The organism is Paucibacter sediminis (genome assembly GCF_030254645.1).
GTDB lineage: Bacteria > Pseudomonadota > Gammaproteobacteria > Burkholderiales > Burkholderiaceae_C > Paucibacter_B > Paucibacter_B sediminis.
Genome location: NZ_CP116346.1, coordinates 3,265,001 through 3,487,030 on the forward strand (window position 1 = coordinate 3,265,001; position 222,030 = coordinate 3,487,030).

General features: G+C 68.4%; 210 protein-coding genes, 4 tRNA genes, 2 rRNA genes and 1 pseudogene (2 of these 217 only partly in view). 112 read left to right on the forward strand and 105 right to left on the reverse strand.

What is annotated here, in order from left to right; translation table 11 throughout:
- Positions 1 to 2,656, forward strand: a 23S ribosomal RNA gene (locus PFX98_RS15135) (it extends 224 nt beyond the left edge of the window).
- 195 nt (positions 2,657 to 2,851) lie between these two features.
- A 5S ribosomal RNA gene (rrf, locus tag PFX98_RS15140) occupies positions 2,852 to 2,964 on the forward strand.
- 64 nt (positions 2,965 to 3,028) lie between these two features.
- Here rrf and PFX98_RS15145 read toward each other — a convergent pair.
- From PFX98_RS15145 to PFX98_RS15155, 3 genes are read right to left on the reverse strand one after another with little or no spacing between them, the layout of a single operon-like run.
- Positions 3,029 to 3,613, reverse strand: coding sequence for a GNAT family N-acetyltransferase (locus PFX98_RS15145; RefSeq protein ID WP_285231321.1), 585 nt, complete (start codon positions 3,611 to 3,613; stop codon positions 3,029 to 3,031).
- Positions 3,610 to 4,464: a dienelactone hydrolase family protein gene (locus tag PFX98_RS15150; protein WP_285231322.1), complete on the reverse strand. Its 855-nt coding sequence runs from the start codon at positions 4,462 to 4,464 to the stop codon at positions 3,610 to 3,612. The genes PFX98_RS15145 and PFX98_RS15150 overlap by 4 nt, the downstream gene beginning before the upstream one ends.
- Positions 4,461 to 4,928 (reverse strand): carboxymuconolactone decarboxylase family protein, encoded by a 468-nt coding sequence (locus tag PFX98_RS15155; protein WP_285231323.1) that lies wholly within the window; start codon positions 4,926 to 4,928, stop codon positions 4,461 to 4,463. The genes PFX98_RS15150 and PFX98_RS15155 overlap by 4 nt, the downstream gene beginning before the upstream one ends.
- Positions 4,929 to 5,143: 215 nt before the next feature.
- On the opposite strand from PFX98_RS15155, the gene PFX98_RS15160 reads away from it, so the two are divergent.
- The 4 genes from PFX98_RS15160 to PFX98_RS15175 all read left to right on the forward strand — a co-directional run bounded on the left by PFX98_RS15160 (position 5,144) and on the right by PFX98_RS15175 (position 8,484).
- Positions 5,144 to 5,716 (forward strand): GbsR/MarR family transcriptional regulator, encoded by a 573-nt coding sequence (locus PFX98_RS15160; RefSeq protein WP_285231324.1) that lies wholly within the window; start codon positions 5,144 to 5,146, stop codon positions 5,714 to 5,716.
- A complete protein-coding gene (locus tag PFX98_RS15165; RefSeq protein WP_285231325.1) occupies positions 5,716 to 7,068 on the forward strand; it encodes a cytochrome ubiquinol oxidase subunit I in 1,353 nt (450 codons plus the stop codon). Before PFX98_RS15160 ends, PFX98_RS15165 begins: the two co-directional genes overlap by 1 nt.
- The gene (locus PFX98_RS15170) at positions 7,065 to 8,060 is read left to right on the forward strand and encodes a cytochrome d ubiquinol oxidase subunit II (protein ID WP_285231326.1); all 996 of its coding nucleotides are present in this window, start codon (positions 7,065 to 7,067) and stop codon (positions 8,058 to 8,060) included. Before PFX98_RS15165 ends, PFX98_RS15170 begins: the two co-directional genes overlap by 4 nt.
- 184 nt (positions 8,061 to 8,244) lie before the next feature.
- A complete protein-coding gene (locus PFX98_RS15175; RefSeq protein WP_285231327.1) occupies positions 8,245 to 8,484 on the forward strand; it encodes a hypothetical protein in 240 nt (79 codons plus the stop codon).
- 13 nt (positions 8,485 to 8,497) lie between these two features.
- Here PFX98_RS15175 and PFX98_RS15180 read toward each other — a convergent pair whose 3' ends face one another.
- On the reverse strand, positions 8,498 to 9,019 hold the full coding sequence (locus tag PFX98_RS15180) for a GNAT family N-acetyltransferase (RefSeq protein ID WP_285231328.1): 522 nt from the start codon (positions 9,017 to 9,019) through the stop codon (positions 8,498 to 8,500).
- A gap of 158 nt (positions 9,020 to 9,177) precedes the next feature.
- On the opposite strand from PFX98_RS15180, the gene PFX98_RS15185 reads away from it, so the two are divergent.
- A complete protein-coding gene (locus PFX98_RS15185; RefSeq protein WP_285231329.1) occupies positions 9,178 to 9,564 on the forward strand; it encodes an SET domain-containing protein in 387 nt (128 codons plus the stop codon).
- An 18-nt stretch (positions 9,565 to 9,582) separates the two neighbouring features.
- Here PFX98_RS15185 and PFX98_RS15190 read toward each other — a convergent pair whose 3' ends face one another.
- Positions 9,583 to 10,284: a YecA/YgfB family protein gene (locus PFX98_RS15190; protein WP_285231330.1), complete on the reverse strand. Its 702-nt coding sequence runs from the start codon at positions 10,282 to 10,284 to the stop codon at positions 9,583 to 9,585.
- A 78-nt stretch (positions 10,285 to 10,362) separates the two neighbouring features.
- Positions 10,363 to 12,990, reverse strand: coding sequence for an alanine--tRNA ligase (gene alaS, locus PFX98_RS15195; RefSeq protein WP_285231331.1), 2,628 nt, complete (start codon positions 12,988 to 12,990; stop codon positions 10,363 to 10,365).
- A 150-nt stretch (positions 12,991 to 13,140) separates the two neighbouring features.
- Here alaS and PFX98_RS15200 point away from each other — a divergent pair, with 150 nt between their 5' ends.
- The 12 genes and pseudogenes from PFX98_RS15200 (at position 13,141) to PFX98_RS15255 (ending at position 29,014) form a co-directional block, all read left to right on the forward strand.
- On the forward strand, positions 13,141 to 14,631 hold the full coding sequence (locus PFX98_RS15200; RefSeq protein ID WP_285231332.1) for an NAD-dependent succinate-semialdehyde dehydrogenase: 1,491 nt from the start codon (positions 13,141 to 13,143) through the stop codon (positions 14,629 to 14,631).
- A 56-nt stretch (positions 14,632 to 14,687) separates the two neighbouring features.
- A complete protein-coding gene (locus PFX98_RS15205; RefSeq protein WP_285231333.1) occupies positions 14,688 to 20,435 on the forward strand; it encodes a PAS domain S-box protein in 5,748 nt (1,915 codons plus the stop codon).
- 73 nt (positions 20,436 to 20,508) lie between these two features.
- Entirely contained in the window at positions 20,509 to 21,426 is a 918-nt protein-coding gene (locus PFX98_RS15210; protein ID WP_285231334.1) for a diguanylate cyclase domain-containing protein, read from the forward strand.
- A 172-nt stretch (positions 21,427 to 21,598) separates the two neighbouring features.
- Complete coding sequence (locus PFX98_RS15215) at positions 21,599 to 22,657, forward strand: 4-oxalomesaconate tautomerase (protein WP_285235605.1); 1,059 nt, start codon at positions 21,599 to 21,601, stop codon at positions 22,655 to 22,657.
- A gap of 28 nt (positions 22,658 to 22,685) precedes the next feature.
- Positions 22,686 to 23,714 (forward strand): amidohydrolase family protein, encoded by a 1,029-nt coding sequence (locus PFX98_RS15220; RefSeq protein ID WP_285231335.1) that lies wholly within the window; start codon positions 22,686 to 22,688, stop codon positions 23,712 to 23,714.
- A gap of 1 nt (position 23,715) precedes the next feature.
- Entirely contained in the window at positions 23,716 to 24,399 is a 684-nt protein-coding gene (gene ligK, locus PFX98_RS15225; RefSeq protein WP_285231336.1) for a 4-carboxy-4-hydroxy-2-oxoadipate aldolase/oxaloacetate decarboxylase, read from the forward strand.
- Between the two features lies 1 nt (position 24,400).
- Entirely contained in the window at positions 24,401 to 25,318 is a 918-nt protein-coding gene (locus PFX98_RS15230) for an amidohydrolase family protein (protein WP_285231337.1), read from the forward strand.
- A gap of 1 nt (position 25,319) precedes the next feature.
- Positions 25,320 to 25,625 (forward strand): annotated as a pseudogene (gene ligA, locus PFX98_RS15235) (protocatechuate 4,5-dioxygenase subunit alpha); the annotation flags it as partial.
- Positions 25,626 to 25,730: 105 nt separating this feature from the next.
- Positions 25,731 to 26,597: a class III extradiol dioxygenase subunit beta gene (locus tag PFX98_RS15240; RefSeq protein WP_285235606.1), complete on the forward strand. Its 867-nt coding sequence runs from the start codon at positions 25,731 to 25,733 to the stop codon at positions 26,595 to 26,597.
- Entirely contained in the window at positions 26,594 to 27,559 is a 966-nt protein-coding gene (locus PFX98_RS15245) for a Gfo/Idh/MocA family oxidoreductase (protein WP_285231338.1), read from the forward strand. Before PFX98_RS15240 ends, PFX98_RS15245 begins: the two co-directional genes overlap by 4 nt.
- A gap of 20 nt (positions 27,560 to 27,579) precedes the next feature.
- Complete coding sequence (locus tag PFX98_RS15250; RefSeq protein WP_285231339.1) at positions 27,580 to 28,326, forward strand: substrate-binding periplasmic protein; 747 nt, start codon at positions 27,580 to 27,582, stop codon at positions 28,324 to 28,326.
- 151 nt (positions 28,327 to 28,477) lie between these two features.
- The gene (locus tag PFX98_RS15255; RefSeq protein ID WP_285231340.1) at positions 28,478 to 29,014 is read left to right on the forward strand and encodes a hypothetical protein; all 537 of its coding nucleotides are present in this window, start codon (positions 28,478 to 28,480) and stop codon (positions 29,012 to 29,014) included.
- Between the two features lie 32 nt (positions 29,015 to 29,046).
- On the opposite strand, the gene PFX98_RS15260 is transcribed toward PFX98_RS15255, so the two are convergent.
- Together PFX98_RS15260 and PFX98_RS15265 are read right to left on the reverse strand one after the other, a co-directional pair.
- A tRNA-Gly gene (locus PFX98_RS15260) sits at positions 29,047 to 29,120 on the reverse strand.
- Positions 29,111 to 29,965, reverse strand: a complete 855-nt coding sequence (locus tag PFX98_RS15265) for a dioxygenase family protein (RefSeq protein WP_285231341.1) — start codon at positions 29,963 to 29,965, stop codon at positions 29,111 to 29,113. The genes PFX98_RS15260 and PFX98_RS15265 overlap by 10 nt, the downstream gene beginning before the upstream one ends.
- Positions 29,966 to 30,091: 126 nt before the next feature.
- Between PFX98_RS15265 and PFX98_RS15270 the strand changes: the two genes are divergently transcribed.
- The gene (locus PFX98_RS15270) at positions 30,092 to 32,683 is read left to right on the forward strand and encodes an ABC transporter permease (RefSeq protein WP_425334610.1); all 2,592 of its coding nucleotides are present in this window, start codon (positions 30,092 to 30,094) and stop codon (positions 32,681 to 32,683) included.
- A 62-nt stretch (positions 32,684 to 32,745) separates the two neighbouring features.
- Here PFX98_RS15270 and PFX98_RS15275 read toward each other — a convergent pair whose 3' ends face one another.
- The 7 genes from PFX98_RS15275 to PFX98_RS15305 all read right to left on the reverse strand — a co-directional run bounded on the left by PFX98_RS15275 (position 32,746) and on the right by PFX98_RS15305 (position 42,466).
- Positions 32,746 to 34,812, reverse strand: coding sequence for a methyl-accepting chemotaxis protein (locus tag PFX98_RS15275; protein WP_285231342.1), 2,067 nt, complete (start codon positions 34,810 to 34,812; stop codon positions 32,746 to 32,748).
- A gap of 40 nt (positions 34,813 to 34,852) precedes the next feature.
- The gene (locus tag PFX98_RS15280) at positions 34,853 to 37,000 is read right to left on the reverse strand and encodes a methyl-accepting chemotaxis protein (protein WP_285231343.1); all 2,148 of its coding nucleotides are present in this window, start codon (positions 36,998 to 37,000) and stop codon (positions 34,853 to 34,855) included.
- A 73-nt stretch (positions 37,001 to 37,073) separates the two neighbouring features.
- Positions 37,074 to 37,601 carry a chemotaxis protein CheW gene (locus tag PFX98_RS15285; RefSeq protein ID WP_285231344.1) on the reverse strand — a complete coding sequence of 176 codons (528 nt, stop codon included), beginning with the start codon at positions 37,599 to 37,601 and terminating at the stop codon, positions 37,074 to 37,076.
- A gap of 43 nt (positions 37,602 to 37,644) precedes the next feature.
- Complete coding sequence (locus tag PFX98_RS15290; RefSeq protein ID WP_285231345.1) at positions 37,645 to 39,414, reverse strand: methyl-accepting chemotaxis protein; 1,770 nt, start codon at positions 39,412 to 39,414, stop codon at positions 37,645 to 37,647.
- 32 nt (positions 39,415 to 39,446) lie between these two features.
- Positions 39,447 to 41,567 (reverse strand): chemotaxis protein CheA, encoded by a 2,121-nt coding sequence (locus PFX98_RS15295; RefSeq protein ID WP_285231346.1) that lies wholly within the window; start codon positions 41,565 to 41,567, stop codon positions 39,447 to 39,449.
- Between the two features lie 25 nt (positions 41,568 to 41,592).
- Positions 41,593 to 41,955 (reverse strand): response regulator, encoded by a 363-nt coding sequence (locus PFX98_RS15300; RefSeq protein ID WP_285231347.1) that lies wholly within the window; start codon positions 41,953 to 41,955, stop codon positions 41,593 to 41,595.
- Between the two features lie 49 nt (positions 41,956 to 42,004).
- Positions 42,005 to 42,466, reverse strand: a complete 462-nt coding sequence (locus PFX98_RS15305; RefSeq protein ID WP_425334611.1) for a hypothetical protein — start codon at positions 42,464 to 42,466, stop codon at positions 42,005 to 42,007.
- Positions 42,467 to 42,753: 287 nt separating this feature from the next.
- Here PFX98_RS15305 and PFX98_RS15310 point away from each other — a divergent pair, with 287 nt between their 5' ends.
- The 5 genes from PFX98_RS15310 to PFX98_RS15330 all read left to right on the forward strand — a co-directional run bounded on the left by PFX98_RS15310 (position 42,754) and on the right by PFX98_RS15330 (position 48,430).
- Positions 42,754 to 43,899 carry a hybrid sensor histidine kinase/response regulator gene (locus PFX98_RS15310; protein WP_285231349.1) on the forward strand — a complete coding sequence of 382 codons (1,146 nt, stop codon included), beginning with the start codon at positions 42,754 to 42,756 and terminating at the stop codon, positions 43,897 to 43,899.
- Complete coding sequence (locus tag PFX98_RS15315; protein ID WP_285231350.1) at positions 43,896 to 44,543, forward strand: response regulator; 648 nt, start codon at positions 43,896 to 43,898, stop codon at positions 44,541 to 44,543. Before PFX98_RS15310 ends, PFX98_RS15315 begins: the two co-directional genes overlap by 4 nt.
- 74 nt (positions 44,544 to 44,617) lie before the next feature.
- The gene (locus PFX98_RS15320) at positions 44,618 to 45,907 is read left to right on the forward strand and encodes a sensor domain-containing diguanylate cyclase (RefSeq protein WP_285231351.1); all 1,290 of its coding nucleotides are present in this window, start codon (positions 44,618 to 44,620) and stop codon (positions 45,905 to 45,907) included.
- A complete protein-coding gene (locus PFX98_RS15325; RefSeq protein ID WP_285231352.1) occupies positions 45,900 to 47,906 on the forward strand; it encodes a TonB-dependent receptor plug domain-containing protein in 2,007 nt (668 codons plus the stop codon). The genes PFX98_RS15320 and PFX98_RS15325 overlap by 8 nt, the downstream gene beginning before the upstream one ends.
- Positions 47,903 to 48,430: a YfiR family protein gene (locus PFX98_RS15330; RefSeq protein ID WP_285231353.1), complete on the forward strand. Its 528-nt coding sequence runs from the start codon at positions 47,903 to 47,905 to the stop codon at positions 48,428 to 48,430. The genes PFX98_RS15325 and PFX98_RS15330 overlap by 4 nt, the downstream gene beginning before the upstream one ends.
- Positions 48,431 to 48,445: 15 nt before the next feature.
- On the opposite strand, the gene fliR is transcribed toward PFX98_RS15330, so the two are convergent.
- The 13 genes from fliR to fliF form a co-directional block, all read right to left on the reverse strand.
- Positions 48,446 to 49,210 (reverse strand): flagellar biosynthetic protein FliR, encoded by a 765-nt coding sequence (gene fliR / locus PFX98_RS15335; protein ID WP_285231354.1) that lies wholly within the window; start codon positions 49,208 to 49,210, stop codon positions 48,446 to 48,448.
- A gap of 11 nt (positions 49,211 to 49,221) precedes the next feature.
- The gene (gene fliQ / locus PFX98_RS15340; RefSeq protein WP_285231355.1) at positions 49,222 to 49,491 is read right to left on the reverse strand and encodes a flagellar biosynthesis protein FliQ; all 270 of its coding nucleotides are present in this window, start codon (positions 49,489 to 49,491) and stop codon (positions 49,222 to 49,224) included.
- Positions 49,492 to 49,504: 13 nt separating this feature from the next.
- Entirely contained in the window at positions 49,505 to 50,281 is a 777-nt protein-coding gene (gene fliP / locus PFX98_RS15345) for a flagellar type III secretion system pore protein FliP (protein WP_285231356.1), read from the reverse strand.
- Positions 50,271 to 50,621 carry a FliO/MopB family protein gene (locus tag PFX98_RS15350; protein WP_285231357.1) on the reverse strand — a complete coding sequence of 117 codons (351 nt, stop codon included), beginning with the start codon at positions 50,619 to 50,621 and terminating at the stop codon, positions 50,271 to 50,273. Before PFX98_RS15350 ends, fliP begins: the two co-directional genes overlap by 11 nt.
- Positions 50,622 to 50,698: 77 nt before the next feature.
- Positions 50,699 to 51,136, reverse strand: coding sequence for a flagellar motor switch protein FliN (fliN, locus tag PFX98_RS15355; RefSeq protein WP_285231358.1), 438 nt, complete (start codon positions 51,134 to 51,136; stop codon positions 50,699 to 50,701).
- The gene (gene fliM, locus PFX98_RS15360; protein WP_285231359.1) at positions 51,126 to 52,130 is read right to left on the reverse strand and encodes a flagellar motor switch protein FliM; all 1,005 of its coding nucleotides are present in this window, start codon (positions 52,128 to 52,130) and stop codon (positions 51,126 to 51,128) included. Before fliM ends, fliN begins: the two co-directional genes overlap by 11 nt.
- Before the next feature lie 25 nt (positions 52,131 to 52,155).
- Positions 52,156 to 52,752 carry a flagellar basal body-associated FliL family protein gene (locus PFX98_RS15365; protein WP_285231360.1) on the reverse strand — a complete coding sequence of 199 codons (597 nt, stop codon included), beginning with the start codon at positions 52,750 to 52,752 and terminating at the stop codon, positions 52,156 to 52,158.
- A 148-nt stretch (positions 52,753 to 52,900) separates the two neighbouring features.
- Positions 52,901 to 54,337: a flagellar hook-length control protein FliK gene (locus tag PFX98_RS15370; protein ID WP_285231361.1), complete on the reverse strand. Its 1,437-nt coding sequence runs from the start codon at positions 54,335 to 54,337 to the stop codon at positions 52,901 to 52,903.
- Positions 54,338 to 54,368: 31 nt separating this feature from the next.
- Positions 54,369 to 54,839 (reverse strand): flagellar export protein FliJ, encoded by a 471-nt coding sequence (fliJ, locus tag PFX98_RS15375; RefSeq protein ID WP_285231362.1) that lies wholly within the window; start codon positions 54,837 to 54,839, stop codon positions 54,369 to 54,371.
- Between the two features lie 79 nt (positions 54,840 to 54,918).
- Positions 54,919 to 56,346 (reverse strand): flagellar protein export ATPase FliI, encoded by a 1,428-nt coding sequence (fliI, locus tag PFX98_RS15380; protein WP_285231363.1) that lies wholly within the window; start codon positions 56,344 to 56,346, stop codon positions 54,919 to 54,921.
- Entirely contained in the window at positions 56,343 to 57,143 is an 801-nt protein-coding gene (locus PFX98_RS15385; RefSeq protein ID WP_285231364.1) for a FliH/SctL family protein, read from the reverse strand. Before PFX98_RS15385 ends, fliI begins: the two co-directional genes overlap by 4 nt.
- A gap of 3 nt (positions 57,144 to 57,146) precedes the next feature.
- Complete coding sequence (gene fliG / locus PFX98_RS15390) at positions 57,147 to 58,142, reverse strand: flagellar motor switch protein FliG (protein WP_285231365.1); 996 nt, start codon at positions 58,140 to 58,142, stop codon at positions 57,147 to 57,149.
- A 32-nt stretch (positions 58,143 to 58,174) separates the two neighbouring features.
- Positions 58,175 to 59,863, reverse strand: coding sequence for a flagellar basal-body MS-ring/collar protein FliF (gene fliF, locus PFX98_RS15395; protein WP_285231366.1), 1,689 nt, complete (start codon positions 59,861 to 59,863; stop codon positions 58,175 to 58,177).
- A 201-nt stretch (positions 59,864 to 60,064) separates the two neighbouring features.
- Between fliF and fliE the strand changes: the two genes are divergently transcribed.
- On the forward strand, positions 60,065 to 60,388 hold the full coding sequence (gene fliE, locus PFX98_RS15400; protein WP_285231367.1) for a flagellar hook-basal body complex protein FliE: 324 nt from the start codon (positions 60,065 to 60,067) through the stop codon (positions 60,386 to 60,388).
- A 12-nt stretch (positions 60,389 to 60,400) separates the two neighbouring features.
- Here the strand turns inward: fliE and PFX98_RS15405 are convergent, their stop codons facing one another.
- The 8 genes from PFX98_RS15405 to PFX98_RS15440 form a co-directional block, all read right to left on the reverse strand.
- Entirely contained in the window at positions 60,401 to 60,886 is a 486-nt protein-coding gene (locus PFX98_RS15405) for a GspH/FimT family pseudopilin (RefSeq protein WP_285231368.1), read from the reverse strand.
- Positions 60,887 to 60,920: 34 nt separating this feature from the next.
- A complete protein-coding gene (locus tag PFX98_RS15410; RefSeq protein ID WP_285231369.1) occupies positions 60,921 to 61,670 on the reverse strand; it encodes a flagellar brake protein in 750 nt (249 codons plus the stop codon).
- A gap of 27 nt (positions 61,671 to 61,697) precedes the next feature.
- A complete protein-coding gene (locus PFX98_RS15415; protein ID WP_285231370.1) occupies positions 61,698 to 61,997 on the reverse strand; it encodes a flagellar protein FliT in 300 nt (99 codons plus the stop codon).
- Positions 61,998 to 62,053: 56 nt separating this feature from the next.
- On the reverse strand, positions 62,054 to 62,422 hold the full coding sequence (gene fliS / locus PFX98_RS15420; protein ID WP_285231371.1) for a flagellar export chaperone FliS: 369 nt from the start codon (positions 62,420 to 62,422) through the stop codon (positions 62,054 to 62,056).
- A 226-nt stretch (positions 62,423 to 62,648) separates the two neighbouring features.
- Positions 62,649 to 64,058 carry a flagellar filament capping protein FliD gene (gene fliD, locus PFX98_RS15425; RefSeq protein ID WP_285231372.1) on the reverse strand — a complete coding sequence of 470 codons (1,410 nt, stop codon included), beginning with the start codon at positions 64,056 to 64,058 and terminating at the stop codon, positions 62,649 to 62,651.
- 120 nt (positions 64,059 to 64,178) lie between these two features.
- Positions 64,179 to 65,048 (reverse strand): flagellin N-terminal helical domain-containing protein, encoded by an 870-nt coding sequence (locus PFX98_RS15430; protein WP_285231373.1) that lies wholly within the window; start codon positions 65,046 to 65,048, stop codon positions 64,179 to 64,181.
- A 218-nt stretch (positions 65,049 to 65,266) separates the two neighbouring features.
- Positions 65,267 to 66,112 (reverse strand): flagellin N-terminal helical domain-containing protein, encoded by an 846-nt coding sequence (locus tag PFX98_RS15435; protein WP_285231374.1) that lies wholly within the window; start codon positions 66,110 to 66,112, stop codon positions 65,267 to 65,269.
- Between the two features lie 384 nt (positions 66,113 to 66,496).
- Positions 66,497 to 67,336 carry a flagellin N-terminal helical domain-containing protein gene (locus tag PFX98_RS15440; RefSeq protein WP_285231375.1) on the reverse strand — a complete coding sequence of 280 codons (840 nt, stop codon included), beginning with the start codon at positions 67,334 to 67,336 and terminating at the stop codon, positions 66,497 to 66,499.
- A 664-nt stretch (positions 67,337 to 68,000) separates the two neighbouring features.
- Between PFX98_RS15440 and PFX98_RS15445 the strand changes: the two genes are divergently transcribed.
- The 16 genes from PFX98_RS15445 to PFX98_RS15520 all read left to right on the forward strand — a co-directional run bounded on the left by PFX98_RS15445 (position 68,001) and on the right by PFX98_RS15520 (position 82,845).
- Positions 68,001 to 68,528 (forward strand): hypothetical protein, encoded by a 528-nt coding sequence (locus PFX98_RS15445; RefSeq protein WP_285231376.1) that lies wholly within the window; start codon positions 68,001 to 68,003, stop codon positions 68,526 to 68,528.
- Positions 68,529 to 68,733: 205 nt separating this feature from the next.
- A complete protein-coding gene (flhD, locus tag PFX98_RS15450; RefSeq protein ID WP_285231377.1) occupies positions 68,734 to 69,057 on the forward strand; it encodes a flagellar transcriptional regulator FlhD in 324 nt (107 codons plus the stop codon).
- A gap of 33 nt (positions 69,058 to 69,090) precedes the next feature.
- Positions 69,091 to 69,627: a flagellar transcriptional regulator FlhC gene (flhC, locus tag PFX98_RS15455; RefSeq protein WP_285231378.1), complete on the forward strand. Its 537-nt coding sequence runs from the start codon at positions 69,091 to 69,093 to the stop codon at positions 69,625 to 69,627.
- A 280-nt stretch (positions 69,628 to 69,907) separates the two neighbouring features.
- Positions 69,908 to 70,231, forward strand: coding sequence for a flagellar transcriptional regulator FlhD (gene flhD / locus PFX98_RS15460; protein WP_285231379.1), 324 nt, complete (start codon positions 69,908 to 69,910; stop codon positions 70,229 to 70,231).
- A gap of 33 nt (positions 70,232 to 70,264) precedes the next feature.
- Positions 70,265 to 70,801 carry a flagellar transcriptional regulator FlhC gene (gene flhC / locus PFX98_RS15465; protein ID WP_285231378.1) on the forward strand — a complete coding sequence of 179 codons (537 nt, stop codon included), beginning with the start codon at positions 70,265 to 70,267 and terminating at the stop codon, positions 70,799 to 70,801.
- A gap of 18 nt (positions 70,802 to 70,819) precedes the next feature.
- Positions 70,820 to 71,587 carry a class I SAM-dependent methyltransferase gene (locus tag PFX98_RS15470; protein ID WP_285231380.1) on the forward strand — a complete coding sequence of 256 codons (768 nt, stop codon included), beginning with the start codon at positions 70,820 to 70,822 and terminating at the stop codon, positions 71,585 to 71,587.
- Between the two features lie 234 nt (positions 71,588 to 71,821).
- Positions 71,822 to 72,679, forward strand: coding sequence for a flagellar motor stator protein MotA (gene motA / locus PFX98_RS15475; protein ID WP_285231381.1), 858 nt, complete (start codon positions 71,822 to 71,824; stop codon positions 72,677 to 72,679).
- Between the two features lie 10 nt (positions 72,680 to 72,689).
- Complete coding sequence (motB, locus tag PFX98_RS15480; protein WP_285231382.1) at positions 72,690 to 73,646, forward strand: flagellar motor protein MotB; 957 nt, start codon at positions 72,690 to 72,692, stop codon at positions 73,644 to 73,646.
- 27 nt (positions 73,647 to 73,673) lie between these two features.
- On the forward strand, positions 73,674 to 74,066 hold the full coding sequence (cheY, locus tag PFX98_RS15485; protein WP_285231383.1) for a chemotaxis response regulator CheY: 393 nt from the start codon (positions 73,674 to 73,676) through the stop codon (positions 74,064 to 74,066).
- Positions 74,067 to 74,089: 23 nt separating this feature from the next.
- The gene (locus PFX98_RS15490) at positions 74,090 to 74,725 is read left to right on the forward strand and encodes a protein phosphatase CheZ (RefSeq protein WP_285231384.1); all 636 of its coding nucleotides are present in this window, start codon (positions 74,090 to 74,092) and stop codon (positions 74,723 to 74,725) included.
- 163 nt (positions 74,726 to 74,888) lie between these two features.
- Positions 74,889 to 76,067: an EscU/YscU/HrcU family type III secretion system export apparatus switch protein gene (locus PFX98_RS15495; RefSeq protein WP_285231385.1), complete on the forward strand. Its 1,179-nt coding sequence runs from the start codon at positions 74,889 to 74,891 to the stop codon at positions 76,065 to 76,067.
- Positions 76,064 to 78,163, forward strand: a complete 2,100-nt coding sequence (gene flhA / locus PFX98_RS15500) for a flagellar biosynthesis protein FlhA (RefSeq protein ID WP_285231386.1) — start codon at positions 76,064 to 76,066, stop codon at positions 78,161 to 78,163. Before PFX98_RS15495 ends, flhA begins: the two co-directional genes overlap by 4 nt.
- On the forward strand, positions 78,160 to 79,812 hold the full coding sequence (gene flhF, locus PFX98_RS15505) for a flagellar biosynthesis GTPase FlhF (protein ID WP_285231387.1): 1,653 nt from the start codon (positions 78,160 to 78,162) through the stop codon (positions 79,810 to 79,812). The genes flhA and flhF overlap by 4 nt, the downstream gene beginning before the upstream one ends.
- Before the next feature lie 38 nt (positions 79,813 to 79,850).
- Positions 79,851 to 80,675, forward strand: a complete 825-nt coding sequence (locus PFX98_RS15510) for a MinD/ParA family ATP-binding protein (protein ID WP_285231388.1) — start codon at positions 79,851 to 79,853, stop codon at positions 80,673 to 80,675.
- Between the two features lie 16 nt (positions 80,676 to 80,691).
- Positions 80,692 to 81,405, forward strand: coding sequence for an RNA polymerase sigma factor FliA (locus PFX98_RS15515; protein ID WP_285235608.1), 714 nt, complete (start codon positions 80,692 to 80,694; stop codon positions 81,403 to 81,405).
- Between the two features lie 177 nt (positions 81,406 to 81,582).
- Positions 81,583 to 82,845, forward strand: a complete 1,263-nt coding sequence (locus tag PFX98_RS15520; protein ID WP_285231389.1) for a methyl-accepting chemotaxis protein — start codon at positions 81,583 to 81,585, stop codon at positions 82,843 to 82,845.
- A 7-nt stretch (positions 82,846 to 82,852) separates the two neighbouring features.
- Here the strand turns inward: PFX98_RS15520 and PFX98_RS15525 are convergent, their stop codons facing one another.
- From PFX98_RS15525 to PFX98_RS15535, 3 genes are read right to left on the reverse strand one after another with little or no spacing between them, the layout of a single operon-like run.
- Positions 82,853 to 84,664, reverse strand: a complete 1,812-nt coding sequence (locus PFX98_RS15525) for a GGDEF domain-containing protein (protein WP_285231390.1) — start codon at positions 84,662 to 84,664, stop codon at positions 82,853 to 82,855.
- Positions 84,664 to 86,901 carry a two-component system response regulator gene (locus PFX98_RS15530; protein WP_285231391.1) on the reverse strand — a complete coding sequence of 746 codons (2,238 nt, stop codon included), beginning with the start codon at positions 86,899 to 86,901 and terminating at the stop codon, positions 84,664 to 84,666. Before PFX98_RS15530 ends, PFX98_RS15525 begins: the two co-directional genes overlap by 1 nt.
- Positions 86,898 to 89,333, reverse strand: coding sequence for a PAS domain-containing hybrid sensor histidine kinase/response regulator (locus PFX98_RS15535; protein WP_285231392.1), 2,436 nt, complete (start codon positions 89,331 to 89,333; stop codon positions 86,898 to 86,900). Before PFX98_RS15535 ends, PFX98_RS15530 begins: the two co-directional genes overlap by 4 nt.
- A gap of 113 nt (positions 89,334 to 89,446) precedes the next feature.
- Between PFX98_RS15535 and PFX98_RS15540 the strand changes: the two genes are divergently transcribed.
- Positions 89,447 to 91,138: a sensor histidine kinase gene (locus PFX98_RS15540; RefSeq protein WP_285231393.1), complete on the forward strand. Its 1,692-nt coding sequence runs from the start codon at positions 89,447 to 89,449 to the stop codon at positions 91,136 to 91,138.
- Here the strand turns inward: PFX98_RS15540 and PFX98_RS15545 are convergent, their stop codons facing one another.
- From PFX98_RS15545 to flgB, 14 genes are all read right to left on the reverse strand, one after another.
- Complete coding sequence (locus tag PFX98_RS15545) at positions 91,139 to 91,717, reverse strand: ANTAR domain-containing response regulator (protein WP_285231394.1); 579 nt, start codon at positions 91,715 to 91,717, stop codon at positions 91,139 to 91,141. It abuts the gene before it with no gap.
- Between the two features lie 75 nt (positions 91,718 to 91,792).
- Positions 91,793 to 95,566, reverse strand: coding sequence for a PAS domain-containing sensor histidine kinase (locus PFX98_RS15550; protein WP_285231395.1), 3,774 nt, complete (start codon positions 95,564 to 95,566; stop codon positions 91,793 to 91,795).
- A 30-nt stretch (positions 95,567 to 95,596) separates the two neighbouring features.
- Positions 95,597 to 96,787, reverse strand: coding sequence for an EAL and HDOD domain-containing protein (locus tag PFX98_RS15555; RefSeq protein WP_285231396.1), 1,191 nt, complete (start codon positions 96,785 to 96,787; stop codon positions 95,597 to 95,599).
- A complete protein-coding gene (gene flgL / locus PFX98_RS15560) occupies positions 96,787 to 97,995 on the reverse strand; it encodes a flagellar hook-associated protein FlgL (RefSeq protein WP_285231397.1) in 1,209 nt (402 codons plus the stop codon). The genes PFX98_RS15555 and flgL overlap by 1 nt, the downstream gene beginning before the upstream one ends.
- Before the next feature lie 29 nt (positions 97,996 to 98,024).
- A complete protein-coding gene (gene flgK, locus PFX98_RS15565; RefSeq protein WP_285231398.1) occupies positions 98,025 to 100,088 on the reverse strand; it encodes a flagellar hook-associated protein FlgK in 2,064 nt (687 codons plus the stop codon).
- 9 nt (positions 100,089 to 100,097) lie between these two features.
- Positions 100,098 to 100,976, reverse strand: coding sequence for a flagellar assembly peptidoglycan hydrolase FlgJ (gene flgJ / locus PFX98_RS15570; protein ID WP_285231399.1), 879 nt, complete (start codon positions 100,974 to 100,976; stop codon positions 100,098 to 100,100).
- Position 100,977: 1 nt separating this feature from the next.
- Positions 100,978 to 102,045 (reverse strand): flagellar basal body P-ring protein FlgI, encoded by a 1,068-nt coding sequence (locus tag PFX98_RS15575; RefSeq protein WP_285235609.1) that lies wholly within the window; start codon positions 102,043 to 102,045, stop codon positions 100,978 to 100,980.
- Positions 102,046 to 102,147: 102 nt separating this feature from the next.
- The gene (locus PFX98_RS15580) at positions 102,148 to 102,822 is read right to left on the reverse strand and encodes a flagellar basal body L-ring protein FlgH (protein ID WP_285231400.1); all 675 of its coding nucleotides are present in this window, start codon (positions 102,820 to 102,822) and stop codon (positions 102,148 to 102,150) included.
- Positions 102,823 to 102,833: 11 nt separating this feature from the next.
- Positions 102,834 to 103,616, reverse strand: a complete 783-nt coding sequence (flgG, locus tag PFX98_RS15585) for a flagellar basal-body rod protein FlgG (RefSeq protein WP_285231401.1) — start codon at positions 103,614 to 103,616, stop codon at positions 102,834 to 102,836.
- A gap of 11 nt (positions 103,617 to 103,627) precedes the next feature.
- A complete protein-coding gene (gene flgF, locus PFX98_RS15590) occupies positions 103,628 to 104,353 on the reverse strand; it encodes a flagellar basal-body rod protein FlgF (RefSeq protein WP_285231402.1) in 726 nt (241 codons plus the stop codon).
- Between the two features lie 31 nt (positions 104,354 to 104,384).
- Positions 104,385 to 105,746 (reverse strand): flagellar hook protein FlgE, encoded by a 1,362-nt coding sequence (flgE, locus tag PFX98_RS15595; RefSeq protein WP_285231403.1) that lies wholly within the window; start codon positions 105,744 to 105,746, stop codon positions 104,385 to 104,387.
- A gap of 40 nt (positions 105,747 to 105,786) precedes the next feature.
- The gene (locus PFX98_RS15600; RefSeq protein ID WP_285231404.1) at positions 105,787 to 106,470 is read right to left on the reverse strand and encodes a flagellar hook assembly protein FlgD; all 684 of its coding nucleotides are present in this window, start codon (positions 106,468 to 106,470) and stop codon (positions 105,787 to 105,789) included.
- A 20-nt stretch (positions 106,471 to 106,490) separates the two neighbouring features.
- Entirely contained in the window at positions 106,491 to 106,907 is a 417-nt protein-coding gene (gene flgC, locus PFX98_RS15605; RefSeq protein WP_285231405.1) for a flagellar basal body rod protein FlgC, read from the reverse strand.
- Positions 106,908 to 106,938: 31 nt separating this feature from the next.
- Entirely contained in the window at positions 106,939 to 107,352 is a 414-nt protein-coding gene (gene flgB, locus PFX98_RS15610) for a flagellar basal body rod protein FlgB (protein ID WP_285231406.1), read from the reverse strand.
- A gap of 166 nt (positions 107,353 to 107,518) precedes the next feature.
- On the opposite strand from flgB, the gene flgA reads away from it, so the two are divergent.
- From flgA to PFX98_RS15625, 3 genes are all read left to right on the forward strand, one after another.
- Complete coding sequence (gene flgA / locus PFX98_RS15615; RefSeq protein ID WP_285231407.1) at positions 107,519 to 108,274, forward strand: flagellar basal body P-ring formation chaperone FlgA; 756 nt, start codon at positions 107,519 to 107,521, stop codon at positions 108,272 to 108,274.
- Between the two features lie 144 nt (positions 108,275 to 108,418).
- Positions 108,419 to 108,748: a flagellar biosynthesis anti-sigma factor FlgM gene (gene flgM, locus PFX98_RS15620; protein WP_285231408.1), complete on the forward strand. Its 330-nt coding sequence runs from the start codon at positions 108,419 to 108,421 to the stop codon at positions 108,746 to 108,748.
- Between the two features lie 77 nt (positions 108,749 to 108,825).
- Positions 108,826 to 109,224, forward strand: coding sequence for a hypothetical protein (locus PFX98_RS15625; RefSeq protein ID WP_425334612.1), 399 nt, complete (start codon positions 108,826 to 108,828; stop codon positions 109,222 to 109,224).
- A gap of 31 nt (positions 109,225 to 109,255) precedes the next feature.
- On the opposite strand, the gene PFX98_RS15630 is transcribed toward PFX98_RS15625, so the two are convergent.
- From PFX98_RS15630 to kefF, 3 genes are read right to left on the reverse strand one after another with little or no spacing between them, the layout of a single operon-like run.
- Positions 109,256 to 109,687, reverse strand: a complete 432-nt coding sequence (locus PFX98_RS15630) for a DUF1841 family protein (protein ID WP_285231410.1) — start codon at positions 109,685 to 109,687, stop codon at positions 109,256 to 109,258.
- 12 nt (positions 109,688 to 109,699) lie between these two features.
- Complete coding sequence (kefC, locus tag PFX98_RS15635; protein WP_285231411.1) at positions 109,700 to 111,535, reverse strand: glutathione-regulated potassium-efflux system protein KefC; 1,836 nt, start codon at positions 111,533 to 111,535, stop codon at positions 109,700 to 109,702.
- Positions 111,535 to 112,167, reverse strand: coding sequence for a glutathione-regulated potassium-efflux system oxidoreductase KefF (kefF, locus tag PFX98_RS15640; RefSeq protein WP_285231412.1), 633 nt, complete (start codon positions 112,165 to 112,167; stop codon positions 111,535 to 111,537). Before kefF ends, kefC begins: the two co-directional genes overlap by 1 nt.
- 47 nt (positions 112,168 to 112,214) lie before the next feature.
- Between kefF and PFX98_RS15645 the strand changes: the two genes are divergently transcribed.
- The 3 genes from PFX98_RS15645 (at position 112,215) to PFX98_RS15655 (ending at position 114,169) form a co-directional block, all read left to right on the forward strand.
- Positions 112,215 to 112,847, forward strand: coding sequence for a ParA family protein (locus PFX98_RS15645; RefSeq protein WP_285231413.1), 633 nt, complete (start codon positions 112,215 to 112,217; stop codon positions 112,845 to 112,847).
- Complete coding sequence (locus PFX98_RS15650; protein WP_285231414.1) at positions 112,847 to 113,299, forward strand: MaoC family dehydratase; 453 nt, start codon at positions 112,847 to 112,849, stop codon at positions 113,297 to 113,299. Before PFX98_RS15645 ends, PFX98_RS15650 begins: the two co-directional genes overlap by 1 nt.
- A gap of 135 nt (positions 113,300 to 113,434) precedes the next feature.
- Positions 113,435 to 114,169, forward strand: a complete 735-nt coding sequence (locus tag PFX98_RS15655; protein ID WP_285231415.1) for a response regulator — start codon at positions 113,435 to 113,437, stop codon at positions 114,167 to 114,169.
- Here PFX98_RS15655 and PFX98_RS15660 read toward each other — a convergent pair.
- The 4 genes from PFX98_RS15660 to PFX98_RS15675 form a co-directional block, all read right to left on the reverse strand.
- Entirely contained in the window at positions 114,166 to 115,008 is an 843-nt protein-coding gene (locus tag PFX98_RS15660; protein ID WP_425334702.1) for a segregation and condensation protein A, read from the reverse strand. The genes PFX98_RS15655 and PFX98_RS15660 overlap by 4 nt on opposite strands.
- Positions 115,009 to 115,082: 74 nt before the next feature.
- Positions 115,083 to 115,286 carry a DUF3460 family protein gene (locus tag PFX98_RS15665; RefSeq protein WP_285231416.1) on the reverse strand — a complete coding sequence of 68 codons (204 nt, stop codon included), beginning with the start codon at positions 115,284 to 115,286 and terminating at the stop codon, positions 115,083 to 115,085.
- Positions 115,287 to 115,340: 54 nt separating this feature from the next.
- Complete coding sequence (gene metG / locus PFX98_RS15670; protein WP_285231417.1) at positions 115,341 to 117,386, reverse strand: methionine--tRNA ligase; 2,046 nt, start codon at positions 117,384 to 117,386, stop codon at positions 115,341 to 115,343.
- Positions 117,387 to 117,488: 102 nt separating this feature from the next.
- On the reverse strand, positions 117,489 to 117,671 hold the full coding sequence (locus PFX98_RS15675; protein WP_285231418.1) for a hypothetical protein: 183 nt from the start codon (positions 117,669 to 117,671) through the stop codon (positions 117,489 to 117,491).
- Between the two features lie 1,007 nt (positions 117,672 to 118,678).
- Here PFX98_RS15675 and minC point away from each other — a divergent pair.
- Genes minC through minE form a run of 3 tightly spaced genes read left to right on the forward strand, consistent with a single transcriptional unit; the run spans position 118,679 to position 120,667 of the window.
- Positions 118,679 to 119,527 (forward strand): septum site-determining protein MinC, encoded by an 849-nt coding sequence (minC, locus tag PFX98_RS15680; RefSeq protein WP_285231419.1) that lies wholly within the window; start codon positions 118,679 to 118,681, stop codon positions 119,525 to 119,527.
- 46 nt (positions 119,528 to 119,573) lie between these two features.
- Positions 119,574 to 120,389, forward strand: coding sequence for a septum site-determining protein MinD (gene minD, locus PFX98_RS15685; RefSeq protein WP_285231420.1), 816 nt, complete (start codon positions 119,574 to 119,576; stop codon positions 120,387 to 120,389).
- Between the two features lie 14 nt (positions 120,390 to 120,403).
- Positions 120,404 to 120,667: a cell division topological specificity factor MinE gene (minE, locus tag PFX98_RS15690; protein ID WP_285231421.1), complete on the forward strand. Its 264-nt coding sequence runs from the start codon at positions 120,404 to 120,406 to the stop codon at positions 120,665 to 120,667.
- 65 nt (positions 120,668 to 120,732) lie between these two features.
- Here the strand turns inward: minE and PFX98_RS15695 are convergent, their stop codons facing one another.
- Positions 120,733 to 121,326 (reverse strand): 1-acyl-sn-glycerol-3-phosphate acyltransferase, encoded by a 594-nt coding sequence (locus PFX98_RS15695; protein ID WP_285231422.1) that lies wholly within the window; start codon positions 121,324 to 121,326, stop codon positions 120,733 to 120,735.
- 159 nt (positions 121,327 to 121,485) lie between these two features.
- A complete protein-coding gene (locus PFX98_RS15700; RefSeq protein ID WP_285231423.1) occupies positions 121,486 to 121,779 on the reverse strand; it encodes a 2Fe-2S iron-sulfur cluster-binding protein in 294 nt (97 codons plus the stop codon).
- Positions 121,780 to 121,907: 128 nt separating this feature from the next.
- Between PFX98_RS15700 and PFX98_RS15705 the strand changes: the two genes are divergently transcribed.
- The 7 genes from PFX98_RS15705 (at position 121,908) to PFX98_RS15735 (ending at position 128,568) form a co-directional block, all read left to right on the forward strand.
- On the forward strand, positions 121,908 to 122,975 hold the full coding sequence (locus PFX98_RS15705; protein ID WP_285231424.1) for a hypothetical protein: 1,068 nt from the start codon (positions 121,908 to 121,910) through the stop codon (positions 122,973 to 122,975).
- Positions 122,976 to 123,050: 75 nt separating this feature from the next.
- Positions 123,051 to 124,901, forward strand: coding sequence for a M3 family metallopeptidase (locus PFX98_RS15710; RefSeq protein ID WP_285231425.1), 1,851 nt, complete (start codon positions 123,051 to 123,053; stop codon positions 124,899 to 124,901).
- A gap of 4 nt (positions 124,902 to 124,905) precedes the next feature.
- Positions 124,906 to 125,400 (forward strand): M48 family metallopeptidase, encoded by a 495-nt coding sequence (locus PFX98_RS15715; RefSeq protein WP_285231426.1) that lies wholly within the window; start codon positions 124,906 to 124,908, stop codon positions 125,398 to 125,400.
- Positions 125,397 to 126,338 carry a tRNA dihydrouridine synthase gene (locus tag PFX98_RS15720; RefSeq protein WP_285231427.1) on the forward strand — a complete coding sequence of 314 codons (942 nt, stop codon included), beginning with the start codon at positions 125,397 to 125,399 and terminating at the stop codon, positions 126,336 to 126,338. Before PFX98_RS15715 ends, PFX98_RS15720 begins: the two co-directional genes overlap by 4 nt.
- On the forward strand, positions 126,335 to 126,697 hold the full coding sequence (locus PFX98_RS15725; RefSeq protein ID WP_285231428.1) for a translation initiation factor Sui1: 363 nt from the start codon (positions 126,335 to 126,337) through the stop codon (positions 126,695 to 126,697). The genes PFX98_RS15720 and PFX98_RS15725 overlap by 4 nt, the downstream gene beginning before the upstream one ends.
- A gap of 46 nt (positions 126,698 to 126,743) precedes the next feature.
- A complete protein-coding gene (gene dbpA, locus PFX98_RS15730) occupies positions 126,744 to 128,177 on the forward strand; it encodes an ATP-dependent RNA helicase DbpA (RefSeq protein WP_285231429.1) in 1,434 nt (477 codons plus the stop codon).
- 160 nt (positions 128,178 to 128,337) lie between these two features.
- A complete protein-coding gene (locus tag PFX98_RS15735) occupies positions 128,338 to 128,568 on the forward strand; it encodes a hypothetical protein (protein WP_285231430.1) in 231 nt (76 codons plus the stop codon).
- Positions 128,569 to 128,589: 21 nt separating this feature from the next.
- Here the strand turns inward: PFX98_RS15735 and PFX98_RS15740 are convergent, their stop codons facing one another.
- From PFX98_RS15740 to PFX98_RS15760, 5 genes are all read right to left on the reverse strand, one after another.
- The gene (locus tag PFX98_RS15740) at positions 128,590 to 130,398 is read right to left on the reverse strand and encodes a glutamine--tRNA ligase/YqeY domain fusion protein (RefSeq protein WP_285231431.1); all 1,809 of its coding nucleotides are present in this window, start codon (positions 130,396 to 130,398) and stop codon (positions 128,590 to 128,592) included.
- 41 nt (positions 130,399 to 130,439) lie between these two features.
- Positions 130,440 to 131,255 (reverse strand): LytR/AlgR family response regulator transcription factor, encoded by an 816-nt coding sequence (locus PFX98_RS15745; protein ID WP_285231432.1) that lies wholly within the window; start codon positions 131,253 to 131,255, stop codon positions 130,440 to 130,442.
- 2 nt (positions 131,256 to 131,257) lie between these two features.
- Positions 131,258 to 132,388, reverse strand: a complete 1,131-nt coding sequence (locus tag PFX98_RS15750; RefSeq protein WP_285231433.1) for a sensor histidine kinase — start codon at positions 132,386 to 132,388, stop codon at positions 131,258 to 131,260.
- A 31-nt stretch (positions 132,389 to 132,419) separates the two neighbouring features.
- A complete protein-coding gene (locus PFX98_RS15755; RefSeq protein WP_285231434.1) occupies positions 132,420 to 132,950 on the reverse strand; it encodes a DUF6622 family protein in 531 nt (176 codons plus the stop codon).
- A gap of 98 nt (positions 132,951 to 133,048) precedes the next feature.
- Positions 133,049 to 134,617 (reverse strand): helicase HerA-like C-terminal domain-containing protein, encoded by a 1,569-nt coding sequence (locus PFX98_RS15760; RefSeq protein ID WP_285231435.1) that lies wholly within the window; start codon positions 134,615 to 134,617, stop codon positions 133,049 to 133,051.
- Between the two features lie 134 nt (positions 134,618 to 134,751).
- Between PFX98_RS15760 and PFX98_RS15765 the strand changes: the two genes are divergently transcribed.
- Genes PFX98_RS15765 through rng form a run of 9 tightly spaced genes read left to right on the forward strand, consistent with a single transcriptional unit; the run spans position 134,752 to position 142,285 of the window.
- Positions 134,752 to 135,477 carry a YebC/PmpR family DNA-binding transcriptional regulator gene (locus PFX98_RS15765; protein WP_285231436.1) on the forward strand — a complete coding sequence of 242 codons (726 nt, stop codon included), beginning with the start codon at positions 134,752 to 134,754 and terminating at the stop codon, positions 135,475 to 135,477.
- Positions 135,478 to 135,487: 10 nt separating this feature from the next.
- The gene (gene purD, locus PFX98_RS15770) at positions 135,488 to 136,768 is read left to right on the forward strand and encodes a phosphoribosylamine--glycine ligase (protein ID WP_285231437.1); all 1,281 of its coding nucleotides are present in this window, start codon (positions 135,488 to 135,490) and stop codon (positions 136,766 to 136,768) included.
- Between the two features lie 14 nt (positions 136,769 to 136,782).
- Complete coding sequence (locus tag PFX98_RS15775) at positions 136,783 to 137,403, forward strand: 1-acyl-sn-glycerol-3-phosphate acyltransferase (RefSeq protein WP_285231438.1); 621 nt, start codon at positions 136,783 to 136,785, stop codon at positions 137,401 to 137,403.
- The gene (gene hemF / locus PFX98_RS15780) at positions 137,400 to 138,335 is read left to right on the forward strand and encodes an oxygen-dependent coproporphyrinogen oxidase (RefSeq protein ID WP_285231439.1); all 936 of its coding nucleotides are present in this window, start codon (positions 137,400 to 137,402) and stop codon (positions 138,333 to 138,335) included. The genes PFX98_RS15775 and hemF overlap by 4 nt, the downstream gene beginning before the upstream one ends.
- Positions 138,326 to 138,931 (forward strand): nicotinate-nucleotide adenylyltransferase, encoded by a 606-nt coding sequence (nadD, locus tag PFX98_RS15785; protein ID WP_285231440.1) that lies wholly within the window; start codon positions 138,326 to 138,328, stop codon positions 138,929 to 138,931. The genes hemF and nadD overlap by 10 nt, the downstream gene beginning before the upstream one ends.
- Positions 138,932 to 139,675, forward strand: a complete 744-nt coding sequence (rsfS, locus tag PFX98_RS15790; protein WP_285231441.1) for a ribosome silencing factor — start codon at positions 138,932 to 138,934, stop codon at positions 139,673 to 139,675.
- 6 nt (positions 139,676 to 139,681) lie between these two features.
- Positions 139,682 to 140,149: a 23S rRNA (pseudouridine(1915)-N(3))-methyltransferase RlmH gene (gene rlmH / locus PFX98_RS15795; protein WP_285231442.1), complete on the forward strand. Its 468-nt coding sequence runs from the start codon at positions 139,682 to 139,684 to the stop codon at positions 140,147 to 140,149.
- Between the two features lie 40 nt (positions 140,150 to 140,189).
- Positions 140,190 to 140,789, forward strand: coding sequence for a Maf family protein (locus tag PFX98_RS15800; RefSeq protein WP_285231443.1), 600 nt, complete (start codon positions 140,190 to 140,192; stop codon positions 140,787 to 140,789).
- 11 nt (positions 140,790 to 140,800) lie between these two features.
- Positions 140,801 to 142,285: a ribonuclease G gene (gene rng / locus PFX98_RS15805; RefSeq protein WP_285231444.1), complete on the forward strand. Its 1,485-nt coding sequence runs from the start codon at positions 140,801 to 140,803 to the stop codon at positions 142,283 to 142,285.
- Here rng and PFX98_RS15810 read toward each other — a convergent pair.
- The gene (locus tag PFX98_RS15810) at positions 142,282 to 143,910 is read right to left on the reverse strand and encodes a rhodanese-like domain-containing protein (protein WP_285231445.1); all 1,629 of its coding nucleotides are present in this window, start codon (positions 143,908 to 143,910) and stop codon (positions 142,282 to 142,284) included. The two genes, rng and PFX98_RS15810, sit on opposite strands and share 4 nt — an antisense overlap.
- Positions 143,911 to 144,132: 222 nt before the next feature.
- Here PFX98_RS15810 and tolB point away from each other — a divergent pair, with 222 nt between their 5' ends.
- The 17 genes from tolB (at position 144,133) to PFX98_RS15895 (ending at position 160,734) form a co-directional block, all read left to right on the forward strand.
- Positions 144,133 to 145,434, forward strand: coding sequence for a Tol-Pal system beta propeller repeat protein TolB (tolB, locus tag PFX98_RS15815; protein ID WP_425334613.1), 1,302 nt, complete (start codon positions 144,133 to 144,135; stop codon positions 145,432 to 145,434).
- Positions 145,435 to 145,520: 86 nt separating this feature from the next.
- On the forward strand, positions 145,521 to 146,054 hold the full coding sequence (gene pal, locus PFX98_RS15820; protein ID WP_285231446.1) for a peptidoglycan-associated lipoprotein Pal: 534 nt from the start codon (positions 145,521 to 145,523) through the stop codon (positions 146,052 to 146,054).
- Between the two features lies 1 nt (position 146,055).
- On the forward strand, positions 146,056 to 146,841 hold the full coding sequence (gene ybgF / locus PFX98_RS15825; protein ID WP_285231447.1) for a tol-pal system protein YbgF: 786 nt from the start codon (positions 146,056 to 146,058) through the stop codon (positions 146,839 to 146,841).
- Positions 146,842 to 146,928: 87 nt separating this feature from the next.
- Entirely contained in the window at positions 146,929 to 148,047 is a 1,119-nt protein-coding gene (locus tag PFX98_RS15830; protein WP_285235612.1) for a YeeE/YedE family protein, read from the forward strand.
- Complete coding sequence (locus tag PFX98_RS15835; protein ID WP_285231448.1) at positions 148,044 to 148,817, forward strand: tRNA threonylcarbamoyladenosine dehydratase; 774 nt, start codon at positions 148,044 to 148,046, stop codon at positions 148,815 to 148,817. Before PFX98_RS15830 ends, PFX98_RS15835 begins: the two co-directional genes overlap by 4 nt.
- Positions 148,818 to 148,869: 52 nt before the next feature.
- Positions 148,870 to 148,945, forward strand: a tRNA-Lys gene (locus PFX98_RS15840).
- A 15-nt stretch (positions 148,946 to 148,960) separates the two neighbouring features.
- Positions 148,961 to 149,036: transfer RNA gene (locus PFX98_RS15845), tRNA-Lys, on the forward strand.
- Between the two features lie 26 nt (positions 149,037 to 149,062).
- Positions 149,063 to 149,138, forward strand: a tRNA-Lys gene (locus tag PFX98_RS15850).
- Between the two features lie 232 nt (positions 149,139 to 149,370).
- On the forward strand, positions 149,371 to 150,963 hold the full coding sequence (locus tag PFX98_RS15855) for a glycosyltransferase family 39 protein (RefSeq protein ID WP_285231449.1): 1,593 nt from the start codon (positions 149,371 to 149,373) through the stop codon (positions 150,961 to 150,963).
- A 13-nt stretch (positions 150,964 to 150,976) separates the two neighbouring features.
- Positions 150,977 to 151,597 carry a LysE family translocator gene (locus PFX98_RS15860; protein ID WP_285231450.1) on the forward strand — a complete coding sequence of 207 codons (621 nt, stop codon included), beginning with the start codon at positions 150,977 to 150,979 and terminating at the stop codon, positions 151,595 to 151,597.
- A gap of 60 nt (positions 151,598 to 151,657) precedes the next feature.
- Positions 151,658 to 152,752: an iron-sulfur cluster carrier protein ApbC gene (gene apbC / locus PFX98_RS15865; RefSeq protein ID WP_285231451.1), complete on the forward strand. Its 1,095-nt coding sequence runs from the start codon at positions 151,658 to 151,660 to the stop codon at positions 152,750 to 152,752.
- A 150-nt stretch (positions 152,753 to 152,902) separates the two neighbouring features.
- Entirely contained in the window at positions 152,903 to 154,573 is a 1,671-nt protein-coding gene (locus tag PFX98_RS15870; protein WP_285231452.1) for a methyl-accepting chemotaxis protein, read from the forward strand.
- Positions 154,574 to 154,751: 178 nt separating this feature from the next.
- Complete coding sequence (locus tag PFX98_RS15875; protein ID WP_285231453.1) at positions 154,752 to 155,216, forward strand: TlpA family protein disulfide reductase; 465 nt, start codon at positions 154,752 to 154,754, stop codon at positions 155,214 to 155,216.
- 13 nt (positions 155,217 to 155,229) lie between these two features.
- Complete coding sequence (locus PFX98_RS15880) at positions 155,230 to 156,345, forward strand: transglutaminase-like domain-containing protein (RefSeq protein WP_285231454.1); 1,116 nt, start codon at positions 155,230 to 155,232, stop codon at positions 156,343 to 156,345.
- Positions 156,346 to 156,352: 7 nt separating this feature from the next.
- The gene (locus PFX98_RS15885; protein WP_285231455.1) at positions 156,353 to 156,949 is read left to right on the forward strand and encodes a nitroreductase family protein; all 597 of its coding nucleotides are present in this window, start codon (positions 156,353 to 156,355) and stop codon (positions 156,947 to 156,949) included.
- A 5-nt stretch (positions 156,950 to 156,954) separates the two neighbouring features.
- A complete protein-coding gene (locus PFX98_RS15890) occupies positions 156,955 to 157,809 on the forward strand; it encodes an alpha/beta hydrolase (protein WP_285231456.1) in 855 nt (284 codons plus the stop codon).
- A gap of 129 nt (positions 157,810 to 157,938) precedes the next feature.
- A complete protein-coding gene (locus PFX98_RS15895) occupies positions 157,939 to 160,734 on the forward strand; it encodes a response regulator (protein WP_285231457.1) in 2,796 nt (931 codons plus the stop codon).
- 16 nt (positions 160,735 to 160,750) lie between these two features.
- On the opposite strand, the gene PFX98_RS15900 is transcribed toward PFX98_RS15895, so the two are convergent.
- The 11 genes from PFX98_RS15900 to PFX98_RS15950 form a co-directional block, all read right to left on the reverse strand.
- Positions 160,751 to 162,649: a sensor domain-containing diguanylate cyclase gene (locus PFX98_RS15900; protein WP_285231458.1), complete on the reverse strand. Its 1,899-nt coding sequence runs from the start codon at positions 162,647 to 162,649 to the stop codon at positions 160,751 to 160,753.
- 104 nt (positions 162,650 to 162,753) lie between these two features.
- Complete coding sequence (locus tag PFX98_RS15905; protein ID WP_285231459.1) at positions 162,754 to 163,143, reverse strand: DUF1801 domain-containing protein; 390 nt, start codon at positions 163,141 to 163,143, stop codon at positions 162,754 to 162,756.
- A 10-nt stretch (positions 163,144 to 163,153) separates the two neighbouring features.
- Positions 163,154 to 163,669 (reverse strand): BON domain-containing protein, encoded by a 516-nt coding sequence (locus tag PFX98_RS15910; RefSeq protein ID WP_285231460.1) that lies wholly within the window; start codon positions 163,667 to 163,669, stop codon positions 163,154 to 163,156.
- 4 nt (positions 163,670 to 163,673) lie between these two features.
- Positions 163,674 to 164,072 carry a hypothetical protein gene (locus PFX98_RS15915; RefSeq protein ID WP_285231461.1) on the reverse strand — a complete coding sequence of 133 codons (399 nt, stop codon included), beginning with the start codon at positions 164,070 to 164,072 and terminating at the stop codon, positions 163,674 to 163,676.
- Positions 164,069 to 164,347, reverse strand: coding sequence for a copper-binding protein (locus PFX98_RS15920; protein ID WP_285231462.1), 279 nt, complete (start codon positions 164,345 to 164,347; stop codon positions 164,069 to 164,071). The genes PFX98_RS15915 and PFX98_RS15920 overlap by 4 nt, the downstream gene beginning before the upstream one ends.
- A 13-nt stretch (positions 164,348 to 164,360) precedes the next feature.
- Complete coding sequence (locus PFX98_RS15925; RefSeq protein ID WP_285231463.1) at positions 164,361 to 164,834, reverse strand: DUF411 domain-containing protein; 474 nt, start codon at positions 164,832 to 164,834, stop codon at positions 164,361 to 164,363.
- A complete protein-coding gene (locus PFX98_RS15930; protein ID WP_285231464.1) occupies positions 164,831 to 165,328 on the reverse strand; it encodes a cupredoxin domain-containing protein in 498 nt (165 codons plus the stop codon). The genes PFX98_RS15925 and PFX98_RS15930 overlap by 4 nt, the downstream gene beginning before the upstream one ends.
- Positions 165,318 to 166,691 (reverse strand): multicopper oxidase family protein, encoded by a 1,374-nt coding sequence (locus PFX98_RS15935; RefSeq protein ID WP_285231465.1) that lies wholly within the window; start codon positions 166,689 to 166,691, stop codon positions 165,318 to 165,320. Before PFX98_RS15935 ends, PFX98_RS15930 begins: the two co-directional genes overlap by 11 nt.
- Before the next feature lie 9 nt (positions 166,692 to 166,700).
- Complete coding sequence (locus tag PFX98_RS15940; RefSeq protein WP_285231466.1) at positions 166,701 to 168,098, reverse strand: TolC family protein; 1,398 nt, start codon at positions 168,096 to 168,098, stop codon at positions 166,701 to 166,703.
- Positions 168,095 to 168,406, reverse strand: coding sequence for a hypothetical protein (locus PFX98_RS15945; RefSeq protein WP_285231467.1), 312 nt, complete (start codon positions 168,404 to 168,406; stop codon positions 168,095 to 168,097). The genes PFX98_RS15940 and PFX98_RS15945 overlap by 4 nt, the downstream gene beginning before the upstream one ends.
- Positions 168,407 to 168,494: 88 nt before the next feature.
- A complete protein-coding gene (locus PFX98_RS15950; RefSeq protein WP_285231468.1) occupies positions 168,495 to 169,040 on the reverse strand; it encodes a PEP-CTERM sorting domain-containing protein in 546 nt (181 codons plus the stop codon).
- A 190-nt stretch (positions 169,041 to 169,230) separates the two neighbouring features.
- Here PFX98_RS15950 and PFX98_RS15955 point away from each other — a divergent pair, with 190 nt between their 5' ends.
- On the forward strand, positions 169,231 to 171,618 hold the full coding sequence (locus PFX98_RS15955) for an alpha/beta hydrolase fold domain-containing protein (RefSeq protein WP_285231469.1): 2,388 nt from the start codon (positions 169,231 to 169,233) through the stop codon (positions 171,616 to 171,618).
- Here PFX98_RS15955 and PFX98_RS15960 read toward each other — a convergent pair.
- On the reverse strand, positions 171,615 to 172,634 hold the full coding sequence (locus PFX98_RS15960) for a 2-dehydropantoate 2-reductase (RefSeq protein WP_285231470.1): 1,020 nt from the start codon (positions 172,632 to 172,634) through the stop codon (positions 171,615 to 171,617). The genes PFX98_RS15955 and PFX98_RS15960 overlap by 4 nt on opposite strands.
- Position 172,635: 1 nt before the next feature.
- Positions 172,636 to 173,181 (reverse strand): Mpo1 family 2-hydroxy fatty acid dioxygenase, encoded by a 546-nt coding sequence (locus PFX98_RS15965; protein ID WP_285231471.1) that lies wholly within the window; start codon positions 173,179 to 173,181, stop codon positions 172,636 to 172,638.
- Positions 173,182 to 173,286: 105 nt separating this feature from the next.
- Between PFX98_RS15965 and PFX98_RS15970 the strand changes: the two genes are divergently transcribed.
- Positions 173,287 to 174,000, forward strand: coding sequence for a Crp/Fnr family transcriptional regulator (locus tag PFX98_RS15970; protein ID WP_285231472.1), 714 nt, complete (start codon positions 173,287 to 173,289; stop codon positions 173,998 to 174,000).
- Positions 173,997 to 174,641, forward strand: a complete 645-nt coding sequence (locus tag PFX98_RS15975; protein WP_285231473.1) for a YceI family protein — start codon at positions 173,997 to 173,999, stop codon at positions 174,639 to 174,641. The genes PFX98_RS15970 and PFX98_RS15975 overlap by 4 nt, the downstream gene beginning before the upstream one ends.
- Here PFX98_RS15975 and PFX98_RS15980 read toward each other — a convergent pair.
- From PFX98_RS15980 to moaA, 10 genes are all read right to left on the reverse strand, one after another.
- Positions 174,638 to 175,501, reverse strand: a complete 864-nt coding sequence (locus PFX98_RS15980; protein WP_285231474.1) for an ATP-binding cassette domain-containing protein — start codon at positions 175,499 to 175,501, stop codon at positions 174,638 to 174,640. The genes PFX98_RS15975 and PFX98_RS15980 overlap by 4 nt on opposite strands.
- 20 nt (positions 175,502 to 175,521) lie before the next feature.
- Entirely contained in the window at positions 175,522 to 176,307 is a 786-nt protein-coding gene (gene ssuC / locus PFX98_RS15985; RefSeq protein WP_285231475.1) for an aliphatic sulfonate ABC transporter permease SsuC, read from the reverse strand.
- 7 nt (positions 176,308 to 176,314) lie between these two features.
- A complete protein-coding gene (gene ssuD / locus PFX98_RS15990) occupies positions 176,315 to 177,487 on the reverse strand; it encodes an FMNH2-dependent alkanesulfonate monooxygenase (protein ID WP_285235613.1) in 1,173 nt (390 codons plus the stop codon).
- An 18-nt stretch (positions 177,488 to 177,505) separates the two neighbouring features.
- Positions 177,506 to 178,480: a sulfonate ABC transporter substrate-binding protein gene (locus PFX98_RS15995; RefSeq protein ID WP_425334614.1), complete on the reverse strand. Its 975-nt coding sequence runs from the start codon at positions 178,478 to 178,480 to the stop codon at positions 177,506 to 177,508.
- A gap of 83 nt (positions 178,481 to 178,563) precedes the next feature.
- Positions 178,564 to 179,157, reverse strand: coding sequence for an NAD(P)H-dependent oxidoreductase (locus PFX98_RS16000; protein WP_285231476.1), 594 nt, complete (start codon positions 179,155 to 179,157; stop codon positions 178,564 to 178,566).
- 99 nt (positions 179,158 to 179,256) lie between these two features.
- Positions 179,257 to 180,549 carry a molybdopterin molybdotransferase MoeA gene (gene moeA / locus PFX98_RS16005; protein ID WP_285231477.1) on the reverse strand — a complete coding sequence of 431 codons (1,293 nt, stop codon included), beginning with the start codon at positions 180,547 to 180,549 and terminating at the stop codon, positions 179,257 to 179,259.
- Positions 180,546 to 181,052 (reverse strand): GNAT family N-acetyltransferase, encoded by a 507-nt coding sequence (locus PFX98_RS16010; RefSeq protein ID WP_285231478.1) that lies wholly within the window; start codon positions 181,050 to 181,052, stop codon positions 180,546 to 180,548. Before PFX98_RS16010 ends, moeA begins: the two co-directional genes overlap by 4 nt.
- Before the next feature lie 19 nt (positions 181,053 to 181,071).
- A complete protein-coding gene (mobA, locus tag PFX98_RS16015) occupies positions 181,072 to 181,668 on the reverse strand; it encodes a molybdenum cofactor guanylyltransferase MobA (protein ID WP_285231479.1) in 597 nt (198 codons plus the stop codon).
- Complete coding sequence (locus tag PFX98_RS16020) at positions 181,646 to 182,002, reverse strand: hypothetical protein (RefSeq protein ID WP_285231480.1); 357 nt, start codon at positions 182,000 to 182,002, stop codon at positions 181,646 to 181,648. The genes mobA and PFX98_RS16020 overlap by 23 nt, the downstream gene beginning before the upstream one ends.
- A gap of 2 nt (positions 182,003 to 182,004) precedes the next feature.
- Positions 182,005 to 183,132 (reverse strand): GTP 3',8-cyclase MoaA, encoded by a 1,128-nt coding sequence (gene moaA, locus PFX98_RS16025; protein ID WP_285231481.1) that lies wholly within the window; start codon positions 183,130 to 183,132, stop codon positions 182,005 to 182,007.
- A gap of 126 nt (positions 183,133 to 183,258) precedes the next feature.
- Here moaA and PFX98_RS16030 point away from each other — a divergent pair, with 126 nt between their 5' ends.
- On the forward strand, positions 183,259 to 184,206 hold the full coding sequence (locus tag PFX98_RS16030; RefSeq protein WP_285231482.1) for a carbohydrate kinase family protein: 948 nt from the start codon (positions 183,259 to 183,261) through the stop codon (positions 184,204 to 184,206).
- Here the strand turns inward: PFX98_RS16030 and PFX98_RS16035 are convergent.
- Positions 184,161 to 184,814, reverse strand: coding sequence for a LysE family translocator (locus tag PFX98_RS16035; protein ID WP_285231483.1), 654 nt, complete (start codon positions 184,812 to 184,814; stop codon positions 184,161 to 184,163). The genes PFX98_RS16030 and PFX98_RS16035 overlap by 46 nt on opposite strands.
- 28 nt (positions 184,815 to 184,842) lie before the next feature.
- Complete coding sequence (locus PFX98_RS16040) at positions 184,843 to 185,454, reverse strand: phenylacetic acid degradation protein PaaY (protein WP_285231484.1); 612 nt, start codon at positions 185,452 to 185,454, stop codon at positions 184,843 to 184,845.
- A gap of 156 nt (positions 185,455 to 185,610) precedes the next feature.
- On the opposite strand from PFX98_RS16040, the gene PFX98_RS16045 reads away from it, so the two are divergent.
- The 13 genes from PFX98_RS16045 (at position 185,611) to nadB (ending at position 198,366) form a co-directional block, all read left to right on the forward strand.
- A complete protein-coding gene (locus tag PFX98_RS16045; protein ID WP_285231485.1) occupies positions 185,611 to 186,426 on the forward strand; it encodes an enoyl-CoA hydratase-related protein in 816 nt (271 codons plus the stop codon).
- A gap of 5 nt (positions 186,427 to 186,431) precedes the next feature.
- Positions 186,432 to 186,881, forward strand: coding sequence for a hydroxyphenylacetyl-CoA thioesterase PaaI (gene paaI / locus PFX98_RS16050; protein ID WP_285231486.1), 450 nt, complete (start codon positions 186,432 to 186,434; stop codon positions 186,879 to 186,881).
- Between the two features lie 6 nt (positions 186,882 to 186,887).
- Positions 186,888 to 188,198 (forward strand): phenylacetate--CoA ligase PaaK, encoded by a 1,311-nt coding sequence (paaK, locus tag PFX98_RS16055; RefSeq protein WP_285231487.1) that lies wholly within the window; start codon positions 186,888 to 186,890, stop codon positions 188,196 to 188,198.
- A gap of 11 nt (positions 188,199 to 188,209) precedes the next feature.
- Positions 188,210 to 189,211, forward strand: a complete 1,002-nt coding sequence (gene paaA / locus PFX98_RS16060; RefSeq protein ID WP_285231488.1) for a 1,2-phenylacetyl-CoA epoxidase subunit PaaA — start codon at positions 188,210 to 188,212, stop codon at positions 189,209 to 189,211.
- A 20-nt stretch (positions 189,212 to 189,231) separates the two neighbouring features.
- Positions 189,232 to 189,537, forward strand: a complete 306-nt coding sequence (gene paaB / locus PFX98_RS16065) for a 1,2-phenylacetyl-CoA epoxidase subunit PaaB (protein WP_285231489.1) — start codon at positions 189,232 to 189,234, stop codon at positions 189,535 to 189,537.
- Positions 189,538 to 189,546: 9 nt separating this feature from the next.
- Entirely contained in the window at positions 189,547 to 190,323 is a 777-nt protein-coding gene (gene paaC, locus PFX98_RS16070) for a 1,2-phenylacetyl-CoA epoxidase subunit PaaC (protein ID WP_285231490.1), read from the forward strand.
- Positions 190,324 to 190,328: 5 nt separating this feature from the next.
- Positions 190,329 to 190,850 carry a 1,2-phenylacetyl-CoA epoxidase subunit PaaD gene (gene paaD, locus PFX98_RS16075; RefSeq protein WP_285231491.1) on the forward strand — a complete coding sequence of 174 codons (522 nt, stop codon included), beginning with the start codon at positions 190,329 to 190,331 and terminating at the stop codon, positions 190,848 to 190,850.
- Positions 190,851 to 190,853: 3 nt separating this feature from the next.
- On the forward strand, positions 190,854 to 191,933 hold the full coding sequence (paaE, locus tag PFX98_RS16080; RefSeq protein ID WP_285231492.1) for a 1,2-phenylacetyl-CoA epoxidase subunit PaaE: 1,080 nt from the start codon (positions 190,854 to 190,856) through the stop codon (positions 191,931 to 191,933).
- A gap of 13 nt (positions 191,934 to 191,946) precedes the next feature.
- The gene (locus PFX98_RS16085) at positions 191,947 to 192,546 is read left to right on the forward strand and encodes a TetR/AcrR family transcriptional regulator (protein WP_285231493.1); all 600 of its coding nucleotides are present in this window, start codon (positions 191,947 to 191,949) and stop codon (positions 192,544 to 192,546) included.
- A 68-nt stretch (positions 192,547 to 192,614) separates the two neighbouring features.
- Positions 192,615 to 193,775 (forward strand): ABC transporter substrate-binding protein, encoded by a 1,161-nt coding sequence (locus PFX98_RS16090; protein WP_285231494.1) that lies wholly within the window; start codon positions 192,615 to 192,617, stop codon positions 193,773 to 193,775.
- 82 nt (positions 193,776 to 193,857) lie between these two features.
- On the forward strand, positions 193,858 to 195,912 hold the full coding sequence (paaZ, locus tag PFX98_RS16095; protein WP_285231495.1) for a phenylacetic acid degradation bifunctional protein PaaZ: 2,055 nt from the start codon (positions 193,858 to 193,860) through the stop codon (positions 195,910 to 195,912).
- Positions 195,913 to 196,012: 100 nt separating this feature from the next.
- A complete protein-coding gene (locus PFX98_RS16100; RefSeq protein ID WP_285231496.1) occupies positions 196,013 to 196,690 on the forward strand; it encodes a substrate-binding periplasmic protein in 678 nt (225 codons plus the stop codon).
- A 65-nt stretch (positions 196,691 to 196,755) separates the two neighbouring features.
- Entirely contained in the window at positions 196,756 to 198,366 is a 1,611-nt protein-coding gene (nadB, locus tag PFX98_RS16105) for an L-aspartate oxidase (protein ID WP_285231497.1), read from the forward strand.
- 9 nt (positions 198,367 to 198,375) lie between these two features.
- On the opposite strand, the gene PFX98_RS16110 is transcribed toward nadB, so the two are convergent.
- From PFX98_RS16110 to nadA, 3 genes are all read right to left on the reverse strand, one after another.
- Positions 198,376 to 199,119, reverse strand: coding sequence for a substrate-binding periplasmic protein (locus PFX98_RS16110; protein ID WP_285231498.1), 744 nt, complete (start codon positions 199,117 to 199,119; stop codon positions 198,376 to 198,378).
- Between the two features lie 10 nt (positions 199,120 to 199,129).
- The gene (locus tag PFX98_RS16115) at positions 199,130 to 199,426 is read right to left on the reverse strand and encodes a late competence development ComFB family protein (RefSeq protein WP_285231499.1); all 297 of its coding nucleotides are present in this window, start codon (positions 199,424 to 199,426) and stop codon (positions 199,130 to 199,132) included.
- Positions 199,427 to 199,544: 118 nt separating this feature from the next.
- On the reverse strand, positions 199,545 to 200,645 hold the full coding sequence (gene nadA, locus PFX98_RS16120) for a quinolinate synthase NadA (protein ID WP_285231500.1): 1,101 nt from the start codon (positions 200,643 to 200,645) through the stop codon (positions 199,545 to 199,547).
- A gap of 402 nt (positions 200,646 to 201,047) precedes the next feature.
- On the opposite strand from nadA, the gene PFX98_RS16125 reads away from it, so the two are divergent.
- Positions 201,048 to 201,815 carry a substrate-binding periplasmic protein gene (locus PFX98_RS16125; protein WP_285231501.1) on the forward strand — a complete coding sequence of 256 codons (768 nt, stop codon included), beginning with the start codon at positions 201,048 to 201,050 and terminating at the stop codon, positions 201,813 to 201,815.
- Between the two features lie 95 nt (positions 201,816 to 201,910).
- Here PFX98_RS16125 and PFX98_RS16130 read toward each other — a convergent pair whose 3' ends face one another.
- Positions 201,911 to 202,783: an AraC family transcriptional regulator gene (locus PFX98_RS16130; RefSeq protein WP_285231502.1), complete on the reverse strand. Its 873-nt coding sequence runs from the start codon at positions 202,781 to 202,783 to the stop codon at positions 201,911 to 201,913.
- Positions 202,784 to 202,852: 69 nt separating this feature from the next.
- Between PFX98_RS16130 and PFX98_RS16135 the strand changes: the two genes are divergently transcribed.
- The 4 genes from PFX98_RS16135 to rraA are packed head-to-tail and all read left to right on the forward strand — an operon-like array spanning position 202,853 to position 206,602.
- Complete coding sequence (locus PFX98_RS16135; protein ID WP_285231503.1) at positions 202,853 to 204,100, forward strand: MFS transporter; 1,248 nt, start codon at positions 202,853 to 202,855, stop codon at positions 204,098 to 204,100.
- A 22-nt stretch (positions 204,101 to 204,122) separates the two neighbouring features.
- Positions 204,123 to 205,865 (forward strand): thiamine pyrophosphate-binding protein, encoded by a 1,743-nt coding sequence (locus PFX98_RS16140; protein WP_285231504.1) that lies wholly within the window; start codon positions 204,123 to 204,125, stop codon positions 205,863 to 205,865.
- Positions 205,852 to 206,082: an RNA-binding S4 domain-containing protein gene (locus PFX98_RS16145; protein ID WP_285231505.1), complete on the forward strand. Its 231-nt coding sequence runs from the start codon at positions 205,852 to 205,854 to the stop codon at positions 206,080 to 206,082. The genes PFX98_RS16140 and PFX98_RS16145 overlap by 14 nt, the downstream gene beginning before the upstream one ends.
- A 19-nt stretch (positions 206,083 to 206,101) precedes the next feature.
- A complete protein-coding gene (gene rraA, locus PFX98_RS16150) occupies positions 206,102 to 206,602 on the forward strand; it encodes a ribonuclease E activity regulator RraA (protein ID WP_285231506.1) in 501 nt (166 codons plus the stop codon).
- Between the two features lie 7 nt (positions 206,603 to 206,609).
- Here the strand turns inward: rraA and PFX98_RS16155 are convergent, their stop codons facing one another.
- A complete protein-coding gene (locus PFX98_RS16155) occupies positions 206,610 to 207,332 on the reverse strand; it encodes a substrate-binding periplasmic protein (protein ID WP_285231507.1) in 723 nt (240 codons plus the stop codon).
- 249 nt (positions 207,333 to 207,581) lie between these two features.
- On the opposite strand from PFX98_RS16155, the gene PFX98_RS16160 reads away from it, so the two are divergent.
- The gene (locus PFX98_RS16160; protein ID WP_285231508.1) at positions 207,582 to 208,652 is read left to right on the forward strand and encodes a PEP-CTERM sorting domain-containing protein; all 1,071 of its coding nucleotides are present in this window, start codon (positions 207,582 to 207,584) and stop codon (positions 208,650 to 208,652) included.
- 6 nt (positions 208,653 to 208,658) lie between these two features.
- On the opposite strand, the gene serB is transcribed toward PFX98_RS16160, so the two are convergent.
- Complete coding sequence (gene serB / locus PFX98_RS16165; RefSeq protein WP_285231509.1) at positions 208,659 to 209,369, reverse strand: phosphoserine phosphatase SerB; 711 nt, start codon at positions 209,367 to 209,369, stop codon at positions 208,659 to 208,661.
- 5 nt (positions 209,370 to 209,374) lie between these two features.
- Positions 209,375 to 212,839, reverse strand: coding sequence for a transcription-repair coupling factor (mfd, locus tag PFX98_RS16170; RefSeq protein WP_285231510.1), 3,465 nt, complete (start codon positions 212,837 to 212,839; stop codon positions 209,375 to 209,377).
- 193 nt (positions 212,840 to 213,032) lie between these two features.
- Here mfd and PFX98_RS16175 point away from each other — a divergent pair, with 193 nt between their 5' ends.
- Positions 213,033 to 213,569, forward strand: a complete 537-nt coding sequence (locus tag PFX98_RS16175) for a hypothetical protein (protein ID WP_285231511.1) — start codon at positions 213,033 to 213,035, stop codon at positions 213,567 to 213,569.
- A gap of 16 nt (positions 213,570 to 213,585) precedes the next feature.
- On the opposite strand, the gene PFX98_RS16180 is transcribed toward PFX98_RS16175, so the two are convergent.
- From PFX98_RS16180 to PFX98_RS16195, 4 genes are all read right to left on the reverse strand, one after another.
- Positions 213,586 to 214,221 carry a CCXG family PEP-CTERM protein gene (locus PFX98_RS16180; RefSeq protein WP_285231512.1) on the reverse strand — a complete coding sequence of 212 codons (636 nt, stop codon included), beginning with the start codon at positions 214,219 to 214,221 and terminating at the stop codon, positions 213,586 to 213,588.
- Between the two features lie 132 nt (positions 214,222 to 214,353).
- Positions 214,354 to 215,409: an RNA methyltransferase gene (locus PFX98_RS16185; protein WP_285231513.1), complete on the reverse strand. Its 1,056-nt coding sequence runs from the start codon at positions 215,407 to 215,409 to the stop codon at positions 214,354 to 214,356.
- A gap of 31 nt (positions 215,410 to 215,440) precedes the next feature.
- Positions 215,441 to 217,987 carry an ATP-binding protein gene (locus PFX98_RS16190; protein WP_285231514.1) on the reverse strand — a complete coding sequence of 849 codons (2,547 nt, stop codon included), beginning with the start codon at positions 217,985 to 217,987 and terminating at the stop codon, positions 215,441 to 215,443.
- A 1-nt stretch (position 217,988) separates the two neighbouring features.
- Entirely contained in the window at positions 217,989 to 218,480 is a 492-nt protein-coding gene (locus PFX98_RS16195; protein ID WP_285231515.1) for a cache domain-containing protein, read from the reverse strand.
- A gap of 110 nt (positions 218,481 to 218,590) precedes the next feature.
- Between PFX98_RS16195 and scpC the strand changes: the two genes are divergently transcribed.
- From scpC to ispD, 3 genes are read left to right on the forward strand one after another with little or no spacing between them, the layout of a single operon-like run.
- Positions 218,591 to 220,111 carry a succinyl-CoA:acetate CoA-transferase ScpC gene (gene scpC / locus PFX98_RS16200; RefSeq protein WP_285231516.1) on the forward strand — a complete coding sequence of 507 codons (1,521 nt, stop codon included), beginning with the start codon at positions 218,591 to 218,593 and terminating at the stop codon, positions 220,109 to 220,111.
- Positions 220,108 to 221,067, forward strand: coding sequence for a bestrophin family protein (locus PFX98_RS16205; RefSeq protein ID WP_285231517.1), 960 nt, complete (start codon positions 220,108 to 220,110; stop codon positions 221,065 to 221,067). Before scpC ends, PFX98_RS16205 begins: the two co-directional genes overlap by 4 nt.
- 10 nt (positions 221,068 to 221,077) lie before the next feature.
- Positions 221,078 to 221,800 carry a 2-C-methyl-D-erythritol 4-phosphate cytidylyltransferase gene (gene ispD, locus PFX98_RS16210; protein ID WP_285231518.1) on the forward strand — a complete coding sequence of 241 codons (723 nt, stop codon included), beginning with the start codon at positions 221,078 to 221,080 and terminating at the stop codon, positions 221,798 to 221,800.
- Between the two features lie 95 nt (positions 221,801 to 221,895).
- Here ispD and PFX98_RS16215 read toward each other — a convergent pair whose 3' ends face one another.
- Positions 221,896 to 222,030, reverse strand: the end of a protein-coding gene (locus PFX98_RS16215) for an outer membrane beta-barrel protein (RefSeq protein ID WP_285231519.1). It continues 429 nt past the right edge of the window; 135 of the gene's 564 nt are visible here — the last part of the coding sequence; its start codon lies beyond the right edge, outside the window; its stop codon occupies positions 221,896 to 221,898.

Consider the following 222,030-nt stretch of genomic DNA (forward strand, 5'->3'; position numbering starts at 1 on the left):
CGAGATTCCGAAAGTAGTGGCGAGCGAAATCGGAGTAGCCCTCGCGTTTTAGCAGTTTGTATATCAGAACGGAATGGAAAGTCCGGCCACAGCGGGTGATAGCCCCGTATGAAAAATGCAGATTGTGGAACTAGGCGCGAATAGAGTAGGGCGGGACACGTGAAATCCTGTCTGAATATGGGGGGACCATCCTCCAAGGCTAAATACTCGTAATCGACCGATAGTGAACAAGTACCGTGAGGGAAAGGCGAAAAGAACCCCGGGAGGGGAGTGAAATAGATCCTGAAACCGCATGCATACAAAAAGTAGGAGCCCGCAAGGGTGACTGCGTACCTTTTGTATAATGGGTCAGCGACTTACATTCAGTGGCGAGGTTAACCGAATAGGGAAGCCGTAGAGAAATCGAGTCCGAATAGGGCGAATCAGTCGCTGGGTGTAGACCCGAAACCAAGTGATCTATCCATGGCCAGGATGAAGGTACCGTAACAGGTGCTGGAGGTCCGAACCGACTAGTGTTGCAAAACTAGCGGATGAGCTGTGGATAGGGGTGAAAGGCTAAACAAACTTGGAAATAGCTGGTTCTCTCCGAAAACTATTTAGGTAGTGCCTCAAGTATTACCATCGGGGGTAGAGCACTGTTTAGGCTAGGGGGTCATGGCGACTTACCAAACCTATGCAAACTCCGAATACCGATGAGTACAGCTTGGGAGACAGAGCACCGGGTGCTAACGTCCGGACTCAAGAGGGAAACAACCCAGACCGCCAGCTAAGGTCCCTAAAATTGGCTAAGTGGGAAACGAAGTGGGAAGGCTAAAACAGTCAGGATGTTGGCTTAGAAGCAGCCATCATTTAAAGAAAGCGTAATAGCTCACTGATCGAGTCGTCCTGCGCGGAAGATGTAACGGGGCTAAGCCAGTTACCGAAGCTGCGGATGTGCAATTTATTGCACGTGGTAGGAGAGCGTTCTGTAAGCCTGTGAAGGTGGGTTGTGAAGCCTGCTGGAGGTATCAGAAGTGCGAATGCTGACATGAGTAGCGTTAAAGGGGGTGAAAAGCCCCCTCGCCGTAAGCGCAAGGTTTCCTACGCAACGTTCATCGGCGTAGGGTGAGTCGGCCCCTAAGGCGAGGCAGAGATGCGTAGCTGATGGGAAACAGGTAAATATTCCTGTACCGATCTGTAGTGCGATGTGGGGACGGAGAAGGTTAGCTCAGCCAACTGTTGGAATAGTTGGTTCAAGCATGTAGGCGTGCCCTCTAGGCAAATCCGGAGGGCTTAGCTGAGGTGTGATAACGAGTCTGCTTGCAGACGAAGTGAGTGATACCCTGCTTCCAGGAAAAGCCACTAAGCTTCAGCTACAGACGACCGTACCGCAAACCGACACTGGTGCGCGAGATGAGTATTCTAAGGCGCTTGAGAGAACTCTGGAGAAGGAACTCGGCAAATTGACACCGTAACTTCGGAAGAAGGTGTGCCTTTAGTAGGTGAACCATTTACTTGGGGAGCCCAATGAGGCCGCAGAGAATCGGTGGCTGCGACTGTTTATTAAAAACACAGCACTCTGCAAAGACGAAAGTCGACGTATAGGGTGTGACGCCTGCCCGGTGCTGGAAGATTAAATGATGGGGTGCAAGCTCTTGACTGAAGTCCCAGTAAACGGCGGCCGTAACTATAACGGTCCTAAGGTAGCGAAATTCCTTGTCGGGTAAGTTCCGACCTGCACGAATGGCGTAACGATGGCCACACTGTCTCCTCCAGAGACTCAGCGAAGTTGAAATGTTTGTGATGATGCAATCTCCCCGCGGAAAGACGGAAAGACCCCATGAACCTTTACTGTAGCTTTACATTGGACTTTGAACAGATCTGTGTAGGATAGGTGGGAGGCTTTGAAGTAGGGACGCTAGTTTCTATGGAGCCAACGTTGAAATACCACCCTGGTGTGTTTGAGGTTCTAACCTTGGTCCCTTATCGGGATTGGGGACAGTGTATGGTGGGCAGTTTGACTGGGGCGGTCTCCTCCCAAAGTGTAACGGAGGAGTTCGAAGGTACGCTAAATACGGTCGGAAATCGTGTTGATAGTGCATTGGCATAAGCGTGCTTGACTGCGAGACTGACAAGTCGAGCAGGTACGAAAGTAGGACAAAGTGATCCGGTGGTTCTGTATGGAAGGGCCATCGCTCAACGGATAAAAGGTACTCTGGGGATAACAGGCTGATACCGCCCAAGAGTTCATATCGACGGCGGTGTTTGGCACCTCGATGTCGGCTCATCTCATCCTGGGGCTGTAGCCGGTCCCAAGGGTATGGCTGTTCGCCATTTAAAGAGGTACGTGAGCTGGGTTTAAAACGTCGTGAGACAGTTTGGTCCCTATCTTCCGTGGGCGCTGCAAGATTGAGAGAGCCTGCTCCTAGTACGAGAGGACCGGAGTGGACGCACCTCTGGTGTATCGGTTGTCACGCCAGTGGCATCGCCGAGTAGCTAAGTGCGGAAGAGATAACCGCTGAAAGCATCTAAGCGGGAAACTCGTCTCAAGATGAGTCTTGCCGGGGCCTAGAGCCCCCTGAAGGGTCGTTCGAGACCAGGACGTTGATAGGCTGGGTGTGGAAGCGCAGTAATGCGTTAAGCTAACCAGTACTAATTGCCCGTGAGGCTTGACCCTATAACTTTGACAGTTCGAAAGAGCAAGTCAGAGCTTATTGAGGTAAGCACAAGTTATGCTGTTCTTCAGAAGTCTGAATTGAACGCAATCAAAATCAAAGCTGATTCGAAGCGCGCAAGAGCCAACGCCCTTGTATAATGCGCAACTCTACAAATTGGGTAAGTTGTTCCAGCAACAACTTGCCAACCAGTTAAGCCTGATGACCATAGCGAGTTGGTCCCACTCCTTCCCATCCCGAACAGGACAGTGAAATGACTCAGCGCCGATGATAGTGCGGATTCCCGTGTGAAAGTAGGTCATCGTCAGGCTAATATCCAAAGCAAACCCTCCGCCTCTTATGAGTCGGAGGGTTTTTGCTTTTAAGGGTCGCAATTACTTGAATTCAAGTTGATCATCCGGCCAGGCCGGGTTGATCAGGGCATAGAGGTCGTGATCGCGCCAGGCGCCGTTGATGAAGAGGTAGCGCTTGCTATGGCCCTCATGCGCAAAACCAAGGCGCCGCAATACTTGCCGGCTGCGCGTGTTTTCCGGGCGCACGGCGGCCTGCAGACGGTGCAGGCCTACGCGTTGGCTGAATATCTCGTCGCGCACCACTGCCAAGGCCTCGCTCATGATGCCTTGGCCTTGCCGTTGAGCATCCAGCGAGTAGCCCAGCATGGCACTCTGGAACACGGCGCGCGATACCTGCGAGACCTGGCATTGGCCGATCACCCTGGTCGGCGCATCCTGGCTGCAGATCCACCAGCGGTAAGCCTGGCCCTCCTCAAAGGCCAGGGCGGCAAGTTGCAGGCGCGCCGCCACCTGATCTGGCGCGAAAAAGCCCGCCGGCGAAGGCGGATCCCAGGGTGCGAAGTGCGCCTGATTGCGCAGATAGAACTCGCTCACCGACTCGCTGAGCGCCACGTGGGGCGCGCGCAGCAGCAGCCGTGGCGTCCGCAGTTCGCTGCTGGCGCTCATTGGAGCTGCGCTTTCAGAAAGGCCAGCATCTGCGCACGCGAGGCCTCCCTCGCAGCAGCGTTGCCGCCCACGTGGACGCCCTGGCCCGGATGCACGCCATTCGGCACGTCCTTGCGCAACTTGACGGGCGCACTCGAGTCAAAGCCGTGATAGGCGGCGGCATAGCTATGCAGCTGCACCTGCGGCTTGGCGGCCGCAGCCAGTGCCGCGCAGGGCTCGGCCGGAGTCCAGTCATCGGCCGCACCCACCAGCAACTGCAGCGGTGCCGCCGCCATATAGCCGCGCTTGAGTTCAGCCTCGCAGCCTGGGTAGAAGGCCACCGCAGCGCGCGGCCTGGGGCTTGCCTGCGCCACCTCGGCATGGGTCAGATTGGTGGCCGCCAGCACGGTGCTGCCGCCGTTGGACCAGCCCAGCAGCGCCAGGCGCGCGGTGTCCACATCGCCGCGCTGAGCCAGCCAACTCAGGGCCCCGAGCACGTCCAGACGGCGATTTGCCATCGTCACTGCACGCGTGCCGATGCGCTGCGTGCAGAGCTCCGTTTCTCCACGCGCGCCGAGCGAGTCGAGGACCAGCACATGCCAGCCCTGCTGGTTCAGCAGGGCGCTGTAGTCGCGCATGCGGACCGAAAGCTTGCCGCGGCCGTCATAGGGGCCACCGCAGCCATGCAGCAGCACGACGGCGGGGCGAGCGCCCGGCGCCTCGGCGGCGTACCAGTAGGCCTGCAGAGGCAAGGCCTGACCCCCGCGCTGCTCCAGGCTGGGCACCGATAGCGGCACGGCAGGCGTGGCAGCGTTGGCCGCCATTCCCATCAGCAGTGCGCCGGCAAGCAGGTAATGGCGCTGCCGCTTCATGCTGCTGGGCGCGGCAGTGGCGGCGTGAAGCGCAGCGCTACCGCGATGCGGTTCCAGGCATTGATGTTGGCCACTGCCGCGGTGAGGTAGCCCAGCTGTGCCGGCCCGAACTCGGCCAGGGCCTCTGCATAGAGTGCGTCGCCGACGCCGTCGGCTGGCTTGCAGAGCGCCTCGGTCCAGGCCAGGGCGATGCGCTCGCGCGGGCTGTAGACCGGCGCCTCGCGCCAGGCCGCCAGCAGGTCGAGCTTGGCGGCCGGCATAGCGAGCCCGCGCGCCATATTGAGATGGAACTGCAGGCAGAAGGCGCAGGCGTTGATTTGCGACGCACGCAGCTTGATCAGCTCCAGCAGGTCCTTGGGCAGGCCTGATTCGTTGATGGCCTTGCCCAGGGCGAGCAGGGCTTCGGACACACCGGGTGTCAGGCTGGCGAATTCGGGACGGTCTATGCGTGCGGCGGTGCTCATGGCGTTCTCCTTGACTCGCCATTATTCAGGAGCCGTGTTGCTGCTTGTCGGTGTGTGCCTGCCGGCGGGCGCCCCTCACGCAAGGCCTTGCCTCGGGCTCAGGCATTCCAAATTCCTTTGTGAAAGTTCAGTAAATACTGAAAATACAGCAATACCTTGAGATGGATTAAACGAAGAGTGCCGGCGCTTTGCCCTGGCGCAAGGAGTGAAATGCAATGTCGTCAACGACCATGAGTCCCCTGGTGCGCAGCTTTGTGGCGCACTTCGGCGAGATGGGCAGCCGCTGGGGTATCAACCGCACGGTGGGGCAGATCTACGCGCTGATCTACGTCTCGCTGCGGCCGCTGAATGCCGATGAGATGGCCGAGGCTTTGGAGTTCAGCCGGTCCAATGTGAGCATGGGCTTGAAGGAGTTGCAGGCCTGGCGCTTGGTCAAGCTCAGGCACCTCCCGGGGGATCGGCGCGAGTACTTCGAGGCTCCCAGCGACGCCTGGGAGATCTTCCGCACCCTGGCGGAGGAGCGGCGCCGGCGCGAGATCGAGCCGACGCTGTCGATGCTGCGCAATGCCCTGCTGGAAGCGCCGGCGAGCGAGGAGGACCGGGTGGCGCAGGAACGCATGCGCAGCATGCACGACCTGATCGAGCTGATGACGACCTGGTTCGACGATGTGCAGCGCATGGACTCGCAGACCCTGGCCCAGCTGATGAAGATGGGTTCCAAGGTGCAGAAGCTGCTGGAGTTCACCGGCAAGGTCAAGGTGCTCAGCGGCGGCAAGGAGGCACGTTGATGGATGCCGTCCTGCTCGCGCGCCTGCAATTCGCGCTCAACATCAGCTTCCACATCCTGTTCCCCACCATCACCATCGCACTCGCCTGGGTGCTGCTGTTCTTCCGCTGGCGCTGGCTGGCCACGGGCGCGGCCAGCTGGCTCTCGGCCTACCGCTTCTGGACCAAGGTGTTCGCGCTCAGCTTCGCGCTGGGCGTGGTCAGCGGCATCACCATGAGCTTCCAGTTCGGCAGCAACTGGCCGGGCTTCATGGAGCGGGCCGGCAATATCGCCGGGCCGCTGCTGGGCTACGAGGTGCTGACGGCCTTCTTTCTCGAGGCCAGCTTCCTGGGCGTGATGCTGTTCGGCCATGGCCGCGTCAGCGAACGCGTGCACCTGATCGCCACCGCCCTGGTGGCCGGTGGCACCACGCTCAGTGCCTTCTGGATCCTGAGCCTGAACTCCTGGATGCAGACACCGCAGGGTTTCGAGATCATCCAGGGTGAATTCCATGCCAAGGACTGGCTGGAGGTGATCTTCAACCCGTCCTTCCCCTACCGCCTGGCGCACAAGCTGCTGGCCTCGGGCCTGACCGTCGCCTTCCTGCTGGCGGGCGTGAGCGCCTGGCAGTTGCTCAAGCAACGCGTGCAGCCGCATACCGGTGCGGTGCTGCGCGTGGGCCTGACCCTGGCGGCCGTGCTGATCCCGTTGCAGATCTTCATGGGCGACCAGCATGGCCTCAACACGCTCAAGCATCAACCGCAAAAAGTCGCGGCGATGGAGGGCTTGTGGGAGACCGAGCGTGGCGCGCCGCTGCTGCTGTTCGCATGGCCGAATGAGCAGACGCGCCGCAACGACTACGCGATCGAAATTCCGCGCCTGGCGAGTCTGATCCTGACCCATGAGGCCGATGGCGAGCTGCGCGGGCTGAACGAGTTCCAGGGCGCGCATCCACCGGTGGCACCGGTGTTCTTCGCCTTTCGCGTGATGGTGGGCATGGGGCTGGCGATGCTCGCTGCGAGCTGGCTGGCCTGGTGGCTGTACCGCCGCCGGGGCTGGCGACCCGAGGAACTGCCGAGGCCGCTGCTGCGGCTGCTCGCCTGGATGAGCTTCTCCGGCTGGGTGGCCACGCTGGCGGGCTGGTATGTCACCGAGATCGGCCGGCAACCCTTTCTGGTCTATGGCTGGCTGCGCACCGCCGAGCTGGCCTCCGCCACGCCGGCGCCCACCATCGCCCTGAGCCTGGCCGGCTATGCCTCGCTCTATCTGGGCCTGCTCCTGGCCTATGTGATGGTGGTCAAGACCATGGCCGAGAAGACGGCCGCGGCGGAGCCCGTTGCACCGGTCAATTTCAATCGGAGGGTGGCCGCATGAGCGCCGAACAATGGATGCCGCTGGTTTTCATGGCGCTGATGGGTTTCGCCCTGCTGCTCTACGTGGTGCTGGATGGCTATGACCTGGGCGTCGGCCTGCTGATGCTGGGCGCCAGCGATGCCGACAAGGATCGCATGATCGCCTCCATCGGCCCCTTCTGGGATGCCAACGAGACCTGGCTGGTGCTTGGCGTGGGGGTGCTGCTGATCGCCTTCCCCAAGGCCCAGGGCGTGGTGATGCAGGCGCTCTATCTGCCCATCGTGCTGATGCTGATGGGCCTGATGCTGCGCGGCGTGGCCTTCGACTTCCGCGTCAAGGTGCAGGCCGAGTGGAAGCCGCTGTGGAACCGCGCCTTCATGGGCGGCTCTCTGCTGGCCGCACTGGCGCAAGGCTGGATGCTGGGGCGCTATGTGACGGCGTTCCAGCCTGGCGGCTTGTTTGACGCCTTTGCCCTGCTGATCGCGCTGGCGCTGACGGCGGCCTATCTGCTGCTGGGCGCGACCTGGCTGATCATGAAGACCGAGGCCCTGCTGCAACAGCGCGCCATCCGGCTGGCGAAGCGCGCCTGGCCCTTGTTGCTGCTGGGGCTGGCGGCCATCTCGGTGGCCACACCCTGGCTCAGCCCGACGGTGCGCGAGCGCTGGTTCACCATGCCGGGCTTCATCGCCTTGCTGCCGATTCCGCTGACCAGCGCGCTGGCATTGCTGGCGCTGCGCGGGCTGCTCAACTCCAGCCGCATCGTCGGCAAGCTGTGCTGGGCGCCGTTTGCGCTCATGGTGCTGGTGATGCTGCTGGGCTTCTTCGGCCTGGCCTACAGCCTCTATCCCTATGTGGTGATGGACCGCATCACCGTCTGGCAGGCGGCCGCGGCTCCCAAATCGCTGCAGTTCATCCTGGTGGGCTGTGCCATCACCGTGCCGGCCATACTCGCTTACACCGCCTTTGCCTATCGGGTGTTTTGGGGCAAGGCCGGCGAGCTGAGCTATGCCTGAAGTCATTGCAACTCGTCGCGCTGCACCGCAAGTCGCGCCGGAAAGCCGGCAGTTCGTCACCTCCCCCTGGCAAGCCGGCGCGTGACTTCAGATACTTCTTCCAACGCTTCGAAGAGGGGGAGTCATGTTGCAAAAAGAAACCAGCAGGTCACGCAGCGCAATACGGGCACTGGGCATCGCTGCATTGAGCGCAGCCTGCCTGGCACCGAGCCTGGCGCAGGCCAGCGAGGTCGTCAAGCTGGCACGCCTGGTCATCACCGGCAAGCGCGCCAGCACCGAAGCCACGCTGCCGCGCGGCACCGAGGCGCAAACCGTGCAGCAATTGCCGCGCGTGCTGGTCGAGGGGCAGCGTCTGCAGCCCGAGGCCTCGTTCAGCCCCATGGCGGTGCTGTTCGGCTCACGCCCGGTGGTCAAGCCGATCTGAGTTTGACCCGCGCTCAGGCCCAGGTCGGTGGCCTGGGATGCAGCCTCGCCATCGCCAGGCTGTCCACATACTGGCCGTCGCGCAGCGCATAGGCGCGCATGCGGCCCTCATGCTGAAAGCCGCAGCGCTCATAGAGGCGGATGGCACGCGTGTTGTCCGCGTAGACCCCCAGCTCGATACGCAAGACCTGACCCCAGTTGTCGGCATAGTCGATTAGCGCATCCATCAGAGCCCGGCCAATGCCCTGGCCCTGGGCGGCCGACGCCACCGAGATGCCCAGCGACATCACATGGCGGCGCCGCAGCGCCAGCCCCGCGGGATGCAGCCCGGCCATGCCCAGCACCTTGCCATCGAGTTCGGCCACCAGATTGATGTCGCTCTTGCCCGGCGCCGAGGTTTCGAGCAGGCGCTGGCGCCACAGCTCCTCGGTGGGGTAGGGCAGTTGCAGCAGCCCGGCGTAGACCTCGGGCTCGCGCATGAACTGCATGACCGCGCTGGCATCGCTGGGCAGGGCGCGGCGTAAGGTCAATGGCATCTCGGTAGTCCTCGTCGTGAGCAGGGGGCTCCATAATGCCGTACGCCAGCGTCCCTGACCAAATGCCACGCCTCACCGAACTTCCCAGCCCAGCCGCGCTCACTGCGGCGCCATCGCCCTTGCCCAAGGGGCAGCCGCAGCCAGCGGAGAAATTCGCCTTGCATGCCGGCCCGTCGCGCATCGACGGCCAGGGCGTGTTTGCCGACGAGGCCATTCCGGCGCGCCGCAAGATCGGCGAGATGCGTGGCGAGCTGATCTCGGTGGCCGAGGCACGCCGCCGCATCAAGGGCCGCGAGCGCATCCATGTGGTCGAGCTGAGCGAGAAGCGCGCGGTTGACGCCACGCATGATGCGGGCGTGATGCGCTTCATCAACCATTCCTGCAGCCCCAACGCGGTGCTGCGCATCCGCCAGGGCCGGGCCGAGTTCTATGCGCTGCGCGATATCGAGCCGGGGGAGGAGCTCACCGCCCACTATGGCGAGAGCCACCACGAGGGGCGGCTGCGCTGCCGCTGCGGCGCGCCGAATTGCAGCGGCAAGCTGTGAGCCTGTTGGGCCCGCGGCTCAGGAGTTGAGCTGGGCGCCGGCGGGCGGTTGCAGCCAGAACAGGCGCAGATCCTGCGCCGCATAGAGCGCATCGTCCACCAGCACGTCCTGGTCCACCTCGTCCTCGGGTTCGTAGGCCTCGTTGATATAGGCCTCGCGCTGCTCGCCGGCCGGCATCGCCACGGCGGCGATGGCCATCAGCAGCGAGTCCAGCATCTGGCCGGCTTCGCCCTCGGCATCGTGGGCGTACCAGCTTTCCTCGAAATCATCCACGGCCTGCATAAAGCCCTCGGCCCACATCACGCCGGGGGCGGGCAGCTCGTCGAGCTGGTCGGCGGTGAGCACGCCTTGCGACAGCAGGGAGGCGCGCGTGGCCTCGTCGAACTCGGTGATCAGCGGCGAGAGGCGCAGCGCATCGGCATTCTCCATCAGGGCCTCGGGATCGAGCGCCTCGGCGATCTCGTTCCAGCGCTCGTGCAGCACTTCCATGAATTCGTCCACCGCCTCGCGTTCCTCCAGCACGGCCGGCCAGTCTTCGCCGAACAGGGCGTCCATGGCCTGCAGCGGCGAGGCATCGGCGGGGCCGCAGATCAGCGCGGTCATATAGCCGTCCAGCGTGTCGATGGGCACGGCGTCCTCATCGTCCTCCACGGCGGCAGCCAGGATGTTCAGCAGGGCGGCCAGGCGCTCTGCGTTGTCGTGGTCGATCTCTTGGCTCATGCGCATTTCCTTGGCTACAGAAAGAACAAGGGCCCCCGCTTGAACCGGGGGCCCTTGCTGAAGTGATTGTCTATCGGATCAGAGCTTGCCCGCTACCCAGGCCTGCACGCCGGCCAGGGCCTGGGGCAGGGCCTTGGCATCGGTGCCGCCGGCCATGGCCAGATCGGGCTTGCCGCCGCCCTTGCCGCCGACCTGCTGCGCGACGAAGTTCACCAGCTCGCCAGCCTTGAGCTTGCCCACGCTGTCAGCCGTGACACCCGCAGCCAGCTGGACCTTGTCGCCATCCACGGCGGCCAGCACGATGGCTGCGGTCTTGAGCTTGTCCTTGAGCTTGTCCATGGTCTCGCGCAGGGTCTTGGCGTCGGCGCCCACCAGGGTGGCAGCCAGCACCTTGATGCCCTTGACGTCCACCGCCTGGGTCAGCAGCTCGTCGCCCTGGGCCGAGGCCAGCTTGCTCTTGGCGGCGCCGAGTTCCTTCTCCAGCGCGCGCAGCTGATCGAGCACCGCATGCACGCGGCTCTCCAGCTCGGCGGGGGCGGCCTTGAGCGTGCCGGCCACCGCCTGCACGGTGGACTCCAGCGACTGCAGATAGGCCAGGGCGTTGTCGCCGGTGACCGCCTCGATGCGGCGCACGCCGGCGGCCACGCCGCCTTCGGCCACCACCTTGAACAGGCCGATGTCACCGGTGGCCTTCACATGCGTGCCGCCGCAGAGTTCCTTGGAGCTGCCTATCGAGAGCACGCGCACGGTCTCGCCATACTTCTCGCCGAACAGCATCATCGCGCCGCTCTTCTGTGCATCGTCCAGCGCCATCACCTCGGCCTTGGCTCCGGCGTTGGCGAGGATCTCGGCATTCACAATGGCTTCCACGCGCTTGACTTCAGCCGCGCTCAGCGGGGCGTTGTGGGCAAAGTCGAAGCGGGTGCGCTCGGCATTCACCAGCGAGCCCTTTTGCTGCACATGGGCGCCCAGCACCTCGCGCAAGGCCTTGTGCATCAGGTGGGTGGCGCTGTGGTTGCGCACGGTCTTGGCGCGCGCCTCGGCATTCACGCGGGCGACGAACACATCGCCGGCCTTGATCGCGCCTTCCAGCACGCGGCCATGGTGGCCGAACACATCGGCCTGTATCTTCAACGTGTCCTCGACGGCAAAGCGGCTGCTGTTGTTGCGCAGCTCGCCGCTGTCGCCCACCTGGCCGCCGCTCTCGGCATAGAAGGGGGTGTGGTCTAGAACGATGACGGCATCGTCACCGGCCTTGGCCTCGGCCACCGCCACGCCATCCACGTAGACGGCCGTCACCACCGAGGTCTCGCAGACCAGGTGGTCGTAGCCGTGGAAGGCGGTGGGCTGGCCCTGGTATTCCAGGCCCTGGGCCATCTTGAACTTGCCGGCCGCACGGGCCTGCTCGCGCTGGCGGTTCATCGCGGCCTCGAAGCCGGCCTGGTCCACCGTCACGCCGCGCTCGCGGCAGACGTCGCCGGTCAGATCGACCGGGAAGCCATAGGTGTCGTGCAGCTTGAAGGCGGTTTCGCCATCGATCTGCTTGGCTCCGCTGGCCAGTGCTGCTTCCAGGATCTCCATGCCGTTGGCAATGGTCTGGAAGAAGCGCTCCTCTTCCTGCTTCAGCACCTCGGTGACGCGAGCCTGAGCCTGGCGCAACTCGGGATAGGCGTCGCCCATCTGCTGCACCAGCTCGGCCACGATCTTGTGGAAGAAGGGGGTGCGGGCGCCCAGCTTGTAGCCATGGCGGATGGCGCGGCGGGCGATGCGGCGCAGCACATAGCCGCGGCCCTCGTTGCCGGGGATCACGCCGTCGACGATGGTGAAGCTGCAGGCGCGGATGTGGTCGGCGATGACCTTGAGCGAGGCGCTGTCCTTGTCGCAGTCTTGTGCACCGGCGCCGTCGACGGCCGCCTTGGCCGCGGCCAGCAGGCCGACGAAGGTGTCGATCTCGTAGTTCGAGTGCACATGCTGCAGCACCGCAGCCAGGCGCTCCAGGCCCATGCCGGTGTCCACGCTGGGCTTGGGCAGCTTGTGCATCACACCGTCTTCGGTGCGGTTGAACTGCATGAAGACGTTGTTCCAGATCTCGATATAGCGGTCGCCGTCTTCATCGGGGCTGCCCGGGGGGCCGCCGGCGATCTCGGGGCCGTGGTCGTAGAAGATCTCGGTGCAGGGGCCGCAAGGTCCGGTGTCGCCCATCATCCAGAAGTTGTCGGACATGTAGCGGCCGCCCTTGTTGTCGCCGATGCGCACGATGCGCTCGGCGGGCACGCCCACCACCTTGTTCCAGATGTCAAACGCCTCGTCGTCCTCGGCGTAGACGGTCACCCACAGCTTCTCGGCCGGCAGCATGAAGTGCTTGGTCAGCAACTCCCAGGCATAGCTGATGGCGTCATGCTTGAAGTAGTCCCCGAAGCTGAAATTGCCCAGCATTTCGAAGAAGGTGTGGTGGCGCGCGGTGTAGCCGACGTTGTCCAGGTCGTTGTGCTTGCCGCCGGCGCGGATGCACTTCTGGCTGGTGGTGGCGCGGGTGTAGGCGCGCTTGTCGAAGCCCAGGAATACGTCCTTGAACTGGTTCATGCCCGCATTGGTGAACAGCAGCGTCGGGTCGTCGCCGGGCACCACCGGGCTGGACGCCACGATCTGGTGACCCTTGGATTCGAAGAACTTCAGAAATGTCTGGCGAATCTCAGCTGCTTTCATTCCGGGCGCTTTCTCGTCAACCCTCAGCGTGGCTGGGGTAAATGCTTGATTTTTGGGGGCCGTTGATTATAGGGGCGGGTGTTGCCCGGGCCACCCTCGGCGGCGGGGTAGAGTGCTGTCTCCAATCCCTGACGATCGACGGAGTTTTCGATGGACAGCAAGCCCACCCCCCTGGCCGCCCTGGATGACGCCAGCCTGCTCAAGACCCAGAGCCTGATCAACGGCGAGTGGGTGGCCGGCGGCGCGCGTTTCGCGGTGCACGACCCCGCCACCGGGGCCTTGCTGGCGGAGGTGGCGAACCTGGGCGCGGCCGATACCGAGGCGGCGATCGCCGCCGCCAACGCGGCCTGGCCGGCCTGGCGCAGCAAGCCGGCCAAGGAGCGCGCGGCCATCCTGATGCGCTGGCATTCCCTGCTCATCAAGCACACCGAGGACCTGGCCCGCATCATGACGGCCGAGCAGGGCAAGCCCCTGGCCGAGGCGCGCGGCGAGGTGGCCTATGGCGCCAGCTTCATCGACTGGTTTGCCGAGGAGGGCAAGCGCGTCTATGGCGAGACCATCCCCACCACCGACAACAACAAGCGCTACATCGCCATCAAGCAGGCGATGGGCGTGTGCGCGGCGATTACGCCCTGGAACTTCCCGATCGCAATGATCACCCGCAAGGTCGCGCCGGCGCTGGCGGCCGGCTGCACCGTCATCATCAAGCCCGCCGAGCAGACCCCGCTCTCCGCCCTGGCCGTGGCCGAGCTGGCGCAGCGTGCGGGCATGCCGGCCGGGGTGCTGAACGTGCTGACGGGCGATGGCGAGCAATCCATCGCCATCGGCAAGGCGCTGTGCGAAAGCGATGTGGTGCGCCACCTCTCCTTCACCGGCTCCACCGAGGTGGGTCGCATCCTGATGCGTCAATGCGCGCCCACCATCAAGAAGCTCTCGCTGGAGCTGGGCGGCAACGCCCCCTTCATCGTGTTCGACGATGCCGACCTGGACTCGGCCGTCGAGGGCGCGATGGCCAGCAAGTACCGCAATGCCGGCCAGACCTGCGTGTGTGCCAACCGGCTCTATGTGCAGGAGGGCGTCTACGACGCCTTCGTCACCAAGCTGGCCGCCAAGGTGGCGGGGCTCAAGCTGGGCAACGGCTTCGAGCCCGGCGTCAACCTGGGCCCGCTGATCGACGCCCAGGCGCTGGCCAAGGTCGAAAGCCATGTTGCCGATGCGCTGGCCAAGGGCGCGCGCCTGGTGGCCGGCGGCAAGCCTGCCGAAGGCCAGGGCGGCGGCCAGTTCTACGAGCCCACCCTGCTGGCCGACGTCACCAGCGAGATGCTGTGCGCGCGCGAGGAAACCTTCGGCCCGGTGGCGCCGGTGTTCCGCTTCCAGACCGAGACCGAGGTCATCGCCCTGGCCAACGACACCGAGTTCGGTCTCGCCAGCTATTTCTACAGCCGCGACATCGGCCGCATCTTCCGCGTCGGCGAGGCGCTGGAGTACGGCATGGTGGGCGTCAACACCGGCCTGATCTCCACCGCCGAGGTGCCCTTCGGCGGCGTCAAGCAGTCGGGCCTGGGCCGCGAGGGTTCGCGTCATGGCATCGAGGACTATGTGGAGCTGAAGTACCTCTGCCTGGGTGACATCCAGAAATAACATCAGAGCCACGCGCTGAAAGGTCGATGATGGCGGATGGCAAACGGGGCGTCCATGTGGCTTTCAGCGCCTGGCTGCGCAGCCTGCGCTTTGTCGACGCCTCGCACGCCTCCGCCATGGCGGTGCTGGTGCTGGTCACCGGCATGGTGCTGAGCTGGTGGGTGGCGCTGTGGGTGGGCGAACAGAACCAGCGCGAGGCGCAGCAGCGCTTCGACGCCCATGCCCAGCGTGTCGAGCTCGAGCTGGAGCGGCGCCTGGCCGTGCCCGTCTACGGGCTGCACGGCGCGCGCGGCGTCTACGCGGCCAGCAGCGAGGTCAATCGCGATGAATTCAGGGCCTATGTGGCCTCGCGCGACCTTCCCGCCGAATTCCCCGGCATCCGCGGCTTCGGCTTTGTGCAGCGCGTGGTGCGCCAGGATCTTGCCGCCTTCGAGGCCGAGGTGCAGCGCGAGGCGGGCATGCCCTTCAAGGTGCGCAGCAGCGGCCAGGCCGCCGACCTGTACGTCATCAAATACATCGAGCCGCTGGCCGACAACATGCCCGCCTGGGGCTTTGACCTGGGCAGCGAGCCGGTGCGTCGCGAGGCGATCGAGCGCGCCATGCGCAGCGGGCAGAACGCGCTCACCGGCAGCATCGTGCTGGTGCAGGACGCGCAGAACCACCGCCCCGGTTTCCTGCTGCTGGTGCCGATCTATCGGCGCGGCGCCGACCCCATCACGCCCGCGCAGCGTGAACGGGCCCTGATCGGCCTGGTCTACGCCCCCATCGTCGCGGCCGAGCTGTTCAAGGGCCTGTCGGCGGTGGCCGAGCAGATGCTGACGGTGCAGGTCTACGAGGGCGCGCAGGTCGCGCCCGAGCATCTGCTGTTCGATTCGGCGCCCGAACGGCAGGACGATATGTCCGCGCTGACGGTGACGCGCGTGCTGCAGTTCGGTGGCCGCGAGTTGCTGCTGCGCCTGCGGCCCTCGGCGCAGTTCGAGCGCGCGCAGTTCGGTTCGACGCCCTCCTGGGTGGCGGCCATGGGCAGTCTGCTGGGCGCCTTGCTGGCGCTGACGGTGTGGCTGTTGGCGGTGGGCCGGCAGCGCGCCGAGCTGCTGGCGCGGCAACTCACGCAGGACCTGCAGCGCTTGGCCATGGTGGCCGAACGCACCACCAACGCGGTGATCTGCACCGACACGCAGCTGCGCGTCACCTGGGTCAACGAGGGCTTCACGCGCATGACCGGCTATGGCGCCGAGGAGGCGCTGGGCCGCATGCCCAACGACATCTTCGGCCATCCCGGTTCCGACCCGGCGGTGCAGCGCGCCTTTGCCGAAGCTGGCCAGGCCGGCCGGGGTTGCCGGCAGGAGGTCTGCAACCGGCGCAAGGACGGCAGCCTCTACTGGGTCGACACCGACATTCAGCCGGTGCACGACGACAACGGCCAGCTGACCGGCTTCATCGAGATCGCGCTGGACATCACCCAGCGCAAGCAGCATGACCTGCTGCTGGCCAATGTCATGCGCGAGAACGAGTCGCTGCTGGACACCATACGCAAGCACGCCATCGTCTCGATCACCGACCGCGCCGGCACCATCATCAGCGCCAACGAGGCCTTCTGCCGCATCAGCCAGTACAGCGAGGCCGAACTGCTGGGGCAGAACCACCGCATCGTCAAATCGGATGTGCAGCCGCCGGTTTTCTGGGAGACGGTGTGGGGCGTCATCAGCCGTGGCAACTCATGGCGCGGGCAGATCTGCAACCGCGCCAAGGATGGCTCGCTCTACTGGGTGGACAGCATCATCGCGCCCATCCTCGGCGCGGACGGTCAGATCGAGCGCTATGTCTCGATCCGCCACGACATCACCGCCAGCCGCATGGCCGCGCGCGAGCTGCAGCGCGAGCGCGAGCGCCTCAGCAACATCATCGAGGGCACCAATGCCGCCACCTGGGAGTGGAATCTGCAGACCGGCGAGGTGGTGCTGAACGAACGCTGGGCCGAGATGATCGGCTACCGTCTGGAGGAGTTGCAGCCGCTCAGTGTGGCCACCTGGCGCAGCCATGTGCATCCGGGCGATCTGCGCGAATCCAGCCAGCAGGCCAAACGCCATGTAGCCGGCGAGCTGCCCAGCTACGAGGCCGAGCTGCGCCTCAAGCACCGCGACGGGCACTGGATCTGGGTGCTGTCGCGCGGCAAGCTGACCTCGCGCACCGACGATGGCAAGCCGCTGTGGATCTCGGGCACCCATCTGGACATCACCGCGCGCAAGCTGGCCGAGGAGAGCCTGCGCAAGAGCAAGTCGCTGCTCAGCCGCGCCGAGCGCCTGGCCGGCGTGGGCGGCTGGGAGCTGGACCTGGACAGCCATGAGCTCAGCTGGTCGGCCGGCTGCTGGCGGCTGTTCGATCTCGAACCCGGCGACATCACGCTGGAGCGGTCACTGAGCTATTTCTCCGAGCGCGACCGCCAGCAGCTCAAGGACGCGATGTACCTCGCCATCCATGAGGGGCAGAACTGGGACATCGAGCTGGATCTGACCACCGCGCTGGGCCGCTTTGTCTGGCTGCGCGCCGTTGGCGAGGTCGAGCGCAATGCCGAGGGCAAGCCGGTGCGCCTGGTCGGCGCCTTTGCCGATGTCACCGCGCGCCGCGAGCTGGAGGCGCGCACCCGGCGCAACAACTCGGTGCTGCGCTCGGTGCTGGACAACCTGCCCTGCGCGCTCAGCGTGTTCGACGGCGACCTGGTGCTGGTGGCGCACAACCAGCAGTTCCGCGATCTGCTGGGCTTCCCGGACCAGCTCTTCGACGGTGCGAGCACCAAGTTCGAGGACATCATCCGCTTCAATGCCGCGCGCGGCGAGTATGGCGAGCATGAGGATCTGGAGCCCACCATCAGCGCCATCATCGAGCGCGCGCGCCACCCCGAGCAGCACCAGCTCGAGCGCACCCGGCCGAACGGCGTGACGCTGGAAGTGCGCGGCTCGCCGATGCCGGATGGTGGCTTCGTCACCACCTATGTCGACATCACCGAGCGCAAGCGCCTGGAGTCCGAGCGCCAGCGCAGCAACGAGCTGCTGCGCGTGGTGCTGGACAACCTGCCCTGCGGGCTCACCGTGATCGATCCGCAGTTCCAGGTGGTGCTGCACAACAGCATGTACACGCGGCTTTACGAGCTTGAGCAGGAGCCGGCGTTGCACGGGCTGGAGCGCTTTGGCGTGGATGAGTTGACGCGCTCGCGCTGGCGTGCGGGCGACTATGGCCCGATCGGCGAGGCCGATGCGGTCGAGTTGGCGCGCGCGCGGGTGCGCGAGGCCTTGCAGCAGCCGCATTTCTGGGAGCGCGTGCGCCCCGACGGCAGGTGCTTGGAGATCCGCAGCTCGCCGGTGGCCGGCTTGGGCTTTGTGTCCACCTACACCGATGTGTCCGAACAGCGCCGCGCCGCCCAGGAGCTGGCGCGCACCGTGTCGCTCTTGAACGCGGTGCTGGACTCCACCACCAAGGTGGCCATTGTGGCCACCGGCCAAGATCGCCTGGTCACGGTGTTCAATCGCGGCGCCGAGCAGATGCTGGGCTACAAGGCCGAGGAGGTGGTGGGCAAGCTCAGCTCGGCGGTCTTCATGCCCGAGGGCGACATGCGTGCCCTGGGCGAGCGAGTCTCGGCCGAGACCGGTGAGCCGCTCAGCGGCTTTGCCGCCCTGGTGCACCCCAGCCAGCTCAACCGAGAGCTGGAGGGCAGCTATCAGCGCAAGGACGGGCAGCAGTTCCAGGTCTTGCGCGTGGTCACCGAGCTGCGCGGCCGCGACGGCGCGCGCTACGGTTATCTGGGCGTCTTCATCGACATCACGCGCCAGAAGGAGTACGAGGCCAGCCTGCAGGAGGCGCGCATCGAGGCCGAACAGGCCAGCGTGGCCAAGAGCCAGTTCCTGGCCAATATGAGCCACGAGATCCGCACGCCCATGAACGCCATCCTGGGCATGCTCAGGCTCTTGCAGAAGACCGGGCTGGATGCGCGGCAGCGCGACTATGCGGGCAAGACCGAAGGGGCGGCGCGCTCGCTGCTGAACCTGCTGAACGACATCCTGGACTTCTCCAAGGCCGAGGCCGGCAAGATGACGCTGGACCCGCACCCCTTCCGCCCCGACCACCTGCTGCGCGACCTGGCGGTGATCCTGGCGGCCAATGTCGGCAACAAGCCGGTGGCGCTGCTGTTCGAGCTGGACCCGCAACTGCCCGAGCTGGTGCAGGGCGATGCACTGCGGTTGCAGCAGGTGCTCAACAACCTGGGCGGCAATGCCATCAAGTTCACCGCCCAGGGCGAGGTGCGCGTGTCGGTGCGCTGCCTGCGGCGCGAGGGCCATCAGCAGGAACTGGAGTTCGCGGTGCGCGACAGCGGCATCGGCATCGCGCCCGAGCACCAGGCGCGCATCTTCACCGGCTTCACCCAGGCCGAGGCCTCCACCACGCGGCGCTTCGGCGGCACCGGGTTGGGCCTGGCGATCAGCCGCAGCCTGGTGGAACTGATGGGCGGCGAGCTCAAGCTCGAGAGCGCGCCCGGCCAGGGCAGCCGCTTCTATTTCAGCCTCAAGCTGCCGGTGCTGGCCGAGGCCAGCCAGCAGCGCCCGGCCGGCGCCGATGGTCAGCCCATCAGCGCCGACATGCTGAACCAGCTGGTGGATGAATTGAGTGGCCGCCAGCTGGACGCGGCCGCCGTGGCGGCCGCTCACACGCAAGCCGGCCCGCGTCTGAGCGGGCTGCGCCTCTTGGTGGTGGAAGACAACGCCAACAACCAGCAGGTGGCGCGCGAGCTGCTGGAAGACGAGGGCGCCCGCGTCACGCTGGCCGAGCATGGGCAGCGCGCCGTGGACCTGCTGCAGGCCGGCCCGCGCGCCTATGATGCGGTGCTGATGGACGTGCAAATGCCCGTGATGGATGGCTACACCGCGACTCGCCTGATACGTCAGCAGCTGGCCCTGACCGAGCTGCCGATTCTGGCGATGACGGCCAACGCCATGGCCTCCGACCGCGAGGCCTGCCTGGCCGCCGGCATGAACGCCCATGTGGGCAAGCCCTTCGATCTGCAGGAGCTGGTGGACTGGCTGTGCAAGCTGACGGGGCACGATGCGGGCGCCGGTGATGGCGTGCCGCGGGCCGCTGAGCCGGGTCGGGGCCTCACCCTGATCGACGACGCGCTGCAGGCGCAAGGCGAGGCCCAGGGCCTGGACCTGCGCGATGCGCTGGGCCGGCTGATGGGCAAGACCGAGCTGCTGCAGCGCATGTGCAAATCCTTCCTGCCGCAGGCCCTGGCCCTGCCCGCCAGCCTGCGCGGCCAGGCGGATCTGGGTGCCGCGGCGCAGGCGCTGCACAGCTTCAAGGGGCTGGCCGCCACGCTGGGGGCGAAGCGGCTCGCCGCGCTGGGCGCCGAGGGTGAGCGCCAGGTCTTGCAGGGCCAGGCGCTGGATGCCGGCTGGCTGGACACGCTGCAGGCCCGCATCGAGGCCGATGCGCGCGCCCTGCTGGCGCATGCCGAGGCCTTGCAGGCGCGCGCCGCGCCGGCCGAAATCGTCGTAGCGGCCGAGGCTGACGCCGCCGCGCTCGACACTGGCCAGCTCGGCGCCGGGCTCGATGGCCTGATCCGGCTGTTGCGCGCCTCCGACCTGGCGGCCCTGGACGCCTGCAGCCACTGGCGCGCCGAACTGCCCGCCGCCTGGCGTCAGGCCCAGCGCGAGGCCCTCGATCAGCTCGATGAAGCGATGGCGAACCTGGACTTCGCCGCCGCGCTGGCGGTGTGCGAGCGCTGGCGCGCGGCGGCCGGGGAGGGCAAGGCATGAGCGCAGCGCAGGGCCGCCCCAAGCAAGCTCGCTCCCGCTTGGCGGGACAGGCCGCAGGCCGAAGGGTGCACCAATGAGCCAGGCCAACTTGCCCAAGCGCCGCCTGCTGCTGGTGGACGACCAGCCCATCAATATCCAGGCCCTGCACCAGCTGTTCGCGGCCGACCACCAGGTCTTCATGGCCACCTCGGGTGCCCAGGCCCTCAAGGTCTGCGCCGAGATGCAGCCCGACCTGGTGCTGCTGGACGTGCAGATGCCGGGCATGGACGGCCATGAGGTGTGCCGGCGCATGCAGGCCGATCCGGCGCTGCGCGACATCCCGGTGATCTTCGTCACCGCCCACAGCGAGGCCGAGGCCGAGACCCAGGGCCTGGCGCTGGGCGCGGTGGACTTCATTTCCAAGCCCTTCAACCCGGCGGTAGTGCGTGCACGCGTCAAGACCCATCTGACCCTCAAGGCGCAGAGCGATCTGCTGCGCCAGCTCGCCTACCTGGACGGGCTCACCGGGGTCTACAACCGCCGCCACTTCGACACCCAGCTGCCGATCGAGTACCAGCGCTGCATACGCAGCGGCGGCAGCCTGGCGGTGCTGCTGGTCGATGTGGACCATTTCAAGCGCTACAACGACTGCTACGGCCATCTGGCCGGCGACGACTGCCTGCGCCGCGTGGCCCAGACCCTGGCCCAGACCCTGCGCCGGCCCGGCGACCTGATGTGCCGCTACGGTGGCGAGGAGTTCGTCTGCCTGCTGCCCGACACCGACCTGGCCGGCGCCGTCACGGTGGCCGAGAGCCTGGTGAGCCGGGTCAGCGCGCTGGCGCTGCCGCATGCGCAGTCCGAGCTGGGCCAGATCGTCAGCGTCAGCGTGGGCGGTGCGGCCAGCCATCCGGTGCCGGGCGGTGAGCCGGCCCTGCTGCTGAGCAGCGCCGACCAGCAGCTCTATGCGGCCAAGCAGGCGGGCCGCGCGCGCGCGCTGTGCTGCGAGTGCTGAGCGGCGGCGCTTCGACCCGCCGCTCCTAGCGCCGGGGGGCGGCCCATGCCGCAAGGCGATGGCTGTTGGCGATTTCCTGCCTTGGCATGACGGCAAGGCCTGTCCACAATCGCCCCCAGGCTGGCAGCCAGGAGACCGCCCCGTGCGACAAACCGCGATTCCCTGCCTCTTGATGCGAGGCGGCACCTCCAAGGGGCCGTTCTTTCGCGCGGCCGATCTGCCGGCCGATACCGCCACCCGCGACCGCGTGCTGCTGGCCGCGCTGGGCTCGCCCGACAAGCGCCAGATCGACGGCCTGGGCGGCGCCCATCCGCTCACCAGCAAGGTCGGCATCGTTTCACCCAGCCAGCGCCCTGGGGTGGATCTGGAATTCCTGTTCGCCCAGCTGCAGCCGGAGCTGGCCACGGTGGACACCACGCCCAACTGCGGCAATATGCTGGCCGCCGTCGTGCCCTTCGCGCTCGAGACCGGCATGGTCAAGGCGCAGGGCCCTGTCAGCACGTTCCGCGTGCTGACGCTGAACACCGACATGGCCTGCGACGTCACGGTCCGAACCCCCGACGGCCTTGTGGCGTACGAGGGCGAGGCCCGCATCGACGGGGTGCCGGGCACGGCCGCGCCCATCAGCATCAATTTCCTGGACACCGCGGGTTCGGTCTGCGCGGGCCTGCTGCCCACCGGCCGCGTGCGCGACGTGATCGACGGCATTGCCGTGACCTGCATCGACAACGGCATGCCGCTGGTGATCCTGCGCGCCGAGGCGCTGGGCCGCAGCGGCTACGAGACGGTGGACGAGCTGAATGCCGACGGCGCGCTGAAGGCGCGCATCGAGCGGCTGCGCCTGGCGGCCGGGTTGGCCATGGGCCTGGGCGATGTGAGCGCCAAGAACTACCCCAAGATGACGCTGATCGCGCCGCCGCGCGCGGGCGGCTCGATCTGCACGCGCAGCTTCATCCCGCATGTCTGCCACGACGCCATCGGCGTGCTGGCCGCCGTCACCGTCGGCACGGCCTGCGTGCTCAGGGGCTCGGTCTGCGAGGGCCTGGCGCGGCTGGACGATGCGGCCCGGCCCACCGTGGTGGTGGAGCATCCCAGCGGTGAATTCAGCGTGGCGCTGGCCACCGACCCGCAGGATGGCCAGAAGGTCACCCAGGCGGCCCTGCTGCGCACCGCCCGGCTGCTGATGCGCGGCGAGGTGATGGTGCCCGCCACGCTGTGGCGCGGCGATTGAAAACGGATCGCGAACCGGAAGGCCCGCCATGATCATCGACGTCCACGGCCACTACACCACCGCCCCCGCCGCCCTAGGGGCCTGGCGCGAGCGGCAGATCGCCGCGCTGCATCATCCCGCCCAGGCGCCCAAGGCCTCCGAGCTGAACATCAGCGACGACGAGCTGCGCGAATCGATCGAGAGCAACCAGCTCAGGCTGATGCGCCAGCGCGGCAGCGATCTCACCATCTTCAGCCCGCGCGCCAGCTTCATGGCCCACCACATCGGCGACTTCAACACCTCGTCGAGCTGGGCCGCGATCTGCAACGAGCTCTGCTACCGCGTCTCGCAGCTCTTCCCCGATCACTTCATCCCCGCGGCGATGCTGCCGCAGTCGCCCGGCGTGGACCCGGCCAGCTGCATCCCCGAGCTGGTGAAATGCGTGGAGCAGTACGGCAATGTCGGCATCAACCTGAACCCCGATCCATCGGGCGGCCACTGGACCAGCCCGCCGCTGTCGGACCGCCACTGGTACCCGCTCTACGAGAAGATGGTGGAGTACGACATCCCCGCGATGATCCATGTCTCGACCAGCTGCAACGCCTGCTTCCACACCACCGGCGCGCATTACCTGAACGCCGACACCACCGCCTTCATGCAATGCCTGACCAGCGATCTGTTCAAGGACTTCCCGAGCCTGAAGTTCCTGATCCCGCATGGCGGCGGCGCCGTGCCCTACCACTGGGGGCGCTTCCGCGGTCTGGCGCAGGAGCTCAAGAAGCCGCTGCTGCAAGAGCATCTGCTGAACAACATCTTCTTCGACACCTGCGTCTATCACCAGCCCGGCATCGACCTGCTGACCAAGGTGATCCCGGTGCGCAACATCCTGTTCGCCAGCGAGATGATTGGCGCGGTGCGCGGCATCGACCCCGAGACCGGCCATCACTACGATGACACCAGGCGTTATGTCGAGGCTAGCGCCAACCTCAGCGACGCACAGCGCCAGCTGGTGTTCGAGGCCAATGCGCGCCGCGTGTTTCCGCGCCTGGATGCGGCACTCAAGCAGAAGGGGAAGTGAGATGTACGAGCTTGGCGTTGTCTATCGCAACATCCAGCGCGCCGAGCGCGCCGCCGCCGACGGCCTGGCCGCCCTCGGCTCGGCCACGGTGCACGAGGCGCTGGGCCGGGTGGGCCTGCTCCAGCCCTATCTGCGCCCCATCTATGCCGGTGCCCAGGTCTCGGGCACGGCGGTGACGGTGCTGCTGCAGCCCGGCGACAACTGGATGATGCATGTGGCGGCCGAGCAGATACGGCCCGGCGACGTGGTGGTGGCGACGGTCACGTCCGCCTGCTCGGACGGCTATTTCGGCGACCTGCTGGCCACCAGCTTCCAGGCCCGCGGCGCCCGCGCCCTCATCATCGATGCCGGCGTGCGCGACGTGAAGACGCTGCAGGCCATGGGCTTCCCGGTCTGGGCCAAGGCCATCAGCGCCAAGGGCACGATCAAGGCCACGCTGGGCTCGGTCAACATCCCCATCGTCTGCGCCGGCATGCTGGTGACGCCGGGCGATGTGATGGTGGCCGACGACGACGGCGTGGTGTGCGTGCCGGCCGCGCGCGCCGAGGCGACCCTGGCTGCCGCCCTCAAGCGCGCGAGCTTCGAGGGCGAGAAGCGCGCCAGGCTGGCCTCCGGTGTGCTGGGCCTGGACATGTACCAGATGCGCGAGCCGCTGGCTCAGGCCGGCCTGCGCTACGTCGACTGAGATGAGCGCCTTTGCCAAGACACCGGGTTGGCTGGACTGGTGCGCCAAGCCCAGCCAGCCCCGCTTCCGGCTGCCGCCCGGCGCGGTGGACGCGCATTGCCATGTGTTCGGCCCCGGCGCCGAATTCCCCTATGCGCCGGAGCGCAAGTACACGCCCTGCGACGCCGGCAAGCAGCAGCTGTTCGCCTTGCGCGATCACCTCGGCTTCGCACGCAATGTGATCGTGCAGGCCACCTGCCATGGCGCCGACAACGCGGCGCTGCTGGATGCGCTGCGCGCCGCAGGGGGCCGGGCGCGCGGCGTGGCGACGCTGAAGCGCAGCGTCAGCGACGCCGAGCTGCAGGCCATGCACGCGGCCGGCGTCCGCGGCGTGCGCTTCAACTTCGTCAAGCGCCTGGTGGACTTCACGCCCAGGGACGAGCTGCAGGAGATGGCCGCGCGCATCGCCGGGCTGGGCTGGCATGTGGTGGTCTATTTCGAGGCGGCGGACCTGCCCGAGCTGTGGGACTTCTTCACCAGCCTGCCCACCACCGTGGTGGTGGACCACATGGGCCGGCCCGACGTCGGCAAGCCCGTGGACGGCCCGGAGTTCGCGCTGTTCCTGCGGCTGATGCGCGAGCATGAGAACGTCTGGAGCAAGCTCAGCTGCCCCGAGCGGCTTTCGCTCAGCGGCCCGCCGGCGCTGCATGGCGAACAGCGTGCCTACCGCGACGTCGTGCCCTTTGCGCGCTGCGTGCTGCAGGCCTTCCCCGAGCGCGTGCTCTGGGGCACGGACTGGCCGCACCCCAATCTGAAGAACCATATGCCCGACGATGGCCTGCTGGTGGATTTCATCCCGCAGATCGCGCCCAGCGCCGAGCTGCAGCAGCGCCTGCTGGTCGACAACCCGATGCGGCTCTACTGGCCCGAGGAATGCTGAGATGGCGCTCGACAAACCCTACCAGGACATCCCCGGCACCATCATCTTCGACGCCGAGCAGGCGCGCCGCGGTTACTGGCTCAACCAGTTCTGCAGCTCGCTGATGCAGGCCGAGAACCGCGCCCGCTTCAAGGCCGATGAGCGCGCCTATCTGGACGCCTGGCCGATGAGCGAGGAGCAGAAGCAGGCGGTGCTGGCGCGCGATCTCAACTGGTGCATGCGCACCGGCGGCAACATCTATTTCCTGGCCCGGCTGGGCGCCACCGACGGCCTGAGCTTCCAGCAGATGGCCGGTTCGATGACCGGCATGAGCGAGCAGGCCTACCGCGACATGATGATCAGCGGCGGCCGCAGCCCCGCCGGCGCGGTCGGCGCGCCGACCGCGCCAGGCCCGTGCAGGCCGGGCCCCGGGCTGGCCCGCATCAGCGCCAGCGTCTACACCTCGCACGTGCCCGCCATCGGCGTGGCGATCGATCAGGGCAGGACCGAAGAGCCCTATTGGCAGCCGCTGTTCGCCGGCTACGCGGCGAGCCGGCAGTGGATGCTCGAGAACCGGCCCGACGTCATCCTGCTGGTCTACAACGACCATGCCACGGCCTTCAGCCTGGACATGATTCCGACCTTCGCGATCGGCTGCGCGCCCGAGTTCAAGCCGGCCGACGAGGGCTGGGGGGCGCGCCCGGTGCCGGTGGTGCAGGGCCATCCGGAGCTGGCGGCGCATATCGCGCAGTCGCTCATCCAGCAGGACTTCGACCTCACCATCGTCAACCGCATGGAGGTGGACCATGGCCTCACCGTGCCGCTCTCGCTGATGTGCGGCCAGCCGCCCGCCGACCATTTTTCTTGGCCCTGCAAGGTGATCCCGATCGCCGTCAACGTGGTGCAGTACCCGGCGCCCTCGGGCCGGCGCTGCTTCCAGCTGGGTCAGGCGATACGGCGCGCGGTCGAGAGCTTCGACGAGGCGCTGACGGTGCAGATCTGGGGCACGGGCGGCATGAGCCACCAATTGCAGGGCGCGCGCGCCGGCCTCATCAACCGTGCCTGGGACAACGCCTTCCTGGACCAGCTGATCGCCGACCCGGCCACGCTGGCGCAGCGGCCGCATATCGACTACGTGCGCGAGGCCGGCTCCGAGGGCATCGAGCTGGTGATGTGGCTGATCGCGCGCGGCGCCATGGCCGATGTGGCCGGCGGGCCGCCGCCGCGCCTGCGCCAGCGCTTCTATCACGTGCCGGCGTCCAACACGGCGGTGGGCCATCTGATCCTGGAGAACACATGAATAGCGGCCAATCCAAGCCCATCAAGGTCGCCCTGGCGGGCGCCGGCGCCTTCGGACTCAAGCATCTGGACGCGCTGCGGCAGATCGATGGCGTCGAGGTGCTCGCCCTGATCGGCCGCGAGCTGGACAAGACCCGCGAGGTGGCGCGCCGCTACGGCATTGACCATGCCGGCACCGAGCTGGGCGAGGTGCTGGCGATGCCCGCGGTGGACGCGGTGATCCTGTGCACGCCCACCCAGCTGCATGCCAGCCAGACCCTGGCCTGCCTGCGGGCCGGCAAGCATGTGCAGGTGGAGATTCCGCTGTGCGACATGCTGGCCGAGGGCGAGGCGGTGGTGCGCCAGGCCCAGGCCAGCGGCCTGGTGGCGATGTGCGGCCATACGCGGCGCTTCAACCCCAGCCACCAATGGGTTCACCAGCAGGTGCGAGCCGGCAGGTTCAACATCCAGCAGATGGATGTGCAGACCTATTTCTTCCGCCGCAGCAATATCAACGCGCTGGGCCAGCCGCGCAGCTGGACCGACCACCTGCTATGGCACCACGCCGCGCACACGGTGGACCTGTTCGCCTACCAGTGCGGCAGCCCGATCGTCAAGGCCAATGCCGTCCAGGGCCCCATTCACCCGACCCTGGGCATCGCGATGGACATGTCGATCCAGCTCAAGGCGGCCAATGGCGCGATCTGCACCCTGAGCCTGTCCTTCAACAATGATGGGCCGCTGGGAACCTTCTTCCGTTACATCGGCGACAGCGGCACCTATATCGCCCGCTACGACGATCTGTTCAACGGCCGCGACGAGAAGATCGACGTCTCACAGGTGGACGTGTCGATGAACGGCATCGAGCTGCAGGACCGCGAGTTCCTCGCCGCCATCCGCGCGGGCCGCGAGCCCAACGCCAGCGTGGCGCAGGTGCTGGACTGTTACCGCGTGCTGGACCAGCTGGAGCGGCAGCTGGGCTGATCGCAATGAGGCCTGTCCGCATGCTTGCCGCCGGTCTGCTGAGCTGGCTGTGCCTGCAGCCGGCCGGCGCGGCGGAGCCCGGCTGGACCGTGCTGACGCACAGCACGGCCGATGCGGTGCAGCAGGTGGACGGGCAACTGGTGGGCCGCGCGCATGGTGGCAAGCGCGCCTTCTACGTGGAGCTGGTGCGGGCCCTGCTCGCCGAGCTGGGGCTGGTGGCGCAGATCGAAACCGTGCCCCTGGCGCGCGGCTTGAAGTGGCTGGCCGCGGACGCGCATGTGGCCCTGTTCAACCTCAGCCGCACGCCGGCGCGCGAGGCGCTGTTCCGCTGGGTCGGCCCGATTTCGCATGAGCGGGATTACCTCTACCAACGCGCCGACGACGCGCTTGAATTGCGACAGCTGGACGACGCCAGACAGGGCGGCATCTGCGTGGTCAACCAGAACGTGCACGACCAGTTGCTGAGCGACAAGAAGTTCACCGACCTGACACGCGTGCGCAGCGTTGAGCAATGCCTGCGCATGCTGATGGCCGGCCGCGTGCGCTACCTCGCGGCCGCCGAAGCCGGCATGGAGCGCCGCCTGCAGCTGCTGGCCATCGCACCGGCGGCGGTGCGCAAGACGGCCGTGATGCTGTTGGAGTCACCGGGCTATATCGCCCTGTCGGCGCAGACGCCCGAGAGCGAGGTCGAGCGCTGGAATGCGGCGCTGCGCAAGCTGCAGCGGGACGGGGTGGTGGAGAGGCTGCAGGGGCTGTATGGGAGGTGAGGGGGCTGGGCTTTGAAGCCCGATGCCGTGTGCCAACTCGGGGCGATTGATGGTGAGCGCGATATCTGAGGTAGATTGAGGCGGCAGCGGGGTGCCCGGTCGGCGTCCACCGCGCGGCCAGCGAAGCCCAGCCGAGCACACAGGGGGAGCCATGGACCAACTCTTCAAGAGTCTGCCCGACATCATCAAGGCAGCGGCACAGAGCCAGTTGGGCATCCTCGCACTGCTGGTCGTTGCGCTGTCGATCTTGGCCTATGTCTTCTTTGCGAAGGCGGCGGTGAAGATCCGCGTCGGCATCTTTGTCTTGCTGTTTGCGGGCGTGTTCGGCTTCGGCGTCGCCATGTTTCACGCCTCGGATGCCAATCCGTCAAAGCTGCCGGGCGTGGGGGCTCCCGCGCCCGTGTTGTCGAAGGAGGCGCGCAGCTTGCTCGTGGCGACGGCGTCCGATCCCAGCGGCTACCTCTTGTACGAGAAGTTCGGCGCCAGCGTCGATCTGCACACGAATGGCGCGAGCCTGTTCACCGATAAGTCCGACCACCGTGCCCTGGCCACCTGGGAGTCGGCCCTGAAGGAGTTGGCCGACCAAGGCCTGCTCGTCGCGCACGGTGAGCGTGGCGAGGTCTACGAGATCACGCGCAAAGGCTACGAAGCGGCTGCGGCGGAGTCACGCAGCGCACGGTTGCCGTGATGGCCGTGCCACTGGCATGGCTTGAGCAGTTGTGGAGCGGGTGAAGGGAATCGAACCCTCGTCTTAAGCTTGGGAAGCTTCAGCTCTGCCATTGAGCTACACCCGCGTCTCGGCGGCGATTATAGGCAGCTCCTCGGCCAGTGCCGCTGCTTCCGGCCCGAAGGCGTAGGCGTCCATGCCCAGGCAGCCATAGGTGAGGCTGTCGTGCAGGCGCTGCGGCGCGTCTAGCCGGCCGCCCGCGCCGGCGGCGATGAACCAGGGCAGCAGGTGCTCGTCGGTCGGGTGCATGTCCACCGCATGCGGCGCCTGTTGGCGATAGTCGAGCAGGGCGTCCCAGTCGCGCGCGGCGCTGCGCGCCAGCATCCAGGCGCGGAACTCGGCCGACTCACGGATCTCGGGCGCGTCGATCGGCGGCATGCCTTGTGCGAACACGCGCCGCAGGTTGTGCGTGATCGAGCCGCTGCCGATGATGAGCACGCCTTCCTCGGCCAGCGGGGCCAGGTCTTGCCCGAGCTGGAACAGCTCGGCCGGGCTGGCGCGCGGCGACCAGGCCATCGGCAGCACCGGCACCTCGGCGTCGGGGAACATGAAGCGCAGCACCGTCCAGATGCCGTGGTCCAGGCCGGCCTCGGGCAGGGCGCGCACGCGCGCGTTGCCCAGGCGCTGCAGCAGCTCGGCGGCCAGGCCGGGCGCCCCGGGTGCGTCGTAGCGCAAGGTGTAGAGCTCGGGGTCGAAGCCGCCGAAATCGTAGACCGCATGCTGGCGCTCGCCGGCCAGCAGCAGAGGCTCGCGCGCCAGCGTGTGGGCCGAGAGCGCCAGGATGGCGCGCGGGCGGCGGCGCTGCAGGGCGGCACCCAGCTGGCGCCAGAAGGCGCCCGCGGCGCCGGGCTGCAGGGCCGTCATGGGCGAGCCGTGCGAGACGAAGAGGGGGGCGAAGGTGCTGGTGCTCATGGCTGTATTGAAGCAGGGCGCGCGCCAACTGGGGCAGCACGGGCTTGCATGCAGGGTTCAAGCCATTTGCATGGCATGCAATTCCACACTGCCCGCCGGGCCGCTCCTGTGGGTACAGTGCGCCCCATGGATGACAGCCCCGCACTCGTCGCTCCGGCCGCCGCGCCGGCCCGCCCCGCCGCCAGGCGCCCCTCGGTGTTGATGCTGGCCTGGCGCCAGCTCTGGCGCGATTGGCGCGCCGGCGAACTGCGCCTGCTGATGCTGGCGGTGGCGCTGGCGGTGGCCGCCGTCTGTGCGGTGAGTTTTCTGGCCGACCGGCTCGACCAGGGCCTGCGGCGCGATGCGGCGCAGATGCTGGGCGGCGACGTGGTGGTGGCGAGCGACCAGCCCACGCCGCCCAAGCTGCGCGAACTGGCGCAGGCGCAGGGCCTGACGGCGGTGGACAGCACCGCCTTTCCCAGCATGGCGCGCGCCCCCGATGCGCAGGGCGGCGCCAGCCGCCTGGTGGCGGTGAAGGCGGTGGGTGCGGGCTATCCGCTGCGCGGGCGCGTCGAGCTGAGCGACGGGCGGCGCGTCGGTGCGCCGGCGGCGGGCGAGGTCTGGGTCGATGCCCAGGTGCTCGATGCCCTGGGCCTGAGGCCGGGCGATACCCTGCTGTTGGGCGAGGCCAGCCTGCGCGTGGCCGGCGTGATCGCCAACGAGCCCGACCGCGGCGCCGGCTTCATGAGCTTTGCGCCGCGCGTGATGCTGGCCCAGGCCGATCTGGCGGCCACCGCGCTGATACAGCCCGCCAGCCGCGTGACCTACCGCTATGCGGTGATCGCGCCGGATGGTGGCGCGGGCCGCGCCAGCCAGGACTGGCAGCGCTATTCCCGCGAGGCCGCGGCGCTGATCGCCTCCGAGGGCTGGCGCGGCGTGCGCCTGGAGTCGCTGGAAAGCGGTCGGCCCGAGATGCGCCAGACCCTGGACCGCGCCGGCAAGTTCCTCAACCTGGTGGCGATGCTGGCGGCCCTGCTGGCGGCGGTGGCGGTGGTCTTGAGCGCGCGCGACTTCGCCGCCCGGCACCTGGACGATTGCGCCATGCTGCGCGTGCTGGGCCAGCCGCAGCGCCGCCTGGCCTGGGCCTATGGCCTGGAGTTCGGTGGCGCGGGTCTGGTGGCCAGCGTGGCGGGCGTGCTGCTTGGCTTTGCGCTGCACTATGCCTTTGTGGCCCTGCTGGCCGGGCTGATCGAGGTGAAGCTGCCGGCCGCCAGCGGCTGGCCGGTGGCGCTGGGCCTGGGCATGGGCATGACCCTGCTGCTGGGCTTTGGCCTGCCACCGGTGCTGCAGCTGGCGGCGGTGCCGCCGCTGCGCGTGATACGGCGCGAGCTGGGCAGCGCCAAGCTCGGTTCGCTGGCGGTGCTGGGTGCGGGCGTGCTGGGCTTTGGCGCCATGCTGGTGACGCTCTCGGCCGATCCCACGCTGGGCTTGATCGCCTCGCTGGGCTTTGCTGCCGCGCTGGCGCTGTTTGCGCTGCTGGCCTGGGGCGCGGTGCTGCTGTTGCGGCGCCTGGTGCCGCAAGCGGGTGCGCCGCGCTGGTTGCTGCTGGCCACGCGCCAGCTGGCGGCACGCCCGCTGCTCGCGGTGGTGCAGGTGGCGGCGCTGGCGGTGGGCCTGCTGGCGCTGGCGCTGCTGGTGCTGCTGCGCACCGACCTGATCGACAGCTGGCGTCAGGCCACGCCGGCGAACGCGCCGAACCGCTTCATCATCAATATCCAGCCCGAGCAGGGCGAGGCGATGCGCGCGGCGCTCGAGGGCGCGGGCGTGCGTGGCTACGACTGGTATCCGATGATCCGCGGCCGCCTGGTGGGCATCAACGGCCAGGCGGTGCGGCCCGAGCAGTTCGCCCAGGAGCGCGCCCAGCGCCTGGCCGAGCGCGAGTTCAATCTGAGCCACGCGGCCGAGCTGCCGCCGCACAACGAGGTGGTGGGCGGGCACTGGCAGAACGACGAGGCCGATGGCCTCAGCGTCGAGGAGGGCCTGGCCGAGCAGCTCGGGCTCAAGCTCGGCGACAGGCTGCGCTTCGACGTCGCAGGCATCCAGGTGGAGGCGCGCATCACCAGCCTGCGCAAGGTGGACTGGAGCTCGATGCGGGCCAACTTCTTCGTGATCTTCCCGCGCAAGGAGATGGGTGAGCTGCCCGGTAGCTACATCACCGCCTACCGCGCGCCCGCGGCGGAGGCCGGCCTGGCGCTGGACAAACGGCTCAGCCACGAGTTCCCCAACATCACCGCGGTGGATGTGTCGGCCCAGCTGAACCAGATGCAGGCGGTGCTGGGCCAGGTCATCAATGCGGTGCAGTTCCTCTTCATGTTCACGCTGGCCACCGGCCTGGTGGTGCTGCTGGCGGCGGTGAGCAGCACGCGCGAGCTGCGCACGCGCGAGTTCGCGTTGATGCGCGCGCTGGGCGCGAGCTCGGCCCTGCTGCGCCAGGTGCAGCGCGCCGAGCTGCTGGGCCTGGGCGCGTTGGCGGGCCTGCTGGCCGGCGCCGTGGCGCTGCTGTTGGGTCAGTTGTTGGCGCGTTATGTGTTCGAGTTCGATTGGCGCGCCAGCCCCTGGGTGCCGCTGGCCAGCATGGTCTGCGGCGCGCTGCTGGCGCAGCTGGCCGGCTGGTGGAGCCTGCGCAATGTGCTGCTGCAGCCGGTGGTGACGACGCTGCGCCAGGCCGATACGCAGTGAGCTGAGCGGCGAGAATGAAAAAGGGCCGCATCTGCGGCCCTTGTTGCTGGCGGAGGCAGGCCTCAGAAGGACTGCCAGTCACCATGCGCGTCGTCCTGTGCCGCGGCGGCGGCAGGGGCGGGCGGAGCTGCTGCGGGCTTGGCGGGCTTGGCGCTCCAGCCATCGGCAGCTGCGGTGGTGGCAGGTTTGGCGGCCGCGGAGGTGGCAGGTTTGGCGGCGGGGTGTGGGCTGCCTGGCTTGGACGCCGCTGGCTTGGCCCCTGCGGCCTTCGGAGCCGGCTTGGGCGAGCTGGCGGCCATGGCATAGCCGCCATGCTTGGCGTCGTCGTTGCCCAGGCGGAACACCGACACCACCTCGGTGAGCCGATGCGCCTGATCCTTCAGGCTTTCGGCCGCGGCGGCGGACTCTTCCACCAGCGCCGCGTTCTGCTGCGTCATCTGGTCCAGCTGCACCACCGCGCCATTCACCTGGCCGATGCCATCGCTCTGTTCGCTGGCGGCGGCGGTGATCTCGCCGATGATGTCGGTCACGCGCTGCACGCTGGACACGATGTCGGTCATCGACTGGCCGGCCGCCTCCACCAAGCGCGAGCCCACTTCCACGCGATCGACGCTGGCGCCGATCAGGGCCTTGATCTCCTTGGCGGCCTCGGCGCTGCGCTGCGCCAGGCTGCGCACCTCGCTGGCCACCACGGCGAAGCCGCGGCCCTGCTCGCCGGCACGTGCGGCTTCCACCGCGGCGTTCAGCGCCAGGATATTGGTCTGGAAGGCGATGCCGTCGATCACGCCGATGATGTCGTTGATCTTCTTGGAGCTGGTGTTGATCTCGTCCATCGTCGAGACCACCTGGCTCACCACCTCGCCGCCCTTGGCCGCGGCGCTGGAGGCCGAGGAGGCCAGCTGGTTGGCGGTCTGGGCGGCATCGGCGGTCTGGCGCACCGTGCCGGTGAGCTGCTCCATCGAGGAGGCCGCCTGCTGCAGGTTGGACGCGGTCTGCTCGGTGCGCTGCGACAGGTCCTGCGCGCCGGTGGCGATCTCGCTGGAGGCGGTGGTGATGGAGCTGCTGGCGGCGCGCACGTCCAGCAGGATGTGCTGGATCTTCTCGGCAAAGGTGTTGAAGGAGCTGGCAATGCGGCCGATCTCGTCCTTGCTGTCGGCGGGCAGGCGTTGGGTGAGGTCGCCGCCGCCGGCGCTGATTTCGTCCAGCGCCTTGCGCACGCGGTCCAGCCCGCGCAGCAGGCCGGTGATGCTGCCGGTCACCACCAGGCCGGCCAGCGCCATCATCACCAGGGCGGTGATGGCCGCGGCGCGCAGCAGCGAACTCAGCGAGGCAAGGGCCTCGCTGCGGTCGGCCGCCACATACAGCGTCCAGTCGGTGTCGGGGATGGCCACGCCGCGCACCAGATAGCTGGCATCGCCGACCTTGGCCTCGATCCATTCGCCCTTGGCTTCCTGCGCGGCCTTCAGGGCCTTGGCATCGAGCTGGGCCGAGAGATCGCTGGACGGTTTGAGCGCCAGATTGGCATCCGGGTGGGCGACGATGCGGCCGTCCGACATGGTCAGGAAGGCAAAGCCGTTGGGCGTGGGCTTGATGGCCTTGACGGTGGCCACCACGTCATCCAGGAACACGTCCGAGGCGGTCACGGCCTTGGTCGAGCCACCGTCCTTGATGGCCTGCGCAAAGGTCACCACCAGCAGCTTCTTGGCCGCGTCCACATAGGGCGGCGTGATGATGCTGCCGCTGGCGGCCGCGGCCTGGGTGTACCAGGGGCGGCTGGTGGGGTCGTAGTCGGGCGGCAGGTTCTGCGGCGAGTTGAAGACGATCTTCTTGTCGGCAAAACCGATATAGGCCGCATCCAGCCGGCCCGACTTGGCGGCCTGCACCAGCAGCGGCACCGGGTCCGCGGCGGCCACGGCCGGCGCGAGCGCGCCGATGATGTCTTTTTGCGAGCGCACCCATTGGGCGATGGTGGCGCCGCGCGCGGCCGCCAACTCGTCCATGGAGGCGAGCACCTGGTGTTGCGTATGGCTGCGCACGGTGGCGTAGTTGGCCACCGTGGCGGCGAGCAAGCTCAGCACCACGACGCCAATGCTCAGCGCAATCAGGCGGGTCTTGATCGATTCAAACATGCGTGCTCCTTGGTGGCGCTCGGGCCTTGTCGGCCTCTTCTCAGAAACTCTCCCACTCACCTTCGTTCACGGTCACCGCCTTGGCCTCGGCGCGTGCCGGCGCGGCCGCCACCACGGTTGCGGCTGCGGGTGCGGCCTTGGCCGGGGCGGCCTTGATCGGCGCGGCTTGCGGCGCCCTGGCGGGCTGCTGCGCGGGCCTGGCGCCGAGCGGCGCTGACTTGGCCGGGCCGGGCCGCGGCGCGGCCGGCTTGGCAATGGCATGGGGCTCGCTGGCGGAGACCTTGAAGACCGAGACGGCCTCCACCAGTCGCTGCGCCTGCTCCTTGAGGCTTTCGGCCGCGGCAGCCGACTCTTCCACCAGCGCCGCGTTCTGCTGCGTCATCTGGTCGAGCTGCACCACCGACTGGTTCACCTGGCCGATGCCGTCGCTCTGCTCGCTGGCGGCGGCGGTGATCTCGCCGATGATGTCGGAGACGCGCTGCACGCTGGCGACGATCTCGGTCATCGACTGGCCGGCCGCTTCCACCAGGCGCGAGCCCACTTCCACGCGATCGACGCTGGCGCCGATCAGGGTCTTGATCTCCTTGGCGGCCTCGGCGCTGCGCTGCGCCAGGCTGCGCACCTCGCTGGCCACCACCGCGAAGCCGCGGCCCTGTTCGCCGGCGCGCGCCGCCTCCACCGCGGCATTCAGCGCCAGGATATTGGTCTGGAAGGCGATGCCGTCGATCACGCCGATGATGTCGTTGATCTTCTTGGAGCTGGTGTTGATCTCTTCCATGGTGGCGACCACCTGGCTCACCACCTCGCCACCCTTGGCCGCGGCGGTGAAGGCCGAGGAGGCCAGCTGGTTGGCGGTGCGCGCCGAGTCGGCGGTCTGCTTCACCGTGCCGGTGAGCTCTTCCATCGAGGAGGCCGCGATCTGCAGATTGGAGGCGGTCTGCTCGGTGCGCTGGCTCAGGTCCTGGTTGCCGGTGGCGATCTCGGTGCTGGCGGTGCCGATCGAGTCGACCGAATGCCGCACCGTGCCGATGGTGTCGGCCAGGCGCTGCCGCATCGCCTCGGTCTCGCGTATCAGCGCGCCGATCTCGTCGTTGCGGTCGTTGCTGACGCTCTGGGAGAGATCGCCGCGCGCGATCGCCTGCACCGCCTGGCTCAGCGAGGCCAGCGGCGCCGCCACCCAGTTGCGCATCATCCAGAACAGGCCGTAACCCAGCGCCAGCGTGGCACCGCCCAGCAGGATCCAGAACGGCACCATGGTGGCCCAGTGCGAGGCCATGGCCTCGCTGCCGGCCACCTGGGCAATCACCCAGAAACCGCCCTGGCCGTTGCGCTTGCCCACCGCGAAATAGCTGCTGGCCTTGCCGCCCAGCACGTTCGGGGCGTCGGAGACATAGCCGTCCTTGGCGCCTTCCAGTTCGGCGATGAATTTGTCCACATCGGGCACCAGCTCGCTCACCAGCTTGCCCTTGGCGCTGGGATGCGAGACGAAGCGTGCCTGCTTGGGGTCGCCGTTGGACGCCAGCACATAGGTGCCGCCGGACTCGAAGAACTTGGCGTCGGCGGCCATCTGGTCCATGGCCTTCTGGAAGCCCTCCATGTCCAGCGCGATCGCCAGCAGGCCGATCACCTTGCCGGCCTCGCTCTTGAGCGGCTCGTAGTAGGCCATGTAGACCTTGCCGTACATGACCTCGCGGGCGGCGTAGGCCGTGCCCTGCGAGAGCGTGGCAAAGGCCGGATGGGTCTTGCCCAGCGGCGCGGCGTCGCGCTCGCCATTGGCCAGCTTGATGGAGGAGGTGATGCGCACGAAGGCGCCATCCTTGAGGATGAAGATGGCGGCGGCGCCGCCGGTGGTGCCGGCGAACTTGTCCACCTGGGTGGTGTTGCCGTTGAGCTTGGGGCCCCAGTCGCGCAGATCGCCGCTGGCCTCATCCAGCGTGAACACCGGCCCGAAGTCCTGGCGGAAGGTGCCGAAGCTCTGCTTGACCATGGTCTTGGCCACGTCGTCCATGGCCTGCATGGAGTCGACCAGGGACTGGGTCTTGTCGCCTACCCAGGTGGTGACGCGGTCTTTGGCCGCGCTGGTGAGCAGCACGCTCAACACGCCACTGGTGCCCAGCAGCACCAGGGCCAGGGTGACCACGCCAACCAGCGATACGCGGCGCGCGATCGAGGTTACTCCAGAACTCATGCGAGTCTCCCAACTTGAGATGTCTGGCGTGCAGTCAGGTTGCTGACGCCTTTGGTTTTCGGCGGATCGCCGCTCAGAGACTTTCCATCAAGCCCATGTCGGCGCTGCTCATCAGGCCCTCGATGTCCATCAGGATCAGCATGCGCTCGTTCACCGAGCCGATGCCGGTGATGAAGCTGGTGTCCACCGCGCTGGCGTTCAGCTCGGGGGCGGGGCGGATCGAATCGCGGCTGAGTTCCAGCACGTCGGAGACCGAATCCACCACCGCGCCAACCACGCGGCTGCGCACGTTCAGCACGATCACCACGGTGAAGCTGTTGTACTCGGCATTCGGGCAACCCAGCTTCAGGCGCAGATCGACGATGGGCACGATCACGCCGCGCAGGTTCACCACACCCTTGATGAACTCGGGCGCGTTGGCGATGCGCGTGGGCGGCTCGTAGGAACGGATCTCCTGCACCTTCAGGATGTCGATGCCGTACTCCTCGGAGCCCAGGCGGAAGGTCAGGTACTCGCCACTGGCGGGCCCCTGGGCCTTCAAGGCCGTGCTGCCCGCGGCGTGAGGTACGACCTGATTGGATGCTTGTTGGACGATTTCCATGCTTGACCTCTGGTGGTGCGGGATGGTGGATGGAGAAGAGGGCTCAGAAGGTTTCCCAGCTGCCGTCGTCATGCGTGGCCGCCGCCACGGGCTTGGGCGCTGCCGGCTTGACGGGAGGCTTGAGGGCTGCGGCCGGCTTGGTCGCGGGCTTGGTGGCGACGGGCGCGATGGCGCGCGGCGCCGGGCTCGGCTTGAGCGTCGCAGGGGTCGGGGCGGGCCTCGGCGCTGCCGCGGCATGGGCCGTCTTGGCATCGATGCGGAAGCGATCTACCGCCATCGACAGGCGCTCCGCCTGGTCCTTCAGGCTCTCGGCCGCGGCGGCGGACTCTTCCACCAGCGCGGCGTTCTGCTGCGTCATCTGGTCGAGCTGCACCACCGACTGGTTGACCTGGCCGATGCCGTCGCTCTGCTCGCTGGCGGCGGCGGTGATCTCGCCGATGATGTCGGTGACGCGCTGCACGCTGCTGACGATCTCGTTCATCGAGTTGCCGGCGTCCTGCACCAGGCGCGAGCCGGTCTCGACGCGCTCCACGCTGGCGCTGATCAGGGTCTTGATCTCGCGTGCCGCCTCGGCGCTGCGTTGCGCCAGGCTGCGCACCTCGCCGGCCACTACCGCGAAGCCGCGGCCCTGTTCACCCGCGCGCGCGGCTTCCACCGCGGCATTCAGGGCCAGGATATTGGTCTGGAAGGCGATGCCATCGATCACGCCGATGATGTCGCCGATGCGCTTGGAGCTGGTGTTGATCTCGTCCATGGTGCTGACCACATGGCCCACAACCTCGCCGCCCTTGGCCGCGGCGGTGGAGGCCGAGGTCGCCAGCTGGTTGGCGGTGCGCGCGGAGTCGGCGGTCTGCTTGACCGTGCCGGTCAGCTGCACCATCGAGGAGGCGGCCTGCTGTAGATTGCTGGCGGTCTGCTCGGTGCGGCCGGAGAGGTCCTGGTTGCCCGATGCGATCTCCACCGAGGCGGTGCGGATCGAATCGGCCGAGGTGCGCAGCTGCCCGACCAGGCTCTGCAGGCCCTGCTGCATGTGCAGCAGCGACTCCAGCAGATGCGAGGCCTCGTCCTTGCCTTCGACCTTGATGTCGTCGGTGGTGAGGTCGCCCTTGGCAATCGCACCGGCCAGCGCCTCGGCCTCGGCCAGCGGCTTGCAGATGCTGTGCATGTTCAGCAGGGTCAGGGGCACGACGATCAGGGCACTCACCGCCAGCACGGCAATGAAGACCGAGAGCACCAGGCTCTGCGTGCTCTCGGCATGCTGCAGGGCGGCCTGCGACTCGTTGCTGAGCGCCTTGCGCAGCTCGTCGATGAGCTGCTCGGCCGCATGGGCGCTGGCCTTGGCCTGTGCCATCAGCTTGTTGGCGGCGGCGGCGTTGTCATAGCCGCCGGCTTCCAGCTGCTTGACGACCGGCTGCGCCTTGTCGGCGTAGTCCTGCAGCAGGGGCTGGAGCTTGCGCAGCACGACGTTGTCGGCGTCCTCTTCACCCGCCAGCATTTCCTTGATGACCTTGTCCACACCGGCGCGGGTCTCATCCCATTTCTGGTGGTAGGACTTGACGGCCTCGGCCTGCTCATAGTTGAGCAGCATGTCCTTCTCGTAGCGGCGCAGGTCGCCCATGCCGCGCACCAGCGCCGTCAGCGCGTTGGCTTCGTTGACCGACATGTCGGCGAAGTTCTTGGTCTGGCTTTTCAGCGAGCCCATGCCGTACAGACCAACGCCGCCCACCAGGGTCAGCAGGGCCAGCACCATCGCGATCGCACCGATCATGCGAACGCGGATGCTGAAGTGGCGCAACAAGGCGCTGAAGTTCATTCCAAATCCTCTAACAAACGAAGGGCGCGGCCTCAGTGCCGCGAACGGCGGATCAGGCTGCCCACATCCAGAATCAGGGCCACGCGGCCGTCGCCCATGATGGTGGCGCCGGAGACATCGGTGACCTTGCGGTAGTTGGCCTCCAGGTTCTTCACCACCACCTGCTGCTGGCCGAGCAACTCGTCCACCATCAGGGCGACGCGGCCACCCTCGGCCTCCACCACCACCATGATGGAGCTGACATGCTCGAAGTCGAAGCGCGGCACGTTGAAGATCTGCTCCAGCTCAAGCACCGGCATGAATTCGTCGCGGACCTCGACCACGCGGCCCGAGCCGCCCACCGTCTTGATGGTGTCGGCCTGCACCTGGAAGGACTCGACCACCGAGGACAGCGGCAGGATGTAGACCTCTTCGCCCACGCCCACGCTCATGCCGTCCATGATGGCCAGGGTGAGCGGCAGGCGCACCGAGACCTTCATGCCATAGCCTTCGGCCGAGTCGATCTCGACCGTGCCGCCCAGCGAGGTGATGTTGCGCTTCACCACGTCCATGCCCACGCCACGACCGGAGACGTCGGTGACCTGGTCGGCGGTGGAGAAGCCGGGCGCGAAGATCAGGCCCCAGACCTCGGCATCGGTCATCGAGTCGGGCGCATCGATGCCCTTCTCGCGTGCCTTGCGGATCAGCTTCTCGCGGTTCAGGCCGCGGCCATCGTCGCGCACCTCGATGACGATGGAGCCGCCCTGGTGGGAGGCCACCAGGGTGATGGTGCCATGCTCGGGCTTGCCCTTGGCGGCGCGCTCGGCCGGGGTCTCGATGCCATGGTCGCAGCTGTTGCGCACCAGGTGGGTGAGGGGGTCGGTGATCTTTTCCACCAGGCCCTTGTCCAGCTCGGTGGCTTCGCCCTGGGTCACCAGCTCGACCTTCTTGCCCAGCTTGGCGGCCAGGTCGCGCAGCATGCGCGGGAAGCGGTTGAACACCACCGACATCGGAATCATGCGGATCGACATCACCGATTCCTGCAGATCCCGGGTATTGCGTTCCAGATCGGCCAGGCCCGAGGTCAGCTGCTGGTACAGGCCCGGGTCCACATTGCGGCTGTTCTGCGCCAGCATGGCCTGGGTGATCACCAGCTCGCCCACCAAATTGATCAGCTGGTCGACCTTCTCGACCGAGACGCGCAGGGTCGATTGGTCCATGCCGCCGGCGGCCGCGCGCGGCTCGACCTTGGCGGCGGGCTTGACGGCCACTGCGGCCGGCTTGGCCTCGCTGGCGGCCACCGCCTGCACCTCGGTGCCCGCGGTGGTGCCGGCCGGCAGGCCGGGGGCGTCGTCGAAGAAGCCGTAGCCCAGGTCCTCGGGCTTGGCCTCTTCCACCGGCGGCGCGCCCGGCGCACCCTCGTGGAAACCGAAGCCGGGGCCCAGCGGCATGAGCTTGACCTGCTCGCGCGCCACATGGAAGGTGAACAGGTCCAGCAGATCGCTGTCGGTGCTGCCGGTGAGAATCTTGAAGCGGCGAATGCCGTCGGCGGCCACGCCCGCGTCGAGCGGTTCGATGGTGCCGAGGTCGGTGATTTCCTTGAACAGCTCGACCAGGTTGTCGGCCAGGCTCAGATCGGTCAGCGGGCCCACCTGCAGCTCGAGCTGGCGCGTGGTGGCCTTGGGGATGGGCGCAGGCTTGGCCGGCGGCGGGGCCGCGGCGGCCACCTTGGGCGCGGGCGCCGGGGCGGCCTCGCCCTCTACGTGCGCGCGGATGCGGGCCAGCAGATCGCTGGTGTCCACCGCGTCGGCGCCCGAACCCTGGTGGCGGCCCAGCTGCGCGCGCAGGGCATCGCCCGACTGCAGCAGCACGTCCACCATCTCGGAATTGGGTTGCAGCTCGTGGCGGCGCAGCTTGTCCAGCAGCGTCTCCATCTGGTGCGTCAGTTCGGCAACATCGCTGAAGCCAAAGGTCGCAGCGCCCCCCTTGATGGAGTGGGCGCAGCGGAAGATCGCGTTCAGTTCCTCGTCGTCGGCGGTCTCGATGTTCAGGTTCAGCAGCAGCTGTTCCATGTTGTCGAGGTTCTCGCTCGCCTCCTCGAAGAAGACCTGATAGAACTGGCTCAGGTCAATGCCGGCACTCAGGCTGGCGCCTTCATTGGTCATTTCGCCCATGTCTTGCTCCTGGTTGCGGGGCCGTTCAGCGAATGACCTTGCCGATCACCTCGATCAATTTGGCCGGGTCGAAGGGCTTCACCAGCCAGCCCGTCGCACCTGCCGCTCGGCCGGCCTGCTTCATCTGGTCGCTCGACTCGGTGGTCAGGATCAGGATCGGCGTGGTCTTGAACTTGGGGTTGTCGCGCAGCTTCTTGGTGAGGCTGATGCCGTCCATGCGTGGCATGTTCTGGTCGGTGAGCACCAGATCGAAGTCGCGCGTGCCGGACTTTTCCCAGGCGTCCTGCCCGTCCACCGCTTCGACCACGTTGAAACCCGCGTTCTTCAGGGTGAAGGAGACCATCTGGCGCATCGAGGCCGAATCGTCCACAGCAAGAATTGAATGCATCGCTTTCTCTCCGGATAACAGGCTGTTTTCGGTTGTACTTGAAAATTCTTTAGAACAATTCGATGGAACCCGCGTCCATCTCGTCCTGCGTGACGGGGTTGGGCCGCAGCGGCGCAATCTCCACCACCGCCTCGCCGTCCTCGTCGTCGCCAAAGGTATCGCGCGCCAACTGGTCGGCGCAGTTGCGCAGGCGCTGGCTGGTATGGGCGATCAGCTGCGTGGCCATGTCCTGGAACTGCAGCGCGGTGATGGCGCCGGCAATGTGTTCCATCACCTTGTGCAGGCTGCCGTTGCTCGCGTCGGGGTGCTCGGCCGCCAGGCGCAGCAACTCGTTCACATGGTTGGAGGCGCTGTAGAAATGGGTGGAGAGCGACTCTCCGGCATCGTCCAAGAGGCGCTGCAAGCGCTCCAGATCATGGGTCACCGTCATCAGGTGATCCTGCAGCTCAGCCGCGGCCAGCAAGGGAATGAGCCCTGATTCTGGTGGGACTGGCGATTCATTCATCTGCATCTTGGCTCCGCGGTTGATCTTCCAGGTGCAAGCCCGTGATGAGCGCGCAATTGCTTGCGGCCAGGGCCGCCGCAGCAATTGCTTACATGGCTGGAATCTTCGGCATTTCTTGTTCTCGTGTCGACAGGACAATGAAGTCAAAGCCGGGCTATTTGTTGGAATCGGCTATTTTGTTGCAGCCCCAATACGGGTTAACCCGTCAAGGCGTGTTATTCCGTGCAATCGGTTGGATTTCTCCTGGGAATGTCCGGGCCGGGGCGTCTCGCAAACTTGGCATACTCGCGGCCATGACGATCCCCACCGCCGATCGCCGATTGCGCGTTTTGCATGTAGAAGATTCAGAGCTGGACCACCAGCTGATATTGGCCCAGTTGCGACGGGCCGGGCTGGAGCTTGACGTTGAACGTGTCGATTCGCTGGCCGAAGTTGCCCAAGCGCTGCAGCAGCCTTGGGATGCCATCGTGTCCGACTACAACCTGCCCGGTTTCTCGGGCCTGGTGGTGTTGGACCTGCTGAAGGAAAGCCGCAAGCTGATCCCCTTCATCCTGGTCTCGGGCGAGATCGGCGAAGACACCGCGGTGGCCGCGATGCGCACCGGTGCTTCGGACTACCTGCTGAAGAACAATCTCGCGCGGCTGGCGCCGGCGCTGCTGCATGCGATCGAGGCCAACGAGGCGCAGCTGGCGCGCGTCGAGGCCGACCGCGAACTGCACAAGTCCAAGCAGCGCCTGCACGAGCTGGCCGGCCATCTGCAGACCAGCGTGGAGATGGAGCGCGCCGCGATCGCGCGCGAGATCCACGACGATGTCGGCGGCTCGCTCACCGCGCTCAAGTTCGACCTCGCTTGGATCGCCCGCCATGCCCAGGACGAGGGCGTGCGCCAGCGCGTGCAATCGGCGTTGGAAACGGTCAGCAATGCCATCGAGGCGAGCCAGCGCATCATGCACAACCTGCGCCCGGCCATCCTCGAGCAGGGCCTGGTGGCGGCGGTGCAGTGGATGGCGGGGCGCTTCGAGCGCCGCACCGGCATCCTCACCTCGGTGCGCACCAGCCAGGAGCAGATCCAGCTGCCCGCCGGTGTGCCGCTGGTGGCCTACCGCACCGCGCAGGAGGCGCTCACCAACGTCTCCAAGCACGCCAATGCCAGCAAGGTCAGCATCGAGCTGAGCATGGACTCCGGCGTGTTGACCCTGGAGGTCAGCGACAACGGCAGCGGCATCGCGCCGGGCGACCTCGCCAAGGCGCGCAGCTTCGGCATCCGCGGCCTGCACGAGCGCGCGGCCACGGTGGGCGGCTGGGTGGACCTGAGCAGCAGCGCGCGCGGCACCAGCCTGATCCTGTCGGTGCCGCTGGAAGCGCCGCGCGCCCAGCAGCTGGACGATGAAGCAAACTCCGAAGCGGAGCATGACCCATCTGCTTGGGGCGGAACATGATCAAGGTAATTCTGTGTGACGACCATGCGCTGATACGGCGCGGCATCCGCGACACGCTCTCGGACGTGGCCGATATCGAGGTCGTCGGCGAGGCCGGCGATTACGGCGAGCTGCGCAGCCTGCTGCGCGATCTCGGCCCCGACCAGCCCTGCGACGTGCTGGTGCTGGACATCAACATGCCGGGCCGCAGCGGCCTCGACGTGCTGCATGTGCTGAAGGACGAGGGCAATCCGCTGCGCGTGCTGATCGTCTCCATGTATCCGGAAGACCAGTACGCGATCCGCGCGCTGCGCGCGGGCGCCTTCGGCTATGTCAACAAGGGCGGCGATCCGCAGCTGCTGGTGCAGGCGGTGCGCACGGTGGCTCAGGGGCGCAAGTACGTGACGCCCGAAATCGCCCAGATGCTGGTGGAGAGCCTCACCGCGCCGGTGACCGAGCAGGCGCACCAGAAGCTTTCCGACCGCGAGCTGCAGACCCTGGTGATGATCGCCTCGGGCAAGCGCCTGTCGGACATCGCCGAAGAGCTGATGCTGAGCCCCAAGACCGTGAGCGTCTACCGCGCCCGCGTGCTGGAGAAGCTGGGGCTGGCAAACAACTCCGAGCTCACCGTCTACGCGATCCGCAACGGCCTGGTGCAGAGCTGACGCGCCCGCCCGGCTCAAGTCCGGCGCCGGGGCGCCGATAAAGCGCTTACTCCCTCCACAGGCTGTTGCAGCCCATGCCTCTATCCGCGCCTCACAAGCTGAGCGAGCCCAGCCCTGCCGCGTCGCGCGCGGCCGGGCCGAGCTCGCTGGTGCGGCGGCTCACGCTGCTGAACCTGCTGGTGCTGAGCCTGACCATGCTGCTGACCTTTGCCTTCATTGCCGAGGCCTTCTGGCTGGCCGCGCGCGAGCGCCAGCAGCGTGCGGCCGAGCTCAGCGCCATGCTGTTGGCCAACAACCTGGCGCCCATGATGGCCTTCGAGGACGGCGCGGCGGGGCAGGCCGAGCTGCAGGCCTTTGCCAGGCGCGGCGATCTGCGGCTGGTGCAGGTGCTGCGCACGGACGGCAGCCCCTTCGCCAGCTGGGCGCCGGGGCCGGCGCCGGCGGCTGCGCCGGGCGCGCTGGGCGATGCCGAGCTGGAAGTCTGGGCCGCGGTGCAGCTCAAGGGCGAGAACATCGGCTCGATCCGCCTGCGCGAAAGCCTGCAGCAGCTGCGCCAGTTCGCCTGGCAGATGAGCCTGATGGGCTTGGTGCTGATCCTGCTGGCCATCCTGGTGGCGGCCTGGGTGCTGGGGCGGGTGCAGCGGCGCGCGCTGGCGCCCATCGTCGAGCTCTCGCAGCTGGCCGACCGCGTGGCCCGGCAGCGCGACTACGGCCTGCGCGCCGCGGTGCGCCGGCGCGACGAGGTGGGCCGGCTGGCCGAGCGCTTCAACGCCATGCTCAAGCGCATCGAGGTCTGGCAGGGCGAGCTGAACGAGCAACTGCACCAGGAGCAGGTGGCGGGCCAGCAACTGCAGCAGCTGGCGCACCGCGACGCCCTGACCCAGCTGCCGAACCGGCTGTTCTTCCAGTCCGAGCTGCAGCGCCAGGTCGGCCATGCGGTGCAGGCCGGGGAATTGATGGCGCTCATGTTCATCGATCTCGACAACTTCAAGACCGTCAACGACAGCCATGGGCACGAGGCCGGCGATGCGGTGCTGCGCGAGATGGCGCATCGCATGGCCTCGGTGCTGCGCAGCACCGACCTGCTGTGCCGGCTGGGCGGCGACGAATTCGCGCTGCTCCTGCCGGGGCTGGCCGATACCGCTGCGGCCGAGCATCTGGCCGAACGCCTGATCGCCGCGGTGCGCGCACCGCTGCATGTGCAGCAGCAGCTGATGCCGGTGGGCGCGACCGTGGGGCTGGCCTTCTGCCCCCAGGACAGCAGCGACCCGGCCGAGCTGCTCAAGCTCGCCGACCAGGCCATGTACGAGGCCAAGCGCGCCGGCAAGAACACCTATCGCAGGGCAGGACATGTGGATGAATGATCGCGTATCGGTGCCAGGATTGGCCTTGGGCCTGGCGCTGGCGCTGGGCCTCAGCGGGCCGGCGGCCTGGGGCCAGAATGCTGCGGCCGAGGAGCCGCCCAGCCTCGAGGAACTGCTGCGCCAGGGGCTCTCGGAAGTGCCGCGCGACATCGAGGTGTCGACCGCGACGCGTTTTGCCCAGGGCGCGACGCGCGCACCGGCGCTCACCCATGTGCTGACGGCGGCCGACATCCAGAGCTATGGCCTGCGCCACATGGCGGACATCCTGCGCCTGCTGCCCGGCCTGCAGGTCAGCAGCAACACCGTCTTCACCTATGTGGGCGCGCGGGGCCTGGGCCGCCCGGGCGACTACAACACCCGCTTGCTGTTTCTGCTGGACGGCCGCCGCATCAACGAGAACGTGCACGACGCCGGTTTCGTCGGCGGCGAGTTCCCGGTCGAGGCCGACCAGATCGAGCGCGTCGAGTTCACGCCCGGGCCGGGTTCGGCGCTGTATGGCAACAACGCCTTCTTCGGCGTCATCAACATCGTCACCAAGCGGGCCGACAAGCTGTCCGGCCTGGAGCTGCGCGCCAGCGCCGCCTCGCACCGCTATGGCGAGCTGCGCGCCAGCACCGGCGGGCGCCTGCACGAGGGTGGCCTGGAGTGGGGCGCCTGGGTGAGCGGCTACGAGCGCCCCGAGCTGGAACTGCCGCCCTATGTGGGCCCGCGCACCACGCCGCAATACCTGCCCAGGGACTGGGATCGCGGCGGCAAGTTCGGCGCCTATCTCAGCTGGCAAGGCCTGACCCTCAGGCTGGGCCATGTGGAGCGCCTGCGCGGCACGCCCACCGTGCTGGATCGCCTGCCGCAGCTGCAGCTGGACCAGCGCCGCGCCGCGCTGCGCGACAGCTTTGCCTCGGTCGCGCTGGAGCGCACGCTGGGCGAGGACTGGGACCTGTGGCTGAGCCTGTCGACCCAGCGCTTCCTGTTCCGCGACGACGATCCCTACCGCGACGAGCAGGGCCTGCGCCAGCAGTTCCGCAGCGACAACCTGGGGCGCTGGAGCATCGCCGAGGCGCGCCTGGGCACGCAGCGCTGGGCGGGCCATTACCTCAGCCTGGGCGTCGAGTACCAGCATGACGCGCAGCAGCGCATCAGCTATGGCAATGTCGGCGAGCCCGAATGGGGCGCCTTCTGGGGCAATGACCGGCGCTGGGGCCTGTTCATCCAGGACGAATGGCGCGTTGCCAGCCAGCACACGCTGGTGCTGGGCCTGCGGCGCGACGATGCGGTGGAGGCCGGCAAGAGCCTCAACCCGCGCGCGGCCTGGGTCTGGGCGCTGCGCGAGGACGCCACGCTGCGCCTCGCCTATGGCAGCGCCTTCCGCGGCGCCAATCTTTACGAGTTCCAGGTGAATGCGCTGTACGAGCGCGAGCAGCCGCGGCGCGAGCGCATCCGCACCCTGGAGCTGTCGCTGGACCATGCGCTCACGCGCCAGTGGCGCTACCAAGTCTCGGTCTACCAGTCGCGCCTGCACGACCTCATCACCGCCAGCGGCGCGCAGGGCATCTTCGAGAACGCCACGCCGGTGCGCAGCCGCGGGCTGGACCTGGCGCTTCAGGGGCAATGGGCCGGCGGGCAGCGCGGCGAGCTGAGCTGGAGCCTGCAGCAGTCCCGCGATGCCGAGGGCCAGCGCCTGAGCAATTCGCCGCGCCAACTGCTGAAGGCGCGCTGGAGCATGCCGGTGTTGCCGCAGGTTTTGCGCCAGGACCTGCGCCTGGGTCTGCAGGCCCTGGCCCTGAGCCGGCACGACACGCCGGCCCTGCCGCAGCCCGGCTATGCGCTGCTGCACGCCAACCTCTTGTGGCAGCCCGATCACGCCACCGATGTGGCGCTGGGCATCTACAACCTGGCGGACAAGCGCGTGATCGAGCGCGCCGATCCCGGCAGCGGCCCGGGCGAGAAACAGGAAGGGCGCATGCTGCAGCTGAGCCTGACGCGGCGCTTCGGATCATGAGCCGCCTGCGCATCTTGCTGTGGCTGTGCCTGGCCCTCTACCTGGCCCTGTGCCAGCCGGCGGCGCGCGCGGCGGGCGGCCTGGACGAGGCGCAGATGCGCGCCGCCTTCGTGCACCGCTTTGCCCAGTACACGCAATGGCCGCCGCCGCCGTTGCGCGAGTTCACCTATTGCACGGCCGGCATCGAGGGGGATGGCGAGGCCTGGCGCAATCTGCCCAACCGGCCCATGGGCGGGCTGCCGATCCAGATCCTCAACCTGGATTCACCGCAGCAGGTCGGGCAATGCCAGCTGCTGGTGCTGGGCCATAGCGACCGCGCCGAGCTGCGGCGCTGGATGCATGCGCTGGGCGACCTGCCGGTGCTGGTGGTGGGGGCCTCGCCCGAGGCCTACCGCGCCGGCGCCAGCATCGTGCTGATGCTGGAGCCGCAGGGCCTGGCCTTCCGCGTCAACAACACCGAGGCCAAGCGGCGTGGCCTGCTGCTGAGCTCGCAGATGCTGAAGCTGGCGCGCGAGGTGCGATAGCGCTGTCGGCGGGACTCAGGTGAAGGCGGCGAGCAGCCGCTCCATCGCCACCATGAAGGGCGTCTGCATCAGCGGCAGGGTGGCGACCATGCCGATCAGGCCGATGCTCACGGTGAGCGGAAAACCCACCGAGAACACGCTGATCTGCGGCGCCACGCGCGCGATCACGCCCAGCACCAGGTTCACGAACATCAGCATGGTGATGAGGGGCAGGGCGATCCACAGGCCGATGCGGAAGATCTCGGCGCCCCAGACCTGGGGCTGGGCCACACGCAGAAAGTGGAAGGGCTCGTCGCCCACCGGAAAGGCCTGGAAGCTCTGCACCATCGCGTTGATGAGCAGCAGGTGGCCGTTGATGGCGATGAAGAGAAAGGCCACCATGCTGCCGAAGAAGCGCGCGCTGGCGGTGCCCTGGCTGCCGGTGGCGGGGTCGAAGAAGCCGGCGAAATTCAGCCCCATCTGTAGGCCGATGAGCTCGCCGGCAAACTCCAGCGCGGCGAACACCAGGCGCACCGCGAAACCCATCGACAGCCCGATCAGCAGCTGCTGCGCCACCAGCAGGAGCAGCATGGGCAGGGAATCCAGCGGCGTCAGCGGCATCGGCGGCAGCGAGGGCTGGGCCGCCATCGCCACGAAGATCGAAAGCCCCACGCGCACGCGCATCGGCATATTGCGCTGGCTGAACACCGGCAGGCCGGCGAACAGCGCCAGCGTGCGCACGAAGGGCCACAGCAGCGGATTCAGCCAGGCCAGCAGCTGGGCCTCGGTGAGGCTGAACATATGGGCCTTCCTCAGCCCACGACTTGCGGGATCGTCTGCAGCGTGCGCTGGATGTACTCGACCAGGGTGGTCACCATCCAGGGCCCGGTGATGGCCAGCACCAGCACCGCCGCGAGCACCTTGGGCACGAAGGACAGGGTGGCTTCGTTGATCTGGGTGGCGGCCTGGAAGATGCTCACCACCACGCCCACCGCCAGCACGGTCAGCAGCACCGGCGCGGCCACCAGCATCAGCATGTAGAGGCCTTGCTGGCCGAAAGTGAAGACTTGTTGTGCATCCATGGTGGTCGGAACTTCAGGTGACGAAGGAGGCGGCGAGCGAGCCCAGCAGCAGATTCCAGCCGTCCGCGAGCACGAACAGCATCAGCTTGAAGGGCAGGGCCACCAGCACCGGTGACAGCATCATCATGCCCAGGCTCATCAGCACGCTGCTGACGATCATGTCGATGACGAGGAAGGGGATGAAGATCAGGAAGGCGATCTGGAACGCGCTCTTGAGCTCGCTGGTGACGAAGGCCGGCACCAGCACCTTGAAGGGCACGGCCTCGGGCTTGACGCCGGCATCCAGCTTGGCCAGGCGGCTGAACAGCGCCATGTCGGCCTGGCGCGTCTGCTTGAGCATGAAGCCGCGCATCGGCACCTCGGCGCGCTTGAGCGCCTCGTCGAAGGCGATGCTGCCGGCCGAGTAGGGCTGCCAGGCCTCGGCATAGACCTTGTCGAGGGTCGGGCTCATCACGAAGAAGGTGAGGAACAGCGACAGCCCGACGATCACCTGGTTGGGCGGCGCGGCCTGGGTGCCGAGCGCCTGGCGCAGCAGCGAGAGCACGATGACGATGCGGGTGAAGCCCGTCATCATCAGCAGCACCGCGGGCAGGAAGCCCAGGGCGGTGAAGAACAACAGGGTCTGGATCGGCACCGAGTAGCTGCCGCCTGCGCCCTGGCCCACCAGCAGGGGCAGGCTGGCGGGTGCCGCGGATTGCGCTAAAGCCGCTCCAGCCAGCGCCGATAAGACCGAGAGGGTCAGGCCTTGCCTGAGCCAGCGTGGGCAGCGAACAAAAAAGTCAGCTCGCATCGCTGGCCCCGTCATGCTTGCCGCCCGCCAGGCGCTGGCGCAGCTGCTCGGCAAACGAGCCGCCGGGCGGTGTGGCGCTCTCGGGCTGCGGCGGCATCACATGCAGGGTGCTGATCTGCTGGCCGGTCACGCCCAGCACCAGCCAGCGCCGGTCTTCACCCTGGCCGACCTCGATGGTGACGATTTTCTGATTCGGTGCCAGCGGCAGCACGGCGACGGTACGCATCTGGCCTTGGCTCAGCGCTGCGCCCATCGGGCTTCGCTTGAGCAGCCAGAGCGCCACCGGGATCATGGCCAGGATGGCCAGAAACCAGAGGAAGGGCAGGAATTGATTGTTCATGGCCCCCCGATTCTGCGAGCGCAGCGGCGGGCTGGGTCAAATGAAAAAGAGGCCTTGCGGGCCTCTTCAAGGGGGACTCAGGCCTTCGACAGCCGTCGCATGCGCTCCGAGGGGGTGACGATGTCGGTCAGGCGGATACCGAATTTGTCGTTCACCACCACCACCTCGCCCTGGGCGATCAGGTAGCCGTTCACCAGCACGTCCATGGGCTCGCCGGCCAGCGCGTCGAGCTCCACCACCGAGCCCTGGGCCAGTTGCAGGATGTTCTTGATCGGGATGCGCGTGCGCCCCAGTTCCACCGTCAGCTGGACCGGGATGTCCAGGATCATGTTGATGTCGCTGCCCGGCATATTGCCCGGGGTGGGCGAGAAATTGGTGAAGCTGGCCGGCGCCACCTGCTCGGGCGCGGCCTGCACCTCGTCGGCGATCTCGGGCTGCTTGGCCTCGGCAAGTGCGGCGGCCCATTCGGCCGCCATCGCGTCTTGTTCGTCCTGGCTCGGGCTATCAGGTGGCATTGCGCGCTCCCAGCCAACCGGTCTCGGGACCGGTCAGCATTTGTTCAATCTTGATGGCGTATTTGTTGTTGGAGGTGCCGTAATGGCAGTCGAACACCGGCACGCCATCGACCTTGGCCTTGATCATCTGCTCCAGGTCGAGCTCGATGAAGTCGCCCGGCTTGAAGGACAGCAGCTGCTCCACCGTGGCCGGCGCGGTGCCGAGCTCGGCCACCAGCTCGACCTCGGCCGACTGGATCTGGTGCTTGAGCAGATTCACCCAGCGGCGGTCCGGCTCGGTGGAGTCGCCCTGCGTGGTCGAGTACAGCACGTCGCGGATCGGCTCCAGCGTGGAGTAGGGGATGCAGAAGTAGACCGTGCCGCTGGTCTCGCCGATCTCCAGCGTGAACGAGGTCGAGACCACGATCTCGCTGGGCGTGGCGATATTGGCGAACTGCGGCTGCATCTCCGAGCGCTGGTATTCCAGCTCCAGGGGGTAGATGCCCTTCCAGGCCTTCTGGTATTCGGTGGTGATCACCTCCACCAGGCGCGTGATGACGCGCTGCTCGGTGGGCGAGAAATCGCGGCCCTCGATGCGTGCATGGAACTTGCCGATGCCGCCGAACAGCGAATCGATCACCGCGAACACGAGCGTCGGGTCGCAGACGATCAGCCCCGAGCCGCGCAGCGGCTTGACCGAGACGATGTTGAAGTTCGTCGGCACCACGATCTCGCGCAGGAAGGCAGAGTACTTCTGCACCTTGATGCCGCCGATCGCGACTTCCGGGCTCTTGCGGATGAAGTTGAACAGGCCGATGCGGATGTTGCGGGCAAAACGCTCGTTGATGATTTCCATCGTGGGCATGCGCCCACGCACGATGCGTTCCTGGCTGGCCAGGTTGTAGTCGCGGATGCCCCCTTGCTGGACCTCCTCGGCTTCGAGCTTCTGGCTCTCACCGGTGATGCCCTGCAGCAGTGCATCAACTTCGTCTTGCGAGAGTATTTGCTGGTTCATGGCGCGTCAGCAGATGGGTGCCGCCTCATTGAACGATGAAGGTCGAGAACAGGACCTGGGTCACCGGGCTGTCGACCTTGGCCTTCTTCTTTTTCTTCGGCTTCGCCTTGCCACCGGCCGTATCTTCCTCTTCGTCCGGGTCCAGCTCAATCCCCATCGGGCGGACCGACTCGCGCATGATGTCCTTGGCCAGCTGCTCCTTGCCTTCGCGCGTGAGCAGTTCGGCCGAGGTCTTGTGCGCCAACACCATCAGGATGTTGCTGCGGATGGCGGGCAGGTAGGCCTTGATGGTGTCGGCCGTCTTCGGGTCCGGCACCTCCAGGCTGATGCCGATCTGGGCGAAGCGGTCCACCTCCTTGTCGGCCAGGTTCACCGTGAAGGGGTCCAGCGGCACATAGGTGGGTGGCGTGCCGGGCTTGGGCTTGGCATGGCTGGTGGTTTCGGCCGCGGGTTCGGCGTCGGCACCTTCCTCGTCGCTGGCATGCTGCTTCTTCTTCATCAGCAACAGTGCGGCGCCCCCGCCCAGCACCACCACCAGCAGGACGGCGGCGATGATGATGACGAGCTTTTTCTTGCCGCCACCCTTGGGGGCGGCATCGGCTGCGGCGGGCGCTGTGGCCATGAGGACTCCTTAGACGGACAGACCCGGCGGCGCGCGGTACGCACCCGGACGGGCCCAGTTCGCCCCATTATCAAAAAATGCGCTCCCGGCCATGCTGCGATAAGGCAGGCAAAGCGCTGGGACTTTCGGCCCGCTGCGCATGGCGCGCTCAGGCGTAGGTGTCGAGCACGCCGCGCGCGACGGCAGCGCGGCGCGGTGCTGCCGGCAGGGGCTCAGGCTCGCCCATGCCGCTGTTCAGATGGCCGCGCGCCTGGCCACGCGCCTGCGCGGCGGCGTCGGCCTGCTGTTGCTGGCGCGTGCCGGCGTCCTGCTGGAACACGCCGCCACCGCTCAGCGTGAGGCCGTTCTCGCGCAGCGCCGCCGCCAGGTCGGGCAGGCTGCGCTCGAGCACGGCGCGCGTCTCCGCCTGGTCGCTGTGGAAGGAGATCTGGGCCTGCTGGCCGTCGAGCACGATCTGCACCGCCACCGGGCCCATCTCGGCCGGGTTCAGCAGCAGCTGGGCGCTCTGCACGCCCTCGCTGGCCAGCAGGCTCAGCTGCGCACCCATCGCGGGCGCGAAGCCGGGGCTGTGCAGCTCTTGCCGGATCGGCAGCATGCGCGTGTCGGCGGCCGCGCCGCCGGGGTTGGCCGCGGCGTTGGCCTGGGTCTGGCTGGCCTGACCCAGCATCTGCTGGAAGCTGAGCGCGCCATGGCCTTCGGTGTCCGCTGGCTTGAGCGGCGCGGCCGAGGCCTCGGCGCCGGCGGCCTGCAGGCCCGCAAGTTCGGGTCGCGCGAGCGGGTTGGCCGGGCCGGCCGCCGTGGCCGCGCTCTGGGCCGCAGCCGGGTCCGCGCCGGCGGTGGCCGCGTCGGCAGCGGCCAGCTCTGGCGCGCCCGGGCGAGCGTGCGCGTGTTCGATCCGGTGTTCGCCGCCGCTCACGGCGCCTTCCTCCGAACCGGCAGCGGTGGGCTCGTCGGACTCGGGCCGGCGCGTGGCGGCCTGCAACTGGGCAGCGAGCTGCTCGGCGCTAAGTTGGGGCAGGGCCGTGGCAGCCGCCTGTGGCTGTGCGCCGGCCGCGATGGCGACGCCTGACTGGTCTTCGCCGTCCGCCTCGGCCTTGTCGGTGCCCGCCTCATCGCCCAGCTCGGCGGGGTCGGTGCAGCGGGCATCCACGGCCACGTCGGCGGTGGCCGCCAGGGCGCGCTGGCCCGCCTCGGCAGTGTTCGCGTCGGGCGCCTGCTTGGCGGCTGCATGCTTGGTGCTCGCGCGCGCCTTGCTCTCGGCGGCCGGTGCGGTGGCGTCCTCGGCGTTACGGTCCTGCGTGTGCTCGGCGTCCGGGCCCTGTTGGCGCGTGGCGCCGGGCTTGGGCGCAGCCGGCTTGGCAGCGGTGGCACTCGGCGCGGGCGCCGGAGCAGGTGCGGATGCCGGCGCGGGTGCAGGGCTGGCCGCCTTGGGCGGCGCGGCGGGCGTTTGCTCGCGGCTGCTCTTGAACAAGGTGGCGAAGCTGGCGCCCAGCTCCGTGCCCGCGCTGCGCTGCTTGCCTGCGGCGCTGCCCGGCAAGAGATTGGTGAGCGTGTTGCTCAGCGCGGCGGACTTGTTCGTGTGCATGGGGATCTCTCGCTGGCTCGTGCTGGCCGGTTCAGGCGCTCACGCGGGCGTAGGCGCCAAAGCCGGCCAGGGCGGCACGTGCCGCCTGTTCGTCGGTGGCTTTCTGTTCCTGGCGCAGGGCGACGCGCAGGCCTTCCTGGCGCCGGCGTTCGATCAGCTTGCGGATCGAGGCCACGCGCAGCTCGCAATCGGCGAGGCGGTTGCGCGCCAGCTCCTGGCGCTGTTCGGCGTAGCTGCTGACCTGGTCCTGCTGGTTGATCGCCTGGTCCAGGCGCAGGCCGAAGGTCTGGTAGCAGCCCAGGATGTCGACCGTGGTGCGCTGGGCAAAGGTCTGGGTCCAGCGCTGCTGGTAATCGTTGCGGTACTGCGCCAGCTGGCCATGCTGGTTGCGCGCCTGCTCGGCCTGGTTCTGGGCATCGCGCAGGGCACGCAAGGCCTCGTCGCGCTCGGAAACGGCGCGGTCCAGCAGCAGGGTCAGGGCTTGAAGATTGCTCGTGCTCATAAGGTTCCCCCAGTTTCTGGTTTATCGGCAGCCGGGGGTCCGGGGATAAGGGCTGGAAAAGCCCGCGCTTTTCCAGACCCTAGGCTTCGTGAACCACCGCACGCAGATGGGTGATGCTCTGGTTCAGGGCGGCCGGGGTGTGCATGTCCTGCTGCAGCAGTTGCAGCATCTCGGGGTGCAGGCGCACCGCCAGGTCGAGCTCGTGGTCGTGGCCGGGCACATAGGCGCCCAGCTGGATCAGGTCGCGCGCCTTGTTGTATTTGGCGAGCAGCTGGCGGAAGCGCCGCGCCGCTTCCACATGGGATTTGTCGGCCACATTGGTCATCACGCGCGAGATCGAGCGCTCGATGTCGATGGCGGGGTAATGGCCGGCCTCGGCGAGTTCGCGTGACAGCACGATGTGACCGTCCAGGATGCCGCGCGCCGCGTCGGCGATCGGGTCCTGCTGGTCGTCGCCCTCGGACAGCACGGTGTAGAAGGCGGTGATCGAGCCCTCGCCATGCAGGCCGTTACCGCTGCGCTCCACCAACTGCGGCAGCTTGGCGAAGCAGGAGGGCGGGTAGCCCTTGGTGGCGGGCGGCTCGCCGATGGCCAGCGCGATCTCGCGCTGCGCCATCGCATAGCGGGTGAGCGAGTCCATCAGCAGCAGCACATGCAGGCCCTGATCGCGGAAATGCTCGGCGATCGCGGTGGCATAGGTGGCACCCTGCATGCGCACCAGCGGCGGCGCATCGGCGGGGGCGGCCACCACCACCGAGCGGGCCAGGCCCTCCTCGCCGATGATGTCCTCGATGAATTCCTTGACCTCGCGGCCGCGTTCGCCGATCAGGCCCACCACGATCACATCGGCCTGGGTGTAGCGCGCCATCATGCCCAGCAGCACCGACTTGCCCACGCCGGTGCCGGCGAACAAGCCCAGGCGCTGGCCGCGGCCCACCGTGAGCATGGCGTTGATGGAGCGCACGCCGGTGTCCAGCGGGGTGCGCACCGGGTCGCGGTCCATCGCATTGATGGGCCGGCGCACCATCGGTTCGGGGCGCACGTTCTCCAGCGGCCCGCGTCGATCGAGCGGATGGCCATGCGAATCGACCACCCGGCCCAGCAGCCCCTCGCCCATGGGCAGGTGCAGGCCGCGGTCTTCGTCGCGCCGCCAGGGGTGGCGTTCCTCGCCCAGTACCGGGCCGTGCAGGGCGGCCGGGCGTGGCACCACCATGGCGCCGCTGGACAGGCCCTGCACCTCGTCGGTGGGCATCAGGTAGGCGCGGTCGCCCGAGAAGCCCACCACCTCGGCGTTCACCGGGCGCTCGCCGCGGCGCGGATTGCTGCTGGAGCTGGGCATGTGGATCTGGCAGACCGAGCCCACCGGCACCTTCACGCCCGTGGCCTCCAGCACCAGGCCGGCCACGCGCACCAGCTTGCCCTGCGACTCCAGCGGCACCGGCGTGGCGGCAAAGGCCTGCAGGTCCTCCAGGTACTGGCCCCAGCGCAGGCCACGCTCCGGGTTCATGGCGCCTCGCCCGTGTCGCTGAGCGGCTCGCCGTCGCTGCCGCGGCGGTCTTCCCACAGCGAGGCCTGGCCCAGTGCGGCCATCACCTGCTGCCAGCGCAGCGCCAGCGTGGCGTCGACGCTGCTGATGTCGGAATCGACCCTGACGCCGCCGCGCGGCAGGCTGGGGTCGGGCAGCACCTGGGCCTCGCGGGCGCGCAGCTCCTCGCCGGCGCCCTCCAGCACCAGGGGCAGGTCGGCCGGGTTGACGCGCACGCGCACATGGCGGGCCGAGACCAGCAAGGCCTCCACTGCGTCGTGCGCCACCTTGGCAATGTGTTCGGGGCGCTGTGTGATCTCGCTGCGCACCACCTGGCGCGCCAGCTCCATCGCGCAGCGCGTCATGGCCTGGGCCATCTCATGCTCGAGGGCCTGGAAATCCTCGTCGAAGCTCCTCACCAGGGCGCCGATCTGGGCGCTCATCTGCTGGGCAAAACTGTGCTTGAAGGCATCCAGCGCGGCCATGCCGTCGCGGTAGCCGTCCTGGTAGCCGGATTGGCGCGCCGCATGCACCAGCTCGTCGGTGGTGGGTTCGGGCGGCGGGGGCGGTGGCGGCGGTTCGACCGGGGCCGGCGTGGCGGCGGCGGCCGGGCGCGGCGTGGCGCGGCGATCGACACCCTCGAACTGGCCCGGCTTCCAGGCCGCGAAATCCTGCAACTCCTCGCGCGGGATGAAGCGGGCGTAGGCGCTGGTGCGCGGCGCGGCCGTGCCGTCGGGGCGGGTTGGCGGTGGCACTTGGCGCGGGGGTTTGGTGACCATGGCTTAGAGGTACTGGTCGTCGCCGCCACCGGCCAGCACGATCTGGCCCTCGTCCACCAGGCGGCGCACGATCTTGAGGATTTCCTTCTGCTCGCCCTCCACCTCGGACAGGCGCACCGGGCCGCGCGACTCGAGGTCCTCGCGCAGGGTCTCGGCCGCACGCGTGGACATATTGCGGAAGATCTTCTCGCGCAGCTCGGGCGCGGCGCCCTTGAGCGCCACCACCAGCGATTCGGACTGCACCTCCTTGAGCACCGACTGGATGCCCTTGTCGTCGATCTTGTCGAGATCGTCGAAGGTGAACATGTTGTCCATGATCTTCTGCGCCAGGTCGGAGTCGGCCTCGCGGATGTAGTCCAGCACCGAGGCCTCGACGCTGGAGCCCATCATGTTGATGATCTCGGCCGCGGTCTTCACGCCGCCCAGGCTGGATTTGCGCATGCGGTCGCCGCCCGAGAGGATCTGGCTCATCACCTCGTTGAGGTCCTTCAACGCCATCGGCTGGATGCCGTCCAGCGTGGCGATGCGGATCAGCACCTCGTTGCGCTGGCGCTCGGTGAAGGTCTTCAGCACATTGCTGGTCTGGTCATAGTCCAGGTGTGCGAGGATGGCGGCGACGATCTGCGGGTGCTCGTTGCGCAGCAGCTCGGCCACCGAGCCGGCGTCCATCCACTTCAGGCTCTCGATGCTGGAGACATCGCTGCCCTGCAGGATGCGGTCCAGCAGCAGATTGGCCTTGTCCTCGCCCAGGGCCTTGCGCAGCACGGTGCGCACGTATTCGTCGGTGTCGTTCACCAGCATGCTCTGGGTCTCGGCCACGGCGTCGAACTTGGTCAGCACCTCCTCGACGCGGTGGCGCGGTATCACCTTGAGCTTGGCGATGGTCTCGCCGAGCTTCTGCACTTCCTTGGGCGAGAGCTGCTTGAAGACCTCGGAGGCCTCTTCCTCGCCAAGCGACATCAGCAGGATCGCCGCGTCTTCCACACCTTTGTCGTCCATGATGGTTCTCTACAGGGTGTTGATGAGGAGGCTCAGGCGACTTCGCCGTTGACCCAGTTGCGCACGATGCTGGCCACCGCGGTGGGGTTCTCGCGCGCCAGCAGGCGGGCACGCTCCAGCTTCTCGTTGGACAGCGGCGCCTCCAGGGCCGGCAGGCCGCCGGGGCCCAGCAGCAGCTGGTCGTCGGACACCTCGCTGAGCTGGCCGCCGGCCTCGCTCTTCTCGGACTCGGGTGCGGGCGGCGGCGGGTAGGCGGCGCGCAACGCCGGGCGCACCATGCCGAACACGGCGATCAGCGCCACCGCCACCAGGGCGGTCGGCACGAGGGCGCTGCGCAGCAGTTCCAGCAGCCAGGGCTGCTTCCAGACCGGCACATCGGCGACCTCATGCTTCTCGAGCATGAAGGGCGCGCTGATGAGCTTGAGCGAGTCGCCGCGCTCCTGGTTGAAACCCATGGTTTCCTTCACCAGGGCGGTGAGCTTGTCCAGCTCGTCCTGCGAGACGGGCACGGTCGTGACCTTGCCCTTGGGGTCGGTGGTGCTGCGGTGGTTCACCACCACGGCGGCGTTGAGGCGACGCACCGTGCCGGTGGCGTTGCGCGTCACGCGCACGGTCTTGTCGACCTCGTAGTTGGTGACGGCCTCGCGGCGCGAACTCTGGTTGCTGCTGCCGCCGCCCTGGGCGGTCTGCAGCGGCGCGGCCTGGCCATTCACCGGCGCGGTGGCGGGCACCGGCGGCTGGTTGGTGGCGGCGCCCGGCACGCCGGTGGCGGTGGGCGGGGTGCTGTTGATGGCCTCGTTGGTCTGCAGGCTCCGCACCGAGGCGCTGGCGTTCGCGCCCTGGTTGGGCTTGAACTCCTCGGAGGTCGATTCGACCTGGGAGAAGTCCACATCCGCGGTGACGGTGGCGCGCAGGTTGTCGCGGCCCAGCACCGGCTCGAGCAGCTCATAGATGCGCTTGTTGAGGTTGGCCTCGATCTGCTGCTTGTATTGCAGCTGCTGGCTGTCCAGGCCGCCGGCGCTCTCGCCCGGGTTGGAGATCAGCGCGCCGGTGTGGTCCAGCACGCTCACCGCCTTGGGGTTGAGCTCGGGCACCGAGGCCGACACCAGGTGCACGATGCCGGCCACCTGGGCGCGGTCCAGGGTGCGGCCGCCGCGCAGCGTCAGCATCACCGAGGCGCTGGGCTTCTGCTGCTCGCGGAAGAAGCCGTTCTGCTGCGGCATCGCCAGGTGCACGCGCGCATCGGCCACATCGGCCAGCGCGGTGATGGTGCGGGTCAGCTCGCCCTCCAGCGCACGCTGGAAGTTCAGGCGTTCGTTGAACTGGGTCTGGCCGATCGACTGCTTGTCCATCAGCTCGAAGCCCACCGTGCTGCCCTTGGGCAGGCCGGCCGAGGCCAGCTTCATGCGCACGTCGTAGACCTGGTTGGCCGGCACCAGGATGATGCCGCCGGGCTCGTTGCGGTAGGGCACGTTCATGGTGGCGAGCTGCGCGATCACGGCGCCGCCATCCTTGTCGGACAGGCCGGTGAAGACCGGGCGGAAATCGCCCTGCGAGCCCCACAAGCTCATCGCCAGCACCACGCCGGCCAGCGCCGCCACGCCCAGGCCCAGGCCCAGCTTGCTGCGCGTGGGCAGGGCGGCCAGCCGGGTGCCCAGGCCGGCAGGGACGCTGCTCGCATCCGTCAGCGGGGTCAGGGGAGGGCTGATTGCGTTGTCCATGGGTGGCCGATGTGCATAAATTCGCGGGTGGGCTGGGATCCCAGCCGATGCGTCGAATTATTCGGAAACTCACCCTCAAGAAAGGCGCGAACAGGCCGACTTACCGAGCGCAGTTCCTCCCATCGTGGCCGCGCCTTGTGCGTAGCATTCAGCCTGTCCCTGCCGGTATGGCCTCTGCCGTAGGCACCACAGGAGTGAACGATGGACCTGAAGCTGATGCCCTTTGATTTCTCGCAAGCCGTCGCACGCGCCGGCCTGTCGACCAATGGGCAGCCGCTGGCCAAGGCCAAGGCCGCCGGCGGCGCGAGCTTCGGCGACGCCATGGCCCAGGCCATGAAGGGCGTGAGCCAGCAGCAGAACGAGGCCGCACGCCTGCAGCGCGAGGTGCAGCTGGACAACCCCAATGTCAGCCTGGAAGAGACCATGGTCTCGATGCAGAAGGCCCAGATCGGTTTCCAGGCCACGCTGGCGGTGCGCAACCGCCTGGTCTCGGCCTATTCCGAGATCATGAACATGCAGGTCTAAGACCCGACGGGCTCAACACGCCTCGCCGCGACACATGCTGGCGCGGCCCAGGCTGTTGACCTCGACGCGCAGCTTCTGCTCCGGTCCACCGCTGAACAGCACCTGGCTGGGCGCCATCGCGCGGCCCATGGTGTGTTCGAACTCGACGCCATCGGCGCGGTCCATGCGCACGCGCGGGAACTCGGCGCTGTCGGCGCGCGCCACATTGCAGCGCTGCCCATCGCTGCTGGCAAAGGCGCAGTCGCAAGGCTGGCCTCGGCTAATGCCCCAGCACCAATGCTCGCCGCTGCGGTAGCTGACGAAGGTGTTCTGCCCATGCCGCACGCTCTCCTCGCGCGCCAGGCGCAGATCCAGCACCAGGCTTTCGCCCGCCAGCTCCATCTGCTTGCGCACCAGGAAACGGCTGTAGCTGGGCACGGCGGCGGCCAGCAGGATCGCCAGCACCGCCATCACCACGGCCATTTCGACCAGCGTGAAGCCGCGTGGCGAATGTGACAAAAGGGGCAGGCAGCGCGGCATGGGGGCGGGGCGCTCAGCGCTTGGCGAGCAGACGGCGGCGCTTCTGCGTCTGGTCGATGTAGACATGCAGGGCGCGCGCGGCCATCGGGCTGAGCTCGACGAACTGGCAACCGATCTGGCTGCCCTGCGGGCCGGGCGCGCCGATGTGCTGCAGGCGCAGCTGCACCTCGAAGCGGCTGTCGCGGTCCAGCTCCACCACCACGCCGGCCAGCACCAGGCCGGGTTCGATCGGCGGCACGTCGCGCGGCAGCAGCAGCGCCAACCCGCCGGCGCTGACGTCCAGCACGCGCAGGCGCAGATGCATGTCGGCAATCGCCGGATGGCGCAGGCTGACGACCGGATAGAGGCTGGTGGTGGGTTGTACCCGGTAGGCCTGGCGGCGCTGGAAGCGGTAGATCAGGCGCGGCAGTTCGGCGCGCAGGCAGGCGTCGCTGTCATCGCTCACCAGCACCAGGCCGTCGAGGTCGAACTGCAGGCGGATATTGTCGAGATAGGCCAGGGCGGTGAGTTCCGCGCTGGCCAGCAGCGGCGCGAGCGCGTCGCGGTCGCTGCCGGCATCCAGGCTGAGCACGCCGCCGGCGCTGTCCACGCTCCAGAGCCTGGTCTGCAGGCCGGCGCCCTCGGGTGTGCTGAGCTGCAGGCGCGCCTGGGTGCGCACCAACTCCTCCAGCAGGGCGTGGATCTCGGGCGGGCTGTCCACGCGGAATTCGCCCGCGTTGACGGCGCGCGACTTCAGCGTTCTAGGTGGACGTGGCTCGGACAATGCTGTGCCTTGTTGACCCTGGATGTTTCAGTGTACGGTCTTGGACTGGCCCTTCAGCACATGGTCCAGGTCGTCGAGCCAGGGTTCGGCCAGGTGGCGGATCTCCGCGTCGTTGAGCAGGATGCGCTGCATGATGCGGGTCTTGAGCTTGGCTTCCTCGGGCTGCAGGGCGCTGTGCGAGGCGGCATGCTTGAGCTGGGAAATCAGCAGCACACAAGCGCCTTCGAGCTTGACGACTTCATCCCAGTTGCCGGTGCGGGCGGCCGAGAGCATGTCGGCGCTGGCTTGCTCGATGGCTTCGTAATAGCTGAGAAGTTGGGTATTCATCGCGACATCCGCTTCAATGCGAGGTTTCATGGGGTGCTGTTTGGCTGTGTTGCGCTTCATGCGGCGGCCTTGTCGCCGATCGCGTTCCAGGCTTCGCGCACCGGTTGCAGCAGGTTCTGTGCTTCTTCGATCGCGGCCATGTCGCCATGCAGATTGGCATGGGTGAGGCGCATGCAGATATAGGCGTAGAGGTCGCGCAGGTCGATGGCCAGGTTACCGGCCTCGAGGTTGAGCGCGGCCTTCAGGCCCTCATCGAGGATGCGCACCGCGCGGCTGAGCGAACGGTTCTTCAATTCGGTGTTGCCGGTCTGGATCGCGCCGCGGGCCTGGGCCATGGCGTCGAAGGCGCCGTCGAACAGCATGCTGACGAGGCGGTGCGGGCTGGCGCTGAAGACATCGGTCTCCACGCCGACCCGGCTGTACATCGTGCTGGCCCGTTGCGTGCGCGATGCGAAGGGAGATGCGTTTCCGTACATGATTCAGACATCCAAGTGGGCCGTGTTGAATCAGTTTTCGGCGCCCCGCGGGGGAACTTGAGCCACCCTTGCGGGGGGAGAGCCGGGCTTTTCGCGGCAAGCTGTATCCAGATGCAAGCGCCGAAATGACAAGAGCCGCCCCTGCGGGCGGCTCTGGCTCGGCAGCGCTGCGGATTCAGAGCTTGGCGAGCTGCTGGGTGACGTAGTTGCCCAGGCTGTTGAGCTTGCTCATGCTCTGGTCCAGCGCGGTGTACTGGGCGCGCAGGCGCTTCTCGGTCAGGCTGACGCGGTCTTCCAGCGCGCTCTGGCGCTTGCTGTTGTCGTTGATGCTGGCCTGGATGCCGGCCTGGCGGGCGGTGATGCGGCCGTCCACCCCCAGCACATCGTCGGCAAAGCGCCGCAGCCGCTGCGACAGGCCATCGTTGCTGGGGTCGCCGGCGTCGAGGCCCTTGAACAGCTGCTTCAGGCCGTCGAGGTTGTTGGCGGCCTTGTCGAGCTTGCTGCCGTCCACCTTGAGGCTGCCGTCGGTGCCCAGGCTCACGCCGATGTCGGAGAGGCGCGTGAGGCTGCCGCCCAGGGTGGTCGAGCCCGAGATGATGCCGCGCAGCTGCGACTGCAGGCCCAGCAAGGTGTTGTCGCCCTGCAGGGTGCCGGCGGTCTTGTTGGTGGCGTCGTACTTGGTCTGATCGCGGATGTACTGGGCCACGCCGTTGTAGGCGGTGACGAAGTCGTTGATGACCTTCTTGACGCTCTCCTTGTCCTGCGTCACGGTGATGTTGACGTCGGCGCTGGTGGTCTTCAGCAGCGTGATGCTGATGCCGTCGATGGCTTCCTTGAGCGTGTTGCTCTGCGACTCCACCTCGATGCCGTTGAGCGTGGCCTTGGCGTTCTGCGCCTTCAGCTTCTCGGTCATCGAGCTGATGCCCGCCGAGGGGTCGTAGGCGAGGGCGGCCAGGCCGGCGTCGCCGTTGACGCTGACGCGGAAGGAGTTCTCGGCGCCGCTGTCGGTGGCGCGCATCACCAGGCGCGAGCCATTCGTGTCGGTCACCACCGAGGCCACCACGCCGGCCTTGGCGGCGTTGATCTTGTCGCGGATCTGGTTGAGCTGGTCCTCGCCCGCGCCGATCGGGATGTCGATCGCGGTCTTGTCGGGCTTGGCCGTGAAGGCGGTCTCGTCGGCGTTCCAGCTGCCGATCTCGATGGTGATGGTGCCGGTGCCCACCGAGGTGCTGCCCGAGGCATAGGCGGTGCTGCTGACCAGGGTTTGCGAGGCGGCCAGCTGCGACACCGCCACCGCAAAGCTGCCGGGCAGGGTGCCGCCACCGGCACTGGCGGTGACCGAGGCCGCGTCGCTCGAGCTGGTCAGATTGGCCGCCCAGGTGTCGACGTTGTTGAGCTTGGAGGCGGCGTCGCGCAGCGTCGCCATATTGCTCTGCAGCTTGCCGTAGGCGGAAAGCTGGGTCTTCAGCCCGTCCGCCGACTTCTGCAGCTGCGTGATGGGCGTGCGCTCATTGGCGACCAGCTTGGTGATGAGTGATTCAACATCGAGGCCGCTGCCGATGCCGGCTGAGGTGATGGCAGTCATGTCGGGCTCCTCGTCCGAGAGGGTCTATCAGGTGCTATTCGGCAGCGGACCCAAAAACTGAAGGCGACCAAGGTGTAAAACCCGGGTCGCCCGCTCATTCGGTCTTGTATCGCTGCCGCGTCAACCGCCGCGCAGCAACTGCAAGACCTGCTGCGGCAGCTGGTTGGCCTGGGCCACCATGGCATTGCCGGCCTGCTGCAGGATTTGCGAGCGGCTCATGGCCGAGGTTTCCTGCGCGAAGTCGGCGTCCATGATGCGGCTGCGTGCGGCCATCTGGTTCTCGTGCGCCACCTGCAGATTGGCGATCACGGCGTCGAAGCGGTTCTGCGAGGCGCCCAGCGTGGCACGCTCCTCGTTGATCTTGTTGAGCGCCGCGTCGATGTTCGCCACCACGGTGGCGATGGTGGTCGGGTCGGAGGTGTTGTCGATCACCGCGCGGCCGGCGCCGCTGATGTCGGTGCCCGCCACCGTGGTGACCAGGGGCTCCAGCGTCAGATCGGGCGTGGTGACGACGATCTCGTCATTGGCGGTGGTGTTGGCGCCGACCTGGAAGGTCTGCGAGCCGGCACCCGAACCCAGCACGAACTTGCCGTTGAAGCTGGTGCCGCCCAGCACGCGCTGGATTTCCTTGGCCAGCTCGCCGAACTCCTTGTCCAGCGAATCCTTGTCGCCGTTGGAGTTGGTGGCGTTGCGGGCCTGGATCGCCAGTTCACGCATGCGCTGCAGCGCGTCGGTCACCTTGCCCAGCGCACCTTCCGAGGTCTGCGCCAGCGAGATGCCGTCGTTCGCATTGCGTATCGCCACGCTCATGCCGCGAGCCTGCGAATTCATGCGTTCGGCGATCGCCAGGCCGGCGGCATCGTCCTTGGCGGAATTGACACGCAAACCCGACGACAGCCGTTGCATCGACGTGCTCAGCGCTGACTGAGACATGTTCAGATTGCGCTGCGCGTTGAGCGATGCAATGTTGGTATTGATGGTCTGGGGCATTTGAGCACTCCTACAGATATCCGGTCTCCGGAAGTCGCCTTCCGAAAGGGCTCCGGTGGTTCCGGATCTCGGGCCAGAAATGCAAGCCCGATGGATTGGATTCTGCGAGTGCGCGCGCGCCGTGAAAGCTCAATTAGGAGGGGAAACCACGGCCAATAGAAAAGCTCCGCCACCGCGAATGCGGTGGGCGGAGCCAGGGACGGGGAGGCTTGCTTGCTTCAGCCGCCGCGCAGCAGGGTCAGGACTTGCTGGGGCAGTTGGTTGGACTGCGCCACCATCGCGTTGCCGGCCTGCTGCAGGATCTGCGCGCGGCTCAGGTTGGCGGTCTCGGAGGCGAAGTCGGCATCCATGATGCGGCTGCGTGCGGCGCTCTGGTTTTCCACCGCCACCATCAGGTTGGAGATCACGGCGTCGAAGCGGTTCTGCGAGGCACCCAGGGTGGCGCGCTCGGTGCTGACGTTCTTGATCGCGGTGTCGATGTTGTCGATGATGGTGGCCAGGGCCGCGGCGTCGGAGGTGTTGTCCAGCGTCGCGCCGGTCACGGCGGTGATGTCGGCCTCGGCCGTCATGTCCTTGGTGACCACGTCGACCACGTCGTTGGCGGTGGTGTTGGCACCGATCTGGAAGGTCTGCGTGCCCGAATCGGCGGCCAGGATGGCCTTGCCGTTGAAGGTGGTGCCGGCGATCACGCGGGTGATCTCGGTGGCCAGCTGGGCGAATTCCTTGCCCAGCGAATCCTTGTCGTCGCCGGTATTGGTGGCGTTGCGGGCCTGCACCGAGAGTTCACGCATGCGCTGCAGCGCGTCACCCACCTTGGAGAGTGCGCCTTCAGCGGTCTGCGCCAGCGAGATACCGTCGTTGGCATTGCGGATCGCCACATTCATGCCGCGTACTTGGGTGTTCATGCGCTCGGCAATCGCCAGGCCGGCCGCATCGTCCTTGGCCGAGTTGACGCGCAAGCCGGACGACAGGCGCTGCATCGACGTACCCAGCGACGATTGCGACGCAGACAGATTGCGTTGGGCATTCAGCGACTGGATGTTGGTATTGATGATCGAGGGCATGATTCAATCCTTTCGGTGTCAAAGACTTCCGGTCTTTACGGTTCGATAACCAGGCCGCTTGGCAGCTGACCTTGCCAGCAACACCACCGCACCATTGCCGTGTGTTGCACCGTCCGCGTCCTGTCCCGATGCCCGCCTGGATTGGCGTTGGCGCTCGGGGCCGGCTGACCGGACCACGGTCCTTTCACTTGCTTGGACTCGTTGAAGCAGTTATCGACGACACCTGGATTGACTTGAATCCTTTTTGACTAGAAGACGCCACCCGGGTGGGCTCTTGCGAGCTGCCGGGCGGCGTTTCAAGGGGCTTGTGCTGGGGGTTTGAAGCTATCCGCTTGTTGGTTGATAGCCGCGGGGGTACTCAAGGCCAGCGGGGCTGGCCAGCTTTCATCGAAGAAGCGTGAGGACTTGCTGCGGCAACTGGTTGGCCTGGGCAATCATCGCGTTGCCTGCCTGTTGCAGGATCTGCGAGCGGCTCAGGTTGGCCGTTTCCACCGCGAAGTCGGCGTCCAGGATGCGGCTGCGTGCGGCGCTCTGGTTTTCCACCGAGATCTGCAGATTGGAGATCACGGCGTCGAAGCGGTTCTGCGAAGCGCCCAGCGAAGAGCGTTCCACGCTGACGTTCTTGATCGCGGTATCGATGTTGTCGATGATGGTCGCGATCGCAGCGGCGTCGGAGCCGTTGTTCAGCGTGGCACCGGTCACCGCGGTGATGTCGGCCTCGGCCGTCATGTCCTTGGTGACCACGTCCACCACGTCGTTGGCGGTGGTGTTGGCACCGATCTGGAAGGTCTGCGTGCCCGAGGCACCGGCCAGGATGGCGCGGCCGTTGAAGGTGGTGCCGCCCAGCACGCGGGTGATTTCCGCCGCCAGCTGCGAGAACTCCTTGCCCAGCGAGTCCTTGTCGTCACCGGTGTTGGTGGCGTTGCGGGCCTGCACCGACAGCTCACGCATGCGCTGCAGGCTGTCGCTCACCTTGGAGAGCGCGCCTTCAGCGGTCTGCGCCAGCGAGATGCCGTCGTTGGCATTGCGTTGCGCCACGTTCATGCCGCGCACCTGGGCGGTCATGCGTTCGGCAATGGCCATGCCGGCGGCGTCGTCCTTGGCCGAATTGACACGCAGGCCCGAAGACAGGCGTTGCATGGCCGTGGCCAGCGAGTTCTGGGTGGCGGAGGTGTTGCGCTGCGCAGTGATGGACAGCAGGTTGGTATTGATAACAGCGGGCATGATGCGCTCCTATTCAGCTTTAAAAGACTCCCGGCATAGCGCCGACGTGACTCGGATGCCCGGGTGTGGCACCCGTGCTTGCGACCCTTGCGGCCTTGCGGCCATGGGGGACGTACCGCCCGGCGCTAGTCAACCGTTGTGCCCTGCACCCCCCAGGGGGAGCTCAACTTGCGGCCTTCTAACCGGACCACGAATCTGTTTTTGCAGACCCGTTGGAATGGCTATCGGACAGCGCAAGTAGGAACTTAAGCGCTGTTTGTCAATAGGCTCGATCGGTTGATAAGCGCGGCACTTGGGGGCTTGTTGTCTGGATCGGTTTTTGCGCGTGGCGCAAATCCGTTCAACAGGCGCCGGTGGCGCTGGGCATGGGGCTGGCTGAGTCTTGCTGGGTTCCTGTCGGTCTTTCCTGTTGCTGAATAAGAGCCGGTGCCGGGCCTGGGGCCTGCCGCCGCGCTCTGTACAGGATTTCGACGCGCCGGCCGGCTTGCATGTTTGGAGATGCGGCGCGTGGACCGTGCTTTTCCAACGAATGATCGTGCGACCCGACCCTAAAGTCTGCGCAACTGGAGTCGATACGCGAGCGCGTCTCGATTGATCCAGCGATTGATTGGTTCAGGCGGAGCGCCCCATGCGTCCCGCATTGGCGATGTCTGGAGTGATCACCATGAAGATGCACACGCAAACAAGCAGCCCGCGATTCCAAGCCATGCCCGCCCAGATGGCGGAGGCCTTGACCGACGCCGCCACCGGCGACGAGGCCCAGCGCTCGAGTGAGGCGCTGATGCTGCTGACGCAGGCGCGCAATGCCGCGTTTGCCGAGGCCGCCGAGGGGCGCGTCGGGCGCGGGCTGAGCCTGCTGAGCCAGGCCCTGGAGCATGAACCTCTCAGTCACGAGCTGCTGAGCGATATGGCGGCGCTGCTGCTGAGCGCGGGCGAGCTGGCGCATGCCGCCACCCATGCCTACCGGGCACTGGAGCTCACGCCCGACCATGGCGCTAGCCTCTACACCCTGGGCTTTGCGATGTCCGGCCTGGGCGAATACGCGGCCGCCATCGAAGCCCTGCAGACCTTGCTCCAGGGCCCTGCGCTGGCCAACCTGATGCAGGAGGCGCCCGATCTGCTGCCGCTGGTGCAGATCGAGCTGCAGCGCCTGCAGGCGCTCGGCGACAGCAGCGTACGTTCGGCCGCCTGAGCGCGCCGCCCATGGGGCGCGCCGCCCGCGGCGGCCGCGCGACCCGCTGACCGGCCATGGGGCCGGTGTAGGTGTTTGCCTGACAAGCACCCTGGAAAAACCGGGACTTCAGTCACCGAATTGGGCTGATGTCGTGAACTTGTTTGCGTCCACACAATCCGTTTCACGTTGAAACGAGAGCTGAACAGCGCAACAGGAGTCCGACATGAATGCAGACCAAATCCTCACCGAGATCCGCGAAGCCAATCTGTCCTACCTGATGCTGGCGCAAAGCCTCATCCGTGCCGACCGTGAGCAAGCGCTGTTCCGCCTCGGCATCTCGGAGGACACCGCCGCGCTGCTCAACACCCTGAGCCCGGCTCAAATCATGAAGATCGCCAGCGGCAACACCTTGCTGTGCCGCTTCCGCATGGATGACGACCTGGTCTGGGGTCTGCTCACCAGCCATGGCAAGCCGGCCGCGAACGACAGCGTCTCGCGTCTGCACGCCAGCATCCTGATGGCCGGCCGCCACCAAGAAGCCGCCTGAGCCCCACCACAAGAACAAGCCGGAGCAGCCACCATGCGAGTCAAGAGCATCCTTACCGAAGCCCGTCAGATCGAACGTGCCGTGACCCTGATCAACCTGGGCGCGCGCCTGCAGGTGCTGGAGTCGGAGACGGATCTCTCGTATGAGCGCCTGCTGCGTCTGTACAAGGAAGTCTCGGGCAAGAGCCCCAGCAAGGGCCAGCTGCCGTTCTCGACCGACTGGTTCATGACCTGGCAGCCCAATATCCACGCCTCGCTGTTCCTGAACATGCACGAGTACCTGAACAAGGTGGCGGAGATGGACGAGATCGACACCGTCATCAAGGCCTACCAGCTCTATCTGGAGCAGACCCAGGCGCAGGGCCTGGAGGCGCTGCTGTCGGTGACGCGCGCCTGGCGCCTGGTGAAGTTTGTGGACAACGGCATGCTGACCATGACCAAGTGCGGCAAGTGCGGCGGCCACTTCGTGACGCATCCGCACGAGATCGCGCGCCACTATGTGTGCGGCTTGTGCAACCCGCCCGCACGTGCCGGCAAGGGTCGCGCCCAAGGCGCCATCCAGATGCACTGAATCCGGACCGAGCTCAGGCCCCGCGGCCTGAGCGACGCCGGATGAAGGCCCGAGCGCCTGCATGCGCGTGGGCTGAAAAGCAGACGCTCTCGGTTCAGAAAAGCCCGGCTTGTCCGGGCTTTTTTGCGTCGCTTGCGGGGCTTGTAGGAATTTGCCTGACAAGCGAATGGGAAGAAGCGGGACTCAATGCACCGAACTGGCCTGATGTTGTGAACTTGTTCGGCTCTTCACAATCCGTATCACGTTGATACCCCAACCGCTGATGCGAACGGAGACAGACATGCAAGCCGACCAAATCCTCACCGAGATCCGTGAAGCCAATCTGTCCTACCTGATGTTGGCACAGACCCTGATCCGCCAAGATCGCGAACAAGCCCTGTTCCGCCTGGGTATCTCGGAAGACACCGCCGCGCTGCTCAACACCCTGAGCCCGGCCCAGATGATGAAGATCGCCGCCGGCAACACCTTGCTGTGCCGCTTCCGCATGGACGACGACCTGGTCTGGGGCCTGCTCACCAGCCATGGCAAGCCGGCCGCGAACGACAGCGTCTCGCGTCTGCATGCATCCATCCTGATGGCCGGCCGCCATCAAGAAGCAGCCTGAGCCCCAGAACAAGAACACCCCGGAGCAGCCACCATGCGAGTCAAGAGCATCCTCACCGAAGCCCGTCAGATCGAACGTGCCGTGACCCTGATCAACCTGGGCGCGCGCCTGCAGGTGCTGGAGTCGGAGACGGATCTCTCGTATGAGCGTCTGCTGCGTCTGTACAAGGAAGTCTCGGGCAAGAGCCCCAGCAAGGGCCAACTGCCGTTCTCGACCGACTGGTTCATGACCTGGCAGCCCAATATCCATGCCTCGCTGTTCCTGAACATGCACGAGTACCTGAACAAGGTGGCGGAGATGGACGAGATCGACACCGTCATCAAGGCCTACCAGCTCTATCTGGAGCAGACCCAGGCCCAGGGCCTGGAGGCGCTGCTGTCGGTGACGCGTGCCTGGCGCCTGGTGAAGTTCGTGGACAACGGCATGCTGACCATGACCAAGTGCGGCAAGTGCGGCGGCCACTTCGTGACGCATCCGCACGAGATCGCGCGCCACTATGTGTGCGGCCTGTGCAACCCGCCCGCACGTGCCGGCAAGGGCCGCGCCCAGGGCGCCATCCAGATGCATTGAACGGCAAGCGTGCCCGCCTTGCCCATCTCCGCTGCCACCGGCTTGGCCCCGCGCCTGGCCTGGCTGTTGCGCTGGCCGCTGCCGGCGCTGCTGAGCTGGGCCGGCAGCTGGGCCGTCTATCTGCTGCTGCGCCCCTGGCAGGCCACGCTGGCCATGGCGGGGGCGGTGCTGCTGGGGCTGGCGCTGGCCTTGCCTCATGGCCCGCGCTGGCGCCGCCTGATGGTGGCCGGCGGCTTTCCGCTCTCCTTGCTGCTCAGCAGCCCCGGCCTGAGCCTGCCCGGCTGGGGCTGGCTGGCGGCCCTGGCGCTGCTGGTGCTGGCCTATCCGCGCCGTGCCTGGCAGGATGCGCCATTGTTTCCGACCCCGCACGCCGCCCTGCAAGATCTGCCGGCGCGGATTGCGCTGCGCCCCGACGCCCTGGTGCTGGATGCTGGCTGCGGCGTCGGCGATGGCCTGCGCGCCCTGCGCCGCGCCTATCCCGCTGCGCGCATCCATGGCGTGGAGTGGAGCCGGCCCTGGGCCTGGTTGGCGGCGCTGCGATGCCCCTGGGCCACGGTGCGGCGCGGCGACATGTGGGCCGAGGACTGGAGCGGCTTTGCGCTCGTCTATCTGTTCCAGCGCCCGGAGTCGATGCCGCGCGCCTGGGCCAAGGCCTGCCAAGAAATGCACGCCGGCAGCATCCTTGTGAGTCTGGACTTTGCAATCCCCGGCGTCGCACCATATGCTCAACTGCAAGCCGGCAGCGCGCGCCGCCTCTGGGTCTACCAGTTGCCGGCGCGGCCTTGAACACTTTCTTGCTTGTCTCCTCCTAGCACAGCCTCTGTGCTTTGCGGCGGTTCCCCGAGTTGGGACCCGCCGTTTTCTTTTATGGGGCGAATGCCCCGGTGTTGATCGCATTGGGCCCGGTGCCGCGCGGCACACTCAAGCGCAGGGATTTCGGGCCGATAAGGCAGGGAATCGACCATCCGCGCGGCTCCAGCTGTTGCCGCAGCGGCCGGGTAACCCCATAGGCCACAACTCATGTTCGTAATCATCGGCTGGGCCATCGCCATGGCCTGCATCTTCGGTGTGTTCATCGCGCACGGTGGCAATATCGGCGTGGTGCTGCACGCCTTGCCCTTCGAGATGACCACCATCTTCGGCGCGGCCATCGGTGCGATGCTGGCCACCAACCCGATGAAGACCATGAAGGCCACGGCCAAGGGCCTGGGCGACTGCTTCAAGGGCAGCAAGTACACCAAGGCGCGCTATATGGAGCTGCTGGCCTTGCTCTACGACATCCTGCAGAAGGCCCGCAAGGAGGGCCTGATGTCGATCGAGAAGGATGTCGAGGACCCGCACAGCTCGCCGCTGTTCCAGAAATATCCGGCGGTGGGCAATGACCACCATGTGGCCGAGTTCATCACCGACTACCTGCGCATGATGGTGTCGGGCAATCTGAACGCGCACGAGATCGAATCGCTGATGGACAGCGAGATCGAGACCCATCATCACGAGGCCCATGCCGCGGTGCAGGCCCTGCAACGCCTCGCCGGCGGCCTGCCGGCCTTCGGCATCGTGGCCGCGGTGCTGGGCGTGGTGAATACCATGGGTTCGGTGGGCCAACCGCCCGCGGTGCTGGGCGGCATGATCGGCTCGGCCCTGGTGGGTACCTTCCTGGGCATTCTGCTGGCCTACGCCTTTGCCGAGCCGCTCGCCGGCCTGCTGGAGTCCAAGGTGGACGAGGGCGGCAAGGAGCTGCAATGCATCAAGACCACCTTGCTGGCCTCCATGCAGGGCTACGCACCCCAGGTGGCGATCGAGTTCGGCCGCAAGGTGCTGTACTCCACCGAGCGCCCGACCTTCATCGAGCTCGAAACGCACGTGAAGAAGAAGTAGGCACCAGGCCATGGCCGGCGACGCAAAAAAGCTCCAACCCATCATCATCAAGCGCGTCAAGAAGGGCGGCCATGCCGCCCATGGCGGCGCCTGGAAGATCGCCTATGCGGACTTCGTGACGGCCATGATGGCCTTCTTCCTGCTGATGTGGCTGCTGGGCTCCACCACCGACGGCGACAAGAAGGGCATTGCCGACTATTTCTCCTCGCCGCTGAAGGTGTCGATGGCCGGCGGCTCGGGCTCCGGCGATGCCTCGCATGTGGTGAAGGGCGGGGGCCTGGATCTGACCCGCCAGGGCGGCCAGGTCAAGTCCGGCGATGTCGAGGCGCGCCGCCACACCGTCAATCTGCGCGCGCTCAAGGAAGAGCAGCGCCGCGCCGAGCGCACCCGGCTCGAGCAGCTCAAGGACAAGGTCAAGGAAGTGCTGGCCAACAACCCGAAGCTGGCGGCGCTGGGTGGCCAGATCCGCCTGGACATGACCAAGGAGGGCTTGCGCATCCAGATCGTGGACGAGAACAACCGCCCCATGTTCGACAGCGGCAGCGCGGTGGTGAAGCCCTATATGCGCGAGCTGCTGCGCGAGCTCGGCAATGTGCTCACCGAGGTGCCGAACCGCCTCACCATCGAAGGCCACACCGACGCCGTGCCCTTCCCTGAGGGCCATCGCGGCTACAGCAACTGGGAGCTCTCGGCCGACCGCGCCAATGCCTCGCGGCGCGAACTGGTGGCCGGTGGCCTGGCGGATGCGCGCATGCTGCGCGTGCAAGGGCTGGCGTCGAGCAAGCTGCTCGAACCCAAGAACCCCGAGGGCGCGCTGAATCGGCGCATTTCCATCATCGTGATGAACCGGGACGCCGAGGATGCCGTGCTGAAAAACGTGACGGATGAGGAGGAAGAGGGCGCCGATGCACCACAAGCCGCCGCCTCCGCTAATAATGGCTCAAGTTCTCCAGCCACGACCCGATAAGACCCTCTAGCCCCTGCGAGGAATGCCATGAGCACTGACATGAAATTTCTGATCGTCGATGACTTCTCGACCATGCGCCGTATCGTGCGCGGTCTGCTGAAGGAGATCGGCTACAACAACGCCGAAGAGGCTGAGGATGGCGTGGAAGCGCTGAACATGCTGAAGCAGTCGAAGTACGACTTCGTGGTCAGCGACATCAACATGCCCAATATGACGGGCTTCGAACTGCTCAAGGCCATCAAGGAAGATCCCAATCTGAAGCATCTGCCGGTGCTGATGGTGACGGCCGAGGCCCGCAAGGAAGACATCGTGCTGGCGGCCCAGAGCGGCGCGGCCGGCTATATCGTCAAGCCCTTCACCAAGGCCACCCTGGAAGAAAAAGTCCAGAAGATCATGCAAAAGCTGGCCGCCGCGGCCTGAACCCTTTCTTCCAGGAGCCTCTTATGAAAATGGAAGAACTGGCCAAGCTGCATACCGGCACCGACCCGCTGACGGTTTCGCCCGAGGTGTTCCAGCAGATCGGCACCATCACGCGCGTGCTGCACGACACCATGCAGCAGCTCGGCGTGATGCCCAAGCTGCAGGTGGCCACCGACGGCCTGCCCGATGCGCGCAGCCGCCTGAGCTATATCGCCACCAAGACGGCCGAGGCCGCCAACAAGGTGCTGAACTCGGTCGACCAGGCCAAGGCCGAGCATGCCCGCATCACCTCGGCCACCGCCGAGATGGCCAAGGCCATCACCGCCGACCCGGTCAAGGCGGTGGCGAGCGGCGCGGTGTTCAATTTCGTCAAGCAGGTGGAGTCGTCCACCTCGCATATCGACCAGCATCTGACCGACATCATGATGGCGCAGGACTTCCATGACCTCACCGGTCAGGTGGTCGCCAAGGTCGTGACCCTGGCCAATGATCTGGAAGACAGCCTGGTGAAGCTGCTGGTCTCGGTGGTGCCGCCCGAGCAGCGCGAGAAGGTGGACCCCAACATCCTGCAGGGCCCCGTGGTCAACCCCGAGGGGCGCACCGATGTGGTGAGCAACCAGGGCGAAGTGGACGATCTGCTCGCCAGCCTGGGTTTCTGATTTTCGACGGTTCCCGGAGCCCGCCGTGCGCAACGCCCGGCGGGCTCTGCTATTTGCCGTCCTGTCAGCACGAATGACAGGGCAAAAGCCCCCGCTTTTCTCGCTCAAGTTCCGGCCCTGAACGGCCAAGATGGCGGCACGCGCTTCTCGCGTGCATCCCGCCATGGCCGACCAAGACGCACAAGACAGAAACTTACCGGCCTCAGCCAAGAAGATCAAACGATCTCGGGCCGAGGGCCAGCTGCCGCGTTCGCGTGATCTGGTGCATTTCGCCATGATGGTCACCGCCGGCGTGATGCTCACCGCCGGCGCCCCGGAGGCGCTGGACTGGATGCAGCAACTGGTGCGCGAGGGCCTGCGCTTCGACGCGCAGCTGCTGGCGCGGCCGGGCTTCATGGGCGAGCGCCTTGCCGACTTGGGGCTGCGCGCCCTGCTGGTGATCTTGCCGGTGGGCGGGGTGCTGAGCCTGGCCGCGGTGGCCAGCAATCTGGCCCTGGGCGGCTGGAACATGACCTTCAAGCCGCTCACGCCGAAGTTCTCGCACCTCAACCCGATCGCCGGTCTGGGCCGGCTGTTCCAGTGGCAGGGCCTGGGCCAGGCGCTCAAGGCCTGCCTGCTGGCCCTGGTGCTGGGCGTGGTCGGCGCGCTGGTGCTGAAGGACCGCATTGCCGCCTACGTGGGCATCATGTCGGTGCCGCTGCCGGCGGCGCTGGCCTATGCGGGGCAGCAGCTGATGTCGGGCCTGGGCATGCTGGGCATCGCGCTGGCGCTGTTCGCCCTCATCGACGTGCCGCTGCAGTACCAGTCCTACATGAAGCGCCTGCGCATGTCCCGCGAGGAAGTGAAGCAGGAAATGAAGGAGGTCGAGGGCAATCTGGAGATGAAGGCCAAGATGCGCGCCAAGATGCGCGAGATGGCCAAGCGCCGCATGATGGCCGCCGTCCCCACCGCCGACCTGGTGGTGATGAACCCGACCCACTTCGCCGTCGCGCTGAAGTACGACGAGGCCAGCATGGCCGCACCCAAGGTGGTGGCCAAGGGGGCCGACACCCTGGCCTTCAAGATCCGCGATCTGGCCAAGGAATCCAAGGTGCCGGTGCTGCAGTCGCCGATGCTGGCGCGCGCGCTCTACGCCCATGCCGAGCTGGACCGCGAGATCCCGGCCGCGCTGTTTGCCGCGGTGGCCCAGGTGCTGGCCTATGTGTTCCAGCTGCGCGCCGCCATGGCCGGCCGCGGCACCGCGCCGCAGCAGCAGCCGAACCCGCATGTGCCGCCCGAGCTGGACCCCTTGAACAAGCCCGTTCCCATGAGCGACGACGACCTGGAGTTTGAACAAGCATGAACGCGCTGATCGCTCAACTGCAGGCCCTCCTGGGCCCCCGCGCCGCGGTCATCGGTGCCCTGGGTGCGCCGCTGGCGGTGATCCTGATCCTGTCGATGATGGTGCTGCCGCTGCCGCCCTTCGCGCTGGATCTGCTGTTCACCTTCAATATCGCGATGGCGGTGATGGTGATGATGGTGGCGGCGCATATGCTGCGCCCGCTGGACTTCGCCGCCTTCCCGACCGTGCTGCTGCTCACCACCCTGATGCGGCTCTCGCTCAACGTGGCCTCCACCCGCGTGGTGCTGCTGGAGGGCCATACCGGCACCGGCGCGGCCGGCAAGGTGATCGAGTCCTTCGGCCATTTCCTGATCGGCGGCAATTTCGCGGTCGGCCTGATCGTGTTCGCCATCCTGGTGGTGATCAACTTCATCGTCGTCACCAAGGGTGCCGAGCGCATCGCCGAGGTGGGCGCGCGCTTCACCCTGGACGCGATGCCAGGCAAGCAGATGGCGGTGGATGCCGACCTGAACGCGGGCCTGATCGACGAGAAGGAGGCCAAGCGTCGCCGCGCCGAGCTCAGCGACGAAGCCGACTTCTTCGGCTCCATGGACGGTGCCAGCAAGTTCGTGCGTGGCGACGCCGTGGCCGGCATCCTGATCCTCTTCATCAACATCGTCGGCGGCTTCATCATCGGCGTGGCCCAGCACGGCCTCACGGCCGGCCAGGCGGCCAATTCCTACATCCTGCTGGCCGTTGGTGACGCGCTGGTGGCCCAGGTGCCGGCGCTCTTGATCTCGGTGGCCGCCGCCATGGTGGTGTCGCGCGTCGGCAAGGACAAGGACATCGGCACCATGATCGGCCGCCAGGTGTTCGGCTCGGCCAAGAGCCTGGCCATCACCGCCGGCGTGATCGGCATGCTGGGCCTGATCCCGGGCATGCCGCATCTGGTGTTCCTGCTGATCGCATCCAGCATGGGCTACCTGGCCTGGTGGCTGCGCACCAAGCAGCAGGCCGCCGCCGCCCAGGCCAAGGCGCCGGCGCCGGTGGCCGTACCGATCGAGAACGCCGAGGCCAGCTGGGACGATCTGGTGCCGGTGGACACCCTGGGCCTGGAGGTCGGTTACCGCCTCATCACCCTGGTGGACAAGAACAAGGAGGGCGATCTGCTCTCTCGTATCAAGGGCGTTCGCCGCAAGTTCGCGCAGGAAGTCGGCTTTTTGCCGCCGGCCGTGCATATCCGCGACAACCTGGAGCTGCGCCCCAGCCAGTACCGCCTGACCCTGCGCGGCGCCGTCATCGGCGAGGCCGAGGCCTATCCCGGCATGTGGCTGGCGATCAACCCCGGCCACGCCACCCAGCGCCTGATCGGCACCCAGACCACCGATCCGGCCTTCGGCCTGCCGGCGGTGTGGATCGAAGACCGCCAGCGGGATATGGCCCAAATGGCGGGATTTACCGTGGTTGATTGTTCGACCGTGATTGCCACCCATCTCTCACACTTGATGCAAGTCCACGCGGCCCGTTTGCTGGGCCGGGTGGAGACGCAGCAACTGGTGGACCACCTCACCAAGCTGCAACCGCAACTGATCGAAGACGTGATACCCAAAATGGTCGGCATCGCTACCCTGCAACGAGTTCTCCAGCTGCTGCTGGAGGAGGGCGTGCACATCCGCGATATGCGCTCCATCGTCGAATCGATCGCCGAGAACGCGGCCGGCCCCGGCGCCATCAGCGACCCGGCCGAGCTGGCCCGCCGCATCCGCACCCATATCGCCCCGGCCATCGTGCAGCAGATCTATGGCCCGGTGAAGGAGCTGGACGTGATCGCGCTGGAACCCGAGCTGGAGCGCCTGGTGACCCAGGCCCTGAACTCGCCCCATGGCGCCGCGCTGGACCCCGGCGTGGCCGACACCCTGGCGCGCAGCGCCGCCGAGAACACCCAGGCCCAGGAAGAGCGCGGCGTGCCCGCCTGCCTGCTGGTGCCCGACCTGATCCGGGCGCCGATGGCGCGCCTGCTGCGCCGTGCTGCCCCGCGCCTGAAGGTGCTGGGCCATAGCGAAATTCCCGAAACCCACACGATACGCATCGGTTCGATCATCGGAGGCACGGCATGAATGTGAAGCGCTTTACCGCCCGCACCTCCCGCGAGGCCATGGCCCTGGTGCGCCAGGCTTTCGGTGACGACGCCGTGGTGCTCTCCAACAAGCCCTGCGCCGAAGGCGTGGAGGTGCTGGCGATGGCCCCCGAGGGCATGTCGCAGATCGAGCGCGTGGCCGCCACGGCACCGCGCGTCAGCAGCCCCAGCCGCGTCGCCGCGCGCCCGGCCCAGGCCCAGCCCCAGGCCCCCGCCGAAGCCCCGCGCGGCCGGCTCGCCGCCCGCCTGGCCGAGCGCCACGAGCCCGGCTTCGGCAACGAGGTCAACGAGGACGTGAACACGCTGGCGATGAGCACCTTGTCCTTCCAGGACTATGTGCGCGAGCGCATGCTCAAGCGCCGCCAGGCCGAGCTGCAGGGGCAGCAGGATCCGATGCTGGCCGACCCGATGCTGGACGATCGCGCCGCCGACCCGGTGGAGGCCGAGGGCGTCAGCTCGCTGGCCGCGCTCCGCCAGCAGCGCGCCCAGGCCGCCATGCAGGCCATGAATGCCCGCCGCGTCGACAGCAGCAGCGCGCCGCAGGCCGCTGCACCGCGCGTGCCGCCGGTGCTGCGCGACGAGATCCGCGTGCCCGATGTGCGCCAGGCCCTCACCGAGATGCCCAGCCTGTCGGACATCCCGAGCGCCTCGCGCCGCGACCAGCAGGACATGATGAACGAGCTGCGCTCGATGAAGGGCATGATCGAGGAGCGCTTTGGCGCCCTGGCCTTCATGGAGAAGCTGCAGCGCCAGCCGGCCCAGGCGCGCCTGACCCAGCGTCTGCTGGAAGTGGGCTTCTCGCCCGCCCTGGTGCGCAAGCTGGTGGAAGGCTGCCCGGCCCATCTGGCCGAGGATAAGACCGGCTCGCCCGACGAGAACCAATGGGCCGCCAATGTGCTGGCGCGCAATCTGCTCACCGACGAGGCGATGCCGGCGCTGGAAGAGCAGGGCGGGGTGTTCGCCATGATCGGTTCCACCGGCGTGGGCAAGACCACCACCACCGCCAAGATCGCCGCCGCCTTTGCCACCCGCCATGGCGCCGGCCAGCTGGGCCTGATCACGCTGGACGCCTACCGGGTCGGCGCGCACGAACAGCTGCGCGCCTACGGCCGCATCCTCGGCGTGCCGGTGCATACCGCGCATGACCGCGCCTCGCTGGAAGACCTGCTGGAGCTGCTCAGCGCCAAGAAGATGGTGCTGATCGACACCGCGGGCATGGCCCAGCGCGACACCCGCACCCGCGAGCTGCTGGACATGCTGGCCCACGCCAGCGTGAAGAAGATCCTGGTGGTGAATGCGGCCCAGCAGGGCGAGACCATCGACGACGTGGTGGCCGCCTGGCGTGCCAGCGAATGCCAGGGCGTGGTGCTCTCCAAGATCGACGAGGCCGTCAAGCTCGGCCCGGCGCTGGACACCATGATCCGCCACAAGCTGCGCATCATCGGCGTGGCCAATGGCCAGCGCGTGCCGGAAGACTGGCACCGCCTGTCGGCCCAGGCGCTGGTGCAGCGCGCCATGCGCAGCCAGCCCACCGCCGCCTGGCGCATGGACAACGCCGACGTGAATCTGATTTTTGCAGGGGGCCCCGCGCTGGCCACCGGCATCCCGGCCGCCATGGGCGTCCACTGAACCCTAGACCAAGAAGTAACCCCAAGCAGGTGACTCTCATGCGCGACCACAGCACCCCCCCGCAAGACCAGGCCGACGGCCTGCGCAAGCTCTTTGCCAGCTCCCGCGTGCGCTTCGTGCCGGTGGTCAGCAACCCCCATGTGGTGGGCGGCGGCGCCTTGCTGGAGGGCCTGTGCGCGGCCTTCGCTGAGCTGGGCCTGCACACGCTGGTGATCGACGCCGGTGAGCAGGCGCCGCAGGCGGGCGAGCTGGCCGCGGTGGACCTGGCCTCCTGCGTGGAGCGCCTGTCCAAGCATGTCTCCTACCTGCCGGCGCGCGGCCTGCCGATGCGCTATATCAACGCCAACGGCTCGGCCGCCCAGTTCCTGGAGGTGGTGACCGACGCCGCGCCCTACGCCGATGTGGTGCTTTTGCACGCAAGTGCCGCCGAACTGGCCCGCGTGGTGGCTTCGCGTGAGGTGCGCCCGGTGCTCTTGGCGGATACTGACACCATGAGTGTCACCCACGCCTATGCCGGCATGAAATGGCTGGCGCAACGCGCCGGCCTGATGGTCTACAGCCTGCTGCTGGCCTGCTCGCCCCAGCTGCGCCTGGCCGACCGCATCGCTGCGCAGATCAGCAGCTGCGGCGACGGCTTCCTGGGTGCCGTGCTGCGCGACTGGGCCTGCCTGGACCCGCGCATGCCCGCCAGCAGCCCGATGAGCACCGAGCTGCGCCATCTGGCGCGTGAACTCCTGATTGCCGCACCGCCCGGCATGGTGGCCGAACCCGCCGCCGATGCCATGCCCCTGCGTCCGCGCGCCATGTGGCAGCGCCGTCCAGCCACCGTCCCGGCCCAAGGCCTGGTGATGGCCGCCAACTGATAAGCTGGAGCCGATGATGTATACCGCCAAAGGTCGCCTCGATAACTCCTCCCTGATCAAGCAGTACAGCCCGCTGGTGCGACGCCTGGCACATCAGATGATTGCCAAGCTGCCGGCCAATGTCGAGCTGGACGACCTGATCCAGGTCGGCCTGATCGGCCTCACCGACGCGCTCTCGCGCTTCGACGTGGGCCAGGGCGTGCAGTTCGAGACCTTTGCCACCCAGCGCATCCGTGGCGCCATGCTCGACGAGCTGCGCGGCGGCGACTGGATGAGCCGCGGCACGCGCCGTCAGCAGCGCACCATCGAGCAGGCGGTGCACAAGCTGGAGCAGAAGCTGGGCCGCGCGCCGCAGGAATCGGAAATCGCCGTCGAGATGGGCGTGAGCCTGACCGAGTACCAGGAATTGCTGGGCAAGGTGCGCGGCACCCAGCTCGTCTATCTGGAAGACATGAGCGGCGACGACGGCGACGAGGACTACCTCGACCGCCATGTGGCCGACGACAGCAACAACCCGATGGCCCTGCTGCAGGACCATCGCATGCGCCAGGCCCTGGTGGCCGCCATCAAGAACCTGCCGGAGCGCGAACAGTACGTGATGAGCATGTACTACGAGCACGACATGAACCTGAAGGAAATCGCCGCGGTGCTCAAGGTCACCGAGTCGCGCGTCTGCCAGCTGCACAGCCAGGCCATCGCGCGTTTGCGTGTCAAATTGCGCGAGTGGTGAGCGCCCGGCTGGCCGGGTAAGCTGCCCGTCAGCTCTGCGGCACGACCGGCCCCACAATGCCGGCGATCAGAACCATGAGGGACAGCAATGTTGCAGTGGAGTCGCCGCAAGGAATCGGTGCAAGCGCCTGAGCCTGCCTCTGCGCAGCCCGGGGCTGCGTCCTCTTCGCAATCGCTGGTGCAGCACCTCGCCCGCAGCATGTCCTCGCTCGGCAAGGACGCCGCCGAGGTGCGCGGCGCGCTCGAAGACACCCAGAAGGTCGTCACCGCCCAGGCCCAGGCCATGGCCGCCGTTTCCACCGAGCTGGGCCAGGTGCAGCAGTCGCAGCTGGCGATCGCCTCCGCCACCGACCTGACCCGCGCCGCCGTCACGCGTGCCCGCCAGGCCCTCGAGCAGGTGGGCAACGAGGTGGGCGGCATCGTGCAGACCCTGCACCAGGTGTCCGACGCCGCCTCCGAGATCACCAAGATCGCATTGCAGACCCGGCTGGTGGCCTTCAATGCCTCGGTCGAGGCCAAGCGTGCCGGCGAGGCCGGGCGCGGCTTCGGCGTGGTGGCCGATGCGGTGAAGGCGCTGGCGGCCCAGGTCGAGAGTTCCTCCAAGTCCATCATGGGCACGGTGGCGCAGCTGGATGCGCGCGTCGACAAGTTCAGCCAGGAGTTGCGCAGCGATGCGGCCGGTGGTGGTGGCAGTAGCATCCACCAGGCCTTTGCCGAGGTCGAACAGGATGTGGGCCGCATTGCCGGCTCGGCGCAGCAGAGCCAGCAGACCACCTTGCAGCTGGCGCAGCGCTCGGGTGAGCTGGAGCGCGAGGTGCAGCAGGCGATGCGCTATCTGGATGCCGCCTTTGCCTGCAGCGACCGCTTCCTGCGCCTGTCGGAGGAGCTGATCGAGCGCATCGCCGATTCGGGCGTGGAAGTGGAAGACGCGCTCTATATCCGCGGCGCCCAGGCGGCGGCGCGCGAGATCGCCGACCAGCTGGAGCAGGCCCTGGCCGCGCGCCAGATCAGCGAGGCTCAGCTGTTCGACGAGCGCTACAAGCCCATAGTCGGCACCAACCCGCCGCAGCATCTGACCGATTTCGTCGGCCTCGCCGACCGCCTCTTCCCGGCCGTGCAGGAGCGCCTGCTCAAGCTCAGCGACAAGGTGGTGTATTGCATCGCGGTGGACCGCAACGGCTATGTGGCCACGCACAACAAGAGTTATTGCCAGCCCCAGCGTGCCGGCGACGTGGTGTGGAACACCGCGCACAGCCGCTACCGCCGCATCTTCAATGACCGCACCGGCCTGGCCTCGGCGCGCAACCAGCGGCCCTTCCTGCTGCAGACCTACCGCCGCGACATGGGCGGCGGCAAGTTCGTGCTGCTCAAGGAGGCCTCGGCGCCCATCATGGTGAAGGGCCGGCATTGGGGCGGGCTGCGCCTCGCCTTCGGCTTCTAACGCGAGCCTAGTCGACGATGCAGGCGCGGTTTTTGCCGGTGCGCTTGGCCTCGTAAAGCCCCTCGTCGGCGCGGTCCAGCGCCTCTTCGAGTTTCTCGCCCAGGCGGTAGAGCGTGATGCCGGCCGAGAAGGTCACGAACACGTCCTTGCCCTCGTGCATGAAGAGCGCCGCGGAGAGCGAGCGCTGCAGGCGCGTCAGCACCTGCTGGGCCTCGTCCAGCGGGGTGCGCGGCAGCATCAGCACGAATTCCTCGCCGCCGTAGCGCGCCACCAGGTCGCCCGGGCGCAGCATCTGCGTCACGCGCGCGGCCAATGAGCTCAGCGCCACGTCGCCGGCCGCATGGCCCAGGGTGTCGTTGAGCTTCTTGAAGTTGTCCACGTCCAGCAGGGCCAGCGCGAGCACCGAGCCCTCGCGTTCCAGCTTGGCCTGCTCGGTGTTGAAGGCGGCCTCCAGGCCGCGGCGGTTGGCGATCTTGGTGAGCTGGTCGGTCTGCACCTCGCTGGAGAGCTTGCGCAGCTCGCCCTCCAGCTCGTCCACGCGCTTGGAGAGGCTGGAGGCGCGCTCATGCTCGCCGGTCAGGCGCGCCTGAGTGGCCTGCACCAGGCTTTGCACGCTGCGGCTTTCCTCCACCATCTCGCGCACCACGCCGGCCAGGCTTTCGATCGTGTCGGCGCGCTCGATCACCTCGGCATAGCGGCCCACGTTGTCGCTGAAGCGGTCGGTGTGCTGGCCCAGTTCGGCCAGCTCGGCCAGCATCTGGTGGATCAGGGTCTTGAGCGAATCGCGCGCCTTGCGGCGCTCCTCGCGCAGCGCGCGCTGGCGCCGGCGCGTGCCGCCCAGCATCTCGTCCACCATGCGCACCACGCGCGAGCTCACGCCCTGCTCGAGCGCCTCGTTCATCACCTCGCATTGGCCGCGCGCCCAGGAGTCGTCCTCGGCCAGCTCCACCAGGCTGGCGCTGAGCTCCTTGCACAGCGCGCCCAGCTGGCCGAACAGATGGTGGCGGTGGTCCAGCATGCGGCGCGCGCGCAGGCACAGCGCCTCCATGGTCTCGGCGCGCTGCGGCGTGGCGCCATGGGCGCGCACCTCGGCCAGGCAGGCCTCCAGCTCCAGCTTGAGCGCGTCGGCGCGCTCGTCCAGCGCCGGCAGGGCGTGCTGGATGGTCTGGTGCAGGCTCTGGCCCAGCTGCGGCCAGGCCTGCAGCCCATCAGTGGGCGGCGCGCTGGTGTCCAGCGCCTGTTCTTCCTCGCTGAAGAACTGGCTGGGCGTGCCACCGGGCTGTTCTTCATCCTGCACGGTATCGATGCTGGCGTCGCTGACGTCGCTGTCCCAGCTCGCCACCAGCTGGCGCAGCCGGTTCACGAGGCGCTGCGGATCGTTGCGGTTGCTTTCCAGCACGCGCGCCAGGCCGTCCTTCTTGCGCGCCAGCGTCCATTGGCGGCCGCCGCGCTCCAGGCCGCGCACCAGGCGTTCGGTGACGCTGGCCATGGCGTCGGCAATCACCGCCGGGCCGCTGCTCTGCTGGATGCGCTCCAGCACCTTGAGCGCCTCGTCCCAGCGGCCCGCGCGCAGCATCGCGTTGAGATCCTGGCGCGCCTGCAGCTCGCTCACGCCGATCGCCAGCAGCTTGGCCAGCACCGGCTGGCCGCGCTCGGGCCAGTTGTCGCTGGCGCCGGCCGGTGCCGTGTCGCCTGCCTCGGCGGCATAGGCGCGCGCGTAGTTTTCCGGCGTGGGCTCGAGCTTCTCCAGCATCAGCCGGCGCAGCGCACCCTTGGCCAGTTGCGCCGGCGGCTGCTGATTGCGTTTGGTGTCGTCCATCAGCGTTGGCCGCTGATGGGCCGCATCAGTTCGGTCGCGGCATCCTCCGCGCTGGCCTGTGCGATCCAGGGCGCCTTGCGCGGAAGCACGGTCTGGGCCAGCCAGCGTTCCAGGTCATCGGGCGCGAGCGGCTTGCTGAAGAGGAAGCCCTGCATCACGCTGCAACCCAGGCGGTGCAGCACCTCCATCTGGCGCAGCGTCTCCACGCCCTCGGCGATCACGCGCAGGCCCAGCGAGCGCGCCAGCGCGATGATGGCCGTGACCACCGCCGAGCTCTGCGGCGTGATGCCCAGGTCGCGCACGAAGCTGCGGTCGATCTTCACCTCGGAGATCGGCAGGGTGGTGAGGTAGGCCAGCGAGGAATAGCCGGTGCCGAAGTCGTCGATCGAGATCTCCACGCCCACCTCGTTGAGACGGTGCAGGGCCGGGATGACGTTCTGCAAATCCTTCATCAGGCCGGTCTCGGTGATCTCCAGCTGGATCGCACGGTGCGGCACGCCATAGGCGCTGACGCATTGGTGGATATGCTCGACCAGGTCGGAGCGCTCGAACAGGCGGTTCGGCAGGTTCACCGCGATCGAATCGCTGAAGCCGAAGTTGAGCTGCCAGACCTTGGCCTGGCGCGCCGCCTCGCGCAGCGCCCATTCCGAGAGCGGCACGATCAGGCCGGTTTCCTCGGCCAGCGGGATGAAGTCGCCCGGCGGCACCAGCTTGTCGCCGCGCTGCCAGCGCATCAGCGCCTCGGCGCCCACCATGCGGGCGCCGCGCACATCGATCTTGGGCTGGTAATGCAGCACGATCTCGTCGCGCTCGATGGCCTTGTGCAGGGCCGATTCCAGCTCCAGCTTTTCGCGCCCGCGGCCCGCCAGCATGGGGGTGTAGAGCGCCGAGGCATTGCGGCCCTGGCTCTTCACCGCGTACATGGCGACGTCGGAATTGCGCAGCAGGTCGGCCATGGTGAGGCCGTCGCGCGGGTAGATGGCGATGCCGACGCTGGCGGTGACGAAGCATTCCTGGCCGGCGATGAAGATGGGCTCGCGCATCGCGTCCAGCACGCGCTGGGCCACGCGCTCGGCATCGCGCTCGTCGGCCACCTCGGGCAGCAGGGCCACGAACTCGTCGCCGCCCAGCCGGCCCACCGCCTCGAGCGTGCGGTGCGAACGCCCGCCCACCGATTCCAGCATGCCTTCCATCACCTGGTCGGAATGGCGCACGCAGGCGCGCAGGCGTCGGCCCACTTCCATCAGCAACTCGTCGCCGGCGGCATGGCCCAGGGTGTCGTTGATGACCTTGAAGCGGTCCAGATCGATCAGCAGCAGGCCCACCTCGTGGCCCATGCGGCGCGCCTGTTCGATGGCACGCTCGGCGCGCCAGATCAGCTGGCGGCGGTTCGGCAGGCCGGTGAGGGCGTCGAAATTGGCGAGCTGGCGGATCTTGTCCTCGGCCATGCGGCGGTCCGTCACATCCTGCAGGATGCCGGTATAGCCGCTGGCGTTGCCATGCTCGTTGAACTCGGGCTCGGCCTCGATGTGGATGACGCGCGAGCGCCCATCCAGCAGCGTCACCGGCAGATCCGTCACCAACACCGAGTTGTGCGCGATCACGTCGCGCAGCAGGCGCATGAAGAGCATGCGCTCCTCGCGCGGCACCATGCGCATCACGCTGATGAAGTCCAGGTGCTCATGCGGCCCATGGCCGAACACGCGCAGCGCCTCGTTGGCGAGGGTGAAGTGGCCCACGCCGCGGTGCCACTCGAAGCTGCCCATGCGTGCCAGGTCTTGCGCGCGCGCCAGCCGCGCCTTGCTGCGCTCCAGTTCGATGCGGGTGCGCGAGCTGCGCAGCAGGTAGCGCAGGCGCCCGGCCAGCAGGCTCCACTGGGTGGACTTGACGAAGAAGTCGGTCGCGCCCACCTGGTAGGCGCGCGTGATGGAGGCATCGTCGTCCAGGCCGGTGAGCATCAGCACCGGGGTGGATTCGAAGCCGGGCATCTCGCGCAGGCGCTGGCAGGTCTCGAAGCCGTCCAGCTCGGGCATCATGGCGTCGAGCACGATCACGTCGGGCGACCATTCGCCAATCACCTTGAGGGCCTCGGCGCCGCCAGTGGCCTCGGTGATGTCGAAGCCGCGCTCGCGCAGGGCAATCGCCGTGAGCAGGAGGTTGACCTCGTCGTCATCGACCAGCAGCACCCGTGCCTGCTCGGGCAGGTCGGCGTCCAGGCTTTGATCTACTGCATTCATTGCGGACCCGTCAAAAGCTCGCTGAGAGCATGGCGCACACGTTCCACCTCGTCCTGCATGCCGTCGAGTAGGGAGTCTAGGCCCTCGGACTGGTTGTTGCGCACCATCGCCTCGATATCGGCGCAACGCCTTGACAGCTCCAGGGCACCCAGGCTGGCCGAGGAGGATTTTAGGGTGTGGGCCACATGCCGCACCGCGCCCAGCTCCAGCGTTGCGCCGGCGCGGGCCTGGGCCAGTTCGGGCAGCAGGCGTTCCAGCGACTTCAGAAAGGCCTGCACGACGCGCTGCAGCAGCTGGTTCTTGCCGCCGGGGTCGAGCTCGCGCAGACGCGCCAGCGCCTGGCTGTCCAGCAGGGCGGGCGCACCGGGCGTGGATTCTGGTGTGGAAGTCATGGTGCGTCCCTCAAGCGGGCTGCGGTCGGCATTGGCATCGGTGGGCGAGGCGGCATCGGGAATGCTGAGCGTGAGCATGTCGAGCAACTGGCTTTGTCGGACGGGTTTGGGCAGGTAGCCATCAAAGCCATGCTGTCGCAAGCGCTGTTCATCGCCGTCCAGGGCGTTGGCCGTGACCGCCACCACCTTGGTGCTGGGCGGGCACAGAAACTTGAACTGCTGCGTCGGCCCCTTGCGGAACCAGCTCAAGGCCTCCATCCCATCCATACCCGGCATGTGGATGTCCATCATCACCAGGTCGAACTGCTCCTCGCACAATGCCTGCAAGCCGCTCAGCGCGTCCGCACAAAGGCGGACACGGCAACCCAGCTGCAGCAGCATTTCTCGGATAACTTCTTGATTGGTCTCATTGTCTTCGACCACAAGAATGGAGCGTCCGGAAAAGGGCGTCAATCCGGATGTTCGCTGAGCCGACCCCGCCGCTGCCGGTATTTCCGCCGTCGGCGCCGCCAGCGGCAGGCTCACGGTGATGCAGGAGCCCAGCCCCGGCGTGCTGAGCGCCTCGATCTGCCCCCCCATCAGCTTGACCAGGCCCTGCGCAATGCTCAGGCCCAGGCCGCTGCCCTCATGCGGGCGCGCCAGGCTGGCATTGCCCTGGGTAAAGGCCGAGAACAGACGCGGCAGATCCTCGGCCGCCATGCCGACGCCGCTGTCCTGCACGCGGAAATGCAGCTGCTCGGCGCCGGCTTCGAGCCTGAGCCTGACCTCGCCGCGCGCGGTGAACTTGATGGCGTTGTCGAGCAGCTTGTCGAGCACCTGCGACAGGCGCAGTGCATCGGCCTGGATCTCCAGCGGCAGGCCGTCGCCGCATTCGAGCAGCAGCTGCAGGCCCTTGGCATGCGCGGCCGGCTGATGTTGTGCGAGCAGCGTTTCGGCCAGCAGGCGCGGCGAGCAGGCGTCCAGCGCCAGCGCCAGCTGGCCCGACTCGGCCTGGGCGAAGTCCAGCACGTTGTTGATCTGGCGCAGCAGGGTCTCGGCGCTGCGGTAGGCGGCCTGGGCGTAGCCGCGCTGCTCGTCCTGCAGCGGCGTGCCGAGCAGCAGCTGGGTCATGCCCATGATGCCGTTCATGGGAGTGCGCATCTCGTGGCTCATATTGGCCATGAAGGCGCTCTTGGCCTGGCTGGCGGCCTCGGCCAGATCGCGTGCGCGTTGCAGCTCGGCCTGGCGGGCCTGCTCGTCGCTGACATCGGCGAGGATGCCGTAGACCAGCGACTGGCCGTGGGCATGGGGCTGCAGCCGGGTGCGCAGCCGCACCCAGCGCAGGCCCTTGGCGGGGTGCAGGATGCGCAGCACCATGTCGCTCGGCTGGCCCTCGGCCTGGGCCTGCAGGCGGCGGGCGTACAGCGCACGGTCGTCGGGATGCACGCGCTGCTCGAACAGCTGCGGCCCCATGCGCAGCTCGCTGGGCGTCAGGCCCAGGGTGTCGAGCAGCAGCGGCGAGCTGAAATGCAGGCGGTCCCAGTTGGGGGTAGTGACGAACAGGCATTCGCGCACCGAGTCCGTGACCTCGCGGAAACGCGTGTCGCTTTCCTGCAGCGCCCGCTCGAGCTGGCGCTTGGCGCTGGCGTCCTGCAGGCTGATCAGGCCGACCGGGCGGCGCGCGCCGGCCCAGCTGACCAGGCTGCGCTGCACCTGCAGCCAGCGCAGCCCGAAGGCGGTCTGCAGGCGCAGGTCTTCGCGCCCGGCCTGGCGTGCGCCCTCCAGCTGGCGCCAGCGCGCCGGCTGGCACAGCTCGGCCAGCGCCGGGTCCAGGTGCTGGCTGGCCGCATGGCCCAGCACCTGGGCGCGGCGCAGCACCAGCAGGCGCTCGGCCTCGCGGTTCAGATGCAGGATGCGCGCCACGCTGGTCTCGATCACCAGCACGCCCAGCGGCAGCTGATCCGCGATCGCCTGGATTTCGGGCGAGGCACGCAGCAGCGCCGGCGCGTGGCCGGCGGGCTCCTCGTCGGGGCTCCATTCGATGGGCTCGGGTCTTGTCATTGCGTGTTCTATGCCTGTCCCTGTAGGTGGACCGGCGGGGTCAGGTCATGCGGGTCCACACGACGTGATCGGCATGCGGCGGGCGAACTTGAGTGGTCCTTACAATGGCTCACATGAATCGTCCCAGCGAAGCCGCCTCCGACCGCCGCCCCAGCAGGGGCAGCCCGCGGCTGCTGGCGATGTGGCTGGCGGGCCTGCTGCTGCTGAGCCTGGGCATCTACCTGGGCCATGAAGAGAGCGGCTCGGGGCTGCTGGTGATCGGCCTGGTCTGCGGCGTGGCGCTGCTGCTGGGCGCGGTGGCCACCACCTGGCATGTGGCGGTGCGCCTGACCCGCGCGCGCCTCACCGAGGCCTTGCGCGAGGCGCGCCAGCATGCGCAGCTGCTGGCGCAGCTGCAGCCGCACTGGCAATGGCAGACCGATGCCGAGCACCATCTGGTGCGCTGGCAGGCGCCGCAGGTGGCGCCCAGTTCCAGCTGGGTGGGCATGGCCGCCACGCAGTCGCTGTGGGAGCGCTTTGCCCTGGTGGACAGCGGGCCCGGCGCCTCGCTGCAGGAACGCCTGGACCAGCACCTGCCCCTGCACGATGTGCTGGTGCAGGCCTGCGCCAGCGAGGCGGGCGGCACGCCAGCGCGCTGGCTGCTGCGCGCCCAGGTCTGCCTGGATGCCAGCGGCCGCTTTGCGGGTTATCTCGGCACCGCGGCGTCACTATCCGACAAGCCCGGCGCCGAGCCCAGCGCCGCGCCCGCCGGCGTGCCCGTATCCGCGCCGGCGGCCACCCAGCCCTGGCTGCAAGCCATGCCCGGGCCCGCCTGGCTGCTCAGCACGCCCACCGATGGCCATGGCCATGGCGTCAAGCTGCTCGATCTGAACGACGTGGCGGCGCAGCTGATGGCGCGCCCGGCCGCGCAACTGCTGGGCCTGAACTGGGGCGCCTGCCAGGATGCGCTGCCGGCCGAGATCCGCGAGGCGCTGGCGCAGCCGGGCGCGCACAGCGGCGTGGCCTGCGGCCATTGGTGGCTGTGCACCAGCGCGCTGCACCTTGAGGGCACGGGCCCGGCGCAGCTGCTCAGCCTGTGGCCGCAGGGCGCGCCCGATTCGGTGCCGGCGGCGCTGGCGCTGGACGCGGCCGAGGTGGCGCGCGCCGACCAGGAATCCTTCAGCTACACGGTCTCGCACGATCTGCGCGCGCCGCTGCGCGTGGTGGAGGGCTTTGCGCGCATCCTGAAGGAGGACTATGGCCGCCTGCTGGACCGCATCGGCAACGACCATATCGACCGCGTGATGGGCGCGGCGACGCGCATGAACAGCATGATCGACGCGCTGCTCTCGCTCAGCCAGCTGTCCTCGCGGCCGCTGCAGCGCGAGGGCATCAACCTCAGCCAGATGGCCAACCTGGTGCTGGATGAGTTGAAGCGCGCCAATCCCGAGCGCGCCATCGAGTGCTATGTGCAGCCCGGCATGCAGGTGCAGGGCGACCCGACGCTGCTGCGCATGGTGCTGGAGAACCTGCTGGGCAATGCCTGGAAGTACAGCGGCAAGCGCGAGCTGGCGCAGATCCGCTTCGAGACCCGGCTGGAGCAGGGCGAGCGCATCTTCATGGTGGCCGACAACGGCGCCGGCTTTGACATGCGCTTTGCCGACCGCCTCTTCGAGGTGTTCCAGCGCCTGCACAGCGCCAGCGATTTCCAGGGCACCGGCGTGGGCCTGGCCTCGGTGCGTCGCATCGTGCGCCGCCATGGTGGCGACATCTGGGCCGAGTCCGAGGTGGGCGGCGGCGCGCGCTTCTTCTTTACGCTGAGCTGATCAGCTGTGGCCCGGCAGGGCCAGCAATTCCACCGCTTCGATCAGCCGCAGCGCCTGCTCCGGCAAGGGGCGCGTTTCGTGCGCAGCCAGCTTCTGCAGCCGTGCCAGCGCCTCGTCGCGCGAGAGCGAATAGCGGTGCATCAGGATGCCCACCGCCACCGGCACCACCTGGGCCAGGATCTCGCCGCTACCACCGGCTCCCGCTCCATGGCGCTCGGCCGCGGCACTGCGCTCGCCACGCTTGGCAAACGCGGCCTCCACGGCCGGCACGATCTGGTGGATGTCCAGCGGCTTGACCAGGTAGGCCACCGCGCCCAGCGCCTTCACCTTGGCGACGGTGTCCTCGTCGGCAAAGGCGGAGAGAAACATAAAGGGCAGCTGCAGGTACTCGCGCAGGTAGGCGGCCACGTCGAAGCCGCTCATGCCTTCCATGCGGATGTCCAGCAGGGCCAGGTCGGGGCGATGCTCGCGCGCCAGCAGGATGGCGTCGTCGCCGTTGTCGGCGTCGATCACCTCGTAGCCGGCCTGCGAGAGGCCATGCGTCAGCGTGGCCAACACCAGCCGGTCGTCATCGACCACGAGTATCTTGCCCTTCGTGCTCACAATCTCAGCCCCCTCGAATTGGCTTCATTGTCGCTGAATTAAAGAATTCGCTCAGAGCGGCGCCAGCAGGTTCACACTGGGCGGGTAGAGCTCCACCGTGCAGACCACCTGATCGCCCTGGTTCTCCATGCTGAGAATGGCCGAGCGGCGCGGCAGCAGGGCGCGCACCAGGCCCAGGCCCGAGACCCCGCCCGGCACGTTGGCGAGCTTGAAGCCCTCGGGCAGCTGGCCGGGGTTGCTGATCTCCACCGCCACATGGCCCTGCTCGCAGAGCAGGCGGCAGCTCACCTGGCCCTGCTCGCCGCTGTGCTTGATGGCGTTGGTGAGCAGCTCGTTGAGCGTCAGCGCGATCGGGATCGATTCGGCCTCGGGCAGGCCCCAGAGGTGGCTCTGCCCGGCCAGCTCGCCGCCGATCTCGGTGCGGATCTCGCGCCCGAACATGCGCTGCACCGAGCCGGTGATGGCCTCCACCACCTTGCGCACGCGCAGCGGCCCGGAGGCGCCGACCTGCAGGCCGTAGACCTGGGCGATCGCCTGCACCTGGCCGACCGCCTCGCTGATCACCGCCTTGACCTCGGGCCGGCGCGCCGCGATCTGCTGCAGCAGCCCGGCCACGCCCTGCAGATTGTTCTTGATGCGGTGGTGCACCTCGCGCACCAGCAGCTCGCGCTGCGAGATCGCCGCCTCCAGGCGCGCCTCTTCGGCGGCGCGGTGCTCGGTGACGTCGCTGGCCACCAGCAGCAATTGCTCGGGCTCGCTGCTGTCGCCCAGCTCGTTCATCTCGCTGAGGTGCAGCAGGCGCGCATCCCAGACGCTGGTCTGGCCCTCGCGCCCGAGCCGGTACTCGCGGTGCGTCACCGCGTCCACCAGCAGCGCGTCCTCCATGTCGCGGCGGATCTGCTCGCCCTGCTCGACGCCGAACAGTTCCTCGGGGCTGGCGCCCAGCAGCTCGGCCTCGCTGCGGCCGGCCAGGCGCGCCGCCACCTGGTTGATCTTCTCGACCTTGAGGGTCTTGGCATCGTGCAGGCTGATGGCCAGCGGCGCGGCCTCGATGATGCGGCGCAGCGAGGCCTGGGCGGCCAGGGTCTGGGCCTCGGCCTGGCGGCGCCGCTCGATGTCCAGCAGCGCGTAGGTGAGCTGACGGCCGGTCTCCTCCAGGCCGGTGACCACCGCATTGCCCACCACCCAGAACTCGCGCCCGTCGCGCGCCTTCAGCCGGCATTCGAAGGTCTCGGCCTGGCCCTCGGTGAGCTCGTCCAGGTAATGCGACTGGCGGAATGGATGGTCGGGGTCAGGTGTTGCCACGATGCTCATGGGCTGGCCCGCGAAGGCGCTCAGATCGCCGCCGAACATGCGGCGCGCCGAGCGGTTCATCCATTCGATGCCGCCGCGGCCCACCGTGACGATGCCCACCAGCACCGAATCCAGCACCGCGCGCTCGCGCTCGGTCTGCAGCATCAGCGACTGCTGGGCGCGCCAGCGGTCGTCCACATTCACATAGGTGGCGATCAGGCCGGCCTCGGGCTGGCCGCGGCGCATCGCGCGCTTGCTGACCTGCATCCACAGCGAGCTGCCGTCGCGCCGGCGCACGCGGCGCTCGCCGCGCCACAGGCCCGAGCGCGTCAGCGCGGCCTGCATGGCCGCCTGCTGGTGCTCGTACTCGGTGGCCGATTCGAACAGCTCCTGCAGCGGCAGGCCGGAGAGCTCGTGGATGCGGTAGCCGGTGAGGCTGGCGAGCGCGTCGTTGGCGCGCTCGATCTTGCCCTGGCGCAGGATCGCGATGCCCACGTCGGAAAGGCTGAACATCAGCTCGCGGTCCTGCACCAGGCTTTCCAGCTGGGCCTGCTGGGCCTTCAGCCGGCTGATGTCGCTGATCACGGCGATGGTCTCGGTCTCCGCCTGTGGCACTGCGGCGAGCACGCGGCGCAGGCTCAGCGAGAGCCAGCGCGCCGTGCCGGGCGCCTCGGTGCCCACCTGCACGAACTCGGCCTCGAAATGCTGTTGCGGCTCCAGCCCCGGCAGCGCCAGCTGGATCTGCTGGCACAGGTCGGGCAGGGCTGCGAACAGCTGGGCGATGCTGGCGCCGGCATGCAGGGCCTGCTCGAAGCCCAGCATGCGGCCGAAGCCGGGGTTGCAGCGCACCAGGTGCTCGCCGCGCAGATAGGCCAGGCCCAGGCTGGCGCCGTCCATGATGGTGGCCAGCTCGTGCAGCAGCTGCTCGCTGCGCGCCTGCGCCTGCTGCTGCGCCGTCATGTCCAGCGTCACCACCGAGGTGGTGCGCTGGCCGGAGGCGAGCTGGCCGGGCTCCACGCGCGTCAGCAGCCAGCGCCGCCCCAGCTCGGGATGGCGCACCGCGTAGCGCACCTCGACGCGCTCGCCGCGCTTGAGGGCGCGCTGCAGGCGCTCGAACTCGGCCATCGAATCGGGCTCGACGATGTCGCGCCCCACGCCCTGCAGGCCCTGCAAGGGATGGGCGGCGGCCGGCGCGCCGGGCGCACCCGCAGCGGCGGGCTTGGGCGTGCGCGGGCGCAGCCAGCCGGCGTCCTGGGCGAAGGTGGCCAGGCCGACGCCGGCGGTGTCCATCAGCGCATCGAGCTGCTGGTGCGCCAGGTCGCGCTCCTGTTCCAGGCTGCGGTCCTCCAGCACCGCCATATAGCGGCGCGCGCTTCCCGGCGCCTGCTGCATCGCGCGCAGCCGGCCCTGCAGCCAGCGCGTCTTGCCGGCCGGGTCCACCAGGGTGGCCTGGGTGAGATAGATCTGCGTGCTGTGCTTCAGCGCGTCGAGCAGGCTGCCCTCGCGCCAGGCCAGCAGCTGCTGCAGCGCGGGCGGGGCGTCGAACAGGCTGGTGGGCGCGTCGATGCTGAGGGCGGCAAAGGCGCTGTTGCACTTGAGCAGCAGGCCGCCTTCGTCGAACACCACCATGGGCAGCGGGTTGATGTCCAGCCACTGCTCCATCTCGCGCTGCGAGCGCTCGGCCTGCTCGCGCGCGGCCAGCTCGGCGGTGCAGTCCTGCAGCAGGCAGATGTAGAGCGGCGGCTGGCTCTCGTCACTGATGCGGTGCTGGCTGGCGCGCATCCAGCGCTCGCGGCCACTGGCGTCGAGCAGGCGGAACTCCGCCGCTGCCTGCACGCGCCGGGTGAGCGAGCGCGCCAGCGCGCGCTGCGGCCGCTGCGGGCGGTTCATGCGCTGGGCCGCGCGATCGGCGGGCGCCAGCCAGTCGACCAGATCGCGCCCCACCAGCTGCTCCAGCGGGCGGCCGAACAGCTCCAGAAAGGCATGGTTGGCCACCACCAGCTTGTACTGGGCATCCTGCACATAGGCCGGGAAGGGCGAGGACCAGAAGATCTTGATCAGCTCGCGCGCCCAGCCGGGCGAGGACAGCACGACCTGGTCCAGCAGATGGCCGGCGTTCGGCTCGGTGGCGGTGGTTGTGGTGGTTGTGGCGGGCGGCGCTTCGGCCAGCGCCTCCAGGCGCGCATGCAGGATCCAGCGCGCCGGGTCGGGCGTGTCGGCGTCCACCGACAGCAGCTGCAGCTGGGCGCGCGTGCCGTCGGCCAGCGCCAGGGTGGGGGCGGCGGGTACGCGCCGGCTCTCGCGCAGCGCATGCATGGCCAGGGTCAGCCAGTCCTGCAGCTTGGAGCCCTTGCTGGAGCGCAGCACCGGCAGCTGCGCGCCGGGCTTGACGCCCAGCCGCTGCTGCGCCGCCGGGTTGGCCTCCAGCACCTCGAGGCGCTCGTCCATCAGCACCACGGCGTCGCCCAGCCCGCTCATCAGGGCGCGCAGGGCGGCGAGGTCTTGGGAGAGCAGCGAGAGCTGGGAGGGCATGGACCCGCAGTTTAGGGTCTGTTCACGTGCTCACTCGAGCTGCGCCGCCTTGCTCAGCGCGCGCAGCAGCGCATGGTTGATTTCCTCGGCGCCCAGCATCAGCTTCTCGGCCGCGCTGCGGTAGTCGAACACCGATTCGCTCTCGATCGCGTGGATCAGCTCCAGATAGGGCTGGTAGGGGCCGGTCTTGTCCACCAGGGCCTGGCGCACGCGCTCGGGCATGGGGATGGACTGCAGCAGCTTGTCGAAGGGTTGCTTGAGCATGTGGTCCAAGAGCGAGAACAGGCCGCAGATGAACATCTCGTCGCGCAGCTCGGCGTCGCTCATGCCCTTGGCCAGGTCTTCCAGCAGCAGGCCGCGGCGCAGCGCGGCGTGCATCACCGGGCGCATATTGTGGTCCTTGCTGGCGGTCGTCAGCAGCAGGGCCAGCCAGCGCTTCAGGCGCGGATAGCCCAGCAGCATGATGGCGTGGCGGAAGGAGGTGACCTCCACCGGCAGGCCGAAGGCGGCCGAGTTCAGGTAGCGCAGCAGCTTGAAGGCCAGGCTTGGGTCGCGCTTGAGGGTCTGCTCCAGGCGCACGATGTCCTCGCCCTGGTCGACGCGCGACATCAGCTCGACGATCACCTGCAGATCGGCCTGGATCTCGGTCTTGGCGGACGGCGTGGCCGGGGCCTCGAACTCGCCATGGATGGGCCAGCCCAGCACCGACTGGGCGCCGCGCCGGAAGCATTCGTCAAAGTCCGCGGCGCTGTGCACGCCGGTGAACAGCAGCCGGCCGCCGGCCGGCAGCTGGTGCGTGCCGGCGGCGTTGGCGCGCTCCTCGTCCAGGTCCAGCACCACCTGCTTGAAGCCGGGCGGCATGGCGCCATGCGGGCGCCCCTTGAGGATCAGCCCCAGGCCTTCGGCGGCGCGCGCCGCCAGGCTTTCGGCCAGGCTGGCATCGCCGGCCATGAAGCTGGGCAGCTCAAGGCTGATGTTCTTGGGCAGCGGGCTGGCCAGCAGGTCCTTCAGCAGGCCCTCGTTGAGGATGTTGAGCACCACCGGCGCGCCACCGGCGGGCCAGACATCCTGTACCGCCGCGAGCAGTTCGGCGGCATCCAGCTTGGCGTCGGGGCGCAGCGGGAAGACGGTCAGGCGGCTGGCTTCGATGAGGCGTTGCTTGTCGACCATGGGCGTGTAGCCCAGGGCCAGGGATCCCAGGATGCTGTGGTGATTGCTCATTAGTTATTGATGTATTGGAACAGGGACATGCGTTGCACCATGGCATAGGTCTTGAGCGCCGCGTCGTAGCCGGTCTGCTGGTTCTGGAAATCGGAGATGCCTTGCACCATGTCCAGATCCTCGGCAGCCGAGCGTTCCTGCTGACTGTACTGCTTCAGCGCGGCCATGCGATTTTCGGAGCCGTCCAGATTGTTCATGCGTTCGCCCACCTGACTGCGAACATTTTGTAAGTTGCTCATCGCCGCATCCAGATCGCGGATCGCGACCAGATTGGCCTGGGTGATCTCGGCACCGCCGCGGTTGGTGGTGCGCAGATCGGTGACGGCCTGGTCCAGCACGGCGAACAGCTTCAGGTCGCTGCTGGCCGGCTTGATCTGGAACAGATCGCCATCGGCCGGCGCGCCGCCGATCTGTACCGCCATGCCCTCGAAGCTGAGGGTCTGGCCGGGCGAGAAGGCGCCGCTCTGCACCGCGCCGGTGTCGGTGTTGGTGAAGGTATAGGTGGCCGCGGGGGCGACGCCGCTGATGGCGATGTCGTAGTTGTTGCTGGTGAGCTGCTTGGGGTCGAGCACGCGGCCCGAGTCGATCCAGCCCTTGGCCGGCGAGCCGGTGATGCTGTTGGCCGCCGCGCCGGTCACGAAGCTGCCATTGCCGCTGCGGCCCTGCTCCCAGGCCAGGCGGCCGTCCACGGTGAGGGCGAAGCTGTCCAGGTTGCCGGTTTCCACCGAGCCGGGCAGGCCGGCGAATACCACGCCGCCGGGCGTGTCCAGGAAGGGCGGGTTGCTGGAGCCCTGGCCGGAGAACAGGAAGCCGCCCACGCCGTCGGGGCGGTTGGCGATCGAGAGCAGCTGGGCGCGCAGGCCGGAGATCTTGTTGGCCAGGCCGGCGCGCTCGGGGTCGCTGTAGCTGGCATTGCCGGCCGCCACCAGGGTCTCGCGGATCTGCTGCAGGATCTCGCCGGCATCGCCCAGCGCCGATTCGCTCAGCGTCATCGAATTGCGGCTGGCATCCAGCGCGCGTTGATTCGCCTCCACCTGGCCGATCGCGGCGAGCGCACGTTCCGCGCGGGCGGCGCCCGTGGGGTCGTCGCTGGCGCGTTCGATGCGCTTGCCCGAGGTGAGGCGCTGCTGCGAGTCCTGCATATGCTGCTGGCGCTTTTGCAGGGTGGCGATGCTGGCATCGAAGATATTGGCGGTAGACAAACGCATGATTCAGCCCTCGGCGATGCTTTTCTTCATCAACGCTGTGACAGCGACAGCAGTTCCTGGAAGATGGTCTGGGCGGTCTGCAGCACCTTGGCTGCGGCCTGGTAGCCCTGCTGGTACTGCATCAGCCGGGCCGCCTCCTCGTCCAGATTGACGCCGGCAAAACCGGCGCGTGTGGCCTCGGCATCGGCCGCCACGCTGGCCGAGACGTCCGACAGATAGCTCGCGCCCTGCACGCGCGCACCGATCTCCGACATCGAGGCCGCATAGGCATCGGTGATGGTGGCGCCGGCCGAGAGGCTGCCGTCGGGCAGCACGCTCTGGCCGATATAGGCTTCCTTCTGCAGGGCCAGGAAGGCCTTGGCATTGCCGTTGTTGTTGGCCGGGAACTTGGTCAGCGTGATGTCGATGGTGTCGCCAGGGAAGGCCACGCCATTGACGGTCTCGGGCACCTTGGGCACGCCGTTGATGTTGAGCTTGAAGCCCAGGTCCATCGGCGGCACCGCGTTCGGGTCCACACCGATGCTCTGGCCGGCATACCAGGTGCCGGTGTAGACCGTGCCATCGGCCAGGGTCAGCTGGTAGTCCAGCCCCTTGGGATCGAGGGCGTTGGTGTTGGTGAAGCTCAGCGAGGCCGGCACCTTGTCCAGCGCGGGGTTGCTCAGGTCGTAGAGCCCGTGCACGTTCGGGTTCACCGCGAACAGCGAGTCCACCGTGGCGGTGCCGCGGTTGCTGACCTTGGCGTTGGCGCTCAGCGGCGAGGCCGCGGCGATGCCCGAGGTGGAGTCGAGCACGCGCTTCATGTCGATGGCGCTGCTGGCGACCGGCTCGAGCACGAAGCTGTCGGTGGAGATCGGCGGGCCGGCCGGGAAGGTGATGGTGAAGCCATCCACCTGGTCGCCCGCGGAGACGCTGCGCGTCAGGCCGTCGGAGAGCCGCACCAGCTGGTACTTGCTCGGGTCGCTGGGGTCGGCCGTGAGCTTGTAGGAGCTGGCTTGCAACAGATTCGATTGCCCCGGCACCAGATCGAGCTTGACCGGCGTGGCATAGCTGCCATCGGGGTTCTTCGCATTGGTGGCGGCCGGCAGGGCACGCGGCTTGCCGATCGTGAAGATGGGCGCGCCGACGCCGGGCGGCTCGGACATGTTCCAGCCCAGCGCCTGCTGTTCGTTGACGCGCGTCGCCACCGCGGTGGCGAGCTGGCCGATCATGTTGCGCGCGTCCTGCAGGTCCTTGTTCTGGTAGTTCAGCAGCGCGGCGACCGAGCCGCCGGTGAGCACGCTCTCGTCCAGCGTGCGGGTGCGCTGACCCTCGGTGATGCTGACGGTGGCGCGGGTGTTGTCGTAGGGGTCGCGGCTGACCGAGAGCTGCAGCGCATCGGCGCCCAGCACCAGGCGCTGGCCGCCGCCGATGAAGACGCCCAGCGTGCCGTCGTCGGCCGGTAGGGTGGAGATCTGCATGTACTCGCTGAGCTGCGAGACCAGCTGGTCGCGCTGGTCGAGCAGGTCGTTGGGCGTGTGGCCGGTGCCGTTGGCGCGCGCGATCTGGTCGTTGGCGGTGGCGATCTGCTTGGCCAACTGGTTGACGATGGACACATTGGCCGACAGATCGCTCACCACGCCGGCCTGCAGATCGGTGAGCTGCTGGCCGGCGCCGGCGAAGCGCGAGGCCAGCTCGCGTGCGCGGCCCAGCACCACCTGGCGTGCCGAGGGGTCGGCCGGGTGGCTGGCCACGTCCATGAGCGAATTCAGCAACTGGTTGGCAGCAAAGCCCAGGCCCTGTTCGCCGGGCGGGAACAGCTTCTCGAGCTGCGCCAGCTGGTTGTTGGCGGTGCTGTCCATGGCCGCGATGGACCTGGAGTTGAAGGCTTCCTTGGTGAGGAACTCGTTGTGGCTGCGCGTCACGGTCTGCACCACCACGCCCTTGCCGAAGAAGCCGGCGCCGGTGACCTGGCCGGCCGGCGTGGTCAGCACCACCTGCTGGCGCGAGTAGCCCGGCGTGTTGGCGTTGGCGATGTTCTGGCCGATGGTCTGCAAGGCCGCCTGGTTGGCGAACATTGCGCGCATGCCCAGCGAGAGCAGTGCTCCGGTGCCCATGATCTGTCCTTAGGCCAGGGCGCGCTGCACGCGCACCGTGGTGTTGATGACGCGCGCCAACTTGTCGGCGTACTCGGGGTCGGTGGCATAGCCGGCCTTCTGCAGGCCGCGCGCAAAGCCTTCGGCCGTGCCAGCCTTGGCCACCACGTCGCGGTAGCGCTCGTTGCTACCGATCAGCCTGGCGTAGTCCTTGAAGGCCTCGTCGTAGCTGCCATAGGCGCGGAACTTGGCGGTGACCTTCTGGGCCTTGCCGTCGATGTATTCGGTGGTCTGCACCTCGGCCACCTTGCCGGTCCAGCCGGGCGTGGCCTTGATGCCGAAGACGTTGAAGGAGGGGCTGCCGTCCTTGTTGCTGATCTCGCGCTTGCCCCAGCCCGACTCATGCGCCGCCTGCGCCAGCATGAAGCTGGCGGGGATGCCGGTTTGCTCCTGGGCCGACTTGGCGGCCGCGTCATGCTTCTGGATGAAGCTCTGCACATGCGGGGCGATGCCCTTCTTGGCCAGCGCGGGCAGGGGCTGCAGGGTTTTGGTGGCGTCCTTGGCACCGCCGTCGGCGATGCCCATCTGGCGCTGCAGCTGGCGCTCAATGGCGGCGGAGAGGCCGCCCGGCAGGCCGGTCATCTTGCCGGCGAACTGCTGGTCCAGCATCTCGGTGCCCATCTGCGTGGCAGAGTTGTCGAGCAGGCCCGAGGACAGCGTGGAGGCGCGCATGCTCTTCATCACCTCCTGCATGAAGAGCGATTCGAACTGCTTGGCGGCCTCCTTGATGGAGGCCTTGGGGTCGCGCGCGGCCGAGGCCTTGAGGGCATCGATCGAGCGCGTGTCGGCGTTCAGCGCGTTGCCGCCGCTGTAGCTGCCGGTATTCAGGGGCAGGGGATTGAAGGCCATGTCAGATCACCTCAAGTTCCGCGGTGATGGCGCCGGCGCTCTTCATCGCTTGCAGGATGGCCAGCAGGTCCTGCGGGGTGGCGCCCAGCGCATTCAGCGCCTTCACCACATCGGCCAACTTGGCGGTGGTGGGCAGCTGGATCAGCGAGCCGGGTTCCTGCTTGATCGAGATATCGGTCTTCTCGGTGACGGTGGTCTGGCCGCCCGAGAAGGGGCCGGGCTGGCTGACCTGGGGCGTGGAGCTGATCGTCACCGACAGATTGCCATGCGCGATCGCGCAGGCACTCAGCGCCACCGCCTGGTTCATCACCACCGAGCCGGTGCGCGCATTGATGACCACGCGGGCGGCCGGGCTGCTGAGGTCCAGCGGCAGGTCTTCCAGATCGGCCAGGAAGCTGACGCGCTGGTCCGGATCGGCGGGCACGCGCACGCGCACGGTGCGGCCGTCCAGCGCCTGGGCCACGCCCTCGCCCTTGGCCTTGTTGATGGTCTTGGCGAGATTGCGGGCGGTGTTGAAATCGGCCGCGTTGAGGTCGAACTGGATGCTGTCGCCGCTTTGCAGCGCGGTGGGCACGGTGCGCTCCACCAGCGCGCCAGCGGGCACGCGGCCGGCGCTCAGGTGGTTGATCTGCACCTTGGAGCCGCCCGCCGAGGCGCCCGCGCCGCCGACGATCAGATTGCCCTGGGCCATCGCGTAGATCTGGCCGTCGGTGCCGCGCAGCGGCGTGGCGATCAGGGTGCCGCCGCGCAGGCTCTTGGCATTGCCGATCGAGGACACCACCACATCGAGCTGCTGGCCGGTCTGGGCGAAGGGCGGCAGCGAGGTGGTCACCATCACCGCGGCGATATTGCGCGGCTGCATGGTCACGCCCTGGGGCAGGATGACGCCGAACTGCTGCAGCATCGCCGTCAGGCTCTGGCCGGTGAAGGGGGTCTGGGTGGTCTGGTCGCCGGTGCCGTCGAGGCCGACGACGAGGCCGTAGCCCACCAGCGGGTTGCTGCGCACGCCCTGCACGCTGGCCACCTCCTTGATGCGGGCGGCCTGGGCCGTGGTGCTGACGAGGGCCATGCTCAGGAAAAACCACCCGAGAAGGCGCTGGAACTGCTGCGAGATTGGGGTGGTAGACATGGCGGCCGCACTTGAGACTAGTGCGACCGATTCTGGAGAAACTTAAACGGGCGAAAGGTTCAAAAAGAAGCGCGACAACCAGCCTATTCCATGGGCGTCGTTGACGACGCCACGGCCGCGCTGCTCGATGCGCACATTCGCCACCGAGGCCGAGGGCACGGTATTGCCCTGCAGGATGCTGCGCGGGTCCACCTGGCCCGAGAAACGCAGCACGTCGACGTTGTGGTTCACGCCGATCTGCTTCTCGGCGCTGATCATCAGGTGGCCGTTGGGCAGCACCGCGGTGACCACCGCGGTGATGGTGCCGCTGAACTCGTTGGTGTTCTGGTTGCTGCCCTTGCCGGTGGCCTTGTTGCTCGACGAGCCCGCCGCCGAGGCGCGCCCGAAGGAGTTGCTGGAGATGCCGGGCAGGGCGGTGACGCCGGCGCTCAGCGCGCCGCTCTTGTCGATCTCGCTGGTGGAGCTCTGGCTGGCGCTGACCTTTTCGACGATCTGTATCGTCAGGGTGTCGCCCACCAGGCGTGCGCGATGGTCCTCGAACAGCGGCCGGTAGCTGGCCGCCTGGTAGATGGACCCGTTGGCGGCCACCACCGTGGGCGCGGCCGGCAGCTGCACCACCGGCGCGTTCTGCATCTCGATATGCGGTTCGCGGTACATGGTGCTGCAAGCGCTCAGGCTGGCCAGGGCCAGCATCACAAAAGGCATGGTCTGCTTCATGATGGCGCGCCTCAGAGTTGAGCGAGCTTTTGCAGCATCTGGTCGGACGTTTGCACGGCCTTGGAGTTGAGCTCGTAGGCGCGCTGGGTCTGGATCATCTGCACCAGCTCTTCCACCACATTGACGTTGGAGGTCTCGACGAAACCCTGCTGCAGCGCGCCCAGGCCGTTGGCATTGGGGGCGCCGGCATTGGGCGTGCCGGAGGAGGCCGTCTCGGCAAAGAGGTTCTGCCCGCGCGGCTCCAGGCCCGAGGGGTTGACGAAATTGGCCACCTGGATCTGGCCCAGGGTCTGCGCCGCGGTATTGCCGGGCACCACCACGCTGACGGTGCCGTCCTGACCCACCGTGACGCTTTGTGCGTTCGCCGGGATGGTGATGCCGGGCAGCAGGGTGTAGCCGTTGTTGGTGACGATCTGGCCGGCCGAGTCGAGCTGGAAGGAACCGTCGCGCGTGTAGGCGGTGGTGCCGTCGGGCATCTGGATCTGGAAGAAACCGCTGCCCTTGATCGCCAGGTCCAGGTTGTTGGTGGTCTGCTGCAGATTGCCCTGGCTGAAATTGCGCGAGGTGGCGACGGTGCGCACGCCCAGGCCCAGTTGCAGGCCTGTGGGCAGCTGGGTCTGGTCGGTGGTGTTGGCGCCGCTCTGACGCAGGTTCTGGTAGATCAGGTCCTCGAACACCGCATGGCTGCGCTTGAAGCCGTTGGTGCCGACGTTGGCGAGGTTGTGCGAGATCGTGTCCAGCTGGGTCTGCTGGGCTTCCATGCCGGTCTTGGCGATGAAGAGGGAGCGAATCATGGTGAGCCTCTTTAGTTGCTGCCGAGCAGCTTGGCGGACGTCTGGCCCTGGGTCTGGGCGATTTGCAGCAGCTTCATCTGCTGCTCGAACTGGCGTGCCGCGGCGATCATGCCGACCATGGTCTCGACCGGGCTGACGTTGGAGCCCTCCAGCGCGCCGTCTTGCAGGCGCGCGGTCTGGTCGGCCGGCAGGTCGCCGTCGGCGGCGCGGAACAGGCCGTCGGGCCCGCGCGTCAGCGGCCCCTCGGGCGTCACCAGCTTGAGCCGGCCGATGGTGGTGGGCTTCTGGTTATTGGCCTTCGCGCTGACGGTGCCATCGCTGCCGATCTGCACCTCGGTATCGGGCGGCACGTTGATGGGGCCGCCGTCGCCCAGCACCTGCAGGCCGTTGCGCAGCACCAGCAGGCCTTCGTTGTTGACGTCCAGCGAGCCGGCGCGCGTGTAGGCCTCGGTGCCGTCCAGCCCCTGCACGGCCAGCCAGCTGTTGCCCTTCATGGCCACGTCGAGGTTGCGGCCGGTGGCCGAGATCACGCCGGGCTCGGCGTTGTAGCCGATGGTGGTCTCGAGCGCATAGGCGCGCGTGCTGGCGCCATCGCCGCGCACCGGCACGGCGCGGAAGGCGGCCATCTCGGCGCGGAAGCCGTTGGTCGAGACATTGGCCAGGTTGTTGGCGAGCACATCCTGGCGCTGCATCGAGGCCTTGGCGCCCGCCATGGAGAGGTAAATCATGCGGTCCATGGCGGTACTCCTTGGCGCTCAGAAACGGCGATCAGCGCAGGTTCACCAGGGTCTGCAGCACCTGGTCCAGCGTCTTGATCGACTGTGCATTGGCCTGGTAGACGCGCTGCGCCGTCACCATGTTCACCAGCTCGGCGGTCATGTCGACGTTGGACTCTTCCAGCGCACCGGACTGCAGCACCCCCATATTGCCGTCACCCGGCGTGCCCACCACCGCCTCGCCGGAGGCGAAGGTGCGCGACCAGGCGTTGCCGCCCACCGGCTGCAGGCCCTGCGGGTTGCGGAAGGTGGCGAACTCGACCTGGCCGGCCGGCTTGGACTGGCCGTTCGAGTAACGCGCCATGATCACGCCGCTGTCGTCGATCTGGATGCCCGAGAGCTGGCCGGGCGCGTAGCCGTCCTGCTTGACGTCGGTGACGGCAAAGCTGGTGCCGCCCTCGGTCGCCTTGGTCATGTCCAGCTTGATGCCGCTGATCGGCAGGGTCAGGGTGCCACGCGAATTGGCGGCCGCCGGGATGGCCATGTCCAGCGTGGTGGTGGGCGGCACCAGCTGGCCGATCTTGATCGGCGGGCTGACGCTGTTGTCCTCGTAGTTGGCGAACTTCAGCTGCGTGTAGGGCGCCGTGGGGTTGCCGTCGGCGTCCGCCGGCGTCGGATTGCCGGCCGAGTCGACCTCGACGGGCACGCCGTTGGCGGTGGCATAGACGTTCCAAGTCACGGTGGAGGTCGGGTCGGGCGGCGGGGGGCTCGGGTCCTGCTTCTGGAAGTAGAAGGTCAGGGCCACGTCCTGGCCCTTGGCGTCATAGACCGTCAGCGAGGTGGCGTTGTTGTAGGTCTTGGCATCGTCCAGCTTCATGGTCTGCGGGCCGGCCGGATCGGGGGCGGTGGTCTTGGCGCGCGAGTCCAGGTTGAACTCCATATTGATCTTCTGCGTCACGGCGGGCGTGATGCCGGCGGTGGGCAGCTGCAGCGGCTGGGCCAGGCCGGGCTGGATCTGGCCCGTGCCATCGGCTGGGTAGCCCAGCAGTTTCAGGCCGGCGTTGTTGACTACAAAGCCCTGGCGGTCGATCTTGAACTGGCCATTACGCGAGTACAGCGTGGGGTTGAGCCCGTCGCTGACCTGGAAGAAGCCGGCGCCGTTGATGGCCAGGTCCATCGGGTTTTCGGTGGTGGAGATATTGCCCTGCGTGAACTGCTGCGACACCGCGGCCAGCGAAGTGCCGATGCCGACCGGGCTCTGGCCCGCGCCATTCAGCGCACTGGCGTAGACGTCGGCGAACTCGGCGCGCGAAGACTTCGAGCCAAAGGTGTTGGCATTGGCGATGTTGTTGCCGATCACCTCGAGGTTCTTGCTCGCTGCGTTCAGTCCGGATAAGCCTTGTTGGAAGCCCATGATGTGTCGTCCTGTCTGGTCTGGTGTCAGTAAAGCGGGGTCAGTCGATCGTCTTCAGGCTGGTGTAGTCCACCGGGCCCAGGTTCTGCAGCTGCAGCTGCAGCTTGCCGCTGTTGTTGTTGACCGCCACCACGCGGTCCGAGGCATAGGTGGTGCTGGACAGCGCCGCGCTGCCGCTGCTGGCGCTGATGCGGAAGGAGAGCTTGCCGCTGGTGTCGAGCTGCTTGGGGTCCCAGCTGAAGCCGTGCAGGCCGCTGGTCTGGGCGCCCAGTTCCACCGTGTCCACCACCGCGCCGGAGGCATTCAGCACCTCCAGCTTGACGCGGTCGGCGGGGCTGGCGATCTCGAAGCTGCCCTCGCCCTTGCCGGTCTCGGCATTCATGGCGATGCGGTTGCCTGCCACCGAGACATCGCGGCCCACCAGGCCCGCGCCCTGCAGCACCTGCATCTGGCTGAACTGGCTGCCCAGGCTGCTGGACATGGCCTGCAGATTGCTGTTGAGGGTGCTGATGCCGCTGACGGTCTGGATCTGCGCCATCTGCGTCGTCACCTGGCCGTTGTCCATCGGATTCATCGGATCCTGGTTCTTCATCTGCGCCACCAGCAGCTTGAGAAAGCGGTCCTGCGTGTCGGCCGCGGTCTGCGCCGCATCCTTGGTGGCACCGGTCTTGGTGGTGGTGGTCGTGCCACTCGTGGTCGTGGGGGTGACAGTGCTGACAGCCATGGCGAGCTCCGGGCGGCGGGTCAGGATTGACCCATTTGCAAGGTCTTGAGCAACAGGCTCTTGGCTGTCGTCATGACCTCGATGTTGTTCTGGTAGGAGCGCGAGGCCGAGATCATGTTGACCATTTCCTCCACGCTGTTGACATTGCTGTAGGTCACATAGCCCTCGGCGTCGGCCTTGGGATGCTTGGGGTCGTGCACGCGGCGGCCGGGGGTCTGGTCCTCGGAGATCTCGCTCACGCGCACGCCGGCATTGCCCTGGTCCTGGCCCGCGCCCATCAACTGGGTCTGGAATACCACCTGGCGTGCTTTGTAGGCCTGGCCGTCGGGGCCGGCCACGGTGTCGGCGTTGGCCAGGTTGCTGGCCACCACATTGAGGCGCTGGCTCTGCGCGCTGACGGCGCTGCCGGCGACATGGAAGATCTGGAACATCGACATGGCGTGACTCCTTATGCGGCCTTATGCAGCCTTAAGCGGCATTCGGCGACTTCATCGCATCCAGCGTGGTGCGCACGCTGCTGTTGATGAAGCGCAGCGTGGCCTCGTACTTGACCGCGTTGTCGGCGAAGTTGGCGCGTTCGCGATCCATGTCCACCGTGTTGCTGTCCAGATTGGTCTGCGCCGCCAGGGCGTGCAGCTTCTGGCTGTCGCTGCGGGCGCCGGCGGCCGGGCTGATGTGGCCGGCCTGGGTGACCTGCATGGCGCCGGCGGTGGCGATCTGGCCGGTGGCTTCCTTGAGCGCGCGGGCAAAGTCGATGTCGCGGGCCTGGTAGCCCGGGGTGTCGGCATTGGCGATATTGCTGGCCAACAGACGCTGACGCTCAGAGCGCAAGGTCAGGGCCTCGGTCTGGAAGTTCAGCGCGTCAGTGAGTCGGTTGATCATGTGCTTCCCCTTGGAATCTGCGCGGCCCTCATGCAAGTCGCATGACGGCCATGGGGCAGGTGAAGCGATTGTGGACAGCAGCTCGGAAAACATGAGCGGGAATAGCAAGGACTTCAGGCCGCATTTCGACGCTCAAAGCGGCCGCGCCTGGGCCTACAGTCCGCCCATGCTTCAAATCGCCCTCAATCCCGCTGCCGCCCAGCACTTGCGCCTCGCCGGCGCGGGTCTGGCCCTGGCCCTGGGTGCGACGGCGCAGGTGTCGGCGAATGTGGCCGCGCCGCCGGCGGGGCCCCTGGATCCGGCCCTGATTGCCCATGTGCAGCAGCTGGCCCAGACCGCCGCCCGGGCCGCTGCGCCCGAGCGGGCGCGCGTGGAGGTCGAGGTGGGGCAGCTGGATGCACGCCTGCGGCTGGCGCCCTGCGCCCAGGTGGAACCCTATTTGCCGGCCGGCCAGAAGATCTGGGGCCGCAGCCGCATCGGCCTGCGCTGCGTGGATGGCCGGGCGCGCTGGAATGTGACGCTGCCGGTGCAGGTGCAGGTGCATGCCCGCGCCCTGGTGGCCGCCACCCCCCTGGCTGCGGGGACGGTGCTGGCTCAAGAGCATCTGCGCGAGGCCGAAATAGACATAGCGGCAGTTGCCGGGACGGTCACCACCGACCCGGGCCTCCTGTTGGGCCGCCCGCTGAGCCGACCCGTGTCGGCCGGTGAGGCGCTTGGCACGGGGGCGATCAAGCTGCGGCAGTGGTTTGCAGCCGGTGATACGGTGCGGGTCTGGGCGCAAGCGCCCGGTTTCGCGGTGGCCAGCGAGGGTCAGGCGCTCAGCGTCGGGCTCGACGGCCAGACCGTGCGGGTGCGTTTTGAGAATGGCCGGACCGTCACGGGTCGGGCCGTCGGTGATCGACGCGTGGAGGTGCTGCTATGAGCACGCCCTTGTTCGTGGGTCCGGCCTGCGGGTCGGAGCCTGGCTATTTTTTTTGCGCCGCGGGGCTAAAGTTCGCGGCTGGATGGTCGATACACCGAAAAACCTGGACAGGTTGGGGGCGAGCCCCTTCCTTTGGAGAACACCATGAAGATCGGTAACAGCCCTGAGATGCACGCACCGGCTCAGGTCGGCACAGAGCGCAGCGGCGCGGCCGACGCGGGGCGCGCCCAAGGCCATGCGGCCGGCGGCGCGAAGAAGGCGGGTGGCGCCGAGGCCAGCGCGCATGTCGCGCTGTCCAGCAATGCCAGCAGCCTGATTTCCGGCGTTTCGGACGAAGGCAGCTTCGACGCGGCCAAGGTGCAGCGTATTTCGCAGGCCATCGCCGAGGGCAAGTTCAGCGTCAATGCCGAGGCGATTGCCGACAAGCTGATCGCGAATGCCCAGGAAATGGTCAGCCGAATGTCGCCGCACTGAGGCCTTCGGCTCCCGCAGGGGAGCCGGCTTGAGTTCTTTGTGAGCCCTTGTTGAACGCCAACCCGGCGGGTCCGACCATGCACGCCTTGCCATCTTCAGAAACCAACGAATCGCTCTCCCAGGAGCTCGAATTGCCCCTGGTCGAGGTTGAAAGCTGCCTGAATCTGCTGGGCGAGGCGCTGCTGCGCCGCGACACCCAGGCGATCGAGTTGCACGCCGCCAGCCTGCACGTGGCGCTGGCCAGGGCGATCGAGCGCTTCTCGGCCGCGGCGCGTGCCGGCAATGTGCCGGCCGGCCTGCGCAACCGCCTGGTGCTGGCCGGTGGCCGTGTGGCCGCGCAGCGCGAGTCGCTGGCGCGCGCCACCGCGGCACTGGATCGCGCCATCGACGTGCTGATGCCGGCCGAAGCGACCGGCGTCTATTCCGCCTCCGGCAAGGCCGAGCGCAAATCCCTGGGCGGCTCGATCCAGGCCTGAGCCCGCAGGCCCGCCGCCCCGAAAGGCCACGCTATTGCGTGGCTTTTTTGCGTACGCAGTCCAGATAGGCGTGGCCATCCGGCGGCAGGCCGCTGCGCTGCGAGGCCCACACCATCTCACCCAGGCAGTCCATCGCCGCATGGTGGGCCTCGTGCAGCGAGTTGCGCCGGGCCGCCAGCAGCTCCACCGCCTGGCGGATGCCATGCGGCTGGTCGATGGACTGCTGCTCGGTGATGGTGAGGTGCATGGACAGATGCAGGAAGGGGTTGGTACGCCCCTCCTCGACGCTGTAGACGGCGGCCAGCGCCGCTTCCTCGTCCGCCAGTTCGGCGTGGTACTCCGGGTGCTGATCGATCCAGTCGGCGGCGATCGCCTCCATCGGTGAGAGCGGCTGGCGGTCGCGCAGCTTGCGGTAGGTGGCGCAGAAGAAGCGCCGCACCTCGAGTTGGGAAGGAGCGTACATGGGGCGATTGTCTCAAACGCCCTGGTCGTGCTCGGCGGCGGGCGGCCCCCAGGCCTGGGGCGGATGCCGGGCGGCGGCGGCGCGCTCCTGCGCCAGCATCTCCTCGAGTTGCTGGCGGCCCTGCTTGGCCATCGCCACCAGCGTGGCTTCATCCTTGTGGTGCGGCGCCATCAGTGCGAGTTGCTCGAGGTTGTGACGGCGGAAGCGCCAGGCCAGCTTGCGTGCCGCATGCGGCTGCAGGCCCAGCAGCTCCAGCACGCTGCGCGCGCTCATCAGCGCGGCATCAAAGGTCTCGCGCTCGATCAGGGTGACGCCCAGATCGCGCAGCTTGTAGTAATGCCGCACATTGCGCGCCCGCGCCACCACCTGCAGCTGCGGGAAATGGGTGCGCGCCAGCTCGGCGATCGCCAGGCTTTGCGCCACGTCGTCGACCGCCAGCACCAGCACGCGGGCGCTGGCGGCACCGGCGGTGCGCAGCAGATCCAGGCGCGAGGCATCGCCGTAGAAGACGCGCCAGCCGAACTTGCGCAGGCCCTCCACGGCCTCGGCATCATGCTCCAGCACGGTGGCGGTGTAGCCGTTGGCATAAAGCATGCGGCCGACGATCTGGCCGTAGCGGCCGAAGCCGGCAATGATGATGGGCGCCTGCTGCTGTTCCTTGATCGTTTCCAGCGGCGGCCTGCCCTTGGCGGCCAGGCGCGGCAGCAGCCAGCGGTCCGAGATCAGCAGCAGCGCGGGCGTGCAGGCCAGCGAGAGCGCCACCGCGGCCACCAGGGCCGAGCCCTGGCTGGCGCTGAGCAGGCCGGATTGCTGGCCCAGCTGGAACACCACGAAGCCGAATTCGCCGCCCTGGGCCAGCAGGATCACGAACACCGGCCGCTCCACCATGGGCAGGCGCATCAGCCTGGCCATGGCGCTCAGCAGCAGGCCCTTGCCGAGCAGCAGGGCGGCCAGCAGGCCGGCCACCAGGGCGGGCTGCTCGCGCAGCACGCGCAGGTCCAGCCCCATGCCCACGGCGATGAAGAACAGGCCCAGCAGCAGGCCCTTGAAGGGCTCGATGTCGGTTTCCAGCTCGCGCCGGTACTCGCTCTCGGCCAGCAGCACGCCGGCCAGAAACGCGCCCAGCGCCATCGACAGGCCCACCGCCTGCATCAGGGCCGCGGTGGCCAGCACCAGCAGCAGGGCGGCGGCGGTGAAGATCTCGGGCGTGTCGCTGGCGGCGATCCAGCGCAGCAGCGGGCGCAGCAGCAGGCGGCCGCCCAGCACGATGGTGAGCACCGCGCCGAGGGCCTTCAGCGCATGCCAGCCGCCCGTACTTTCGGCGGGGCCGGCCAGCGCCAGGATGGGCACCAGGGCCAGCACAGGGATGGCGGCAATGTCCTGCAACAGCGCCACGCTGAGCACGCTCTGGCCGGCGCTGGTCTGGCCCAGATTGCGCTCGGCCAGCACCGCCAGCGCGACCGCGGTGGACGACATCGCCAGCCCCAGGCTGGCCGCCAGCGCCGGCCGCCAGGGCAGGCCGAAGAACAGCGCCAGCCCCAGCAGCACGGCAGTGCAGCCCAGCAGCTGCAGCGAACCCCAGCCGAAGATCGGGTGCCGCATGGCCCAGAGCCGGCGTGGCTCCAGCTCCAGCCCGACCAGGAACATCATCAGCACCACGCCGAACTCGGCCACCTCCAGGATGGTGGCGGGCGCGCTCACCAAGCCCAGGGCGCCGGGGCCGATCAGCACCCCCGCCGCCAGATAGCCAAGAATGGAACCCAGCCTCAGCCAGCGCGCCAAGGGCACCGCCAGCACCGCGGCGGCCATGAACACCAGCGGGGTGTGCAACCAGTTGCCATGCTCCATCAAAACGTCTCCTGGGCGTCGGGGGCGGGGCGCTCGTCGCCCGGGACGCGGTCGGCCGCTGCCACCGGGCCGCCGGGGGCCTGGCCACACCAGTTCGGGTAGTTGAGCAATTGCTGGACGAAGCCGCTGGCATGCTGCTGCAGCTCGGCCTCGCTGGCGCGGTGCGCGCCATGCAGGAACAGCGGCGGCAAGAAGCGCAGGCCGCACAGCCGCGCGGTCTGCGTGTAGGGCAGCAGAAAGGCCTCGATCGGATGGCGGTTGTAGCCGTCTTCGCGATAGGCGCTGGCGGAGCCGCCGGTGGAGCTGACCAGCCACAGGTCCTTGCCGCACAAGGCATCGCCACCCGGCCCATAGGCCCAGCCGAAGCCGAACACCTCGTCCACCCAGAGCTTCAGCAGCGCCGGCATGCCGTACCAGTGCAGCGGGTGCAGCCACACCAGCAGGTCGGCCTCGCGCAGGGCCTGCTGTTCGGCGGCCACGTCGATCACATAGTCGGGATAGAGCGCATAGAGGTCGCGGCAGGCGATCTGCGTCGGCCCGGGCGGCAGCGCCGCGAGCTGCGCCAGCATCCGGCGGGTGACGCGCGAATGCGCCAGGTCCGGATGGGCGCAGAGGATCAGGATGCGGTTCATCGCCGCAGTATCGCTAACATGCTGCAGCACAGCGACAAGGAGCGAGCATGCCGGTGATCCTCGTGGCCAACCCCAAGGGTGGCGTAGGCAAAAGCACCCTGGCCAGCAATATCGCCGGCTACTACGCCCGTCAGGGGCATGCGGTGATGCTGGGGGATGTGGATGTGCAGCAGTCGGCGCGCCGCTGGCTGGGCCTGCGGCCACCGCAGCTGCCCGCGATCGCCAGCTGGGAGCTCGATGCCAAGAACATCGCCAGGCCGCCCAAGGGCGTCAGCCATGTGGTGCTGGACAGCCCGGCCGGCCTGCACGGCAAGAAGCTTGAAAACCTGCTGCGCCTGGCCGACAAGCTGCTGGTCCCGCTGCAACCCAGCCTGTTTGACATCCAGGCGACATACGACTTCATCCAAAGCCTGCAAGATGCGGGTTCAGCCCTGCCTCCTCATCAGCGGAAGCCGGCGCTGGCCTTGGTGGGCATGCGTGCCAAGGACGGCACGCTCTCGGTCCAGCAGTTGCAGGAGTTTCTGCAGGGGCTGCCGGTGCCCGTGCTGGGCCTGTTGCGCGATACCCAGAACTATGTGCAATTGGCGGCCCGGGGCCTGACGCTCTGGGATGTCGCGAGCAGCCGGGTGGAACGCGATCTGGCGCAGTGGCAGCCGCTCACGAAATGGTTGGATGCCTGATGCGTGTGTTCGAGAGTTTTGCCGAGTTGCAGCCCTTGGTCGGCCAGGAACTGGCGACGAGCGACTGGATCCTGATCGACCAGGCGCGCATCCAGCGCTTTGCCGACGCCACCGACGATCAGCAATGGATCCATACCGACCCGCCGCGCGCCGCCGCCGGGCCGTTCGGTACGCCCATCGCCCATGGCTTTCTGACCCTGAGCCTGCTGCCGATCTTCTTCGAGACCGGTTTCCGCATCGCACAGACCCGCATGGGCCTGAACTACGGGCTCAACAAGGTGCGCTTTCCGGCACCGGTGCCGGTGGGCAGCCGGCTGCGCGGCCGCTTCAAGTTGCTCGCCTTCGAGGCGCTGGAAGCCGGCGTGCAACTCACCGTGGAGGTGACGGTGGAGCGCGAGGGTCAGGCCAAGCCGGTCTGCGTGGCCGAATCGCTGACGCGCCAGTACGCCTAGCAATGCGCCTGGCAATACGCATGGCGAACAAGCATCCCAGCCTGTCCACCCAATAGGGGTGTGCCCAAAGCGCATGCGCCCGCCTATCATTCGGGCCCAAATGCAAAGCACATCGCCAGTAGAGGAGGGCCGCCCATGAGAGTGCTGCTCATCGATGACCACCCGCTGATCCTGTCGGCCCTGCAGACCGTGATCGAGGGCCTGGGCGATGCTGTCGAGGTGGTGGGGGCCGACAGTGCCGCGGCGGCACGCCAGACCCTGCAGTCGCGCCAGGACTTCGACCTGGTGCTGCTGGACCTGCATCTGGGCGATGCCAGCGGCTTTGACGTGCTGGACGAATTCCGCGCCGCCTACCCGGCCCTGCCGGTGGTGGTGATCTCGGCCTCCGACCGCGCCAGCGATGTGATCCGTGCCATCGACCAGGGCGCGATGGGTTTCATCCCCAAACGCACCAGCACCGAGATGCTGGCCCAGGCGCTCAAGCTGGTGATGTCGGGCGGCATCTATGTGCCGCCCATGAGCCTGGGCAACGAGGGGTCGCGCAATCTGGTGCCCGAGGATGCGCCCAACAAGCTGCGCCAGATCCAGGAGCTGGCCAGCGCCGCCAGCTTCCAGGGCAGCACCGGCCTGGAGGGCCTGTCGCTGACGCCCCGCCAGACCGATGTGCTGGCCCTGCTGCTGCAGGGCAAGCCCAACAAAATCATTGCGCGCGAGCTGGGCGTGTCGGTCGAGACCATCAAGGACCATGTGGCCGCGGTGCTCAAGGCCCTGGGCGTGAGCTCACGCACCCAGGCCGTGCTGGCGGTGAGTCAGATGGTGCAGCGCCAGCCCGACAGCCAGTTCACGACCTTCCGGCACGCCGCGGTCTAGTTGATTTCCGTGGGCGAATAGGCCAGGCGCACATAGATGGGCGCAAAGGCCTCGGCCTGGGTGATCTCCAGCAGGCGTTCGCGCGCTAGCTCCAGCATCGCAATGAAGGTCACCACCAGCACCTGCTGGCCGCGGCTGACATCGAACAATTCCTCGAACTCGACGAAGCGCCGCCCCTGCAGGCGGCGCAACACGATGCTCATGTGCTCGCGCACCGAGAGCTGCTCGCGGCTGATCTTGTGGTGCTGGACCAGCTTGGCGCGCTTGATCAGCTCGGCCCAGGCGGCACGCAGATCATCGGCCGCCACATCCGGAAAGCGCGGCGTGAGCGACTGCTCGACGAACACCTGGGCGCGCAGGAAGTCGCGCCCCAGCACCGGCACCTGGTCTAGCTTGGCGGCGGCGAGCTTGATGCGCTCGTACTCCAGCAGGCGCCGCACCAGCTCGGCGCGCGGGTCCTCGGGCTCGGCGCCGTCCTCGCTCTTCTTGGGCGGCAGCAGCATGCGAGATTTGATCTCGATCAGCATGGCCGCCATCAAGAGGTATTCGCTCGCCAGCTCCAGGTTGTGCTTGCGGATCTGGTCCACATAGCTGAGGTACTGGCGCGTCACGTCCGCCAGCGGGATGTCGAGGATGTTGAAGTTCTGGCGCCTGATCAGGTAGAGCAGCAGGTCCAGCGGGCCCTCGAAGGCCTCCAGAAAGACCTCCAGCGCATCCGGCGGGATGTAGAGGTCCTGCGGCATGGCGAACAGCGGCTCGCCGTACAGGCGCGCCACGGCCACGCCGTCAATCGTCTCCACCAGCACCGGCTCGGTCACGGCATCGGCCAGCGCCGGCAGTTCGGCCAATTCCGTCAACGGCGGCGACGGCGGCGTGCCGGCGACAGGATCGCTCAAGACCCGACCCCGCTGCGTCAGTGCTCTTTGGTCTGGTAGACGTAGGGCTGCTGCGCCACGCGCGCGGTGCGGAAATCGGCCTGGGCCTGACGGTCCACCTGCTTGTCCCACAGCAGGGCGCGGCCATCGCGCTGCTCCTGCTCGAGGCTGGGCTTCTTGGCCCGCAACTCGTCGATGAAGTTGGTCACATCGGACTTGTAGGGCTTCCAGAAGAACGGCATATCGGCTTGCTCGCGGTTGTCTATGGGTTGAATTTTACGGGTCGGCCCGGGCGCTCAGCGCACCCGCATGCCGGGCTGGGCGCCCGGGAAGGGCTCCAGCACGAAGATGCCCGGATGCGCCTTCTCGTCGGCGTGGCTGGCGGCCAGCACCATGCCCTCGCTGAGCCCGAACTTCATCTTGCGCGGCGCCAGATTGGCCACCATCACGGTGAGCTTGCCTTCCAGCTGCTCGGGCTGGTAGGCGCTTTTGATGCCGCTGAACACATTGCGGGTGCGACCTTCGCCGACGTCGAGCGTGAGGCGCAGCAGCTTGTCGGAGCCTTCCACATGCTCGGCCTTGAGGATCTTGGCGATGCGCAGATCCACCTTGCCGAAATCATCGATCTTGATCTCGGGGGCCAGGTCTTCACCGCCGGGCACGACCTTGGGCGCGGGCGGGGCTTCGAACAGGGCCTCGACCATCTTCAGGTCGACGCGCTGCATCAGGTGCTCGTAGTTGCCGATCTGATGCGCGCCGAGCGCGCGCGCGGCATCGGCGAACTGCATGGGCTCGACGCGCAGGAAGGCCTCGACCTTGGCCACGAGCGCCGGCAGCACCGGCTTGAGGTAGATGCTGAGCAGGCGGAAGGCCTCGATGCAGACGCTGCAGACATCGTGCAGCACCGCATCCTTGCCTTCCAGCTTGGCCAGTTCCCAGGGCTTGTTCTGGTCCACGTACTCGTTCACGCGGTCGGCCAGCAGCATGATCTCGCGCAGCGCCTTGCCGAACTCGCGCTCCTCGTAGAGCTCGGCAATCGCGCCGGCCTGGGCGCGCAGGCCGTCCAGCAGGGCACGCCCCTCCACGCCCAGATCGCCGGAGAGATGGCCACCGAAGCGCTTGCTCAGGAAGCCCGCGGCGCGCGAGGCGATGTTGATGTACTTGCCGACCAGGTCGCTGTTGACGCGCGCGACGAAGTCTTCGGGGTTGAAGTCGATGTCCTCGACCTTGGAGTTGAGCTTGGCGGCCAGGTAGTAGCGCAGCCACTCGGCGTTCAGGCCCAGCTTCAGGTATTTGAGCGGGTCCAGGCCGGTGCCGCGGCTCTTGCTCATCTTCTCGCCGTTGTTGACGGTCAGGAAGCCATGCACATAAACATGGTTGGGCGTCTTGCGGCCGCTGAAGTGCAGCATGGCCGGCCAGAACAGGGTGTGGAAATAGGTGATGTCCTTGCCAATGAAGTGCACCTGCTCCACGCTTGGGTCGGCCATATAAGCGTCGAAATCCTGACCCAGCTTGCCCAGGTAGTTCTTCAGCGAGGCCAGGTAGCCGATCGGCGCGTCCAGCCACACATAGAAGTACTTGCCGGGTGCATCCGGAATCTCGATGCCGAAATAGGGTGCGTCGCGGCTGATGTCCCAGTCGCCCAGGCCGCCCTTGCCCTCATCATCCTTTGTGAACCATTCCTTGATCTTGTTGAGCACCTCGGTCTGCAGGCGCCCGGGGGTCTGGGTCCACTGCTCGAGAAAGCTCACGCAGCGCGGGTCGCTGAGCTTGAAGAAATAGTGCTCGGAGCTCTTCATTACCGGCGTCGCGCCGGTCAGCACCGAGAAGGGGTTCTTCAGCTCGGTCGGGGTGTAGACGGCGCCGCAGACCTCGCAGGAGTCGCCGTACTGGTCCTTGGCGCCGCACTTGGGGCATTCGCCCTTGATGAAGCGATCGGGCAGGAACATCGCCTTCTCGGGGTCGAAGAACTGCTCGATGGTCTTCACCTCGATCAGCTCGTTGCGACGCAGGGCCAAATAGACTTCCCTGGACAGCTCGTGGTTCTCGGCGCCGTCGGTCGAGTGCCAGTTGTCGAAGCTGATGTGGAAGCCGTCCAGATAGGTCTTGCGGCCCGCGGCGATGTCTGCCACGAACTGCTGCGGCGTCTTGCCGGCCTTCTCGGCCGCAATCATGATGGGCGCGCCATGCGCATCGTCGGCGCACACAAAGTGCACCTGCTGACCCTGCATGCGCTGATAGCGCACCCAGATGTCAGCCTGCGTGTACTCCATGATGTGGCCAATATGGAAATTGGCGTTGGCATAGGGCAGGGCAGTGGTGACGAAGAGCTTGCGGGTCATGACTTTGCGGATGGAGCGAAGCATGGCAGAACACCATGCGGAGGCGGGATTTTAGTCGCACGCGGTCGGCCGCGCGGCTGCCCTGCGTGCGCGTGCCGGTCCTCAGCTCTCGCTGGGGTTGGCGGGGGCCGGGTCGGCGGGCGCGTCGGGCTCGCCGTCTTGTGCCGGTGCATCCGCACCGCCCTCGTCCTTGCCCTGCAATTTGCGCTGGCGCTTCTCTTCGGCCTTGCGCTTCTTGGCCAACTCGCGTTGGCGTTTCTCATAGCTGTAATTCGGTGTTGCCAAGGCGCTCGCTCCTGCGTCTGCCGGCCCAAGCGCCGGGGGTTACCAATGTACCTGCTTGCCACCGCAGGGCCGCAGGATTGTGAAGTTTCTTCGCTAAGTGATTGTGGTGGCTCAGTTTGCCCATTCATGCAATCTGTGGATAAGTTTGTGAGCAAAATGTTGTCCGGCGCGCTAAGTGCTTGATTCTGCGTGCCGCAAGCCGTCCGGGCCGGCTCGATGGAGGCGAAATTTAGCTTTCAAAATCAAAGGCTTAGGCCCGCTGTCTTGAAGCGGCGCGCGGCTTGTGCCGGCTCGCAGAGGCCTGTCATCGCAGCCTCACATATGGGGATAAGTCAAGCCCAAGAAGCGGCCTCGGTGGGCGTCGGCTGTTTCATTTCGACCCAGGCCGAAACATGCGCACGCAATATGGCCCGGCCGCACCGACGCAACGCTGTCCAGCGCGCCGACGGCCTGCCCGGATGACAGTTCAGTTACGCTCACAAGCTCATATTGGACTCAAGGAAGCTCGCTAAGCCATTGATTCTTATGTGTTCCAAAATCTATCCACCAGGTCTGTGGATAACTTTGTGGAGAAGCTGCGCAGGCCCGCGCTAAACCCTTGATTCATCGCCGCTGGGCTTGGCTTGCCACAAAAACATGCAGCGAGCCGATTTCTATACGAATCAATGACTTAGCGACGGGGTCGGGTTCCTCAGGGGAAACCTGTAGCTGCGCCGCAGCAAGGCGAAATGCATCAAGCCGCCTAACACCGATTGGGGATAAGTCAAGCGCCCGGCACCCTGAGGCCGGCCCGCGCGGTGCGCCGAAATGGGCCAACTGTCCACCGTGGATGTGGACAAGTCTGTGCGTGACATGCAGACAGCCGGGCTAAGTGCTTGATCGGCAAGGGTGGGGCTTGTATTGCCCGCAAAAGTGGCAAGCGCCGGCGCGGCTTGGGGCCAACGCCTAGGGAGGCGCGTGCGGCGCCCGCTAAAATCCGCCACTTTGCAAAGAGCGACAACGCATTCATGGGCCAAGCAGCCAGGCAAGAACCACGCAACCGCAGCACCGAGATCTTCGAGCTCAAGAGCGCCACGCTGACCGCCTTGTCGCTGGTCTTGCGCAGCAGCGATCTGCAGGCCCTGGCCGAGGCCTTGCAGGCCCGGCTCGGCGACACGCCCGAGGTGTTCAACCAGGACCCGCTGCTGATCGACCTGTCGCAGCTGCCGGCGGCCGCGCCGGCCGCACAGGTGGGCGACGACGGTCAGCTGAGCCTGGTGAGCGAGGCGGGCGCGGCTGCGCTCGACTTCGCTGCCTTGGTCGCGCTGCTCGAGCGCTATCGCCTGCAGCCGGTGGCGGTGAGCGGGGCCAGCCCCGAGCAACTGGCGGCGGCGCAGGCCTGTGGCCTGGCGGAAGCGGATGCCACGCCGGCGCTGCGCAACGAAGCGGCGGCAGCCGAGCCGGTGCGCGAGGTCATCAAGGAAGTCATCAAGGAAGTGGTGGTCGAGCAGGTGCGCGAAGTGCATGTGCCGGGCGAGGCCGCCAAGACCGTCATCATCGACAAGCCCCTGCGTTCGGGCCAGCAGGTCTATGCCAAGGGCGCCGATCTGATCGTGATGGCGCTGGTGAACCATGGCGCCGAGGTGATCGCCGACGGCAATATCCATGTCTACGCGCCCTTGCGTGGCAAGGCCATCGCCGGCGCGCGCGGCAATACCGAGGCGCGCATCTTTGCCGCCAGCCTGGAGGCCGAGCTGATTGCGATCGCCGGCATTTACCGGACGACCGAAAACCCCTTGCCCGAGCATGTGCTGGGCAAGCCCGCCCAGGTACGCCTGGACGGCGAGAAGCTGGTGATGGAAGCACTCAAACTCTGAGTTGGTCGCTCCGACCAAGCTCTATTGGAAAAAAGGAAAGTATTCGATGACCAAGATCGTCGTGGTGACCTCGGGCAAGGGCGGGGTCGGCAAGACCACCACCAGCGCGAGCTTTGCAACCGGCCTGGCCCTGCGCGGCTACAAGACCGTGGTGATCGACTTCGACGTCGGCCTGCGCAACCTCGACCTCATCATGGGCTGCGAGCGCCGTGTGGTCTATGACCTGATCAACGTCATCAACGACGAGATCAAGTTGACCCAGGCCCTCATCAAGGACAAGCAGGTCGAGAAGCTCTACATCCTGGCCGCCTCGCAGACGCGCGACAAGGATGCCCTCAACCAGGCCGGCGTGGAACGCGTGCTGGACGAGCTGAAGGCGATGGAGTTCGACTACATCGTGTGCGACTCGCCGGCCGGCATCGAGACCGGTGCGCTGATGGCCATGCACTATGCCGACGAGGCCCTGGTGGTGACCAATCCCGAGGTCTCCTCGGTGCGCGACTCCGACCGCATCCTGGGCATGCTCAACAGCAAGACCAAGCGCGCCATCGAGGGCAAGGAGCCCGTCAAGGAGCATCTGCTGATCACGCGCTACAACCCCAACCGGGTCGAGGGCGGGCAGATGCTGTCGCTGGAAGACATCCACGAGATCCTGCGCACCCAGTTGATCGGCGTGATCCCCGAGTCCGAGAGCGTGCTGCAGGCCTCCAACCAGGGCTTGCCGGCCATCCACATGAAGGGCACCGACGTGGCCGAGGCCTATGCCGACGTGGTGGCGCGCTTCCTCGGCGAGGACAAGCCGATGCGCTTCATCGAGGCGGTCAAGCCCGGCTTCTTCAAGCGCCTGTTCGGCGGCAAGTGAGGAAGGGACACAGCATGGGATTCCTGTCCTTTTTCCTCGGCGAGAAGAAAAGCACGGCCAGCGTGGCCAAGGAGCGCCTGCAGCTGATCCTCGCGCACGAGCGCGGCGGTCGCGGCGCCAGCCCCGACTATCTGCCCCAGCTGCAGCGCGAGCTGGTGGCGGTGATCTCCAAGTACGTCTCCATCAACCCGGACGACATCAAGGTGCACATGGAGCGCCAGGATGACCTCGAGGTGCTGGAGGTGAAGATCGAGCTGCCGGAGCCGGCACGGCGCTGAGGCTTGGCGATTCAAGAGCGGGAAAGGGCCAGGCAAGACCTGGCCCTTTGCACGTCTGGCCAGCCTCAATGCTTGGCGTCGAACTGCTGCTCGTTCTTGCCCTTGAAGGGGGCGTAGAACTGCTTGATCTTGGCCATGTCGGCCTCCACGTCGCCGCTGGGCGTGAACACCGGCCCCAGGCCGCTGAGCTTGCGCGGGTAGTCCATATAGGCCATCACGATGGGCACCTCGGCGGTCACGGCAATCCAGTAGAAGCCGGTCTTCCAGTAGCGCGTCTTGCTGCGCGTGCCCTCGGGCGGCACCACCAGCTGCAGCGGGCCGTCGGCCGCGCGCAGCGCCTGCGCCGAGGCCGCCACCAGATTGCTGGACTGCTCGCGGTTCACCGCGATGCCGCCCAGCCAGCGCATCAGGCCGCCAAAGGGGAAGCGGAAGATCTGCTGCTTGCCCATCCAGTAGATGTTCAGGCGCAGCGCAAAGGCCACCATCAGCGTGTAGGGCAGGTCCCAGTTGCTGGTGTGCGGGGCGGCGATGAGCACGCACCGCGCATGCGCCGCGGGCAGGCTGCCCTCGAGCTTCCAGCCGGCGAGCTTCAGAAAGGCGATGGAGGCTGCGCGCAGCAGGGTGTTGACCACGGGCGTGGTGAAGATGGTGCGATGCATGGGGATCTCGTGGGCAACCCCGGATTATCCGCGCGCCGGCCTCGCATGCTCCTGCCACATTCTGAGGCAGGGCAAGAAAGTGGCTTTCAAATCAAGCACTTGGCTGTCGCGCACCCAGGCTGTGCACGGACTTGTCCACAGTCGCTGTGGACGGCGGGGTCATGTCTTGCGCGCGGGCGCCAGCTCCAGGTCGCTGCGCGGCAGGGCCACGCAGGGCAGTATCCAGCCCTCGAGCTTCTCCTCACGGCTCAGGCCCGGCCATTCGATGCGGTAGGCAATCTCGCCGCTGAGCAGCCGGCACATGCAGGCGCGGCAGGTGCCGTTGCGGCAGGAGCTGGCGAGCCGGAAGCCGGCGCGCAGGGCCGCCTCCAGCACCGAGTGCTGTGCCTGCCCCTCGAACTCGATGGCGGGCTCGGCCTGCAGGCGGATGCGGAATGCGCGGTTTTCTGGCATGGCGCCATCATGCCCGCGGGGATTGGGGGCGGAAAGCCACGCTTGTTCGCGCATCGCCCCGCCGGCCCGCGGGCAGACTACCGGCCAGCAGGGCAGGCGCCCGACCGATTCCATTTCACGCAGGGCCCATGGCACTTGAACTCTCACTCGACGGCTTGGCGGCGCTATCGCTGTTCGTGGCGAACGTCGTGGTGGGCGTGGTTTCGATCGGCACCTACTGGCGCATGACGCGCTACGAGCAGAGCAACCATTTGCACATCGTCAATGCCCTGCGCGAAACCCGCGATGCCGGCCGCGAGGCCAAGATTGCCACGCGCGAGTTGCTGCGCATGGTCGAGCGCCAGGAGCAGGGGCGCGGCGCGGCCCTGCAAGCGTCCGACCTGGAGGCCCTGCGCGAACTGCCCCAGCTGCTGCGCCTGCTGCTAGAGGGGGGCGCGCGCGAGGGTGACGATGCCGCGCAGGAGCCGGCGCAGCGCCTGCGCTGGCCGGACACGGTGCAGGAGCTCAACCAGGAGAGCCTGGACCAGCTCAAGCGCAGCCATCGCAACGAGGTCGATCGCATGCTGGCGCAGCGCCGCCATCTGCAGATGGAACTGGCCGGGGCGCGCGAGCGGCTGGAGGAAAACGCGCGCGTGCTGAACTCCTTCCGTTCGCGCACCAGCCAGTCGCTGCAGAGCCAGGTCGAGCTCAGCGGCGCGCGCCAGCAACTGGAGCAGACGCGCGCCAATATGCTGCAGCTGCAGGACAAGCTGGCCCAGATGGAGACCCGCGCCGACAAGGCCGAGCGCAATGTGGCGCGCCTGCAGCGCGATCTGGAAGAGGCCGCGCTGCGGCCGGGCGAGGCCACGCCGGCGGCCCAGGCGCAGACCGAGCAGGCCTCGCGCGAAACCCTGCTGGGTCTGGAGCGTGAGGCCCAGGCCCAGCGCGACCAGCTGGCCGACGCCGAGCGCACCATCCAGAAGCTGCGCCGCGATCTGGAGATCCTGGCCGCCGACCCGCCCGAGCATGGCGGCGAATCGGCCGCCGAGCCGGGCCATGACCAGGCGCGCGCGCGCCTGGAGGCCGAGGTCGAGCAGCTCAAGGCGCGCGTGGACGATCTGCAGGACGCGCTGCGCCGCAATGTGGTGGAGAAGGAATTCATCGAGGAGCATTACCTCGCCGAGACGCGCAAGCGTCAGCCGCCGGCCGAGCCCTGAAGCCGCCCGGCGGGCCGGGGATTTGGCGCAGGCGCTATGCTTGCGCCCCCGTCGACCCATCCCATCGAGCCCCGCATGGACGCCATCCGCGCCTATTTCGACCAGCTGAACCAGGACTATCTCGCCGTCCACAAGACCAAGGAAGACCTGTTCTGGGCCACCTATATGGCCACCAGCGATGACCACGCCGGCTTTGCCCGCGCCGAGCAGCAGTACAAGGATTTCATCTCCGATGCCGGCCGGCTGAGCGAGACGCGCGCCCAGCTGGCGCGCCTGCAGGCGCAGCCCGCCAGCGCCGAGCGCCAGGCCCTGGCGCATGGCTTGCAAGGCTGGTTGGCGGTGTTCGAGGCCAACATCATCGACAACGCCGAGGGCCGCGCCCTGATGGCCGAGCTGATCGCCGCCGAGGCGGCGCTGTTTGCCAAGAAGCGCGAGCTGCAGCCCACGCAGCTCGCGGCGCCAGGGCGCAGCGAGGTGGCGACGCTGAGCATGCTGGCCACCAACCTGGCCACCAATCCCGATGAGGACTGCCGGCGCAGCTCGCTGGAGGCCTTCCGCGGCATCGAGCGTTGGGTGCTGGAGAACGGTTTCCTGGAGCTGGTGAAGCTGCGCAACCGCTTTGCGCGCGCGCTCGGCTTTCCCAACTACTTCGAGCTCAAGCTGCGCAAGAACGAGCGCATGACGCCGGCCCAGCTCGACGCCATCCTGGACGACTTCCTGGCCCGCACCGCCGCGGCCAATGCGCGCAGCCTGGCGCAGCTGGCGGCCGCGCAGGGCGAGTCGGCCCTGCGGCCCTGGAACCTGCGCTTTGCCAGCGCCGGCGATGTGGTGCGCCGCATGGACGCCTACATGCCCTTCGGGCCGGCCCTGCGCCGCTGGGTCGAGAGCTTCCGCCGCCTGGGCATCCAGTACCGCGGAGCGACCCTGCAGTTGGACCTGCTGGAGCGCAAGGGCAAGTACCAGAACGGTTTCTGCCACGGCCCCGTGCCGAGCTTTGTCGATGCGCGGGGCCAATGGGTGCCGGGTCAGATCAACTTCACCGCCGAGGCCAAGCCCGACCAGGTGGGCAGCGGCCTGCGCGCCATCAACACGCTCTTCCACGAGGGCGGCCATGCCGCGCACTTTGCCAATGTGGTGCAGAACTCGCCCTGCTTCTCGCAGGAATTCGCACCCACCTCGATGGCCTATGCCGAGACCCAGTCGATGTTCTGCGACAGCCTGCTGAACGACGCTGACTGGCTCAAGCGCTATGCGCGCAATGCCGCGGGCGAGGCCATTCCCGACGAGCTGATCCACGCCCGCATCGCCAGCAGCCAGCCCATGCGCGCCTTCGACGAGCGTTCCATCGCCGTGGTGCCCAAGTTCGAGGCGGCGCTCTACCAGATGAGCGATGAGGCACTCACGCCGGCGGCAGTGCTGGCGCTGGCGCGTGCCACCGAGATCCAGGTGCTGGGCGTGGAGAGCCCGCGCCCGATGCTGGCGATCCCGCATCTGCTCAACCAGGAATCGGCCGCGTCGTACCAGGGTTATCTGCTGGCCCATATGGCGGTGTTCCAGACGCGCGCCTTCTTCCTGCGCCAGCATGGCTATCTGACTGACAACCCGGCCATCGGCCCGGCCCTGGCCGAGCATTTCTGGCGCCCTGGCAACAGCATCGACCATGACGCCACCCTGCGCAGCCTGACGGGCGAAGGCTTCTCGGCCCAGTACCTGGCGGACGAGTGCAACAAGTCGGTGGACGACTGCTGGGCACAGGCCCAGCAGTCGATCGCGGCAGCCGCGGCCCGGCCGCAGGGGGAGGGCGTGGCGGCGCTGGAGGCCCATATCCGCGTGGTCCATGGCGCCGAGCTGCTGGCCGATTCCAGCGCCGGCGAGGCGGCCATGTGCGAGCGCTTCGAGGCCTGGGTGGGCGCGCACTATCCTTGATGGCATGGGCCCGCTGAAGTACCTGGCCGGCTATCCGGCCCATCTCGTCACCCAGGTGCAGACGCTGATAGCCAGCGGCCGCCTGGGCGAATACCTGGGCAGCCGCTATGCCCAGGGCCATGAGGTGCAGAGCGACCGCGCGCTGTTCGACTACACCCAGTCACTCAAGAGCCGCTTCCTGCGCAACGCCGAGCCCGTCAGCAAGGTCGCCTACGACGCCAAGCTCAAGGTGCTGCAGCATGCGCTGGGCACGCACACCCGGGCCTCGCGCGTGCAGGGCAGCAAGCTCAAGAGCAAGCGCGAGATCCGCATCGCCAGCCTGTTCCGCGAAGCGCCGGCCGAGTTCCTCAAGATGATCGTGGTGCACGAGCTCGCGCATCTGAAGGAGCTGGACCACAACAAGGCCTTCTACCAGCTGTGCTCGCACATGGAGCCCGCGTACGGGCAGCTGGAGTTCGATCTGCGCCTGTACCTGACGCATCGGGAGCTGCCGGCATGATCTTGTTGGCACCGATGGAAGGGCTGCTCGACCACATGCTGCGCGACGTGCTGACGCGCGTGGGTGGCATCGACCGCTGCGTCTCCGAGTTCATCCGCATCACCGACATGCTGCTGCCGAACCGCGTCTTCACCCGCATCGTGCCCGAGCTGCTCGCCGGTGGCCGCACGCCCGCGGGCGTGCCGGTGCGCGCGCAACTGCTGGGCTCCGACCCCGTCTGCATGGCCGAGAATGCCGCGCGCCTGGCCGAGCTGGGCCCCGAGGGCATCGACCTGAACTTCGGCTGCCCGGCCAAATGCGTGAACCTGCACCGCGGTGGCGCGGTCTTGCTCGACGAGCCCGAGCTGATCGCGCGCATCGTCGCGGCGGTGCGGCGCGCCGTGCCGGCCCATGTGCCGGTCTCGGCCAAGATGCGGCTGGGCTATCTGGACGATTCGCGCACGCTGGAATGCGCCCATGCGATGGTGGGCGCCGGAGCGGCCGAGCTGGTGATCCATGCCCGCACCAAGGCCGATGGCTACAAGCCGCCCGCCTACTGGGATCGCATCGCCGCGGTGCGCGAGGCGGTGGATGTGCCGGTGGTGGCGAATGGCGAGGTCTGGACCGCCGCCGATGCTCGGGCCTGCAAGGCCCAATCCGGCTGCGAGGCCCTGATGCTGGGGCGCGGCATGGTGGCCGACCCGGGCCTGGCCCTGGCGATCCGCTCACCCGACGCCGCACCGCTGGCCTGGGCCCAGCTGCTGCCCCTGATGCAGGATTTCTTCGCCATCGTGCGCACCCATATCGCCACCCGCCACCAGGCCGGCCGGCTCAAGCAATGGCTGCACTATCTGCGCCGCCGTTATCCCGAGGCCGAGGAGGCCTATCTGCGCGTGCGCACCATCAATGCGCCCGACGAACTGCAAGTGGCGCTGTTCGGTGCGCCCGCCCTGTCATGAAATCCAAGTCTTCGAGCGGTGGCCTGGTCTATTCCACCGAGGCTGGCCGCATGTGCCCGGCCTGCCGTCAGCCCATCGCCGCCTGTGTGTGCGGCAAGGGCAAGCTGGCGCCGCTGGGCGACGGCAAGGTGCGCGTCTCGCGCGAGACCAAGGGCCGCGCCGGCAAGGGCGTGACCCTGGTGAGGGGCCTGCCGCTGGACGAGGCGGCGCTCACCGCCCTGGGCAAGCAGCTCAAGGCCGCCTGCGGCAGCGGCGGCACGGTCAAGGACGGGGTCATCGAGATCCAGGGCGACCATTGCGACAAGGTGCTGCAGCAGCTGATCGCGGTGGGCTGGCCCGCCAAGCGATCCGGCGGCTAGGCGCACATGCCCAATCGCCGTCAGCCTCGGCGGGGATAATCCGTCGATGCACGCCTCTCCCGACAAGCTCGCCGCTCCCCGCGCATTCGCCCAACTGCCGCTCTCGGCCGCCATGCTGGCCAATCTGGCCCAGCTGGGTTATGCCGAGATGACGCCGATCCAGGCCGCCAGCCTGCCGCCCGCGCTGCAAGGCCGCGACCTGATCGCCCAGGCCCAGACCGGCAGCGGCAAGACCGCCGCCTTCGCCCTGGCCCTGCTCAGCAAGCTGGACAGCGCCGACAAGGGCCTGCAGGCTCTGGTGCTGTGCCCCACGCGCGAGCTGGCCGACCAGGTGACGCAGGAGATCCGCCGCCTGGCGCGCGCCGAGGAGAACGTCAAGGTGCTGACGCTGTGCGGCGGCTCGCCGATGCGGCCGCAGATCGAGAGCCTGCAGTTCGGCTGCCACATCGCGGTGGGCACGCCCGGCCGCCTCCTGGACCATCTGGAGCGCGACACCCTGGACCTCAGCGGCCTCAAGACCCTGGTGCTCGATGAAGCCGACCGCATGCTGGACATGGGCTTCTTCGACGACATCGCGGCGGTGGCCAAGCGCGCGCCCAAGCAGCGCCAGACCCTGCTGTTCTCGGCCACCTACCCGGAAGGCATTGCCAAGCTGGCGGCCCAGCTGCTGCGCGATCCGCTGGAAGTGAAGCTGAGCGCCGCGGCCACGCAGTCGCCCGCGCAGATACGGCAGATCGCCTTCGAAGTCACGGAAAACCAGCGTCTGCATGCGGTGGCCCAGCTGCTGCAGCATTACCGCCCGGCCAGCACCATCGCCTTCTGCAATACCAAGCAGCAATGCCGCGATCTGGTGGAGGTGCTGCAGGCCCAGGGCTTTGTGGCGATGGCCCTGCATGGCGATCTCGAGCAGCGCGATCGCGACCAGGTGCTGATCCAGTTTGCCAACCGCAGCTGCTCGGTGCTGGTGGCCACCGATGTGGCGGCGCGCGGCCTGGACATCGCCCAGCTGGAATGCGTCATCAATGTGGAGGTGACGCCCGACGCCGAGGTGCATGTGCACCGCATCGGCCGCACCGGGCGCGCCGGCGCCGAGGGCCTGGCGCTGAGCCTGGTGAGCATGGACGAGATGGGCCGCATCGGCCGCATCGAGCAACTCCAGGGCCAGGTCTTGCCCTGGCAGGGCCTGGACACGCTCACGGTAGCGCCCGGCGGCCCGCTGCTGCCGCCCATGGACACCTTGCAGATCCTGGGTGGCCGCAAGGACAAGATCCGCCCCGGCGATGTGCTGGGCGCGCTCACCGGCGAGGCCGGCTTCACCGCGGCCGAGATCGGCAAGATCAACGTCACCGACTTCCACACCTATGTGGCGGTGGCGCGCGGCATTGCAAGAGAGGCGGTCAAGCGCCTCAGCCTGGGCAAGCTCAAGGGCCGCAAGGTCAAGGTGCGGCGCCTGGCAGACTTGATCGCCGGCGAGGAGTGACGGGCAAGCGTGAATTAATGCTGTCAGCCCAATTCCTAGTCCACCGCCAGCAAACATCCGACGTTAAGTCGAGACCTATTCACATGGTCACCCCCCCATCCAAGGCCTAGTCTTGAGGCGTGGAGGCGTGAATCATCAAGACGTCGTTGGGAGAATCGAGATGAACAAGTCCGTTCCGAGCACCGCACAGGAGGGCCCCTCACCGGGCCAGTTCGAGCTGCGTTTCCAGTCGCTGTTCCACGCCGGCAAGGCGCTGGCCTTTCCCTGCGATGCGCGCGGTGACGTGCTGCTGGACACGCTGAGCGACAAGGCGCTGGAGAACTATCTGTTCGCGCGCGCCGTGGTGGGCCATGAATACGCCAACCCGGTGGTGCAGGCCTGCACCGCCTGAGTCGACGTTTTTTAATTCAATTCACTTGCCCCAGCCGTCGCGCAGGCCGGTGATCTTGTTGAACACCGGGCGCTCGGCGCGATGGTCGACGCGGTCGGCCACGAAGTAACCGTGGCGCTCGAACTGCACCTTGGTATCGGCTGACACCGCGGCCATCGACGGCTCCAGATAGGCCGTCACCACCTTCAGGCTGGCCGGGTTCAGCACTTCCAGGAAGTCGCGCCCGCCGGCATCCGGCTGGGCCTCGGTGAAGAGGCGGTCGTACAGCCGCACCTCGGCGGCCACGCCCTCGTGCACGCCCACCCAGGTGATCACGCCCTTGACCTTGATGGCGTCCGCGCCCGGCGTGCCGCTCTTGGTATCGGGCACGATGGCCGCCAGCACGGCCGTGATCTGGCCCTCAGCATCCTTCTCGCAACCCGTGCACTCCACCACATAGCCGGCCTTCAGGCGCGCCTTGTTGCCCGGGTAGAGGCGGTGGTAGCCCTTGGCCGGCTGCTCCATGAAGTCCTCGCGCTCGATCCAAAGCTCGGGGCCGAGGCTGAACTGGCGCTGGCCCAGCTCGGGCAGATGCGGATGCGCGGGCGCGCCGCTGGGCTCGCGGTGCTCAAGACTGCCGAAGATCTCGGCGTAGTTGCTGAGCTTGAGCTTGACCGGGTCCAGCACCGCCATCGCGCGCGCGGCCTTGCCTTCCAGGTCGGCGCGCAGGCAGCCGTCCAGCACACCATAGTCCAGCCAGGCGTTCTGCTTGGTGACGCCGGTGCCTTCCACCATGGTGCGGATGCTTTCGGGCGTGTAGCCGCGCCGGCGCATGCCGACCAGGGTGGGCATGCGCGGGTCGTCCCAGCCGTCCACATGGCCCTCGTCCACCAGCTGGCGCAGCTTGCGCTTGGAGGTCACCACATAGCTGAGGTTGAGGCGGCCGAATTCGTACTGGCGGGGCAGGGGCTTGGCGAGCAGGCCGCCCTCGGCCAGATGCTCCAGCAGCCAGTCGTAGAAGGGGCGCTGGTCTTCGAACTCCAGCGTGCAGATCGAATGGCTGATGCGTTCCAGCGCGTCCTCGATCGGGTGGGCGAAGGTGTACATCGGGTAGATGCACCACTGGTCGCCGGTGTTGTGGTGGGTGGCGCGGCGGATGCGGTAGAGCGCCGGATCGCGCAGATTGATATTGGGGCTGGCCATATCGATCTTGGCGCGCAAGACCATGGCGCCATCGGCATGCTTGCCATCGCGCATCTCGCGGAAGCGCTGCAGGTGGTGCGCCACGCCCAGATCGCGGAAGGGGCTGTTCACGCCCGGGGTGGTGAAGTCGCCGCGATGCGCGCGCATCTGCTCGGGCGTCTGCTCGTCCACATAGGCGTGGCCGGCCGAGATCAGGGTTTCGGCTGCGCGGTACATGAAGTCGAAGTAGTCGCTGGCGAAGAACAGGTGCGAGGTGCCGCCCTGGTTCCAGTCCCAGCCCAGCCAGGACACCATCTCCTTGATGGCGTCCACATACTCCTGCTCTTCCTTCTCGGGGTTGGTGTCGTCGAAGCGCAGATGGCAGATGCCGCCGTAATCGCGCGCCAGGCCGAAGTTCAGGCAGATGCTCTTGGCGTGGCCGATGTGCAGATAGCCGTTCGGCTCGGGCGGGAAGCGGGTGCGGATCCGGGCCGGGTCCAGCGGGCCGGCCGCATGGTGGGCCGCGTCGCCCGGGGTGCCGGCGAAATGACGCTCAGGCTGCCCGCCCTGCTGCTCCAGGTCGCGCTCGATGATGGCGCGCAGGAAGTTGTGCGGCTTGTGCGCTTCGTCGCTGGGGGCGTTGGGCTTGGCGTCGTGGGGAAGGGACATTGAGGGCGCTTCTGAAGAGAGAGAAAGGATCAGCCGCGATTTTAGAGGCCCTTGAACAGGTGGGCGTACATGCGGCTCACCGCCAGCCGGTCGGTGCTGCCATGCAGGTGCAGGCTGAGCTTGCCGGCCTCGTCGCGCACCGCCTTGGCGATCGCGTCGGCGCGCACCACCACGCTGCGGTGCACCTGCCAGAACAGGCCGGCATCCAGCTGCGGCAGCAGCTCGCGCAGCGAGATGCGCACCAGATGCTCCTTGCCGGCGGTGATGACGCGCACGTATTTGTCGGCCGCCTCGAAATACAGCACCTCGCTCACCGGCACCATCTGGATGGTGTTGCCCACGCTCACCTGCAGCAGGCGCAGCGGTGCCGCGGCGGCGGCGGGTGCACTCAGACCGGTTCCCAGCAAGGCACGCAGCTGCGCCACCGCGTTGTGCAGGGCAGGCGCGGTGTCCTCCGCCTGCGCTCGGCCACCCAGGGCCTGGCGCAGGCGCTGCACCGTCTGGGTCAGGCGCTCGCGCTGCACCGGCTTGAGCACATAGTCCACCGCCGCATGCTCGAAGGCCTGCAGCGCGTACTGGTCGTAGGCGGTGACGAACACCAGCAGCGGGAAGGGCGTGCCCTCGGGCCAGTCCTCCGCCATGGCGGCGGCGGCCTCCAGGCCGCTCAGGCCCGGCATGCGGATGTCGAGGAAGCAGACCTGCGGCCGTTTCGCCAGCGCGGCGTCCACCGCGGCCTGGCCATGGGCGGCCATCGCCACGATCTCCAGCTCGGGCCAGAGCGCGACCAGCTCGGCGCGCAGATGCTCGGCCAGCAGCGGCTCGTCTTCGGCGATTAGGGCGGTCGTGATGGTGCTCATGCCTATACAGATGTTGATTGGGCTTGCGCCTCTTGAAGTGGGATGCTGATCTCGACCCGGCAGCCACCGGCCTCCGGGGCGCTGATGCTCAGCCCGGCCTGCTGACCGTAGCGCGCCAGCAGGCGCTCGCGCACCTGCTGCAGGCCGAAGCGGGTGCCCGCGGTGGTGCCCTGGGCGTTCAGACCGGCCCCGTCGTCGCTGACGCTCAGTAGCAAGACCTGACCCTGCAGCGCTGCGGCAACGCGCAGATGGCCGCCCTCGATATGCGGCTCCAGCCCATGCTTGATGGCGTTCTCCACCAGTGGCTGCAGCAGCAGCGGCGGGATCTGCAGCGCCTGCAGCTCGGCCGGCAGGCTCAGCTCGGGCTGCAGCCGCGCGCCCATGCGCACCTGCATCAGCTGCAGGTAGTCGGCGAGGCGCGCGAACTCGTCCTTGAGGCTGTGGCTGCCGCTGCGCGAGGCGTTGAGGGTGGCGCGCAGGAAGGCGATCAGCTGGTCCAGCATGGCCTGGGCGCGCGCCGGGTCCAGGCCGATCAGCACGCGCAGATTGGCCAGGGTGTTGAACAGCATGTGCGGTTCGAGCTGGGTTTCCAGCAGCTTGAGCTGGGTCTCGGCGGCCACGCGGCGCGCCTGCTCGGCCTGGGCCTGGGCGGCCAGCAGCCGGCCGCGCGTGTAGAAGTAGCCGGTGGTGAGGCTGGCCATGGTGAGCGTGAACATGGCGGTGCTGGCGATGCTGCCCCAGCTGGCCTCCCACCAGTAGATCGAGCGCTGGCCCGTCAGCCAGTCGCCCAGCAGCACGCCCAGGGTGTAGCCCAGCGCCGCGCCCAGCAGCACGCAGAAGGCCATCCAGGCCCAGCCCGGCCAGCCATTGGCGCATTCGGCGTCATCCGGGTAGCGGCGGTGCAGCAGCTGGGCGATCAGGGCGCGGCCGCCGTCGATGTAGAGCCAGCATTGCATGCCGATGGCAAAGGAATAGCTCAGCTTGGCGCCGGTATGGCGCCAGCCGGACATCGCCGCCAGCAGCAGGCCGATGAGCAGGCAGAGGGCGGCGGCATGGGCGGCATGCCTGAGCAGCCGCTGGCAGACCGGGCCGCTGTGGGCATGACCGGCAAAGCGGGGCGGGGTGGTGTGCATGGGGCGGGATTGTGCGCGTGCGCGGAGGGGCTCAGGCTGCCAGTGTCGCGGCGGCACCGGCCTGGGCCGGGGCCCGGGCCAGGATGTTGCGGGCGCGGCCCATGAACACCGCGCTCAGCGCGCCGTAGGCGGCGCTGACCGCGATGGCGAAGTCCGCCGTCTGTGCCAGCTGGGGCTGCATCGACAGCGTCACGCCCACGGCGTACTTGAGCACGAAGATGGCCATCATCAGCGCCAGCGGCAGCCAGCTGCCGGGGACATGGAAGCCCTGCTGTGCCGGCACATAGCGTGCCGCGCCGGGCCAGCCGCTGCCACGCACCAGCCGGTAGCTCAGCACAAAGCTGCCCGCCCAGGCGAGGGCCACGCCGCTGTGCCAACCAAAGGCCGACAAGGTACCCCAGACACCCAAGCCGACAAAGGCCAGCGGCAGCAGGCGCAGGCGGCCTTCCGAAACCTGCTGCGTGCGGGTCTGGCTCAGGCCCAGCGCCAGCAGCGCGGCGAGCAGGCCCCAGACCCAGGCGGGCGTGTGCTGGACGATCATCATCAACATCTGTGCGTTCATGGCGGGCTCCTGGTTGGTATGGAGCGAACTGTGCCCACCAGGGAGCGAACGGCCGAGCGCGCTGCGACCAAGCGCAGCCGGCTGGCGCCAGCGGTTGCCTAGCGGCGCCGGTTGCTGCTGCCGCCCAGCAGGCTGCCGAGCACGCCGCGGATGATCTCGCGGCCCACCGCCGAGCCGATCGAGCGCATGGCCGAGCGCGCGGCCGATTCGGCCAGCCCTTCCTTGCGGCCGCCGCGCGGGCCGGTGCTGCCGAACAGCACGTCCTTCAGTGCGCCACCGAGGCCGCCGCCCTCGTCCGCAGGGGCGGGCGCCGGGGGCTGGCCGTGGTTCACCGCGCGCGTGGCCTCGTCGGCCAGGCTGCCGCCGGCCGGTGCCGGCGCCGCGGCGGCACCGGCCACGCGGCCGCTCAGCTTCTCGTAGGCCGACTCGCGGTCCACCGTCTTCTCGTACACGCCGGCCACCAGCGAGGCCTGCAGCAGGGCCTGGCGCTGCGCCGGGGTGATGGGGCCGATCTGGCTGCCGGGCGGCAGCACATAGACGCGCTCGGTGATGCTGGGCCGGCCCTTCTCGTCCAACAGGCTCACCAGGGCCTCGCCCACCGCCAGCTCGCCGATCGCCGTGGCGATGTCCAGCCCCGGCTTGGCGCGCATGGTGTCGGCCGCGGCCTTGACGGCCTTCTGGTCGCGCGGGGTGAAGGCGCGCAGCGCATGCTGCACCCGGTTGCCCAGCTGGCCCAGCACCGCGTCGGGGATGTCCAGCGGGTTCTGGGTCACGAAATAGACGCCCACGCCCTTGGAGCGCACCAGGCGCACCACCAGCTCGATGCGTTCCACCAGCGCCGCGGGCGCCTCCTTGAAGAGCAGGTGGGCCTCGTCGAAGAAGAACACCAGCTTGGGTTTGTCCAGGTCGCCGACCTCGGGCAGGGTCTCGAACAGCTCGGACAGCATCCACAGCAGGAAGCTCGCGTACAGGCGCGGCGCGGCCATCAGCTTGTCGGCGGCGAGGATGTTGACGACGCCCTGGCCGCCATCGGTCTGCATGAAGTCGGCGATGTTCAGCATCGGTTCGCCGAAGAACTGGTCGCCGCCCTGGGCCTCGATCTGCAGGAGGCCGCGCTGGATCGCGCCCACCGAGGCGGCGCTGACATTGCCGTACTGGGTGGTGTAGTCGCTCGCATGCTCGCCCACATGCTGCAGCATGGCGCGCAGGTCCTTCAGGTCCAGCAGGGCCAGGCCGTTGTCGTCGGCGATCTTGAAGACCATCTGCAGCACGCCCTGCTGGGTCTCGTTGAGCGCCAGCATGCGCGCCAGCAGCAGCGGGCCCATGTCGCAGACGGTGGCGCGCACCGGATGGCCCTGCTCGCCGAACACGTCCCACAAGGTGGTGGGGCAGGCCAGCGGGGCGGAGGGCTCGAGGCCGCGCTCCTTGAGGATGGCCAGCAGCTTGTCGCTGGGCTTGCCGGCCTGCGAGATGCCGGTGAGGTCGCCCTTCACGTCGGCCAGGAATACCGGCACGCCGATGCGGCTGAATTCCTCGGCCAGCTTCTGCAGGCTGATGGTCTTGCCGGTGCCGGTGGCGCCGGTGATGAGGCCGTGGCGATTGGCGAGCGCGGGCAGCAGCTGGCACTCGATCTGGTCGTGGCGTGCCAGCAGGATGGGGTCGGCCATGCGGTGGGTCTCCGGTGCAAAAAGGGCGCGCCCTGGGGCGGCGGCTAAAATCGCAGTCTATCCAACAAGATTGAATGCGGCGGACCGTTCGGCGGGCGCCCGCATTCGCCAGCACGCGCAGGAGCATCAAGGCAATGGCAGGGCATTCCAAATGGGCCAATATCCAGCATCGCAAGGGCCGTCAGGACGAAAAGCGCGGCAAGATCTGGACCCGCATCATCCGTGAGATCACGGTGGCGGCACGGGCCGGTGGCCCCGATCTGAGCGCAAACCCGCGCCTGCGCCTGGCGATCGAAAAGGCCAAGGCCGCCAATATGCCGGCCGACCGCATCAAGTACAACGTCGACAAGGCCTCGGGCAATCTCGACGGCGTGAGCTACGAGGAAATCCGCTACGAAGGCTACGGCATCGGCGGCGCGGCCATCATGATCGACACCATGACGGACAACAAGGTCCGCACCGTGGCCGAGGTGCGTCATGCCTTCAGCAAGTACGGCGGCAATATGGGCACCGACGGCTCGGTGTCCTTCCAGTTCAAGCATTGCGGCCTGTTCCTGTTCGCCCCCGGCACCTCGGAAGACAAGCTGATGGAAGTGGCGCTGGAAGCCGGCGCCGACGATGTGGTGAGCGGCGAAGACGGCTCGATCGAGGTGCTGAGCTCGCCCGCCGCCTACGAAGGCGTGAAGGCAGCGCTGGAAGCCGCCGGCCTGGTGCCCGAGCTGTCCGAGGTGACCATGCGCGCCGACAACACCATCGAGTTGACCGGTGAAGACGCCGTCCGCATGCAGAAGCTGCTGGACGTGCTGGAAGACCTGGATGACACGCAAGAGGTCTATCACAACGCCAGCCTGGGTGAATGAAAGTCAGCGAATGAAAGTATTGGTGCTTGGCAACGGCGGCCGTGAACATGCCCTGGCCTGGAAGCTGGCCCAGGGCGAGCGGGTCAGCCAGGTTTTCGTGGCCCCCGGCAATGGCGGCACGGCGCGCGACGCGCGCCTGAAGAACATCCCCATCACCGACGTGAAGGCGCTGGCGGACTTCGCCCAGGCCGAGAAGATCACGCTCACCGTGGTGGGCCCCGAGGCCTATCTGGCGGCTGGCGTGGTGGACGAGTTCCGCGCGCGCGGCCTGCGCATCTTCGGCCCCACCAAGGCGGCCGCGCAGCTGGAGTCGTCCAAGGCCTATGCCAAGGACTTCATGCAGCGCCACGGCATCCCCACCGCGGCCTACGAGACCTTCAGCGATGCCGCGGCGGCGCATGCCTATGTGGATGCCCAGGGTGCGCCCATCGTCATCAAGGCCGACGGCCTGGCCGCCGGCAAGGGCGTGGTGGTGGCGATGACGCTGGCCGAGGCGCATGAGGCGATCGACTGGATCCTGGCCGATAACAAACTCGGCGTGGTGCACAACGAAGGCGGCGCGCGCGTCGTCATCGAGCAGTTCCTGCAGGGCGAGGAAGCCAGCTTCATCGTGCTGTGCGACGGCAAGAACGTGGTCTCGCTGGCCACCAGCCAGGACCACAAGCGCCTGCTCGACAAGGACGAGGGCCCCAACACCGGCGGCATGGGCGCCTACTCACCCGCGCCGGTGGTAACGCCCAATGTGCATGCCAAGGCGATGCACGAGATCATCATGCCGACCATCCATGGCATGGCGCGCGATGGCCATCCCTTTACCGGCTTCCTCTACGCCGGCCTGATGATCGATGCTAGCGGCCAACCGCGCACGGTGGAGTTCAACACCCGCATGGGCGACCCCGAGACCCAGCCCATCATGATGCGGCTGAAGAGCGATCTGTTCGAGGTGCTGATGCACGCCACCGACGGCACGCTGGACCAGGTCGAGCTGCAGTGGGACCGCCGCGTGGCGCTGGGCGTGGTGATGGCCGCGGGCGGCTATCCGCTCAATCCGCGCAAGGGCGATGCCATCACCGGCCTGCCGGCGGATGCCGAGGACGCGATGGTGTTCCATGCCGGCACCATCGAGCAGGACGGTCAGCTGCTCACCAACGGCGGGCGCGTGCTCTGCGTCACCGCGCTGGGCGAGTCGGTGCGCAACGCCCAGCAGCTGGCCTACGACACCCTCACCAGCATCCAGTTCGAGGGCAAGCAGTACCGCCAGGACATCGGCTACCGGGCGGTGAAGCGTTGAGCCCTCGAGAGCCCATGAAGCTGCCTCCGCGTGTCCTGACCGGTGCCATGCCGGTGCAGGCGCGCGGCAGCAAGCTGGCGCGCGGCCTGCTGAAGCTGGCCGGCTGGGAGCTCGCCTTTGACGGCCTGCCGGGCAAGCAGGGCGTCATCATGGCCTACCCGCACACCTCCAACTGGGACTTCGTGCTGGGCCTGCTGGCCAAATGGGCCTTCGGCTTGAACGTCAAGTTCTGGGGCAAGGACAGCCTGTTCCGCGTGCCCCTGTTCGGCGCCTGGGTGCGCTGGCTGGGCGGCGTGCCGGTGAACCGCAGCAGCGCCTCCGGCCTGGTGGCCGACACGGTGGCGCGCGTCCGCGCGGCCCAGGCGGCCGACGAGGAGTTCTGGCTGGCGCTGGCGCCCGAGGGCACGCGCGCCTATGTGGATGGTTGGCGTTCCGGCGCCTACCATGTGGCGGTGCAGGCCGGCGTGCCGGTGGGCCTGGCCTATTTCGATTTCGGCCGCAAGCGCGTGGGCCTGACCTGCTTCGTGCAACTCAGCGGCGACCCGGCGCAAGACCTGGCCCTGTTTGCCGATTACCTGGCCAGCTGCCGCGGCAAGCGGCCCGAACTGGCCAGCCCGGTGAGGCTCAAGACATGAACACAGAACTCGTGCGCGACTACCTGCTGGGTCTGCAGCAGCGCATCATCAGCGGGCTGGAGCGCCTGGATGGCCAACCCTTCATCACCGACGGCTGGCAGCGCGAGCCGGGCGGCCGCCTGGAGGGCGATGGCCTGACGCGCCTGATCGAGATGGGCGGCCTGTTCGAGCGCGGCGGCTGCAATTTCTCGCACGTCAAGGGTCGGGTCTTGCCCCCCTCGGCCACCCAGCACCGGCCCGAGCTGGCCGGCGCGCCCTTCGAGGCGATGGGCGTCTCGCTGGTGCTGCATCCGCACAACCCCTTCGTGCCGACCGTGCACATGAACGTGCGCATGTTCGCGGCCCTGCCGGCCGATCGCGAGCCGGTGGTGTGGTTTGGCGGCGGCATGGACCTCACGCCCTACTACGGCTTCGAGCGCGATGCGCAGCATTTCCACCGCACCTGCCGCAGCGCGCTGGAGCCGCATGGCCCCGAGCTCTACCCGCGCTTCAAGAGCTGGTGCGACGAGTACTTCTTCCTGAAGCACCGCAACGAGCCGCGCGGCATCGGCGGGGTGTTCTTCGACGACTATGCAGAGGGCGGCTTCGACGCGGCCTTCGGCATGATGCAGTCGGTGGGCGATGCCTTCCTGCCGGCCTATGCCCCCATCGTCGAGCGCCGCCAGGGCCTGGCCTATGGCGAGCGCGAGCGCGACTTCCAGGCCTACCGGCGCGGGCGCTATGTCGAATTCAATCTGGTGTTCGACCGCGGCACGCTGTTCGGCCTGCAGTCGGGCGGGCGCACCGAGTCCATCCTGATGTCGATGCCGCCGTTGGTGAAGTGGCGCTATGACTGGAAGCCCGAGGAGGGCACACCCGAAGCCAGGCTGTACAGCGATTTTCTGCGCCCGCGCGACTGGGCCGACGAGACGGCCACCCATCTATGGCTTTGAGCGCCCGGCGCATCGGGCTGTTCGGCGGCAGCTTCGATCCCGTTCATCTGGCGCATCTGGCCCTGGCGCGCAGCGCGCTGCGGCAACTGGGCCTGGACGGGTTGCGCTGGGTGCCGGCGGGGCGGCCCTGGCAGAAGGCGCAGCGGCAGCTGAGCGCGGCCGAGCATCGCGCCGCCATGGTGGCGCTGCTCCTGGAGGGCGAGCCGCGTTTCGAGCTGGACCGCAGCGAGCTCGATCGCGACGGCCCCAGCTACACGATAGACACGGTGCGGGCCTGGTTGGCGAGCGAGCCGGGCATCACGCCGGTGCTGATCCTCGGCCAGGACCAGTATGCGAGATTGCCCACCTGGCACCAATGGCGCGAGCTGCTGGGCCTGGTGGAGTTGGCGGTGGCGGCGAGGGCGGGTCAAGAAATCCGTGCCGCGGCCGAAGTCGAGTTGGTGGCCCACCGCATGCAGCGGCTGGACATGCCGGCCATGGATATTTCATCCACCCTCGTGCGCGAGCAAGTCTTGCGTGGCGGGGATATCAAGCCCATGGTGGGCGAGAGGGTTGCGGGGTATATTGCCCAGCACCATCTTTACAGCGAGTACTGAATGGACATTCGTAAACTGCAACGTGCCATCGTCGATGGTCTGGAAGACGTCAAGGCCCAGAACATCGTGGTGTTCAACACCGAGCATATGTCGCCGCTGTTCGAGCGCGTCATCATCGCCTCGGGCACCAGCAACCGGCAGACCAAGGCGCTGGCTTCCAGCGTGCGGGAGACGGTCAAGGGCCGTGGCCTGCAGGTGATGCGCACGGAAGGCGAAGACAACGGCGAATGGATCATCGTGGACTGCGGCGCTGCCGTCGTGCATGTGATGCAGCCGGCCATCCGCGAGTACTACCACCTGGAAGAGATCTGGGGCGAGAAGCCCGTCAAGCTCAAGTTGGGCAGCAGCGAGACCAAGCTGGTGAAGGCGTCTGAGGACGAGGCCGCGCCGGCGAAGAAGGCCGCGGCCAAGAAGCCCGCGGCGAAGAAGGCGGCTGCGGTCAAGGCGCCTGCCAAGACTGCTAGCAAGACCGCTACCAAGGCGCCGGCCAAGCCCGCCGCCAAGGCAGCGGCCAAAACGCCTGCCAAGGCGCCGACCAAAGCGCCGGCCAAGAAGGTCGCCGCCAAGAAGGCCGTCAGCCGCACCGTGGGCGTGAAGGCCGTCACGGCGCCTGCCACCAAGACCATCAAGGTCGGCGTGAACGGCAAGAAGCCGGCCGCCAAGAAGGCCGCACCCAAGGTGAGCAGCGCCCGCCCTGCTGCCAAAGCAGCGCCCAAGCGACCCGCCGGCCGCAGCAAGGCCTAAGCAGGCATGCGCCTGTTGCTGGTGGCCGTGGGCCAGCGTCAGCCCGCCTGGGCGGACGCGGCCTACGAGGATTTCGCCAAGCGCTTCCCGCCCGAGATGCGGCTGGAGCTCAAGGCCGTGAAGGCCGAGCCGCGCGGCGGCAAGAGCGCCGAGCAGCTGATGGCGGCCGAGGCGCAGCGCCTCGAGGCGGCTCTGCCCAAGAGCGTGCGCCGCATCGTGCTGGACGAGCGCGGCGAGCGCCAGACCACCAAGCAACTGGCCGAACGCCTGGAGCGCTGGAAGGGCGATGGCCGAGATGTGGCCATCTTCATCGGCGGCCCCGATGGCCTGCACCCGGACCTCAAGGACAAGGCCGACGAGATGCTGCGCCTTTCCGACCTCACCCTGCCGCATGCCTTTGTGCGCGTGCTGCTGGCCGAGGCGCTGTACCGCGCCTGGTCGGTGATGGAAGGTCATCCCTACCATCGCGAATAGCGCGCCGGAGCGGGCCCTGGCCTGGGTTAGCATCGGCCGCATGGCCTTGATCTATCTCGCTTCCCAGAGCCCGCGCCGGCGTCAGCTGCTTGAGCAGCTGGGCATTGCCCACGAGACCCTGCTGCCGGGGCCCGACGAGGATGCCGAGGCGCTGGAAACGCAGGAGCCCGGCGAGCTGCCCGACGCCTATGTGCGGCGCGTCACCCACAACAAGCTGAAGGCTGCGCAGGCGCGCCTGGCGCGGCGCGGGCTGCGCGCCTTGCCGGTGCTGTGCTCCGACACCACCGTGGCCCTGGGCACGGCCATCCTGGGCAAGCCGGTGGATGCCGACGATGCCCTGCAGATCCTGCGCCGGCTGTCGGGTCACACGCACCGCGTGCTCACCGCGGTGAGCCTGAGCTGGGCGGGCCGCGAGGCGCAGTTGGTGAGCGTCTCGCATGTGCGCTTCGCCGCCATCCCCGAGGCCGCGCTGCGCGCCTATGTGGCCAGCGGCGAGCCGATGGGCAAGGCCGGGGCCTATGCGATCCAGAGCCAGATCGCCGGCTGGATCGAGCATATGGAGGGCAGTTACTCGGGCATCATGGGCCTGCCTCTTTACGAGACCGCGCAGCTGTTGCGCCAAGCCGGCATTGATTGCTAGACAGAGAGCCCATGGAAGACATTCTGATCAACTGGTCTCCGCAGGAGACGCGCGTGGCGGTGGTGGAGAACGGCGCGGTGCAGGAGCTGCATTGCGAACGCACGCTGGAGCGCGGCCTGGTGGGCAATATCTACTCGGGCCGGGTGGCGCGCGTGCTGCCGGGCATGCAATCGGCCTTCATCGACATCGGGCTGGAGCGTGCCGCCTTTCTGCATGTGGCCGATCTGCATGTGAACGGCGCCACGCCGCGCTCGCACCATGGCGACGCGCCCACGCCGCCTACGCCGATCGAGCGCCTGGTGTTCGAGGGTCAGGCCTTGACCGTGCAGGTCATCAAGGACCCGATCGGTACCAAGGGCGCGCGCCTGTCCACGCAGATCTCCATCGCTGGCCGCATGCTGGTGCATCTGCCGCAGGACGAGCACATCGGCATCTCGCAGAAGATCGGTTCGCCCGAGCTGCGCGAGCAGTTGCGCCAGCGCATGCAAACGCTGGTGGGCAAGCCGGAGGAGGGCGGTGGTGGCGGCTTCATCCTGCGCACGAACGCCGAAGACGCCTCGGATGAGGAGCTGGGCGCCGACATTGCCTACCTGAAGAAGACCTGGGCCACCATCAAGGAGCGCAGCTTCCGCTCGCCGCCCGGCACCCTGCTGCATCAAGACCTGAGCCTGGTGGAGCGCGTGCTGCGCGATCTGGTGAGCGAGCGCACCGGCTCGATCCGCATCGATTCCAAGATGCAGTTCGACGTGCTGCGTGGCTTTGGCGAGACCTATATGCCCGCGGCCACCGCCAAGCTGGAGCATTACCGCGGCGAGCGGCCGATCTTCGATCTGCACAACATCGACGCCGAGATCGACCGCGCGCTGGCGCGCCGAGTGGACCTGAAGTCGGGCGGCTACCTGATCATCGACCAGACCGAGGCCATGACCACGGTGGACGTCAACACCGGCGGCTTCGTCGGGGCGCGCAACTTCGACGACACCATTTTCAAGACCAATCTGGAGGCGGCCGGCGCGATTGCGCGCCAGCTGCGCCTGCGCAATCTGGGCGGCATCATCATCGTCGACTTCATCGACATGACGCGCGACGAGCATCGCAGCGCGGTGCTCTCGGAGTTCCGCAAACAGCTCGCCAAGGACCGCACCAAGGTCACGGTGGGCGGCTTCACCCAGCTCGGCCTGGTGGAGATGACCCGCAAGCGCACGCGCGAATCGCTCGCCCGCATGCTGTGCGAACCCTGCCCCACCTGCGAGGGCCGCGGCCAGATCAAGACCGCGCGCAGCGTCTGCTACGACATCATGCGCGAGATCCTGCGCGAGGCGCGCCAGTTCTCGCCCAAGGAGTTCCGCGTCGTCGCCGCCGCCAATGTGGTGGAGATGCTGCTCGACGAAGAGAGCCAGCATCTGGCCGGGCTCTCAGACTTCATCGGCAAGCCGATCTCGCTGACCGCCGAGCCGGCCAACCAGACCGAGCATTACGACATCGTGCTGCTCTAGGCACCCTCGCGCAGCCAGACCTTGACGTCCGGCAGCCCCATCAGCTTGAGGATGACGTAGTTGACGGCCGCGGCGCCCGGCTGGTCGCCCAGCAGCACGATCTCCGTGTAGCGCGGCAGGCCGGCCTTCTCCAGCAGGCGCCAGATCTCCTTGGCCGGCTTGGGGCTGGCGTCGGCGTTCAGGAACTGGGTGTAGGGCAGGTGCAGCATGGGGCCATCGGGCACCTGCGCCGGTGGCTGCGGGCCCGACGCCACGAACACGCGCGGGCCCTGGGCGCCGGCCAGGCGCGTCAGCAGCAGGCCGGGGCGCGTCTTGGCTGCAAAGGCGATGGCCGCGCCGGGCGCCGCGTTGGGGCTCGGCCGGGCCACGTCCTGGCCCTGCTCGGCCCAGCGCTCGATGCTGTCCAGCAGCAGCGACACCTTGGCCTGCCCCAGCCCGTCGAGCATCAGATAGGCCAGGGCCACGCTTTCGTTGAGCCCGCCCTCGGAGACCAGCACCACCTCATGCCCCGCATTGATGCCGGCGCGCCCCAGCAGGCCGGCGAGCTGTGCCGGACTGCGCAGCTGTTCAGCGAGTTGCGCGGCCGGCAGGTTCAGCGCCTGCGGCACATGGCCGAGCTTGAACTGGTCGGCCGCCCGCACATCGACGATGCTGGTCTTTGACAGACCGAAGGCCTTCAGCATCGGGCTGTTCCAGGCCTTCACCCAGGCGGCGTCGCGCAGCAGATGCGGGTCGGCATAGGTCCAGACCGGCAGTTCGCGCGGGTCCTGCAGCCAGCCCATCTGCGACTCCTGGAACAAGCTGACCTGCGGATAGTTCAGCATGAATTTGAGCGCGAAGAAGGGCACCGCGGCGGCACCGCCACCGCCGCAATAGGCGTGGATCTGCTGCTCCGGCCGCACGCCCAGATGCCTGAGCATGCGTTCCAGCTCCGGGGGCGACTTGAAGGTCTTGTCCGCATTGAAGAAGTCGCCGGCCGGCATCAGCGTGGCGTGCGGCACATGGCCGGCGCGATCGAAGAAGGCCGCGCCGCCGTAGTAGTAGCTGGGGTCCAGCGCCTCCAGCATGACATGGTGGGCGGGGTCGCCGGTGGCGGCGAGGAACTCGGGCAACCGCACGCGCACGTCTTGCCGTGGCGCGCCCAGACTGATGGTGCCGGCCGGCGGCGCGGGCGTCGCCTCCTGGGTGACGGTTTGGCCGAGGGCGCTCCATTTGGCCATGCCGCCGTCGAGGATGTAGAGCTGCTCGGCAGGCACGCCACGATGCAGCAAGTCCCAGAACAAGCGGGTGGCGGCCCAGGTGCCACCCTGGTCGTAGAGGATCAGCTGCTGGTCGGGCCGGATGCCCCAGGCGCGCAGGCGCTGTTCCAGCTGCGCGGGCGTCACCTCGGCCTGCGTGTAGGCGTACAGGTCGGCGTTGACGGCGCCCGGGATATGGCTCTTGCGGTGCAGTTGCGCGGGCGAGGCGTCCAGCACCAGCAGGTCCGGCCGCCCCAGCCGCTGTGCCAGCCAGCCCGCGCTGACCAGCCGGCCCTGCGGCCCCGCGTCGCTCGCCAGGGCCAGCGATGGCAGGCCGGGCAGGGCCAGCATCATCCACAACAGGCAGATCTTCAGCAGTCTCGGCATCATGCTCTCCCGGTGTCAGGGCTCGCGCAGCGTTGCCCCTGAACATACGCCGGCGCGCCGGCGCCGGCCGGCCGCTTGCGACGAACGGCGGCCTGGAGGGGTCAGGCTGCACGACAAGGTTTGCCTTTGTAAGCCGGCTTGGCCCGCCTTCATATTGGCGTTGCGGGCTCATGCACAATCACGCCTGCAAGACTCCGGCCTCAGGAGTCATTCGTCGAGAACATGACCGACCCGCATCGCAAGTCCGCATTGCACTCTTCCGCGCGCCGCCACTTCATGGCGGCCGGCGTTTCCACCCTCAGCCTGCCGGCCTGGGCCCAGTTCCGGGTCGAGATCGCCGGTGTGGGCGGCACCCAGCTGCCGATTGCCGTGCCCGAGTTCCGCGACGAGGCGCGCGCCGGCCAGCCGGTCTCGGCCATCGTCCGCGCCGATCTGGAGCGCAGCGGCCAGTTCCGCATCGTCGACGGGCCTACCGGCCTGTCCGAGCTGAGCCAGCCGAGCTTTGTCGACTGGCGCGCGCGCCAGGCCGATGCGCTGGCGGCGGGTTCGGTGACGCGCCTGGCCGATGGCCGCATGGATGTGCGCTACAAGCTCTGGGACGTGGTGAAAGGGGCCGACCAGGGCGGCGAAAGCCATGCCGTGGTGCCCGACGATCTGCGCCTGGCCGCGCACCGCATTGCCGATTCGATCTACCAGCGCCTCACCGGCGAGCGCGGCGTGTTCGCCACCCGCATGGCCTATGTCACCAAGGCCGGCGGCCGCTACAGCCTGCGCATCACCGACGCCGATGGCGAGGGTGGCCAGGTGGCGTTGGCCAGCCCCGAGCCCATCATCTCGCCGGCCTGGTCGCCGGACGGCAAGGAGCTGGCCTATGTGTCCTTCGAGACGCGCAAGGCGGTGGTGTGGGTGCAGGATCTCTCCAGCGGGCGGCGCCGCGTGCTGGCGGACTTCCGCGGCAGCAACAGCGCGCCGGCCTATTCGCCCGATGGGCAGCAGATCGCGCTGACGCTGTCGCGCGAGGGCGGCTCGCAGCTCTTCATCATGAACCGCAGCGGCGATGGCCTGCGGCGCCTCACGCAGACCCAGGCGATCGATACCGAACCGGTGTTCGCGCCCGATGGCCGCACGCTCTTCTTCGTGAGCGACCGCGGCGGCGGCCCGCAGATCTACCGCATGCCGGTGGCGGGCGGCAGCGCCGAGCGCGTTACCTTCAGCGGCGCCTACAACATCAGCCCCAGCATCAGCCCCGACGGCCGCAGCCTGGCCTACATCACGCGCATTGGCGGCGGGGCCTTCCGCGTCTGCGTGATGGAGCTGGCCAGCGGCAGCGTGCAACAGATCAGCGACACCAGCGATGACGAGAGCCCGAGCTTCTCGCCCAACGGCCGTCTGCTGGTCTACGCCACCCGTTCGGGCGGCCGCGACGTGCTGATGACCAGCACCCTGGACGGCAGGATCAAGGCCAAGCTGGTCTCGACCCTGGCGGACGTGCGCGAGCCGACCTGGGGACCCTTTGGTCGTTGATGGGCGCTGATCGTCGACAATGCTTTCCATGGCCGGCGCGAGTCGGCCCTTCTCACCCGATATTGCAAGAGAGTAGGAGCTCCACAATGCAAATGCACAAACTGATCCTGTCCGCACTGGCCGCTGCGTCCCTGGTGGCTTGCAGCTCCACCAAGCTGGATGAGCCGGCGCCGGTCGAGAACCGCACGCCCGTCGTCACCGCCCCGAGCAACGGCAGTGCCACCGGCGCCGCCACCGGCGAGACCAAGGTCGCCACCGTGGACCTGGGCACCCAGCTGACCGCCGCCGTGGCCAACCAGCGCGTCGTCTACTTCGACTTCGACAGCTATGTCGTGAAGGAAGAGTACCGTGGCCTGGTCGAGGCCCATGCCAAGCGTCTCAACAACGACCGCAAGGTCCGCCTGAACCTGGAAGGCCATACCGATGAGCGCGGTGGCCGCGAGTACAACCTGGCCCTGGGCCAGAAGCGCGCCGAGGCGGTGGCCAAGAGCCTGACCCTGATCGGCGTGCAGACCGCCCAGGTCGAGCCGGTGAGCTTTGGCAAGGAGCGTCCGGCCGTGCAGGGCAGCGACGAAGCCGCCTGGGCCAAGAACCGCCGCGTCGAGCTGAAGGACAAGTGAGATGAGGCTCACGCGAGTCCGTCTGGTCACGCTGCTGCTGGCGCTCGGCGCGGTGGCCGCGTCGCCGGCGCGCGCGGCCCTGTTCGAGGACGATGAGGCGCGCAAGGCGATCCTGGATCTGCGCGCCAAGTCGCAGCAGAACGAGGAGGCGCAGCGCGCCCGTTTCGAGCAGCTCAGCAAGCAGCTGCAGGAGCAGGTGCAGCCGCTCAGCCGCAGCCTGCTGGACCTGAACAGCCAGATCGATGCCTTGCGCGGCGAAATCGCCAAGCTGCGCGGCCAGAACGAGCAACTCGCACGCGAGCTCTCCGAGGTGCAGCGCAAGCTCAGCGACCAGGCCCAGGCGCTGGACTCGCGCCTGCGCCCGCTGGAGCCGCAGAAGGTGGCGCTGGACGGCCGCGAGTTCCAGGTCGAGCCCGAGGAAAAGCGCCAGTTCGACGCCGCCATGGGGCTGGTGCGGCGCGGCGATTTTGCCGAGGCCGGCAATGCGCTCGCCGGCTTTATGAAGCGCTTCCCGGCCAGCGGCTACAGCGATGCGGTGCGTTTCTGGCTGGGCAATACCCAGTACGGCAAGCGCGACTACAAGGACGCGATCGCGACCTTCAAGGCCTTCATCGCCAGCAACCCCGAGCACCCGCGTGCCGCGGAGGCCCTGCTGGCGCTGGCGAATTGCCAGATCGAGCTCAAGGACCTCAAGTCCGCGCGCCGCAGCCTAGAAGACCTGCTCAAGGCCTATCCGGGCACCGAGGCGGCGCAGGCCGGCAAGGAACGCCTGGCGGCGCTGAAGTAGTCAAGCCTCGCGCGCAAGACCTGGCCCCGGCTGCCCCGCGCACCCGGGGCCTTTGTCATTGAACCCTAGAATCCAACGATGCCCGAACTGACCGAACTCGATGTCGCCGCGCTGTACCGCCAGGTGCTGTGGGCGGGTTTTGCGCTGGCCTGCCTGTTCGGCGCCGTCGCGCAGCGCAGCCATTTCTGCACCATGGGCGCGCTCGCCGACATCGTCAACATGGGCGACTGGACGCGCATGCGCATGTGGGTGATGGCCATGGGCGTGGCCGTGCTGGGTTTCAACGGCATGGTCTGGCTGGGCTGGCTGGAGGCCGGCAAGAGCATTTATGCGGCGCCGCAGCTGCTGTGGGCCTCGAACCTGCTGGGCGGCCTGCTGTTCGGCGTCGGCATGGTGCTGGCCTCGGGTTGCGGCAGCAAGACCCTGGTGCGCCTGGGCGCCGGCAACCTGAAGTCCCTGGTGGTGTTCCTGGTGATGGGCCTGGCCGCCTTTGCCACCATGAAGGGCATCACCGCGGTGCTGCGCGTGGAGACGGTGGACCGCCTGATGCTGCCGCTCGGCGCGGGGCAGGATCTGCCCAGCCTGCTGGCCGCCCGGCTGGGGCTGGATGCGCGCCGGCTGGCCCTGGCCTGTGGGCTGCTGTTCGGTGCCGTGGCGCTGGTCTGGGCCTTGTGGCGCAGCGAGGCGCGTGAAGGCGGGGCCCTGCTGGGAGGGCTTGGCAGCGGTGCGCTGGTGCTGGCGTTCTGGTGGGTGAGCGGGCGCCTCGGTCATGTGGCCGAGGATCCCAGCACGTTGCAGGAGTTGTTCGTCGGCAGCAACGGCCAGCAGCGCATGGAGGGCATGAGCTTTGTCGCGCCGGTGGCCAATACCCTGGACTGGCTGCTGTTCTACAGCGACAAGAGCAAGCTGCTGAATCTCGGCATCGTCAGCACCCTGGGCGTGGCCTGCGGCTCCATGCTGACGGCCCTGGCCACGCGCAAGTTCCGCTGGGAAGGCTTTCGCAATGTCGACGACCTGGCCAACCACCTGGTGGGCGCGCTGCTGATGGGCGTGGGCGGCGTGGTGGCGCTGGGCTGCACCATCGGGCAGGGCCTCTCGGGCATCTCGACGCTGAGCCTGGGCAGCTTCCTGGCCCTGGCCGGCATCATGGCCGGCGCGGTGCTGGCGCTGCGCTGGCAGGCGGCTCGCCTGGAGCGTATGGCATGACGGCGCTGATGGACATGGAGGCTGGCATGGAGGCAGATAGCGAACGCCGTTTCGGCGGCCTGCGCCGTCTCTACGGCGAGCGCGACTACCTGCGTCTGCGCGCCGCGCGCTTCGCGGTGGTGGGCCTGGGCGGCGTGGGTTCCTGGGCGGCCGAAGCGCTGGCGCGCATGGGCGTGGCCGAGCTCACCCTGATCGATCTGGACCAGGTGGCCGAGTCCAATATCAACCGCCAGATCCAGGCGCTCAGCTCGACCCTGGGCATGGCCAAGGTGGAGGCCTTGCGGCAACGCTTTGCCGAGATCAATCCGGCCTGCCGCGTGCATCTGGTAGAGGAATTCGTCGACGAGCAAAACTGGCCGGGCCTGCTGGCGGGCCGCGCCATCGACGGCCTGGTCGATGCCTGCGACCAGGTGCGCGCCAAGGCGAAGCTGGCGGGCTGGGCGCGCGAGACCGGCACGGCCTTCGTCACCGTGGGTGCGGCGGGGGGCAAACGCCAGCCTCACCTGGTCGAGCTGCAGGATCTGGCCCTCACCACCCACGACCCGCTGCTGGCCAGCCTGCGCCAGCGCCTGCGCAAGCAGTATGGCGCCGCGCGGGTGGGCAAGATCGGGGTCAGCTGCGTCTATTCGCGCGAGCCGGTGCAACGCCCGGCCGAGTCCTGCGATCTGGACGGCAGCCTCAACTGCCACGGCTATGGATCCAGCGTGGCCGTCACCGCCGGTTTCGGCATGGCCGCGGCGGCTGAGTTGGTGAAAGAATTTTTGAAATAGTACTTGCAGGCCTCGTTTAAAAACTTCTATAATTTGAGGCTCTGCTGAACGGGGGTTGTTAGCTCAGTCGGTAGAGCAGCGGACTTTTAATCCGTTGGTCGCAGGTTCGAATCCTGCACAACCCACCAGTCATGTGGTTTCGTGGGTCCTTAGCTCAGTTGGTAGAGCAGCGGACTCTTAATCCGTTGGTCGAAGGTTCGAATCCTTCAGGGCCCACCACGAAACTTCAGGACGGACCAGAATTCGGGTCCTTAGCTCAGTTGGTAGAGCAGCGGACTCTTAATCCGTTGGTCGAAGGTTCGAATCCTTCAGGGCCCACCAAAATCCCGAATCGTCGAAAGGACCTGTCGCAAGACAGGTCCTTTTTTCGTTGGGCACTTTCCTGCCGGATTGCACGGTCCTGCTGGTAATCCCTCCCGAGTTGCGGGTGTTCTGTAAAGAAACGTTTCGATACCATTGCGGCTTTGTCGCGCAAGTCCCCGAAAAAGAGGGCGCAGGAGGGCGCGACGGACGGTCAAACCGTCCATCGAGATGAGCTGACGAGGGAACCCCCATGACTGTGTTCGGTGGCGCCACGGCGCCCGCGCCGGCGCGCGCAACAGCGCCCTGGCGCCTGCTCGGGCTGAGCCTTGACCTGGAGAGCCGCCGCGACATGGGCCGGCTCACGCTCGGCTTTCTCGCCTTCCATCTCCTGCTCTGGACCCTGCTGGCCACCATCAGCCACCGGGCGCCACCTTGGGACAACATCGAGCAGCTGGTCTGGATGCAGTCGCTCGAGTGGGGCTATTACAAGCACCCGCCGTTTCCCACCTGGTGGGTGCATTTCTGGACCCTGCTGCTGGGGCGCTCGATCTGGGTCACCTTCTTCGCCGCGCAGCTGAACGTGGTGATGATGCTCTGGTTCGTCTGGCGCATCGCGCTGCTGGTGGCCTCGCCGCTGCGCGCCTTCAGCGCGACGGTGATGACCAGCCTGCTGGTCTACCACGGCGTGCACGGCATCATGGCCAACCACAACACCCTGCAGCTGATGCCGGTGGGCCTGCTGCTGTGGTGCACGCTGCTGGCGGTGCGCGACGGACGCTGGTGGCGCTGGGCGCTGGCCGGCGCCGCGGCGGCGCTGTGCCTGCTGGCCAAGTACAGCGCGCTGATCTGGCTGGTGGTGCTGGCCGCCTGGCTGCTGGCCGAGCCGCGCATGCGTTCCTGGCGCGCCTGGGGCGGGCCGCTGATTGCCGTGGCGGTGATGGCGGTGCTGGTCGGCCCGCATGTCGAATGGTTGTTGCGCGAGGGCGCGCCTACGCTGGGTTATGTCGACAAGGCGGTGCATGGCGAGAACGACGCGGTCAACCTCGGCCATTGGGCCCGGCTGGGCAATTTCATCGTGATCCAGCTGTTGCGCGCGCTGCCCATGCTGCTGGGCCTCGGTGCGCTCTACCTGATGCTGCGCAAGGATGGCCGCGAGGCCGTGGCGCAGCGGCCGGCGCGGCCCGAGTGGCGCTTCGTCAGCTTCATGGCCGTCGGCCCCTTTGTGCTGACCTCGCTGTTGGGCGTGGCGGGCGTGCGCCTGGGCTCGGCCTGGGCCGCCACCTTTTTCATCCTGCTGGGCGTGTTCGCCTTGCGCTGGATTCCGCAGGTGAGCGCGCCGCGGCTGGCCAAGGCCACGCTGGCGGTGGGGCTGGCGATGGAGCTGCTGCTGGCCTCGGGCATGGCGATCGGCAGCGGCTGGCTGGTCGACCTGAGCGCCCGTCCGGCGCGTTCCAATTTCCCGGCCTTGCGGCTGGGGCGCGAGCTCGATGCCATCTGGGCCCAACGCATGCCGGGCCTGCCGCTGCGCGTGGTGGTGGGCGAGACCTGGCTGGCCGGCAATGTCTCGGTGCGCTCGCGCCACCAGCCCATGGTGTACATCGATGCCAACCCGGCCAAGTCACCCTGGATCCATGAGGCCATGCTGCGCGACTGCGGCGCCCTGCTGGTGGTGGACCGGCGCGACCTGGCCAACCCGCTGGACCCGCGCGTGAGCGATCTGCTGGCGCAGGCCGGCAGCAGCGGCGAGCTGCAAATCCCCTGGACGCGCCGCGAGACCGGGCCGCAGCTGGAGGTGGAGTGGGCGATTCTTGCCCCTCAGCGCGCCGGGGCCTGCCCGCCCTGAGTACCATGGCGCCATGTCGCTGAAGCTCTATCTGCTGTTTCTGGCCATGGCCACGGCCACCGTGTTCAGCCCTGGCCCCGGGGTGATGCTGACGCTCAACAACGCCATGCGCCTGGGCTGGCGGGCCAGCCTGCCGGGCATTCTGGGCATCGCCGCCGGCGCCCTGCTGGTGGCCAGCATCTCGGCCACCGGCCTGGGCCTGCTGCTGGCGAGTTCGGCGCTGGCCTTCAGCATCATCAAGCTGGTGGGCGCCGCCTACCTGGTGTACCTGGGCGTCAAGCTCTGGCGTAGCCCGGGCCTGGGCTGGCAGGATGCCGCGGCGGCCACGCCGCAGTCGGCGCGCCGCCGCTTTGCCGAAGGCCTGGCACTGCAGTTCACCAATCCCAAGGCGATCTTCTTCTTCATCTCGGTGCTGCCGCAATTCGTCGACGCCCGCGCCGCCCATGGGCCCCAGTTCGCCCTGCTGGTGTGCAGCTATGCGAGCCTGGTGGTGCTGATCCATACCGGCTATGCGATCACGGCCCAGCGTGCGCGTGGCTGGCTGCGCTCCGAGCGCACCGGCCGCGCGCTCAACCGCGCGGGCGCCATCACCTTCGTGGGCTTCGGCGTGGCCATGGCCGGCGCCAAGGCCTGAGGGCGCCCAGGGCCTTGGGCGCTGGGCTAGACTCCAGCGCCTCTATCCGCACAGCACAAGATGTCCACCCTCACCGAAGCCAGCCTGCTGCAGGCCCTGCAGACCGTCATCGACCCCAACACCCAGCAAGACCTGGTGAGCGGCAAGCAGATCAAGAACCTGCGCATCGCCGGCGCCGATGTGAGCTTCGAAGTGGAGCTGGGCTACCCGGCCGCCAGCCAGCATGCCGCCCTGCGCGAGGCCCTGGTGGCCGCGGCGCGAAGCCTGCCCGGCGTGGGCAAGGTGGAGGTGCAGGTCGGCAGCAAGATCATTGCCCATGCGGTGCAGCGCGGCGTGCAGCTGCTGCCGGGCGTGAAGAACATCGTCGCCGTGGCCTCGGGCAAGGGCGGGGTGGGCAAGAGCACCACCGCCGCCAACCTGGCGCTGGCGCTGGCCGCCGAGGGCGCCCGCGTGGGCCTGCTGGATGCCGACATCTATGGCCCCAGCCAGCCCACCATGATGGGCATCTCGGGCCGGCCCGAGAGCCTGGATGGCCAGAACATGGAACCCATGCTCAGCCATGGCCTGCAGCTGATGTCGATCGGCTTCCTGGTGGCCGAGGACCAGGCCATGATCTGGCGCGGCCCGATGGCCACCCAGGCGTTGGAGCAGCTGCTGCGCCAGACGCGCTGGCAGGAGCTGGACTATCTGATCATCGACATGCCGCCCGGCACCGGCGACATCCAGCTGACGCTGTCGCAGCGCGTGCCCGTCACCGGCGCGGTGATCGTCACCACGCCGCAGGACATCGCCCTGATCGACGCCAAGAAGGGCCTGAAGATGTTCGAGAAGGTCGGCGTGCCCATCCTGGGCATCGTCGAGAACATGGCGGTGCACATCTGCAGCCAGTGCGGCCACGCCGAGCACATCTTCGGCGCCGATGGTGGCAAGAAGATGGCGCAGCAGTACGACATCGACTACCTGGGGGCGTTGCCGCTGGCGCTGAGCATCCGTGAGCAGACCGACGCCGGCCGCCCCTCGGTGGTGGCCGAACCCGACGGCGAGATTGCGCGTCTCTACAAAGACCTCGCGCGCAAGGTGGCGGTCAAGATTGCCGCGCAGGCCAAGGACTACTCGGCCAAGTTCCCGACCATCAACATCTCCAAGAACAGTTAGGCTGACTTTTTATATGAGCGGGCCAAAAGACGCTCAAAACAATCGTTAAGTCTGCGCGCCGGCGTCCGATACTCGGTCCAGGCATGGTGCTGCGCCCATGGAGTCTCCTGGGCGTGCCCGTGACCATAACGGTATCAGGGAGCCCTACAGATGAAGACGATCAAGCAGCTGTTCGCGACAGCACTGCTCGCGACGGGCATTGTCATTGCCCTTTTGTTCATGGCGATCTGGCGTGTCGGGGCGGCCACCGACACGCTCACCCAGGCGCAGAGCGCGCGCTTTCTCTCCGCCAGCCTGGCGGATGAGCTGCGCCAGAGCTCCGACGATCTGACCCGGCTGGCGCGCACCTATGTGATGACGGGCGACGCGATGTGGGAGCAGCAGTACTTCGAGGTGCTGGACATCCGCAACGGCAAGCGCCCGCGGCCCGAGGGCTACGAGAAGATCTACTGGGATTTCCGCGCGGCCGGGGTGGATCCGGCCACGAGCGGTGGCCGCGGGCGCAGCCAGTCGCTGCTGGACACCATGAAGCAGGCCGGCTTCACCGAGGCCGAGTTCGGCAAGCTCAAGGAGGCCGCCGCCAACTCCGACGATCTGGTCAAGACCGAGACCGTGGCGATGAATCTGGTCAAGGGCCTGTACGAGGACGGCCAGGGCGGCTTCACCCGCAAGGGCGAGCCCGATCTGCCCAGGGCCCAGGCGATGATGCACGACAAGGCCTACCACGCCTACAAGGCCAAGATCATGAAGCCGGTGGACGAGTTCCTGCGCATGCTGGACCAGCGCACCGAGGGCGCGGTGCAGGCCGCGCAGACCGCCAAGGACCGCTGGTACGCGCTCACCGTGCTGCTCACGCTGCTGTTGCTGGCCACCGCGATGGGCTCGCTCTGGTATGCGCGAGGCTGGATCGCGCAGCGCCTGGGCGGCGAGCCGCATGAGGTGGTGGCGGTGGTGGAGGCCATCGCCGCCGGCAATCTGGTGCATCGCTTCGCCAACACCAGCCGCGACGCCGCCAGCGTGATGGGCGTGCTGGCGCGCATGGTGGAGCGCTTCTCCACCGCGGTGTCGCAGGTGCGCAGCGGCGCCGACGGCGTGGCCACCGCCAGCTCCGAGATCGCGCTAGGCAACAGCGACCTGAGCTCGCGCACCGAGCAGCAAGCGAGCGCCCTGCAGCAGACCGCCGCCTCGATGGAGCAGCTGGGCTCGACGGTGCGCCAGAACGCCGACAACGCGCACCAGGCCAACCAGCTGGCGCTCAACGCCAGCCAGGTGGCGGTGCATGGCGGCGAGGTGGTGAGCCAGGTGGTCGACACCATGAAGGGCATCAACGACAGCTCGCGCCGCATTGCCGACATCATCAGCGTGATCGACGGCATCGCCTTCCAGACCAATATCCTGGCGCTCAACGCGGCCGTGGAGGCGGCGCGCGCCGGCGAGCAGGGCCGCGGTTTCGCGGTGGTGGCCAGCGAGGTGCGTGGCCTGGCGCAGCGCAGCGCCGAGGCCGCCAAGGAGATCAAGAGCCTGATCAACGACAGCGTCGAGCGTGTCGAGCGCGGCAGCTCGCTGGTGGACCAGGCCGGCAGCACCATGCAGGACGTCGTCAGCGCGATCCGCCGCGTCACCGACATCATGGGCGAGATCAGCAGCGCCAGCAGCGAGCAGAGCGCCGGCGTGCACCAGGTGGGCGACGCGGTCAGCCAGATGGACAAGACCACGCAGCAGAATGCCGCCCTGGTGGAGCAGAGCGCCGCCGCGGCCGAGAGCTTGCAGCAGCAGGCTGCGCAGCTGGTGCAGGCGGTGGCGGTGTTCCGCCTGAGCTAGCCGGCCCGGGCAGATCGCGTAGCATCTGGCTCTCGCAGCGGCAGTCGGACTGACCGCTGCGCTTTCTTGAGCAGTACGAGGAATGATGAGTCTGGATGTGTGTGCGAAAGGGCGTGGCGGGCGCCGTGAGATGCTGGCTGGTGGGCTGGCGTACGGGCTGGCCGCGCTAAGCCCGGCCTTGGCCCGCAGCCAGCCCGCGGGCGCGCTGCTGCGCCCCTGGCCCAAGAGCCAGGCCACCCCCGGGCTGGCCTTGCCCGGCTTCGAGGGCCCCGGCTGGAGCCTGGCCGAGGCCAAGGGCCGGCCGGTGCTGCTGAATTTCTGGGCCAGCTGGTGCGAGCCCTGCCGCGCCGAGATGCCCTCGCTGGAATTGCTGGCGCAACGCCACGAGCGCGAGGGCCTGCTGGTGCTGGCCGTCAACCAGCGCGAGACCGATGCCGCGATACGCCGCTATCTGCAGCTGATGCCGATCAGCCTGCCGGTGCTGCGCGATCTGGATGGCAGCACCTCGCGTGCCTGGGGTGCGCGCGTGCTGCCCACCACCGTGGCGCTCGGGCGCGACGGCAAGGCCCTGTTCACCGTGATGGGCGAGCTCGACTGGACCGGGCCGCAGGCCCGCCAGTGGATCGCCCCGCTTTTTTCCTGATGAGGATTCCGTCATGACATGCACCCGCCGCCAACTGCTGATCCAATCCGGCGCCGCCCTCGCTGCCCTGCCCATGCTCGCGCCAGCGGCGCTGGCCGCCGAGGCCGCGCGCCGCTTCGAACCCCAGGTGGGCCCCTGGCGCACGTTCGAGCTGACGCTCTCGGTGCAGGTGGCCGACCCGCAGGGGGGCGTCAAGCTCTGGCTGCCCCTGCCCGATCTGGAGACCGACTACCAGCGTACGCTGGACCAGAGCTGGAGCGGCAATGCGGCCGAGGCCAGGCTGGTGGCGGATGCGGCGCGCGGCACGCGCATGCTGTACGCGGCGTTCCCGGCCGGCGTGAAGGAGCCAACGCTGCAGCTCAGCAGCCGCGTGCAGACGCGCAGCCGCGCGGTGGACTGGGCCAAGCCCGGCCGCGCCAGCGAGGATCCGGCCCTGCTGCGTGCCTGCCTGGCGCCCACCGAGCTGCTGCCCACCGACGGCATCGTGCGCCAGACCGCGCAGCGGATCACCCGCGGCGCCGGCAGCGATGTGGACAAGGTGCGCGCGCTCTACCAATGGGTGCTGGTGAACGCGCACCGCGAACCCAAGGTGCGCGGCTGCGGCAATGGTGATATCAAGACCATGCTGGAGACCGGCAACCTGAGCGGCAAATGCGCCGACCTGAACGCGCTGTTCGTCGGCATGTGCCGCTCGGTGGGCGTGCCGGCGCGCGATGTCTACGGCCTGCGCGTGGCGCCCTCGGCCTTCGGCTACCGCGAGCTGGGCGCCAACCCGGCCAGCCTCAAGGGCGCGCAGCATTGCCGCGCCGAGGTTTTCCTGCGCCAGTACGGCTGGGTGGCGATGGACCCGGCCGATGTGCTCAAGGTGATGCGCCAGGAGACGCCGGAATGGATCAAGGACGTGCAGCATCCGCTGGCCGCGCCGGTGGCCAAGGGCCTGTTCGGGGGCTGGGAGGGCAACTGGGTGGGCTACAACACCGCGCACGATCTGCAGCTGCCCGGCAGCGCCGGCAAGGCCAGCCTGCCCTTCCTGATGTATCCGCAGGGCGAAAACGCCAGCGGCCGCTTCGACGAGCTGGCGCCCGACAGCTTCAAGTACACGATCAGCGCGCGCGAGCTGCTCGCCTGAGGCCGGCATGAACGCGCCGCTGGCTCCGCAAGACCTGGCCCTGCAAGCCCTGCTGGGCCGCTATTCCGTCGGTCCCAAGCACCTGGTCGAACCCGGGCCCAGCGATGCCGAGCTGCGGCTGATGGTGCAGGCCGCGCTGCGCGCGCCCGACCATGGCGAGCTGCTGCCCTTCCGCTTCAAGCTGGTGCGGGGGGCCGCGCGCCAGCGCATGGCCGAGCTGTTCGCGGCGGCGGCGCGCGCCGCCGGCAAGGACGAGGCCGGCGCCGCGCTGGACGCCGAGCGCGCGCTCAGGCCACCGCTCACCGTGGCGGTGCTGGCGCGCATCGACCTGGGCCACCCCCAGGTGCCGGCGCATGAGCAATGGGCCGCCGTGGGCGGTGCGCTCGCGCAGTTTCTCACGGCCGCGCATCTGTTGGGTTATGGTGGCAAGATGCTCAGCGGTGCCAAGGTGCGCAATGCCGACATCGCCGCCGCCTTCTGCGCCCCCGGCGAGACCCTGCTGGGCTGGATCGCCCTGGGCACGCCCGCCAAGCGGGCCAGCGGCCCCTCGCGCAAGGCGGGCGTGGACGTGGCCTTGCAGGACTGGCAGGGCGGGCAGGGCTGAACGCGATGAAACGACTCCTAAACGCCCTGATGGTCCTGGCCCTGTGCTGCTGCGGGTCGGCCTGCACCGCCGAGGCGCCCGTCGCCTCCACCGCCCAGCCCAATGTCAGCGTGCTCGCGCCGCTGGCCATGCCCGGCCTGGGGCGCGAGCGCCTGGTGCGCCTCTACCTGCCGCCCAGCTATGCCAGCGCGCCCAGCCGGCGCTACCCGGTCATCTACATGCACGATGGCCAGAACCTGTTCGATGCCGCCACCGCCTACGCCGGCGAATGGGGGGTGGACGAGACCCTCAACGAGCTGGCGCGCAGCGAGGGCTTCGAGGCCATCGTGGTGGGCATAGACAACGGCGGCGAGCGCCGCATGAACGAGCTCGCCCCCTACGCGCACCCGCGCATCGGCGCGGCCGAGGGGGCACAGTACCTGAGTTTTGTGGTCGATGTGCTCAAGCCCCTGATCGACGGGCGCTACCGCAGCCTGCCCGGGCGCGAGCACACCGCCATCATGGGCAGCTCGATGGGCGGGCTGATCTCGCATTACGCGATCCAGCGCTACCCGGACGTGTTCTCCAAGGCGGGGCTGTTCTCACCCTCGTACTGGGTGGCGCCGGCGCTGTTTGATGACGTGGCCGCCCGTGCGCTGACGCCGGACGCGCGCCTGTACCTGTATGTGGGCGGGCGCGAGGGCGACATGGTCGCGGACGCGCGCCGCATGCACGAGACCCTGCTGCGACGCAACCCGCCGCAAGCCCTGACCCTGCACGTCGCCCCCGAGGCCGAGCACAACGAGGCGGCCTGGCGCGCCGAGTTCGCGCGTGCGCTGCGCTGGCTGTTCCGCCCCGCCGGCGCCGCGCCAAACCCCTGAGATGCTGGGCTTTGCAGAATCCGCTGGGCATGCTTTACTAGCCATGGGCCGCCGCCACATGGCGCGTTAGACGCTGGCTGCTGCCCGATCAGCCCTTCCCCGGGGGCTTCAGGGTAGGAGAGGTGTGTCATGCCAAATCGCTTGCAAGCCCGGGCCGGAGCCTTGCTGCGGCGCGCGACGCTCAAGTTCAAGCTGGCCCTGTTCGGCATCCTGCTGTCGGCGCTGGGCGTGGGTGCGCTGTCGCTGTATGTGGTGAAGGGCCTGCGCCAGGACTTCCAGACCCTGGCCGCCAAGGGGCAGAGCACCACCGCGCTGTTCGTGGCCCGCACGCTGGACGAGCAGTTGCAGCTCAGGGTCCAGGCGCTCAGGGCGCTGGCACCGCAGGTGCTGACGCTGCTGCAGAGCCAGCCGGCCGCGCTGCCGGCCTTTCTGGCCGACAAGCCCGTGGCCGCCACCATCTTCAGCCGCGACATCTACCTGATCTCGCGCGCGGGCCTGCGCATTGCCGAGGCGCCGGCGCGCGGCTTCATCGGCACCAGCTACGCCGATTCCAGCTACTTCCAGCAGGCGCTGAGCAGCGGCGAGCCGGTGATACAGCCGCGCATGGGGCGCTTTGCCAAGCAGCCGGTGCTGATCGTGGCACTGCCGCTGAAGGACGCCGCGGGCAGGGTGGTGGCGGTGCTGTGCGGCTCCGAGCTGCTGGCGCCGGGCAGTGCCTTCCACTTTGCCGGCGAGGTGCGCAATGGCGAGACGGGCGGCTTCCATGTGGTGTCGCTGCGCGACAAGCTCTACGTCACCAGCACCGATCCCAAGCGCGCCATGAACGCCCTGCCCGCGGCGGGCGAGGGCAGCGTGCTGCAGCGCCGGCTGCAGGGCGAGCTGGGGCCGCTGCTGGGGCCGGACTCGCGCGGCATCGAAACCCTGGGTGCCGCGGCGCGCCTGAAGCAGGCCGAATGGATCGTGGTGGCCTATCTACCAACCCAGGAGGTGTTCGCGCCCGTGCATGCGCTGGAGCAGCGCATCTATGGCGGTGCGCTGCTGATCGCGCTGCTGATGGGGGGCCTGATCTGGTGGCTGGTGCAGCGCGAGCTGGCGCCGCTGGCCGCGGCCACGCAGCGCATCGGCGCGCTGGCCCAGCAGGGCGAGCTCGATGCCGGCCTGCCGGTCTCGGGCAGCCGCGAGATCCGCCAGCTGCTCGGCAATTTCAACCATATGCAGGCGCGCCTGCGGGCCCAGCACCAGCTGATACGGCGCGAGCGCGACCAGCTCGAACTCACCGTGGCCGAGCGCACCGCCGAGCTGCAGACCAGCAATGCCGAGCTGCGCCGCAAGCAGCGCTTCATCCATGCCGTCACCGACGCCATGCCCGGCATGCTCAGCTACTGGGACGCCGATCAGACCTGCCGCTTTGCCAACCGCGCCTATCTGGAGTGGTACGGGCGCGCGCCCGAGGACATGCTGGGCATGCCGATGGCCGAGCTGCTGGGCCCCGAGCTGTTCGCGCGCACCGAGCCCCATGTGCAGGCGGTGCTGCGCGGCGAGCGGCAGCGCTTCGCGCGCAGCATGGTGAAGGCCGATGGCAGCGAGGGCTTTGCCTGGGCCGAGTACATGCCCGATGTGGTGGCGGGCCAGGTGCTGGGCTTCTACGCGATGGTGACCGACGTCACCGCGCTCAAGCAGGCCGAGCGGCGCCTGGAGGAGTTGAACGCCGAACTGGCGCAGCGCGCCAGCCAGGCCGAGACGGCCACCCATGCCAAGTCGGAGTTCCTCGCCAATATGAGCCATGAAATCCGCACCCCGCTCAACGGCATCCTGGGCATGGCCCATCTGATGCGGCGCGCCAGCCTGCCGCCCGCGCAGGCCGAGCGCCTGGACAAGATCCTGCGCTCGGGCCAGCACCTGCTGCGCCTCATCAACGACATCCTCGACCTCTCCAAGATCGAGGCCGGCCAGCTGCAGCTCGAGGAGCGCGACTTCCTGCTCGACGAGGCGGTGGCGGCGGCGGTCGACGTGGTCGGCAACGCCATCCAGGCCAAGGGCCTGAGGCTGGAGCTGCAGCTGGAGGGCCTGCCCAATGCCTTGCGCGGCGATGCCACGCGACTCTCGCAGGCGCTGCTGAACTACCTGGGCAATGCGCTCAAGTTCACCGAGACGGGCGGCATCACGCTGCGCGGCCAGCTGCTGGAGCAGGGCGCGCAGGACTGCCTGCTGCGCTTCGAGGTGCAGGACACCGGCATCGGCCTGCGCCCCGAGCAGCAGGCGCGGCTGTTCCGCGCCTTCAGCCAGGCCGAGCAGTCCACCGCGCGGCGCTATGGAGGCACCGGCCTGGGCCTGGCCATCACCCAGCGCATCGCCGCGCTGATGGGCGGCGAGGTGGGCCTGCGCAGCACGCCGGGGCAGGGCAGCTGCTTCTGGATGACGGCCAGGCTGGCGCTCGCCGAGCACACCGTGCCGGGGCTGCTGCCCGCCGAGCCCGGCGTGCAAGCCGAGCAGCGCCTGGCCCAGCGCCACGGCGGCCGGCGCGTGCTGGTGGTCGACGACGACCCGGTGAACCAGCTGGTGGCCCAGGGCCTGCTGCAGGAGGTGGGCCTGGTGGTGGATGTGGCGGAGACCGGCCTGGAGGCGCTGACCCTGCTGGCCAGCCAGCCCTATGCCCTTGTGCTGATGGACATGCAGCTGCCCGGCATGGATGGCCTGCAGGCGACGCGCGCGCTGCGCAAGCTGCCGGGCTGCGCGCAGCTGCCGGTGCTGGCGATGACGGCCAATGCCTTTGCCGAGGACCGCGAGCAATGCCTGCAGGCCGGCATGGACGATTTCATCAGCAAGCCGGTGGACCCGGAGCGGCTGTTCGCCACCCTGCTGCAATGGCTCGATCAGGCGGACGGCACGCAGCGCGCCGGCCGGGCGCTGCACAGCGCTGCCTGAGCCCTCGCGCCGCCGCTCAGGTCTGGATCGCCATCGCGACCAGCTCGCTGTAGAGGCAGACGCTGCCGGGGCCGCGCCGCTTGCCTTCGTAGAGCGCCAGGTCGGCCTGGCCCAGCAGCACATCCGGCAGGCCGGCATCGTCGGGAAAGATCGCCACGCCGGCGCAGGCCGAGATGCGCACGCTGGGCTGCCCGTGCAGCTCGATGGGCTGGCGCAGCAGGGCGATCACGCGCTGCAGCGCGGCCACCGCCTCGCCCACCTGCTCGAGCTGGTTCATGAGAATGACGAACTCATCGCCACCCAGCCGGGCCACCGTGTCGTTGCCGCGCATGCATTGCGCCAGGCGCTGGGCCACCACGCGCAGCACCTGGTCGCCGGCGGCATGGCCGTGGCGGTCGTTGACCGGCTTGAAGCCGTCCAGGTCCAGATAGCACAGCGCCAGCAGCCGCCCCTGCCGCTCGGCCAGCGCCAGCGCCTGCGGCAGCCGGTCCATCAGCAGCAGGCGGTTGGGCAGGCCGGTGAGGGCATCGTGGTAGGCGTAGTGCTCCATCTCAGCATGGGTCTGCTTGAGCGCGGTGATGTCCTGCACGGTGCCATGTAGGCGCCGCACCCGGCCCCTGGCGTCGCGGGCCGCCTCGCCGCAGATATGCACCCAGCGCCGCGCGCCATCCTCGCGCTGCAGCTCGGCATCGCATTGGTAGGGCTTGCCGTCCTGCAGGCAGCGTTCCACGCAGGCGGCCAGCGCGGTCCAGCTGTGCGGCGAGAAGTAGCGCTGCACCTCGGGGTAGACGGCCGGCCCGGCCTGCGGCGCGCGGCCATAGAGCCGGTAGATCTGCGGCGACCAGTAATGCTCGCCGGACTGGCAGTCCCAGGTCCAGTTGCCCATGCCGGCGAGGTGCTGGACCTTGCGCAGCTCGGCCTCGCGCGCCGCCAAGAGGGCGGTGCGGCGGTACAGCAGGCCGGCCGACAGGGCCGTGACCAGCAGGGCCAGCAAGGCCAGGCCGGCCAGCGTCAGGGCCTCGGTCCGCCAGGCGGCCTGGTCGGCGGAGGTGGCCAGGCCCACCAGCACATAGAAGGGGTAATGCTCGAGGCGCTGGTAGGCGTTGCTGCGCTCGATGCCGTCGATGGCGGTGCTGGCCAGGTAGACGCCCGCCGCCGGCGCGCGGTGCACGGCCTCGCGCAGCTGCGCCGACACCTCCTTGCTGCCCACCGCGCCATGGGTGTCGGGATGGCGGTGCACCAGGGCCAGCTCGGCGTTGCGCAGGGTGGCGGCGCCGGCCGGCCCGAGCTCGGCGCTCGCCAGCACCGGGCCCAGGCTGCTGGTGGCGACATTCGCGTAGAGCACGCCGGCAAAGCTGCCATCGGCCGCGTTGAGGCGGCGCGCCAGCACGATCACCCAGGTCTTGCCATCGTCGGCCCGCAGCGGGCCGTCCACCCACAGCGCCGCTGCAGCCTGGTCGCGCGCGCTGCCGAAGAACTGGCGCTCGGCCACCTGCGGGGCCGGCAGCGCCAGGGCGCGGCTGCTCCATTGCACCTGGCCGCCAGCGTCGGCGAGCTGCAGGCTCAGCAGTTCCGGATGCAGGCGCTGGTGCTGCCTGAGCAGGCCCGGCAGCAGCGCCGCCGGGCTAGTGCCCGCCTTCAGCGTCTCGGCATGGGCGCTGGAGAGCAGCTGCAGGCTCAGGTCCAGCTTGTCGAAACGGTCGCCGAGGCGCTGTGCATAAAGCCGCGCCAGGTTCTGCGTCGCCAGGCCGGCACGCTCGCGATAGCCGGCCCGGGCCTGCCAGATGGCCAGGCCGGCCAGGCCAAGGATCAGCAGGCCGACCAGGCAGACCGTCAGCGCATAGAGCGCCGGGCGCTGTCCCTGCCCGGCCCTGGGGCTTGCGGCCCGGGCCTTGTTCGCCTTGCTGTCATGCATACGCTGGTCCGCGTCGGGCGGCCAGTCCCTGTACTGTTCTTGGTCTTTGCTGTCACTCTAGGCCCGGGCTTCGGTGCGCGGCTTGCTTTTGGTCAAGAGTGGCCTCAAACGCTCTTGATCCAGTCGCGTACCAGGGCCTGCAGGGCCGGCGTGCCGGCACGCAGGTCGGCGGCATCGGCATAGAGCAGCTGCGCGCGGTCCTGGCCCAGCCAGCGCAGCCGCCCGGTCGGGTCCTCGAGCTGCGGGCCGGGGCTGCTGCGCACCTTGGCGCCCCGATGCAGGATCAGACCCAGCCCCAGCTTGGCGCGCAGATGGGTGGTGGCAAACCATTCCCGCGTGCGGAAGCTCGGCGCATTCCACTTGATGCCCTCGCTGATGCTGGCGTCGGCCGCCAGCATGGCCTGGCGCAGCGCCTCGATGGCCGGCTTGTGCGCATGCTCGAGGGCGGCCATGAAGGCATCCACCGCGGCGCGTTCGTGCTGGGCGGCTGGCATGTTTGCGTGCTCAGGGTGCGGTGGCGTAGGGCGGCGCCAGCCGCAGATCGGCCAGCACCAGGGCGATGGCCGACTGTACCTGGGGCAGGCTGCGCGCCCAGGCTTCCAGGGCGGCGGCGCGCGCGGCCTCGGGCACGCAACCTTCCAGGTAGACCACCCGGCCCTGCACCGTGACCCAGAGGCTGCTGCCGCTCAGCAAGTCGGCCTGTTGCGGCAGGGCGGCACGCAGCGCGGCGGCGATGTCCTGGTCATAAGAATAGAAGTTGGCGCGCTCGCAGCGCCCGGCCAGCCAGCAGCTCGTGCCCTTTTCGGCGCGGTGATGGGCTTGCACGCGCCGCTCGGCCTCGGTGATGAAGGGGCCCCGCGGCACCGGGCAGGCCGGCAGCGCAGCGGCGATCTGGAAGAAGGGGTCGTCGAACCAGTTGCGGCGCTGCGGCGCGTCGTCGGCCCGCGCCGGCCCGGCCAGGCCGAAGCACAGACCAAGCCACAGCGCGGCAAGGCCAACATGGCCGCAACGCGCGCGCATCGGCTTACTGAATGAGGCCCAGTTGCAGGTTCAGCTGCAGCGCCTGCTTGGACTTGTTGCTCCACATCCAGCAGTAGTCCTGCGCGCTCTCGACCGCCAGGCTGCCCTGCTCCTGGGCGGACTGCTCGACGCGCGCCGGGTAGCGCACCTCCTTGCCGAGGTGGTAATGGATGTTGAAGTTCAGCGGCGCGTCCGAATGGTAGGCCCAGTCGACCCTCTGGCCGGCCTTCAGGGGGCCGCAGACCTCGGCGAACTTGCCGGGCGCCACGCTCAGCTTGCGCTCGAAGCGGCCGGCATCGCTCCAGCCCAGCTCGATCAGCTCGGCCCGCGCCGAGCTCGCCAGCAGCAATGCGCCCAGCAGCGTACCCAACAGCGTACTCGAGCGCACTCGGCCGGCCCTCATGGCGCCACCTCCAGCTCGGTCACCACCATGCCGGTGGCGGCGTTCTCGGCGGCGAAGCGGACCTTGCTGCCGACCTTGAGCTTGTCCAGCCAGGCCGGGTCCTTGAGCTGGAACACCATGGTCATGGGCGGCATGTCGAGGTTCTTGATCTCCGCATGCTTGAGCGTGATCTTCTTGTTTTCCTTGTCGATCTTGCGCACCTCGCCCTCGGTCAGGGTGGGGGCGGCGCCCGCGTTCGCCAGGCCCAGGGCCAGCATCAGCAGCAGGGATTTCATCGTCGGTCGCTCCTCAGGCATAGCGTTGATAGACACGGCTGCCGCCGTCGTGGCCCAGCAGCAGCACCTGGTAGGGGTCCTTGCGGCCGCCGTATTCGGGGCCGTCCATGCCCGGCGAACCCACCGGCATGCCGGGCACTGCCAGGCCGATCGCCCGCGGGCGCTCGCGCAGCAGGCGCAGGATCTCGCGCGCCGGCACATGGCCCTCGATGGCGTAGCCGCCCACCTGGGCGGTGTGGCAGGAGCCATAGTCGAGCGCCACGCCCAGGCGGGCGCGCGCGTCGGTATTGCCGCTGTCGAAGCTGCGCACCGTGAAGCCGTTGGCCTCCAGGTGCTTGATCCAGTCCTTGCAGCAGCCGCAGGCCGGGCCTTTCCAGACCTCCACCACCGGCAGGGCGGGTTTGGCGGCGCGGGCCGGGATGGCCGGCAGGGCGGCCGCGACCAGGCTGGCCAGCAGCAGCCGGCGTCTATCGCGCGATCTTGTCATCGCTGTTTCTCCTTGACGATGATCTTGCCCACCATGCCGGCCTGGTAATGGCCGGCGATCAGGCAGGCGAAATCGAATTCGCCGGCGCGGTTGAAGGTCCAGACGATCTGGGCCTGCTGGCCCGCCGGCACATGGGCCATATAGGGCTCGTCATGCTCCATGTTCGGGAATTTGAGCATCAGCGCGGCATGCTCGTCGAGCTCCGCCTTGGTGCCCAGCACGAACTCATGCAGCATTGCGCCCTCGTTCTTCACCACGATGCGCAGGGTCTCGCCGCGCCGCACCTCCAGGCGGTCGGGCGTGAAGCGCATGTCGTCGCTCATCACGAAGCGCACCGTGCGCCCGGCGGCCCTGGGCTCGGCGGCGATGCCCCAGGCCTTCTGCTCCTTGCGCAGCGGGCCGGCATGCTTTTCGCCGCCATGGGCTTGCGCGCTGCCGAGCGCGCCCAGGCTCAGCAACGCTGCCAGTAGCCAGCGCCTATTTTCAATGCCCATGGTGTGCTCCCGTCGGCTTGCGTATGTTCACCTCGACCGCCGGCGTGCCGGCACTGGCGGCCGGCCGTGCCGGCTCGGCCAGCGGCCCCTGCCATTCATGCGCCAGGGTGCCGGGCGGATGCTTGAACCAGCCGGGGTCGCTGTAGTCGCCCGCCTTCTGATCCTTGCGCACCTTCAGCATGCTGAACATGCCGCCCATGCCCACCGGGCCGAAGGGGCCGTGGCCGGTCATCATCGCGGCGGTATTGTCGGGCAGGGGCATTTCCATCTCGGTCATGTCGTGCATGCCGCGCTCGCCCATCACCATGTAGTCGGGTACCAGCTGCGTGATCTTGCGCGCCAGCTGGCGGTGGTCCACGCCGATCATGGTGGGCACGTTGTGGCCCATCGCGTTCATGGTGTGGTGGCTCTTGTGGCAGTGGAAGGCCCAGTCGCCTTCCTCGTCGGCAATGAAGTCCAGCTGCCGCATCTGGCCCACCGCCACATCGGTAGTGACCTCGGGCCAGCGCGCGCTCCTGGGCACCGGGCCGCCATCGGTGCCGGTGACCATGAACTCATGGCCGTGCAGATGGATGGGATGGTTGGTCATGGTGAGGTTGCCGACGCGGATGCGCACCTTCTCGCCCTGGCGCGCCACCAGGGGCGCGATGCCCGGGAACACGCGGCTGTTCCAGGTCCAGAGGTTGAAGTCCAGCATCGTCATGATCTTGGGCGTGGCGCTGCCGGGCTCGATGTCGTAGGCGTTCAGCAGGAACACATAGTCGCGGTCCACCGGGTCGATGAGCGGATGTTTGCCCTTGGGATGGGTGATCCACAAGCCCATCATGCCCATCGCCATCTGCACCATCTCGTCGGCATGCGGGTGGTACATGAAGGTGCCCGGGCGGCGCGCCACGAACTCGTACACATAGGTCTTGCCGGGCGCGATCGGCGCCTGGGTCAGGCCGGTGACGCCGTCCATGCCGCAAGGCAGGCGCTGGCCATGCCAGTGCATGCTGGTGACCTCGGGCAGCTTGTTGGTGACGAAGATGCGCACGCGGTCGCCCTCCACCACCTCGATGGTGGGGCCGGGACTCTGGCCGTTATAGCCCCACAGGTGGGCCTTGAAGCCGGGCGTCATCTCGCGCACCACCGGCTCGGCCACCAGATGGAACTCCTTCACCCCGCCGTTCATGCGCCAGGGCAGGGTCCAGCCGTTCAGCGTCACCACCGGGTTGTAGGGGCGGCCGCTGGCGGGCTGCAGCGGCGGCTGGGTGTCGGGCGAGGTCTGGATGACGGGTTCGGGCAGGGCGGCCATCGCCACCTTGCTGACCGTGCCGGCCGCAAGCGCCGCGCCGCCGAGAAAGTTTCTGCGGGAAACCATGGGCTTCTTTCAGTGGCCACCGCTGTCGGCGGCGGCGGGTGTGGCGGTGATTGCGCCGGCCTGGGCGAGGCCGGGCTTGCCCAGCAGGGCCTGGTCCAGATCGGCCTTGGCGAGCCAGAAATCGCGCTGCGCGTCGATCGCTGAAGCCACGCTGGCGATCTGCGCGCGCGTGTCGGCCAGCAGCTCGAACACGCCGATCAGCATGCCGTTGTAGCGCAGCAGGTTTTCCTCGGCGATGCGCTGGCGCAGCGGCACGATCTCTTGCAGATGGTGTTGGGCGATGGCATGGGCGGAGCGGTAATTGCCATAGGCCTCGCGCAGCTCCGAGCGGGCGTTGATGGCGGTCTCGGCGACGCGCTCCAGCGCCTGCAGATACTGGCTCTCGGCGCGCTGCACGCGCGCCTGGCCCCAGTCGAACAGCGGCAGCTCCAGGCTCAGCTCCCAGCCGCGCTGCGTGGGCGCCTGGTTCGAGCTGTTGCGCACCAGCCCCAGCTCCAGCACGTTCACCAGGCGCGTCACGCGGCTCAGGCCCAGCTGCCGCGCGAGCGCCTCGCTGGCCAGCCTGGCGCCCTGCACATCCAGGCGCCGGGCCATGCCGATGCGCTCGATCTCGGGCAGCTCGTCGGCCTGGGCGGGCAACTCGGGCAGGCGCTCGGGCAGGGCCAAGCGCGTCGCCTGCTCGCCCCACAGGCCCAGCAGGCGGGTGAGGCGCTCGCGCCGGGCGCGCTGCTGCTGCTCGGCGCGCGCCAGCCCGAGCGCGGCATCGGCATAAAAGCCCTGCTCACGGGCGCGCTGCAGTGCGTTGAAGTTGCCCACCTGGGCCATGCGGCGCGCCAGCTCGGCGCCGGCCTCGGCGGCCTCCATCACCTGGCCGGCATAGCGCCGCGCTTGCTCCGCGGCGACCGCCTCGATCCAGGCCTTGCGGGTCTCGGCCGCGAGGCTCAGCACCTCCAGGGCGACGCGCTGCTTGCTTTGCTCGAAGCGCCGCGCCTCGAGCTGGCCGGCCCAGGGCAGGGCCAGCAGCCGGGCCAGATTGAGGTGCAGGCCGCGCTCGAGCTCATGCTCGTCGCCGCGCTGCAGGCTGGCCAGGCTGAGGCCCGGATTGGGCAGCCGGCCGGCCTGCACGAAGTCCGCCTCGCTGATGCCCAGCTCGTGGAAGCTGGCCTGCAGGCCGCGGTTGTTGAGCAGGGCCAGCTGCACCGCGGCCTCGGCGTCCAGCGGCCGCGTCAGCAGTTCGGCCACGCGCTGCTGGATCGCCGCGCGCTCGGCGTCGCTGCGCGCCCAGCGCAGCTCCTTGTCCAGATGGGTGCGGGCGCTCAGCTGCACCGGGCCGAAGCCGCCATCGGCGCTGAAGCCGGCGCAGCCGCCCAGCAGGGCCAGGCTCAGAAACGCGAGCAGGCGCCTCATGGCGAATCGGCTCCGCGCGGCGCTGAGGCCGTTGACGCCGCTGAGGCCGCTGAGGCTGCGCTGGCCGGTGCAGCGGGCTGGGCCGCCTCGCGCGCATAGGCACGCCAGCCGCCGCTGCGCAGCACCTGCTCATTGGCCTCGCGCCAGGGCGTGGCGGGGGCCTCGTCGAGGCGGCGGTAGGCGCCCAGCGCCTTGGGCACCTCGGCCCTGGGCACGCGGGCCTGCGCGTCCGCCGGGTCGCCGGGCTGCGCCAGCGCCTGCAGGGTGCAGCCCAGCAGCGCCATCCATCCGAGTCGTTTCAACAACATGACCTCACTCTAAGTGAAGCCGTGCATGTTCGGGCTTGCCATGGGGGCAAGGTCAAGCCCGGCGGGGGGCCCTGCGTCGGGCCCGGCCTCAGTGCTTGCGGCGCAGCAGCAGGCCCACGGTGGCCAGGCCCGCCAGCAGCAGGGCCCCGCTGGCGGGCTCGGGCACGGCGGGCGTCACCAGCAGCGGCTCCCAGGTGTAGGAGATGGTGTTGTTGAGGTTGTCGCTGACGCGGCCGGGCAGGTTGTAGCCGGGCCAGCCGAAGGCGTCGTACTCGGTGTAGGGCGCCTCCTCATGGTTGGAACTGGCCATGTGCTCGACGGTGTCGGAGCCGCCGTCGAAACGGTATTCGCCCAGCGCGTAGACGATGCCGTTGAGGTTGGCCATGCCGTGGTGGAAGGCGCCCACCGCCCGGTTGCCCGAGAAGAACAGCTCGAAGTCGCTCAGCTCGTAACCGTACAGATAGCCGTCGCCGTCCAGGTCTTCGCCGCTGAAGTGGCCGGTGATGCGGGCGCCATCGGCGAAGCCGCCCTGGCTGAAGTTGTAGCTGGCGGCCTGGACGCTGCTGCCGATGCACAGGCCGGCGGCGGCCAGGGCCAGGGTGGTGACGAGCGGGTAGAGGTGACGGAGTTTCATGATTGTTTCCCTGAGCGATGAAGTGACGCCAGTGTCGGGATTGCGCCCTCTGCGCGCATCGCCTGAACGGGCCACGGCGCATGGCCGGGGCCACCCATGCCGAAAGCGATGCCAAGGGTCTGTGCCGTGGCCCGTTCGGGCCACAGTTCGCCACAATCGAGCGCTGCGAATCACGCGACCCTGGCCGCACATGCGAACATTCAGCTCCCCTGGCTGGCTGCAGGCCTGCAGCGCCGCACTGCTGCGCGGCACCCTGCAGGCCCTGCTCAAGCCGGTGTTCTCGCCGCGCTTTTCCATCCCCTTCCAGCGCCGCTGGCTGCGCGGGCTGGCGCACAGCACGCTGCCGGCGCGCGGCGTGCGGCGCGAGGCCGCGCAACTGGGCGGCCGGCCCGGCGAGTGGCTGCGGGCGCGCAGCGCGGCGCCCGATGCGCCCATCGCGCCCGGCGCCGTGCTCTATCTGCATGGCGGCGCCTATTGCGTGGGCGCGCCGGCCACGCACCGCGCGCTGACCGGCCGGCTGGCGCTGGCCACCGGCCTGCCGGTGTTCGCGCTGGACTACCGGCTGGCGCCCGAGCATCCCTTTCCGGCCGGCCTGGACGACGCGCTGGCGGCCTACCGGGCGCTGCGCGCCCAGGGGCCGGTGGTGCTGGCGGGCGATTCGGCCGGCGGCGGCCTGGCGCTGGCCTGCGCGCTGGCGCTGCGGGAGGCCGGCGATGCCGCGCCCGCCGCGCTCTACCTGATCTCGCCCTGGGCCGATATGCGCGCCGAGGCCGCGCCCGCGCGGCCGGTGCCGGGCGAGGCCATGCTCAGCCAGGCCTGGGTGCTGGATTGCGCGGCCAAGTACCTGGGCAAGACCGCGCCCGAGCACCCCTGGTGCTCGCCGCTGCTGGCCGATCTGCGCGGCCTGCCGCCCACGCTGATACAGGCCGGCACCGACGAGATGCTGCACGGCCAGGCGCTGGCGCTGGAGGCCGCGCTGCGGGCCGCCGGCGTGGCGGTGCGCTGCGAGGTGGACCAGGCGCGCTGGCATGTGTTCCAGCTGCATGGCGGCGCGCTGGCGAGCGCCGACGCGGCGCTGGCGCGCGCCGCGGCCTTCATCGCCCCGCAGATGGCGGCCGCGCGCGCGCCGGTGCAGGCCACGCACGAGGTCGTCATCATGGGCGCCGGCATGTCGGGCCTGTGCATGGCGATCCAGCTCAAGCGGGCCGGCATGCACGACTTCGTGCTGCTGGAGAAGCAGACCGGCCTGGGCGGCACCTGGTGGGACAACCGCTATCCCGGCGCCCATGTGGACGTGCCGGCGCCCGCCTATGCCTTCAGCTTCGCGGCCAACCCGCGCTGGACGCGCCGCTTTGCCTCCGCGCCCGAGATCCACCGCTATATGCAAGACCTGGCGCTGCGCCATGGGCTGCTGCCGCATCTGCGCCTGGGCACGGCGGTGCAGGAGGCCGGCTTCGATGCGGCCAGCGGCCAGTGGGCGCTGCGCACCGACCGTGGCGACCATTACCGCGCGCGCCATTTCGTCTGCAGCACCGGGCCGCTGAACCAGCCGCGCTGGCCCGACATCCCCGGCCTGGCCGAGTTCCAGGGCGAGCGCCTGCATTCGGCGCGCTGGGATGCCACGGTGCCGCTGCAGGGCCGGCGCGTGGCGGTGATAGGCACGGGCTCCACCGCCTCGCAGCTGGTGGCGCCGATCGCCGCGCAGGCGGGGCAGCTGCATGTGTTCCAGCGCACCGCCAACTGGGTGCTGCCGCGGCTGGACCGCCGCTACTTCGGCATCGACCGCCTGCTGGCGCGCCTGCCGCCCTACAGCGCCGCGGTGCGCTGGGCCTGGGTGCAGGCGCTGGAATGGGGGCGGCGCGGCTTCGACGAGGGCACGCTGGCGCGCCGCGGCATGCTGGCCACGGCGGCCGCGCACCGCCAGCGTCAGGTGGCCGACCCGGCGCTGCGCGCCAGGCTCACGCCCAGCTACCCGCTGGGCTGCAAGCGCATCATTTATTCCAACGACTACTACCCGGCGCTCGGCCGCCCCAATACCGAGCTGGTGACCGAGGCGATCGCGCGCATCAGCGCGCGCGGCATCGTCACCGCCGACGGGCGCGAGCGGCCGCTGGATGTGCTGGTCTGCGCCACCGGCTTCGACACCCAGCAATTGCTCGCCTCGCTGCAGATCCGCGGCCAGCAGGGGCAGTTGCTCGGTGAGGTCTGGCGCGCCAGCCCCGAGGCCTATCTGGGCTGCACGGTGGCGGGTTTTCCGAATCTCTACCTGATGCTGGGCCCGAATACCGCCACCGGCCACACCTCGACCCTGCTCTATATCGAGCCCCAGGTGCAGCATGCGCTGGCCTGCATGCGCGAGCTGCGCCAGCGCGGCCAGCAATGGATCGCCGTGCGGCCCGAGGCGCAGCGCGCCTACAACGAGGGCCTGCAGGCGCGCCTGCGCGGCTCGGTCTGGACGCAATGCCACAGCTGGTACCAGGGCGCGGACGGCCGCGTCGCGGCGATCTTCCCGGGCTTCACGGCCGAGTACCAGCGGCGCGTGCGGCGGCCCGATTTCTCGGCCTATCAGTTCGGCTAGAGAATGCCCAGCGCCTCTTCCAGCTCGCGCGGCGCGTAGGGCAGGGGGCGCTCGGGCCAGGCCCGCACCAGCTCGCACATGCGCTGGTTCAGCGGTGCGCGGCGGCCGAGCTGGTGGGCCAGGCGCACCACCTCACCGCACAGCGCGTCGATCTCGGTGGCGCGGCCCAGCGCCAGATCGTCGGCCATGCTGGAGCGCGCCTTGGCATCGATGCGCAGCATGCGCGTGGCGAGCAGGCGGAACAGCGGCGAGGGCAGGCGCAGCAGCGCCGGCAGGCGCGCCGGTGCCACCGCCGCCACCTTGGCGGGCGCCAGGCCGGCGGCGCGCAGCAGGCCCAGCGCCTCGTCCTGCAGGGCGGCCAGGCAGCGGCGGTAGCCGCGCTCCAGCAGCTGTGCCTTGAGCGGGCGGCCCGAGAGCGCGTTGACCGGGTTGTTCAGGTTCAGCAAGAGCTTGCCCCATTGCAGCGGGCGCAGATCGGCATGCAGCTGCAGCGTCAGCCCCTGGCTGGCGAAGGCCCCGACCAGGGGCGGCAGGGCGTCGTCGCGCGCGGCCGCCAGGGCGCCGGCGCTGCCGCGGTGGTAATGGCCGGGTGCCAGCGCCGCCACATTGAAGGGCACCATGCCGGCGCGCAGGCGCAGCGCGGGCGCGGCCTCCTGGGCGCGCTCGGCATTGCCCAGGCCGTTCTGCATCGAGAGCACCGGGCTGTCGGCGGGCAGGGCCGACTGCAGCGCCTGGGCCGCCGCCACGGTGCCGCCGGTCTTCACGCAGAGCAGGGTCAGGCGGGGGCGCAGGCCGGGCGGGATGCTGCTGGCCAGCTGCAGCTCGGCTGCCGGGATGCGCGCGTCGCGGCCGTCCAGGTCGCTGAGGCGCAGGCCATGCGTGGCCAGCTCGTCCAGCACGCGCGGCCGGCCCACATAGAGCACCGGCCAGCCGGCGCGCTGCAGGCTGCCGCCCAGAAAGCAGCCGATCGCGCCGGCGCCCATCACGAGCACCGGGGCTTGCGCGGGGTCGGCCACCTCAGGCGACGGGGTGGGTCAGGTCGCGGATGATGGTGGGGCCGACGCGCTGCTCGATCTCGCGCAGCAAGGCCTGACCCCAGCCGAGCGCGAACATCGCCTCGGCCACCACGAACATCGGGCCCACCAGCAGGCCCACCAGGTCGTCCACGAAGGCGGGCTTCTTGCCCTCGTAGTAATGGCCGACGAACTGGATGATCCAGCCCAGCACAAAGCTGCCCACGCCCCAGCCCAGCCAGCTGGCGCTGCTGCCCGCGGCGAGCGGCTCGGCCAGCGCCATCAGGAGGGCGTTGACGGCGCTCACCGCCAGGCCCAGCGGCAGATTACCGCGCGTCAGGTACCAGATGGTGCTGGCGCCCCACAGCAGCCAGGCGGCGCTGAGGGCGTGGCCGGCGATACCGAACTGGGCGCGCGCCAGCAGGATGCCGATCGCGAACACGATCAGCGGGATGCCGACGAAATGGGTGGCGATATTGCGGCGGTCGCGGTGGTAGGCCGCGTACTGGGCCATCAGGTCGGTGGCGGAGCGGAAGGGGCTGGCTGCCATGATGATGTCTCCATTGCTGTCGATGGCCCCATGGTAGGACGATGGCGGCCTTGATGACTGTCAAAATGCCGACAATCGCGGCGCGCGCAAACCCTGAGTCAGCCCATGTCCGCCTTTCGTTTGAATCCCAGCGAACTGGCCCTCCTGCAGGCCAACCCCTGGTTTCGCGCCTGCACCGCTGCGCTGCAGCAGCAGCTGTGCGAGGCGGGGCGGCGCGTGCACCTGGCCGCCGGCCAGACCCTGTTCGCGCGCGGCGCCCAACCCGAGGGCCTGTGCTTTGTGCTGGCCGGCGCGCTGCGCGTCGGTTCGCTGGGCCGCGATGGCAGCGAGCGGCCGCTGACCTATCTGGAGCCGGGCCAGTGGTTCGGCGAGATCTCGCTGCTGGACGACCTGCCGCGCACCCACGACGCGGTGGCGGACGGCCCGGCGAGCGTCTGGCTGCTGCCGCAGCGCGAGCTGCAGGACTGGCTCAACACCCACCCGGCCTGCTGGCGCGACCTGGCGCGCCTGGCCTGCGCCAAGCTGCGCGCCAGCTTCGAGGTGCTGGAAGACATTGCCCACCTGCCGCTGGAGCAGCGCCTGGCCAAGCGTCTGGCCCTGGTGGCGCGCGGCTTCGACAGCGCCGCCATGCAGTTGCCCAAGTCGCGCCTGCGCCTGCCGCAGGAGCAGCTGGCGCTGATGCTGGGCGTGAGCCGGCAGACCGTCAACAAGGCGCTCAAGAGCCTGGCCGAGCGCGGCCTGCTGGCCCTGCACTATGCCGAGATCGAGCTGCTGGACCTGGCGGGCCTGGACGCGCTGGCCGCCGAGGGCCGGCCGTGAGGGGCGCGCTGGCGCTGCTGCTCGTGTTTGTGCTTGCCGCCTGCGCGCGTGTGCCCGGCCCGGTGGTCGAGCCGCCAGCCCAGGCTGTCGTGGCGGCGCCGCCGGGCCTGTGGTCGGTGGATGCCAGCGCCTCGCAGCTGCGCATCCTGGTGCTGCGCGGCGGCCGCCTGGCGGCCCTGGGCCACAACCATGTGCTGGGCCTGCCGCCGCTGCGGGGCGGGGTGCAAATGCCCGCTGCGCTGCTGGAGCTGAGCTTTCGCCTGGACGAGCTGGAATTCGACCGACCGGCCTGGCGCGCCGCGCTGGGGCCGGACTTCGCCTCGGTGCCGGATGCCGACAGCATCGCCGCCACGCGCCGGAACATGCTGATCGCGCTGGAGGCCGAGCGCTTTCCGCTGGTGCGGCTGCAGGCCCGGGGCCTGGACGGCGAAACCCTGCGGCTGGACCTGACGCTGCACGGCCAGACGCGCTCCATCAGCGTGCCGCTGCAGCTGGACCTGCGGGCGCACAGCTTGCGCGCCCGCACGCGCTTTGCCATCAAGCAAAGCGATTTCGGCATCCAGCCCTTCAGTGTGCTGGGCGGGCTGCTGGCGGTGCAGGACGAGCTGCGCATCGAGGCGGATCTCTGGCTGAGGCCCTAAGTCGCGAAGCGCGCTGACACCAGCCGCAGCGGCGGTGGCTCGGCCGCTTCGGCGGGCCGCTGCAGCACGCGCCCGAGAATCGCCGCCTCATGGCGCGCAAACGCCGGCGCGCCATGCTGGCGTGGCCGGGGCAGCTCGATGCGGCGATCCAGTGCCACGCCGCGGTCCTCGATCAAGAGCACGCGCCCGGCCACCGCCACCGCCTCGGCGACGTCGTGGGTGACCAGCAGGGCGGTGAAGCCGTGGCGCTGCCACAGCGACTCGAGCAGGCGGTGCATCTCGATGCGGGTGAGCGCATCCAGCGCGCCCAGGGGCTCGTCCAGCAGCAGCAGGCGCGGCGCATGCACGAGGGCGCGCGCCAGCGCCACGCGCTGGCGCTGGCCGCCCGAGAGCCGGGCCGGCCAGTCCTGCGCGCGCTCGGCCAGGCCCACCTGGGCCAGCGCTTCGCGGGCGCGCTCGCGGGCGTCCGGGCCGGCCAGGCCCAGCGCGATGTTGTCCAGCACCGTCTTCCAGGGCAGCAGGCGCGCCTCCTGGAACATGATGCGGATGTCCTCGCGGTGCCGCGCCAGCGGCTGGCCGTCGTCGCTGGCGAGCGCGCCGCCGTCGGCGCTCTCCAGCTGGGCCAGCAGGCGCAGCAGCGTGCTCTTGCCGCAACCGCTGCGGCCGACGACGGCGACGAACTCGCCCGGCGCGATCTCCAGGTCCACGCCCTGCAGGACCTGGCGCGCGCCATAGGACTTGGCGATGCCTTGCAGGCGCAGGCCCAGGCCCGCCTGCTGGCGCGGGCCGCGCTGGGCGCAGTCACGCGCCGGCGGCGCCAGCCAGGCGCCGGCTTCGAATTCAAGGCTGAGCGGATGCATGATGGGATTCTCCTAACGCGTCAGATGCCTGTGCCATGGCTGGGGTGCCAGCGCAGCCACCAGCGTTCCAGGCCCTTGGCCAGCAGATCGGCCAGCTTGCCCAGGGCCGCATAGAGCAGGATGCCCAGTAGCACCACATCGGTCTGCAGGAACTCGCGCGCATTCATGGTCATGTAGCCGATGCCGGCCTGGGCCGAGATGGTCTCGGCCACGATCAGGATCACCCACATCAGGCCGAGGCTGAAGCGCAGGCCCACCAGGATGCCGGGCAGGGCGCCGGGCAGCACCACATGGCGGTAGAGCGGCCAGCCCGCGAGGCCGTAGCTGCGCGCCATCTCCACCAGCCCCGGGTCCACCGAGCGGATGCCGTGGAAGGTGTTGAGGTAGATCGGGAAGAATACCCCCAGCGCGACCAGAAAGAGCTTGGCGCTTTCGTCGATGCCGAACCACAGGATCACCAGCGGGATCAGCGCCAGCGGCGGGATGTTGCGCAGCATCTGCAGGCTGGAGTCCAGCAAGGTCTCGGCGCCGCGGAAGCTGCCGGTCAAGAGGCCCAGCAGCAGGCCCAGGCCGCCGCCGATGGCAAAGCCCAGCGCGGCGCGGCGCGTGCTCACCGCCACATGGGTCCAGAGCTCGCCGCTGTCGGCCAGGTTCACGAGGGCCCGCAGCACCGCCAGGGGCTCGGGCAGCACGCGGCTGGAGAGCCAGCCCTGGCTGGCGGCGAGCTCCCAGCCCAGCAGGATCAGCAGCGGCAGCAGCCAGGGCGTGAGGCGGGCGCGCCAGTTGGAGAGCAAGAGCAGTTGCATGGCGGCCTCAGCTGGCGGCGGTCTGCCTGGGCGCATAGCTGTTGGCGACGATCTCGCCGAACGGGCCGGTGAGCTGCGGCTGGCTGAGCTTCTCGCGCAGCGCCAGCGGCAGCAGCGGGAACACCAGCTCAGCAAAGCGGTAGGACTCCTCCAGATGCGGATAGCCGGAGAGCACGAAGTACTCCAGGCCCAGCGCCGCATATTCCTGGATGCGATCGGCCACCTGCTGGGGGTTGCCCACCAGGGCGGTGCCGGCGCCGCCGCGCACCAGGCCCACGCCGGCCCACAGATTCGGCGCCACCTCGAGGCCCTTGCGCACATCGCTGGGGTCGTAGCGGCCGCCGTGCAGCTCGGCCATGCGGCGCTGGCCCACGCTGTCCATCTGCGCGAACTTGCGCTGTGCCGCGGCCACGGTCTCGGGCTCGAGATGCTGGATCAGCTCGGCCGCGGCGGCCCAGGCGGCCTGCTCGGTTTCGCGCACGATCACATGCAGGCGGATGCCGAACTTGAGCGTGCGGCCATGGGCGGCGGCACGGCTGCGGATGTCGGCCAGCTTGGCGGCCACCGCGGGCAGCGGCTCGCCCCAGCTGAGGTAGGTGTCGAGCTGCTGCGCGGCCAGCTCATGCGCGGCCGGCGAGGAGCCGCCGAAGAACAGCGGCGGATAGGGCCGCTGCAGCGGCGGGTAGAGCAGCTTGGCGCCCTTCACCCGGAGGTGCTTGCCCACATAGTCGAGGGCCTCGCCGCGGTGGCTGCGTGCCAGCGTCTCGCGCCAGATGTCGAGGAACTCGGCGGAGAGTTCATAGCGCTCGGCATGGGGCAGGAACAGGCCGTCGCCCTCCAGCTCGTCGGCGTCGCCGCCGGTCACCAGGTTCACCAGCAGGCGGCCGCCCGAGAGGCGGTCGAAGGTGGCGGCAATGCGCGCCGATTGCACCGGCGTCACCAGCCCCGGCCGCAGCGCCACCAGGAACTTGAGATGTCGGGTCGCGTCGATCAGGCTGGTGGCCACCGTCCAGGGGTCTTCGCAGCTGCGGCCGGTGGGGATCAGCACGCCCTCATAACCCAATGAGTCGGCGGCCACGGCCACCTGCTTGAAGTAGTTGAAGTCGGCCTGGCGGCCGCCCTTGGCGGTGCCCAGATAGCGGCTGTCGCCGTGGGTGGGGATGAACCAGAAGATCTTCAGTGACATGGGGCCTCCGGCTTACTTGGCAGCGGTGTGCAGGGGCGCGCCGGGCAGGGCGTCGGCGATGCGGATGGGCTTGGGGATGAGCTTGAGCTCGAGGAAGGCGTCGGCAATCTTCTGCTGCTCGGCGGCCACCGCGGCGGTGAGGGGCTGCACGCCGAACTGGTAGCGCTGCAGGGCGAGTTCCACCACCTCCACCGGCAGGCCCTGCAGCGGCGCGATCAGGCCGGCGGCCTGCTTCAGATGGGCCTTCAGCCACTGGTCCTGCTCGACGCTGTCATCGAACAGCGCCTTGATCACCAGCGGCTTCTTCTGCGCGTAGCCGCGCTCGGCCAGGTAGTAGGCGAAGTTGTGCACCACGCCCCGGCCATCGGCCAGGATGCGCGCGCCGGTCTGCTTCTCCACCGCGGCGAGGAAGGGGTCCCAGATCACCCAGGCGTCCACGGCACCGCGCTCGAAGGCGGCGCGCGCATCGGCGGGCGGCAGGAATACCGGCTGGATCTCGCTGTACTTCACGCCGGCCTTTTCCAGCGCGCGCACCAGCAGGTAGTGCACATTGCTGCCCTTGTTGAGGGCGACCTTCCGGCCCTTCAGATCGGCCACGCTCTTGATGGGCGAATCCTTGGGGACGACGATGGCCTCGGCCTCGGGCGCGGCCGGGTCGTTGCCGATGTAGACGAAGTTGGCGCCCGCGGCCTGGGCAAAGATGGGCGGCGCCTCGCCGACGAAGCCCACGTCCACCGCGCCCACGTTCAGGCCCTCCAGTAGCTGCGGGCCGGCCGGGAACTCCACCCATTTCACGCTCACGCCCTGGCCGCCGAGCTTCTTTTCCAGCGTGCCCTGGGCCTTCTGCAGGGCCAGCAGGCTGGCGGACTTCTGGTAGCCGATGCGGAGCTGATCGCCGCCCTGGGCCTGCGCCAGCGGCATGGCGCAGGCCAGCGCCAGGGCGCCCAGCCGTTGAGTGAGAGAGCGGAGCAATGCGTGAGTCTTCATGATGATGGGGGGCTCGGGTTGAAGGGACTGCCCGCACGATAGGCAAGCACGCGGCCGCTGCGAACGAAGCAAAGCGGGTTTGCTTATGCGCTGGCCGTTGCCCTGGCCGGGCCGGGCAGCGGTGCCGCCGGCGCGCGTGGGCGCAGCGTGCGCAGCAATGCGACCGCCTGCGCGGCGGCCTCGCCGATGCGGGCCTGCAGGGCGGCGCTGGCCAGGCCGGCCTCGCTCAGATCGGTGGGCGAGGCATAGACCGCCGAGGGCACGCTGAGGGCGCGAAAGAAGGCGAACAGCGGGCGCAGCTGGTGATCCAGCACCAGGGCGTGGCGATCGCTGCCGCCGGTGGCGGCCAGCAGCACCGGCCGCCCCACCAGGGCCTCGGGGTCCAGCAGGTCGAAGAGATGCTTGAACAGGCCCGTGTACGAGCCCTTGTAGACCGGCGTGGCGGCAATCACCAGGTCGGCCTGTGCGAGCGCCTGCAGGGCCGCCTGCGCCGGCGGCGCCAGCGCGCGCGCCTCGCCGCCGGCCAGCAGCTGCGGCGCCAGCGTGGCCAGCTCGATGAGTTGCACGCGCACCGGCAGGGCGGCGGCCACGGCGTCGGCCAGGGCCTGGGCCAGCAGCTTGGTACGCGAGGCGGGGCTGGGGCTGCCGACGACGACGGCAAGGCGGTAGGGGCTCATGGGCAGGTCCGGCAATGGAGGTGGCCGGACTCTAGGCGGCCGCTGCCCCGGCCCCAAATGCGCAATGCGCAGACGCTTATGCGTCCGGCGAGGCAGGGCTTAGACCAGCCCCTCGAAGGGCAGCACGTCCACCTCATCGCCCGCCGCCACCTCGCCCTGCCGGTGGCCCAGCACCACCAGGCCGTTGGCGCGGCTCATGCTGGAGAGGATGCCCGAGCCCTGGTCGCCGGTGATCTCCACCTGCCAGCGCCCGTCGGGCCCGCGGCTGACGATGCCGCGCTGGTATTCGGTGCGGCCCGGGCGCTTGCGCAGCGCGCGCGTGCTGGCGGCGCGCAGCAGGGGCAGGGGGGCAGGTCTTGCCCCACCCATCACCAGCAAGGCCTCGCGCACGAAGGCGTAGAAGGCCACCATCACCGCCACCGGGTTGCCGGGCAAGCCGAACAGCAGGGGGGCGTCGGGGCTCTTGCCGAGCCGGCCGATCGCCATCGGGCGGCCCGGGCGGATCGCCAGGCGCCAGAACAGCACCTCGCCCTGTTCGCTCATGATGCGCTTGGTGTGGTCGGCCTCGCCCACGCCCACGCCGCCCGAGGTGATGACGGCGTCGGCGCAGGCGGCGGCCTGGGCGAACACGCTGCGCAGCGCTTGCGGATCGTCGGGCACCACGCCCAGGTCCAGCGCGTCCACGCCCAGGCGCTGCAGCATGGCCCAGAGGGTGTAGCGGTTGCTGTCGTAGACGCAGCCGGGCGGCAGCGGCTCGCCCAGCGAGCGCAACTCGTTGCCGGTGGAGAAGAAGGCCACGCGCAGGCGGCGGAACACCGGCACCTCGGCCAGGCCCAGCGAGGCCAGCAGGCCCAGATCGGCGGGCTGCAGGATGCGGCCGGCGGGCAGGGCCACGCTGCCCAGGGCCAGGTCCTCGCCGGCGCGGCGGCGGTTGGCGCCGGGCTGCAGGCTGCCGGCCGCGATCACGATCTCATCACCGTCGCGTGCGCTCAGCTCCTGCGGCACCACCGTATCCAGTCCCGCGGGCATCAGGGCCCCGGTCATGATGCGCTGGCAGCAGCCGGGGGGCAGGTCTTGCGCCTGGCCGGCGCCGGCCAGGCTGGTGCCGGCCACGCGCAGGCGGGTCGGGCCGGCGGCGTTCAGCTCGCTGCCGCGCAGGGCGTAGCCGTCCATCGCCGAGTTGTCATGCGCGGGCACGGCGATCGGCGAGATCTGGTCGGCCGCCAGCACGCGACCGAGCGCGCTGCGCAGCGATAGCTTCTCCACCGCCTGCACGCGCGGCAGCAGGCGGGCGATGAAGGCCTGGGCCAGGCCCACTTCGAGGTCATTGGGTTCGTAGCCGGGCAGGCCGCTGGCGATGTCTTGGAGGCTGAGTGTCATGAGGTGCGTCATGGCTTGCGTAGCGGGCAGACCATCAAGGCCTTGTCGATGTAGCGGCCGTCGGGCAGGCGGATGGCGCGCGGCAGCAGGCCGTAGCGCGTGAAACCCGCGCCTTCGTAAAGGCGCAGCGCCGCCACATTGCCGGCGCTGACGCTGAGCGTCACCAGCTCCAGCTCGGGCTCGCTGCGCAGCAGGCTCAGGGCCTGGGCCAGCAGACGCCGGCCGAGGCCCTGGCCCTGGCTCGCGTCGGCCACCATCATGCCCACCAGATGCGCCACATGGCGCACCTTCTGGCGCGGCTCGCGCTCGCAGGTGAGCGCCGCCACCATGCGGCCGCCCTGCCAGGCCACCAGGGTGAAGAGGGCGCTGCCGCCCACGCTGGCGTGCAGGCGCGGCTGGTAGCTGGCGGCGGGGCGGGTGGCCTCGGTGGCGGCGTCGGAGGTGAAGGCGTCCTCGTGGCGTAGCAGCATGGCATCGCGCAGCGCCTTGTAGTCCGCCAGGTCGGCGGCTTGCATGAGGCGCAGCTGCGCTTGCTCAGTCTGCGGCAAGGCGCTGGAGTTCATCGAGGCTGTTGGCATTGAAGAAGGCGGCGGCATCGCCGTCGCGGTCGAAGGGAACCAGCACATGCGGCTGGGCACGCAGGCAGGCCTCGACGCGGTGGCCGCCGCCCGCCAGGTAGGCGCTTAAGCCCGGGGCCAGGTCTTGCCTGAGCAGGCAGAACACCGGCTGGACGCGCTCGGTGACGGGCAGGGCGACGGCCGCGCCTTCGCGCTCGGCGGCGCGCAGCAGCCGCGCCGCCAGGTCCAGCGGCAGGCGTGGCGCGTCGCAGGGCACGGCCAGCAGCCAGCGCGTGCGGCAGGCCTGCAGGCCGGCCAGCAGCCCGGCCAGCGGGCCGGCATAGTCGGCGGAGGCGTCGGCCAGCACCGCATGGCCGTAGGCGCCATAGCGCGCCAGGTTGCGGTTGGCATTGATCAGCAGCGTGCCCACTTGGGGGCCCAGGCGTTCCAGCACATGCTCGACCAGCGGCCGCCCTTGCAGGGGCTGCAAGCCCTTGTCGACCCCGCCCATGCGGCTGCCACGGCCGCCGCAGAGCAGCAGGCCGGTGATGTCAGCGGCGCTGCTGCTGTTCATCGTCGCGCGGGCTGGGTCGGTGGCTGCCGGGCGGGAAGGCGTCGCCCAGATGGGTGGGCCCCTTCATCACCGCGGTAACCCAGGCCCCCACCAGCCAGGTCAGCACCATGCTGAGGCCGAACAGGGCGGTGCCGATCGCGATGTAGTCGATCAGCAGGGCCGCGCGGGCGGCGTCGTTGTGCAGGCCGGGCTGCACGAACTGCTTGGCAAACTCGCTGCCGGCCCAGGGCAGGGCCAGGCAAGCCGCCAGCGCCCAGGCCAGGCGGCGGCGCAGGCGCGCGGTGAACCAGGCGGTGAAGGGCTCGGAGGGCAGGGGCGGCAGCGCCGGGCTCATGCTCAGCCTCCGATGTAATGCATTTCGATGCGGCGCTCGCCGCGCGCCTCGCCGGCGGCATCACCCGCGTTGGCACCGCGCAGCTGCGAATAGCGGTCGCTGCGGCCGGCCCACACGCCCGCCAGCGCGCCGGCGATCTCGGCATCGCTGCGGCCCTGCTCGCGCAGCAGCGCGCGCAGGTCGTGGCCGCGGTGCGCGAACAAGCAGGTGTAGAGCTTGCCCTCGGTGGACAGGCGCGCGCGGTTGCAGTCGCCGCAGAAGGCCTGGGTGACGCTGGAGATCAGGCCGATCTCGCCCGCCCCGTCGGCATAGGCCCAGCGCTCGGCGGTCTCGCCCGGCGCGCTGGCCGAGAGCGGCTGCAGCGTGAACTCGGCCTGCAAGCGCGCCAGCAACTCGGCCGAGGGCAGCACCTCGTCCATGCGCCAGCCGTTGCTGGCGCCCACGTCCATGTATTCGATGAAGCGCAGCACCACGCCGGTGCCGCGGAAATGCCGCGCCATGGCGAGGATCTGGTCGTCGTTGCTGCCGCGCTTGACCACCATATTGACCTTGATGGGCGTGAGGCCCGCGGCCTGCGCCGCCTCGATGCCGCGCAGCACCTCGGCGACCGGGAAGCCAACGTCGTTCATGCGCTGGAACACCGCGTCGTCCAGCGCGTCCAGGCTCACGGTGACGCGTTGCAGCCCGGCATCCTTCAGGGCACGCGCCTTCTTGGCCAGCAGCGAGCCATTGGTGGTGAGGGTCAGGTCCAGCGGCGCGCCCTCGACGGTGCGCAGGCCGGCCAGCATTTCGATCAGGCGTTCGAGGTGGCGGCGCAACAGGGGCTCGCCGCCGGTGAGGCGCAGCTTCTGCACCCCCTGGGCCACGAAGATGCGCGCCAGCCGGGTGATCTCCTCGAAGCTCAGCAGCTCGGCATGCGGCAGGAACTCGTGGTAGTGATCGAACACCTCCTTGGGCATGCAGTAGCTGCAGCGGAAGTTGCAGCGGTCGGTGACCGAGATGCGCAGATCGCGCAGCGGCCGGCCCAGCGCATCGGCCAGCAGGCCGGTGGCGGCGGGCAGCTCGCGCGGCACGGCCGGCACCAGCGCCACCAGGCGCTGGTCGATCAGGGGAATCACACCGTCTGTCATGCGGCGGATTGTGCCCTCTGCGCTCGTCCCTGGCGGGCCTGGGGTTGGTCGGTTTTGCCCTAGATCAAGTGCGGGGCCACCTTAGAGGGGCTTGCGGTCGAGGCCGGCAGCGGGTCGAATGCGGGCATGACAGTGATTACCTCGGTCCTGCACCCGGACCTTCCCAGCTTCGTCTCCTTCGGCGAAGCACTCACCGACCTGATACGAACCGGCCCCGACACCTGGCGCTCGGTCTGCGGGGGCGCCCCGTGGAACGTGGCCGCGGCGATGTCGCGCCTGGGCGAGCTGAGCGCCTTTGCCGGCGGCATCAGCAACGATGTGTTCGGCCAGGAGCTCTGGCAGGCCAGCACCGATGCCAACCTGGACCCCCGCTTCATCCAGCAATTCGCCAAGTCGCCGCTGCTGGCGGTGGTGTACGAGACGGAGCCGCCGCAATATTTCTTCATCGGCGACGACAGCGCCGACCTGCATTTCCAGCCCGACGGCCTGCCCTCGGGCTGGCGCAGAGCCTTGCGCTGGGCGCATTTCGGCGGCATCAGCCTGGTGCGCGAGCCGCTCGCGCGGCGCCTGCTGGAACTGGCCGAAAAGCTCAAGAGCCAGGGCAAGCACATCAGCTTCGACCCGAACTACCGCAGCCTGATGGATTCCAGCTATGACGAGACGCTGGAGCGCATGTGCCGCATTGCCGACGTCATCAAGGTGTCGGACGAGGACTTGTGCGGCCTGTTCCGCAGCCCGGACTACCACACCGGCCTGGCCCAGATCAGCGCCTGGAACCCGCTCGCCACCGTGATGCTGACGCGCGGCGCCGAGGGGGCCAGCCTGTTCCACGCGCGCGGCGACTTCCATGCCCAGCCGCCCGCGGTGGCGGTGGTGGACACGGTGGGCGCGGGCGATGCCTCGATGGCCGGCCTGCTCTACAGCCTGATGCACCATGCCGAGGCCGCGCCCGAGCAGCATCTGCGCTGGGCGGTGGCGGCCGGCGCCGCGGCCTGCACCGCGGCCGGTGCCGCGCCGCCCAGCCTGACTCAGCTGGAACAGCTGGCGCCGCAGGTCAAGGTCTGGGCCGCCTGAGCCAGCTGCCAGAGCGCAAAACCGCCCAGGATGGCGGCGCTGAGCCGGTTTACACGCCGCTGCCAGCGCGCGTCGAAGCGGCCGCGCAGCCGGCCCACGCCGCTGCTGAGCAGCAGCCACCAGAGCGCCGAGCCGATAAACACGCCCGCCACCATCGCCGCCGGGCTGGCCGTCGCGCCGCTGCCGGCGAGCGCGCCGAAGATGGCGATGAAGGAGAAGATGGTGGCGGGGTTGGCCAGGGTCAGCAACAGGGTGCTGCCGAAATGGCGCCAGGCCGATGCCGGCTTGCCGGCCTGGGCCGCCGCGCTGCCGACCGGCGCGCGCAGCAGCTGTAGCGCCATCCACAGCAGGTAGGCGCCGCCGCCCAGGGCCAGCGGCAGGCGCGCGGCGGTCAGCGCCTGGATCAGCGCGTGCACGCCGTAGGCGCCCACCGCGCCATAGAGGGCATCGGCCACTGCCGCCCCCAGGCCGGTGGCCAGGCCGGCGCGCGGGCCCAGTTGCAGGCTGCGCTGGATCGTCAGCAGGCCGATCGGCCCCACCGGGGCGGCGATCGAGACGCCGATCAGCATGGCCTTGAGAAAGCTGATGAGTACAGGCGCGCCATCCATGGCCGCAATGTAAGGCTTGCGACCCGGCTCAGGCGCTCTCGCCGCGCTTGCTGGCCACCAGGGTCTGCGGCCCGCGCACCTGCAGGCGGGCGCGGCCGGGCTCGGGCGCGGCCAGGGGGCTGACCTCCTGCAGCGTGGCCCGGCAGCGCAGGGTCAGGTCTTGATAGGTCTGCGTGCCTTCCAGCTTCCAGCGCATCTCGTCCTCGCTGAGCGGGCGCATGACCTTGGCCGGCAGGCCGGCGATGAGCGACTTCTCGGGCAGCTTGAGCCCGGCGCGCACAAAGGCGCAGGCGGCCACGATGCTGTAGGCGCCCACCTCGGCCTCGTCCATCACCACCGCGTTCATGCCCACCAGGGCGTCGTGGCGCACCACGCAACCATGCAGCACCGCACCGTGGCCGATATGGCCGTTGCGCTCGACCAGGGTCTCCGAGTCCGGGAAGCCGTGGATCACGCAGCTGTCCTGCACGTTCACGCCCTCGTGCAGCACGATGCGGCCGAAGTCGGCGCGCAGCGACGCCAGCGGGCCGATATAGCAGCCCGGCCCCACATGCACGTCGCCAATCAGCACGGCCGTGGGATGGACGAAGGCGTCGGGATGGACGACGGGGATCACGCCGTCGATCGAGTAGCAGGGCATGGCTTCGCTCTCCTGATATGCGTCAAGGGTTTACCCCGACGTGAATAGGTCTTGTGTTGAATCAAGCTGGACCTTACGATCTACCGACCGGTCGGTCAAGAGTGTTTGTGACTGATCAAAGCATCTCCCTGTTCTTCGTGTTTGAGGTTTGTGCCCATGACGCTAGAAAACGCCGAGTCGCCGTTGCTGATCACCCAGGATGACGCGGTGCGCACCCTGACGCTGAACCGGCCGGCCGCCCTGAATGCCTTCACGACGCAGCTGCTCTCGATGCTGCGCACGGCGCTGGACGAGGCGGCGCGCGACGACAGCGTGCGTGCGGTGGTGATCACCGGCGCCGGCCGGGCGTTCAGCGCCGGCCAGGATCTCTCCGACGCGATGATCAAGCCGGAGTTCGAGCCCGGCGGCAAGCCCAAGGACATCGGCACCCTGTTGGACCATTACTACATCCCGCTGGCCCTGCGCGTGCGCTCCATGCCGGTGCCGGTGGTGTGTGCGGTGAACGGCGTGGCGGCCGGGGCGGGCGCCAATTTCGCGCTGGGCTGCGACCTCGTGATCGCGGCCCAGTCGGCCAACTTCATCCAGGCCTTTGCCAAGATCGGCCTGATCCCGGATTGCGGCGGCACCTGGCTGCTGCCGCGCCTGGTGGGCCGCGCCCGCGCCCTGCAGCTGGCCCTCATGGGCGAGAAGCTCAGCGCCACCGAGGCGGTGCAGATGGGCCTGATCGCCCGCTGCGTGCCCGACGCCGACCTGGCCGCCACCGCGCAGGCCGTGGCGCTGAAGCTGGCCGCCTTGCCGACGCGCGCCCTGGTGGAGACGCGCCGCGCCTTCGACGAGGCAATGAGCCTGGATTACGAAGACGCCATGAAGCTCGAGGCGGTGATGCAGAGCCATCTGGGCTTTGCCGCCGACTACCAGGAAGGCGTGCAGGCCTTCATGGAAAAACGCGCCCCGCAGTTCACCGACCGCTGAATCCCATGACGCCTCAACAAATCGCCGAAGCGGTGCGCGACGGCATGTTCGCCAATGACCGTGCCTCCAAGGGCATGGGCATGGAAATCACCGCGGTGGCGCCGGGCGCCGCCACGCTCACCATGAGGGTGCGCGAAGACATGCTGAATGGCTTCGACATCTGCCATGGCGGCTTCATCACCACCCTGGCCGACTCGGCCTTTGCCTTCGCCTGCAACTCGTACAACGAGCTGACGGTGGCCTCGGGTTTCGCGATCGACATCGTCGCGCCGGCCCGCTTGAACGACACGCTGACCGCGGTGGCGAGCGAGATTTCGCTCGCCGGCCGCACCGGCGTCTATGACATCACCATTCGCAACCAGCAGCAGCAGCTGGTGGCCGTGTTCCGCGGCAAGTCCTATCGCATCAAGGGGAAGCCCGTGGTGCCAGGTCTTGCCACGGGCGCTCAGGAGTAAGCCCCCATGTCCGTCAAGTCCCCCGCCCCCGGCGATCTGGAAGCCATCGAAACCGCCAGCCGCGACGAGCTGCAGGCCCTGCAGCTGCAGCGCCTGCAATGGTCGCTCAAGCAGGCCTACGACAACGTGCCGCATTACAAGGCGGTCTTCGACGCCAAGGGCGTGCACCCCAGCGATCTGAAGACCCTGGCCGATCTGGCGAAGTTCCCCTTCACCACCAAGAAGGACCTGCGCGACAACTACCCCTTCGGCATGTTCGCCGTGCCGCGCGAGCGCGTGGCGCGCATCCATGCCTCCTCGGGCACCACCGGCAAGCCGACGGTGGTGGGCTACACGCTCAAGGACATCGACACCTGGGCCGGCCTGGTGGCGCGTTCGCTGCGCGCCGCCGGCGTGCGCCCCGGCAACATCGTGCACATCGCCTATGGCTACGGCCTCTTCACCGGCGGCCTGGGTGCGCATTACGGCGCCGAGAAGCTGGGCTGCACGGTGATCCCGATGTCGGGCGGCCAGACCGAGAAGCAGGTGCAGCTGATCCAGGACTTCCGGCCCGACGCCATCATGGTCACGCCCAGCTATATGCAGGTGATCATCGAGGAGTTCGCGCGCCAGGGCCTGGACGCGCGCGACAGTTCGCTCAAGGTGGGCATCTTCGGCGCCGAGCCCTGGACCGAGGCGATGCGCCGCGAGATCGAGGGCAAGGCCGGCATCGACGCGGTGGACATCTACGGCCTCTCCGAAGTCATGGGGCCAGGTGTTGCCAGCGAATGCGTGGAGTCCAAGGACGGCCCGGTGATCTGGGAAGACCATTTCTATCCCGAGATCATCAATCCCGAGACCGGCGAGGTGGTGGCCGACGGCGAGGAGGGCGAGCTGGTGTTCACCTCGCTCTCCAAGGAAGCGCTGCCCATCATCCGCTACCGCACCCGCGACCTGACGCGCCTCTTGCCGCCCACCTCGCGCAGCATGCGCCGCATGGGCAAGATCGTCGGCCGCAGCGACGACATGCTGATCATCCGCGGCGTCAATATGTTCCCCACCCAGGTGGAGGAGCTGGTGTTGCAGGAGCCGCAGCTCTCGGGCCAGTACCAGATCGTCATCACGCGCGACGGCCCGCTGGACGCGGTGGAGGTGCGCTGCGAGCTGCAGCCGGCGGCCGTCAACAGCGCCAATGTGGGCGAGATCGCCAAATCGCTGCAGCACCGCATCAAGACCCTGATCGGCGTCTCCACCAAGGTGGTGATCGGGCCGCCGGAATCGATTGAACGCACGCTGGTGGGCAAGGCCCGCCGGGTCATCGACCAAAGACCTAAGTAAGGAGTACCCGCATGTACACCCAAGCCATGAGCGTCGGCCCGCAGGAGACCGCCGCGAAAGTCCAGAGCGCCGAGGACAAGCAGCGCAGCGAGGCCTTCGAGGCCCGCATCGATGCGGGCGACTTCATCGAGGCCAAGGACTGGATGCCCGAGCATTACCGCAAGACCCTGGTGCGCCAGATCAGCCAGCACGCGCATTCCGAGATCGTCGGCATGCTGCCCGAGGGCAACTGGATCACGCGGGCGCCCACGCTCAAGCGCAAGGCCATCCTGCTGGCCAAGGTGCAGGACGAGGGCGGCCATGGCCTGTATCTGTACTCGGCGGCCGAGACCCTGGGCACCTCTAGAGACCAGATGCTGGAGGCCCTGCACAGCGGCAAGGCCAAATACAGCTCGATCTTCAACTACCCGACGCTGAGCTGGGCCGACATCGGCGTGATCGGCTGGCTGGTGGATGGCGCGGCCATCATGAACCAGGTGCCGCTGTGCCGCTGCTCCTATGCGCCCTATGCACGCGCCATGATCCGCATCTGCCGCGAGGAGAGCTTCCACCAGCGCCAGGGCTACGAGAGCCTGCTGGTGATGATGCAGAACGGCACGGCCGAGCAGAAGGCGATGGTGCAGGACGCGGTGAATCGCTGGTGGTGGCCGTCTCTGATGATGTTCGGCCCCGAGGACAAGGACTCGCCGAACTCCGAGCAGTCGATGCGCTGGGGCATCAAGCGCATCTCCAACGACGATCTGCGCCAGAAGTTCGTGGACGCGACGATCCCGCAGGCCGAGGTGCTGGGCGTGACCGTGCCGGACCCCGATCTGAAATGGAACGCCGCGACCGAGCATTACCAGTTCGGCCGCATCGACTGGGCCGAGTTCTGGCGCGTGGTGGGTGGCGACGGCCCCTGCAACCGCGAACGCCTGGCCGCCCGCGTGAAGGCCTGGGACGAGGGCGAATGGGTGCGCGAAGCCGCACTCGCCCATGCCAGCAAACAAGCCACCAAGGCGCAAGCCGCCTGAGCCCCGAGGAGCACGACACCATGAGCAACGCACAACAAGCCCCGAAGAACGAATGGCCTCTGTGGGAGGTCTTCGTGCGCAGCAAGGCCGGCCTGGACCACAAGCATTGCGGCAGCCTGCATGCCGCCGACGCCAAGATGGCCGTGCAGCTGGCGCGCGAGGTCTACACGCGCCGCCAGGAAGGCACCAGCATCTGGGTGGTGCTGTCCAGCCAGATCGTCGCCTCGGACCCGGGCGAGAAGGGCATGTACTTCGATCCGATGGAAGACAAGGTGTACCGCCACCCGACCTTCTACGAGCTGCCCGAATCCGTGAACCACATGTAAGGCAGGGCGATGAGCACTCAATCGATCAAGGTCGGCGACAAGGCCGACGTCCGCTACCTGCTGCGCATTGCCGACAGCTGCCTGATCCTCAGCCAGCGCCTGGGCGAGTGGTGCGGCCATGGCCCCATCCTGGAAGAGGATCTGGCGCTCACCAATATGGCGCTGGACCTGGTGGGCCAGGCGCGCGGCCTGCTGACCCGCGCCGGCCAGCTCGATGGCCAGGGCCACGACGAGGACCAGCTGGCCTTTCTGCGCGACGAGCGCCAGTACTTCAACCCGGTGCTGATGGAGCTGCCGCGCGGTGACTTCGCCTTCACCACGCTGCGCAACTTCGCGGTGGCCAGCTGGCTGCTGGGGCTGTGGCAGCGCCTGCAGTCGTCCAGCGATGCCGAGGTCGCGGCGATTGCCGGCAAGGCCGTCAAGGAAGCGCAATACCACCAGCAGCATGCGGCCGACTGGGTGCTGCGCCTGGGCGATGGCACGGCCGAGTCCAGGGCGCGCCTGGAAGCGGCGCTGGCCACGCTGTGGCCCTATTTCAACGAGCTGTTCGCCGACGACGCGGTGGACGCCGCCGCCGTGGGCAGCAAGCTGGGCCCGGCCTGGAGCGAGCTGAAGGCCGGCTGGCAGGCCGCGATGGACGAGATCCTCGGCGAGGCCGGCCTGGCCCAGCCGAAGGCCAGCGCCTATGTGCCGGCCGGCCGCGTCGGCATCCACAGCGAGCACATGGGCCATATGCTGGCCGAGATGCAGTACCTGCAGCGCGCCTATCCGAACGGAGTTTGGTGAGCGCCATGAGCGAGCTGCCGATCGCCAACAGCTGCGGGCGCCTCGAGGCGGCCTGGGAAGTGCTGCGCCAGATCCCCGACCCCGAGGTGCCGGTGATCTCGCTGGACGAGTTGGGCATCGTGCGCGACCTCAAGGAAACCGCCGGCGGCCTGGAGGTGGTGCTCACGCCCACCTATTCGGGCTGCCCCGCCACCGAGCTGATCCAGGACAACGTGCGCGCGGCGCTGGCCGCCTTCGGCGAGATCCAGATCACCATGCAGCGCGCGCCGGCCTGGACCACGGACTGGATCAGCGAGGCCGGCAAAGCCAAGCTCAAGGCCTATGGCATCGCGCCGCCGGGGCCGGCCGGTCCGGACCGGGCCCAGCCCATCCGCCTGGTGCACCGCGCCTCGCTCACCAAGCTGGCCTGCCCCCGCTGCGGTTCCGAGCGCACCGAAAAGCTCTCGGCCTTCGGCTCCACCGCATGCAAGGCGCTGTACCGCTGCCTGGCCTGCCTGGAACCTTTCGAACACTTCAAGCCCATCTGAATCATGAGCCTCCACTTTCATCCGCTGCGTGTCCGCGAAGTCCGTCCCGACACCGACGAAGCCGTGATCGTCAGCTTCGATGTGCCGGCCGCCGACGCCAACACCTTCAAGTTCACCCAGGGGCAATACCTGACCCTGCGTGCCGACGTGAACGGCGAGGATCTGCGCCGCTCCTACTCCATCTGCGCCGGCATCGACGATGGCGAGCTGCGCGTGGGCGTGCGCAAGGTCAATGGCGGCAAGTTCTCCAACTGGGTCAACGCCAGCCTGAAGGCCGGCGACGTGATCCAGGTGTTCCCGCCGCAGGGCCGCTTCTTCGTGCCGCTGGATCCCAAGGCCGAGCGCCACTATCTGGGCATCGCCGGCGGCTCGGGCATCACCCCCATCCTCTCCATCATGAAGACGGTGCTGGCCAGCGAGCCGGCCAGCCGCTTCACGCTGATCTACGGCAACCGCCGCCAGGCCTCCACCATGTTCAAGGAGGAGATCGAGGATCTGAAGAACCAGTACCTGACGCGCGTCTCGCTGCACCATGTGTTCAGCGACGAGCAGGTCGATTCGCCGCTGATGGCCGGCATGCTCAACCGCGAGAAGATCGCCGAATTCCTCGGCGCCCTGGTGGACCCGGCCAGCGTGTCCGAGGCCTTCATCTGCGGGCCCTACCAGGTCAACGACGAGGCCGAGGCCGCGCTGCTGGCGGCCGGCGTGGCGCAGGAGCGCATCCATATCGAGCGCTTCGGCACGGTGGAGATGCAGCAGGGCAAGCCGGCGCCGCACGAGGTGCGTGCCGAGGACGCCGACAGCGCCCGCGTGACGCTGATCCGCGACGGCGTGGCGCGCGAGTTCGAATTCAGCAAGAGCGACCCCAGCCTGCTGGACGCCGCCGCGCGCGCCGGCCTGGAGGTGCCGTTCTCCTGCAAGAGCGGCGTGTGCTCGACCTGCCGCTGCAAGCTCGTCGAGGGGCAGGTGCGCATGGACAAGAACTTCGCGCTCGAGAAACACGAGGTCGCGGCTGGCTTTATCCTCAGCTGCCAAGCCCATGCGCTGACGCCGCGCGTGGTGATCTCCTTCGATGAACGCTAAGAAAAACCGCTAAATGGCCAGAGGCAGAGCTCCCGGATTCGACGCAACGCGTGAGGCCATCCTCGTGCAGGCGGCGCGCTTGTTCGCCAACCAGGGTTACCCCGGCACCTCGATGAACCAGGTGGCCGAGGCCTGCGAGGTGAGCAAGCCCACGCTCTACCACTATGTGCGCGACAAGCACGAGCTGCTGGTGCAGATCTGCGAGAGCCATGTGGAAGACCTGGCCGCGCTGGTGGAAGAGGTGCGCGAGCAAGACCTGGCCCCCCAGGCGCATCTGCGCGCGCTCATCGCCCGCTTCATGCAGGCCTATGGCGAGGCGCAGAACCAGCACCGGGTACTTACCGAGGACACCAAGTTCCTCAACCCCGAAGATCAGGAGCGCCTGCTGGCGATCGAGCGCGGCGTGGTGGCGGCCTTTGCCGACGCGGTGGCCGCGGTGCGCCCCGAGCTGCAGGCGGCCAAGCTGCACAAGCCGCTGACCATGCTGCTGTTCGGCATGATCAACTGGACCTTCACCTGGCTCAAGCCCGACGGCGAGCTGACCTACGAGGCCCTGGCGCCGATGGTGGCGGATCTGTTTTTCGGCGGCCTGGGCGCCGTGCAAGCCTCGTGAAGGCTGGCGGCCCGAATATGCGCATGCTTTCCCTCACGCGAAATTTCAACGACAACGGAGACAAGACGATGCAACGCAAGCTGATTCTGAAGAAGTCCCTGCTGGCCCTGGCGGCCGGCCTGACCCTGTTGGGCCAGGCCTGGGCCGACATCAATGTGGGCGTGACGGTCTCGGCCACCGGGCCGGCCGCCTCGCTGGGCATTCCCGAGAAGAACACGCTGAGCCTGCTGCCCGCCACCATCGCCGGCCAGAAGGTCAACTACTTCGTGCTGGACGATGCCTCCGACACCACCACCGCGGTGGCCAACACCCGCAAGCTCATCACCGAGCACAAGGTGGACGTGGTGATCGGCTCCACCGTCACGCCCAACTCGCTGGCGATGATCGATGCCGTCTCCGAGGCCAGCACGCCGATGATCTCGATGGCCGCCTCGGCGCGCATCGTCGAGCCGGTGGACGCGAAGAAGCGCTGGGTTTTCAAGACGCCGCAGAACGACATCATGATGGCCCTGGCGATCGTCCAGCACATGGCCGCCAGCGGCGTGAAGACGGCCGGCTTCATCGGCTTTGCCGACGCCTATGGCGAGGGCTGGTACCAGGAGTTCACCAAGATCGCCGCCATCAAGGGCATCAATGTGGTGGCGGCCGAGCGCTACAACCGCACCGATACCTCGGTGACCGGCCAGGTGCTGAAGCTGGTGGCCGCCAAGCCCGATGCGATCCTGATCGCCGGCTCGGGCACGCCCGCCGTGCTGCCGCAGAAGACCCTCAAGGAACGCGGCTACGCCGGCAAGTACTACCAGACCCATGGCGTGGCCAACAACGACTTCCTGCGCGTCGGCGGCAAGGATGTGGAAGGCACGCTGCTGCCCTCGGGCCCGGTGCTGGTGGCCAATCAGCTGCCGGCCGACCACCCGGTGAAGAAGAGCGCGCTGGACTATGTGGCCAAGTACGAAACCGCCTTCGGCAAGGGCAATGTCTCGACCTTCGGCGGCCATGCCTGGGATGCCGGCCTGCTGCTGCAGGCGGCCATTCCCGCCGCCGTGAAGAAGGCCCAGCCCGGCACGCCGGCCTTCCGCGCGGCGCTGCGCGACGCGCTGGAGGCCGTCAAGGAACTGCCCGGCGCGCATGGCGTGTTCACCATGTCTGACAAGGACCACCTGGGTCTGGACCAGCGCGCCCGCGTGATGGTCAAGATCGAGAACGGCGGCTGGAAATACCAGCCCTGATCCCTCCCGCGCGCTGCGCCTGTCTGAGCGGGCCCGCGAGGGCCCGCCTTTCATCCTGACTCCGAAACGAACGAGGTTTGCCATGAGCGCCACCCCTCCCATCCTGCAAAGCCTGATTGCCAACCGCTGGATCGGCCAGACCGCCGCGCGTGCCCTGCACAGCGCCGTGAACGGCCGGCCGGTGGCGCTCACCCATGCCGACGCGATCGACTTCGGCGAGAGCCTGGCCTATGCCCGGGGTCAGGCCTTGCCCGCGCTGCTGAAGCTGGACTACCAGCAGCGCGCGGCCCTGCTGAAGGCGCTGGCCACCCATCTGATGGAGCGCAAGGAGACGCTCTACGCGATCTCGGCCCACACCGGCGGCACGCGCTCGGACAACTGGATCGATATCGAGGGCGGCATCGGCACCTTGTTCGCCTACGCCAGCATGGGCCGGCGCGAGCTGCCCTCCAGCAATGTGGTGCATGAGGGCCCGGCCATCCAGCTCGGCAAGGAGGGCCAGTTCATCGGCTCGCACATCCTCGTGCCCAAGCGCGGCGTGGCGGTGCACATCAACGCCTTCAACTTCCCGATGTGGGGCATGCTGGAGAAATTCGCGCCCAGCTTCCTGGCGGGCATGCCCTGCATCGTCAAGCCGGCCACCGCCACCTCCTATGTGGCCGAGGCCTGCGTGCGCCTGATCCATGCATCGGGCCTGCTGCCGGCCGGCGCGCTGCAGCTGATCGTGGGTGGCTCGGGCGATCTGCTCGACCGCCTGGAGGAGACCGATGTGGTCACCTTCACCGGCTCGGCCGACACCGCCGCGATGCTGCGCGTGAACGCTAACCTGGTGCGTCGCTCGGTGCCCTTCAACGGCGAGGCCGACAGCCTGAACTGCGCCATCCTGGGCCCCGACGTGACGCCGGACGATCCCGAGTTCGAGCTCTTCATCAAGGAAGTGGCGCGCGAGATGAGCGCCAAGACCGGCCAGAAATGCACCGCCATCCGCCGCGCCATCGTGCCGGCCAAGCACATCGACGCGGTGGCCGCGGCGCTGCGCGATCGCTTGAAGAAGCTCAAGGTCGGCGACCCGGCGGTGGACGGCGTGCGCATCGGTGCGCTGGCCTCCAAGGCCCAGCAGAGCGATGTGGCCGAGCGCCTGGCGCTGCTGGCCGCCGGCAACGAGATCGTGCTGGGCGAGCGCGACGGCTTTGCACCGGTGGGCGAGGGCGTGGCCGAGGGCGCCTTCTTCGCGCCCACCCTGCTGCTGTGCCGCGACGGCTTTGCCAACGAGACGGTGCACAAGGTCGAGGCCTTCGGCCCGGTCTCCACCCTGATGCCCTATACCGAGCTGGACGAGGCGCTGCAGCTGGCCGCCAAGGGCCGCGGCAGCCTGGTGGGCTCGGTGGTCACCAAGACGCCGGCGATCGCCGCCCAGGCGGTCTATCACGCCGCCGCCTTCCACGGCCGCCTGCTGGTGCTGGACCGCGAAGCCGCCAAGGAGTCGACCGGTCACGGCTCGCCGCTGCCGCAGCTCAAGCATGGCGGCCCGGGCCGCGCCGGCGGGGGCGAGGAGCTGGGCGGCATCCGTGCCGTCAAGCATTACCTGCAGCGCTGTGCGGTGCAGGGCTCGCCCACCATGATCACGGCCATCACCGGCGAATACCAGCGTGGCGCCAAGGTGCAGGAAGACGCCGTCCACCCCTTCCGCAAGTACTTCGAAGAGATCCAGATCGGCGATTCGCTGCTGACGCATCGCCGTACCGTGAGCGAGGCCGACATCGTCAACTTCGGCGGCATCTCGGGCGACTTCTTCTACATGCACTTCGACGAGATCGCGGCCAAGGACACGCAGTTCGGCCAGCGCATCGCGCATGGCTACTTCGTGCTCAGCGCCGCGGCCGGCCTGTTCGTCTCGCCCGCGCCCGGCCCGGTGCTGGCCAACTACGGCCTGGACACCCTGCGTTTCGTCAATCCGGTGGCGATCGGCGACACCATCCAGGCGCGCCTGACCTGCAAGCGCCGCATCGACCGCGGCAACCGCCCCGACCAGCCGCCGCAGGGCGTGGTGGCCTGGGACGTGCAGGTGCTGAACCAGCGCGGCGAGCTGGTGGCGAGCTACGACATCCTGACCCTGGTGGCGAAGAAAGCGGCCTGAGCACCGCCGCGGCACCGCGCAGTTGCGGCGCGGCGGCGCTGTGCTAGGCTGTCTCCCATAGGCAGCCAGCATGCTCAATCGCAGATCAGCCCTCGCCGCAATGACGCTCGGTTTGCCCCTGGGGCCGGCCTGGGGTCAGGTCTTGATGCAGGTCTCCACGCTGCTGGATCCCGACCCGGCCACCACCGTCGCCGAGCGCATCCTGCGCGAGGCCTACCGGCGCATCGGCCGCGAGCTGGAGGTGAAGGCGATGCCCGGCGAGCGCTCGCTGCTGAGCGCCAACAGCGGCGATACCGATGGCGAGCTCTACCGCCGCGCCGGCATCGACAAGGCCTACCCCAATCTGCTGATGGTGCCGGTGGCCCTGCAGCAGTACGAGATCGTGGTGTTCAGCAAGGCGCGCCAGTTCAATGTGCGCGGCTGGGAGAGCCTGCGGCCCTACAAGCTGGGTTTCGTGAAGGGCATCAAGGTCATCGAAGAGAACACCGTGGGCATGCAGATCGAGACGGTGGCCACCCTGCAGCAGGCGTTTACCAAGCTGGAGCTGGGGCGCACCGAGCTCGTGCTGGCCAACCGCATATCCGGTCTGGCCAGCCTGCGCCAGCATCAGTTCAACGGCGTGCGCGTGCTGCAGCCCGCCTTGGCGGCCTTTCCGGTGTTCCACTACCTGAACAGGAAGCACGAGCACCTGTTGCCGCGACTCACGGCGGCGATGCGTGAGCTGGAACAAGAGCGCTTCATCCAGAAGGTGCAGGATGACGTGCTGTCCGGTTACTGAGAGCAGCGCTGCATAGAATCAGGCCCTCTTGTTGTCGCGGCCCGGCTGGCCAGGAAGCCCTTCTCATGCATGCTGCTGATACGAATGCGTCCCCGGTGGTGATCGTCGGGGCCGGGCTGGCCGGTCTGACGGTGGCCCTGCATCTGGCCGACCGGGTGCCCGTGGTGGTGCTGGCCAAACGCGAGCTGACCGAGGCCGCCACCGCCTGGGCGCAGGGCGGCATCGTCGGCGTGCTGGGGCGCGACGACAGCATCGAGAGCCATGTGCGCGACACCCGGGACGCCGGCGCCGGCCTGGTGGACGAGGGCACGGCGCGCTTCATCGCCGAGCGCAGCGCGCAGGCGGTGGAGTGGCTGGTGCAGCAGGGCGTGCCCTTCACCCCCGACGACGACGGCCCGCTGGGCCTGCACCTGACGCGCGAGGGCGGCCATGCGGTGCGCCGCATCGCCCACGCCGCCGACGCCACCGGCAAGGCCATCCACGACCAGTTGCTGGCCGCCGCCAAGGCCCATCCCAACATCAGCCTGCGCGAACGCTGGATGGCGCTGGACCTGATCACCTCGCGCCACGTGCAGCGCGAGGAGGAACCTCGCTGCTACGGCATCTATGCGCTGGACATCGACACCAAGCGCGTCGAGACGCTGGCGGCGCGCGCCGTGGTGCTGGCCACCGGCGGCGCCGGCAAGGTCTACCGCTACACCACCAACCCCGACACCTCCACCGGCGACGGCATCGCGATGGCCTGGCGCGCCGGCTGCCGGGTGGCGAACATGGAGTTCATCCAGTTCCACCCGACCTGCCTCTACCACCCGCAGGAGCGCAGCTTCCTGATCACCGAGGCGCTGCGCGGCGAGGGCGGGCATCTCAAATTGCCGGATGGCACCCGCTTCATGGCCGCGCATGACGAGCGCCTGGAACTGGCGCCGCGCGACATCGTCGCCCGCGCCATCGACTTCGAGATGAAGAAGCATGGCCTGGACCATGTGTGGCTGGACGCCACCCACCTGGGCGAGGCCTTCCTGAAGGAGCATTTCCCCACCATCCATGCGCGCTGCCTGGCGCTGGGCATCGACATCGCGCGCGAGCCTATTCCCGTGGTGCCGGCGGTGCACTTCACCTGCGGCGGCGTGGTCACCGACCTGCTGGGCCGCAGCGATCTGCCGGGCGTCTACGCGGTGGGAGAGACCGCCTATACCGGCCTGCACGGCGCCAACCGCCTGGCCAGCAATTCGCTGCTGGAATGCGTGGTGCTGGGCCAGACCTGCGCCGAGGACATCCTCGGCCAGGCAAGACTTGACCCCGCGCCGCTGCCGGCCTGGGACGAAAGCCAGGTGGAGGACGCCGACGAGCAGGTGGTGATCGCCCACAACTGGGACGAACTGCGCCTCTTGATGTGGAACTACGTGGGCATCGTGCGCACCACCAAGCGTCTGGAGCGCGCGCTGCACCGCATTGCCCTGCTGCGCAGCGAGATCGACGACTATTACGCCAACTTCCGCGTCAACCGCGATCTGCTGGAGCTGCGCAATCTGGTGGATTGCGCCGAGCTGATCGTGCGCTCGGCGCTGCTCAGGCACGAGAGCCGCGGCCTGCATTTCAGCCGCGACTACCCGCGCACGCTGCCGGTCAGCTTCCCGACCGTGCTGATCGCCGAGCGCGGGCTGCGCAAGCTCTGAGCCGGGGCATCAGGGCGCGGCGCTGTGCCGCAGCAGGATGGCCTGGAGGCTGCCGTCCTTCTGCATCGCGGCCAGCGCGGCTTCGATGCGCGGCAGCAGCGGCAGCAGGGCCGAGCGCTTGCCCAGCAGCAGGTAGATCGGGGCACTGCCGAAACCCAGCGCATGCTCGCGGAACTGCACGTCCGGCTGCAGGCGCTGCGTCGCATCCAGGAACACCAGCCGGTCCTCGATCACCATGTCGATGCGCGCCAGCATCAGCATGCGCACCAGGCCCTCGGTGCTGCTGGCGGGGCTGTAGTCGCCGCAGCCCAGGTGGGTCTTGACCCAGCTGTTGCCGCGCACCGCGGCGATCCGGTAGGCGCACAGCCGGGTGGGGGTGAGCGAAACCCCCGCGGGCGGAGGCTCCGCATCCTGGCGCATGAAGGCGCTGACCTGCGAGGCCAGCAGCGGCTCGCCCACCCGGCGCGCGTATTCCAGCCGTTCCGGCGTGCTGCTGGCGAAGAAGGCGTCGGCCTTGCCGGCGGCCACCTCGGCCTGGGCGCGCGCCCAGGGCTGGATCTGATGCTGGGTCTTGAGGCCCAGGCGGCGCGCGAACAGCTCCTCGGCAATCTCCACTTCGATGCCGGCCGCCCGGCCGGCCTCCGGCCAGCTGTAGGGGCGGTAGTCGGCGTAGACGATGCGCGCCTGCTGTGCCTGCGCCGCGGCGCAGATGAGCGCCGCCACCAGCCATGACGCGGTGCGCAGCGCTGGCACGCCGCGCGGGCTAGCGCTTCTTGGCGCGTAGCGCGGTGCGGGCCTGCACGAAGTTGAAGGCATAGCTCACCGCTTCGGCGATGGCGGCATCGGTCTCGAGGCGCTCGGGCTCGGTGAGGTAGAAGGAGAAATCCACCGCGTGGCGGATGTAGCGCGGCGGCAGGCGGTTCAGCGCCACGCAGGCCACGTCGCAGAGCAGATCGTCGTCGGCCTCGATGGCCGGGAAGCGGGGTGCCTCTTGCATCACGGCGGCGAAGACCTCGCGTTCGTGGTGGTTGTAGAGCGAGGTGAAGTCGACCGTCTGCATGGTGTTGTCCCCAGGGTTGTGGGCAGGAACGATAGAACGTTTATAGCCGCCCTAGCGGACAAAAAGAAAGCCCCCGACGGGCTTATTCGCTGGGGGCTTGTCCTAGGGCGAGCGAACGCTAGGCGGCGCCGATGCCCGGCACCAGGCCGGCCGCCTGCGCGCGGCGCGCGGCGGTGAAGTCCAGCATGCGGGTGATGCAGGTCAGCGCCTTCACGCGCGTGGCCTCGTCCACCAGGATCTCGCCCGCGCCATGCGCCAGGCAATCCACCAGGCCTTGCAGGCCGTTCATGGCCATCCAGGGGCAATGCGCGCAGCTCTTGCAGGTGGCGCTGTTGCCGGCGGTGGGGGCCTCGATGAGGGTCTTGCCCGGTGCCAGCTGGCGCATGCGGTGCAGGATGCCGTTGTCAGTGGCGACGATGTACTCCTGCGCCTTGCCTTCCACCACCGCCTTGATCAGCGCCGAGGTCGAGCCCACCACGTCGGCCTGGGCCACCACGCTTTGCGGCGACTCAGGGTGCACCAGGATCAGCGCGCCGGGGTGCTTCTCGCGTAGCAGCTCCAGCTCCAGGCCCTTGAACTCGTCGTGCACGATGCAGGCGCCGTTCCACATCAGCATGTCGGCGCCGGTCTGCTCCTGGATGTAGCGGCCGAGGTGCCGGTCCGGTGCCCACAGAATCTTTTCGCCACGCGCCTTCAGCTCGCTGACGATGTCCAGCGCGCAGGAGCTGGTGACCATCCAGTCGGCGCGCGCCTTCACCGCCGCGCTGGTGTTGGCATAGACCACCACGGTGCGGTCGGGGTGGGCGTCGCAGAAGGCCGCAAAGTCGTCGGCCGGGCAGCCCAGGTCGAGCGAGCAGGTGGCGTCCAGGTCGGGCATCAGCACGCGCTTTTCGGGGCTGAGGATCTTGGCGCTCTCGCCCATGAAGCGCACGCCCGCCACCACCAGGGTGCTGGCCTGATGGTCGCGGCCGAAGCGCGCCATTTCCAGCGAATCAGACACGCAGCCGCCGGTGGCCAGGGCCAGGTCCTGCAAGTCGCCGTCCACATAGAAATGCGCCACCAGCACGGCGTTGTGGGCGCGCAGCAGTTCGGCGGCGCGCTGCTTCAGGGCCTCGCGCTGCGGCTTGTTGAGCGGGGCGGGCACCTTGGCCCAGGCATGGGCCGTGCAGCTCTGGCCTTCGGCATCCTGGCGGGTGTAGTCGTAGAGAACCTGATCCATCTTCTTTGCGCTTGCGCTTGCACTCTGAGCCCTGCGGGGCCGGGTCGCCATGGTAGCCCAGCAGGGCAAACCCTGGCAGAGGCTGTGAAGTAATGGATTGCGCCCGCGCCGGGGGATCCCAGGGTGCGGGAGTAGGCGCAGGCCGCCGCCCGGGCTCGCGCCCGGGCCAGGGCTGCAACGCCCGCCTGCGCCCTGGGACCCCCCGGCCCGCAGGGTGAGGCCCCCAAAGGCGCCCACTCGTTGTTGCCAACGCTTGTCGGGCGTACAGCACGACTGCGCGTCGGCGCCTAGATTGGACCCCTTTGGGGGCCTCACGCGGGCACAAGCCATTGCTTCACAGCCTCTGAGGCTAGACTGTCGCCCATGCGAAGTGAGGGGGAGCCCATACCGTCGAAGCCAGGCATGCGCCCAAGCCGCTCATGGCCCTTGCGCCTGTGCGCCTGCCTGCTGTTGCTCTGCCTGGGCGCGGCAGCCCAGGCGGCCGAGCAGATCCGCTTCGCGCTGGGTCAGGCCTGGGCGCCGCCGTTCTCGCTGGTGCAGGACGGCGAGCTGCGCGGCGGCCTGCTCTACGAGCTGATGGAGCAGATTGCGCGCGAGGCCAAGGCCGAGGCGGTCTACATCCCCTTGCCGCCGCGCCGCGTCGACGCAGCGCTGGCCGAGGGCAAGATCGACATGCATTGCTTCGTCAGCCCGCGCTGGTTCGCCAAGGTGCCGCCGGCGGCGCGCTGGAGCCTGCCGCTGCTGGCGCTGGACGATGTGCTGCTGGCCGGCCCGACCTTTGCCGGCCCGCTCAAGAACGGCCAGGTCGACCTGGAGGCCGCGCGACAGCTCAGCCTGGGCGTGGTGGTGGACTATCACTACCCCAGCCTGGCGCCCTGGCTGGCCAAGGGCCATCTGCAGGCCGACGAGGCGCCCACGCAGGAAAGCGTGCTGGAAAAGCTGCTGCGCGGCCGTACCGCGCTGGCGGTGGCGAATCGCTACACGGCGGTGGCCTTCAACAAAAGCCTGCCGGCCGACAAGCAGCTGCGCGTGCTGCAGACGGTGGACTCGGTGAGCACACATTGCCTGCTGGCCGAGCGCACCCAGCTGAGTGCCGAGCGCCTGTTGGGCGCGGTCAACCGGGTGGCCAAGAGCGCGGCCTGGCGCGACACCCAGGCGCGCTATCGCTGAGCGCCGCGGCTCAGCCGCCGCCGAGCCGCCTCAAGGCGGCTGAAGCCCCCGCGGGGGGCAGTGAAACGAAGTGAGCGTGGGGGCTCACGATTGATTCAGGCCTCGGCAAAGAAGCGGCTCGGCGGCATGCCGACGGTGCGCTTGACCATGGCGGTGAAGGCGCTGGCGCTGCCATAGCCCAGTTCGGCCGCGATCAGGCTCATCGGGCGCTTGCGCGCCGCCAGCGCGAGGGCATGGGCCAGCAGCGCCTGCGAGCGCCATTGCGCATAGCTGCTGCCCAGCTGCTCGCGGAACAGGCGCGAGATGGTGCGCTCGCTGGCCCCCACCTCGGCGGCCCAGTCGGCCAGTGCGGCATGGCGCACCGGGTTGGCCAGCACGGCCTCGCAGAGCTTGCGCAGGCGCGCGTCCTGCGGCAGGTCCACGCCCAGGCGCAGGCTGCTGGCGCGGCCGAGTTCGTCCAGCACCAGGCTGGCAATGCAGCGCTCGCGTGCCTGGTCCTGCGGCGTGGTGGCGGGGCCCTCGGGATCCTCCGGGTGTATAGCCAGCTGCAACACCAGCTCGCGCAGCAGCGGCGACACCTCCAGCACCCGACAGTCGGCCCAGACACCCTGGGCCCCGCCGGCCTCGCCCGCGCTGCCATGCAGATAGAGCGTGCGCAGGTCGCAGCGTTCCACCGCCGTCACCGCATGCACCACGCGCGGCGGTATCCACACCGCGCGCGAGGGGGGTACCAGAAAGGTGGCGTGCGCGGTGTTGACGCGCACCACGCCATTGATCGAGAACACCAGCTGGCCCCAATCGTGGTGATGGGCCTGGATGTCCATGTGGTGCGCCATCAGCCGGGCCTTGGCGCGCACCGGCCGCTCCATGCTTGGCGCATAGCGCAGCGGGTCCAGGGGCGGCACGCTGGTGCGCGCGCGCGGCGGGGCGGGGCGGGGCGGGGTTTGGCGGGGCTTGACTGGGCTCATGGCCGGATTTCAACAGAAATTGGCGAACTATCGCAACCCGGCCGCGTTCATCCTGCCAATATCGTGGCCATGACGACGCATACCGCAACCCTCTCCCTGCCGGCCGCGGCCGAGGCCGCGCGCAAGGACTTCAGCACCATAGTCCTGATCGGCCTGGCGCATGGCACTTCGCATTTCTTCCACATGCTGCTGCCGCCGCTGTTCCCGGCCTTCATCCGCGACTTCGGCCTGAGCTATTCCGAGCTGGGCCTCCTGGTCACCACCTTTTTCGTGATCTCCGGCATCGGCCAGGCCCTGGCCGGCTTTCTGGTGGACCGCACCGGCGCGCGCCCGGTGCTGTTCGCCGCGCTCGGCTGCTTCGTGCTGGCCTCGGTGGCGGCGGGCCTGGCCGGCGGTTTCATGGGCCTGATGCTGGCCGCGGCGCTGGCCGGCCTGGGCAACTCGCCCTTCCATCCGGTGGACTTCACCATCCTCAACAAGCGCGTCTCGCCGCCGCGCCTGGGCCATGCCTTCTCGGTGCATGGCATCTCGGGCAATCTGGGCTGGGCCATCGCGCCGGTGTTCTCCATCGGCATTGCCGAGTTGAGCGGCAACTGGCGTGTCGCCTACCTGGGCACGGCCCTGGTGGCGCTGGTGGTGATGGGCCTGCTGGCGCTCAAGCGCGACGCCATTGACGATGCCCAGGGCGAGTGGGCGCATGAGAAGGCCGGCGCCGCGGCGCTCAAGGAGGAGCACCCGATGGCCTTTCTGCGCCTGCCCTCGGTGTGGCTGTGCTTCTCCTTCTTCTTCTTCACCACCGCGGCGCTGAGCGCGATCCAGAGCTTTGCCAGCCCGGCCCTGGCCAGCCTCTACGGCCTGCCGATCAAGGCCACCGCCTTCGTGGTGACGGGCTATATGCTCAGCGGCGCGCTGGGCATGTTCATCGGCGGCTTCTGGGTGGCGCGCTCGGCCAGCCTGGAGCGCAATATCTCGATCGCGATGGCGGGCGCGGCCCTGGCCCTGGTGCTGGCCGCCACCGGCCTGCTGCCGCCCCTGCTGGCCGCCGGCGTCGCCGCGCTGGCGGGCTTCGGCACCGGCCTGGCCGGCCCCTCGCGCGACATGCTGATCAAGCGCGCGGCGCCGCCCGGCGCCACCGGCCGTGTCTATGGCACGGTGTACTCGGGCCTGGACGTGGGCTTCGCGGTGGCCGCACCGATCTTCGGCGCGCTGATGGACCGCGGCCTGGCGGGCGGCATCTTCTACGGCGCGGCGATCGCTTTGTTGATGGGCATCATGGCGGCCAGCATGGTGGGGCTTGTCCGCAGGAAAAGCGCCTGAAGCCGGCGCTACAGTCGCCGGCATGACGACGACTACCCCCAACACCCCCTCGTCCCGACTGGCCGGCCATGCGCTGGTCGAGGCCCTCATCGCCCAGGGCGTGGACAGCGCCTTCGGCGTGCCCGGTGAAAGCTATCTGGCCGTGCTGGACGGCTTTCACGAGCATCGTGAACAGATTCGCTTCATCGCCTGCCGGCAGGAGGGCGGGGCGGCCTTCATGGCCGAGGCCCAGGGCAAGCTGACGGGCCGGCCCGGCATCTGCTTCGTGACGCGCGGCCCCGGCGCGACCAATGCCAGCATCGGCCTGCACACCGCCTTCCAGGACTCCACGCCCATGGTGCTGTTCATCGGCCAGGTGGCCAGCGACCAGCGCGACCGCGAGGCCTTCCAGGAAGTCGATTACCGCCAGATGTTCGGCCCCGGCACGCTGGGCATGGCCAAGTGGGTGGGCGAGGTGCACGACCCCGATCGCCTGCCCGAGTATGTGGCGCGCGCCTTCCATACCGCCATGCAGGGCCGGCCCGGCCCGGTGGTGCTGGTGCTGCCCGAGGACATGCTGACGCGCAGCACCAGCGCCCCGGTGCTGGCCCGCGCCGAGGCCGCCCAGGCCTGGCCCGCGCCGGCCGCCCTGGCCGATCTGCGCGAGAAGCTGCTGGCCGCCAAGCGCCCCTTCGTGCTGGCCGGCGGCGGCGGCTGGACGCCCGAGAGTTGCGCCGCGCTGCAGCGCTTTGCCGAGGCTTGGGCGTTGCCGGTGGGCTGCGCCTTCCGCTTCCAGGACCTGTTCGACAACCGCCATCCGCAGTACGCCGGCGACGTCGGCATCGGCATCAATCCCAAGCTGGCGGCGCGCGTGCGCGAGGCCGACCTGGTGATCGCCATCGGCCCGCGCCTGGGCGAGATGACCACCGGCGGCTACACCTTGCTGCAGGCGCCGCGCCCGGCCCAGACCCTGGTGCACATCCACGCCGGCGCGGAGGAGCTGGGCCGCGTCTATGCGGCCGATCTGCTCATCAATGCCAGCATGTCCTGTGCCGCCCAGGCGCTCGAAACCCTGGCCGCGCCGCCCTCGCTGCCTTGGGGCGACTGGACCGCCCAGGCCCATGCCGACTACCAGTCCAATCTCGTGCCGCAGGCGGTGAGCCCGCTGGACATGGCCGAGGTGGTGAAGCTGCTGTCCAGCCGCTGCCCCGAGGGCACGGTGTTCACCAATGGCGCCGGCAACTACAGCGGCTGGCTGCACCGCTTCCATCCATACCCGGCGCTGCAGCAGCATGGCCGCACCCAGCTCGCGCCCACCAGCGGCGCGATGGGTTATGGCCTGCCGGCCGCGGTGGCGGCCAGCCTGCTGGACCCGCAGCGCTGGGTGGTCAATATCGCCGGCGACGGCGACTTCCTGATGAATGGGCAGGAGCTCGCCACCGCCACCGGCTATGGCGCGCGCAAGCTCATCAGCGTGGTGGTGGACAACGGTACCTACGGCACCATCCGCATGCACCAGGAGCGCGAGTACCCCGGGCGGGTCTCGGGCAGCGATCTCTTCAACCCCGACTTCGCCGCCCTGGCGCTGGCCTATGGCTGGGCCGCCGCACGCGTCGATCGCACCGAGGAATTCGCGGCGGCGCTGGATGCGGCACTGCAGGCCGGCAAGCCGACGCTGATCCATCTGCGCCTGGCCACCGATGTCTCGACCAGCCGGGCCACGCTGAGCAGCATCCGCGAGGCGGCACGCCAGCGTCTGGGACAATCGGGGCATGGAAAAGATTGATTTCGAATTGCGCGGTGAGTTCATCCCGCTGGACAGCCTGCTCAAGGCCACCGGCCTGGCCGAGAGCGGCGGGCGCGCCCGCATGATGGTGGCCGAGGGCATGGTGCAGGTGGATGGCCGGCCCGAGGCACGCAAGACCGCCAAGATCCGCGCCGGCCAGGTGGTGAGCCTGCATGGCGCCCAGGTGCGCGTGCTGGCCGATCCGACCCAAGCTTGACCTATCTGGAGGCCTGCCCATGGCGCAGCCATTCTCGACCTGCGACTTCTGCGATGCCCACAAGAACGATGCCAGCGGCGACTTCCGCGTCATCCCCGGCGGCCTGTACCGCAGCTATGGTGCGCTGGACAGCTTTGCGGGCCCCATCAGCACGGTGCGTTGCCTGGATGACAACAGCCTGGTGAAGGCCGCAGTGGAAAGCCCCGGCCAGGGCCGCGTGCTGGTGGTGGACGGCGGCGCCTCGATGCGGCGCGCCCTGCTGGGCGGCAATCTGGCGGCGGCGGCGGCGCGCAACGGCTGGGCCGGCCTGCTGATCCATGGCTGCGTGCGCGACCTGGCCGAGCTGCGCCAGGCCCAGACTGGCATCCTGGCGCTGGGCCATGTGCCCATGCCCACCGATCGCCAGGGCCAGGGCTCGGCGGACCTACCGCTGCAACTGCACGGCTGCTGGATACGGCCGGGCGAATGGCTGTATGCCGATGCCGACGGGGTGGTGATCAGCGCGCGGGCGCTGCGTTGACCCACCCTCAGCGATAGCGCGACAGGATGCGCTCCACCGAGCCATCGGCGAGCAAGTCGTCGATGGCCTGGTTGACCTGGCCGAATGGCAGCCTGGCCTTGCGTGAAAAGGCGCAGCGCGCGTCGATGCGCCCGAGCGTCAGCACGGTCCTGAGCCCGGCCTCGGGGTGCTGGCGCAGGAAGTAGGCCAGCGAGGTGCGCTCGGCCAGGGCGTAGGGCAGGCGCTGCGCCGCCAGCTTGCGCAGATTGGCCAGCATGGTGGGGGCGTCGTCGCGCACAAAGCCCGCGCCCAGCAGGGCTTCGACCTCAGGGTAGCGGTAGCCCACCACCGTGCCGATCGCCTGGCCCTCCAGCTCCTGCAACTGCGCCAGCTCGGGCGCCTGCTGCGTGCCGGCCAGCAGCGCGGCGTCCGGAATGACGACGCTGCTCCAGTCGTGCTGGCCATCGAGCCAGCCCGGAATCACATAGCAGAGGCCATCGGCCTCACCATCGCGCAGGGCCGCGCGCACGCGCCGGCTGGGCAGGGGCAGAAAGCGTGCGCGCCGCTGCAGGCGCGCGGCGATGGCCTCGCCCAGATCCTTCAGAATGCCGGCGCGCAGCCGGTTGCCTTCGAATTCCGCCAGCGGCAGGGTGTTGCTGGTGGGCGCGATGAACACCAGCTCGGGCCGCTCGGGCGCCTGCGCCCGGCACGTCGCGCCGCCGATGGCCGCGAACAGCAAGCCTGCCAGCACCCATTGCTCCGGGCGCCAGGGCCGCAAACGAGTAGTTCCGAGGGCTGGCATCGCCCTGCCAGCATAGCGGCAAGGTGCTGCGCCGGCGCGAAGCCGGCCGCACTGGGCGCATGCCGGCCTCGATCGGTCGCGCGCCAGCGCTGCAGCCGTCGCCCGCACAGGGGACGTCGGTCCCACGCCTTAGGGGCCCGTGCGGCTTGCAAAGAGGCATAGGATGCGCCGGCACCTACCAAACTCAGGGAGTTCAGCATGCAGCACATTTGCGGCGCATTGCGCGTGGTCTCGATGGCGGCTCGTTCGAACTTGCGTGTGGCCCTGCCACTGGCCATCCTGCTGGGCGCATCGGCCGTGAGTGCCAATCCCGAGCTGAGCTTCAGCAGTTATGCGCAGGTCTACGGCTATATCTACACCAGCTATTCCAGCCCCTTGCTGGGCGACGTCAGCTTCCAGCTCAACCTGCCCGCGGACTACCGCGGGCTGCAGGCCGGGCAGACCTCCACCGGCGTGGCCAGCATCAACTACAGCGTGCCGGCCGGCAATGGCGGCACCGGCGATCCGATCTACGACATCGTCACCAGCAACGGTCAGTACGGCTTTGCCTACCAGGGCAAGGCCGAGGCCGATGGCCTGAAGCTGCGCACCGCGATACAGGTCAGCACCGTGGACGCGGGCGCGAACCTGGCCAACTCGCCCAACAGCAACCTGAGCGCCTACGCCTATGCCTCGTGGAGCCAGCAGATGTATATCGCGCCCACGGCGGACCGGCCCTTGGGCAGCTATGGCGCCATCCTGGTTGGCCTCACGGTGGATGGCAGCTTCCCGGGTCTCAGCGATCCGAACTGGTCGAGTTCGGCCAGCCTGACGGCGCGTGCGCACTCGTCCTTCACCGACACCGCCGGCGTCAGCTACCAGAGCGATTTCTACGTCAACGCGGCGGCCGGCGATCCCGACTGGAGCGGCTCCAGGACGGTGTTCAAGAAGCTGCTGTTCCAGTACGGCACGCCGTTCTCGATCGACCTCTACCAGTACAACACCGCCTGGTCTAATGGCACGGCGGACTTCTTCAACACCGGCAAGATCAGCTCGATCGAGTTGCCCTACGGCGCCTCCCTGGACTCCGGCGCGCAGCAGGACGGCCTGGGCGGGGTGAGCATCTTTGGCACCGTGTTCAATTCCGCCACCGTCGATGCGCAGAACACCAACTGGGACTTCGGCAACAACGGCGGCGGCTTCACACCGCAGGTGCCCGAGCCGTCCAGCTATGCGATGTTGCTGGCCGGTCTGGTGGCGGTGGGCTTTCTGGCGCGGCGCCGGCGTTAAGCCCTGTCAGGCGGCCCGGGGCTGGAACAGGCTCAGCAGCCGGTCCAGCCCGCCTTCGTTGATCGCCACCATGGCCTGCGCCCGCACCTTGGGCTTGGCGTGGTAGGCCACCGAGAGACCGGCCGCGCCCATCATGGGCAGGTCGTTGGCGCCATCGCCCACCGCGATGCACTCGCCCGGCAGGGCGCCGATGTCGGCCGCGCATTGCAGCAGCATGCGGCGCTTTTCCTCGCCGTCGCAGATCTCGCCCCAGGCCTGCATCAACAGGCCGCCGCTGAGGGCGCCGTCGACGATCTCCAGTTCATTGCTGCGCACCCAGTCCATGCCCAGCTCGGCGGCGACGTAACGGGTGAAGAAGGTGAAACCGCCCGACACCAGCACCAGCTTGAGCCCGGCGGCCTTGAGCGCGGCGCAGAGTTCGCGTGCGCCCGGGTTGAAGCGCAGGCGCTCCTTCAGCACGGCCTCCAGCGCCGCGACGGGCACGCCCTTGAGCAGGGCGAGGCGGCGGCGCAGGCTGTCCTTGAAATCGCTGATCTCGCCGCGCATCGCGGCCTCGGTGATGGCCGCCACCTCGGCCTTGCGGCCGGCGGCATCGGCGATCTCGTCGATGCACTCGATATTGATCAGGGTCGAGTCCATGTCGAAGGCAGCGAGCTTGTAGTCGCTCAAACGCAGCGGGGGCGTGAAGCCCTGGGTCACGAGGGTCAGGTCTTGCATATCTGTCAGTCTTGCTTGATCGGGTTGCCGAGGAGGCGCAGCACCTCGCGGATCGCTTGCGCGCGGTCCTTGGGGTCGCTCAGCGCCTTGTCGATGCGCAGCTTGTCGTTGCCTACCAGCTTGATGGTCTTGTTCTTCTGCACCAGTTCGATCACGCGCATCGCGTCGATGGGCGGATTCGGGCGGAAGTTGATGTTCATCACCGTGGGCGCCGCGTCGATCTTGGCCACGCCATAGGGCTTGGCCAGCACGCGCAGGCGGTGCGTGTCAAACAGGGTCTGGCCCTGCGCCGGCAGCTTGCCGAAGCGGTCGGTGATCTCTTCCAGCATGGCGTCGATCTGCGCCGGCTTGTCGGCCGTGGCCAGGCGCTTGTAGAGCGAGAGCCGCACATGCACGTCGCCGCAATAGGCGTCGGGCAGCAGGGCCGGGGCGTGCAGATTGATCTCGGTGGTGGCCGAGAGCGGCGAGAGCAGGTCGGGCTCCTTGCCGGCCTTGAGCGAGCGCACCGCTTCCGAGAGCATCTCGTTGTAGAGCTGGAAGCCGACTTCCATCATGTTGCCGCTCTGGTTCTCGCCCAGCACCTCGCCGGCGCCGCGGATCTCCAGATCGTGCATCGCGAGGTAGAAGCCCGAGCCCAGCTCCTCCATCGCCTGGATGGCCTCCAGGCGCTGCGCTGCCTGCTTGGTCAGGCCCTCGATGTCCGGCACCATCAGATAGGCATAGGCCTGGTGGTGCGAGCGGCCGACGCGGCCGCGCAGCTGGTGCAGCTGGGCCAGGCCGAACTTGTCGGCGCGGCTGATCACGATGGTGTTGGCGGTGGGCACGTCGATGCCGGTCTCGATGATGGTGGAGCACAGCAGCACGTTGTGCTTGCCGCCCACGAACTCGCGCATCACCCGCTCCAGCTCGCGCTCGGGCATCTGGCCATGGGCGACGATGATGCGCGCCTCGGGCAAGAGCTCCTCCAGCTTCTGGCGCCGGTTCTCGATCGTCTCGACCTCGTTGTGCAGGAAGTAGACCTGGCCGCCGCGCTTCAACTCGCGCAGCACCGCCTCGCGGATGGTGCCGCTGCTCTCGGCGCGCACAAAGGTCTTGATGGCGAGGCGGCGCTGCGGTGCGGTGGCGATCACGCTGAGGTCGCGCAGGCCTTCCAGCGCCATGCCCAGGGTGCGCGGGATCGGCGTGGCGGTGAGCGTCAGCACGTCGACCTCGGCACGCATCGCCTTCATTGCCTCCTTGTGACGCACGCCGAAGCGGTGCTCCTCGTCGATGATGAGCAGGCCCAGGCGGTTGAACTTGACCTCCTGCGAGAGCAGCTTGTGGGTACCGATGACGATGTCGATGGTGCCGTCGGCCAGGCCCTCCATCGCCGCCTTGATCTCCTTGGCGGAGCGGAAGCGGCTCATCTCCGCCACCTTCACCGGCCATTTGCCGAAGCGGTCGGCGATGTTCTGGTAATGCTGCTCGGCCAGCAGCGTGGTGGGCGCCAGCAGCGCCACCTGCTTGCCACCCATCACCGCGACGAAGGCGGCGCGCAGCGCCACCTCGGTCTTGCCGAAGCCCACGTCGCCGCAGACCAGGCGGTCCATGGGCTTGGGCGAGATCATGTCCTGGATCACCGCATGGATGGCGGCGCGCTGGTCGGGCGTTTCCTCGAAGCCGAAGCTGGCGGCGAAGGCCTCGTAGTCGTGCGGCGAATAGCGGAAGGCATGGCCCTCGCGGGCGGCCCGGCGGGCGTAGAGGTTGAGCAGCTCGGCCGCGGTGTCGCGCACCTGCTCGGCCGCGCGGCGCTTGGCCTTCTCCCATTGGCCCGATCCGAGCCGGTGCAGCGGCGCCTCCTCGGCGCTCACGCCGGTGTAGCGGCTGATCAGGTGCAGCTGGGCCACCGGCACATAGAGCGTGGCCTTGTCGGCGTACTCGAGGTGCAGGAACTCGGAAGCGCCGTCACCGATGTCGATATTGATCAGGCCCTGGTAGCGCCCGATGCCGTGATTCACATGCACCACCGGGTCGCCCACCTTGAGCTCGGAGAGGTCCTTGATGAGCGCGTTGACGTCGCTCACCTGCTCCTGCTTGCGGCGCCGGCGCGTCGTCGGCGTGGTGGCGAACAGCTCGGTCTCGGTGAAGAGCTGGATGACGTTGCCACCCTCCGGCTCGTACCAGAAGAAGCCGGCCGCCAGTGGCGCGGCGGTGATGGCGAACTTCTCGTCCGAGGCCTCGAACTCGGCAAGACCTGACACCGAGGGCGGATCGATCTTGTTGTCGCGCAGCAGCTCCAAGAGGCTCTCGCGCCGGCCTTCGCTCTCGGCCAGCAGCAGCACGCGGTGCGGCGTGCTCTTCAGGTGCGCGGCCAGGCGCGCCAGCGGCTCCTGCGCGCCGCGCTCCACGCTCACATCGGGCAGGGGCCGGGCATAGTCCACCGGCTCGCTGCCGCGCAGCGCCAGCACCGCATGCGCATGGGTGAGGCCGAAGAAGTCCTCCACCGGCAGGAAGATCTCCTCGGGCGGCAAGAGCGGCCGCTCGGGGTCGTGCTGCAGGAAGCGATGGCGCTCGCGCGTGTCGGTCCAGAAACGCTTCAGTGCCTCGTCCACCTCGCCATGCAGGGCCAGCGCGCAGTCGCTGCCCAGAAAGTCGAAGATGGTGGCGGTCTGCTCGAAGAACACCGGCAGGTAGTACTCGATGCCGGCGGTGGCGATGCCCTGGGCCATGTCCTTGTAGAGGCGCGACTTGGTCGGGTCGCCGTCCATCTTCTCGCGCCAGCGCGCGCGGAAGGCCTGGCGCGCCGCCTCGTCCATCGGGAACTCGCGGCCGGGCAGAAGGCGCACCTCGGGCACCGGATAGAGGCTGCGCTGGCTGTCGGGGTCGAAGGTGCGGATCGAGTCCACCTCGTCGCCGAACAGGTCCACCCGGTAGGGCACCGGCGAGCCCATCGGGAAGAGGTCGATCAGGCCGCCGCGCACCGCGTACTCGCCCGGCGAGACCACCTGGCTCACATGGCTGTAGCCGCCCAGGGTCAGCTGGGACTTCAGGCTGGCCTCGTCCAGGCGCTGCTTGAGCTTGAAATTGAAGGTGGTGGCGGCCAGGAAACTCGGCGGTGCCAGGCGCGTGAGGGCCGTGGTGGCGGGCAGCAGCACCACATCCACCTCGCGCTGGTCCATGGGCTTGCCCTGCGACTGCAGCAGCTGCCAGAGCGTGGCCAGGCGCTCGGAGATCAGGTCCTGGTGCGGGCTGAAGGTGTCGTAGGGCAGGGTCTCCCAGTCGGGGAACACCGCCACGCGCAGCTCGGGGGCGAAGAACTTGAGCTCGTCTTCGAGGCGCTGTGTATCGCCCGGCTCGGCGGTGACGATGGCGCTGAGCCGGCCGGCCTCGCGCTGCTGGCGGATGAAACGCGCCAGCAGCAGGGCATCGGCCGAGCCGGTGGGGCGAGGCTGGTTGAATTTCTTGCCGGGGGAGATCAGGGGCAGCTGCATAGCGCACAAATGAGTTCAGCCCCGAAGCGGGGCCTGGCGCCATTGTAGGGACGCCGCGCTGTGCGACGTCCATGCCGCTCATGCCGCGCAGCGTGCAGCTGGTCGCAAGCCGGCTGCTGCCAGCAGCCATCTTCCCTAGAGTGCGCAGCCATGGGCAGCCGCTTGGTGGCGGGGCCCGTCAAGGAGACTCACCATGCCAAGCGCCAGCCGCCATCTGTTTGCCCCCACCCTCGGCCTTGCCCTGCTCAGCGCCGCCTGCCTGGTGGCCCTGCCGGCCCAGGCGGAGGGCTTCAAGGCCGGGGTCGAATTGCGCGAGCAGGCCTCCCTGAGCGAGATCGGTCTGCCCGCCTACCCGGGCGCGACCGAGCAGCGCGACAAGGCCGACGACAAGGCGGCCGTGACCCTGGGCCTGTGGGGTGGCAGCCTCGGCTTCAAGCTGCAGGTGCGCAAATTCGCCAGCGGCGATGCGCTGGATACGGTGGCGGCGTTCTACCAGGACGCCCTGGCGCAGTACGGCGAGGTGCTGGATTGCAGCAAGCCCCAGCCCAGGCGCGCGGCGAAGCACAAGCGCGGCGATGACGATGCCCTGAGCTGCGGCGACGAAACGCCCAAGCCCGGCTCGCGCGTCTACAAGGTGGGCACCGACAAGGACTTCCGCATGGTCTCAGTGCAGCCCAAAAGCGCGGGCGTGCATTTCCAGCTGCTGCGCCTGGTGGCGAAGGGCATCTAGGCGAAAGCGCCGCGCCTCAGCGCTTGCGGCGGCGGCTCAGGCCAAAGGCCCCCAGGCTGCCCGCCAGCAGGACCAGGGTGCCGGGCTCGGGCACGCGCTGCACCAGGCCGTCGTTGGCACCAAAGGTCTGGAAGCTGCGGCCGTTGGTGGCGAACTGCGCCTGCGTGCCGCCATCGCAGCAGCCTTCCAGGCCCACGATCTTGAGCTGATGACTGCCAGCGGCGATGCTGACGTTGCTGAACTGGAAGGACTGGTTCACATCGGCGTAGCTGCCGCCCCACCACATATCGGTGCTCTTGTAGCCCAAGGCGACGCCGTCCAGGAATATGGCGCCGCCGTGGCCGAAGTCGACCCCGGCGCGCAGCGACCACAGGCCGGCCAGGGCATCGCTGACGCCGAAGTCGATGGTCGACATATAAGCCACGTTGCTGACGCTGCCGCCGAACACCGAGTGGTTGCTCACGCCGTCATACAGGCTCAGCACCGTTTGCTGATGGCTGGCATCGGCCATCGCGCCGCTCACGACGCTGAGATAGGCCGCCGCGCTGGCCTGCGCTCCGGCACCCGAGGTGGCGGTCTCGAAGCTGATGACGCTGGCTTGGGCGCCACAGGCGATGGCGAACGAGGCGATGGCGAGCAGGCGGCGCTTCATGGTGTGTGGTCTGGTGTTGAAGTTTGGCGCGAGTATCGTCGCCGCGTGCGCCCTATCTCAGTGACGAAACCCACGAACCGCCCCCCAGGCGCGGGGAGTGCGCCGATGCGAGCGCCCGTGGCGTGAACTAATTCACCGCCGCGCGGCGTCGCCGCGCGCCCGCGGCGCCAGCCGCACCGGCTGCGCCTCGCCTTGCAGCGCCCTGGCGCGCAGCTGCCCGCAGCCGCCATCCACGTCCTGACCGGCCGAGTCGCGCAGCTTGGTGAGCACGCCGCGCTGGTGCAGCTCAGCCGCGATGGCGCGCGCCCGCTCCCAGCTGGGGCGCTGGAACGGCAGCTCGGGCACGCTGTTGTAGGGAATCATGTTGAGGATGCCGTACTTGCCCTTGAGCAGGCGCACGATGCCATCGAGCTCGTCGGGGCCATCGTTGATGCCCTCCAGCAGGGTCCATTGGTACTGGATCGGGTAGCCGCTGCTGCGCGCATAGTGCTCGCCGGCCGCCACCAGCTCCTCGGGCGTGAGGCGCGGCGCGCGCGGCAGCAGGCGCTCGCGCAGTGCCGCCTTGCTGGTATGCAGCGAGAGCGCCAGCGCGGGTTTGACCACGCCTTGCGGCAAGCGCTCGAAGGCGCGCGGGTCGCCCACCGTGGAGAACACCAGGTTCTTGTGGCCGATATTGCCCAGCGTGCCCATCAGCTCGATGGCCTCCAGCACGTTGTCGAGGTTGTGCGAGGGCTCGCCCATGCCCATGAACACCAACTTCTTGACCGGCCGCTGCGTGCGCGCCAGCACCAGCTGGGCCAGCATCTCGCCGCTCGTGAGCTGGCGCAGCAGGCCGTCGCGCCCGGTCATGCAGAACTGGCAGCCCACCGCGCAACCCACCTGGCTGGAGACGCACAGGCCCTCGCGCGGCAGCAGCACGCTTTCCACCGTCTGGCCGTCGGCCAGGCCCACCAGCAGGCGCGCCGAACCGTCCTCGCCCGGGTGGCTGGAGACCAGCCTTGCCAGGCCCTGCAGCTCGGCATCCAGGGCGGGCAGGGCCTCGCGCAGGCGCAGCGGCAGAAAGTCCTCCAGCTTGCGGCGCCCAGCCTCATGGCCGCGGCCCAGCAGCCAGTCGCGCAGCACGCGCTGCTCGTGTTGGGGGTTGGCGCCCAGCGCGCGCAGGCGCTGGCGGAAGCTGCTGATTTGCATGGGGGGCGAAGTTTAGAGCGTGAACACGCTCTTAGCCCTGCAGGGTGCGCCGGATCAGGCCGGGCAGCTCTTCCAGCGTGTTCTGCTTTTGCAGCACCGCGCGCGCGCCGACGCGCTGGGCCCCGGCCAGCAGCTCGTCGGTGATGAAGCCCGAGCTGATCAGCACCGGCAGGCCCGGGCGCAACTCGGCCACCAGCTCGGCCACCTCCAGGCCGGACATCTCGGGCATGTTGAAGTCGGTGATGAAGAGGTCCACGCCCTGCGCCTGGTCGGCCAGCAGGGTGAGCGCCTCGCCTGCCTGCTGGCAGCAGCTGACGCGGTAGCCGGCGCGCTTGAGCAGGCGCTCCACCATCAGCAGCATCACCTCGTCGTCATCGAGATAGAGCACATGCTCCTGGCCGCCGCCATCCAGCACCGCGGCCTGGGAGCTGGGGGCCTCGTAATCGGCGGCCACCTCGTCCACCAGGGGCAGCAGGATGTGGAAGGTGGTGCCCTGGCCGAGCTGGCTGTCCACCGTGATGGCACCCTGGTGCGCGGCCACGATGCCATGCACCACCGCCAGACCCAGGCCGGTGCCCTGGCCCACCGGCTTGGTGGTGAAGAAGGGCTCGAAGATACGCGCCTGCAGTTCCTCCGACATGCCGACGCCGGTGTCGGCCACCCACAGATGGGCGTAGTCGCCGCGCGGCAGCTGGGACAGGCGCGCATCGGCGTTGCCACCCAGGTGCAGGCGCGCGCAGCCGACCGTGAGGCGTCCGGTGCTCCCCACCAGCGCGTGCCAGCCGTTGGTGCAGAGATTCATCAGCACCTGTTGCAGCTGGGTGGCATCGGCCGCGACCAACAGGGGCTCGTCGCTGAGCTGGGCGTCCAGGGCCACGCGGGCGGGCAGCGTGGCGCGCAGCAGGCTGAGGGTCTCCGCCACGATGGGGCGCAAGGGCTGGGCCAGCATCTGGTGCGGCTGGCGCCGGCTGAAGGCGAGGATTTGCTGCACCAGGCCGCGCGCGCGCACCGCCGCCTTGTTGATCTCGTCCAGGAAGCCGCGCACCGGATGGCTCTTGGGCACGTCCTGGCGCGCCATGCCCACATTGCCCAGGATGGCCGCGAGGATGTTGTTGAAATCGTGCGCGATGCCGCCGGCCAGCGTGCCGATGGCCTCCATCTTCTGCGCCTCGCGCAGCTGCAGCTCCAGCTGGCGCAGCCGACCCTCGGCGGCGCGCTGCTGGGTCACGTCCACCGGCGAGAAGATCAGGATGCGGCCCTCGTCGGACTCGAACACCTGGGCCGAGACCACGCAGCGCATGAATTCGCCACGCTGGTTCACCAGGGTCACCTCGTACTCGCTGAGGCGGCCATCGCGGTCCAGCAGCTCCAGATAGGGCTGGCGGTCCGCATAGTCGGCCCAGATGCCCAGCTGCAGCGGCGTGCGGCCGATGAAGTCCTCGGCCCGGTAGGCGAACAGCGTCAGAAAGGCCTCGTTGGCCTCGACGAAGCAATCGTCGGCCAGCCGCACCAGCGCCAGCGGCACGGGCGAATGCTGGAAGATGTTGGCGAACTTGGCCTGGCTCTGCTTGAGCGAGATGCGCGAGCTTTCGAGCCGGCGGATATGGCGCAGCAGGAAGAAGCTCAGCAGGCCCACGAACAGCAGCATGGCGGCGCCGAAGGCGATGCGGTCGCGGCTGCGGATATGCCAGCCCGCCAGCACCTCATCCATCGCACGCGCATAGATGGCGGTGAGCGGATAGCCCTCCACCTTCTTGTAGAAGTACAGGCGCGGCGTGAGGCCCTCCTCGTCGAGGAAGTTGCTGCCCTCGAACATGCCCTCCTCGGCGGCGCCGCGCAGCCGCGCGAAGGTGGGCGAGGCCGAGACGTCCAGACCCACATAACTGTCCTTGTGCGGGGTGCGCACGATCAGAAAGCCCTCGTGCGACAGCAGCGAGACGAGGGCGTGGCTGTCTTCGGCGATGTGGCGGTAGAACTTGCTGAAATAGGCCACGCTGATGTCGGTGCTCAGCACGCCGTGGTACTCGCCGTCCGCGCTGGCGTAGTTGCGCGCCAGCGGCAGGATCAGCTCGCCGTCGTAGTAGCGCGGGAAGGGGCGGCCTAGCACCGGCGCCGATTGCAGCGGGTGCTTGAGCAGGTAGCCAATGTAGCCGCGGTCGTCGGCGTCGGTCTGGTAGGCCGGGTAGTCGGTCGTGCTGACCGCGGCCGCGCCCTGGGTGTTGACGAACTGGAAGGAGGTGAGGATGCGGTTGAAGGGCTGGGCGCGCGTCAGCACCGAACGTATCAGCGCGTCGCTGGCGGGCTGCTCGCGCCGCTCCAGCTCGATGGCGCGCATCAGCGAGTTGATATTGCCGTCGGCGTCGGTGAGGATCTGCTTGGCATGCTCCTCCAGCAGGCGCACCGCGGTGAGGCCATGCTCGCGCTCGGCCTGCAGCGTCATGGCCTGGTCCTGGCGGATCGCCAGCCAGGTCTGCGCCACGATCGCCGCCATCATCAGCGCGGCGAACAGCAGCAGCACCAGGCGCGCGCCGCGTGAACCCTCGTTCAGCGATTTCAGCAGGGGCGTCAGGGTCGGCATGCTAGCGATAGATGCCGGTGCCCAGGCACAGCTCGGGCAGCTCGGGCACCCGTTCCACATAGCCGCGCTTGGGCTCCACCTGCTTGGTGATGGGATGCGGCCATTTGTATAGCACCCAGCCCTTGCCCTCCTTGGTGTGGAAGCACAGGCGCACGAATTCGCGGATCAGGTAGAAGCCATCGGCGTCGCGCATCTCGATCATCACCTTGCCGCGGATCTTGGGATTCTTGCCATGCACCGCCTGGAAACCGTCGGGCGCGACGCTGTAGAGGTAGAGATCGCCATGCGGGTTGATGGCGCTCCGGCTGTTGAAGGGGCTGTCGAGGCGGTTGAACTCGGCGGTGGCCTTGTCCAGGCCGTTGGCCTTCAAGTAGGCCTGCGCCTGGCGCAGCAGCGCCAGCGCATCCTCCTCGCTGCTGGCACCCGGCGGCTGCGCGTTCGCGCCGGCCGCCAGCACGGCCAGGGCGAGGGCGCACATCGGCAGTTTCGGCATGGCGTTCACCTGTGGCGTGGCGATTGGGCGAATGGCGGACTCTTTTCCTGGTGTTAACCCTAGTTCCGGCTAAGCTTGCAGGCTTCGCGACTCGCCAGCCTGGCCACCCCATGATGCTATCCGATCACCGTGTGCAAAACAGTCAGTTACGTGGACGCCTGATGTCCGCCGAGGCCGCCGCCGCGCTGATCCCCTCGGGGGCCAATGTGGGCATGAGCGGCTTCACCGGTGCCGGCTATCCCAAGGCCGTGCCGCAGGCGTTGGCGGCACGCATCGAGCGCGCGGCGGACGCCGGCGAGCCCTTCCGCATCGGCCTGTGGACCGGCGCCTCCACCGCGCCCGAGCTCGACGGCGCGCTGGCGCGCGTGCATGGCGTGCAGATGCGCCTGCCCTACCAGTCCGACCCCACCAGCCGCAAGCAGATCAATGCCGGCGAGATGGAGTACACCGACATCCACCTGAGCCATGTGGCCCAGTATGTCTGGTTCGGCTTTCTGGGCAAGCTGGACGTGGCGGTGATCGAGGTGGCGGGCGTGCTGCCCGATGGCCGCCTGATTCCCTCCACCTCGGTGGGCAACAACAAGACCTGGCTGGACCAGGCCGACAAGATCATTCTCGAGGTCAACTCGCTGCAGAGCCTGGGCCTGGCCGGCATGCACGACATCTACTACGGCACCGAGCTGCCGCCGCGGCGCGTGCCCATCCCGCTCACGCGCGTGTCCGACCGCATCGGCGAGCCCTATCTGCATTGCGATCTCAGCAAGGTGATCGCGGTGGTGGAAACGCGCCAGCCGGATCGCAACTCGGTCTATGCCGAGCCGGACGCCAACTCGCGCGCGATCGCCGCGCACCTGATCGAGTTCTTCCAGCAGGAGATCAAGCTGGGCCGGCTCACGTCCGATCTGCTGCCGCTGCAGTCGGGCGTGGGCAATGTCGCGAACGCCGTGCTGGCCGGCCTCAACGAGGGGCCGTTCGAGCACCTGACCGCCTATACCGAAGTGTTGCAGGACGGCATGCTGGCGATGCTGCAGTCCGGCAAGCTGGCGCGCGCCTCGGCCACCGCGCTCTCGCTGAGCCCGGCGGCGGCCGAGTTGTTCGAGCGCGAGATCGATTTCTTCAGCGAGCGCATCGTGCTGCGGCCGCAGGAGATCAGCAACCACCCTGAGGTGATACGGCGCCTCGGCCTGATCGCGATGAACTCGATGATCGAGGCCGACATCTACGGCAACGTCAACTCCACCCATGTGATGGGCAGCAGCATCATGAACGGCATCGGCGGCTCGGGCGACTTTGCGCGCAACGCCTATATGTCGATCTTCATGACGCCGTCCACCGCCAAGGGCGGGGCGATCTCCTGCATCGTGCCGATGGTCTCGCATGTGGACCATACCGAGCACGATGTGCAAATCATCGTCACCGAGCAGGGCCTGGCCGATCTGCGCGGGCTCTCGCCCAAGGAGCGCGCGCGCGTCGTCATCGAGCGCTGCGCCCACCCCGACTACCGGCCCGCGCTGCTGGACTATTTCGAACGGGCCCGGCAGGGCGGTGGCGGTCAGCACACCCCGCATCTGCTCGACGAGGCCCTCGCCTGGCACAGCCGCTATCTGCGCGAAGGGCGCATGCTGCCGTGATTGTTCGCGACCGCCCCTCGGGCCTGCGCCTGTTCCTGGTGGTGCGGGGCTCCATCCTCAAGCAGATCCGCTGGGTGCTGTTGGTGAACGTGCTGGTCGCCGTGGCGGTGACCTGGTCGCATGGTGATCTGTTCAGCCACAAGATCACGCTCACCACCATTCCCTTCACCCTCATCGGCCTGCCGCTGGCGATCTTTCTGGGCTTTCGCAACAACGCCGCCTACGACCGCTACTGGGAGGCGCGCAAGCTCTGGGGCGAGCTGCTGCTGCGCAGCCGCAACCTGGCGCGACAGACGCTGAGCCTGATCGACCTGCCCGATGGCCCGGCGCCAGATGCGCCGCCGCCGCGCGGCGATCTCGGCGATGTGCGCGTGCGCCTGCTGTACCGCATGATCGCGGTGGCGCAGGCGCTCAAGCACCAGCTGCGCGGCACGCGCGATGTGCAGGGCGAGGTGGCGGCGCTGCTGCGGCCCGAGGAGGCGCACCGCGTCGCGGGCCTCGCCAATCCGGCCGCGGCCCTGCTGCTGGAGGCGGGCGAAGACCTGCGGCGTTGCCGCCGGGCCGGCCAGCTGGACTCGGTGCGCGCCGCCGCCCTCGACGCCACGCTCTCGGCCATCAGCGCCGCCGCCGCGTCCTGCGAGCGCATCAAGAGCTCGCCGCTGCCCTTCTCCTACACCCTGCTGCTGCACCGCACCGCCTACCTCTACTGCTTTCTGCTGCCCTTCGGCTTGGTGGACAGCATCGGCTTCATGACGCCCTTCGTGGTGGGCATCGTGGCCTACACCTTCTTCGGCCTGGACGCGCTGGGCGACGAGATCGAGGAGCCCTTCGGCCTGCTGCCCAACGACCTGCCGCTGGACGCGATCTGCCGCGGCATCGAGATCGACCTGCGCCAGGCCCTGGGCGAGCGCGACACGCCGCCGCCGCTGCAGCCGGTGGACTATTGCCTGATGTGAGAATCGCCGCATGAGCAATTACGCAACAGGCCTGCAGCCACGCTGCTATGCCCTGGTGCCGGCGGCGGGCGTCGGTGCCCGATCCGGCGCCGCCGGCCCCAAGCAATACGTCAGCTTGGCCGGCCGGCCCATGATGGCCCACACCCTGGCCGCGCTGCGCCGGGTGCCAGGTCTTGCCGCCACCCTGGTGGTGTTGTCGCCCGAGGACGATCAGTTCGAGAGCCTGCTGCCCGAGTTCGAGGGCGAGACTGCCTGGGTGGCGCGCTGCGGTGGCGCCACGCGCGCCGACACGGTGGCCGCCGGCCTGCGCGAGCTGCAGGCGCGCGGCGCCCAGCCGCACGACTGGGTGCTGGTGCACGACGCCGCGCGCTGCTTGCTGCAGCCGGCCTGGGTCGAGCAGCTGATGGCCGCCTGCGCGGGCGACGAGGTGGGCGGCCTGCTGGCCCTGCCGCTGGCCGATACCCTGAAGGCGGAGCAGGGCGGGCGCGTGGCCGCCACGGTGGACCGGCAGGGCAAATGGGCGGCGCAGACGCCGCAGATGTTCCGCCTTGGCCTGCTGCAGCCGGCGCTGGCCCATGCCGAGTCGGCCGGCGCGGCCGTCACCGACGAGGCCAGCGCCATCGAGGCCCTGGGCCATCGGCCCCTGCTGGTGGCCAGCAGCCTGGAGAACTTCAAGGTCACTTGGCCGGCGGACTTCGCGCTGGCCGAGCGCCTGCTGCGCAGCCGCGGCTGACTAGCGGCCGAAAAAAAAGCGGCTGTACCGCCGCTTGAAATTGACCTGGCCCGCCGGCACTTCGCTGTCGATCCCGGGCCCCGGTTTTCTCCTCCTTAGAAGTGCACGCTGAGACCCAGCGAGAACATATTGACGCGGGTGCGCGGGCCTTCGCTGCCGGTCTTGGCGCGCAGCTGGTCCCAGTCGGCGTTGAGCGACACGGACTTGCTGATCGCATAGGCAAAGCTGGT

Excerpts from the sequence above, each read along its gene's own strand:
- PFX98_RS15945 (WP_285231467.1), bottom strand. The coding sequence starts at position 168,406 with ATGTTGTTGAAACGACTCGGATGGATGGCGCTGCTGGGCTGCACCCTG.
- PFX98_RS15155 (WP_285231323.1), bottom strand. The coding sequence starts at position 4,928 with ATGAGCACCGCCGCACGCATAGACCGTCCCGAATTCGCCAGCCTGACA.
- PFX98_RS15435 (WP_285231374.1), bottom strand. The coding sequence starts at position 66,112 with ATGCCCTCGATCATCAATACCAACATCCAGTCGCTGAATGCCCAACGC.
- PFX98_RS15305 (WP_425334611.1), bottom strand. The coding sequence starts at position 42,466 with ATGCAGATGAATGAATCGCCAGTCCCACCAGAATCAGGGCTCATTCCC.
- PFX98_RS15695 (WP_285231422.1), bottom strand. The coding sequence starts at position 121,326 with ATGCATCGCACCATCTTCACCACGCCCGTGGTCAACACCCTGCTGCGC.
- PFX98_RS16160 (WP_285231508.1), top strand. The coding sequence starts at position 207,582 with ATGCAGCACATTTGCGGCGCATTGCGCGTGGTCTCGATGGCGGCTCGT.
- PFX98_RS15760 (WP_285231435.1), bottom strand. The coding sequence starts at position 134,617 with ATGGCCGACCCCATCCTGCTGGCACGCCACGACCAGATCGAGTGCCAG.
- PFX98_RS15310 (WP_285231349.1), top strand. The coding sequence starts at position 42,754 with ATGACGATCCCCACCGCCGATCGCCGATTGCGCGTTTTGCATGTAGAA.
- metG (WP_285231417.1), bottom strand. The coding sequence starts at position 117,386 with ATGACCCGCAAGCTCTTCGTCACCACTGCCCTGCCCTATGCCAACGCC.
- paaD (WP_285231491.1), top strand. The coding sequence starts at position 190,329 with ATGAGCGAGCTGCCGATCGCCAACAGCTGCGGGCGCCTCGAGGCGGCC.
- PFX98_RS15835 (WP_285231448.1), top strand. The coding sequence starts at position 148,044 with ATGACGGCGCTGATGGACATGGAGGCTGGCATGGAGGCAGATAGCGAA.
- PFX98_RS15710 (WP_285231425.1), top strand. The coding sequence starts at position 123,051 with ATGGACGCCATCCGCGCCTATTTCGACCAGCTGAACCAGGACTATCTC.
- PFX98_RS15645 (WP_285231413.1), top strand. The coding sequence starts at position 112,215 with ATGCCGGTGATCCTCGTGGCCAACCCCAAGGGTGGCGTAGGCAAAAGC.
- hemF (WP_285231439.1), top strand. The coding sequence starts at position 137,400 with ATGAACACAGAACTCGTGCGCGACTACCTGCTGGGTCTGCAGCAGCGC.
- paaK (WP_285231487.1), top strand. The coding sequence starts at position 186,888 with ATGTCCGTCAAGTCCCCCGCCCCCGGCGATCTGGAAGCCATCGAAACC.
- PFX98_RS15255 (WP_285231340.1), top strand. The coding sequence starts at position 28,478 with ATGGACCAACTCTTCAAGAGTCTGCCCGACATCATCAAGGCAGCGGCA.
- moeA (WP_285231477.1), bottom strand. The coding sequence starts at position 180,549 with ATGACGCACCTCATGACACTCAGCCTCCAAGACATCGCCAGCGGCCTG.
- PFX98_RS15755 (WP_285231434.1), bottom strand. The coding sequence starts at position 132,950 with ATGAACGCACAGATGTTGATGATGATCGTCCAGCACACGCCCGCCTGG.
- rng (WP_285231444.1), top strand. The coding sequence starts at position 140,801 with ATGGAAGACATTCTGATCAACTGGTCTCCGCAGGAGACGCGCGTGGCG.
- PFX98_RS15915 (WP_285231461.1), bottom strand. The coding sequence starts at position 164,072 with ATGAGGGCCGGCCGAGTGCGCTCGAGTACGCTGTTGGGTACGCTGCTG.
- flhD (WP_285231379.1), top strand. The coding sequence starts at position 69,908 with ATGCAAGCCGACCAAATCCTCACCGAGATCCGTGAAGCCAATCTGTCC.
- PFX98_RS15220 (WP_285231335.1), top strand. The coding sequence starts at position 22,686 with ATGATCATCGACGTCCACGGCCACTACACCACCGCCCCCGCCGCCCTA.
- PFX98_RS15725 (WP_285231428.1), top strand. The coding sequence starts at position 126,335 with ATGAAATCCAAGTCTTCGAGCGGTGGCCTGGTCTATTCCACCGAGGCT.
- ispD (WP_285231518.1), top strand. The coding sequence starts at position 221,078 with ATGAGCAATTACGCAACAGGCCTGCAGCCACGCTGCTATGCCCTGGTG.
- PFX98_RS15210 (WP_285231334.1), top strand. The coding sequence starts at position 20,509 with ATGAGCCAGGCCAACTTGCCCAAGCGCCGCCTGCTGCTGGTGGACGAC.
- PFX98_RS15930 (WP_285231464.1), bottom strand. The coding sequence starts at position 165,328 with ATGGGCATTGAAAATAGGCGCTGGCTACTGGCAGCGTTGCTGAGCCTG.
- PFX98_RS16115 (WP_285231499.1), bottom strand. The coding sequence starts at position 199,426 with ATGCAGACGGTCGACTTCACCTCGCTCTACAACCACCACGAACGCGAG.
- flgE (WP_285231403.1), bottom strand. The coding sequence starts at position 105,746 with ATGGGCTTCCAACAAGGCTTATCCGGACTGAACGCAGCGAGCAAGAAC.
- PFX98_RS15810 (WP_285231445.1), bottom strand. The coding sequence starts at position 143,910 with ATGCCGAGACTGCTGAAGATCTGCCTGTTGTGGATGATGCTGGCCCTG.
- PFX98_RS15800 (WP_285231443.1), top strand. The coding sequence starts at position 140,190 with ATGGCCTTGATCTATCTCGCTTCCCAGAGCCCGCGCCGGCGTCAGCTG.
- PFX98_RS16180 (WP_285231512.1), bottom strand. The coding sequence starts at position 214,221 with ATGAAGCGCCGCCTGCTCGCCATCGCCTCGTTCGCCATCGCCTGTGGC.
- PFX98_RS15655 (WP_285231415.1), top strand. The coding sequence starts at position 113,435 with ATGAGAGTGCTGCTCATCGATGACCACCCGCTGATCCTGTCGGCCCTG.
- paaA (WP_285231488.1), top strand. The coding sequence starts at position 188,210 with ATGTACACCCAAGCCATGAGCGTCGGCCCGCAGGAGACCGCCGCGAAA.
- PFX98_RS15550 (WP_285231395.1), bottom strand. The coding sequence starts at position 95,566 with ATGCCCTCCCAGCTCTCGCTGCTCTCCCAAGACCTCGCCGCCCTGCGC.
- fliD (WP_285231372.1), bottom strand. The coding sequence starts at position 64,058 with ATGACTGCCATCACCTCAGCCGGCATCGGCAGCGGCCTCGATGTTGAA.
- PFX98_RS16090 (WP_285231494.1), top strand. The coding sequence starts at position 192,615 with ATGCAACGCAAGCTGATTCTGAAGAAGTCCCTGCTGGCCCTGGCGGCC.
- PFX98_RS15855 (WP_285231449.1), top strand. The coding sequence starts at position 149,371 with ATGACTGTGTTCGGTGGCGCCACGGCGCCCGCGCCGGCGCGCGCAACA.
- PFX98_RS15265 (WP_285231341.1), bottom strand. The coding sequence starts at position 29,965 with ATGAGCACCAGCACCTTCGCCCCCCTCTTCGTCTCGCACGGCTCGCCC.
- PFX98_RS16035 (WP_285231483.1), bottom strand. The coding sequence starts at position 184,814 with ATGGATGGCGCGCCTGTACTCATCAGCTTTCTCAAGGCCATGCTGATC.
- fliM (WP_285231359.1), bottom strand. The coding sequence starts at position 52,130 with ATGAACCAGCAAATACTCTCGCAAGACGAAGTTGATGCACTGCTGCAG.
- moaA (WP_285231481.1), bottom strand. The coding sequence starts at position 183,132 with ATGACAGACGGTGTGATTCCCCTGATCGACCAGCGCCTGGTGGCGCTG.
- PFX98_RS15775 (WP_285231438.1), top strand. The coding sequence starts at position 136,783 with ATGAAGCTGCCTCCGCGTGTCCTGACCGGTGCCATGCCGGTGCAGGCG.
- ligK (WP_285231336.1), top strand. The coding sequence starts at position 23,716 with ATGTACGAGCTTGGCGTTGTCTATCGCAACATCCAGCGCGCCGAGCGC.
- PFX98_RS15515 (WP_285235608.1), top strand. The coding sequence starts at position 80,692 with ATGTATACCGCCAAAGGTCGCCTCGATAACTCCTCCCTGATCAAGCAG.
- PFX98_RS15320 (WP_285231351.1), top strand. The coding sequence starts at position 44,618 with ATGCCTCTATCCGCGCCTCACAAGCTGAGCGAGCCCAGCCCTGCCGCG.
- fliQ (WP_285231355.1), bottom strand. The coding sequence starts at position 49,491 with ATGGATGCACAACAAGTCTTCACTTTCGGCCAGCAAGGCCTCTACATG.
- PFX98_RS15625 (WP_425334612.1), top strand. The coding sequence starts at position 108,826 with ATGCACGCCTTGCCATCTTCAGAAACCAACGAATCGCTCTCCCAGGAG.
- flgA (WP_285231407.1), top strand. The coding sequence starts at position 107,519 with ATGCTTCAAATCGCCCTCAATCCCGCTGCCGCCCAGCACTTGCGCCTC.
- scpC (WP_285231516.1), top strand. The coding sequence starts at position 218,591 with ATGATGCTATCCGATCACCGTGTGCAAAACAGTCAGTTACGTGGACGC.
- PFX98_RS15215 (WP_285235605.1), top strand. The coding sequence starts at position 21,599 with ATGCGAGGCGGCACCTCCAAGGGGCCGTTCTTTCGCGCGGCCGATCTG.
- PFX98_RS15365 (WP_285231360.1), bottom strand. The coding sequence starts at position 52,752 with ATGGCCACAGCGCCCGCCGCAGCCGATGCCGCCCCCAAGGGTGGCGGC.
- flgL (WP_285231397.1), bottom strand. The coding sequence starts at position 97,995 with ATGCGTTTGTCTACCGCCAATATCTTCGATGCCAGCATCGCCACCCTG.
- PFX98_RS15290 (WP_285231345.1), bottom strand. The coding sequence starts at position 39,414 with ATGAACTTCAGCGCCTTGTTGCGCCACTTCAGCATCCGCGTTCGCATG.
- PFX98_RS15495 (WP_285231385.1), top strand. The coding sequence starts at position 74,889 with ATGGCCGACCAAGACGCACAAGACAGAAACTTACCGGCCTCAGCCAAG.
- flhA (WP_285231386.1), top strand. The coding sequence starts at position 76,064 with ATGAACGCGCTGATCGCTCAACTGCAGGCCCTCCTGGGCCCCCGCGCC.
- PFX98_RS15525 (WP_285231390.1), bottom strand. The coding sequence starts at position 84,664 with ATGGACGACACCAAACGCAATCAGCAGCCGCCGGCGCAACTGGCCAAG.
- nadA (WP_285231500.1), bottom strand. The coding sequence starts at position 200,645 with ATGGATCAGGTTCTCTACGACTACACCCGCCAGGATGCCGAAGGCCAG.
- flgB (WP_285231406.1), bottom strand. The coding sequence starts at position 107,352 with ATGATCAACCGACTCACTGACGCGCTGAACTTCCAGACCGAGGCCCTG.
- fliE (WP_285231367.1), top strand. The coding sequence starts at position 60,065 with ATGGACCTGAAGCTGATGCCCTTTGATTTCTCGCAAGCCGTCGCACGC.
- flgJ (WP_285231399.1), bottom strand. The coding sequence starts at position 100,976 with ATGGCCTTCAATCCCCTGCCCCTGAATACCGGCAGCTACAGCGGCGGC.
- PFX98_RS16045 (WP_285231485.1), top strand. The coding sequence starts at position 185,611 with ATGACGCTAGAAAACGCCGAGTCGCCGTTGCTGATCACCCAGGATGAC.
- cheY (WP_285231383.1), top strand. The coding sequence starts at position 73,674 with ATGAGCACTGACATGAAATTTCTGATCGTCGATGACTTCTCGACCATG.
- PFX98_RS16000 (WP_285231476.1), bottom strand. The coding sequence starts at position 179,157 with ATGAGCCCCTACCGCCTTGCCGTCGTCGTCGGCAGCCCCAGCCCCGCC.
- flgC (WP_285231405.1), bottom strand. The coding sequence starts at position 106,907 with ATGTCGATGTTCCAGATCTTCCATGTCGCCGGCAGCGCCGTCAGCGCG.
- paaB (WP_285231489.1), top strand. The coding sequence starts at position 189,232 with ATGAGCAACGCACAACAAGCCCCGAAGAACGAATGGCCTCTGTGGGAG.
- flgG (WP_285231401.1), bottom strand. The coding sequence starts at position 103,616 with ATGATTCGCTCCCTCTTCATCGCCAAGACCGGCATGGAAGCCCAGCAG.
- serB (WP_285231509.1), bottom strand. The coding sequence starts at position 209,369 with ATGCAAGACCTGACCCTCGTGACCCAGGGCTTCACGCCCCCGCTGCGT.
- PFX98_RS15600 (WP_285231404.1), bottom strand. The coding sequence starts at position 106,470 with ATGGCTGTCAGCACTGTCACCCCCACGACCACGAGTGGCACGACCACC.
- rraA (WP_285231506.1), top strand. The coding sequence starts at position 206,102 with ATGGCGCAGCCATTCTCGACCTGCGACTTCTGCGATGCCCACAAGAAC.
- fliI (WP_285231363.1), bottom strand. The coding sequence starts at position 56,346 with ATGAACCCGGAGCGTGGCCTGCGCTGGGGCCAGTACCTGGAGGACCTG.
- dbpA (WP_285231429.1), top strand. The coding sequence starts at position 126,744 with ATGCACGCCTCTCCCGACAAGCTCGCCGCTCCCCGCGCATTCGCCCAA.
- fliN (WP_285231358.1), bottom strand. The coding sequence starts at position 51,136 with ATGCCACCTGATAGCCCGAGCCAGGACGAACAAGACGCGATGGCGGCC.
- PFX98_RS16085 (WP_285231493.1), top strand. The coding sequence starts at position 191,947 with ATGGCCAGAGGCAGAGCTCCCGGATTCGACGCAACGCGTGAGGCCATC.
- motA (WP_285231381.1), top strand. The coding sequence starts at position 71,822 with ATGTTCGTAATCATCGGCTGGGCCATCGCCATGGCCTGCATCTTCGGT.
- PFX98_RS15740 (WP_285231431.1), bottom strand. The coding sequence starts at position 130,398 with ATGTCCCTTCCCCACGACGCCAAGCCCAACGCCCCCAGCGACGAAGCG.
- PFX98_RS15300 (WP_285231347.1), bottom strand. The coding sequence starts at position 41,955 with ATGCATTCAATTCTTGCTGTGGACGATTCGGCCTCGATGCGCCAGATG.
- PFX98_RS15440 (WP_285231375.1), bottom strand. The coding sequence starts at position 67,336 with ATGCCCGCTGTTATCAATACCAACCTGCTGTCCATCACTGCGCAGCGC.
- flgM (WP_285231408.1), top strand. The coding sequence starts at position 108,419 with ATGAAGATCGGTAACAGCCCTGAGATGCACGCACCGGCTCAGGTCGGC.
- PFX98_RS16030 (WP_285231482.1), top strand. The coding sequence starts at position 183,259 with ATGACAGTGATTACCTCGGTCCTGCACCCGGACCTTCCCAGCTTCGTC.
- PFX98_RS15900 (WP_285231458.1), bottom strand. The coding sequence starts at position 162,649 with ATGCATGACAGCAAGGCGAACAAGGCCCGGGCCGCAAGCCCCAGGGCC.
- PFX98_RS15715 (WP_285231426.1), top strand. The coding sequence starts at position 124,906 with ATGGGCCCGCTGAAGTACCTGGCCGGCTATCCGGCCCATCTCGTCACC.
- PFX98_RS15245 (WP_285231338.1), top strand. The coding sequence starts at position 26,594 with ATGAATAGCGGCCAATCCAAGCCCATCAAGGTCGCCCTGGCGGGCGCC.
- PFX98_RS15955 (WP_285231469.1), top strand. The coding sequence starts at position 169,231 with ATGCGAACATTCAGCTCCCCTGGCTGGCTGCAGGCCTGCAGCGCCGCA.
- PFX98_RS15250 (WP_285231339.1), top strand. The coding sequence starts at position 27,580 with ATGCTTGCCGCCGGTCTGCTGAGCTGGCTGTGCCTGCAGCCGGCCGGC.
- fliF (WP_285231366.1), bottom strand. The coding sequence starts at position 59,863 with ATGGACAACGCAATCAGCCCTCCCCTGACCCCGCTGACGGATGCGAGC.
- mobA (WP_285231479.1), bottom strand. The coding sequence starts at position 181,668 with ATGAACAGCAGCAGCGCCGCTGACATCACCGGCCTGCTGCTCTGCGGC.
- motB (WP_285231382.1), top strand. The coding sequence starts at position 72,690 with ATGGCCGGCGACGCAAAAAAGCTCCAACCCATCATCATCAAGCGCGTC.
- PFX98_RS15445 (WP_285231376.1), top strand. The coding sequence starts at position 68,001 with ATGAAGATGCACACGCAAACAAGCAGCCCGCGATTCCAAGCCATGCCC.
- PFX98_RS15980 (WP_285231474.1), bottom strand. The coding sequence starts at position 175,501 with ATGCATCCGCTCAGCCTTGAATTCGAAGCCGGCGCCTGGCTGGCGCCG.
- PFX98_RS15190 (WP_285231330.1), bottom strand. The coding sequence starts at position 10,284 with ATGAGCCAAGAGATCGACCACGACAACGCAGAGCGCCTGGCCGCCCTG.
- PFX98_RS15350 (WP_285231357.1), bottom strand. The coding sequence starts at position 50,621 with ATGAACAATCAATTCCTGCCCTTCCTCTGGTTTCTGGCCATCCTGGCC.
- ssuC (WP_285231475.1), bottom strand. The coding sequence starts at position 176,307 with ATGCAACTGCTCTTGCTCTCCAACTGGCGCGCCCGCCTCACGCCCTGG.
- PFX98_RS15385 (WP_285231364.1), bottom strand. The coding sequence starts at position 57,143 with ATGGTCACCAAACCCCCGCGCCAAGTGCCACCGCCAACCCGCCCCGAC.
- paaE (WP_285231492.1), top strand. The coding sequence starts at position 190,854 with ATGAGCCTCCACTTTCATCCGCTGCGTGTCCGCGAAGTCCGTCCCGAC.
- PFX98_RS15270 (WP_425334610.1), top strand. The coding sequence starts at position 30,092 with ATGGATGACAGCCCCGCACTCGTCGCTCCGGCCGCCGCGCCGGCCCGC.
- PFX98_RS16130 (WP_285231502.1), bottom strand. The coding sequence starts at position 202,783 with ATGAGCCCAGTCAAGCCCCGCCAAACCCCGCCCCGCCCCGCCCCGCCG.
- PFX98_RS15160 (WP_285231324.1), top strand. The coding sequence starts at position 5,144 with ATGTCGTCAACGACCATGAGTCCCCTGGTGCGCAGCTTTGTGGCGCAC.
- PFX98_RS16190 (WP_285231514.1), bottom strand. The coding sequence starts at position 217,987 with ATGCCGACCCTGACGCCCCTGCTGAAATCGCTGAACGAGGGTTCACGC.
- minD (WP_285231420.1), top strand. The coding sequence starts at position 119,574 with ATGACCAAGATCGTCGTGGTGACCTCGGGCAAGGGCGGGGTCGGCAAG.
- PFX98_RS15745 (WP_285231432.1), bottom strand. The coding sequence starts at position 131,255 with ATGAGCACCATCACGACCGCCCTAATCGCCGAAGACGAGCCGCTGCTG.
- PFX98_RS15765 (WP_285231436.1), top strand. The coding sequence starts at position 134,752 with ATGGCAGGGCATTCCAAATGGGCCAATATCCAGCATCGCAAGGGCCGT.
- fliP (WP_285231356.1), bottom strand. The coding sequence starts at position 50,281 with ATGCGAGCTGACTTTTTTGTTCGCTGCCCACGCTGGCTCAGGCAAGGC.
- PFX98_RS16010 (WP_285231478.1), bottom strand. The coding sequence starts at position 181,052 with ATGCAAGCCGCCGACCTGGCGGACTACAAGGCGCTGCGCGATGCCATG.
- flhC (WP_285231378.1), top strand. The coding sequence starts at position 69,091 with ATGCGAGTCAAGAGCATCCTTACCGAAGCCCGTCAGATCGAACGTGCC.
- PFX98_RS16140 (WP_285231504.1), top strand. The coding sequence starts at position 204,123 with ATGACGACGACTACCCCCAACACCCCCTCGTCCCGACTGGCCGGCCAT.
- PFX98_RS15950 (WP_285231468.1), bottom strand. The coding sequence starts at position 169,040 with ATGAAACTCCGTCACCTCTACCCGCTCGTCACCACCCTGGCCCTGGCC.
- PFX98_RS15150 (WP_285231322.1), bottom strand. The coding sequence starts at position 4,464 with ATGAAGCGGCAGCGCCATTACCTGCTTGCCGGCGCACTGCTGATGGGA.
- PFX98_RS15540 (WP_285231393.1), top strand. The coding sequence starts at position 89,447 with ATGAATCGTCCCAGCGAAGCCGCCTCCGACCGCCGCCCCAGCAGGGGC.
- PFX98_RS15705 (WP_285231424.1), top strand. The coding sequence starts at position 121,908 with ATGGCACTTGAACTCTCACTCGACGGCTTGGCGGCGCTATCGCTGTTC.
- flhC (WP_285231378.1), top strand. The coding sequence starts at position 70,265 with ATGCGAGTCAAGAGCATCCTCACCGAAGCCCGTCAGATCGAACGTGCC.
- PFX98_RS15325 (WP_285231352.1), top strand. The coding sequence starts at position 45,900 with ATGAATGATCGCGTATCGGTGCCAGGATTGGCCTTGGGCCTGGCGCTG.
- ybgF (WP_285231447.1), top strand. The coding sequence starts at position 146,056 with ATGAGGCTCACGCGAGTCCGTCTGGTCACGCTGCTGCTGGCGCTCGGC.
- PFX98_RS15575 (WP_285235609.1), bottom strand. The coding sequence starts at position 102,045 with ATGGCCCTCGTCAGCACCACGGCCCAGGCCGCCCGCATCAAGGAGGTG.
- PFX98_RS15650 (WP_285231414.1), top strand. The coding sequence starts at position 112,847 with ATGCGTGTGTTCGAGAGTTTTGCCGAGTTGCAGCCCTTGGTCGGCCAG.
- PFX98_RS16135 (WP_285231503.1), top strand. The coding sequence starts at position 202,853 with ATGACGACGCATACCGCAACCCTCTCCCTGCCGGCCGCGGCCGAGGCC.
- PFX98_RS15165 (WP_285231325.1), top strand. The coding sequence starts at position 5,716 with ATGGATGCCGTCCTGCTCGCGCGCCTGCAATTCGCGCTCAACATCAGC.
- PFX98_RS16145 (WP_285231505.1), top strand. The coding sequence starts at position 205,852 with ATGGAAAAGATTGATTTCGAATTGCGCGGTGAGTTCATCCCGCTGGAC.
- rlmH (WP_285231442.1), top strand. The coding sequence starts at position 139,682 with ATGCGCCTGTTGCTGGTGGCCGTGGGCCAGCGTCAGCCCGCCTGGGCG.
- minE (WP_285231421.1), top strand. The coding sequence starts at position 120,404 with ATGGGATTCCTGTCCTTTTTCCTCGGCGAGAAGAAAAGCACGGCCAGC.
- PFX98_RS16100 (WP_285231496.1), top strand. The coding sequence starts at position 196,013 with ATGACGCTCGGTTTGCCCCTGGGGCCGGCCTGGGGTCAGGTCTTGATG.
- PFX98_RS15895 (WP_285231457.1), top strand. The coding sequence starts at position 157,939 with ATGCCAAATCGCTTGCAAGCCCGGGCCGGAGCCTTGCTGCGGCGCGCG.
- flgF (WP_285231402.1), bottom strand. The coding sequence starts at position 104,353 with ATGGACCGCATGATTTACCTCTCCATGGCGGGCGCCAAGGCCTCGATG.
- PFX98_RS15885 (WP_285231455.1), top strand. The coding sequence starts at position 156,353 with ATGAACGCGCCGCTGGCTCCGCAAGACCTGGCCCTGCAAGCCCTGCTG.
- PFX98_RS15965 (WP_285231471.1), bottom strand. The coding sequence starts at position 173,181 with ATGGCAGCCAGCCCCTTCCGCTCCGCCACCGACCTGATGGCCCAGTAC.
- PFX98_RS15920 (WP_285231462.1), bottom strand. The coding sequence starts at position 164,347 with ATGAAATCCCTGCTGCTGATGCTGGCCCTGGGCCTGGCGAACGCGGGC.
- nadD (WP_285231440.1), top strand. The coding sequence starts at position 138,326 with ATGGCTTTGAGCGCCCGGCGCATCGGGCTGTTCGGCGGCAGCTTCGAT.
- PFX98_RS15665 (WP_285231416.1), bottom strand. The coding sequence starts at position 115,286 with ATGCCGTTCTTCTGGAAGCCCTACAAGTCCGATGTGACCAACTTCATC.
- PFX98_RS15370 (WP_285231361.1), bottom strand. The coding sequence starts at position 54,337 with ATGCACACGAACAAGTCCGCCGCGCTGAGCAACACGCTCACCAATCTC.
- tolB (WP_425334613.1), top strand. The coding sequence starts at position 144,133 with ATGACCGACCCGCATCGCAAGTCCGCATTGCACTCTTCCGCGCGCCGC.
- PFX98_RS15905 (WP_285231459.1), bottom strand. The coding sequence starts at position 163,143 with ATGCCAGCCGCCCAGCACGAACGCGCCGCGGTGGATGCCTTCATGGCC.
- alaS (WP_285231331.1), bottom strand. The coding sequence starts at position 12,990 with ATGAAAGCAGCTGAGATTCGCCAGACATTTCTGAAGTTCTTCGAATCC.
- rsfS (WP_285231441.1), top strand. The coding sequence starts at position 138,932 with ATGGACATTCGTAAACTGCAACGTGCCATCGTCGATGGTCTGGAAGAC.
- minC (WP_285231419.1), top strand. The coding sequence starts at position 118,679 with ATGGGCCAAGCAGCCAGGCAAGAACCACGCAACCGCAGCACCGAGATC.
- fliS (WP_285231371.1), bottom strand. The coding sequence starts at position 62,422 with ATGTACAGCCGGGTCGGCGTGGAGACCGATGTCTTCAGCGCCAGCCCG.
- PFX98_RS15940 (WP_285231466.1), bottom strand. The coding sequence starts at position 168,098 with ATGAGGCGCCTGCTCGCGTTTCTGAGCCTGGCCCTGCTGGGCGGCTGC.
- PFX98_RS15230 (WP_285231337.1), top strand. The coding sequence starts at position 24,401 with ATGAGCGCCTTTGCCAAGACACCGGGTTGGCTGGACTGGTGCGCCAAG.
- PFX98_RS15145 (WP_285231321.1), bottom strand. The coding sequence starts at position 3,613 with ATGAGCGCCAGCAGCGAACTGCGGACGCCACGGCTGCTGCTGCGCGCG.
- PFX98_RS15910 (WP_285231460.1), bottom strand. The coding sequence starts at position 163,669 with ATGCGCGCGCGTTGCGGCCATGTTGGCCTTGCCGCGCTGTGGCTTGGT.
- PFX98_RS15700 (WP_285231423.1), bottom strand. The coding sequence starts at position 121,779 with ATGCCAGAAAACCGCGCATTCCGCATCCGCCTGCAGGCCGAGCCCGCC.
- purD (WP_285231437.1), top strand. The coding sequence starts at position 135,488 with ATGAAAGTATTGGTGCTTGGCAACGGCGGCCGTGAACATGCCCTGGCC.
- PFX98_RS15170 (WP_285231326.1), top strand. The coding sequence starts at position 7,065 with ATGAGCGCCGAACAATGGATGCCGCTGGTTTTCATGGCGCTGATGGGT.
- PFX98_RS15280 (WP_285231343.1), bottom strand. The coding sequence starts at position 37,000 with ATGAGTTCTGGAGTAACCTCGATCGCGCGCCGCGTATCGCTGGTTGGC.
- PFX98_RS15490 (WP_285231384.1), top strand. The coding sequence starts at position 74,090 with ATGAAAATGGAAGAACTGGCCAAGCTGCATACCGGCACCGACCCGCTG.
- PFX98_RS15315 (WP_285231350.1), top strand. The coding sequence starts at position 43,896 with ATGATCAAGGTAATTCTGTGTGACGACCATGCGCTGATACGGCGCGGC.
- apbC (WP_285231451.1), top strand. The coding sequence starts at position 151,658 with ATGTCCACCCTCACCGAAGCCAGCCTGCTGCAGGCCCTGCAGACCGTC.
- PFX98_RS15735 (WP_285231430.1), top strand. The coding sequence starts at position 128,338 with ATGAACAAGTCCGTTCCGAGCACCGCACAGGAGGGCCCCTCACCGGGC.
- PFX98_RS15995 (WP_425334614.1), bottom strand. The coding sequence starts at position 178,480 with ATGAAGACTCACGCATTGCTCCGCTCTCTCACTCAACGGCTGGGCGCC.
- PFX98_RS16175 (WP_285231511.1), top strand. The coding sequence starts at position 213,033 with ATGCCAAGCGCCAGCCGCCATCTGTTTGCCCCCACCCTCGGCCTTGCC.
- flhF (WP_285231387.1), top strand. The coding sequence starts at position 78,160 with ATGAATGTGAAGCGCTTTACCGCCCGCACCTCCCGCGAGGCCATGGCC.
- PFX98_RS15925 (WP_285231463.1), bottom strand. The coding sequence starts at position 164,834 with ATGACAAGATCGCGCGATAGACGCCGGCTGCTGCTGGCCAGCCTGGTC.
- PFX98_RS15720 (WP_285231427.1), top strand. The coding sequence starts at position 125,397 with ATGATCTTGTTGGCACCGATGGAAGGGCTGCTCGACCACATGCTGCGC.
- PFX98_RS15275 (WP_285231342.1), bottom strand. The coding sequence starts at position 34,812 with ATGTTTGAATCGATCAAGACCCGCCTGATTGCGCTGAGCATTGGCGTC.
- PFX98_RS15510 (WP_285231388.1), top strand. The coding sequence starts at position 79,851 with ATGCGCGACCACAGCACCCCCCCGCAAGACCAGGCCGACGGCCTGCGC.
- PFX98_RS15295 (WP_285231346.1), bottom strand. The coding sequence starts at position 41,567 with ATGGGCGAAATGACCAATGAAGGCGCCAGCCTGAGTGCCGGCATTGAC.
- PFX98_RS16125 (WP_285231501.1), top strand. The coding sequence starts at position 201,048 with ATGCGCCCAAGCCGCTCATGGCCCTTGCGCCTGTGCGCCTGCCTGCTG.
- flhD (WP_285231377.1), top strand. The coding sequence starts at position 68,734 with ATGAATGCAGACCAAATCCTCACCGAGATCCGCGAAGCCAATCTGTCC.
- paaI (WP_285231486.1), top strand. The coding sequence starts at position 186,432 with ATGACGCCTCAACAAATCGCCGAAGCGGTGCGCGACGGCATGTTCGCC.
- PFX98_RS15880 (WP_285231454.1), top strand. The coding sequence starts at position 155,230 with ATGACATGCACCCGCCGCCAACTGCTGATCCAATCCGGCGCCGCCCTC.
- PFX98_RS16195 (WP_285231515.1), bottom strand. The coding sequence starts at position 218,480 with ATGCCGAAACTGCCGATGTGCGCCCTCGCCCTGGCCGTGCTGGCGGCC.
- PFX98_RS15750 (WP_285231433.1), bottom strand. The coding sequence starts at position 132,388 with ATGCACACCACCCCGCCCCGCTTTGCCGGTCATGCCCACAGCGGCCCG.
- PFX98_RS16040 (WP_285231484.1), bottom strand. The coding sequence starts at position 185,454 with ATGCCCTGCTACTCGATCGACGGCGTGATCCCCGTCGTCCATCCCGAC.
- kefF (WP_285231412.1), bottom strand. The coding sequence starts at position 112,167 with ATGAACCGCATCCTGATCCTCTGCGCCCATCCGGACCTGGCGCATTCG.
- PFX98_RS15180 (WP_285231328.1), bottom strand. The coding sequence starts at position 9,019 with ATGCCATTGACCTTACGCCGCGCCCTGCCCAGCGATGCCAGCGCGGTC.
- PFX98_RS15630 (WP_285231410.1), bottom strand. The coding sequence starts at position 109,687 with ATGTACGCTCCTTCCCAACTCGAGGTGCGGCGCTTCTTCTGCGCCACC.
- paaC (WP_285231490.1), top strand. The coding sequence starts at position 189,547 with ATGAGCACTCAATCGATCAAGGTCGGCGACAAGGCCGACGTCCGCTAC.
- PFX98_RS15535 (WP_285231392.1), bottom strand. The coding sequence starts at position 89,333 with ATGACAAGACCCGAGCCCATCGAATGGAGCCCCGACGAGGAGCCCGCC.
- PFX98_RS15430 (WP_285231373.1), bottom strand. The coding sequence starts at position 65,048 with ATGCCCCAGACCATCAATACCAACATTGCATCGCTCAACGCGCAGCGC.
- fliR (WP_285231354.1), bottom strand. The coding sequence starts at position 49,210 with ATGTTCAGCCTCACCGAGGCCCAGCTGCTGGCCTGGCTGAATCCGCTG.
- PFX98_RS15530 (WP_285231391.1), bottom strand. The coding sequence starts at position 86,901 with ATGAATGCAGTAGATCAAAGCCTGGACGCCGACCTGCCCGAGCAGGCA.
- PFX98_RS15285 (WP_285231344.1), bottom strand. The coding sequence starts at position 37,601 with ATGGAAATCGTCCAACAAGCATCCAATCAGGTCGTACCTCACGCCGCG.
- fliJ (WP_285231362.1), bottom strand. The coding sequence starts at position 54,839 with ATGAGCACGAGCAATCTTCAAGCCCTGACCCTGCTGCTGGACCGCGCC.
- pal (WP_285231446.1), top strand. The coding sequence starts at position 145,521 with ATGCAAATGCACAAACTGATCCTGTCCGCACTGGCCGCTGCGTCCCTG.
- PFX98_RS15935 (WP_285231465.1), bottom strand. The coding sequence starts at position 166,691 with ATGGTTTCCCGCAGAAACTTTCTCGGCGGCGCGGCGCTTGCGGCCGGC.
- PFX98_RS15860 (WP_285231450.1), top strand. The coding sequence starts at position 150,977 with ATGTCGCTGAAGCTCTATCTGCTGTTTCTGGCCATGGCCACGGCCACC.
- paaZ (WP_285231495.1), top strand. The coding sequence starts at position 193,858 with ATGAGCGCCACCCCTCCCATCCTGCAAAGCCTGATTGCCAACCGCTGG.
- PFX98_RS15555 (WP_285231396.1), bottom strand. The coding sequence starts at position 96,787 with ATGAGCAATCACCACAGCATCCTGGGATCCCTGGCCCTGGGCTACACG.
- PFX98_RS15580 (WP_285231400.1), bottom strand. The coding sequence starts at position 102,822 with ATGAAGCAGACCATGCCTTTTGTGATGCTGGCCCTGGCCAGCCTGAGC.
- PFX98_RS15415 (WP_285231370.1), bottom strand. The coding sequence starts at position 61,997 with ATGAATACCCAACTTCTCAGCTATTACGAAGCCATCGAGCAAGCCAGC.
- mfd (WP_285231510.1), bottom strand. The coding sequence starts at position 212,839 with ATGCAGCTGCCCCTGATCTCCCCCGGCAAGAAATTCAACCAGCCTCGC.
- flgK (WP_285231398.1), bottom strand. The coding sequence starts at position 100,088 with ATGGGCACCGGAGCACTGCTCTCGCTGGGCATGCGCGCAATGTTCGCC.
- fliG (WP_285231365.1), bottom strand. The coding sequence starts at position 58,142 with ATGGACGACAAAGGTGTGGAAGACGCGGCGATCCTGCTGATGTCGCTT.
- PFX98_RS15330 (WP_285231353.1), top strand. The coding sequence starts at position 47,903 with ATGAGCCGCCTGCGCATCTTGCTGTGGCTGTGCCTGGCCCTCTACCTG.
- PFX98_RS15200 (WP_285231332.1), top strand. The coding sequence starts at position 13,141 with ATGGACAGCAAGCCCACCCCCCTGGCCGCCCTGGATGACGCCAGCCTG.
- PFX98_RS15890 (WP_285231456.1), top strand. The coding sequence starts at position 156,955 with ATGAAACGACTCCTAAACGCCCTGATGGTCCTGGCCCTGTGCTGCTGC.
- kefC (WP_285231411.1), bottom strand. The coding sequence starts at position 111,535 with ATGGAGCATGGCAACTGGTTGCACACCCCGCTGGTGTTCATGGCCGCC.
- PFX98_RS16020 (WP_285231480.1), bottom strand. The coding sequence starts at position 182,002 with ATGAGCCCGGCGCTGCCGCCCCTGCCCTCCGAGCCCTTCACCGCCTGG.
- PFX98_RS16185 (WP_285231513.1), bottom strand. The coding sequence starts at position 215,409 with ATGCAAATCAGCAGCTTCCGCCAGCGCCTGCGCGCGCTGGGCGCCAAC.
- PFX98_RS15870 (WP_285231452.1), top strand. The coding sequence starts at position 152,903 with ATGAAGACGATCAAGCAGCTGTTCGCGACAGCACTGCTCGCGACGGGC.
- nadB (WP_285231497.1), top strand. The coding sequence starts at position 196,756 with ATGCATGCTGCTGATACGAATGCGTCCCCGGTGGTGATCGTCGGGGCC.
- PFX98_RS15970 (WP_285231472.1), top strand. The coding sequence starts at position 173,287 with ATGTCCGCCTTTCGTTTGAATCCCAGCGAACTGGCCCTCCTGCAGGCC.